The 230,686-nt window shown below is 47.5% G+C and carries 196 protein-coding genes, 6 rRNA genes, 4 riboswitches and 1 other annotated feature (2 of these 207 cut by a window edge); of the genes, 155 read left to right on the top strand and 47 right to left on the bottom strand.

Annotated elements, in window-relative coordinates:
- The 4 genes from NST38_RS02955 to NST38_RS02970 form a co-directional block, all read left to right on the top strand.
- Positions 1-279: the final stretch of a sensor histidine kinase gene (locus NST38_RS02955; protein WP_340937124.1), read on the top strand. 1,137 nt of this gene lie to the left of the window's left edge; the window shows 279 of its 1,416 coding nt (coding positions 1,138-1,416); its start codon lies beyond the left edge, outside the window; the stop codon is at positions 277-279.
- A gap of 208 nt (positions 280-487) precedes the next feature.
- A complete protein-coding gene (locus tag NST38_RS02960) occupies positions 488-1,645 on the top strand; it encodes an MFS transporter (protein WP_235193865.1) in 1,158 nt (385 codons plus the stop codon).
- A 106-nt stretch (positions 1,646-1,751) separates the two neighbouring features.
- Positions 1,752-2,438 carry an oxidoreductase gene (locus tag NST38_RS02965; RefSeq protein WP_341343773.1) on the top strand — a complete coding sequence of 229 codons (687 nt, stop codon included), beginning with the start codon at positions 1,752-1,754 and terminating at the stop codon, positions 2,436-2,438.
- Between the two features lie 148 nt (positions 2,439-2,586).
- The gene (locus NST38_RS02970; protein WP_340937122.1) at positions 2,587-2,961 is read left to right on the top strand and encodes a RidA family protein; all 375 of its coding nucleotides are present in this window, start codon (positions 2,587-2,589) and stop codon (positions 2,959-2,961) included.
- A 117-nt stretch (positions 2,962-3,078) separates the two neighbouring features.
- Here the strand turns inward: NST38_RS02970 and NST38_RS02975 are convergent, their stop codons facing one another.
- Positions 3,079-3,837 carry a tryptophan-rich sensory protein gene (locus NST38_RS02975; RefSeq protein ID WP_017690869.1) on the bottom strand — a complete coding sequence of 253 codons (759 nt, stop codon included), beginning with the start codon at positions 3,835-3,837 and terminating at the stop codon, positions 3,079-3,081.
- Positions 3,838-4,061: 224 nt separating this feature from the next.
- Here NST38_RS02975 and NST38_RS02980 point away from each other — a divergent pair, with 224 nt between their 5' ends.
- Entirely contained in the window at positions 4,062-5,027 is a 966-nt protein-coding gene (locus NST38_RS02980) for an arsenic resistance protein (RefSeq protein WP_340937121.1), read from the top strand.
- A gap of 72 nt (positions 5,028-5,099) precedes the next feature.
- Positions 5,100-5,294, top strand: coding sequence for a hypothetical protein (locus NST38_RS02985; protein WP_036672096.1), 195 nt, complete (start codon positions 5,100-5,102; stop codon positions 5,292-5,294).
- Positions 5,295-5,369: 75 nt separating this feature from the next.
- Here NST38_RS02985 and NST38_RS02990 read toward each other — a convergent pair whose 3' ends face one another.
- Together NST38_RS02990 and NST38_RS02995 are read right to left on the bottom strand one after the other, a co-directional pair.
- The gene (locus tag NST38_RS02990; RefSeq protein WP_341343774.1) at positions 5,370-6,998 is read right to left on the bottom strand and encodes a response regulator; all 1,629 of its coding nucleotides are present in this window, start codon (positions 6,996-6,998) and stop codon (positions 5,370-5,372) included.
- Positions 6,999-7,003: 5 nt separating this feature from the next.
- On the bottom strand, positions 7,004-8,833 hold the full coding sequence (locus tag NST38_RS02995) for a sensor histidine kinase (RefSeq protein WP_341343775.1): 1,830 nt from the start codon (positions 8,831-8,833) through the stop codon (positions 7,004-7,006).
- 143 nt (positions 8,834-8,976) lie between these two features.
- Here NST38_RS02995 and NST38_RS03000 point away from each other — a divergent pair, with 143 nt between their 5' ends.
- The 11 genes from NST38_RS03000 to NST38_RS03050 all read left to right on the top strand — a co-directional run bounded on the left by NST38_RS03000 (position 8,977) and on the right by NST38_RS03050 (position 24,131).
- Entirely contained in the window at positions 8,977-9,858 is an 882-nt protein-coding gene (locus NST38_RS03000; RefSeq protein ID WP_076254676.1) for a carbohydrate ABC transporter permease, read from the top strand.
- On the top strand, positions 9,858-10,694 hold the full coding sequence (locus NST38_RS03005; RefSeq protein WP_076254678.1) for a carbohydrate ABC transporter permease: 837 nt from the start codon (positions 9,858-9,860) through the stop codon (positions 10,692-10,694). The genes NST38_RS03000 and NST38_RS03005 overlap by 1 nt, the downstream gene beginning before the upstream one ends.
- 624 nt (positions 10,695-11,318) lie before the next feature.
- Positions 11,319-12,617 carry an ABC transporter substrate-binding protein gene (locus NST38_RS03010; RefSeq protein ID WP_036607334.1) on the top strand — a complete coding sequence of 433 codons (1,299 nt, stop codon included), beginning with the start codon at positions 11,319-11,321 and terminating at the stop codon, positions 12,615-12,617.
- A 434-nt stretch (positions 12,618-13,051) separates the two neighbouring features.
- Positions 13,052-13,618 carry a TetR/AcrR family transcriptional regulator gene (locus NST38_RS03015; RefSeq protein WP_036607516.1) on the top strand — a complete coding sequence of 189 codons (567 nt, stop codon included), beginning with the start codon at positions 13,052-13,054 and terminating at the stop codon, positions 13,616-13,618.
- An 81-nt stretch (positions 13,619-13,699) separates the two neighbouring features.
- Positions 13,700-15,631 carry an alpha/beta fold hydrolase gene (locus NST38_RS03020; RefSeq protein WP_076254706.1) on the top strand — a complete coding sequence of 644 codons (1,932 nt, stop codon included), beginning with the start codon at positions 13,700-13,702 and terminating at the stop codon, positions 15,629-15,631.
- 93 nt (positions 15,632-15,724) lie between these two features.
- Positions 15,725-16,672 (top strand): aminopeptidase, encoded by a 948-nt coding sequence (locus NST38_RS03025; RefSeq protein ID WP_076254680.1) that lies wholly within the window; start codon positions 15,725-15,727, stop codon positions 16,670-16,672.
- A 715-nt stretch (positions 16,673-17,387) separates the two neighbouring features.
- Positions 17,388-17,807: a chemotaxis protein CheW gene (locus NST38_RS03030; protein ID WP_169480758.1), complete on the top strand. Its 420-nt coding sequence runs from the start codon at positions 17,388-17,390 to the stop codon at positions 17,805-17,807.
- A 227-nt stretch (positions 17,808-18,034) separates the two neighbouring features.
- Positions 18,035-21,238 carry a DEAD/DEAH box helicase gene (locus NST38_RS03035; protein ID WP_076254682.1) on the top strand — a complete coding sequence of 1,068 codons (3,204 nt, stop codon included), beginning with the start codon at positions 18,035-18,037 and terminating at the stop codon, positions 21,236-21,238.
- Positions 21,239-21,284: 46 nt separating this feature from the next.
- Entirely contained in the window at positions 21,285-22,097 is an 813-nt protein-coding gene (locus NST38_RS03040; protein WP_076254684.1) for a hypothetical protein, read from the top strand.
- 407 nt (positions 22,098-22,504) lie between these two features.
- Positions 22,505-23,479, top strand: a complete 975-nt coding sequence (locus NST38_RS03045) for a M15 family metallopeptidase (RefSeq protein WP_076254686.1) — start codon at positions 22,505-22,507, stop codon at positions 23,477-23,479.
- Between the two features lie 250 nt (positions 23,480-23,729).
- The gene (locus NST38_RS03050; protein WP_047840278.1) at positions 23,730-24,131 is read left to right on the top strand and encodes a RidA family protein; all 402 of its coding nucleotides are present in this window, start codon (positions 23,730-23,732) and stop codon (positions 24,129-24,131) included.
- 586 nt (positions 24,132-24,717) lie between these two features.
- Here the strand turns inward: NST38_RS03050 and NST38_RS03055 are convergent.
- Positions 24,718-25,788 carry a copper amine oxidase N-terminal domain-containing protein gene (locus NST38_RS03055; RefSeq protein WP_076254687.1) on the bottom strand — a complete coding sequence of 357 codons (1,071 nt, stop codon included), beginning with the start codon at positions 25,786-25,788 and terminating at the stop codon, positions 24,718-24,720.
- Between the two features lie 249 nt (positions 25,789-26,037).
- On the opposite strand from NST38_RS03055, the gene NST38_RS03060 reads away from it, so the two are divergent.
- The gene (locus NST38_RS03060; RefSeq protein WP_076254689.1) at positions 26,038-26,514 is read left to right on the top strand and encodes a GNAT family N-acetyltransferase; all 477 of its coding nucleotides are present in this window, start codon (positions 26,038-26,040) and stop codon (positions 26,512-26,514) included.
- A gap of 46 nt (positions 26,515-26,560) precedes the next feature.
- The gene (locus NST38_RS03065; RefSeq protein WP_076254691.1) at positions 26,561-27,631 is read left to right on the top strand and encodes a Gfo/Idh/MocA family protein; all 1,071 of its coding nucleotides are present in this window, start codon (positions 26,561-26,563) and stop codon (positions 27,629-27,631) included.
- 90 nt (positions 27,632-27,721) lie between these two features.
- Here NST38_RS03065 and NST38_RS03070 read toward each other — a convergent pair whose 3' ends face one another.
- Positions 27,722-28,090, bottom strand: coding sequence for a hypothetical protein (locus NST38_RS03070; protein ID WP_036613213.1), 369 nt, complete (start codon positions 28,088-28,090; stop codon positions 27,722-27,724).
- Positions 28,091-28,273: 183 nt separating this feature from the next.
- Entirely contained in the window at positions 28,274-30,856 is a 2,583-nt protein-coding gene (locus tag NST38_RS03075) for a UvrD-helicase domain-containing protein (RefSeq protein WP_076254693.1), read from the bottom strand.
- Between the two features lie 349 nt (positions 30,857-31,205).
- On the opposite strand from NST38_RS03075, the gene NST38_RS03080 reads away from it, so the two are divergent.
- Both NST38_RS03080 and NST38_RS03085 read left to right on the top strand, forming a co-directional pair.
- Positions 31,206-32,021, top strand: coding sequence for a zinc ribbon domain-containing protein (locus NST38_RS03080; protein ID WP_036613209.1), 816 nt, complete (start codon positions 31,206-31,208; stop codon positions 32,019-32,021).
- A 73-nt stretch (positions 32,022-32,094) separates the two neighbouring features.
- Complete coding sequence (locus NST38_RS03085; RefSeq protein ID WP_036613206.1) at positions 32,095-32,901, top strand: TrmB family transcriptional regulator; 807 nt, start codon at positions 32,095-32,097, stop codon at positions 32,899-32,901.
- Positions 32,902-33,170: 269 nt separating this feature from the next.
- Here the strand turns inward: NST38_RS03085 and NST38_RS03090 are convergent, their stop codons facing one another.
- The gene (locus NST38_RS03090) at positions 33,171-33,866 is read right to left on the bottom strand and encodes an NUDIX hydrolase (RefSeq protein WP_036613203.1); all 696 of its coding nucleotides are present in this window, start codon (positions 33,864-33,866) and stop codon (positions 33,171-33,173) included.
- A gap of 79 nt (positions 33,867-33,945) precedes the next feature.
- Between NST38_RS03090 and NST38_RS03095 the strand changes: the two genes are divergently transcribed.
- Positions 33,946-34,248, top strand: coding sequence for a hypothetical protein (locus tag NST38_RS03095; protein WP_017690846.1), 303 nt, complete (start codon positions 33,946-33,948; stop codon positions 34,246-34,248).
- 239 nt (positions 34,249-34,487) lie between these two features.
- Here NST38_RS03095 and mscL read toward each other — a convergent pair whose 3' ends face one another.
- Together mscL and NST38_RS03105 are read right to left on the bottom strand one after the other, a co-directional pair.
- A complete protein-coding gene (gene mscL, locus NST38_RS03100) occupies positions 34,488-34,982 on the bottom strand; it encodes a large conductance mechanosensitive channel protein MscL (protein ID WP_036613199.1) in 495 nt (164 codons plus the stop codon).
- A 271-nt stretch (positions 34,983-35,253) separates the two neighbouring features.
- Positions 35,254-35,353, top strand: a riboswitch (purine riboswitch).
- A gap of 96 nt (positions 35,354-35,449) precedes the next feature.
- Positions 35,450-35,596 carry a hypothetical protein gene (locus NST38_RS03105; protein WP_155985102.1) on the bottom strand — a complete coding sequence of 49 codons (147 nt, stop codon included), beginning with the start codon at positions 35,594-35,596 and terminating at the stop codon, positions 35,450-35,452.
- Between the two features lie 57 nt (positions 35,597-35,653).
- Between NST38_RS03105 and NST38_RS03110 the strand changes: the two genes are divergently transcribed.
- From NST38_RS03110 to NST38_RS03120, 3 genes are all read left to right on the top strand, one after another.
- Positions 35,654-36,241, top strand: coding sequence for a xanthine phosphoribosyltransferase (locus NST38_RS03110; RefSeq protein ID WP_036613196.1), 588 nt, complete (start codon positions 35,654-35,656; stop codon positions 36,239-36,241).
- Between the two features lies 1 nt (position 36,242).
- Entirely contained in the window at positions 36,243-37,604 is a 1,362-nt protein-coding gene (locus NST38_RS03115) for a nucleobase:cation symporter-2 family protein (protein WP_036613194.1), read from the top strand.
- 457 nt (positions 37,605-38,061) lie between these two features.
- Complete coding sequence (locus NST38_RS03120; protein WP_051447297.1) at positions 38,062-39,153, top strand: DUF418 domain-containing protein; 1,092 nt, start codon at positions 38,062-38,064, stop codon at positions 39,151-39,153.
- 96 nt (positions 39,154-39,249) lie between these two features.
- Here NST38_RS03120 and NST38_RS03125 read toward each other — a convergent pair whose 3' ends face one another.
- Positions 39,250-39,588 (bottom strand): DUF4870 domain-containing protein, encoded by a 339-nt coding sequence (locus tag NST38_RS03125; RefSeq protein WP_036613192.1) that lies wholly within the window; start codon positions 39,586-39,588, stop codon positions 39,250-39,252.
- Positions 39,589-39,780: 192 nt separating this feature from the next.
- Positions 39,781-40,056, bottom strand: coding sequence for a hypothetical protein (locus tag NST38_RS03130; RefSeq protein WP_036613189.1), 276 nt, complete (start codon positions 40,054-40,056; stop codon positions 39,781-39,783).
- 399 nt (positions 40,057-40,455) lie between these two features.
- Here NST38_RS03130 and NST38_RS03135 point away from each other — a divergent pair, with 399 nt between their 5' ends.
- The 9 genes from NST38_RS03135 to NST38_RS03175 all read left to right on the top strand — a co-directional run bounded on the left by NST38_RS03135 (position 40,456) and on the right by NST38_RS03175 (position 48,071).
- Positions 40,456-40,644, top strand: coding sequence for a hypothetical protein (locus NST38_RS03135; RefSeq protein WP_017690840.1), 189 nt, complete (start codon positions 40,456-40,458; stop codon positions 40,642-40,644).
- A 133-nt stretch (positions 40,645-40,777) separates the two neighbouring features.
- Complete coding sequence (gene map / locus NST38_RS03140; RefSeq protein ID WP_036613186.1) at positions 40,778-41,539, top strand: type I methionyl aminopeptidase; 762 nt, start codon at positions 40,778-40,780, stop codon at positions 41,537-41,539.
- Between the two features lie 565 nt (positions 41,540-42,104).
- Complete coding sequence (coxB, locus tag NST38_RS03145) at positions 42,105-43,157, top strand: cytochrome c oxidase subunit II (RefSeq protein WP_036613183.1); 1,053 nt, start codon at positions 42,105-42,107, stop codon at positions 43,155-43,157.
- A gap of 71 nt (positions 43,158-43,228) precedes the next feature.
- The gene (gene ctaD / locus NST38_RS03150) at positions 43,229-45,079 is read left to right on the top strand and encodes a cytochrome c oxidase subunit I (RefSeq protein WP_370511460.1); all 1,851 of its coding nucleotides are present in this window, start codon (positions 43,229-43,231) and stop codon (positions 45,077-45,079) included.
- A complete protein-coding gene (locus tag NST38_RS03155; RefSeq protein ID WP_047840264.1) occupies positions 45,076-45,702 on the top strand; it encodes a cytochrome c oxidase subunit 3 in 627 nt (208 codons plus the stop codon). The genes ctaD and NST38_RS03155 overlap by 4 nt, the downstream gene beginning before the upstream one ends.
- Before the next feature lie 3 nt (positions 45,703-45,705).
- A complete protein-coding gene (locus NST38_RS03160) occupies positions 45,706-46,026 on the top strand; it encodes a cytochrome C oxidase subunit IV family protein (protein ID WP_036613178.1) in 321 nt (106 codons plus the stop codon).
- Between the two features lie 108 nt (positions 46,027-46,134).
- Positions 46,135-47,058, top strand: coding sequence for a cytochrome c oxidase assembly factor CtaG (gene ctaG / locus NST38_RS03165; RefSeq protein ID WP_076254695.1), 924 nt, complete (start codon positions 46,135-46,137; stop codon positions 47,056-47,058).
- Positions 47,059-47,092: 34 nt separating this feature from the next.
- Positions 47,093-47,557, top strand: coding sequence for a DUF420 domain-containing protein (locus NST38_RS03170; protein ID WP_074093349.1), 465 nt, complete (start codon positions 47,093-47,095; stop codon positions 47,555-47,557).
- A 142-nt stretch (positions 47,558-47,699) separates the two neighbouring features.
- Positions 47,700-48,071: a hypothetical protein gene (locus NST38_RS03175; protein ID WP_036613171.1), complete on the top strand. Its 372-nt coding sequence runs from the start codon at positions 47,700-47,702 to the stop codon at positions 48,069-48,071.
- Positions 48,072-48,181: 110 nt separating this feature from the next.
- Here NST38_RS03175 and NST38_RS03180 read toward each other — a convergent pair whose 3' ends face one another.
- Positions 48,182-48,511 (bottom strand): hypothetical protein, encoded by a 330-nt coding sequence (locus NST38_RS03180; protein ID WP_076254697.1) that lies wholly within the window; start codon positions 48,509-48,511, stop codon positions 48,182-48,184.
- Positions 48,512-48,711: 200 nt separating this feature from the next.
- Between NST38_RS03180 and NST38_RS03185 the strand changes: the two genes are divergently transcribed.
- The 12 genes from NST38_RS03185 (at position 48,712) to NST38_RS03240 (ending at position 62,939) form a co-directional block, all read left to right on the top strand.
- Positions 48,712-49,425 (top strand): hypothetical protein, encoded by a 714-nt coding sequence (locus NST38_RS03185; RefSeq protein ID WP_047840453.1) that lies wholly within the window; start codon positions 48,712-48,714, stop codon positions 49,423-49,425.
- Positions 49,426-49,514: 89 nt separating this feature from the next.
- On the top strand, positions 49,515-49,904 hold the full coding sequence (locus NST38_RS03190) for a GntR family transcriptional regulator (protein ID WP_036613231.1): 390 nt from the start codon (positions 49,515-49,517) through the stop codon (positions 49,902-49,904).
- Between the two features lie 15 nt (positions 49,905-49,919).
- Entirely contained in the window at positions 49,920-50,816 is an 897-nt protein-coding gene (locus NST38_RS03195; protein ID WP_047840261.1) for an ATP-binding cassette domain-containing protein, read from the top strand.
- A 20-nt stretch (positions 50,817-50,836) separates the two neighbouring features.
- The gene (locus NST38_RS03200) at positions 50,837-51,739 is read left to right on the top strand and encodes an ABC transporter ATP-binding protein (protein ID WP_036613228.1); all 903 of its coding nucleotides are present in this window, start codon (positions 50,837-50,839) and stop codon (positions 51,737-51,739) included.
- Positions 51,732-53,027: an ABC transporter permease gene (locus tag NST38_RS03205; RefSeq protein WP_076254698.1), complete on the top strand. Its 1,296-nt coding sequence runs from the start codon at positions 51,732-51,734 to the stop codon at positions 53,025-53,027. The genes NST38_RS03200 and NST38_RS03205 overlap by 8 nt, the downstream gene beginning before the upstream one ends.
- A gap of 574 nt (positions 53,028-53,601) precedes the next feature.
- On the top strand, positions 53,602-53,946 hold the full coding sequence (locus tag NST38_RS03210; RefSeq protein WP_076254700.1) for a DoxX family protein: 345 nt from the start codon (positions 53,602-53,604) through the stop codon (positions 53,944-53,946).
- Between the two features lie 92 nt (positions 53,947-54,038).
- Positions 54,039-54,464 (top strand): MarR family winged helix-turn-helix transcriptional regulator, encoded by a 426-nt coding sequence (locus NST38_RS03215; RefSeq protein ID WP_076254702.1) that lies wholly within the window; start codon positions 54,039-54,041, stop codon positions 54,462-54,464.
- A gap of 1,108 nt (positions 54,465-55,572) precedes the next feature.
- Complete coding sequence (locus tag NST38_RS03220; protein ID WP_076254704.1) at positions 55,573-56,793, top strand: TraB/GumN family protein; 1,221 nt, start codon at positions 55,573-55,575, stop codon at positions 56,791-56,793.
- Positions 56,794-57,332: 539 nt separating this feature from the next.
- Positions 57,333-58,885: ribosomal RNA gene (locus NST38_RS03225) — 16S ribosomal RNA — on the top strand.
- Positions 58,886-59,191: 306 nt separating this feature from the next.
- A 23S ribosomal RNA gene (locus NST38_RS03230) occupies positions 59,192-62,117 on the top strand.
- 79 nt (positions 62,118-62,196) lie between these two features.
- Positions 62,197-62,313: ribosomal RNA gene (gene rrf, locus NST38_RS03235) — 5S ribosomal RNA — on the top strand.
- The 16S, 23S and 5S rRNA genes sit together here, the layout of an rRNA operon.
- Positions 62,314-62,585: 272 nt before the next feature.
- Positions 62,586-62,939 (top strand): FlxA-like family protein, encoded by a 354-nt coding sequence (locus NST38_RS03240; protein ID WP_076254798.1) that lies wholly within the window; start codon positions 62,586-62,588, stop codon positions 62,937-62,939.
- A 156-nt stretch (positions 62,940-63,095) separates the two neighbouring features.
- Here NST38_RS03240 and NST38_RS03245 read toward each other — a convergent pair whose 3' ends face one another.
- Positions 63,096-64,451: an MATE family efflux transporter gene (locus NST38_RS03245; RefSeq protein WP_076254796.1), complete on the bottom strand. Its 1,356-nt coding sequence runs from the start codon at positions 64,449-64,451 to the stop codon at positions 63,096-63,098.
- A 162-nt stretch (positions 64,452-64,613) separates the two neighbouring features.
- Between NST38_RS03245 and NST38_RS03250 the strand changes: the two genes are divergently transcribed.
- From NST38_RS03250 to NST38_RS03300, 11 genes are all read left to right on the top strand, one after another.
- Positions 64,614-65,348 carry a class I SAM-dependent methyltransferase gene (locus tag NST38_RS03250; RefSeq protein WP_076254794.1) on the top strand — a complete coding sequence of 245 codons (735 nt, stop codon included), beginning with the start codon at positions 64,614-64,616 and terminating at the stop codon, positions 65,346-65,348.
- A 230-nt stretch (positions 65,349-65,578) separates the two neighbouring features.
- Positions 65,579-66,157 carry an RNA polymerase sigma factor gene (locus NST38_RS03255; RefSeq protein ID WP_076254791.1) on the top strand — a complete coding sequence of 193 codons (579 nt, stop codon included), beginning with the start codon at positions 65,579-65,581 and terminating at the stop codon, positions 66,155-66,157.
- Entirely contained in the window at positions 66,154-67,440 is a 1,287-nt protein-coding gene (locus tag NST38_RS03260; RefSeq protein ID WP_076254789.1) for a hypothetical protein, read from the top strand. The genes NST38_RS03255 and NST38_RS03260 overlap by 4 nt, the downstream gene beginning before the upstream one ends.
- Before the next feature lie 58 nt (positions 67,441-67,498).
- Complete coding sequence (locus NST38_RS03265) at positions 67,499-67,957, top strand: DUF523 domain-containing protein (protein WP_076254787.1); 459 nt, start codon at positions 67,499-67,501, stop codon at positions 67,955-67,957.
- A gap of 246 nt (positions 67,958-68,203) precedes the next feature.
- Positions 68,204-69,898: a methyl-accepting chemotaxis protein gene (locus NST38_RS03270; protein WP_282319506.1), complete on the top strand. Its 1,695-nt coding sequence runs from the start codon at positions 68,204-68,206 to the stop codon at positions 69,896-69,898.
- A gap of 207 nt (positions 69,899-70,105) precedes the next feature.
- Complete coding sequence (locus tag NST38_RS03275) at positions 70,106-70,783, top strand: NAD(P)H-dependent oxidoreductase (RefSeq protein ID WP_036614223.1); 678 nt, start codon at positions 70,106-70,108, stop codon at positions 70,781-70,783.
- A gap of 180 nt (positions 70,784-70,963) precedes the next feature.
- Positions 70,964-71,386: a MarR family winged helix-turn-helix transcriptional regulator gene (locus NST38_RS03280; RefSeq protein ID WP_076254782.1), complete on the top strand. Its 423-nt coding sequence runs from the start codon at positions 70,964-70,966 to the stop codon at positions 71,384-71,386.
- 167 nt (positions 71,387-71,553) lie between these two features.
- Positions 71,554-72,135 carry an NAD(P)H-dependent oxidoreductase gene (locus NST38_RS03285; RefSeq protein ID WP_076254780.1) on the top strand — a complete coding sequence of 194 codons (582 nt, stop codon included), beginning with the start codon at positions 71,554-71,556 and terminating at the stop codon, positions 72,133-72,135.
- A gap of 114 nt (positions 72,136-72,249) precedes the next feature.
- Positions 72,250-72,561 (top strand): ArsR/SmtB family transcription factor, encoded by a 312-nt coding sequence (locus NST38_RS03290; RefSeq protein ID WP_017690814.1) that lies wholly within the window; start codon positions 72,250-72,252, stop codon positions 72,559-72,561.
- Positions 72,562-72,720: 159 nt separating this feature from the next.
- Positions 72,721-73,755 (top strand): LLM class flavin-dependent oxidoreductase, encoded by a 1,035-nt coding sequence (locus NST38_RS03295; RefSeq protein ID WP_017690813.1) that lies wholly within the window; start codon positions 72,721-72,723, stop codon positions 73,753-73,755.
- A 308-nt stretch (positions 73,756-74,063) separates the two neighbouring features.
- Complete coding sequence (locus NST38_RS03300) at positions 74,064-75,224, top strand: AI-2E family transporter (protein ID WP_036614215.1); 1,161 nt, start codon at positions 74,064-74,066, stop codon at positions 75,222-75,224.
- Between the two features lie 151 nt (positions 75,225-75,375).
- On the opposite strand, the gene NST38_RS03305 is transcribed toward NST38_RS03300, so the two are convergent.
- Positions 75,376-75,747 carry an ArsR/SmtB family transcription factor gene (locus NST38_RS03305; RefSeq protein WP_036614212.1) on the bottom strand — a complete coding sequence of 124 codons (372 nt, stop codon included), beginning with the start codon at positions 75,745-75,747 and terminating at the stop codon, positions 75,376-75,378.
- 345 nt (positions 75,748-76,092) lie between these two features.
- On the opposite strand from NST38_RS03305, the gene NST38_RS03310 reads away from it, so the two are divergent.
- The 7 genes from NST38_RS03310 to NST38_RS03340 all read left to right on the top strand — a co-directional run bounded on the left by NST38_RS03310 (position 76,093) and on the right by NST38_RS03340 (position 84,310).
- Entirely contained in the window at positions 76,093-78,444 is a 2,352-nt protein-coding gene (locus tag NST38_RS03310; protein ID WP_076254777.1) for a heavy metal translocating P-type ATPase, read from the top strand.
- Positions 78,445-78,619: 175 nt separating this feature from the next.
- Positions 78,620-79,006: an SdpI family protein gene (locus tag NST38_RS03315; protein WP_051449564.1), complete on the top strand. Its 387-nt coding sequence runs from the start codon at positions 78,620-78,622 to the stop codon at positions 79,004-79,006.
- 190 nt (positions 79,007-79,196) lie between these two features.
- Entirely contained in the window at positions 79,197-79,649 is a 453-nt protein-coding gene (locus NST38_RS03320) for a helix-turn-helix domain-containing protein (RefSeq protein ID WP_341343776.1), read from the top strand.
- A 230-nt stretch (positions 79,650-79,879) separates the two neighbouring features.
- Positions 79,880-81,100, top strand: coding sequence for an MFS transporter (locus NST38_RS03325; protein WP_036614180.1), 1,221 nt, complete (start codon positions 79,880-79,882; stop codon positions 81,098-81,100).
- 18 nt (positions 81,101-81,118) lie between these two features.
- Positions 81,119-81,541, top strand: coding sequence for a universal stress protein (locus NST38_RS03330; RefSeq protein WP_083685182.1), 423 nt, complete (start codon positions 81,119-81,121; stop codon positions 81,539-81,541).
- 162 nt (positions 81,542-81,703) lie between these two features.
- A complete protein-coding gene (locus tag NST38_RS03335) occupies positions 81,704-83,128 on the top strand; it encodes an aldehyde dehydrogenase family protein (protein WP_341343777.1) in 1,425 nt (474 codons plus the stop codon).
- Positions 83,129-83,497: 369 nt separating this feature from the next.
- Positions 83,498-84,310: a MerR family transcriptional regulator gene (locus NST38_RS03340; protein ID WP_076254768.1), complete on the top strand. Its 813-nt coding sequence runs from the start codon at positions 83,498-83,500 to the stop codon at positions 84,308-84,310.
- 151 nt (positions 84,311-84,461) lie between these two features.
- Here the strand turns inward: NST38_RS03340 and NST38_RS03345 are convergent, their stop codons facing one another.
- Positions 84,462-84,959: a GAF domain-containing protein gene (locus NST38_RS03345; protein ID WP_036614172.1), complete on the bottom strand. Its 498-nt coding sequence runs from the start codon at positions 84,957-84,959 to the stop codon at positions 84,462-84,464.
- A 185-nt stretch (positions 84,960-85,144) separates the two neighbouring features.
- On the opposite strand from NST38_RS03345, the gene NST38_RS03350 reads away from it, so the two are divergent.
- From NST38_RS03350 to NST38_RS03360, 3 genes are all read left to right on the top strand, one after another.
- A complete protein-coding gene (locus NST38_RS03350) occupies positions 85,145-85,441 on the top strand; it encodes a hypothetical protein (RefSeq protein ID WP_076254765.1) in 297 nt (98 codons plus the stop codon).
- Between the two features lie 199 nt (positions 85,442-85,640).
- A complete protein-coding gene (locus NST38_RS03355; protein WP_076254763.1) occupies positions 85,641-86,213 on the top strand; it encodes a GNAT family N-acetyltransferase in 573 nt (190 codons plus the stop codon).
- Positions 86,214-86,414: 201 nt separating this feature from the next.
- Entirely contained in the window at positions 86,415-87,920 is a 1,506-nt protein-coding gene (locus tag NST38_RS03360) for an MDR family MFS transporter (RefSeq protein WP_083685188.1), read from the top strand.
- 463 nt (positions 87,921-88,383) lie between these two features.
- On the opposite strand, the gene NST38_RS03365 is transcribed toward NST38_RS03360, so the two are convergent.
- Positions 88,384-88,845, bottom strand: coding sequence for a MarR family winged helix-turn-helix transcriptional regulator (locus NST38_RS03365; RefSeq protein WP_017690799.1), 462 nt, complete (start codon positions 88,843-88,845; stop codon positions 88,384-88,386).
- 505 nt (positions 88,846-89,350) lie between these two features.
- On the opposite strand from NST38_RS03365, the gene NST38_RS03370 reads away from it, so the two are divergent.
- The 7 genes from NST38_RS03370 (at position 89,351) to NST38_RS03400 (ending at position 96,817) form a co-directional block, all read left to right on the top strand.
- Entirely contained in the window at positions 89,351-90,682 is a 1,332-nt protein-coding gene (locus tag NST38_RS03370; protein WP_076254759.1) for an MFS transporter, read from the top strand.
- 207 nt (positions 90,683-90,889) lie between these two features.
- Positions 90,890-92,239, top strand: coding sequence for a hypothetical protein (locus NST38_RS03375; RefSeq protein ID WP_076254757.1), 1,350 nt, complete (start codon positions 90,890-90,892; stop codon positions 92,237-92,239).
- A gap of 49 nt (positions 92,240-92,288) precedes the next feature.
- Complete coding sequence (locus NST38_RS03380; RefSeq protein WP_101315047.1) at positions 92,289-93,857, top strand: hypothetical protein; 1,569 nt, start codon at positions 92,289-92,291, stop codon at positions 93,855-93,857.
- Between the two features lie 211 nt (positions 93,858-94,068).
- Positions 94,069-94,224: a hypothetical protein gene (locus NST38_RS03385; protein WP_036668267.1), complete on the top strand. Its 156-nt coding sequence runs from the start codon at positions 94,069-94,071 to the stop codon at positions 94,222-94,224.
- A 96-nt stretch (positions 94,225-94,320) separates the two neighbouring features.
- Positions 94,321-95,052, top strand: coding sequence for an ABC transporter ATP-binding protein (locus tag NST38_RS03390; RefSeq protein WP_341343778.1), 732 nt, complete (start codon positions 94,321-94,323; stop codon positions 95,050-95,052).
- Between the two features lie 21 nt (positions 95,053-95,073).
- Complete coding sequence (locus NST38_RS03395; RefSeq protein ID WP_076254750.1) at positions 95,074-96,321, top strand: ABC transporter permease; 1,248 nt, start codon at positions 95,074-95,076, stop codon at positions 96,319-96,321.
- A 112-nt stretch (positions 96,322-96,433) separates the two neighbouring features.
- A complete protein-coding gene (locus tag NST38_RS03400; protein WP_076254748.1) occupies positions 96,434-96,817 on the top strand; it encodes a hypothetical protein in 384 nt (127 codons plus the stop codon).
- Positions 96,818-96,959: 142 nt separating this feature from the next.
- Here the strand turns inward: NST38_RS03400 and NST38_RS03405 are convergent, their stop codons facing one another.
- Positions 96,960-98,228 carry an NAD(P)/FAD-dependent oxidoreductase gene (locus tag NST38_RS03405; protein WP_036668236.1) on the bottom strand — a complete coding sequence of 423 codons (1,269 nt, stop codon included), beginning with the start codon at positions 98,226-98,228 and terminating at the stop codon, positions 96,960-96,962.
- 213 nt (positions 98,229-98,441) lie between these two features.
- Here NST38_RS03405 and NST38_RS03410 point away from each other — a divergent pair, with 213 nt between their 5' ends.
- The 3 genes from NST38_RS03410 (at position 98,442) to nadE (ending at position 101,724) form a co-directional block, all read left to right on the top strand.
- Positions 98,442-100,118 carry a two-component system sensor histidine kinase NtrB gene (locus NST38_RS03410; RefSeq protein WP_179087978.1) on the top strand — a complete coding sequence of 559 codons (1,677 nt, stop codon included), beginning with the start codon at positions 98,442-98,444 and terminating at the stop codon, positions 100,116-100,118.
- Positions 100,119-100,340: 222 nt separating this feature from the next.
- Entirely contained in the window at positions 100,341-100,775 is a 435-nt protein-coding gene (locus NST38_RS03415) for a BrxA/BrxB family bacilliredoxin (protein ID WP_017690788.1), read from the top strand.
- Positions 100,776-100,914: 139 nt separating this feature from the next.
- Positions 100,915-101,724, top strand: a complete 810-nt coding sequence (gene nadE, locus NST38_RS03420; RefSeq protein WP_017690787.1) for an ammonia-dependent NAD(+) synthetase — start codon at positions 100,915-100,917, stop codon at positions 101,722-101,724.
- A 160-nt stretch (positions 101,725-101,884) separates the two neighbouring features.
- Here the strand turns inward: nadE and NST38_RS03425 are convergent, their stop codons facing one another.
- The gene (locus NST38_RS03425) at positions 101,885-102,700 is read right to left on the bottom strand and encodes an alpha/beta hydrolase family protein (protein ID WP_076254746.1); all 816 of its coding nucleotides are present in this window, start codon (positions 102,698-102,700) and stop codon (positions 101,885-101,887) included.
- Positions 102,701-102,950: 250 nt separating this feature from the next.
- Between NST38_RS03425 and acpS the strand changes: the two genes are divergently transcribed.
- The gene (gene acpS, locus NST38_RS03430) at positions 102,951-103,349 is read left to right on the top strand and encodes a holo-ACP synthase (protein WP_036668233.1); all 399 of its coding nucleotides are present in this window, start codon (positions 102,951-102,953) and stop codon (positions 103,347-103,349) included.
- A gap of 29 nt (positions 103,350-103,378) precedes the next feature.
- Complete coding sequence (mutY, locus tag NST38_RS03435; protein ID WP_076254744.1) at positions 103,379-104,746, top strand: A/G-specific adenine glycosylase; 1,368 nt, start codon at positions 103,379-103,381, stop codon at positions 104,744-104,746.
- Positions 104,747-105,062: 316 nt separating this feature from the next.
- Here the strand turns inward: mutY and NST38_RS03440 are convergent, their stop codons facing one another.
- On the bottom strand, positions 105,063-105,674 hold the full coding sequence (locus NST38_RS03440; protein WP_036614138.1) for a superoxide dismutase: 612 nt from the start codon (positions 105,672-105,674) through the stop codon (positions 105,063-105,065).
- Positions 105,675-106,094: 420 nt separating this feature from the next.
- On the opposite strand from NST38_RS03440, the gene NST38_RS03445 reads away from it, so the two are divergent.
- The 8 genes from NST38_RS03445 to NST38_RS03480 all read left to right on the top strand — a co-directional run bounded on the left by NST38_RS03445 (position 106,095) and on the right by NST38_RS03480 (position 112,965).
- Entirely contained in the window at positions 106,095-106,520 is a 426-nt protein-coding gene (locus tag NST38_RS03445) for a GNAT family N-acetyltransferase (RefSeq protein WP_017690782.1), read from the top strand.
- 347 nt (positions 106,521-106,867) lie between these two features.
- Entirely contained in the window at positions 106,868-107,452 is a 585-nt protein-coding gene (gene lepB / locus NST38_RS03450) for a signal peptidase I (RefSeq protein ID WP_076254806.1), read from the top strand.
- Positions 107,453-107,623: 171 nt separating this feature from the next.
- On the top strand, positions 107,624-109,504 hold the full coding sequence (gene queG, locus NST38_RS03455) for a tRNA epoxyqueuosine(34) reductase QueG (RefSeq protein ID WP_076254742.1): 1,881 nt from the start codon (positions 107,624-107,626) through the stop codon (positions 109,502-109,504).
- Between the two features lie 15 nt (positions 109,505-109,519).
- Positions 109,520-110,551, top strand: coding sequence for an HD-GYP domain-containing protein (locus NST38_RS03460; protein WP_076254740.1), 1,032 nt, complete (start codon positions 109,520-109,522; stop codon positions 110,549-110,551).
- A 165-nt stretch (positions 110,552-110,716) separates the two neighbouring features.
- A complete protein-coding gene (locus NST38_RS03465; protein ID WP_017690778.1) occupies positions 110,717-110,980 on the top strand; it encodes a YneF family protein in 264 nt (87 codons plus the stop codon).
- A gap of 52 nt (positions 110,981-111,032) precedes the next feature.
- The gene (gene folE / locus NST38_RS03470; protein ID WP_036668229.1) at positions 111,033-111,626 is read left to right on the top strand and encodes a GTP cyclohydrolase I FolE; all 594 of its coding nucleotides are present in this window, start codon (positions 111,033-111,035) and stop codon (positions 111,624-111,626) included.
- A 189-nt stretch (positions 111,627-111,815) separates the two neighbouring features.
- Positions 111,816-112,670, top strand: a complete 855-nt coding sequence (locus tag NST38_RS03475) for a lipoate--protein ligase family protein (RefSeq protein WP_083685176.1) — start codon at positions 111,816-111,818, stop codon at positions 112,668-112,670.
- Positions 112,671-112,740: 70 nt separating this feature from the next.
- A complete protein-coding gene (locus NST38_RS03480) occupies positions 112,741-112,965 on the top strand; it encodes a hypothetical protein (protein WP_036614132.1) in 225 nt (74 codons plus the stop codon).
- Positions 112,966-113,113: 148 nt separating this feature from the next.
- Here the strand turns inward: NST38_RS03480 and NST38_RS03485 are convergent, their stop codons facing one another.
- Positions 113,114-114,394 carry a Fe-Mn family superoxide dismutase gene (locus NST38_RS03485; protein WP_076254738.1) on the bottom strand — a complete coding sequence of 427 codons (1,281 nt, stop codon included), beginning with the start codon at positions 114,392-114,394 and terminating at the stop codon, positions 113,114-113,116.
- A gap of 149 nt (positions 114,395-114,543) precedes the next feature.
- Complete coding sequence (locus tag NST38_RS03490) at positions 114,544-115,569, bottom strand: alpha/beta hydrolase (RefSeq protein ID WP_036614129.1); 1,026 nt, start codon at positions 115,567-115,569, stop codon at positions 114,544-114,546.
- A 359-nt stretch (positions 115,570-115,928) separates the two neighbouring features.
- On the opposite strand from NST38_RS03490, the gene NST38_RS03495 reads away from it, so the two are divergent.
- Together NST38_RS03495 and thiC are read left to right on the top strand one after the other, a co-directional pair.
- A complete protein-coding gene (locus tag NST38_RS03495; protein ID WP_017690772.1) occupies positions 115,929-116,672 on the top strand; it encodes an IclR family transcriptional regulator in 744 nt (247 codons plus the stop codon).
- A gap of 149 nt (positions 116,673-116,821) precedes the next feature.
- Positions 116,822-116,935, top strand: a riboswitch (TPP riboswitch).
- Between the two features lie 418 nt (positions 116,936-117,353).
- Positions 117,354-119,138 (top strand): phosphomethylpyrimidine synthase ThiC, encoded by a 1,785-nt coding sequence (gene thiC, locus NST38_RS03500; RefSeq protein ID WP_083685185.1) that lies wholly within the window; start codon positions 117,354-117,356, stop codon positions 119,136-119,138.
- 362 nt (positions 119,139-119,500) lie between these two features.
- Here the strand turns inward: thiC and NST38_RS03505 are convergent, their stop codons facing one another.
- From NST38_RS03505 to NST38_RS03530, 6 genes are all read right to left on the bottom strand, one after another.
- Positions 119,501-120,277, bottom strand: a complete 777-nt coding sequence (locus NST38_RS03505; RefSeq protein ID WP_101315048.1) for a hypothetical protein — start codon at positions 120,275-120,277, stop codon at positions 119,501-119,503.
- A gap of 229 nt (positions 120,278-120,506) precedes the next feature.
- Positions 120,507-121,196, bottom strand: a complete 690-nt coding sequence (locus NST38_RS03510) for an aspartate/glutamate racemase family protein (protein ID WP_076254736.1) — start codon at positions 121,194-121,196, stop codon at positions 120,507-120,509.
- A 182-nt stretch (positions 121,197-121,378) separates the two neighbouring features.
- Positions 121,379-121,546, bottom strand: a complete 168-nt coding sequence (locus NST38_RS03515) for a hypothetical protein (protein ID WP_017690769.1) — start codon at positions 121,544-121,546, stop codon at positions 121,379-121,381.
- A gap of 492 nt (positions 121,547-122,038) precedes the next feature.
- The gene (locus NST38_RS03520) at positions 122,039-123,217 is read right to left on the bottom strand and encodes an IS110 family transposase (protein ID WP_076254983.1); all 1,179 of its coding nucleotides are present in this window, start codon (positions 123,215-123,217) and stop codon (positions 122,039-122,041) included.
- A 334-nt stretch (positions 123,218-123,551) separates the two neighbouring features.
- A complete protein-coding gene (locus NST38_RS03525; protein ID WP_076254963.1) occupies positions 123,552-124,370 on the bottom strand; it encodes a zinc ribbon domain-containing protein in 819 nt (272 codons plus the stop codon).
- 73 nt (positions 124,371-124,443) lie between these two features.
- Positions 124,444-125,394 (bottom strand): helix-turn-helix transcriptional regulator, encoded by a 951-nt coding sequence (locus NST38_RS03530; protein WP_076254961.1) that lies wholly within the window; start codon positions 125,392-125,394, stop codon positions 124,444-124,446.
- An 84-nt stretch (positions 125,395-125,478) separates the two neighbouring features.
- Between NST38_RS03530 and NST38_RS03535 the strand changes: the two genes are divergently transcribed.
- From NST38_RS03535 to NST38_RS03565, 7 genes are all read left to right on the top strand, one after another.
- Positions 125,479-126,174, top strand: a complete 696-nt coding sequence (locus NST38_RS03535) for a response regulator transcription factor (protein ID WP_076254960.1) — start codon at positions 125,479-125,481, stop codon at positions 126,172-126,174.
- Positions 126,167-127,255, top strand: coding sequence for a HAMP domain-containing sensor histidine kinase (locus NST38_RS03540; RefSeq protein WP_036614119.1), 1,089 nt, complete (start codon positions 126,167-126,169; stop codon positions 127,253-127,255). The genes NST38_RS03535 and NST38_RS03540 overlap by 8 nt, the downstream gene beginning before the upstream one ends.
- 98 nt (positions 127,256-127,353) lie before the next feature.
- The gene (locus tag NST38_RS03545) at positions 127,354-128,217 is read left to right on the top strand and encodes a M15 family metallopeptidase (RefSeq protein ID WP_076254958.1); all 864 of its coding nucleotides are present in this window, start codon (positions 127,354-127,356) and stop codon (positions 128,215-128,217) included.
- 34 nt (positions 128,218-128,251) lie between these two features.
- The gene (locus tag NST38_RS03550) at positions 128,252-128,812 is read left to right on the top strand and encodes a VanZ family protein (RefSeq protein WP_076254956.1); all 561 of its coding nucleotides are present in this window, start codon (positions 128,252-128,254) and stop codon (positions 128,810-128,812) included.
- 13 nt (positions 128,813-128,825) lie between these two features.
- Positions 128,826-129,035: a hypothetical protein gene (locus NST38_RS03555; RefSeq protein WP_076254955.1), complete on the top strand. Its 210-nt coding sequence runs from the start codon at positions 128,826-128,828 to the stop codon at positions 129,033-129,035.
- A 218-nt stretch (positions 129,036-129,253) separates the two neighbouring features.
- Positions 129,254-129,652, top strand: coding sequence for a hypothetical protein (locus NST38_RS03560; protein ID WP_076254952.1), 399 nt, complete (start codon positions 129,254-129,256; stop codon positions 129,650-129,652).
- A gap of 32 nt (positions 129,653-129,684) precedes the next feature.
- Entirely contained in the window at positions 129,685-129,999 is a 315-nt protein-coding gene (locus NST38_RS03565; protein WP_047841416.1) for a hypothetical protein, read from the top strand.
- Positions 130,000-130,131: 132 nt separating this feature from the next.
- Here NST38_RS03565 and acnA read toward each other — a convergent pair whose 3' ends face one another.
- Positions 130,132-132,846 carry an aconitate hydratase AcnA gene (gene acnA, locus NST38_RS03570; RefSeq protein ID WP_036614112.1) on the bottom strand — a complete coding sequence of 905 codons (2,715 nt, stop codon included), beginning with the start codon at positions 132,844-132,846 and terminating at the stop codon, positions 130,132-130,134.
- Positions 132,847-133,208: 362 nt separating this feature from the next.
- On the opposite strand from acnA, the gene NST38_RS03575 reads away from it, so the two are divergent.
- From NST38_RS03575 to NST38_RS03640, 14 genes are all read left to right on the top strand, one after another.
- Positions 133,209-134,228, top strand: coding sequence for an amidase domain-containing protein (locus tag NST38_RS03575; RefSeq protein ID WP_197997991.1), 1,020 nt, complete (start codon positions 133,209-133,211; stop codon positions 134,226-134,228).
- A 137-nt stretch (positions 134,229-134,365) separates the two neighbouring features.
- Positions 134,366-135,466, top strand: a complete 1,101-nt coding sequence (locus NST38_RS03580) for a D-alanine--D-alanine ligase (RefSeq protein ID WP_036614110.1) — start codon at positions 134,366-134,368, stop codon at positions 135,464-135,466.
- 30 nt (positions 135,467-135,496) lie between these two features.
- Entirely contained in the window at positions 135,497-135,820 is a 324-nt protein-coding gene (locus NST38_RS03585; RefSeq protein ID WP_036614107.1) for a hypothetical protein, read from the top strand.
- 155 nt (positions 135,821-135,975) lie between these two features.
- Positions 135,976-136,977 carry a UV DNA damage repair endonuclease UvsE gene (gene uvsE / locus NST38_RS03590; RefSeq protein ID WP_076254950.1) on the top strand — a complete coding sequence of 334 codons (1,002 nt, stop codon included), beginning with the start codon at positions 135,976-135,978 and terminating at the stop codon, positions 136,975-136,977.
- Between the two features lie 107 nt (positions 136,978-137,084).
- Positions 137,085-137,948, top strand: a complete 864-nt coding sequence (locus tag NST38_RS03595) for an inositol monophosphatase family protein (protein WP_370511461.1) — start codon at positions 137,085-137,087, stop codon at positions 137,946-137,948.
- A 165-nt stretch (positions 137,949-138,113) separates the two neighbouring features.
- Positions 138,114-138,404: a hypothetical protein gene (locus NST38_RS03600; protein WP_076254945.1), complete on the top strand. Its 291-nt coding sequence runs from the start codon at positions 138,114-138,116 to the stop codon at positions 138,402-138,404.
- Between the two features lie 306 nt (positions 138,405-138,710).
- Positions 138,711-140,033 (top strand): stalk domain-containing protein, encoded by a 1,323-nt coding sequence (locus NST38_RS03605; protein ID WP_076254943.1) that lies wholly within the window; start codon positions 138,711-138,713, stop codon positions 140,031-140,033.
- 250 nt (positions 140,034-140,283) lie between these two features.
- Positions 140,284-142,071: a sensor histidine kinase gene (locus NST38_RS03610; protein ID WP_076254942.1), complete on the top strand. Its 1,788-nt coding sequence runs from the start codon at positions 140,284-140,286 to the stop codon at positions 142,069-142,071.
- Entirely contained in the window at positions 142,046-143,599 is a 1,554-nt protein-coding gene (locus NST38_RS03615; protein ID WP_076254939.1) for a response regulator transcription factor, read from the top strand. Before NST38_RS03610 ends, NST38_RS03615 begins: the two co-directional genes overlap by 26 nt.
- Positions 143,600-143,820: 221 nt before the next feature.
- Positions 143,821-145,104, top strand: a complete 1,284-nt coding sequence (locus NST38_RS03620; RefSeq protein ID WP_076254936.1) for an ABC transporter substrate-binding protein — start codon at positions 143,821-143,823, stop codon at positions 145,102-145,104.
- A gap of 139 nt (positions 145,105-145,243) precedes the next feature.
- Complete coding sequence (locus tag NST38_RS03625; RefSeq protein WP_047841423.1) at positions 145,244-146,146, top strand: carbohydrate ABC transporter permease; 903 nt, start codon at positions 145,244-145,246, stop codon at positions 146,144-146,146.
- Between the two features lie 2 nt (positions 146,147-146,148).
- Positions 146,149-146,988 carry a carbohydrate ABC transporter permease gene (locus NST38_RS03630; protein ID WP_017690747.1) on the top strand — a complete coding sequence of 280 codons (840 nt, stop codon included), beginning with the start codon at positions 146,149-146,151 and terminating at the stop codon, positions 146,986-146,988.
- Between the two features lie 105 nt (positions 146,989-147,093).
- The gene (locus tag NST38_RS03635) at positions 147,094-148,302 is read left to right on the top strand and encodes a rhamnogalacturonan acetylesterase (RefSeq protein ID WP_076254965.1); all 1,209 of its coding nucleotides are present in this window, start codon (positions 147,094-147,096) and stop codon (positions 148,300-148,302) included.
- A gap of 809 nt (positions 148,303-149,111) precedes the next feature.
- A complete protein-coding gene (locus NST38_RS03640; protein WP_076254887.1) occupies positions 149,112-149,528 on the top strand; it encodes a sensory rhodopsin transducer in 417 nt (138 codons plus the stop codon).
- Positions 149,529-149,614: 86 nt separating this feature from the next.
- Here NST38_RS03640 and NST38_RS03645 read toward each other — a convergent pair whose 3' ends face one another.
- The 5 genes from NST38_RS03645 to NST38_RS03665 form a co-directional block, all read right to left on the bottom strand.
- A complete protein-coding gene (locus NST38_RS03645) occupies positions 149,615-150,772 on the bottom strand; it encodes a Ger(x)C family spore germination protein (protein ID WP_076254886.1) in 1,158 nt (385 codons plus the stop codon).
- The gene (locus NST38_RS03650) at positions 150,769-152,238 is read right to left on the bottom strand and encodes a spore germination protein (RefSeq protein ID WP_076254884.1); all 1,470 of its coding nucleotides are present in this window, start codon (positions 152,236-152,238) and stop codon (positions 150,769-150,771) included. Before NST38_RS03650 ends, NST38_RS03645 begins: the two co-directional genes overlap by 4 nt.
- The gene (locus NST38_RS03655) at positions 152,219-153,325 is read right to left on the bottom strand and encodes a GerAB/ArcD/ProY family transporter (protein ID WP_076254882.1); all 1,107 of its coding nucleotides are present in this window, start codon (positions 153,323-153,325) and stop codon (positions 152,219-152,221) included. The genes NST38_RS03650 and NST38_RS03655 overlap by 20 nt, the downstream gene beginning before the upstream one ends.
- A 69-nt stretch (positions 153,326-153,394) precedes the next feature.
- Positions 153,395-154,387 carry a tryptophan--tRNA ligase gene (gene trpS / locus NST38_RS03660; protein WP_076254880.1) on the bottom strand — a complete coding sequence of 331 codons (993 nt, stop codon included), beginning with the start codon at positions 154,385-154,387 and terminating at the stop codon, positions 153,395-153,397.
- 142 nt (positions 154,388-154,529) lie between these two features.
- Positions 154,530-154,843: a binding site (T-box leader), on the bottom strand.
- Positions 154,844-154,870: 27 nt separating this feature from the next.
- The gene (locus tag NST38_RS03665; protein ID WP_076254876.1) at positions 154,871-155,806 is read right to left on the bottom strand and encodes a DMT family transporter; all 936 of its coding nucleotides are present in this window, start codon (positions 155,804-155,806) and stop codon (positions 154,871-154,873) included.
- Positions 155,807-155,965: 159 nt separating this feature from the next.
- Between NST38_RS03665 and NST38_RS03670 the strand changes: the two genes are divergently transcribed.
- Positions 155,966-157,360, top strand: a complete 1,395-nt coding sequence (locus NST38_RS03670) for an aminotransferase-like domain-containing protein (protein WP_076254874.1) — start codon at positions 155,966-155,968, stop codon at positions 157,358-157,360.
- 208 nt (positions 157,361-157,568) lie between these two features.
- Here the strand turns inward: NST38_RS03670 and NST38_RS03675 are convergent, their stop codons facing one another.
- Together NST38_RS03675 and NST38_RS03680 are read right to left on the bottom strand one after the other, a co-directional pair.
- On the bottom strand, positions 157,569-158,888 hold the full coding sequence (locus NST38_RS03675; protein ID WP_076254872.1) for a glutamate-1-semialdehyde 2,1-aminomutase: 1,320 nt from the start codon (positions 158,886-158,888) through the stop codon (positions 157,569-157,571).
- Positions 158,889-159,019: 131 nt separating this feature from the next.
- A complete protein-coding gene (locus tag NST38_RS03680) occupies positions 159,020-160,063 on the bottom strand; it encodes an LCP family protein (protein ID WP_047841428.1) in 1,044 nt (347 codons plus the stop codon).
- 212 nt (positions 160,064-160,275) lie between these two features.
- Between NST38_RS03680 and NST38_RS03685 the strand changes: the two genes are divergently transcribed.
- Genes NST38_RS03685 through bcp form a run of 4 tightly spaced genes read left to right on the top strand, consistent with a single transcriptional unit; the run spans position 160,276 to position 163,419 of the window.
- Positions 160,276-161,322 (top strand): ABC transporter ATP-binding protein, encoded by a 1,047-nt coding sequence (locus NST38_RS03685; RefSeq protein WP_036614079.1) that lies wholly within the window; start codon positions 160,276-160,278, stop codon positions 161,320-161,322.
- Position 161,323: 1 nt separating this feature from the next.
- Entirely contained in the window at positions 161,324-162,118 is a 795-nt protein-coding gene (locus NST38_RS03690) for an ABC transporter permease (protein WP_036614077.1), read from the top strand.
- Positions 162,119-162,123: 5 nt separating this feature from the next.
- Positions 162,124-162,909, top strand: coding sequence for an ABC transporter permease (locus tag NST38_RS03695; protein ID WP_036614076.1), 786 nt, complete (start codon positions 162,124-162,126; stop codon positions 162,907-162,909).
- A 45-nt stretch (positions 162,910-162,954) separates the two neighbouring features.
- The gene (gene bcp, locus NST38_RS03700) at positions 162,955-163,419 is read left to right on the top strand and encodes a thioredoxin-dependent thiol peroxidase (RefSeq protein WP_076254870.1); all 465 of its coding nucleotides are present in this window, start codon (positions 162,955-162,957) and stop codon (positions 163,417-163,419) included.
- Positions 163,420-163,477: 58 nt separating this feature from the next.
- On the opposite strand, the gene NST38_RS03705 is transcribed toward bcp, so the two are convergent.
- The 6 genes from NST38_RS03705 to NST38_RS03730 form a co-directional block, all read right to left on the bottom strand.
- Positions 163,478-164,602 carry a GerAB/ArcD/ProY family transporter gene (locus NST38_RS03705; RefSeq protein WP_083677601.1) on the bottom strand — a complete coding sequence of 375 codons (1,125 nt, stop codon included), beginning with the start codon at positions 164,600-164,602 and terminating at the stop codon, positions 163,478-163,480.
- A 113-nt stretch (positions 164,603-164,715) separates the two neighbouring features.
- Entirely contained in the window at positions 164,716-165,825 is a 1,110-nt protein-coding gene (locus tag NST38_RS03710) for a GerAB/ArcD/ProY family transporter (protein WP_076254868.1), read from the bottom strand.
- A gap of 18 nt (positions 165,826-165,843) precedes the next feature.
- The gene (locus NST38_RS03715) at positions 165,844-166,080 is read right to left on the bottom strand and encodes a hypothetical protein (protein ID WP_076254867.1); all 237 of its coding nucleotides are present in this window, start codon (positions 166,078-166,080) and stop codon (positions 165,844-165,846) included.
- 4 nt (positions 166,081-166,084) lie between these two features.
- Entirely contained in the window at positions 166,085-167,290 is a 1,206-nt protein-coding gene (locus NST38_RS03720; protein WP_076254865.1) for a Ger(x)C family spore germination protein, read from the bottom strand.
- A 20-nt stretch (positions 167,291-167,310) separates the two neighbouring features.
- Entirely contained in the window at positions 167,311-168,825 is a 1,515-nt protein-coding gene (locus tag NST38_RS03725) for a spore germination protein (protein WP_076254863.1), read from the bottom strand.
- Between the two features lie 199 nt (positions 168,826-169,024).
- Positions 169,025-169,672: a DedA family protein gene (locus tag NST38_RS03730; protein WP_076254861.1), complete on the bottom strand. Its 648-nt coding sequence runs from the start codon at positions 169,670-169,672 to the stop codon at positions 169,025-169,027.
- Positions 169,673-169,975: 303 nt separating this feature from the next.
- On the opposite strand from NST38_RS03730, the gene NST38_RS03735 reads away from it, so the two are divergent.
- From NST38_RS03735 to NST38_RS03750, 4 genes are all read left to right on the top strand, one after another.
- The gene (locus NST38_RS03735) at positions 169,976-171,214 is read left to right on the top strand and encodes a polysaccharide deacetylase (protein ID WP_341343779.1); all 1,239 of its coding nucleotides are present in this window, start codon (positions 169,976-169,978) and stop codon (positions 171,212-171,214) included.
- A 102-nt stretch (positions 171,215-171,316) separates the two neighbouring features.
- Complete coding sequence (locus tag NST38_RS03740) at positions 171,317-172,306, top strand: AAA family ATPase (RefSeq protein ID WP_076254857.1); 990 nt, start codon at positions 171,317-171,319, stop codon at positions 172,304-172,306.
- Entirely contained in the window at positions 172,303-173,568 is a 1,266-nt protein-coding gene (locus NST38_RS03745; protein WP_076254854.1) for a DUF58 domain-containing protein, read from the top strand. Before NST38_RS03740 ends, NST38_RS03745 begins: the two co-directional genes overlap by 4 nt.
- Positions 173,555-175,918, top strand: coding sequence for a transglutaminase-like domain-containing protein (locus NST38_RS03750; protein WP_076254853.1), 2,364 nt, complete (start codon positions 173,555-173,557; stop codon positions 175,916-175,918). The genes NST38_RS03745 and NST38_RS03750 overlap by 14 nt, the downstream gene beginning before the upstream one ends.
- A gap of 10 nt (positions 175,919-175,928) precedes the next feature.
- Here the strand turns inward: NST38_RS03750 and NST38_RS03755 are convergent, their stop codons facing one another.
- Entirely contained in the window at positions 175,929-176,123 is a 195-nt protein-coding gene (locus NST38_RS03755; RefSeq protein ID WP_341343780.1) for a hypothetical protein, read from the bottom strand.
- A gap of 174 nt (positions 176,124-176,297) precedes the next feature.
- Between NST38_RS03755 and guaA the strand changes: the two genes are divergently transcribed.
- From guaA to rrf (NST38_RS03785), 6 genes are all read left to right on the top strand, one after another.
- A complete protein-coding gene (gene guaA, locus NST38_RS03760; protein WP_076254849.1) occupies positions 176,298-177,836 on the top strand; it encodes a glutamine-hydrolyzing GMP synthase in 1,539 nt (512 codons plus the stop codon).
- A gap of 243 nt (positions 177,837-178,079) precedes the next feature.
- Positions 178,080-178,331, top strand: coding sequence for a hypothetical protein (locus tag NST38_RS03765; RefSeq protein ID WP_076254847.1), 252 nt, complete (start codon positions 178,080-178,082; stop codon positions 178,329-178,331).
- A gap of 404 nt (positions 178,332-178,735) precedes the next feature.
- Positions 178,736-178,835, top strand: a riboswitch (purine riboswitch).
- 171 nt (positions 178,836-179,006) lie between these two features.
- Entirely contained in the window at positions 179,007-180,383 is a 1,377-nt protein-coding gene (locus NST38_RS03770) for an NCS2 family permease (protein ID WP_047841443.1), read from the top strand.
- A 770-nt stretch (positions 180,384-181,153) separates the two neighbouring features.
- Positions 181,154-182,706, top strand: a 16S ribosomal RNA gene (locus NST38_RS03775).
- A gap of 306 nt (positions 182,707-183,012) precedes the next feature.
- Positions 183,013-185,938: ribosomal RNA gene (locus tag NST38_RS03780) — 23S ribosomal RNA — on the top strand.
- A gap of 79 nt (positions 185,939-186,017) precedes the next feature.
- A 5S ribosomal RNA gene (gene rrf, locus NST38_RS03785) occupies positions 186,018-186,134 on the top strand.
- Positions 186,135-186,317: 183 nt separating this feature from the next.
- On the opposite strand, the gene NST38_RS03790 is transcribed toward rrf (NST38_RS03785), so the two are convergent.
- Entirely contained in the window at positions 186,318-186,872 is a 555-nt protein-coding gene (locus NST38_RS03790; protein WP_036668406.1) for an NADPH-dependent FMN reductase, read from the bottom strand.
- A 301-nt stretch (positions 186,873-187,173) separates the two neighbouring features.
- Between NST38_RS03790 and NST38_RS03795 the strand changes: the two genes are divergently transcribed.
- Complete coding sequence (locus NST38_RS03795; protein ID WP_076253844.1) at positions 187,174-188,181, top strand: ketoacyl-ACP synthase III; 1,008 nt, start codon at positions 187,174-187,176, stop codon at positions 188,179-188,181.
- Positions 188,182-188,349: 168 nt separating this feature from the next.
- On the opposite strand, the gene NST38_RS03800 is transcribed toward NST38_RS03795, so the two are convergent.
- Positions 188,350-190,284 carry an amidase family protein gene (locus NST38_RS03800; RefSeq protein ID WP_076253843.1) on the bottom strand — a complete coding sequence of 645 codons (1,935 nt, stop codon included), beginning with the start codon at positions 190,282-190,284 and terminating at the stop codon, positions 188,350-188,352.
- A 368-nt stretch (positions 190,285-190,652) separates the two neighbouring features.
- On the opposite strand from NST38_RS03800, the gene NST38_RS03805 reads away from it, so the two are divergent.
- From NST38_RS03805 to NST38_RS03900, 20 genes are all read left to right on the top strand, one after another.
- Positions 190,653-192,782 (top strand): DNA topoisomerase III, encoded by a 2,130-nt coding sequence (locus NST38_RS03805; RefSeq protein ID WP_076253842.1) that lies wholly within the window; start codon positions 190,653-190,655, stop codon positions 192,780-192,782.
- A 74-nt stretch (positions 192,783-192,856) separates the two neighbouring features.
- Positions 192,857-192,994, top strand: a complete 138-nt coding sequence (locus NST38_RS03810) for a hypothetical protein (protein ID WP_017690703.1) — start codon at positions 192,857-192,859, stop codon at positions 192,992-192,994.
- A gap of 126 nt (positions 192,995-193,120) precedes the next feature.
- Positions 193,121-193,384 carry a DUF1294 domain-containing protein gene (locus NST38_RS03815; RefSeq protein WP_076253841.1) on the top strand — a complete coding sequence of 88 codons (264 nt, stop codon included), beginning with the start codon at positions 193,121-193,123 and terminating at the stop codon, positions 193,382-193,384.
- Between the two features lie 222 nt (positions 193,385-193,606).
- The gene (locus NST38_RS03820) at positions 193,607-194,041 is read left to right on the top strand and encodes a universal stress protein (RefSeq protein ID WP_047840488.1); all 435 of its coding nucleotides are present in this window, start codon (positions 193,607-193,609) and stop codon (positions 194,039-194,041) included.
- 271 nt (positions 194,042-194,312) lie between these two features.
- A riboswitch (purine riboswitch) is annotated at positions 194,313-194,414 on the top strand.
- A gap of 194 nt (positions 194,415-194,608) precedes the next feature.
- Positions 194,609-195,094 carry a 5-(carboxyamino)imidazole ribonucleotide mutase gene (gene purE, locus NST38_RS03825; RefSeq protein WP_017690699.1) on the top strand — a complete coding sequence of 162 codons (486 nt, stop codon included), beginning with the start codon at positions 194,609-194,611 and terminating at the stop codon, positions 195,092-195,094.
- Positions 195,091-196,293: a 5-(carboxyamino)imidazole ribonucleotide synthase gene (gene purK, locus NST38_RS03830; protein ID WP_076253840.1), complete on the top strand. Its 1,203-nt coding sequence runs from the start codon at positions 195,091-195,093 to the stop codon at positions 196,291-196,293. Before purE ends, purK begins: the two co-directional genes overlap by 4 nt.
- The gene (gene purB, locus NST38_RS03835) at positions 196,290-197,588 is read left to right on the top strand and encodes an adenylosuccinate lyase (protein WP_036668399.1); all 1,299 of its coding nucleotides are present in this window, start codon (positions 196,290-196,292) and stop codon (positions 197,586-197,588) included. Before purK ends, purB begins: the two co-directional genes overlap by 4 nt.
- A gap of 252 nt (positions 197,589-197,840) precedes the next feature.
- A complete protein-coding gene (locus NST38_RS03840; protein WP_076253839.1) occupies positions 197,841-198,713 on the top strand; it encodes a phosphoribosylaminoimidazolesuccinocarboxamide synthase in 873 nt (290 codons plus the stop codon).
- 587 nt (positions 198,714-199,300) lie between these two features.
- Positions 199,301-199,546: a phosphoribosylformylglycinamidine synthase subunit PurS gene (gene purS / locus NST38_RS03845; RefSeq protein WP_017690695.1), complete on the top strand. Its 246-nt coding sequence runs from the start codon at positions 199,301-199,303 to the stop codon at positions 199,544-199,546.
- A 4-nt stretch (positions 199,547-199,550) separates the two neighbouring features.
- Positions 199,551-200,240 carry a phosphoribosylformylglycinamidine synthase subunit PurQ gene (gene purQ / locus NST38_RS03850; RefSeq protein ID WP_036606071.1) on the top strand — a complete coding sequence of 230 codons (690 nt, stop codon included), beginning with the start codon at positions 199,551-199,553 and terminating at the stop codon, positions 200,238-200,240.
- Complete coding sequence (gene purL / locus NST38_RS03855) at positions 200,218-202,461, top strand: phosphoribosylformylglycinamidine synthase subunit PurL (RefSeq protein ID WP_076253838.1); 2,244 nt, start codon at positions 200,218-200,220, stop codon at positions 202,459-202,461. The genes purQ and purL overlap by 23 nt, the downstream gene beginning before the upstream one ends.
- Complete coding sequence (gene purF / locus NST38_RS03860) at positions 202,446-203,924, top strand: amidophosphoribosyltransferase (protein ID WP_036606069.1); 1,479 nt, start codon at positions 202,446-202,448, stop codon at positions 203,922-203,924. The genes purL and purF overlap by 16 nt, the downstream gene beginning before the upstream one ends.
- Positions 203,925-204,516: 592 nt before the next feature.
- Entirely contained in the window at positions 204,517-205,557 is a 1,041-nt protein-coding gene (purM, locus tag NST38_RS03865; RefSeq protein WP_076253836.1) for a phosphoribosylformylglycinamidine cyclo-ligase, read from the top strand.
- The gene (gene purN / locus NST38_RS03870) at positions 205,557-206,174 is read left to right on the top strand and encodes a phosphoribosylglycinamide formyltransferase (RefSeq protein WP_076253835.1); all 618 of its coding nucleotides are present in this window, start codon (positions 205,557-205,559) and stop codon (positions 206,172-206,174) included. The genes purM and purN overlap by 1 nt, the downstream gene beginning before the upstream one ends.
- Positions 206,175-206,506: 332 nt before the next feature.
- The gene (purH, locus tag NST38_RS03875; RefSeq protein WP_076253834.1) at positions 206,507-208,054 is read left to right on the top strand and encodes a bifunctional phosphoribosylaminoimidazolecarboxamide formyltransferase/IMP cyclohydrolase; all 1,548 of its coding nucleotides are present in this window, start codon (positions 206,507-206,509) and stop codon (positions 208,052-208,054) included.
- 129 nt (positions 208,055-208,183) lie between these two features.
- Positions 208,184-209,449 (top strand): phosphoribosylamine--glycine ligase, encoded by a 1,266-nt coding sequence (gene purD, locus NST38_RS03880; RefSeq protein WP_076253833.1) that lies wholly within the window; start codon positions 208,184-208,186, stop codon positions 209,447-209,449.
- A 719-nt stretch (positions 209,450-210,168) separates the two neighbouring features.
- Positions 210,169-211,506, top strand: a complete 1,338-nt coding sequence (locus tag NST38_RS03885) for a hemolysin family protein (protein WP_076253832.1) — start codon at positions 210,169-210,171, stop codon at positions 211,504-211,506.
- A 231-nt stretch (positions 211,507-211,737) separates the two neighbouring features.
- Positions 211,738-212,820: a hemolysin family protein gene (locus NST38_RS03890; protein WP_036606063.1), complete on the top strand. Its 1,083-nt coding sequence runs from the start codon at positions 211,738-211,740 to the stop codon at positions 212,818-212,820.
- Between the two features lie 437 nt (positions 212,821-213,257).
- Positions 213,258-214,208 (top strand): ring-cleaving dioxygenase, encoded by a 951-nt coding sequence (locus tag NST38_RS03895; RefSeq protein WP_076253831.1) that lies wholly within the window; start codon positions 213,258-213,260, stop codon positions 214,206-214,208.
- A gap of 14 nt (positions 214,209-214,222) precedes the next feature.
- A complete protein-coding gene (locus NST38_RS03900) occupies positions 214,223-214,828 on the top strand; it encodes an alpha/beta hydrolase (protein WP_076253856.1) in 606 nt (201 codons plus the stop codon).
- Positions 214,829-214,940: 112 nt separating this feature from the next.
- Here NST38_RS03900 and NST38_RS03905 read toward each other — a convergent pair whose 3' ends face one another.
- Positions 214,941-215,624, bottom strand: a complete 684-nt coding sequence (locus NST38_RS03905; protein WP_076253830.1) for a stalk domain-containing protein — start codon at positions 215,622-215,624, stop codon at positions 214,941-214,943.
- A gap of 246 nt (positions 215,625-215,870) precedes the next feature.
- Here NST38_RS03905 and NST38_RS03910 point away from each other — a divergent pair, with 246 nt between their 5' ends.
- The 4 genes from NST38_RS03910 (at position 215,871) to NST38_RS03925 (ending at position 221,605) form a co-directional block, all read left to right on the top strand.
- Positions 215,871-218,162 carry a beta-glucosidase family protein gene (locus NST38_RS03910; protein ID WP_076253829.1) on the top strand — a complete coding sequence of 764 codons (2,292 nt, stop codon included), beginning with the start codon at positions 215,871-215,873 and terminating at the stop codon, positions 218,160-218,162.
- 365 nt (positions 218,163-218,527) lie between these two features.
- Positions 218,528-219,418, top strand: a complete 891-nt coding sequence (locus NST38_RS03915; RefSeq protein ID WP_076253855.1) for an alpha/beta fold hydrolase — start codon at positions 218,528-218,530, stop codon at positions 219,416-219,418.
- 292 nt (positions 219,419-219,710) lie between these two features.
- Positions 219,711-221,003, top strand: coding sequence for a threonine ammonia-lyase IlvA (ilvA, locus tag NST38_RS03920; RefSeq protein WP_076253828.1), 1,293 nt, complete (start codon positions 219,711-219,713; stop codon positions 221,001-221,003).
- Positions 221,003-221,605: a GNAT family N-acetyltransferase gene (locus NST38_RS03925; RefSeq protein WP_243391227.1), complete on the top strand. Its 603-nt coding sequence runs from the start codon at positions 221,003-221,005 to the stop codon at positions 221,603-221,605. The genes ilvA and NST38_RS03925 overlap by 1 nt, the downstream gene beginning before the upstream one ends.
- 150 nt (positions 221,606-221,755) lie before the next feature.
- On the opposite strand, the gene NST38_RS03930 is transcribed toward NST38_RS03925, so the two are convergent.
- The gene (locus NST38_RS03930; RefSeq protein ID WP_083685014.1) at positions 221,756-222,724 is read right to left on the bottom strand and encodes a hypothetical protein; all 969 of its coding nucleotides are present in this window, start codon (positions 222,722-222,724) and stop codon (positions 221,756-221,758) included.
- A 316-nt stretch (positions 222,725-223,040) separates the two neighbouring features.
- Between NST38_RS03930 and NST38_RS03935 the strand changes: the two genes are divergently transcribed.
- Together NST38_RS03935 and NST38_RS03940 are read left to right on the top strand one after the other, a co-directional pair.
- A complete protein-coding gene (locus NST38_RS03935; protein ID WP_179087947.1) occupies positions 223,041-226,184 on the top strand; it encodes a copper amine oxidase N-terminal domain-containing protein in 3,144 nt (1,047 codons plus the stop codon).
- Between the two features lie 300 nt (positions 226,185-226,484).
- The gene (locus NST38_RS03940) at positions 226,485-227,390 is read left to right on the top strand and encodes an AraC family transcriptional regulator (RefSeq protein WP_076253826.1); all 906 of its coding nucleotides are present in this window, start codon (positions 226,485-226,487) and stop codon (positions 227,388-227,390) included.
- Between the two features lie 103 nt (positions 227,391-227,493).
- Here the strand turns inward: NST38_RS03940 and NST38_RS03945 are convergent, their stop codons facing one another.
- On the bottom strand, positions 227,494-228,306 hold the full coding sequence (locus NST38_RS03945) for a DUF1129 family protein (protein ID WP_083685008.1): 813 nt from the start codon (positions 228,304-228,306) through the stop codon (positions 227,494-227,496).
- Between the two features lie 412 nt (positions 228,307-228,718).
- Between NST38_RS03945 and NST38_RS03950 the strand changes: the two genes are divergently transcribed.
- The 3 genes from NST38_RS03950 to NST38_RS03960 all read left to right on the top strand — a co-directional run.
- A complete protein-coding gene (locus NST38_RS03950; protein WP_047840502.1) occupies positions 228,719-228,952 on the top strand; it encodes a hypothetical protein in 234 nt (77 codons plus the stop codon).
- Between the two features lie 253 nt (positions 228,953-229,205).
- The gene (locus NST38_RS03955; protein WP_036606057.1) at positions 229,206-230,036 is read left to right on the top strand and encodes an alpha/beta hydrolase; all 831 of its coding nucleotides are present in this window, start codon (positions 229,206-229,208) and stop codon (positions 230,034-230,036) included.
- Between the two features lie 103 nt (positions 230,037-230,139).
- Positions 230,140-230,686: the 5' portion of a DODA-type extradiol aromatic ring-opening family dioxygenase gene (locus NST38_RS03960; RefSeq protein ID WP_017690674.1), read on the top strand. It continues 239 nt past the right edge of the window; the window shows 547 of its 786 coding nt (coding positions 1-547); it begins with the start codon at positions 230,140-230,142; the stop codon falls past the right edge of the window.

A 230,686-nucleotide genomic window follows, 5' to 3' on the forward strand; every position in this document is an offset into this window, starting at 1 on the left:
AAGCAGATTAAGAATGCAGGTATTCAGAATCGATGGCTTATTTTCTCCGTTCAGGATACAGGTATTGGCATTTCTGAGGACAAGCATCATTCCATATTTGAAGCATTTCAACAGGCTGACGGGTCGATTAGTCGAAAATTTGGCGGTACCGGACTAGGCCTGTCGATCAGTCGGGATTTAGCGAGATTACTGGGGGGATCGATTGAACTGGAGAGCGCTGAAGGTAAAGGAAGCACCTTCCATCTCTATCTCCCGTTGGACCGTGAAAAAATGAGTTGACAACCTTCGCGCCGTGAGTAGAATTTGGGATGACAACTAGCATCGACCGGCTTTTGAGACCCGGTCTAAGGAGTGTATCCCCATACAGAAGACGGTCAACGTTAACCCTCCCCCGTTAGCAAGCAAACCACGGCGCAAGGGTTCGACACAACGCACGAATTTATCGATTGCAACATGGGAGGGTGTACCGGCAATTATTTTACAGACCTTGCTGGGAGGCCCATTTTTAACCGGATTTCTGCTGTACCTTGGGGCCGGGTCGAGACATATCGGCTTTGTGCTCGCGATTACGACGTTTGTGAACATTGCCCAGATCGGAGCAGCTTACTGGATGCAGCGTATTCGCAGCCGTAAACGCATGCTGCTGTTATTTGTGGGCACACATCGCATCTTGTGGAGTGCAACGGGACTGATCCCGTTTATATTCCCCAAAGAGTGGTGGGTAAGTGTATATATTGGCGTGTATACGGTTGCTTTTATATCAAATACCATCGGCGGTATGATCTGGACTTCACTGATTGGCGATATCGTACCTGCTAAGGTGAGAGGGCGTTATTTTGGAATTCGAAATACGATTCTGAATGCTCTTGGAAGCGTATGCTTATTTGCAGGCGGTATTGTTTTGGATCGTTACCCTGGAGAAATGGGCTTTCTGATCCTGTTTATTCCGGTGTGGATATGTGCTATTGCCAATACAGTCATCTATTTTTTCTATCCGGACGTTCCCTTTGAACGTTCTACCGAAAAGGTTTTCTGGCGCATGTTCATCAAGCCGTTCCAGGATCGTTCTTTCCTGAAAGCAACGCTGTTCCTGGCTTCATGGTTATTGATCCAGACCTTGATTGTTCCGCTTTATTCCTATGTTATGCTCGATTTATTGAACATCAATTATCAGACGGTATCCCTGATCACGGTAGTCCAGACGCTGGTTATGATGGCCGGTTTCTATGTCTGGGGCAATCTGAATGCCAGATTCAGCAACAAAACCCTCCTATTTTGGACATTGCCAGTCATTGCACTCTCCTGTTTGTCGTGGGGGTTAATGTCGTTCATGCCCGTATTGATCGCACTATTTTTATCTCATATTTTCCTTGGGATCGGTGTAGGTGGATTCAACCAGCTGGCATTTAACTTTACGATCGGAGACACACCCAAAAGTGAAAGACCGATGTTTGTCGCGGTGTATTCGGCTCTGACCGGAGTCACTTCGTTTCTCGGGCCGTTGTTGGGTGGCTGGTTGTATGAAAAGATGGAAACCTGGTCCGATGCGCTGGCCTGGATCTCAGCCTATGGATTTCAGATGGGGGTTGGTGTCGTGATGCTGATTCTGACATTTACCCTTGGACGTCGTGTACTGTTAAAATAGATATTGAATATTTACACGGGCACTTCGATGACAGAACAACCTTGTAAATATTTAGATTGATCATATGTATCTGGTATGACTTCAAAAAAGATGGCGAAGTGGAGGGATGTATTTGAATCGTCTCGAACGGAAAGCCATGGTGATTGGAGCCACCGGGCTTGTAGGCGAATTACTGGTTCAGAATCTGCTGGAGCACCCGGCATACAGCCTGGTTCGCGTTCTGGTTAGACGTCCGCTTGAGCTGCAACATCCCAAACTGGAACAGCATGTGGTGGATTGGGAACAGCTGGAGAGCCACGACCACTTATTCGACGGAATCGATGACCTGTACTGTTGTTTGGGTACAACGATCAAAAAAGCAGGCAGTCAGGACAATTTCCGTCAGGTGGACTATCATTACCCGGTTCGTGCAGCTACGATTGCGAAGCAACATGGTGTATTGCAGATGCTGGTGATCTCCTCCATGGGAGCAAGTGCAGGTTCCCGGGTCTTTTACAGTCGGACCAAAGGGGAAATGGAGGATGCATTGTCCGATATCGGTTTTCCGTCATTGCATATCTTCCGCCCTTCCTTAATTCTGGGAGATCGAAACGAGAAGCGGTTTGGTGAGCAGATGGCTGCCCATGCCATGAAGTTTCTGGATCGCTGGATGAAAGGCAGAGCGGACAAATACCGGGCGGTCCACGCCGCAACCATTGCACAGGCCATGACAAATATTGCGTTGGTGCAAGCCAAAGGAAACCATGTGTATTCGAATGAAGTCATTCATGTCCTTGGTGTGGACGGGGGCTAAGAAACCTTTGAACGAGCTGTTTACTTCATGTGGATAGGGAGGAGCGTTTCTCGCTTGAGGTAGATCGTGGTATAATAGGCAACAAAAATGAGTTCGAACCCTGACTCCATACGGCAGCAGGATAACGAACATGAAGGAGAACTCGTCCATGAAAAAACCAATCTCTACCGATCAGGCGCCAGGCGCCATTGGTCCATACAGTCAAGCCGTTGATGCAGGCGATTTCATCTACACTTCCGGACAGCTTGGCCTGAATCCTCAAACGGGAGAATTCGGCGCAGATGTACAGGAGCAGACACGTCTGTCTTTGAGCAATGTGAGGGCTATCCTTGAAGCAGCAGGTACAAGTATGGATAAAATCGTGAAAACGACGGTGTTCCTGAAGGACATGAACGATTTTGTTCCTGTGAATGAAGTGTATAGCACGTTCTTTGAACAGCCGTACCCTGCACGCAGTGCAGTAGAAGTTGCTCGTTTGCCAAAAGATGCATTGGTGGAGATTGAAGTTATTGCTCTGAAATAGGACAACCTTCATTCGCTGTGGTATACATAAAAAGCCGATTTCAGGTCGAATGACCAGAATCGGCTTTTTGCTTATGTTTTTTCGTTATATTTAAGCGTTATATATGATGGAAACTACTCAATCGCGATCCTGATTACGGGCGAAGAACAGCCATACCGCGTAGATGGCCAGTACGATCGCAATGATGATTGCCGTATAATATACGGAAGTGACATCCTTTTGTTTAAGTGCAATGGCGATATACGCCCATGTGAATACAAGTGGGTATATGCTATCGCGATAACGGAAGCTAACGAGTACAGCCAGCACCATACCCACAATCAGCATGATGATCGTCCAGGTTGGTTCGCTGATACCAAAACCATCCCAGCCAATTTTATATAACAGTACAGCTGCATTGACAATCGTTGCCACGCTAATCCATCCGAGATAGATGCTGAATGGCAGCTTCACAAGCCAGATCTCAGCAGTGGTTGGAACCGTAATGGTACGTGTTTTTACATACAGCATGATCAGGCACAACAGAAGCAGTACAATAATCAGTAAAGCGAGACCGGTCTGCAAGTTTTGAAAAGCAAAAATCCAGGCGACGTTAAAGGCACAGCTTGCCAGAAACCAATACCCGAGACGGGTAATCGAATCCCTTTTCCAGGAAGCGGGCACGAACTGATAGATCACAAACCCTGCCAACAGCAAGTAGATCAGACCCCATATAGAGAAGGCATAGCCAGAAGGTGTGAGCAGCACAGGATACATATCCGATACTTCTTTATTGGTCTTGCCCCCGATCGGCAGAGCGTTGGAGAGATAGTTCACGATAATTACAGCGATAAAACCAATGGCGTTTAACCACTTGTACGGATTGTTACGTGACATTGTGTTTCCTCCTTGGTTTAACGAATGAATGAACCACGGGTCAGTCTACAATGAATATACCCAGTTCTTGCACATTCTAATAACAGCCGCAAAAAATTCACAAGTTGTCCTTTCAGATCCTTGTGCTCAGCTGCTATGTTGGATGGTACTCTGTCCCAATGTACGCGAAACGAAGCAGGAATATGTCCATGCCCACGATGTCCCACTAGAAGAGGAGGAAGAGAATGCTCACAAGAGAAACGATGGAGCAACAGCAAGCCTGGTTCTATGTAGTTGCATTGTTCTTAGGAGCAGCGATAGGGCTGAGTAATCCGGTATGGGGGAATTTTTTACACTACACCGTGTCCCCGGTTCTTGCCGTTCTGTTATACAGCATGTTTGTACAGATTCCCTTTTTACAGTTAAAAGAGTCCTGGTCGAATCTTCGATTTATGGTGGCGCTACTGGTGGCTAATTTTATCGTAGTACCTGTAGTTGTATGGGTGCTCACACTTGTCTTTCCGCAATCGCCAGGCGTTCTGATCGGAGTCTATCTGGTACTGTTAACGCCCTGTATTGATTATGTCATCGTGTTCACGCAGCTGGGCAGGGGCAATGAGAAACTGATGCTCGCCGCAACACCTATTTTATTTGTTATACAAATGATACTGTTACCGTTTTATTTATGGCTATTGATGGGTACCGAGGTGGCGCAGATCATGCAGGTAGGGCCGTTTGTAGAGGCTTTTCTGTTCCTGATCGTTATTCCACTGCTGCTCGCTGTTGTTACACAAGTTTTCTCCAGAGGTAAGGTGAGCGGGGAGCGGGTCATGAATGGGACGGCATGGCTCCCGGTTCCGATGATGGCACTTGCGCTGATCGTGGTTGTCGCTTCCCAGATTGGCAAAGTCTACAATGATATGGCGATTATCGTGAACGTGATCCCGATCTACGTTTCTTTTCTGATCATTATGCCTTGGATATCTCGGATCATTGCTAAGGGGTTTCGATTGAATCCAGCCGCCGGGCGGGCGTTGATTTTCAGTTCAGCCACACGGAATTCGCTGGTTGTTCTGCCGCTAGCGCTGGCACTCCCACCAGAATGGGCAACCATTGCTGCGGCTGTTATTGTTACACAGACGATGGTGGAGCTTGCAGGGGAGATAGTCTACGTTCGACTTGTACCTGCGGTGATTTTGCGGGATCGGTGAGCGTACTAGGGTGTATATATGTTATGATCTAATATAATTAATAAAACCATTTTTGGTAAATAAAAGGGGGTTATGAGTATCCTTACTTACCGGAAGATCATGTTCTACCTGGATATTGCACTGGTACCATTCATCGTAGTCTTTTTTCCCATAGCAGCTCATACAACGGGAAATAAAGTTTATTATCTCTACTTGGGTATAGCTGTAGCTGCAATCTTTCGGATCGTATCCTATCTTAGAAAAGAAAGAGCCAACAAATCGTCATGATATAGGCTAATTTTCGTGTTCCAAAATAAACAGCAAAAAAGGACTCCGTTGGGGGTCCTTTTTGAGTTGAAGCTCCTACGTTCCAGCCTCCAATAATGTTTTACGATATTCCGCTGGCGTGATGCCTTCCATCTTTTTGAACACTTTGCTGAAATACTTTTCATCCTGGAATCCAACCATCTCCGAGATTTTGGCGACACGCAGGGAAGGATTTTGCAGTAACAGCTTGGCGTTGTTGATTCGCAGTTTGCCCAGATATTCCGACCAGTTCAGACCAAATTGCTGTTTGAATTTGCGTGAGATATACTCCCGGCTCAGATAGAAACGTGCGGCAATCTGCTGTAAGGACAGGTCCTCCTGATAATGGGCGTCCATATAACGTGCAATCTCACTCATGGGATCAGGATTGGCGTGGTGATGAGCGGTGAGCGCCTTACCGGCCGCAAGCAGTCGTTGTTCCAATGATGAACGAAGCAGGGGGAGGGATAACAATCCTTCAGCGTCCAAAGGTAACTCGGCAAAGGGAATAGACTGTTCCTCCGTCACTTCTTCCTCTTTGAATGACGAACCTGCCGTATCATCAAGCCAGCGGCTCAGCATCCATTCCAGCTCATCGATCCATTGCTGGATCTGCTCAGCACTGACAACCGCAAGATCAATAATCGGGTCAAGCCACTCGGCGACCGCAGCAGATACACTGGAAGCCCGGCAACTCATGGCTGCCATACGCAGGGGTTCTTCATGGGCGGTTAAACGCCTGATTTTATTCCCATTTGATGATTCCACTGAGGCATGGATTCGCTGTTTAATTTGCACAGCATTACGTCGCCACAGCCTTGAACTTGCTTCCAGATAGGCCGCTGAGATTCCGCCAGGATAAGACTCGCAGGTGGAGATCCCAAAATGAAGCCGGCGCTGAATCGTCTGTTCCAATCCATGATTGACCTTGTCCAGAATATGTTCCAATGAAGTGGATGGACCCCAATGCAGCAGAACAACCTCGTCCGGTTGATCCAACTGACGAAACATTACGCCTTCGTCTGGTGTGGATAACATCTCGGCACAGATATTGAGCACCGAGAACACAAGCAGGTCCGGTTGACTGCGGTATTTTGCCAGACAATCTGCATCCAGATGGGACAGGCTGGTGACAGCGACACTACAGACAGGGATTAGACAGGGGAGATTTAACTCATCCTGCAATCGCTGCATGTGTGAAGGGCTGCTGCCTCTTCCGACGGCAAGTTCGGTGAGCAGACGATCCTGGTAGTGGGGGCGCATTCGATTAACAACAATGGATTGCCTGGTGGATTGTATCCGAATGGCGTCTTCCTCTACCCAAGCTGTAACGGCCTTTAATAGAGATGCATTCAGCTCATCTGCTTCCACAGGTTTCAGGAGGTAGTCCATGCCACCATGCCTGATTGCATGCCTCACAAGTTCAAAATCATCATATCCGCTGATAACCAGCACCTTGCTGTGTGGGGCATGAGCCGATATCCATTCAAGCAATGCCATACCGTCCTTGCCCGGCATCCGCATGTCACTGAGTATGATTTGAGGTTGATGTGCCGTGATGGCGGCGATGGCTTCATCCCCGTCTGCTGCTTCAAGTAATGTATCAATGCCAAACTCTTCCCAATGACCAAGCAACCTTATGGCATCGCGGACATGTTTTTCATCATCTACAAGCAGTGCCTTCATGTTGTTCACTCTCCCGCGTATAGTTTAACCGTGATCTTCACACCATTGGGTTCCCGATTGCTGATCTCAAGCCTGGCTGAGTGACCGGGATGTGAGTTCAATTGAAGTCGGCGTATTACATTTCGTAGACCGATGGATTCAGACTCGTCGGATTCTTGTGTGGATAACCCGGTTGTTGTATGACTTGGATGTAGCCATCCGCAGATCTCCAGTAATTTTTCTTCAGGTATGGAGGGACCGTTATTATTCAGTTCGATTTCAATCCAATGATCGTTGATCCGGCGGCTGGATAGGGATATGTGACCTTTGCCAGGCTGAATATCTGCTCCATGTTTGAAATAGTTTTCAATTAAAGGTTGTAACGTCATTCTTGGCATTTCGACAGATAGAGTATCTTCGGCAAAATCCAAATCCACCTCAAGGCGGTCACCAAACCGCTCCTGCTGTAGTTCCAGATATAATCGGGCATGCTCCGCCTCTTCGCGTAAGGTCACGCAGGTCTGATCCCGCATGCTGTAGCGCAGCATTTTGGACAGGCTAGAGAGTAGTGTATACGCCCGTTGTCCTTGCTGTTGAAGGGCAAGTGTACCGATCGATTGCAGTGTATTATACAGAAAATGCGGATGAATCTGCGCTTGCAACGCTTTGAGTTGATTTGTTTTATTGGCGATCTCGAGTCGATATTCCCGCAAAATAAGATTATTTACCGTATCCATCATATCTCGGAAATGACGAGCGAGCACCCCGAATTCATCGCGACTGGATAGATGGATATCCACATGCAGACGCCCGGCTTGAATCTGGTTCATATACCGCATGAGTTGCTTGAGTGGACCGGTGATTCGGATGGAGATGAATAAGGTTGCAACAATGACTAATACAAGTGCCGCAATGGCAATCATTGCGTTATTCCACGTAAGTGTGGTCGCTCTGGCATAAAACGTCTCATTTGGAATCTGTTTGACGATGGTCCAATCGGCGTATGTGCTGCCAAGTTGCTGGTATACAAACATGGATCGATCCTGTTCAAAATGCCCTGCGACATTCTGGGCTGTACCAGCGCCAGATCGTGCGATATTCAGTTCACTAGCCGTTTCCTCTCGTAGTGCATCCGTATGATTAACCTCGGAACGTCCTTGGTAAATGATCTGATTCTGACCATCCACCACATAGATCTGTTCCTTAGCCGGATCATACAGCCTGCTACAGATTGCTGCAATGGTATTCATATTCAGATCAATAGCGAGTACACCCAGACGCTCGGTGGACGGAATATCCTTGATCACCCGATGCAGGGTAATGACCGTTCTGGCAGGGTCATCGGGTGAGGCAGCCTTGAATCCGTACGTGTGACTCATATGGGCCGATTCCACCCAGATATCCGGGCTGTCACCGCCTGTTTTTCCATGAAGGGAGCCGGAATAGGCCTGTTTGCGTTCCTCCCGCTTCGGAAAGGGATTGGTAATTAAGGTGGATTGATTGGCGGCAAATGAGTGTAAATACAGCTGGAATACATCCGGCACAGCAGCGCGGATCGTCTGCAAAGTGGTGTACACTTCTGCCACCGCACGATAATCCCCAGGAATCTTCGCGAGGTTACGCAGAAAGTTCGGGTCGTTATACACAGCGAGTGACGCTCTAGCCACGTTATCCACATAGTTATTGAGATTCGTGGATGCTTGGTAGATCAGGCGTTTGTTCTCTTCAACAGCCTGTTCCCGCAGGGCCGTCTTGGTCTGGATAAACGTCATGCTGATCGACGCGAGCAGCGGAAGTGTGGTAGCAATGAGCATAAAGGCAATTAATTTCGTGCGTATACTGTAGTATTTGGACATCGGAACACCCCTTCTGGTTGCAGGTTAAGAGAGGACAATATTTTACCCCCAACTGTTCACAAGGGTCGGTGTTTCCCTCGGCGATAATGGGGTTTAATAGAAAAAGAGACCAATTTCATCCATCTATAGAAGGGGAGAACGATATGAAGCATCGCAAATCTTCACAGCTGTTACAGCAGCTTGTGTTCGTGGGTCCCTCCATCGTGTTTTTTATTCTCATCATCGTGGTCCCTTTCCTGCTTGGCATGGTGTATTCCTTCACGGATTGGAACGGGGTATCCGAGAACATTAATTGGGTAGGGTTTGATAACTTTGTGCATGTTTTTGCGAATGATCCCAAGTTCCAAACGGCGTTTTGGTTTACGGTACGCTTCACCGTGGTTGGTGTGGTACTGACCAATGTGATTGGTTTTTTCCTGGCGTATTTCCTGACCAAACCGCTCAAGACGAGAAACATTCTGCGTACGATCTTTTTTATGCCTAACGTGATCGGTGGGTTGTTGCTCGGCTTTATCTGGCAGTTCATATTTGTGAAAGGGTTTTCAGCAGTAGGCGATGTAACCGGCTGGTCCTTCTTCAACCTTCCTTGGCTGGGAGACGAACCAACCGCCTTCTGGGGAATCGTGATTGTGTTTGTATGGCAGACCGCAGGATATCTGATGGTTATCTACATCTCATCTCTGACAAATGTATCCCCTGATCTGCTGGAAGCCGCCGAGATTGATGGCGCAAGTCGCTGGCAGGTACTGCGGAGCATCATTCTTCCGCTCATTATGCCAGGTGTAACGATCTGTCTGTTCCTGGCGATCTCCTGGTCGTTCAAAATGTTCGATCTCAATCTGTCGCTAACCAAAGGTGGACCGTTCGGATCAACAGAGTCGGTTGCACTTAATATTTACAATGAAGCCTTTGTAAATAACAGATATGGCATCGGAACCGCCAAAGCGCTCGTGTTCTTCATAATCGTTGCCATCATCACCATGATTCAGGTACGTCTGACGAAGAGCAAGGAGGTAGAAGCCTAATGGAGACGACAAAAAATTACCGCTTCAGTACCATTGTAACTGAGATTGTCATGGTACTCCTTGGACTTTTATTCCTGGTTCCGTTTTACTTCCTGTTCGTGAATTCGGTCAAAACCTTCGGTGATCTGCTCACCAATTCGGCTGCATGGCCGGAAGTATTTCAGTGGGGCAATTATGCTAACGCTTGGGAGAAAATTAACTTCCCGTCCGCGCTGATGAACTCGCTTATCGTTACCTTGGTCAGCAATCTGTTGCTTGTGCTGATCAGTTCCATGGCCGCGTACCGAATGGTCCGCAGCGATACCCGGTTCAACCGTATTTTGTTCGGCATGTTCATTGCCGCCATGGTGATTCCGTTCCAGTCTATCATGATTCCACTTGTTACTGTAACCAGTAATCTGGGATTGATCGACAGCCTTGGCGGCCTCATTATCTGTTATCTCGGTTTCGGGGCACCGATGTCTGTCTTCCTGTTCCACGGATTCGTAAAATCCGTCCCACTGGAGATTGAGGAAGCGGCTCGTGTGGATGGAAGCTCGGTCTACGGAGTGTTCTTCCGGATCGTATTTCCACTCATGAAACCGATGTATGTAACCGTCATCATTCTGAACACACTCTGGATCTGGAATGATTATCTGCTTCCATCCCTGATCCTGCAAAGCTCCAACCTGCGTACGATCCCGATTGCGACCTTTGCACTCTTCGGTCAATATACGAAGCAATGGGATCTTGCCTTGCCGGCACTTGTGCTCGGCATCATGCCGATCATTATCTTCTTCCTGCTGATGCAGAAGTACATCATTCAGGGGATTACGGCTGGATCAGTTAAAGGATAAGGTGCGAGGGCAGGGTCGCTGTGGCGGAGTGCGAGTGCAGGTCGCTGCGGGATCAAGTTGCGCTTTCGGTCGCTGTTGCTCCTCGGTGGCCTGAATGTATTAGGGCAAGGAAGCCACCGAGTATCAAAGGCGAACGCTCCGCTCCTACATCGCATCCTGATCCCTTTGCTCCCACCTCGCACGGAGGTGTGCAAAGGGAGTCATGCCCGCATAGCTTGGGCATGACTCCTGGGGAAAGAGCAATAAAGAGAAAAGACCAAGGAAGAAGCTTATATGGCCAGGAACTTCTTCTACAGAGTGAGGGTATGCTCCTTTTTCAAAGCGCTAACGAATCCACCGCATCTTAATAGGTGGATAATCAAGGAATACAAATTGTAACGAATCTCAGCAACGTTATTCGGGTACAAAAGGGCGCCAGAGCCTTAAAATTGGATCAAATCGACGGAATAACATCGCTGTGATTCGTTAGAATGGGAGCCTGTGCAAATAGGTGCGAATTACGTGGGCTCGGTTCGTTAGAATGAAAACACACTTCAAGGGAAGGTTATTCTGTCATCGGAGTGCCAGTGTAAATATTCATTAGTGGAACGGTTATACTGAAACTACTATAGGGAGAGTGTATGTATGAAAAGAATGACAAAGTTGACGTTGCTTATGTTGATTGCTTTTTCGGTAATGCTCGCGGGTTGTGGCAATGGGGACAAGAGTGGCAGTCCGGTCAACACGGATGCTCAAGGTGGTGGCGAGGCTGCTGCTGGAGATAAAACCATTAAGATCTTCCAATTCAAAGTCGAAATCGCGGAAGCACTCAATCGTCTCAAAGCGGAATATGAATCCTCCCATCCAGGTGTCAAACTGGACATTCAGACTGTAGGTGGCGGCAGTGACTACGGTGCTGCATTAAAAGCCAAGTTTGCCGCTGGCGAACAACCGGACATTTTCAACGTAGGTGGTTATCGTGAATTGGATACATGGCTTGAATATCTGGAAGATCTGTCTGGAGAATCATGGGCCAAGGATGCACTTGAAGTAGCCAAAGAGCCAATGACCAAAGATGGCAAACTCTACGGACAGCCGCTCGCGCTGGAGGGTTATGGTTTCATTTATAACAAAGACCTCTTCCAAAAAGCAGGTATTACCGAAATTCCAACGACACTGGAACAATTGGATCAAGCTGCACAGAAACTTCAAGCCGCAGGCATTACCCCATTCTCTAATGGATATCAAGAGTGGTGGGTGCTGGGCAATCATAACGTAAACGTCGCATTTGCAAATCAGGCAGATCCGGTTAAATTCATCCAAGGACTCAACGAAAGTACGGAGAAGATTCCTGGGAACCAAGTGTTCGCCGACTGGATCAACTTGCTCGACTTAACGCTGAAATACAGCAACAAAAACCCGCTGACAACCGACTACAATACGCAAGTTACGTTGTTTGCGAGTGGAGAAGCGGCGATGATGCAACAAGGAAACTGGACTCAAGTACAGATCGATGGAATCGATCCAGATCTGAATCTGGGTATCCTCCCAATGCCAATTAACAATGAACCCAATGACAAATTATTTGTCGGTGTACCGAACTATTGGGTTGTGAACAAGAACTCTCAAGTGAAACCGGAAGCAAAAGAGTTTTTGGAGTGGCTCGTAACTTCGGATATCGGGAAACAATACATGACAAAAGAATTCAAATTCATTCCGGCGTTCAGTTCCATCACGGCATCCGAAGAGGATCTGGGTGACCTCGCCACAGAGATCATGAAGTATAGCCAGGAAAATAAAACACTCAGCTGGAACTTCAACCGTTTCCCTGAAGGGGTTCCACAAGAGTATGGCAGCACAATTCAGGCTTACGTTGCAGGCAAATCGGATAAAGCCGGATTGCTCGACGCATTGCAACAGAACTGGGATAGTCTGAAAAAATAATCCGGATCATGGACGGTATCCACAGGTTACCAAAAACGGTTCAGAAATTTTTGGATAGAAAAGTTAGTCTATTAGATAAATAAGTCAATTGGAAACAGGTTAGCCAGAAATATTATTCTGGTTGGCCTGTTTTTGTTTTTCCGAGGAGCCAATAACGCTCTCTGAAAAGTTCAAAGTCACCTATATTCCTGAAATGTGGATAACCCGAAAGTAATTTAACGATTTCATGACGTATTTAACACAGAGTTAATACTATATGTGGATATCCTGTGTGTATTACACTCTAAATGTGGACAAGTATGGAGTAATTGGAGTAGGAGGTCCTCTTTTGTTAACAGAAATACTTGTTTTCAACTGATTAGTACTGTATAGTACTAAGTATGACAAATTCAAAAATGAATACGGGACCTGCCAAATCCAAAAGTTCCAATCCGGTGAACCGGACCAAGGCAGTTGAAGTGGCGGCACAATTATTTCTGCGTCAGGGGTACAGCTACGTCAGCATGGATGAGGTCGTGCGAGTGAGTGGGGTATCCAAGTCAAATATTTATTATCATTTTAAAAACAAGGAGGAGCTGCTCCAGGCCGTGGTACAATACTGGATTGCCCAGTATGAGTCGGAGCTGTACCTGCTGCTCAGTCAGCGTGAACGAGGAGTGGAGGAGCGTATTTACTCATTTATGGCATTGCTGTCGGCAGGTATTGAGGGCCGAAATTACGAAGGGAGCTGTCCCTTTGTTACGTTATATATGCAGACACCGGACAGTGCACCCCAAGTGAAGGAAAGCATATCCAGATTCTTTCGTGAGCTTAGACCTATGGTGGAGAAGTTGTTTCAGCAAGGTTTGGATCGCGGTGAATTTCGCAAAGAAATCGAACCGGGACCAGCTGCGTTGTTGTTTATTGCAGCACTGGAAGGTTCACTAATCCTAGCGGGAACTGCCCGTGATGTAGGGATTATAGAACAATCGGCACGTACGTTTTGTCAGATGCTTCGTTAATCGAAGCTCTTTTTTTGAATATAACTAGTACTATACAGTACTAAAAGGAGCCGTAACAGAATGAATGTACATTCAACAAACATGAATCAGGTAATACGCAAGTCTGATATTGCAGCCAAGACCATTTTTATGACAGGAAGCACAGGTTTTATCGGCAAAGAAACGGTCAAACAACTCACGCAGGGAGACGCACAATTGCTCTTGCTGGTTCGTTCGGAACAGCGAGCCAGAACTGTGCTGAAGGCTTATGGAGTGAAGGATTTCAAGCGGATTACCTTTATTACAGGTGATTTATCCATGTCGGGTCTTGGCCTTACCGCAGTAGATCGGGAGCGTGCTCTTGAAGCAAATGTGATCATTCACGCGGGTGGAACGATGGACGTCACTTTGGAACGAAAAGTAGCCGAGCAGATATTCATGAACGGGGCCAGAGAAGTGGCACAGCTAGCACAGGAAATCCACTCTACTCATGGATTGAGACACTTTATCCACGTTGTTGGTTATATGAGTCCTTATGGAGAGCGGAATGAACAGGGGAATTATCTACAGGTTGAGCATGTGGATAACAATGAAAGTGCATATGAAGAGATGAAGTTCCATGCCGATCTGCACATTCGCGAGCATGCTGAACAGCATCACTATCCCTTATCCGTTGTAAATCCGAGTACAGTGGTTGGGCCACGTCCCACAGGTGAAACCGAGCAAACGGGTGGGATTGGGCTGCTCATTCAGGCGATTCAGAAAGGACTTATGCCGGTAGTGCCGGGAGGTTCATCCTATTGGTTACCGCTTGTGGAGAATGACCTTGTTGCACAGACGCTTGTTTTTCTATCCAGTGAAGCCGCTCCAGTCGGAGGAACTTATCCACTGTTGGCTCGGAGGGAAGACAATCCCAATATGAAGGAACTGCTGCAACTCTTGGCGCAGCAATTGGACGTACCCAAGCCGAAAGGGGCTGTGCCACTACCATGGATTCAATGGATCATGAAATCAGGTGGTTCACGCATCAGTGGTGTTCCAACGGAGTCGGTTGCTTTTATTACCAACAGGTCATTCCCGGTTGAAGAGACGGAGGCTCTGTTCACACGTATGGGGCAATCCTGGCCGGACATCCGGGAACAGCTTCCGCTGGTTACAGCCGATCTAGACTATCGTCTTCGGTATACGCCGTTACCTGAGGGTTTTCCGACAGATTATAATCGGTCTCGAAGTGGAAATATGGCTATGCTTGGTTGGGAGGGTGAGGGAGAGCCTTGGATTATTGTACATGGTTTGCTTCAATCTGCGGATGAGATGTTACCTTTAGGAAAACAGCTTAGGGACCGGACCGGGAACCCGGTATGGTTAATCGATCTCGCTGGATTCGGACGGTCTCCGGTGCATCAGGGGGATGAAGCGTTTGAAGGTCAGGTGGATGCACTGCTTACGGCTCTTGGCGAGTTTGAAGGTCCGGTGAAGCTGGTTGGTCATTCGATCGGGGCTGCTATTGCAGCTGCGGCACAGATGCGTAGCGGGCGGACAGACATTCGACTGGGGTTGCTTCAGCCAGTAGCTAACAATTCGAATCCGAATGTGCTGAGATGGATTTCTCGTTTGCCAAGAGGGGTGATGCGCTCCCTGCTGCGTGGCAGATCGGAGAAAAGTTGGAATCAAATGTTCAGTTCACATAGCGGCGTAGGCGACAGCAGTGTTATGGCCGATACCATGGGCAAGAGAATACGCTCCAGTCTCCAGTCCCCTCGCATTGCAGGAGCACATGCAGACTTATTGCGCTGGATCCACTCGGGTCAGAGGAAAGGCGCCAGATCAACGTTGTGGGCGAAAATGGAAAGTCAGCATTATGCCAAGAATGTATTAGTTGTATGGGCCAATCAAGATCAGGAATATCACTATCCCCAGGATATGAACTCACAGGTCAAACGGATAGATGTACCCTATGGACATTACTTTCCGACGTTTCAGTATAAGGAAACAGCTGCAATTCTCGCCGAATGGGCCGATACCTTAAGGTGAGTTCAGGTTTGGACATGCAGGAATCCCGTGCCAATTGTCGAAAGGGTCAAGTCGACTTTTGAGAGCTGAACCAAAGACAGGAGAGATGAATGTATGAGCAAGCAACGTGTGGAAATCAGTAAAAATGTGCTAACCGAATGTCTCGGACTGCGTAGCGGAGAGAATCTGGTAGTTATCGCAGACGATATGAAACGGGATCTGGCTGAATCCATCTATGAGGCAGGCAAAGCACTTGGTGCAGAGTCGGTCCTGTTAATCATGAAGGAACGCAGCAGATCTGGAGAAGAGCCACCTGCGCCGATTGCAGAGGCCATGATTCGAGCAGATGTAGCCGTGTGTGTAACAAAATATTCAGTAACACATACCCAAGCACGCAAAAAAGCCGCTGCTTCAGGGACCCGAGTGGCAACCATGCCTGGCATGACAGAGGATATGTTTATGAACGGAGCCATTACAGCTGAATATTCGCAAGTAAAGGCGTTGACCGAGAAGGTAACGGCTCTATTAACCGCAGGTCGCCATGTGCGAATAGAGAAGCAGGGCCATAGTCTTTCCTTTTCCATTGAAGATCGTAACGGTGTACCAAGCACAGGTATGTATTTGAACCCTGGTGAATCGGGCAACTTGCCGTCAGGAGAAGCTTATATTGCTCCCGTTGAGGGCAAGGGCGAGGGCAGTATTGTTGTAGATGGTTCCGTTGCTGGAATTGGGGCACTCCGTGAACCGATGTTATTGACCGTTAGTGAAGGACGGTTGGTGTCAGCTGAAGGACCTGATGGGGCTCAATTACTGGAAACGCTGGGTGAGGGGGATGGTCGTTTTCTCGGCGAATTCGGGATCGGTACCAATAACAAGGCACGAATCACGGGTGTGGTGCTGGAAGATGAGAAGGTGTACGGCACAATTCATGTGGCCTTTGGCAGCAATAACACATTTGGTGGAACGATTGCCGCAGGTGTTCATATTGATGCAGTTGTACAAAAGCCGGACGTGTACATCGATGACAGGCTGATCATGCGTCAGGGTGAATTGGTCGAATAACTACAGCGAAGGAAATTGGGCATGTCCACAACGTGTCCACAGTAATGGATAACTGAAGCGGAAATTCGGATTTTACGTCAGATTTACAAACAAATACACAACATGTCCACATTAAATTAATGAATATCCACATGAAACGCCAAAGATATCCACAGCATGTGTGCAATATGTGCACAACTTATCCACAAATCAGGTATAACTCGTGTTTTCATGCGATAAAACAGTCGTTTTGGAGTAATTAAACAAGTTATCCACAGGAATAACGCTTTTTTGTTCCAAGTATTTGAAAACATAGAAACAGATCCATAATATATGGGGATAAAAAAGACCAAAAATCGGCATAAAGCTGATCTTTGGTCTTTTTTTGAATATAATTTTTTAATCCGATGTCAGGTTACTTACGCTCAATATTAAAACGACTGATTTCCACCACCCTCCACAGCAGGGCAAATGAGCAGAGCGGAGACAGCAACCGTAATGCAACGTCTGTTGAAGTTGGCAAAATTGATCTGAAGCCTAAACATTTGATCAAAAATAACCGATACACCAAAGTAACATCTAGTGGGACGAAAGTACCTGTGGTGACTTGGTGAATGCGAACCACAAGCAGGTCACTTAGCCAAATAAAGTGCTCTTCATGTGGTTTTGTTTTTATATTTTATAATGATCTGATTATACGGAATGAGAGGATATGGGGATAACTATGGACGAGGGAATGCAATATATTAATTTTTCGGTAGGAGACCAGATCTTTGCACTACGAATTGATGAAGTTCATGAGATCATCAGAATGGTACAGGTAACAACAGTTCCATTTGGAAGCCCGGAGATCCGAGGTTTTGCTTCGCTGTACGGTAAGGTCGTTTCGGTGGTGAGTCTTCGTGTATTGTTAGGCATGCCAGACCAGGAGGATACCACTTCTACACGTATTATTGTGGTGCCTTACAAAGGTGGATTTGTACCGCTTATCGTAGATATGGTCGATTCTGTCGTAAGTTATGATCGTTTCGAGGAACCAGCTGAGGAACACCGCCGTTTCATGCTTGGCGTTTTTGACAAGATCGGGTTCTGTGAAGATCATCGTGCAGGTATTTTGAACCTGGATGTATTGCTGGGCAGCTTGATCAGATCATAGGAGTATAACAATCCGTAATTCTTTCAATATTCAGTATTATCCTTCGGTTTACCCAAATGTTCCTCATCCGCTTTTAGGGTGAAGGGACATTTTTTTGTGCCTCTAGGGCGTTTTGAGACACCCCCTAACCATTGAAATAACCACTTTTTATGGGCAAAGGTTTTTAAATCCGGTCATTTTCGTATATGATGGAGAGTAACAATGCGAAGGGATGACGGGAGACTTTAATGATGCAATCGCTGTATGGAGTATGGCTTGGTGACGTATTTTTTTGTTTTTCCGGTGAAACATCGGAACCACGTGTGGATGCATGGAGCCACGTGGTAAGAAGGTTGAATTTTGGCGACGGGGGTCGTCTGTTTCAGCCTGCCGCTCTGCGTCTTGCGGAGCTGCGCTGGCCGAATCCGCTGAGGAACACGGCTGAAGCGAAGAACACGAAGCGGCGTCAACTGCTGGGACGCACATTGGAAGGATTGGCAGTCTCGCCCAAGGATGCCTTCAGGCTGCTGTTGCAATGGGATGACCGTTTGTTAAATGCAGCCGGAATTCAGGTTGGAGAAGAGATGCGTTACTGGATCAAGGCGGCGCAGTTCACACAGGAGCTGCTGTTGCGGGGAGCAATTGCTCCATCGGCTGAATTCGCAGCAAAGACCGGAGCACGGCGACGGACCGGGCAAGAGACATTAACAGGCGTATGGCGGCCACGTTTGCAGCAGGAGGAGGACATTGAACGCTTCCGCGATCTTGCTGAAGCGATGCCTCCGATTGGATTGGCTGCTCCTGGAGCTTATGCTTCATTGGAACCGGAAACGCGTGAAGAAGCAGGGGCTGCGGTATTATTTTCATTCATGAGTGGCATGATTCATGCTGTGGTGACAAGTGAACTGGAGGGCATGGACAGTGAACTGTCCCGTTACCGCACCCCATATCGACGTGGATCTTCGCCAGTAGCCGAACTCTGGTGGAACAGTCTGATCTCGATGTTCCGTCCTGTGACGGTGCAAGGGCCGACGGACGATATGACAGCGTTTATTCATACGTTGCAAGAAGTTGGTGGAACGTCAATGCCAATTGTGGGAGCAGAAGAGATGGCGCCTGCTGAAGGCCAATTGAAGCTGGTGCTCCGCTTGGAGCCGCCGCTGGGCGAACATGAAACGATCTGGGGGATCAGCTTTTGGGCGGACAGTGAGCAGGAACCAAGCTTGAGGTTGCCTGCACGGACTATCTGGGCACATCCAGAGCGAGATCTGGACCGAGGGAAGGTGTTATATACCTCGGCGGCAGAGCAATTATTGATGGCACTCGGGCAAGCAGCAGAACTGGCACCTGAACTGGAGACAGCGCTGCTTACCGCTCGTCCGGAGGAAATTAAGCTGGAGCAGCAGGGTTTCTTTGAATTTCTCACGCATGCGGTTCCACGTTTGCAGAAGGCCGGGATAACTGTTCTCATGCCTTCAAGGTGGAGTCGTGCCGGGAAACGTCGTGCGGGACTGCGTCTGCAGATGTTGAATCGGGGAACAGAGCGGTTGCCTGGAGCCACATCGGCACTGGGCATGGAACAATTGGTTGCTTTCAAGGCGGAACCTATGCTGGATGGTAAACCGGTCACGGCGGAGGAACTGGCAGCATTGGCTGAATCCACAGTTCCGTATGTCATGTTCCGTGGTGAATGGATTGAAGTGGATACAAAAGAGATTCGTCAAGTTCTGCGTTACATGAAAAAAGAAGAAGAACAATATATGCCTCTCTCCGAATGGCTGCATCTGGCAGCGGATGAAGGGGAGGATTCCGCATGGAAGGGCCTCTCCGTCTTTGGTGCCGAATCTGATGGGATGCTTGCTTTCCTGCTCGATGGACAGGTGCTTCGCAGTATTGAGCCTCGTCAGGTTCCGGCAGAATTGCATGGTGAACTAAGACCTTATCAGGAACGAGGTTACCAATGGTTATCCGCGATGCGTGAGCTGGGCTTTGGCGTATGTCTGGCGGACGATATGGGACTTGGGAAGACGATTCAGGTAATTACCTGTCTGCTGGACCGCAAACACGAGGAACGCCAGGCCGCTGAAGAGGAAGCCCGTGAGAATGAGCTGTTGAATGGATCAGATGATTCATTCCCGGCGGATCAGCACACGAATGAACAGCCTGTTCATCTGCCTGCACTTATTGTGTGTCCTACCTCGCTGCTTGGAAACTGGCAGCGTGAGCTGAAGCGGTTTGCCCCGGATCTGTCGCTATATATTCATCATGGCGGACAACGGCTGCACGGGAACGAATTCCAGGCAGAAGCGCAGACGCATGACATTGTACTGACGACCTATCATCTGGCAGGCAGAGATGGCCCGGATCTGGCTTCGTTGCACTGGTCCACCATTGTGCTGGATGAGGCACAATATATTAAGAACTACCGTACCAAACAAGCGCAAAGCGTAATGCGCCTGTCTACACTTCATCGTATTGCGATGACGGGAACGCCTGTAGAGAACCGGCTGAGCGAACTTTGGTCGATTTTCCAGTTTCTCAATCCGGGGTATCTGGGCACAGCTTCATCGTTCCGCCAGCGGTATACGGGACTGGGGCCATCCGAAGAAAATGCAGCATCCTTGCGTGAGCTTCATCGACTGGTATCTCCATTCATGCTGCGCAGGCTGAAAAGTGATCCGGATATTCGCAAGGATCTGCCAGAGAAGCTTGAACTGAAATCCTATTGTTCTCTGACGCCGGAGCAGACGGTGTTGTACCAGCGTGTGGTGGATGATCTGATGGGTGGTCTGGACGGCAGAAATGGCATTGCCCGGAAGGGGATTGTTCTGTCCTCCCTGACCAAGCTCAAGCAGATCTGTGATCATCCGGTGCTGGCGGACAGCAATCGGAAAGACCACGGCAAGGCTGAGGCATCTGGTAAGATGGAACGTTTGCTTGAGCTGCTGGACGCCATCCGTGATAACGGGGAATCGGCTCTGATCTTCACGCAGTATGTTGCTATGGGAGATCTGCTGGTATCGAGGTTGAAACAGCGATATGAGGAAGAACCTTATTTCCTGCACGGCGGTGTGTCGAAGGCACAAAGAGATGATATGGTGGAGACTTTCCAAAAAGGAGAGGGGCCGTCCATGTTTGTTCTATCTCTTCGTGCCGGAGGTGTGGGTCTGAATCTGACACGAGCGAGTCATGTCGTTCACTATGATCGGTGGTGGAATCCTGCGGTTGAGAATCAGGCGACGGACCGTGTATTCCGAATCGGGCAGAATCGCAACGTGCAGGTGCATAAGTTGATCTGTCAGGGAACACTGGAAGAACGGATTGATGAGCTGATTGAGAGCAAGAAGGCACTCTCCGAGCAGGTCGTTGGTTCGGGTGAGAACTGGCTGACCGAGATGTCGGATGATGAGCTGCGTGGCCTGATTTCTCTTCAGGGTGAGACGTGGCTGTGACCTTGAACATTCAGGGGAATATAGATGTTGAGAAAGGGGGATTATTGTGAGCGAAAAATGGAAGATCGAGCTGCATATGTCCCCCGGTGGATGGACAGCAGAAGTAAATACAGCAGCGGAAGCGGACCAGGAAGTTTCCGTTTCCGCTTCCGCTGTTGAGGGCAAGACCGGATCGGCCGCAGGCATGTTCACGGTCACGGGAACGCCCGCGCGACTGAGCGAAGCCCAGCGCGAGGCTGTACTGGCTCAGCTGCGCAAGCGCCCGCTGACGCTGTACGCCCTGCTGCGCGGCGGCCCGGCGTCCGAGGAGCTCGCCGGGCTGCTGCCGGCTACGCAAGCGCCCGAGGGCTCGCCAGGTGCAGCAACGGCCAGTGCGGCCGTGGCATGCACCTGCGGCCGCCCGGGCTGCGCGCATGCCGAGGCCGCTGAGCGCGCCGTAGCCACGCGCCTCGCGGCCGAGCCGCTGCTGCAGCTGGCGCACGCCGGCCTGCCGCGCGAAGCGCTGCTCGCCGGCGTGCTGGGGGCATGGGCGGAGGAACTCGCCCATGATCCCAGCGGCCCCGGCCGCGCAGCGGAAACGGCTGGCCGCCCGCAAGTGCGGGGCGGCGAAGGCGGCGCTGCCGTCGGCGAGTGGATCGCCGAGGCTGCCGCGGACGGCGCCATGCACCAGCCGGGGCCGGGCTTTGGCGCCGTTGAGGTGCGCCTTACGCGGCCGGGCAAGCCGCCGGCCTTGCCGGAGCTGACGGCGCTGCTGCCGGGCGTGCCAGCCACCGCAGGGCTGGATTTGATCCGCGAGCGTGTAGCCGCGCGGATGTGGCAGGCTGTCCAGAAGAAGACGGACAGCCCAGCAACCAAATGATGCACCCATCAGAGCGGGGGAGATCTCAGATCACCCCTGCTTGTTTTTATTGCAGCATGTTGCATTATTTGATTTAATTCATTTCCCGGTACAAGATGAATTTTGTCTTTATCCAACAATGCTAATGCTCATTAATAAAGTGCATCTCGGTATAATCAATTTTTTGCATATTGGATATATGAAGGTATATTCCCATTTCAATTCTATTGTGTACAGCACAGGGATGTAGCTCTAAAAGTCCAAAAAACGATCATACAGGCTGTACAGCCCGTATATGTTCATTCGGATCTCTTCTAAAGGAGGTCTTTACCGGTGGAGCTTCGCTCCCAATTAAGGTATACTGTCGCAGGGAACATTGCACGCTGAGAACTATATAACATTTATATTATTGCGATAGGAGTTTTTACATGAAATCAACTACAGGAAGACAGCGCCGCATGGTGGTTATGCTGTCCTCATTGATGATATGCGGAGCATTGCTTGCCGCGTGCCAGAACGGTTCAGGCACAGAGGAGAGCCAGAATCCGAATGGAACAGGTAACACACAACAGGAGACGGACGGCACAACGGTTCATTTTACGGAGGATAAAGGAACGGATGGCGACAATGCTGGCGGGGATGACACATCATCTTCTGGCAACAGCGGTGAAGGCACGGATAGCGAGTCTGGGAATGCTTCAGCGGGCGAAGGGCAGGGCTCTTCGGACAATGGTAATGGAGCGACAGGGGAAGATCCATTGCTGGAGAAACGCAGTATCAGCGCACTGCAAACGACGATTGATGCACAATCTGTGGTGACCAATGCCGAGTCTATGACCGTCATTGTGAACAAACAACGGAGTCTGCCTGACGGTTACGAGCCGAACGATCTGGTAGAGCCGAATGTACCGTTCTCCTTCGACGAACCACACGAGAAGCGGCATATGCGCAAGGAAGCTGCGGAGGCACTGGAGAAGTTGTTTGCAGGTGCAAAAGCGGATGGCATTGAGCTTCGTGCGGTGTCCGGTTATCGTTCATATCAGCGTCAGGTATCCATCTATAACAATAATGTCAAAACCAAAGGTCAAGAATACACAGATCGTGTGAGCTCTGTGCCGGGCCGAAGCGAACATCAGACGGGTCTTGCCATCGATGTATCGAGTCCGAGTGTGGGCAATGTGCTGGAAGAGGTATTTGGCACATCGAAGGAAGGCCAGTGGTTGGCTGAACATGCTGCAGAATACGGATATGTCATCCGTTATCTACAAGGTGAAGAAGATACCACAGGTTACGTCTATGAGCCTTGGCATATCCGGTACATCGGTACAGATTTGGCACCGGATGTGGCGAAGAGTGGGTTAACTCTGGAAGAATACTTCGATGAGGCTAATATCAAGTTGTAATTTGGATGTTTCATCCTTAAAGAAAAGATACTAATACTAATTCTCAAAAATCCTAATTCTCATAAATCCCCGAATGAACCGTCCTTGATCTAACCAATGGGCAGTCATTCAGGGGATTTTTTTCTGTGCAAAAATGTTAATGGAGTTAAGATAGAATTAAACTTGATTCCATTGTCTGAGATGATGGGGGACTGATATAATTCATGTTTAATCCGAAGAGACAAATACAACCAAAGCGAGGGACGAGAGAATGAGCAGACAGCAGGTATTTACGGGCTCCCCATGGGAACCATTGGTGGGATATTGCCGTGCCATCCGTGTAGGGAACCGAATTGAAGTGGCGGGTACAACCGCGATGCAAGATGGTGTAGTTGTTGGGGCAGGTGATCCGTATGCACAGACAAGGTTCGTTTTGCAGACGATCGAGAATGCACTGAAAGAACTGGGGGCTGACATGTCGCATGTGGTGAGAACCCGGATGTTTGTGACCGATATCTCCAGATGGGAGGAAGTTGGCAAGGCGCACGGTGAATTTTTTGGACAGATCCAGCCTGTAGCCACCATGGTTGAAGTTAGCGCACTCATTGATCCCTTGTTGATGGTTGAGATTGAAGTGGAAGCGATTGTTGAAGATGAAACCCAAGCCGATTGATTCTGACCGTTATCCAGAAGATATCTAAGGAACACAGGACGTCTTATTTGGCCATCAGGTCCTCTTGCTAAAATGTAAAGAACTTCAGACACGTTATTTCCCAAATTTCTCTGATAAAAATGCTATAAATAGCTATTTATTCAAATTAGCGTGCCTGAGATTCCTTAGCGTTAACTCCGCTTGCTCTTACATTCGGTAAGCAATGCATTTCGTATGCAGTGCACATCGCACGTGTCTGCTCCGGACAAGTTTCAGATACCCTTCGGTTTGAAGCAGTTTGTAGACACACTCTAAAAAACCAGAACCAGAACCAGAACCAGAACAAAACCAAAAACCAAAACAAAAAAACAACCTTATCCATGCTTGTCAGAAGACAAGCGGATAAGGCTATTTTGAATTGACTTCGCCGCCTGGCCGCACGGCTGAGCTCTTGATGCGCCAAACTCATTACACCGCGCGCCAGGAGCTACATGCGGATGGCTGGTCATTATGACGCTCCACACTCATGACCCCGCGCTAAGCGATGCACACGGTCGTCTGCAACAACATATAACATGTGTTTCAGTCAGACGTTTTTCTAACCGTATTATTTCGCTTCCAGCTCTGCTGCAGGTGTTTCAACAACCACTTTCCAAGCTGTTCCGATTGGAGGCAGGCTGCGTGTCAACATAGGGCTGTAGAACCCAATGACTTTAGCGCCTTTGGTGAGTTCTTCAGCTTTCACCGTTTCACCTTCGTGGTTCACGATCAGCGTGTCTTTAGCAATGTTCAGCACGACATGGTCAGGAGCTGTTTCTGTTAACCGTGTACCTGTAATCTCAATCTGTGAGATGCTGCCTTCAGCTGATGTTACATTTTCAATTGTACCCGCTGTACCCAGAAGCTCTTTAGGTTGTGCCTCAGATGCTGTAGCCGCATCCAACACAGTGACTGTATAGGTCGGCGTTTGTGGTGGCAAACTGCGGGTGGTGATCAGGGAATGCTCAGCTTCCACGTTCATGCCAATGGCCAGATCAGTCAGTGCAATCTCTTTTCCCTCAACTGAGATGAATTTTGTCTCATCGCTCAGATTGAGCACAATACCATCCGTACCTGCACCGCCAATCTGGATGGACTGATATTTATCTTGGTTCGAGATTCTGGTAATGACACCACGCTCAGTGACCGTCTTCACGTCCTCTTCACTGGAGATAGTCACCTGATTTCCGGTTGTGTTCACTTGTCCATGCAGTGCTTTCTCAGCAAAAGAAACCGGTACATACAATTTGCCGCCTGTGATTTCGGGCGCTGTACCCAGCGTGAGCGACATTTTATTCACGGAATATTGATCCTTGCCTGTGATTACCTGTGTCCAGAGAGCACCGCGAGTCAGCTCTGCAGTTTTAGTTTCTTTATTCCATTCCAGTTCAATACCCAGTGCGTCGGTAAGATCACGCAGCGGGATCATGGCTACTTTGCCATCTTTGTTCCAATAACCATCAGAGATGGCTGCGCCATTCACGGATACGTTTACTACACTCGCTGCGTTACTATCTGCTGAAACGGATGTTTGATGGACTGGTTTTGTGTTGTCCAGTGTTGCTGCATAAGCGGCTCCACCACCCAATGCCATGGATAGGGCCATCAGTGCACTTACTTTTTTCATGTTGTTGTTCATCAATATTCATCCCTTCTAATCTGTGTACTGACGCGGTAAAATCTTCCTTAGGGCCGCGCTTCAAGTTAATAGACGGGACAAATCGTCTAAGTGTTGCAGTTGAAATGCAATGAATGTAAGCGGTAGGTTAGTTTAAATTAGAAATATCGCATGTATTGCAGGTTATCCGCAGCAGGATCAGGTTAATTTCAGGTAAGTGGCCAAACCTTTGTCCTATTTCACATTCAAGTACGAGGAGGAACGGATTAGATGAGTGATATGTTGGTAGCGCTCTATCGTTTACCGGAGCAAGAGAGTGGACTGAGAGCGTTGGAGGAATCCTCCATTGTGATTCGAAGAGCCATTGCCCCAGAGAAACAGCTTGTACTGGATTGGGTGAGGTCACATTTTAGTCAGGCTTGGGTGGATGAATGTGATGTCGCTTTTGCGCGTCAGCCGGTGTCCTGTTATATTGCGGTTGAGCATGGGAAAATGATTGGATTTGCCTGTTACGAAGCGACATGTCGCAACTTCTTCGGACCGACAGGTGTGAGCCAGGATGCACGAGGCAAAGGTATAGGCACAGCCTTGTTACTGGCCTGTATGCATGCGATGAAGGCGGACGGTTACGGGTATGCGATTATCGGATCAGCGGGACCTGTGGATTTCTATGCCCGGACGCTGGGTGCCGTGAAGATTGAAAATTCAACGCCGGGTATTTACGAAGGCATGCTGCGGGCAGACTAGACAATAAGATGTTGTGGAAGCTGTGGAAAAGGAAGGGAGGACGATGATGAGCACAAAACAAATGTTGCACATCGGAATGATCGGTACAGGATCAATATCGGATCTTCATATGAGGTGTTATGCCAAAAACGAGGATGCCGTCATCTATGCCATCTGCGATCTGAACGAAGAACGGGCTAAGGCTGCTGCGCAGAAGTATGATGCCCAATCCGTGTATACCGATTATCGGGAGATGCTGGAGGACCCGCATGTGGATGCCGTCAGTATCTGTACCTGGAATAATACACACGCCGAATTTGCCATTGCTGCACTGGAGGCAGGCAAGCATGTGTTGCTGGAGAAACCGGTCGCAACCAATGTGGAAGATGCGCTCCGGATTGAAGAAGCGGTGAAGAAGAGTGGACGTACGTTTATCGTTGGTTTTGTGCGGCGTTATGATAACAATATGCAGATGATGCGCAGATTCATTGATGCCGGGGAGTTTGGTGAACTGTATTATGCCAAAGCCTCCATTCTGCGGCGTCACGGCAATCCAGGCGGATGGTTTGCTGATAAAAGCCGTTCCGGCGGCGGCCCTCTGATTGATCTCGGCGTACATATTATCGACCAATGTTGGTACCTCATGGGCAGGCCGAAACCTGTTTCGGTCAGTGGTAATACGTATCGGAAGTTGGGCAATCGTTCCCATATCGAACATCTTTCTTTTTACAAAGCAGCCGACTACAGCGCAGCTGTGAATGACGTAGAAGATATGGCAAATGCACTTATTCGGTTTGAAAACGGGGCTTCGCTGGCGGTGGATGTGAGCTTTACCCTGCATGCACGTGGAGATGAATCTTCGGTGAAATTATACGGAGAGCGTGGTGGGTTCGAACTGGAGCCGGAGACACTGATCGTCACGGAGAAAAATAATACCATCCTGAATATTGAACCCCAGACGGACAATACGGGTCTCCATATTCATAGTGCATTCCAGAACCAGATTGACCACTTTGTGGATTGCTGCCTGAACGGTACAGAGCCGATCAGCCCAATTGCGGATGGTGTGGCTTCCACGCGCATGTTGTGCGGAATCTACGAATCCGCTGAGAAAGGGCAGGAGATTCGTCTGGATTGAGTTCGTTTTACATGGCAGTTGTCCTTCGGCATATTAAAAAGCATGCGTCTTCCGCGTGATCTGCGGTTACGCATGCTTTTTGGCATCAGGTCATTTATTCAGTGGTGAATTCTCGTATCCAGGGTCATCATAATCCGTATCCTGCAGCCTTGGAAGCACGTTCATGCTCTCAATCGCCTGCCGGGAGTCCGGCGTGCCATGGTCATACAGAAAGGTGTACAGCAAGGTCATGCCATCCGAAAATTGCTCTGTTGCCTCATCGTGGTCTGCTGATTTGTAGGGTACCGGAGCCCGTTGCAATGTATAGGCATCGTCATCCTCCAGCACCTTCATCAGATCTTTCAATCGGCCCAACTGTTCGTCATCCACCAACACCTCAAAGGGTGTAGATTCGTTCTTTGTTTGCTCAATAAGATTATGTGTTACCGATACATACAGATGTTGTTTGCCGTCCTGCATATTCCAACCCCCATTCTGAAATGGAAAAAAGACGCTTCTACTGTTAATAAACAGCAAAAAGCGCCCTGAAACGAGCTACTATGCTCGTGTGTTATTTACTCATCCACATGTTCAGTCACATATGACCAGCCATGACACGAGTGATGGTTCATCGCTAACTCCTAAGGGACCTCTTCCTTTGAGTTATTTCCCAAATCTCCCCGTTACAGGAACCTGGCGAGTACCGGCCTCCATCGATCCTGAACATAGAGGGCAGGCAGGTGGACCCGATGATGCCTTCTTGGTTGCTTTTGAAGGTACAGCCGGTTTCTGTCTTAGCCACGCTTTGCAGGTGGACGAACTGCATTTCCAGATCGCAACGGTCTCCGTACGCTCAGCATTACCTGAACCTGAAGTGTGCGACTGCGAACTGGAGGAACTCGCAGCTGTCTGACTCACACCCGGAGTGCTGAATGCCTTATGGTTGCGAATTTCACCACTGCCACGCCGTTCACCGAGGCGATCCTCATCACGTTCGTTGTGGACCTCATAGTCACGACGGTCACTGTGGCTGATGGCACGACGCTGTGCCACATCCCGACCTTCGGAACGGGCACCTGAGCCGGACGAGCGGGCATACTGTCCGTTGCCTTTACCATATGAAGCCTGACTGCTCGTCCGGCTCTCCTCACGAGGTTTGCGTTTGTCCGGTACTTCCATGCCGAAGGCTTCAAGCAGGAAACGGGACACATCCGCTGGTTTTCCGTGATGGCTCGCCGGTGAGGTGACATACAAGTACTGCTTGGCCCGTGTGATGGCAACGTAGGCGAGCCTGCGTTCTTCCTCCAGCGCCATGTCCAGTTCGGCATCTGTCTGCTGCACAGCAAGCGCAGCTTTCTGATCCTCAGGAATATCCTGACGCAGTGCGGTACTGTGAGGCACAATGCCTTCACTGGCTCCGATCCAGTACACACAAGGGAACTCCAGTCCTTTGGCCCGGTGAATGGTCATCAGCTGTACCGCGTCACTATCCTGCGCACGACGCAAAGATTCCATCTCACGGTGTCTGCGGGACAGCTCATCCGCGAATTGGATGAACTCTTCTACCGTTTCGAATTTTTTGACAGCAGCTTCGAATTCATCCAGAGTTTCCAGCATCGTTTCCTTATAATGGGTGAAGATGCTGGGATCACCACTTTCCATATACTTGTCGTAGAACTGCCTGCGCATTTCCTGAATGGCGATGATGGGTTTTAGTTTGTGCAGTGATTTGATCAGCTTGATGCGCTCCTTGACCTGTTCCTGCTGGAACGGTTTTAGCTTGTCCCATTTCACCAGATGGATGAGCGGATATTTCTTCGCCTGTTGTTGTTCACAGCGCTGAATCCACTCCAGCCCTGCATCGCGTGATACATAGAGTGGTCCTAGTGCACTGGGGAGAGCATCCATGGCACGTGGATCAAGAGACAGACGCAAATGATCCATCAGGGGTCTGATGAGAGACTGGTCATAGAACACCGGAGAAGCACCATGCTGTACAAAAGGTACATCTTTCAGCACAAGCTGCTCGAATACAGCCCGGCTGCTGCTGGCTGTCCGGTGAAGAATCGCAATATCGCGATAGGTGTGTTGTCCTTCTTCAACCTGCTGGCACAGCTGGTTTACGACCCACGCTGCTTCTTCCTCCGCATTGGAGGGTGTAGCGAAACGGGGGGCATCGCCGCGGTTTCCAGCGGCACGTAGCCGTTTGTCACGTCTGCGTTTATTGCGGGCGACCAGTTCACTTCCGAGTCCCAGAATGCGTGCATCACTACGATAATTGATATCCAGCGTCACAATGCGTGCACCGGGGTATACTTTATCGAATTCCAAAATTGATTCCTGGCGTGCGCCATTAAAGGTATAGATCGTCTGGTCATCGTCTCCCACAACCATCAGATTGCGGTGAGCGGAAGCCAGTTTTTGCACAATTTCATACTGCAGATGGTTGGTATCCTGGAACTCATCCACCATAATGTACTGGAAACGCTTCTGAAGCGGCCCCAGAACAGCAGGATCACGAAGTAGCGCGGCTGCCCGCAGTAAAATATCATCAAAATCCATTTTGCCGCGATCCTGCTTCCAGGCTTCGTAACCAAGCAGAACACGCTTGGCATCGCGTTCTTCCTGCGATTTTTCAGGCAAGTCGGTTGTTTCCGATCCTTGCATCTTCCATGCGGACAGCATGGCCAGCAGACTTTCAGGCTGGAAGGCTTCACTCATGCCATTTTGGCGAAGAAGCATCTTCAGCACCGTATGCTGGGCTCGTGACTCGCCAAAGATCTCTTCCTGCACACCGTAATGACGCAATAATGTCAGCGCAAAAGAGTGGAAGGTGCGAGCCTGTACGGCTCTCGCGGCTGCCGGACGTATGCCTGGCAATGCGGCGATCCGGTCTTTCATCTCGGTGGCGGCCTTGTTCGTGAACGTCACCAGCAGGATACTGCCTGCATGTACGCCACTGACCTCTATGAGGTAGCCGGCTCTTGCAGCCAGTACAGTTGTTTTGCCACAACCGGCTCCGGCGAGCGTCAGAATCGGTCCTCTGCCGTGACGGACTGCCGAGATTTGTGGTGCGTTTAACTTGATGCCTGCCTCTTCCAGAGAACGAAAATAAAAGGCATCCTGTTGATCATTACCCACGAGTTGCCGACTGGTCTCCAGCGGAGCAGACGGGGACTGGGGCAGGGACGCCGCCGGGGTAACCCCGAGCGGACGGGGGTAGAACGTTGAGTTCGGACTTAACATGTTTCATCCACCTCTGTATGCATTCAGGGATAGGACTATCCCGGCTAAAAGTAAACCATTTGCCCTTTTCACAATCGCATTGTAAATTGGTATGATAGAGTTAGTCGCCTAATCAGGCGGTTAAGTAGGGCCAAAGCTTCATTATACCCGAACATATGGTCTTGACGAAAGCCCCCGATTTCATCCAGTATCGGTATAAAACGGGCACCTGCACGAGATTACGCAACTTTTTGGCATGATATCGTATAAGTTATATGCCTGAGCATTTTGCATGAAGGATGTAATATGCTAATTTACTACTAAATAGAAATGATAATATTGGTTTTGACGGGACAGAGGAGGAATGGTCATGAAACTGCTTCAGCGCATCAAAGACGGAGCGAACAAAGCAACAGAGCGTGCCCAACACGCCGTTGAGATTGGGAAACTGAACAACCAGATTGTGGGCTTGCAACAGGAACAGGAAGTCCATTTTACAGATATGGGTCGCATCTTCTATGAGGGTTATCGGGCACAGGATATGACGCGTGCAGAAAAAGAGATGGTGGATCTGTCGCAGCTCTGCGACGAATTGCAGGACGAGATTGATGGTCTGCGCAACAAGATTGCACAACTCAAGAACGAACGGTTGTGCGAGTGTGGACACGTCGCTTCCCTGGATGCCAACTTCTGCCCTAAATGCGGACGCAAGTTGGGTGAACTCAAGACAGCAGCGCCCAAAGTAGCAGCAGCAGGAGTTGCAGGAGCCACCACAGCCGCAAGACAGGAGGCAGCTGTAGCTCAGACCCCAACTCCAGAGCCGGACTTCTACGATGCGCCACCTGAGTTGGAACTGGAGGAAGACGAGCCGTACCATACGGTCATTCCGTCCATAGCGGATCTGGAAACGGAATCGGAATATAACAGTACGGAATTTACCCAGGAAGAAAAGGAAGCGTTTGATGCCGAGTGGGAACGTCGCAGAGATGAAGAGATGCAACGGGAACGTGAGCGTCAGCAGGAACTGGACGAACGCATCCGCTACTGGAAAGAAAACAACCCGATCGTGAATACGGTGGACGTACAGACCGAAGTGTCACGTGAAATGGTGAATTGTCAGATTTGTGCAGCCGAGCTACCCAAAGGGTCGAAGTGGTGCCCGCGCTGTGGTGCCGAACAGATCTGATCTGATGCAGTAGAAGCACTGCCGCATCAGTGTGAGGCAGTGCGGGTTGCTGACAGCATGGGGGGACGGGAATATGGACCAACTGCTGCATCATTTGCGTCATCTCGGATTTACCGAGATGGAATCTAAAATTATGGTGGAACTCGCTCGTCAGGGATCAGCCTCGGGATATGAGGTTGCGAAGCGGCTGGGCGTGTCCCGTTCCAATGTATATGCGACCCTGCAACGGCTGGAGCAGCGTGGGTTCTTGCGGTGTAGTCCGGGGGAACCAGCGAAGTATAGTGTGCTGAAGCCGGAGGAGATGACACGTATGATCTCCGATCAAATGCGTACCTCGCTGGATTATGTCCAGAGCAGCATGCCCAAGAGTGAACCGGAGAAGCCTGTCTTCTATAACGTCGAAGGTGACAAAAATGTGTTTGAGAATCTGAGCCGTGAATTGGCCGAGGCTCAGCATGAGATTGTCGTAGACGTTTGGCGTGAAGAAGCAGAGTTGCTACGTAATGACTTACAGCAGGCTGAAGCTCGGGGTGTGCGGCTGTTATGGTCGTGTGATGGTGGCGAAGGCATGCTTGATCAGCCTGTCCCTTGGCCGGGTTTGCCTATGTATGGTACAGGTAATGGTCGGAAATTTTCCCTGGTGGTCGATCGCCGCTGGTGCATGTTAGGCATGCGCGGTGAATCATGCGCCACACAGGCACTAGTTACGGAGCATCCGGTAATGACCGGGCTGCTGCTGAATCATTTTGCTCAAGAGCTGGTGTTGTACGAATTGGAACAGGATATGGGGGAGGAACTGGAGTCCCGCTATGGGCACCGGTACGAAGAACTCTCTGCGCGTTATTGGTCTTCTCCTTCAGGAGAGGTTGACCAGAGCTAGACAGATCGGCGACTAATTCACCTCTGATGGAGTGAACATGCCAGCACATAGGTACCTATCTTGACGAAACGAATACGTGTGTACATAAAGCAGGCGCTGCCCGAAGGCAGACGCCTGTTTGTGCTGGTTTGAGATATGACAGTGATGTTCGTCACAGCATCTGTTCCTAGTCAAGTCGATAGTAAAGGTATGAAGTTATGCTATTTTTGAGAAAATGAAGCTATGAACATTCGATTGAACTGGATCGGGTTGAACAGGATTGTACACGATCATTCTTTGGGCACGTGATACAGAGCTTCCAGCACGTCCGTATAATAAGCTGTACCATGGGGTACGAATTCCGTTGCCCGAATCTCGCGAACGATACGTTCCGGTTCATCAGCTGCATGATCACTGCTTGACGGGTCCTTATGACCGATGGAATGTGGCGGTGATATCAACGGCTGAGTCTGAACTCCGGTAGCTTGAATGACTTCGATCTCATTACGAAACAAAGCGAGTAGATCATCCAGCGGCACTTCATACAGGCTATCCACCTCGCTAGGCTGCAGAACGTAGGCTTCGAGCGGCTGGTTCAGACATAATCCATAGACGGCGCTGAATTCCCGATCTATGAATGGGACACCACGCACCTCTCCTTGGAGCTGCTGTGTAGCCGTGAGTAGATAGGTTAGTGCCTCGAATGGAGTATAAACACCCAGTTCTTCCTCCAGCTCACGACTGGCGTCTTGCAGTTGTTCACCTGCGGTAAGATGACCTGCTGCTGTAATGTCGTAACATCCGGGGAAGGTATCCTTAATATCACGCCGCCGCTGAAAAAGGACCCGTCGCTGCTCGCCTTCGTCACGCACGATCCAGCAGTGGAATGAACGGTGCCAATATCCTTTGGCATGGACCTCGCTGCGGAGTGAAGTGCCGATCCAATTTTGCTGATCGTCATAAATGTCGAAACGTTCTGGGGTCATGAAACGTATCTCCTTATATAGCAGATTTTAAAGTTCAAAATTTCACAAAGTATGTTTTAAACGAAAGGGGAACCATCGTATGGAATGCATTGTACACTTTCAGGTGATTTATCCGCAACCTCAGGAACGTAAAAGTCTTAGAGGACTTATATTTGTAGGGCAAGGTCAGGAACCGGCTAACAGTCAGTTAAGCAGCATGTTTAAGGATATGGGATTTAATGTACGTTTGGAAGATGAGGCCCAGTTGTTGTTCAAGCCAGTGGATGCTTCGGCCAACTTTGAATATATTCGTGTGACAGAGCTTGATACTGGGGAAGAAGTTTACAAAGAAGATAAAGATCTGAAGTCGATCCTGGAGCATTTGCTGCCACGCCGTTTCTAATTCATGAGCATGGCCGCAAATGAAATTCATGGGGGAGCATATGTAATACATGTATGATAGGCACAAAAAAGGCCCCACCTTTACGGTGGAACCTTCAAACCTTTAAGCTACGCAACCCATAGTTAATGAAGCCCATATGGCTAGCTTTTCATACATAAACCCTAGCAAGTAAGAGGTTGTCCCCCACATCAGGATTTATCCGTAATTCAACTCGGTGCGTCTTTAAACGTTCATTGTAATTATGCTAGAGCGCCGGTGCCTTCAGCTTCGAGCTCTGAAGTACAGTGCGAGCAGCGGGTAGCTGCGGCTGGAATTTCCGATAGGCAATACTTGCAAGCCTTGGTCGTTTTTTGCGGCTCGGGCTTTTTGTGTTCTTTGCTTTTCAGATAGTTAATGCCCTTCACAAGCATGAAGATACAGAACGCAACGATAAGAAAATCAATCATGACGTTGATGAACTGTCCATAAGCAATCACGGTAGCCCCAGCTTCGTTGGCTTGAGCGAGGGTGGTGATGTCCTGTCCGTTTGCTGTTTTGATATCCCGGTCCAGGTTGATGATTTTCTGACTGAAGTCGATTCCACCCATCAGTTTTCCAACCGGGGGCATGATGATATCATTCACAAGGGATGTGACGATTTTACCAAAAGCAGCCCCGATAATGACACCGACCGCCAGATCGATGACGTTGCCGCGGACGGCAAATTCCTTGAATTCGTTAAGTACGCCTTTCATGTTTACATATCTCCTTTGATCATTCGATTCAAAATCTAGGCCGCGTTTCCATCCATTCTCCGTTCAGATCCGCGCTTCCGTTCTCATATTGTACATAAAAAATAGATTCCAATCACCCCCTGTTTGCAAATTAAGACAAGTTTCCGCAACTTCCATGAAAATACTTCTTTATTTCACGGCGTCGATTCGGTATACTTCTAACATTGTCAGTTATGTTTAACCTTTTACATTCAGGTTCGCGATCATACATTGTAACGAATCATGGAGCCAAAAAATTAAATATGCCGTTACTCGTATATGTGCAGGAATAGGCCTGCATGTCTCTACCTGATCACCGGAATGATCGGACTACGGGAAAGATGTTGCAATGTTTTGTAGGGTTGGCATGAGATCATTCTCAGACAGTTTGACTGAAGAGCAGGTTCAAGTGGCTTTTATCTGTTTCTGATTACACTGTTTGAGGTTTCTCACAGCAGGATTGAACTCCTGTCATTCTGTCCAACCAGTACACTTGCAGCATCCATACGGCTTGTCCATATACGTACAAGTCCGTCTTTCCCGTCTCCGGTTATTCCGCAGCGTGTGAAAAGGCGGGCTTTTTGCTTTTTTACCATGCGATTGGAAGAGCATGTGAGCTTCTGTGCGGAGGGCATTCAGGGGGAAGAATTACAATGCAATTGTTAAAAGACAAGGTGAGACAGGAAGGTATTGTCCTGTCCGAGCAAGTACTCAAAGTGGATTCATTCCTGAACCACCAGATGGACCCGGTTTTGATGAAGGAAGTAGGTAAAGAATTCATTCGCCGCTTTGAAGGCGAGAATATTACTCGCGTGCTGACGATTGAGTCGTCAGGGATCGCCCCAGGTATCATGACTGCGTTGGAGCTGAACGTGCCGCTGATCTTTGCACGGAAGCAGAAGTCCCTCACACTGACGGAAGACATTCTGGTAGAGAAGGTCTACTCCTTCACGAAGCAGGAGACCAATGAAATTACCGTTGCCAAGAAGTTCATGAAGCCTGGTGATCGCGTGCTGATCATTGATGATTTTCTGGCGAATGGCGAAGCAGCATTTGGTCTGGCTCGCATTGTGGAGCAGGTTGGAGCTGAAGTGGTGGGTATCGGTATTGTGATTGAAAAAGCATTCCAGCCGGGAGGTCGCTTGCTGAAAGAAGCAGGATACCGTGTGGAATCATTGGTTCGCATCGGGGCACTGTCGGATGGACAGGTTACATTTGCGGACGAGGAGGGCACGAACTAATATGGCACGCGAACGTATCTTTCAACGGCATCGGCATCCAATCAAAACGTTCTCCCTCGGACTACAGCATGTGCTTGCGATGTATGCAGGAGCTGTTGTCGTTCCATTGATCGTCAGTAACGCATTGGGTTTTACACAGGAACAACTAACCTATCTCATTGCCATTGACTTGCTCGCATGTGGTGTGGCTACACTGCTTCAGGTATGGGGAAATAAATATTTCGGCGTAGGGCTGCCTGTCATGCTCGGCTGTGCATTTCAGGCTGTGTCTCCGATGATCCTAATCGGGATGAACAGTGGAGTATCTGCCATTTACGGAGCGATTATTGCCTCAGGGCTGTTCGTATTGATCTTCTCCGGAATCTTTGGGAAGCTTATTCGGCTCTTTCCACCAGTGGTTACGGGTTCGGTGGTTACGATCATCGGTTTAACCTTGATTCCGGTTGCTTTCCACGATCTGGGCGGCGGTCAGGGATCAGAAGATTTTGGCAGCGGAGTTAATCTCATGCTCGGTTTTGGCGTGCTGCTCTTTATCATTCTAATGACTCGTTTTACAACCGGTTTTATCCGTTCCATCTCAGTATTGATTGGTCTGCTTGTAGGTACGATTGCGGCAGGGTTTATGGGCGAGGTTAATTTTGCTCCTATCCGCGATGCAAGTTGGTTCCACGTTGTTCAGCCGTTTTACTTCGGCAGACCGACATTTGAGATTGTACCGATCCTGACGATGATTCTGGTGGCGATTGTCAGCGTGGCCGAGTCCACAGGTGTATTTATGGCTCTGGGCAAAATTCTGGACAAGGACCTGTCGTCCAAGGATCTGGCGCGCGGTTATCGCGCAGAGGGTCTAGCCATTGTGTTAGGCGGGATTTTCAACTCGTTCCCGTATACAACGTATTCGCAAAATGTAGGACTTGTACAGATGACACGTGTGAAGACACGTGATGTCATTGTAGTAGCTGGTGGAATCCTGGTGGTCATTGGATTTGTACCAAAAATTGCAGCCCTCGCACAGCTCGTTCCAGGGGCAGTACTTGGCGGAGCCATGGTGGCCTTGTTTGGCATGGTGGTATCATCAGGCATTCGGATTATCGGCAGTCAGGTTGATCTGAACCGACATGAAAATCTGTTTGTCATCGCTTGTTCTGTAGGTATGGGGCTTGGGGTTACCGTTGTACCTGAGTTGTTCGCAGGTGCACCGGCCTGGGCTCAGATTATGCTCGGTAATGGTATCATTGCAGGCAGCTTCACGGCGATCTTCATGAACCTGCTGTTTAATGGTCTGGGTACCAAGGAAACGGCTGCCAAGATGGCTGAACAACAGGCAGATGCCATCCTTGGAGAGACGGGCAAGTCAGCTTAAATAGCCGAATTAGGCTAGGATTATTATCCAGCAGTATTGTTATGTTAACTGTTATAAATAGACGATTCACAAGATAAATAATGAATCAGGTTAATCATGGTGATATACAGCATGAATGGTTTATGACATACATCGTTTATGCTATGAATATTCAATCCCATGAATAAATGAAAGAGACACTTTTATATGTGAAACACCGAAGATACAGACTCAGCAGAGTCGTGTTTTCGGTGTTTTTTTGCTTTGTTTATCATCAGCATAGCGTCCAATGTGCTGCTGTACAGGAACAATACAGGAACAAGACCTTATGCCGGATGTAAGAAGTTATTCACCTAATTCGATGGCAAGCCATGTTGTATGAAGGATAGACTGTTATCATGCATGGGGATATACACCAAAGAGATAAGCGATCCAATCGCTTTTTGATTACATAACAATAATTTCACTGGGAGGAACGATGAATTATCAACCTGTATTAAAACAAGATCGAATGAAGTTTCTGGATTTGTTTCGAGGGTTTTCCTTGATAGGCCTACCATTCGTAAATGTATTGGCATTGTGGGTTATGTTGAAGCCGGATACTCGTGTAGATTTTTGGATCCAACGAGCATTATATTTTTTGGTGGAGGCACGTTTTTACGATATCTTCTGTTTTTTATTTGGCCTTGGATTTTATCTTTTTCTAAGCCGGTCAGCTCCCAAAGGTCATACCAAGCTGTTTCTCTATATCCGCAGGATGCTTATTTTATTAGCGCTGGGATATATTCATCAACAGTATCAGGCTGGAGAAGCTTTATTTCTTTATGCTATCATAGGGCTGATTGTCATTCCGTTATATTGGGCACCTCGAACTGTGAATTTGGTGATCGGTGTGGTGGGATTTATTGCAGCCGCCGCGATAGGTGTCAAAATGCTAACGATTCCTTTTTTAATTATACTGGGATTGTCAGCAGGTCAATATCAACTGATGGAGAAGATCCAGAAAGGACTCCCGTATCTGGGCAGAATCTGGTTCATTTCATTCATCGCTTCTACGGTGGGGATCGGTATCATGTGGTGGGTTGCTCCTCCGGATGCGATGAGTCCGTTTCTATACGAAGTGATTGGTGCGAGCCTGCCTGTTGCTGAGCAAGCCAATATGGATGCTGCTTTTCGATTAGAACATATCGGTGTGGCAATTGGTCCGGTGGTATCCATCTTTTATCTAAGTACATTACTGAGATTGAACCAGAACATGACCTTTTCCAAAATGTTAAGTCCCCTGCATGCATTCGGACGAATGGCCCTGACCAATTATATTGCACAGACCATCATTTTGTTAGTGGTATACCAACTCATATTTGCAGATGCTGCTGTGTCGTATACGGTGTCTACCCTTGTGTGCATTGGCATGGTTATTGTACAAGTCATCGCGAGTAATCTGTGGATGCGCTGGTTCCAGTATGGGCCGCTGGAATGGGTATGGAGATGTGGTACTTATCTAAGTTTCATTCCGATCCGTAAAAAGCATTCTGAGCCACGTGTTCATGATACGGGGGTGAGAGGTTGACTCGTTTCCCTCGTTATAATCAAAGACGATCCACATCCGGTTGAACGGAAATGGATCGTCTTTTCTTTTTGGAACACGTATACCTTCTGCCTGAAGTTACAGATGACGCAGCTGTTTTTCTGCAAAATCGCCAACCCACGGTAGCTTCAACCATTTCCCCTGCAGGCTGGAAACGACCATAATAAGCCAGACCACTACACCAAGCAGGGATAACAGCGATGCCACCAGTGGTCCGAACAACGGAAGGAAAGCCGATAATACATGCCCAACCATAATGATGCCAAAGACCGTTACAGATTGCAGCGCATGAAATAACACGAACCGGCTCCGCTTCTCCACAGCGAGAAAGACAATCCCACCTACAAAGGTAAACAGATAACAAAGCATGCCGGCAATATTTTCATCCAGACCGCTAGACGATTTCATGGGGGACATCGGTCCAGCCTCCTTTGACCTTTTTAACTAGGTTATGAGAGAGGTGGACAGAACTGAACCGATGAATTTATTTGCCTGTGACGGATGGGGATCAACACATAGGAAAAAGAAAACAGGGGTAGAACAAGCCATTGTACAGCTTACTCTGCCCCTGTTATCGTTTACGATTAAACGTTGCTTTAAACGAAATCGTTATCCGCCCTCGATCTGTCTGCGAGGGTTTGTAATCTTGCCCATTTTATCGGTGTCGTTTTCTTTGGGAACCAACCGCTCATCGGTTCTTCCTTCGTGATGATTATCATATGCATATTCGGTCAGTTTCCATTCCGACTTGCCAAGAACGGGATCGGCCGGGAAATGTTGCCCCCGGTGCAGATGTTCCTCACGTCCGGCTTCATTGATGTAAACTCCGTCTACTTCCACCTTTTCATGAGAAAGGGGCAGCATATCTTGTTCTTTGCGGTCCATGAGACGACGCCTCCTTTGGATACCAGTAATTTAACTGTATGGGTTGTCCGTGATAATATCCCCCGAATAGTTCGGTGTTATGCTGGATATATTAATTCCGTATAGAATGGTGGCAATCTTAACATATGATTCGGAATTAAACTTTTTGGGCATGAAAACCGTTATATTTATTAGAGGAAATCGTCAAGTCGTAAGATACTTCCGAATATGCTACAATAAGATTATGATTCATTCCGAATCATATCGGGTATTTATAGTGTCAGGTACTTGCTTTCTAGCGAGGTTCCCGACCTAAAGCTTGCTTTAAGCCGCGCACACAACTTCATGGATGGCATTTAAGACTTATTCGGCATTCTCTAAACGGAGCATTCACTTTCAACGTTTTGGGAGGGAATTACAATGGCAACGAAAGGTCACAATGAGGTCAAAGAAAGTTTGAGGGAAATGACTCGGATTTTCCGTCCTAAGGATCCAAAAAAATTCGTGAAGGAGTACGTGAGAAAATACCGGATTACGGGTGGATATGAGGAAGAATTGACTTCTGTGGTTGAGCATGAGCTTGTCAAGATGGATTCTTCCGTGTCCTGAAACAACACACAACTCTGATTATACTGTTCCGATAATGAATAGAACCGTCTCTCGGGCGTTAAGCTCCGGAAGGCGGTTTTTTTTGCGTTCCTGCTGCATATATATGGTAGTACACCTACAGCGGGAAGGATGAATGCATGTGGACCCTATTTTGAAAACCAAAGAAGAGATTGGCTACATGCGGGAAGCAGGAAGAATTTTGTGGAGCTGTCACCAGCATATTGAGCAGTGGATGGTCCCTGGTATCACGACAGCAGCGATTAATGAGCGGGTGGAAGAGTTTCTGGCAGCACGAGGAGCCACACCGGAGCAAAAAGGGTATAAAGGATATCCTTACGCGACGTGTGCCTCTGTTAATGAAGTGGTCTGCCACGGATTTCCTGGGGAAGAGGAGTTGGCGAGCGGGGATGTAGTGACCATCGATATGGTGGTGAACAAAGACGGCTGGCTTGCTGACTCGGCCTGGACATATGGAATTGGTGAAACAAGCAGATCCATTCGCAAGCTGATGAGGCGCACGGAGAAGGCACTTGAGCGGGCGATTGCCCAGGCAGTTCCAGGGAATACACTCGGAGATATTGGAAGTGCCATTGAACGAACAGCCAGATTGTATCGGTACGGAATTGTGAAGCCTCTCATTGGTCATGGGATTGGTCAATATATTCATGAACCCCCAAATGTGTTGCCTTATGGCAAACGCAGAACGGGCACGATGCTCACGGAGGGTATGGTTATTACGATTGAACCAATCTTTACAAAAGGCAGTTCTGGGGCCGTTGTGTGGGATGACGATGGATGGACGGTAAGGACGGTAGATGGCAGCTGGGGGGTCCAGTATGAGCATACGGTTGCGATTACTGGGAATGGCCCCTTGATTCTGACCGATGGCACGTGAGATGAAATCAGAGAAGAAGAGGACTTGAGTTGAACTTTCTCCCAAATGCTCCATGCTGTTTTGAGCTTGAAGATAGCGGTATGGAGCGATAGGCATGTCTTCTGAATGGATATGGAAGAGGTTTTCCATAAATTCTGATCTTTCTTTTGCATAATAGCACATGTTTTCAATGTGAGAAAAATCACCAATAAATCGAGTTTTATCACCGAAATTTGGCAAAAATTTTCAAATGTAGAGTGTAATACTTTTAACTGAAATCGTTTGCAAATCAAGTTGTAGAGCGGTTTTTTACATAAAGTGAACAATTTGTGAACATGTGTCCAAAGATTGACAAAATCATACCCTCAACTTATATTTAATAAGTGATTGAAGCATATAGAATGAATTGGAAGAATGCGCAGACATGCCCTGAGCAGGAAATCACGGGAGTACTGGAAGCGTTATTTTTCTAAGCGTTCTGTATGATGAAGAGGATTATGCGTATCGTGCTGAAACGTACCTTTTGTTGCCTTTCTACCGAACGACAACGGTAATCTACGAAAACGTAAAAAAGTGGGGTAGATCAATGATGAAACAGTGGCAGGTTGCAAAGCGAATTCTCCCCTTGCTGGCGGTGTTCTCTTTGCTGCTATCCGCATGCGGGCGGGAAGACTTGTCGGTAATGAAACCTCAGGGTCCTGTAGCGCAAGGCCAATATGATCTGATGAAGTTATCCATCGCGATTATGATCGTGGTGCTCATCATTGTATTTGCCATAGCGGCCTATGTTCTGATCCGGTTTCGTAGACGAGCCGGGCAGACTGAGATGCCCGAACAGGTTGAAGGTAATTTCAAGCTGGAAGTAATCTGGACAGCCATTCCGTTATTGCTGGTTATTGTTCTGGCAGTACCGACGGTCCAAACGATTTTTGCCCAAGGCGAAGATCTGTCCAATGACAAAAATGCACTTAAGGTCCAAGTCACCTCGCATCAGTACTGGTGGGAATTCACTTATCCTCAATATGACGTAACCACCGCTCAAGATCTCATCATCCCGACCGGAACAAAAATTGCATTCGAATTAAAAACCGCTGACGTGCTTCACTCCTTCTGGGTGCCGTCACTTGCGGGCAAAATGGACACAAACCCGGATGGAACACTTAACAAGTTCAGTTTCTCTGCACCGAATGAAGGCGTTTACCGTGGTAAATGTGCCGAATTATGTGGCAGATCGCATGCTTTTATGGAGTTTAAGGTAAAAGCAGTGAGTCAGGAATCCTTTGACAGATGGGTGAACCAGATGAAAGCACCTGCAGTCCTTCCTGAAGACACTCAATTGGCCGAAAAGTTCAAAACAAACTGCCTTTCTTGCCACGCTGTTGGTGATCAAGGTGGACCGGTTGCACCTAACCTGACGGGAATTGGCGGCAAGGAATCTGTCGCAGGCATTTTGCTGAATTCTCGCGAGGGACAGGAAGAAGGTAATCCGGTACTGGATAACATGAAAGAATGGCTCCATGATCCACAATCCGTGAAGCCGGGCAATACCATGCCGAATCCCAAAGATCTTGGGTTGACGGATGAAGAAATCGACGGAATTGCCGAATATCTGGCCAACTACAAATTGGACTATGAATAGAACAGCAAGGACGAAGAAGGGGGTACACAACCTTGGCTCATGCGCATAGCGTCAAGAGGTACAGGGGCTTGATGGATTGGATCACCACCGTCGATCACAAAAAAATCGCCATTCTCTATTTGGTTGCGGGTGGATTTTTCTTTGGAATCGGCGGCATTGAAGCCATTTTGATTCGGATTCAACTGATGAAGCCTATGAATGATTTTGTATCGGCACAGGTCTTCAACGAATTGATTACAATGCATGGAACAACGATGATTTTCCTTGGTGTCATGCCACTTATTTTTGCCATTATGAATGCTGTCGTGCCTTTGCAGATCGGGGCGCGGGACGTTGCTTTCCCGTTTCTTAACGCGTTGGGTTTCTGGACATTCCTGTTTGGTGGATTGTTGCTGAACCTGAGCTGGGTTATGGGCGGAGCACCGGATGCGGGCTGGACCTCATATACCCCGCTTTCGGGCAGTGAGTACAGTGGAACTCATGGTGTGGATTTCTACACCATCGGTCTTCAGATCGCGGGTCTGGGAACGCTCATCGGGGGCATTAACTTTCTCGCAACAATTATTACAATGCGTGCTCCAGGCATGTCCTACATGCGGATGCCGATGTTTACATGGACGACATTTATTACATCTGCCATTATCCTTTTTGCTTTTCCTGCCATCACGGTAGGGCTTGTACTTTTGACGTTTGACCGTATACTGGGAGCGAATTTCTTCGATGTCGCAGGTGGCGGTAACCCGGTACTCTGGCAGCACATCTTCTGGATCTTCGGGCACCCGGAAGTATACATTCTGATTCTGCCGGCATTTGGTATTATCTCGGAGGTTATCCCGACCTTCTCGCGTAAACGGTTGTTCGGATATAGCTCCATGGTATTTGCCACCATCCTGATTGCCTTCCTGGGCTTCATGGTATGGGCGCATCACATGTTTACAACAGGTCTGGGTAATGTAGCCAACGCGCTTTTCTCCATCTCCACGATGTTGATTGCCGTACCTACCGGGATCAAAATCTTTAACTGGCTCTTTACGATGTGGGGTGGACAGATCCGTTTTACAGCGGCAAACCTGTTTGCTGTTGGATTCGTCCCAACCTTCGTTATGGGTGGTGTTACAGGCGTTATGCTGGCATCTGCTCCGGCAGACTTCCAGTTCCATGATACGTACTTTGTTGTAGCTCACTTCCACTACGTTATTGTAGGGGGACTCGTACTTGGATTGTTCTCGGGACTGCATTACTGGTGGCCGAAGATGTTCGGACGTATTCTCAGCGAAACACTGGGCAAATGGACGTTCTGGACATTTATGATCGGTTTCCAATTAACGTTCTTTGTACAGCATTTCCTCGGTCTGATGGGGATGCAGCGCCGGATCGTTACATACTTGCCGAATCAGGACTTTGACCTGCTCAATCTGGTCAGCTCCGTCGGTGCGTTTCTAATGGGTGTTGGGGTTATCATGTTCCTCGTGAACATCGTGATCACAATGAAAAAACCGGCTGGCGCGCCAAACGATCCGTGGGAAGACGGCCGTACACTGGAATGGTCTATTCCATCTCCGCCGCCGGAATATAATTTCAAGCAGACGCCGCTGGTACGCGGAATTGATGCATATTGGAAGGAAAAAATGGCAGGACATACGGAGATGACACCGGCAGAACCTGTAGGTTCGATTCATATGCCTTCAGCAACGCCGTTGCCGTTTGTAATGTCAGTAGGTATCTTTATCGCCGGACTTGGCTTGATGTTCAGCAATGATGAATTTGGTAATGCATTTATGAATGTCATTTTCAACAATTATATTGTAGTTATTATTGGTCTCGTAATCACATTTGGTGCAATGGCACTTCGTTCACTTTATGATGATCATGGCTGGCATATTGAACCGGAGGATCAGGATGAGAAGGGGGCTAGAACATGACAACCTCACATGCCGAACCGGTGAACGACAAATTGCCGCATGAACCGGAGAAAGCAACGCTGGAAGGCCGTAACAAGCTTATCGCCTTCTGGTTGTTCCTTGGCGGCGAGACGGTACTGTTCGGTACACTCTTTGCTACCTTCCTGGCTCTTCGTGGCCAAACCAATGATGGACCTACGGCGAATGAACTGTTCCACCTGCCACTTGTGGCCGCCGCAACGTTCATTCTCTTGGTCAGTAGTTTGACAAGTGTATTTGCGATTCAGGCCATGCATAAGGGCAAGCGAGATGCACTGGCGTTGTGGCTTGGCATCACGGTAGTACTGGGTATGGGATTTCTCGCACTGGAAATTTACGAGTTCTACGAGTATGTGAAACATAAAGAGTTTGGCATGACCACGAGTGCATTCAGTTCAGCATTCTATACACTGGTCGGGTTCCACGGAGCCCACGTTGCTTTTGGTATTGTGTGGATCGGAATCATTATCGGTCAGCTGTTCAAAAAAGGATTGACGGTCGTAACCGCACCTAAAGTATACGTCTCCGCAATGTACTGGCACTTTATTGACGTGGTATGGGTGTTCATCTTTACGGTCGTGTACCTGCTCGGAAAGGTGGGGTAGCACATGTCGGCACAGGATAAGACAGATCAACAGCCTGTGAAACACCGTCACCGGACGGAAGGGCCACAGAAACACGTCGTGGTGTTTATCTTCTCCATTATTCTTACGCTGATTGCGTTTGCGGCTGCTTCTGCCGGAGGGGTCAACACAACCTTTATCATTATTATTTTGCTCGTCATGGCTATTCTTCAAGTATTCGTTCAATTGGGTTATTGGATGCACTTGAAGGACAAAGGGCACTTGATGCCGATTCTGTTCATGGCCTTTGGCTTTTTCGTAGCCTTTACGTGCATCATTATGGCACTCTATTGGGTCTGGTGGTAAAAGAGATGGCGGCGGCGCAATGCCGCCGTCTTTTCCCCTTTTTGGCGAATGAATCTTCACAAAGTAATGAAGGCAACAACCAAATCAGGTCACGGGGAGGTTTCCCGTATGCTCGGGTTGCAATATTTTAGCTTCAACGATTTATGGAGTCCGCTTATATTGGCTTTATTTCTGATCATTGCTGCGGCTTATCTGGTACTTGTGGGACCGTTAAGTGAGCAAATAAAGGATGCCGAACCTGCGACTGCTGCACAGAAAATCATGTTTATTACAGGGCTGTTTGTCCTGTATCTGGCTCAAGCTGGACCCTTTAATCTGCTTGGTCACGTGATGTTTAGCTTCCACATGGTAAGTATGGCGTTCTCCTATCTGGTAGCTCCGCCGCTGATGATGAAAGGTTTGCCGATCTGGGTATGGCGCAGAATCGTACGCTGGTTGCCTACACGCCAGCTATCGTTCCTGGCTCATCCGATCGTTGCGGCAGTGCTCTTTAACGGGCTGTTCTCGCTGTATCACCTACCGATTGTACATGATTACGTCATGCTGAATTTTACCGTTCACCGGTTGTATTATATTGCACTGTTCATCACCTCGATGCTCATGTGGTGGACATTGCTGAATCCGTTGCCAGAAGGCAGACAAGCATCGGGGTTATCCAAGATCGGTTTTATTTTTCTGAATATGGTACTGCTTACGCCTGCGTGTGGATTGATTATTTTTGCGTCCGAGCCGTTGTATCAGACGTACAGCAACCCGGCAGTATGGGCTGAAGCCATGCGGTATTGTGTGTCTGGAGATTCTACGGCGTTACTTCGCTCATTCGGTGGGCCTGCGTTCTTCAACTTCCTGTCTTCCGCGAAGGAAGATCAGCAGGTCGGTGGCATTGTAATGAAGTTTATTCAGGAAGGAATCTTCGCCTCGATGTTAGCCTATGTCTTTTTCCAATGGTATCGGAAAGAGAAGCAGGAAGATGATGATGATTCTTATCCTGCAGGAGGCGCAGGGGGGCCGCTCAATCCGGCTGCCAAATAATGAAGTAATGTTCTGACAAGAGGGGGAACACACGATGGATATGTATTTTTGGCTACCAACGATCAGTACTTCTTTCATTGTGATTAGTGCAGTACTGGTGGGGATTGGATGGGTACTGATTATTCGGGGTAAACGTGAGGCTCATCAGTCCGCCATGGTAGCAGGTGCGATTGCAGCTCTAATCTTCTTTGTGATCTATATGTCTCGTACAGTGTTCGTGGGTAATACAGCTTGGGGCGGGGACCCGGATCTGGAGATCTTTTATCGGATATTTCTGATCTTTCATATTATCCTGGCTACCGTGGCAGCGATATTTGGCATCTCCACACTGGTGCTGGGGTTCAAAAAGAAGTTCGGAAAACATCGCCGCTGGGGTAAGTTCACGTCCATGATCTGGTTCGGGTCAGCGCTAACAGGTGTTGTTGTGTATGTTCTTCTATATCTCTTATATCCTGGTGGTCATACACGTCCGGTATGGGAAGTTATCCTCGGCGTATAAAAGTAGAGATATAACCTCCGGTTACTCGGGCGTGCGTCACTACTCTCTTCTGAAAATATGAAAATGGACGAATCTAGCAGATCATTCGTCCACGCTTCCTCTCTCATTCATTCATAGAATGAGTTCGAGAGGGGGAAACAAAATGAAAAAAACAGTCAACGTCAGTCAGACGTATCCACGTCTTACCGTGTATTCAGAAGAGAACTACAGAGGGAGAAGCCGCATCTATCGTGGCAACACGGGTCTTCGTAACCTGGACAATATTTTGGATGGGGTGGAGAGCCTGCGCTTTTTCTCAACAAGTTCCAATGCAACACTGGTTGTGTTTACACGTCCTAACTTCCAAGGTGGATTCCGAGTCTTCCGAGGCAACACCAACTTGAGAGATTTGGATGATCTGATCCGTGGCAATGACGTGGAATCCCTGATCTCCACCAATCAACGGTTAACGCTGGCTCAGATTCGCGCAATCCGCAGGGATCGCAGTCTGCCTAGTGGCTATAACCTCGTTTAATCGTAAGGCCTCTTCTTCTAACAGGTGCTAGAGAGCGGCAAAGGGCTGTACCCGAATTGTGTTTACACAATAACAGGTACAGCCCTTCTTTTGTGATTGGGAAATGATGTTTAATCCCCGCCACCCCCACTGTCTCCGCCGCCACTATCCCCACTGCTGTCATTGCTGCTACCACTATCGCTGTTATGATGAGAATGTGTGTCTGATGAAGAATCCGACTCATGATGTTTGTGATCCGATGTGTGTTTGGCATGTCGATCGTAGGAGTCATCTCCCATAATGACCGGATATCCCGAAGCAGAGTCGGTATAACCGTTGTTACGGCGGATGCGGTGTCTGCCTTTTTTGGCAGAATGACGATGAGGCTCATCCCGGAGGACCAACCAGATTACGACGATAAGGAAAAGGAGGACAAATCCGATCTCTACCAGCCAATCCATAGCTGTAACCTTCCTTTCTATGATTCGTTACTATAATTTATTTTAACGTAAATTCGTACTGTGTCCCATCCCGTCTTCCTGATTCAGGAAAATTAGGGGTTGACGGGATGAGAAATAGGTCTGTATACTGTGTATATTGATATATACAGTAATCACAGTAAGCAACATGAGTGAATGACAGGTGAAAGGCAGGCATGCATATGAACGAATGGAAGCAGGCGTGGTGGTTGACCCGCAGCCAGATGAGTAAGGATAGGCTCCAATGGCTATGGTCTGCATTATTCATGATATACACTGGTGGTATGAGCGGTGTGATGTTTTTAGGACAACAACAGACAGATATTATTAATCCAGTAGTGGATTCCTTCTTTTTAATCATGTTGCCATTTCAAGGGTTTATGTTCTGCAGGCGCTCCTTCCGTTACATACAGGAAGATTCTTATACGCAGATGCTGGCCTACTATCGTAGAATTCCCATTCCTGAACAAGTGGTGATGTGGTCCAGGCTACAGCAGTCTCTGATGGCGTTTACGTACAATGGAATCTTTTTCTACGGATCGTTATACGTGGTTAATCTTCATGCCGAAGGATTCCGATGGGATCAGTATCTGGCCTTTAGCCTTACCTGTACAGGTTATGGCCTTTTGGTAACAGGGTTCTATATTTACGGAGAGTTTCTGAACAGTGGCAAGAAATACTTGCTTCTCAGTATGCTTTTTATACCATTCGCCATTGGCATATCCATACTGATTCGAATATCAGGCAGTTACGGATTGCGGATTGTAATGGATGGAAGTAAATCATGGGGGCTGCTTTCCCCGATCATGTGGATTTCTCTGGTGGCTGGCGTAGCGGGATTATGGCTGTCTAGTCGTTTTACGCTGAAGAAGCTGGTTCATCGGGATTTGAATTAAAATGAGAATTGAGCTTATGTACGAATACAGGATGAAACCGGCACGGTCAGGTAACAGACTGGAGTGTACCGGAGGGCGAGGTGCAAGATGTGAAAATACCCATTCAAATTAATGAAAATAGCGCTGAACCTTTATACCACCAAATTGAAAATCAGTTAAGATCGTTAATTATTACGGGTCAGTTGGGGGAGGGAACACATTTGCCGTCCATTCGTGAGTTCGCCGGAGCACTGAATTGCAGTGTTATTACGGTTAGACGGGTCTATCAGGATCTGGAGAATGAAGGCTTGCTTCGTACGAAGCAGGGGACAGGTACATTTGTGGCCCAGGTAGAAGCCGGTGACAGAGAAAATTATAGATTAAAGGCCGCACAGGAAGCGATGCAGGCAGCGGTGCAGTCCGGGAAATCGGTAGGCTGTACGGAAGAAGAGATGGAGAGCCTATTCCGGGAAGTCCTGAAGGCTATTTACGTGAAGTAAGGGAGTGATTCATACGTGGAACCCATAGCAATCCAGTTGAACGGCGTATCCAAAATGCGAAAACGCAGAGTTATCGGCCCAATTGATCTGACCATCCCGGAAGGGTATATAGTGGCTATTCTCGGTCACAACGGTTCAGGCAAAAGCACCCTTCTTAACATGTTACAGCAAGTGGTGCTGCCAGATGCTGGGCAGATTATATGGTTTGGTCAGGAACATGATGGGCCACTTCCTATTGAACTGAGACAACAGATTGGTTTTGTGGCAGATAACGCTGGTTCAGAAGAGAACCGGATAACAGCACAAGAAGCGGCCCATTTCCGGGCGTACTGGTACCCACGTTGGGATATGAAGTTGTTCGATCAACTGATTCAGGATATGGAAGTACCTGTTGATGTGAAGCTGAACAAGATGTCCAAGGGAGAAAGGCGGAAATTTGAGATTGCAGCTGCAATTGCAGCTCGCCCAAGACTATTGCTTTTGGATGAGCCTTCATCAGGATTGGACCCCTTTGCCTGGAAAGTGATGGTTGAGCAGTTCCGTACCTTCATGGCGGGGGGAGACACCACGATTCTGATTGCCACACATATTGCAGACGAAGTCAAAAGGCTTGCGGATTACATCGTATTGATGCACCGTGGTCAGTCACTGGGGATGGCCGAGAAAGATATGGTGCTCGATCAGTGGAAAGAAGTCTGGTATGAAGGAGATTTAAGGCCAGAAAGTATTCCTGGTGTTGTGGAATCTTCTATAGAAGAGGGAGGTCTGGTTCGCGTAATTACAACCCGGGTCAGCGAGGCGCAGGAGAGGCTGGAGCTGTCCAATAACCGGGTATTGAGAATCCGTAACTTGGAATTGGATGAAGTGCTGGCATTCTGGATTGCCGGGTATGCACCCGTACAGTGGAAATAACCGAAGGGAGACGATAAATGATGAACCGATTGGAATTGAAGCAAGTCGTCAAGCAATATGCAGACAAAACAGCCGTTAATGGAGTCACGCTCAATGTAAAAGAGGGGGAGATTTACGGACTGCTCGGAGCCAATGGTGCAGGTAAAACAACAACAATGCGTATGGTGCTTGGACTGATTCACCCGGACGGAGGGAATATCCTGTACAACGGCAAGCCCTATAATACGGAGCTGCAACAGATTATGGGTTATCTTCCGGAAGAGCGCGGATTGTACCCGAAGGTGAAAGTCAGCGAACAGATTAATTACCTGGCACGACTTCGTGGCATGAATGGTAAGGACGCAGATCAGAGCCTCAAGTACTGGCTGAACCGGTTTGAGGTACCTGAGTATTACGATAAGAAGATCGAGGAGTTATCCAAGGGTAATCAGCAGAAAATGGGCTTTATCGCGGCTGTAGTGCATAGACCGCAGATTCTCATTCTGGATGAAGCGTTCAGTGGACTGGATCCTGTGAATGTGGAATTACTCAAGTCCACCGTCAAAGAATTGCGAGACGAAGGCACGGCCATTCTGTTCTCAACACACCGTATGGAGCACGTTGAAGAGTTGTGTCGTCAGATCACCATTCTGCATCGTTCCAACACGGTGGTACAAGGAGAGATCAAGGAGATCAAGAGCCGGTATCCGCGTGAACAGGTATTCCTGGGTACGATTGGTAGTGTGGAAGGACTTGAACAGTTGCCTGGTGTGAAGAAAGTCGAGCGGAATGAGCGTGGTTACCTGATACATATTAGTCAGGTGGAAGCGGCTCAAGAGATTCTGAGAACAGCTATGACTCAGACGACAGTGGAACACTTTGAACTGAAGGAACCAACGCTTAACCAAATCTTTATTCGTGAGGTAGGTGAGTCGAATGAATAAAATGGGAACGATTACGGGTTTTACATTTAAAAACAAAGTTAAAACGAAATCATTCATGGTAACGACCATTGTACTTGCACTTTTAATTTCAATCGGACTCAATGTTCCGTATTTCATTACCTTATTCAACGGGGGTTCCATTGGTGGAGCTTCAAGCAGTAATCCTGTAAATATTGGTCTTCTGAGTACAGGGCAGCCTAAAGTTTCCGAGAAACTGGAGAGCTTCTCTGCGGCTCAAGGAGATCAGGCCTATCGATTCATTGCCAGTGGAGACAAGGATGAGGCGGCCCTTAAAGCAGATGCGGAAGCTGGGCTTACCGATGGTTATCTGAAGTTTGAAGCTGTTTCCGGGCAAGAGTTCCCGCAGCCCATTCTATATTCAGCAGAAGACGTATCACCTCAGATCATTGCATCCATTGAAGCAGCGTTGCAGAGTGTGAAGCTGGATGTGGTTGTGAAGGATGTACTCACAGCGGAGCAGAAGGAACTGATTACAACACCTGTGAAGCTCACTGAGCAAAGTTTGAGTACAGATGAGAGCGGAGCAGGTACTGAGTCTGAAGGTAAAATGAGCCCGATTAACTATATTGTGGTGTACTTGCTGATCATCCTGCTGTTTACCTCAACGATGATGACAGGTAACATGATTGCCTCTGAGATCACAGCTGAGAAGAGCTCACGTATTATGGAGATTCTGATTACGAGTGTATCACCGCTCAGTCAGATGTTTGGTAAAATCATCGGGATTTTCATGGTGGGGATGCTGCAAATCGGGATCTTCGGAGCGGTGGTTGCCGGAAATATCTTGTTGCCGCATAACCGTGCAGTATTAGGTGATTTCAATATGAGTGTAAGTGATGTGAATATTGCGGTTATTGTGTACGGACTCATATTCTACATTCTGGGTTACTTCCTGTATGCCGTGTTGTTTGCTGCCATTGGTTCAATGGTAAGCCGTACTGAAGAACTCGGTCAGGCTGTTCTGCCGATTACGATGTTGTCGCTTGTTTCCTTCTATATTGCCATCTTCAGTATTTCTACGCCGAACATTCTGTTGTTGAAAATCGCAAGCTTCATTCCATTCACGTCGCCGACCGCGATTCTGGTACGAATCGGCGCAGGAGTTGCGCCAACTTGGGAAATTCTAACGTCCTTAGCGATTCTTATTTTATCCATTATCATCTTCGGATGGCTTGCAGCCAAAATCTATCGCACAGGTGTGTTGATGTACGGTAAACGCCCAACCTTTAAGGAATTGTTTAAAGCCATGAAGGCATATAAGATCTAGGTTGAGTGTTTGAAGGTGTTGTGTGTTGTCATAATTAGCGAGATATGCATATTTATCCATAAATATGCATATCTCTTTTTGAAATTAGCTTGCAGCCATTGGTGGCCAATTTAATGTTGAACGCGCTACATGTTGTTTAATTATGTTCGATACAAACAGTCAAGAACGAATAATTACTTAGAAGTTATATTTAATTTGGGATGGTTGATTTTTGTATAAACAAGCTAAATTACATTCCGTAGGTCGAATTGACAATAAGTTAAGTAAATTACCTTTGTTTGTTACTAAATTTATTGAAAGTAAGAAGCATAGGCTTTTAATTGGCTGATTACAGAGAAATTTACCACAGTTCAACAAAGAACAGAAATTGAATTATCCATGCTAAAAATATTAACGATATGTGAAAAAGAAAGCTTCCTTTGGAACGATAATCTAAGAAAAATTAAAAGGACATAAGAGGGCTATAATCTATAAACCTTTATTTTAGGGTTGACAATATATAAAATTTCAAACAAAATACATGCTATAGCATATATTAAATTCATATGCATAAATTTATGAAAGAGGGGTAGATATGTTCATTTTTATCACAGTTTTACAGGTTCTATTAGGTGGTTTTTTCCTTTTTACAGGAAGCAAAATTATTTCCGGTAAAATGGCCAATGAGTTTAAACGTTTTGGACTGCCATCGTTCTTTAATGTTTTGACTGGTTCGTTCGAGATTGTGGGGGCAGCTGGTATGATCGTTGGCATCTGGATGCCTGTCGCAGCAATTTTAGCTGGTTCGCTTCTAGCCGGAACAATGCTTGCTGGAGCGCTTACTTTAATAGTCTTAGCTAAAGATCCGATTCAGAAGGCCATTCCAGCACTCATTTTGTTCATACTTAGCTTGATTGTATCCATGTATCATTTTTTCTAAACGAAATTAACGAATTTTTGACGGATTTCATGTGTAACCTTTGAGAGATCGACTATATTTGATTTAAGAAAATGATAAATGAGGGTACTACAATGGACTTATATAATATTACCGGCTTCTTGATCCATCGTACAGATGTTAAGCTTACAAACTATTTTACGAAACAATTAAAGCCCTACAAGGTGACACCGGAGCAGTGGAGCATTATCTCCTGTCTTGATATAGATAAAGCTATGACTCAAAAAGAGCTGGCGGAGGCCATCGATCGGGATCAAACAACGGTAGTGAGAATGATACATTCTTTAGAACGCAAGGGCATGGTTCGACGTATTGTTCATGATCAGGATAAGCGCTCACATTATTTATATTTGTCCTCTAAAGGTCAAGAAGTTAAAGGAAAGCTGTTGTTAACAGTTAAAAACGCGCATGACTATGTTACACGAGGTTTGGAACACGATGAATTAAATCAGTTAAAAATGATATTAGATAAACTGTACCGAAATGTGCAAGAAGATTAGTTAGACTCTATACCAGAGGATGAATCATGACAACTACATGCCGAAGCACAAAAATTGTGAGATTCTTTCCGAATGAAGCAGCAAGAATAAGGATCCAGCTTCTACTTACTTTAGAAGGAGCTATCAGAAATATATGGTCGAATATCATCGTTCACTGAATATTTAATTCCATCAATTCGATTATCCCAGCAATATTTTTAGTTGTACTCAAGCTGATAGGAGCTGCTTGATGTTTTCCTGAACATATTACTAGAGAAAGAAGGGAAGGAAAGATCACTGGATTATGATTCTAACTGGTTTTGAGATAGCGGCAATTCGCATACCATTAAGTATTTATGTTTCTGTAGAAGAATAGAAGACGGAATGATTTTAATTTAAATGAATAAAGTATTCTAAAATGAGACTGTTATCTAATACTAGATAGTGGTCTTTTTGCTATGTATAATTAAGATAAAATATCGAAAAAATCCGTATACATTATCATATATGAAGATGCAAAATGAGTTTTGCGCTTTTTCCTACTTATCATGAAAATATGTCCTGATAGATAAGCTTTATTGATGACTTTTTCTCACTAATTATGACAAGTGGTGTGCTGTGTCGGTGGTCATATTAAATCGAGTTCAGGAGAGGGTCGATGATCATGCAGCAGTTAAAAGGGTTCTATATACAGTTTTTGAGGGAAAATCTGTGGTTTAAAGCATTGATCGATCCTGACTACACTACTACTTTCAATTGTATTTAGCAGTTCAGCCTTTTCAGAGCAGGGCAACTACCAAAGCATCTCTAAATTAGCTATCGCTATTTTCTTCGTCGCATATGGAGTGAAGCTGTGGGGCAATCCGAAGGTTTCTATAGCATTCTTTTTCCTGGCTCTGATCAGTATCTATTTATCTTGGCATAGCTTGGATTTTGCGAATATCTAGCATTAAACCTATACGACGGTTTCGTTTTTATTGTTTCTTATCTAATGAGAGTAATGAAGGGAGAAAGTGCTGCTCCGTTTGCGGAGTGGCACCAATTCCCATCTTTAACCGTAGTATCTAAGTATGTCTATTCTATTAAAAAATGGATTGGCAACTATATTCCTTAAAGGAGGATACATAATATGAAGAATTGGAAACGCATGCTCTTATCTCTTACAATCTCGGTAGGGTTGCTCGCATCTGCAGTACCAGCTATGGCTGCTCCACAAGGAACTTCCGTCAAGGTTAATGACGAAGCTGTGAAATATGCTACAGGAGCGCCGATCCTGGAGAAAGGTACAACATTAGTTCCACTGCGGACTACGCTGGAAGCTATGGATGTGAAGCTAACAACTGCGACAGATGATACGATCACGGCTGTAGTAGATGGCAAAACGATTACACTCAAAAGCAAGCTTACACGTATCAACGGTGTAACGTATGCGCCAATCCGCATCGTCGGTGATGCAGCGGGTTATGAAGTTCGCTGGGATGCTGCAACGCGCACCGTGCTACTGGTATCCAAAGGTGGAGCAACTGAAACTGCGCAAACCGGTGGACGTGGCTTCATGTGGGAAGTTGAAAGCAATGGCAACACGGTCTATCTGGTAGGGTCCATGCATATTGCGGATGAGAGCTTCTATCCATTGCGTCCGGAGTTTGAAGAAGCCTTTGCGGAAGCTGACTATCTCGGGGTAGAGATTGATATTAGCAAAGCCGCTGATGAAGAGCAGCAAAAGCTGGTTCTAAGTCTGGGTTCGTATCAAGATGGAACAACACTGAAAGATCACATCTCCAGTGAAACGTATACTAAGCTGGGTGATGTATTGAAGAAAAATGGTCTGGAGTCTAACGCCTTGGATGCATTTAAGCCTTGGGTAGTAGAGAGCACACTTGCAAGTTTGAAGTCCACAACGGCAGGATACGAAGCGTCAGCAGGAGTGGATCTGTATTTCATCCAGAAAGCGATCGAGCGCAAACTTCCAGTTATCGAGCTGGAGAGTTATCAATCTCAACTTGGCATGTTTAACGACTTTTCCAAAGAAACACAAGAGGAAACACTGAAAGCGACAATCGAAAACTTCGACGTGTTGGATAACAGTGTGAAAGAAATGGCTGAGATGTGGAAAACGGGTAATGACGAGCAACTGCTTGAACTGACAAACAGCTTCTCCACTAACGAGGAATATAACAAAGCAATGCTGGTTGATCGTAACATTGGTATGGCGGACAAAATCGATGGTTACTTGAAAAACGGCAAAGGTGAGGAGTATTTCATTGTTGTTGGTGCGGCACACTACTTGGGCGATCACGGCATCGTGAAACTGCTTGAGGATAAAGGATATAAAGTAGAACGGAAATAAATATAGATTACTATAGAAGGTAACCCTTTCGTCTCGAATATAAGAGTTGAGAGGGTTGCCTTCTTATATATAGAAGAAAGATAGATTTAAATAAAGAAGATTAAGCTGCAGGATAATAAAATTGAACCTAAGAGTTCATGGTAGATTGAAGGTCCTTAATATGGTTAGATCGTGGATTTGATAAGTTTTGAAATTAACTCTTTACAAGTGTGTGTTCTACATGGTATACTCTATTTCCGGCCAAAAAAACACGAGATATACGGTGCGGCAAGCGATTGAAATAAGCTTCGAAAGAAACTTAAAAAAAGAGCTTGCAAAGTTGGTTCGGACATGATATTATATAAGAGTTGCTGAAGAGAACAACATTCGGTAACGAAAACAAGTTTGATCTTTGAAAACTGAACAACGAGTGAGTAAACATTCTGCTTGCAGAATGAACGCGAAAGTTTGAGACAAGCCTTGGCTTGAATCGACTGGAGCACAAATGAGATTTTTAATCTCGTCAGATTCAAAATGAGCTTATCGCTCTTTTCAATACTTTATTGGAGAGTTTGATCCTGGCTCAGGACGAACGCTGGCGGCATGCCTAATACATGCAAGTCGAGCGGACTTGAAGAGAAGCTTGCTTCTCTGATGGTTAGCGGCGGACGGGTGAGTAACACGTAGGCAACCTGCCCTCAAGTTTGGGACAACTACCGGAAACGGTAGCTAATACCGAATAGTTGTTTTCTTCGCCTGAAGGAAACTGGAAAGACGGAGCAATCTGTCACTTGGGGATGGGCCTGCGGCGCATTAGCTAGTTGGTGAGGTAACGGCTCACCAAGGCGACGATGCGTAGCCGACCTGAGAGGGTGATCGGCCACACTGGGACTGAGACACGGCCCAGACTCCTACGGGAGGCAGCAGTAGGGAATCTTCCGCAATGGGCGAAAGCCTGACGGAGCAATGCCGCGTGAGTGATGAAGGTTTTCGGATCGTAAAGCTCTGTTGCCAGGGAAGAACGCTTGGGAGAGTAACTGCTCTCAAGGTGACGGTACCTGAGAAGAAAGCCCCGGCTAACTACGTGCCAGCAGCCGCGGTAATACGTAGGGGGCAAGCGTTGTCCGGAATTATTGGGCGTAAAGCGCGCGCAGGCGGTCATTTAAGTCTGGTGTTTAATCCCGGGGCTCAACCCCGGATCGCACTGGAAACTGGGTGACTTGAGTGCAGAAGAGGAGAGTGGAATTCCACGTGTAGCGGTGAAATGCGTAGATATGTGGAGGAACACCAGTGGCGAAGGCGACTCTCTGGGCTGTAACTGACGCTGAGGCGCGAAAGCGTGGGGAGCAAACAGGATTAGATACCCTGGTAGTCCACGCCGTAAACGATGAGTGCTAGGTGTTAGGGGTTTCGATACCCTTGGTGCCGAAGTTAACACATTAAGCACTCCGCCTGGGGAGTACGGTCGCAAGACTGAAACTCAAAGGAATTGACGGGGACCCGCACAAGCAGTGGAGTATGTGGTTTAATTCGAAGCAACGCGAAGAACCTTACCAGGTCTTGACATCCCTCTGATCGATGCAGAGATGTATCTTTCCTTCGGGACAGAGGAGACAGGTGGTGCATGGTTGTCGTCAGCTCGTGTCGTGAGATGTTGGGTTAAGTCCCGCAACGAGCGCAACCCTTATATTTAGTTGCCAGCACTTCGGGTGGGCACTCTAGATAGACTGCCGGTGACAAACCGGAGGAAGGTGGGGATGACGTCAAATCATCATGCCCCTTATGACCTGGGCTACACACGTACTACAATGGCCGGTACAACGGGCTGCGAAATCGCGAGATGGAGCCAATCCCAACAAAGCCGGTCTCAGTTCGGATTGCAGGCTGCAACTCGCCTGCATGAAGTCGGAATTGCTAGTAATCGCGGATCAGCATGCCGCGGTGAATACGTTCCCGGGTCTTGTACACACCGCCCGTCACACCACGAGAGTTTATAACACCCGAAGTCGGTGGGGTAACCGCAAGGAGCCAGCCGCCGAAGGTGGGATAGATGATTGGGGTGAAGTCGTAACAAGGTAGCCGTATCGGAAGGTGCGGCTGGATCACCTCCTTTCTATGGAGAATCGTTTCCTGCAACGGAAACATTCAAATATGCAGCTTAGCTGCAAAACACTCACTCGTTGCTCAGTTTTGAGAGCTCAAACTCTCAAACAGCTTGCTTTTGCATGGAGCTTGTTCTTTGAAAACTAGATATCGAAACGAAACAAACGCGAATTAGAACATTCCTTTTTAGCTGAACTTGTGTTAAACAAGTTTCAATAAAAACGGTAGATTGCACGTACGATGGTATCGAATGGGAGCGACTTTTGGCTTTGCGCAAGCAAACCAAGGGAAGCGAGCAGTCGAAACCGGAGCACGAGGTTAAGCTACTAAGAGCACACGGAGGATGCCTAGGCGCTAGGAGCCGATGAAGGACGTGGCGAACAACGAAACTGCCTCGGGGAGCTGTAAGCAAGCTTTGATCCGGGGGTGTCCGAATGGGGAAACCCAGCTGGGGTAATTTCCAGTTACTCACAACTGAATACATAGGTTGTGTAGAGGCATACCAGGGGAACTGAAACATCTAAGTACCCTGAGGAAGAGAAAACAATAGTGATTCCGTCAGTAGCGGCGAGCGAACGCGGAGAAGCCCAAACCAAAGAGCTTGCTCTTTGGGGTTGTGGGACGTCTCACATGGAGTTACAAAGGAACCGGTTAAGCGAAGAGGTCTGGAAAGGCCCGCCAAAGAAGGTAAAAGCCCTGTAGTTGAAAGTTGGTTCCCTCCGAGACGGATCCCGAGTAGTGCGGGGCACGTGAAACCCCGTATGAATCCGGCAGGACCATCTGCCAAGGCTAAATACTTCCTAGCGACCGATAGTGAAGCAGTACCGTGAGGGAAAGGTGAAAAGCACCCCGGAAGGGGAGTGAAATAGAACCTGAAACCGTGTGCTTACAAAAAGTCAGAGCCCGTTTTAGGGGTGATGGCGTGCCTTTTGTAGAATGAACCGGCGAGTTACGTTCCCGTGCAAGGTTAAGGTGAAGAGCCGGAGCCGCAGCGAAAGCGAGTCTGAATAGGGCGACTGAGTACGTGGACGTAGACCCGAAACCGGGTGATCTACCCCTGTCCAGGGTGAAGGTGCGGTAACACGCACTGGAGGCCCGAACCCACGCATGTTGAAAAATGCGGGGATGAGGTGGGGGTAGCGGAGAAATTCCAATCGAACTCGGAGATAGCTGGTTCTCCCCGAAATAGCTTTAGGGCTAGCCTCGGAAAACAGAGTCGTGGAGGTAGAGCACTGATTGGGTGCGGGGCCCGCAAGGGTTACCAAGCTCAGTCAAACTCCGAATGCCATAGACTTACTTCCGGGAGTCAGACAGTGAGTGCTAAGATCCATTGTCAAAAGGGAAACAGCCCAGACCATCAGCTAAGGTCCCCAAGTGTGTGTTAAGTGGGAAAGGATGTGGAGTTGCACAGACAACCAGGATGTTGGCTTAGAAGCAGCCATCATTGAAAGAGTGCGTAATAGCTCACTGGTCGAGTGACTCTGCGCCGAAAATGTAACGGGGCTAAACACACCACCGAAGCTATGGCTTGATGCTTTGCATCAGGGGTAGGGGAGCGTTGTATAAGGGTTGAAGGTGTACCGTAAGGAGCGCTGGACATTATACAAGTGAGAATGCCGGTATGAGTAACGAAAAGATCAGTGAGAATCTGATCCGCCGAAAGCCTAAGGGTTCCTGAGGAAGGCTCGTCCGCTCAGGGTAAGTCGGGACCTAAGGCGAGGCCGAAAGGCGTAGTCGAAGGACAACAGGTCGAAATTCCTGTACCACCGTAAGCCGTTATGAGCAATGGGGGGACGCAGTAGGGTAGTGACGCGGACTGATGGATGTCCGTCTAAGCAGTAAGGCTGATGTGTAGGCAAATCCGCACATTGTAAGGCTGAGCTGTGATGGGGAGCGAAAATTATAGTAGCGAAGGTCATGATCTCACACTGCCAAGAAAAGCCTCTAGCCAGGTGATGGTGCCCGTACCGCAAACCGACACAGGTAGGCGAGAAGAGTATTCTAAGGCGCGCGGAAGAACTCTCGTTAAGGAACTCGGCAAAATGACCCCGTAACTTCGGGAGAAGGGGTGCCCCGGTAGTGTGAATAGCACGAGGGGGCCGCAGTGAAAAGGCCCAAGCGACTGTTTAGCAAAAACACAGGTCTGTGCGAAGCCGTAAGGCGAAGTATACGGGCTGACGCCTGCCCGGTGCTGGAAGGTTAAGGGGAGTGGTTAGGAGCAATCCGAAGCTGTGAACCGAAGCCCCAGTAAACGGCGGCCGTAACTATAACGGTCCTAAGGTAGCGAAATTCCTTGTCAGGTAAATTCTGACCCGCACGAATGGCGTAACGACTTGGGCGCTGTCTCAACGAGAGATCCGGTGAAATTTTAATACCTGTGAAGATGCAGGTTACCCGCGACAAGACGGAAAGACCCCATGGAGCTTTACTGCAGCTTGATATTGAATTTGGGTACGATCTGTACAGGATAGGTGGGAGCCTTTGAAACGTGAGCGCCAGCTTGCGTGGAGGCAACGTTGGGATACCACCCTGATCGTATCTAGGTTCTAACCTGGTACCGTAATCCGGTGCGGGGACAGTGTCAGGTGGGCAGTTTGACTGGGGCGGTCGCCTCCTAAAGAGTAACGGAGGCGCCCAAAGGTTCCCTCAGAATGGTTGGAAATCATTCGAAGAGTGCAAAGGCATAAGGGAGCTTGACTGCGAGACCTACAAGTCGAGCAGGGACGAAAGTCGGGCTTAGTGATCCGGTGGTACCGCATGGAAGGGCCATCGCTCAACGGATAAAAGCTACCCTGGGGATAACAGGCTTATCTCCCCCAAGAGTCCACATCGACGGGGAGGTTTGGCACCTCGATGTCGGCTCATCGCATCCTGGGGCTGAAGTAGGTCCCAAGGGTTGGGCTGTTCGCCCATTAAAGCGGTACGCGAGCTGGGTTCAGAACGTCGTGAGACAGTTCGGTCCCTATCTGTCGTGGGCGTAGGAAATTTGAGAGGAGCTGTCCTTAGTACGAGAGGACCGGGATGGACGTACCGCTGGTGTACCAGTTGTTCCGCCAGGAGCACCGCTGGGTAGCTATGTACGGACGGGATAAACGCTGAAAGCATCTAAGCGTGAAGCCCCCCTCAAGATGAGATTTCCCAGTATGTAAGACCCCTTGAAGACGACGAGGTAGATAGGCTGGGGGTGGAAGTGCAGCAATGCATGGAGCTGACCAGTACTAATCGGTCGAGGGCTTATCCAATAGCAAGTGATAATTCGTATGTTTCGTTTCGAATCTAGTTTTCAGAGAACGATCTCTGAAATGTAAGCTAAGCTATGCGTTTGGTGGCGATGGCGGAGGGGTTCCACACGTACCCATCCCGAACACGACCGTTAAGCCCTCTAGCGCCGATGGTACTTGGACCGCAGGGTCCTGGGAGAGTAGGACGCCGCCAAGCAATATAAAGACACACTTGATGATATCGAGTGTGTCTTTTTGTTTTACTATTTTACACTGGCAAACAACTAACTTACAGATGAGACGAAATTAAGATTCTTCACTTATATGAAGACTTCCAATATTATTGATCAGACTATTAATGCTGGTAGGTATATTTCCATCTGTTCGACTTCTTATTCTTAGCTCCTTCAGCAACCTTTCAGTTGAATTTAACGTACGTTTCAGTGGGATAGGGTATAGTGAAGCTAAGTAAAGAGGGGAGAAATCATAATGAATATATCTTCTACAGCCAGCTCCACTACATCATACATATCGACATCTTCGAGTTCGGACAATTCAAGCAGCTTGGAGAAACAAAAGACGAAGCTTGAGGCTCAGCTGGAGAAAGTACAATCCAGCAAGGACGATGAACAGACTAAGGAGACAAAGACCAAACAACTTCAACAGCAGATCAAACAGATTGAGAACCAGATTGCACAGCAAAGCTCTCAAGGAGCTGGTACAACTGCTACGAAGGAGGCTCCACCTGCCCAACCACCATCCAATGGAATGGGAGTAGCTACCCCTAAGGAGATTGCAAACGCAACGACAGACAGCAATGGTCGATTTGATATACGTATCTAATTCCATCTAAATTTAGGATAAAACAAAAGCCCTGACCGATCTATATTGATCGTGCAGGGCTTTGTATATTAGTTTTTTAGATTATTTATGAGGTCTACCTACATTTTATCTACGTTCCATTGATCTTCTATCTGTTGCTGTTATTACCTGTTAACGTTATTCAGACTGCAGCGCGTGTATTCGATCCGTAAGGGATCGTTTTCTATAGTACAGGGCTATGGTTGCGAGAACCAGCATTTCGGACAGCGGTACGGCAAGCCAGACACCCGTGACACCAAAGAATGAAGGGAGGATCGCAATCAACGCAATCATGATGATCATTTCACGCGCAGCTGTAATCCAGATGGCCATTTTGGCATTGCCTACAGATTGAAAATAGGTGCTCATGACAAAGTTAACACCCATAAACACATAGGCAAATGTAAATATACGTAATCCGTAGACGGCATTATCTGTTACGCCGGTACTGAAGTTTCCAAAGATTTGCACGAAATAAGGCGCACCAATTTGAACAACAATCAGTAATAGTAGACCGCAAGCCAGAGCCGTTTTGGTAGCTAAACGTATCGTTTGTTGTACCCGTTTAATCTGTTTCGCACCATGATAATAACTGATCAGAGGTTGGGCAGCAGACGCCAGACCCAGGAACGCTAACAGTACCACACCATGAATATAGTTCAACACGGTAAAGGATGCTACACCATCCGTACCCGCAATGCGGTCCATGGAGATATTGTGAGAGACAGAGAAGACCGACATGCCAAGTTCAGCCAGAAAGCTGGGGAAACCAATGAGTAGAAGGGAAGCCAGCAGTTTGTTGTTCCATTTGAACCGGGTGAACGTGAGATTATTTGTTTTTTTGAAAAAATGAGTAAACAGGACAAGTAGCGCAAGAGACGCCGATACAATTGTACCGAGGGCCACACCGCGTACACCCCATTCGAGTACATACAGTGTTATATAATTGATGATGATATTGGCTACAGCAAACGTAATCTGAGCGTACATGGATGTGTTGGGGTTCCCATCGTTTCGTACAAAGATAGAGAGTGCATTCTCAATGGTGAAAACAAACCCGAACAATAACATGATATTCATATAGTCTGAAGCAAACGGGAAGGTCTCGGCGTTTGCACCGAGGGAGTATACCAGTTTGTCTTTGAATGTAAATGCAACATAACCAATGGCTACCGTAACTAACATAATGAGCATAATGGATTTGGTAAAAATTTGTTTGGCTGATGTGATATCTTTTCTACCCATAGCGTTGGAGTACAACGTTGCCCCGCCCATACCAATCCACAGCGACATGGCAACAAAGAGCGTGTAGACAGGTGAGGCAATGCCGATCCCGGCCATCGCGGTAGAACCCAGTTTGTGTCCAACCATAATGCCGTCGATAATAAAATTAAAAGCAACTACCAGCATCCCCAATACAGAAGGCACGAGGTAACTTATAAAAGCTTTACCTACAGATTGCCCTTCCAATGGATGCGTCCAATTCGTATTCATAATGACCTCCGTTAGTAAACTGAATGTTCATTCTGTATATAATAATACTGAACGTTCGTTCTGTATGATAACACGCCATGAATTCTCTTGGCAACTTTTACGTTTAAATATCGTTTATGTGATAGAGTAGGTGGATATTTATAAGGCGGGAGGAATCTCTTGATGAAACAAAATAAATACGATGAAGCTGAGTTTTTCGACAACTATAGTAAGATGGCTCGTTCCGTTCAAGGGCTGGATGCAGCCGGGGAGTGGTATGAACTGCAGACTCTTTTGCCTGATTTGAAGGACAAGCGTGTGCTGGATTTGGGATGTGGTTTTGGGTGGCACTGCCGGTATGCGCGAGAGCAGCAAGCGAGTTCAGTGATCGGTGTAGATCTGTCTGAAAATATGCTTCAGCGTGCTCGTGAAATGACGGACGACCCGCAGATCCAGTACAAGCAGCTGGCGATTGAAGATATTGATTTTGCACCGGGACAATTCGACATTGTGATTAGTTCACTTGCCTTGCATTATATTGAAAGATTAGACACGGTGTACGCTAAGATCAATGATTGTCTCGTAGAAGGTGGCACATTTGTACTATCTTCCGAACATCCCATCTTCACCGCTCGTGCTGCGCAGGATTGGCATTACGGACCCACAGGTGAGATTCTTCACTGGCCCGTGGATGATTACCATGATGAAGGGAAACGTGTGGCGAACTTTCTGAATCAGGATGTGGTTAAATATCATCGCACTCTGGCAACACATCTCAATGAACTGATTAAGGCAGGGTTTGCTATTCAAAAGGTGGCTGAATCCAAACCATCACCAGAGATGATCGAACAGGTTCCAGGCATGCGAGACGAAAATCGAAGACCGATGTTTCTGATGATTGCTGCTGTGAAAGTATAACGATGAAAATGATATGATAGACCAGAGGGCAGAAAGAAACTGAGGAAGTGGAGCGTTCGCTTAAAAGCTTTCTGATAGAGATTTCTAACTAAGCAAACTTGAAGGAATCAGCGTGTTCAGCGATGTTGAACATGCTGTTTTTTTATTTTGCTACAATAATAAGAAATAATGTCCAAAACAGGGAACCAAATCACATTAGACTCAGTCATATTAAGTGAGGTGAACAACAGTTGGATGATCAATTACTGGCACAGGCTCAGACCATAGACAATTACACACTTAGTAGCATAATGGATGACTACGGAAATGACGTGTGGAATTACGCTTATTTTCTGACCAAAAGTGCCGAACAGGCAGATGAATTGTCACAGGAGGTATTTATTCGGGCGTACTCAGGGATCGCTCATTATCGTGGAGATTGCTCACTGAAAACATGGCTGTTGACGATTACTAGGAACACCACTTTTACATATCGAAAATCCAGATTTTTTCGTAGCAGTCTGTGGGGAGAGACGTTACCCATTGAGACAGAGCATGGGGGTTCGAACCAAAGAGTCATGATTGCAGAGCAGCCTGCACATCCTTCGGCCGAGATGGAAGTGATGCGTAAGGAGCATATCCATGAAATCTGGGATATTGTTCTGGCGTTGCCAAAGAAGTTTCGGGAGATTCTTTTGCTGAATCTGAAGTATGAGCTTACGACGAGTGAGATTGCTGAGATGTTGAAAATCAGCTCAGGCACAGTAAAATCCAGACTATCCCGAGGTAAGGATAAGGTACGGAAACAATGGGAGGAGCGAAGCAAATGACACACAAGGATGAGCAATGGGAGAAGGAAATCCGGAAGGGACCGTTTGCTTCGTCTCCTTTTACAGAGGATCACAAGCGAAAGGTGCTTCAACAGGTGGAGTGGATGAAGAAGTCGGAAGAGGGAAGCAAGGGAGATAGGCCAGAGAGCAGATCCAGGTCATCCAGGCCGTTTAGACCGCAAGTGAAAAATGCGTCACACAAGCGTCGCCTTAGAAGAGGGCCTCTTGTTGCCGGCACGGGCGCGTTGGTTATTGCTGCTGGATTGTTCCTATGGATCTGGGATGATGGACAGCTGGTGAAACCCGTGATCGAGCATGTCTATCCGACAGCAGCGTTACAGTTATCCGATGGTTTGAACACAAATCTGCTAACCGACAAAATGAAAAGAAATGTTGCAACTACCATGCGAGATGATCTGGGTAAACAGCTGAAAATTATGAAAGTGGAAGACTTGCCTGTGTCCGGCAGAATATATGTAGAGGCTGGAAATGAAAGTGAGAAGGAGTATGCACAGATATGGCTCGATGCGACAACAGGAAATCTGCGTGAAGTAGGAATGAGACGTGAGATGCAGCCAAGCGAGCTGGAACACCGTTATCTGCGTCAAGTTCCATCGCTTTTGCAAAGTATAGGCAGTACTCCAACGCTTAAACCTGCATCAGTCCAACGTTTTGTGAGTATGAAGCAAGGGGAGTCGGAGCCAATATCGCATACGACATTAGCGTTAGAGAATGAGACTGGCGATGGTTATGGGGAGATTGTATGGCAGCAGGACAAGGCTGTCTCGATCACAGGCGACCTTAGACCTGATCAAGTATCCCAGGCGGCGCTGGCGGATGCCAGAAACGCGATTGAGGCTCTGTCTGGTAAAGCCAATCTTGATCTGATAAGAGCAAGCCGAAGCAAAGATGATGAACTCGGTAAGGATACAGTCTTTTTTTCCTTTAAAGATAACTACTTTGTACAGATGACCGAAGGAAAAGCAGGCTTGGGTTATACGGTTGGGGATGCTAATCACTATGAGCAACAAGAAATAGGCAACATTGAAGAGATGGAGGCTTATCATGAGAAATTATATAATATAGATGAGTTTCTTCTTAGAGAAAAAGTGGGGCCAATAGTGAAGAAGATATTTAACATTGATTTTGATGCTTATAAACTTCACAGAAATGCTGAGCAATTAGGAGTCGTCTCATTTGAACTGGAGTCGAGCACGGATGTTTTTCAGGTTGAATACAGGGAAGATGGACGGATCAAGATGATTACCAGAGGCGAGTTATAGGGCTGATCTTATATGTTACAATTTACTTCATAGATGGAATGTGTATAAGGAGATAACGATGAAATATTTGGTGAGTTCATGTCTGGCAGGGGTAGCTTGCCGTTACAATGGAACAGCGAGCCTGGATGAGAAAATTCAGGAGCTGGTGGAGCAGGAGCAGGCTAAGATGGTATGTCCGGAGCTGCTTGGCGGATTCTCCACTCCACGGGAACCGGCTGAAATTATCGGTGGCACGGGCAAGGACGTACTGGCAGGCACTGCAAAAGTGATCGAGAAAAGTGGCAAGGACGTCACAAAGCTGTATATTAAGGGAGCCTATCAGACGCTCGAATGGGCCAAAAAATTGAATGTATCGTGTGTGGTATTGAAGGAGTTCAGTCCGTCCTGTGGTACACAGATGATCTATGATGGGAAGTTTGCCAATCACAAGGTAACTGGAGAAGGTGTCACCTCAGCATTGCTGCGACAAGAAGGATTTACCGTCATTTCTGAAAATGAGTGGATGGAGCAACTATAGGTCGAACAGATATCGTTTCATATTCACAGAAAAGCCGCTGGATTATATCCTAGCGGCTTTTCTGTTGTCTCCCATTACTTTTCTCATTAAATGAATAAAGTCGATTTTCCTGAAATGCTAACAAACAATATGGATACATACGATATAGATATAAGATATATAAGGCAATCTACTATTTAAAGTGGGGGAATAATCATGTCAATTCAGTCTAAGCCAAAAAATAAGAAAGGAAATAAACTCAAAAATATGAAATTAACAACAACGATGGTCATCATGACTGTGATTAGTCTAATCGGCTTGTTTACTGTTTTTCTGATTGGGATTTTCGGAATGAACGAAGCAAAAACGGGACAAGGTATCCTCTACAATGACCGCTTCCAGCATCAAACCAATGTTCTTGAATTGAAAAGTAATTTCTATAATATGCGTGCCAATTATACAAAGGTTCTTGATAATGCAGAGTATACAGACAAACAGTACGATCAGGTTCAGAAAGGTAAGAAGAGTATCACGGATGGCTTGAATGAATTTTCAGCAAGAACATTGGATACCAAAGAAAAAGAGATATTTGCAGATTTGGCAACAAAGATGGATACATATTATCAGGATATTGAGCAAATCATGGATACCAAAAAGATGTCGGGCACCTACGATAGTGAAGAGAGAGGAAGAATTAACAAAAGCAGTACAGCGATTGTGGAGACGATCACCCTTTTGAGTGCGCATAACGAAGAAGAGTCAGCCAAGCTCTATGCGGATACACAGGAAGTAATTCAGCAACGAGCATTGGTACTCGGTTCGGTTCTTTTGTTTTCACTTGCAGCACTCATTCTTATTTCATTTGTAGTGATTCGCAGTATACGTCAACGAATGAAAGCTATCACCCGTTATTGTGAAGAAATAACACAAGGCAACTTAACGGCATCCTTAGATCCGCATCTAACACAGGGAAATAATGAGATAAGTGTCATCGCACGAGCTATTCGTACAATGACCGATTCCACAACAAATGTCATTCGTGGTGTAGTTCAGGAATCTCATCATATCAACCAGGTTAGCGATCTTACCAACCAGAATATGGCTGGTCTGAATGAACGAATTCGTGAAGTATCAGCTACAGTTGAAGAGCTCTCGGCTGCAATGGAAGAGGCTTCAGCCCATACGGAAAATATGAATCATTCGGCTGCGGAGATGCAACAGGGAGCTGAATATATATCGGAACAGACATCTAAACAAGCAGAGTCCGCCTATGTGACCAGCACGAAGGCTGAAAAGTTGAAGCAGGAAGCCCGCGAATCGAGCCGAGCAGCCATAGACATGTATGATCATACGAGTAAGAAGATGTCAGAAGCGCTGGAACGTGCAACAGCTGTAGATCAGATTGGTATATTATCTCAATCTATCTTGGATGTTACGGCGCAGACTAATCTGCTTGCACTCAATGCATCCATTGAAGCTGCAAGGGCTGGAGAAGCAGGTAGAGGTTTTGCGGTTGTTGCAAGCGAGATTCGAAAGTTGGCTGATGATTCCAGACAGGCTGCCGATCAAATTCAGCAGGTCACGGAAGAAGTTATGCAGTCTGTGACCAATCTGTCCTCGAATGCTAAAGAGTTGCTATCCTTTATGTTCAATCAGGTTGGCAAAGATTATAAATTATTGGAGGATACAGCTGAACAGTATTATGTCGATTCCCTTGATCATGCCAATGCAGTTAAAGATCTCAATGCAACCTCACAACAAGTGACTGCAAATATCAAAATACTAGTGGGCTCCATTCACGAAATTGCATCAGCCAGTGAACAATCAGCCGCATCCAGTCAGGAAATCGCAGGACATATGGTTGCCTCTGCTGCGCAATCTGTGGAAGTAGTTAAACAATCTGATCAAGTCAAGGATAGTGCATTAAATTTGAATAAGCTGGTTCAAGATTTCAAGATTTAAAAGAAAAGAGTCATAGATAATCCACTAGGGCCATGTATGCCCAGTGGATTATTGCTGTCTTTCATCAATACTTACTTTTATAAACCAAGAAACAATAATGTGCGTACTTTTAATTTATACATATAGAGCCTAAAATAATACTTGAGATGAAACCACTTAAACATTATTGTTCAACATAAAAAAGTTATAAAAAGGACGTGGAGCTCCATGGAAGTTACAGCAAAGTCAAAGACAAAGGAAGACATCTTAAAGGCGTATCATTTCCGGCATGCAACAAAGATATTTGATGATACCCGCAAAATCTCGGATGAGGATTTCCAATTTATATTGGAAACAGGCAGATTATCTCCAAGTTCCATTGGCCTTGAACCGTGGAAGTTTCTGATTGTACAAAATCCAAACCTGCGTAAGCGTCTGTCCGAAGTCTCTTCCGGCGCGCAAAAGCAATTGGCTACAGCAAGCCATTTTGTTGTTATTTTGGCCCGATCAGATGCCAGTTATAATTCTCCCTATGCGGAGTACATGTTGAAGGAAACAAAGGGAATGCCAAATAACGTATTTGAGCTAACAAGTGAGGCTTATGGAAAGTTTCAAAATAACCAGAAGATTCTGGATAATCCACGATCATTATTTGACTGGGCATCTAAACAGACTTATATTGCACTCGGCAACATGATGACGGCGGCAGCTCAGATCGAGATTGATTCTTGTCCAATCGAAGGTTTCAGCCGTGAGGGCGTCCACCGTATTATGGAAGAAGAGGGCTTGCTTGAAAATGGCGCATGGGGCGTCTCCATGATGGCAGCCTTCGGTTATCGGGCAGAGGAGCCCCAGCGTGAGAAGTCCCGACAATCCGTTGAGAAAATCACGCAATGGATTAACTGAATTCAGCATGAATCCAACATGAATTCAAAAACGATTAGCTAAGATCTAACATTATAGATCAGGATCAAAGTAGAATCGAAACAGCCCGATATTTCCACATGTTAGCAGGATGGAAAGGGCTGTTTTTCTTTTTATATAAAATAACTTGAAAATACATAGATGTCTATTTATAATGAGGTCATGCCTAAATACAACGCAATTGCACTGATTGCAAGAATCAGAGACCATGTCAACAAACGGATTGTACACGAATTGGAACAGCATGAGGTAACAGGGATTGTTCCTTCTCATGGAGATGTATTGATGTTCTTATACCGGGAAGAGACGCTGTCGATCAAGATGTTGGCTGAACGTGTTCAACGCACGCAACCAACGGTAACGGTACTGGTCAACAAGCTGGAGAAGCTTGGCTATGTTGAACGCAACAAGAGTGCGGAAGATAGCCGGGTGACGATTATTCGCCTAACCGAACAGGGGAAGCGACTCGAACCGATCTTCCATCAGGTATCAGAGCAGATTAATGACATCATCTATAGTAGCTTGTCCGATGAACAGTCGGAGCAATTGGAGAGCTTGTTATCCATTATTGTCCGAAAGTTATAATGAATGAACTCTTCTGCCTGCAACCCTTTCAGATTTGACTGGGGTGGAGGCGGAGGAGCCCAAATATTTTTTTGCCCATATACATAGATATCTATGTATGCGGGAGCGTATCAATGTAACCCCATTTTCGCAACCTAACTCAAACCAAACCTGGAGGGATTCACACTATGAAACATCTTATCGTATATGCTCACCCGCACACAGACAGCTTGAATAACGCAATCCTCAATACTGCTGTAGAAGCTCTCAAAGCTCAAGGCCATGAAGTAGACGTTCGTGACTTGTACAAACTTGGATTCCAACCCGTACTGACTGAAGCTGACACAGCTTCCATGCGTGCAGGACAGACACCACAGGATATCGCAACAGAGCAACAGTTTGTTACGGATGCAGAAGTTATCACATTCATCTATCCGATCTGGTGGACAGGTCTTCCTGCCATTATGAAAGGATATGTTGACCGTGTATTCGCCTATGGTTTTGCATATGCAGCAGGTGAAGCGGGAATCGAGAAATTGCTGACAGGCAAAAAAGGACTCATCATCAACACACATGGTACACCAAGTGAAATTTATGATCAGATTGGCATGACTGCTGGACTGAAATTAACTTCAGACGTAGGCATCTTCGATTTTGTAGGTATTGAAGCCGTAGATCATCTGCTCTTCGGTAGTATTGGATATCTGGATGCACCCGCATATCAAGCCATGTTGGATCAGGTTAAACAGACGATTACAACCAATTTCTAATATGGATGTTGAATCCAGATACGGATTCCATATGATACCAGACCGACTCGATCATGAGTCGGTTTGTTTGTTCATGTGTTTGCAAAATGGATGAAAGGGGGTATAATCGTACCCATGGAACCTATACTTATATTTAAAGCATTATCGAACGAGACACGTAGACAAATCCTGTTGTGGCTCAAAAACCCGGAGCAACACTTCCCACCGCTGGAACTATCTCAGCATCCGGATGGTGGCAAGAACGGAATCTGTGTTGGCACGATTCAACTGAAGGCTGGACTGGCTCAGTCGGTTATATCCAGTTATCTGCTGACTATGCTCAAGGCAGGGTTGCTGCTCTCCGAGCGCAGAGGACAATGGACGTATTATCGGCGCAACGAGGAGACGATACGTCAGTTTGCCGAGTACGTACAGAACGAGTTATAAGCCGGATGCCGGAACGGAAGCTAGGATGCATATGCAGGCAGGGATTCCGTCCGGATGTAAACGGCTAGTTTATGAACACATCACCATATCCAGTTGTGATTTAATTAATCTATATATCTGGATATACAAAAATATAATCATCGAGGAGATTAAACGATAATGACTACAGAAAATACGGCTTCATCCCATAAAGAACATATTAATGACGTTAAGCTTTCCATCCTGGATCTGGCTCCCGTCGTTGTGGGTGCAACACCTGCTGATGCTTTGCGCAACAGTCTTGATCTGGCACAGCATGCAGAGCGTTGGGGATATCATCGTTACTGGGTAGCTGAACATCACAACATGCCGGGTATTGCTTCTTCCGCAACTTCGGTTGTTATTGGATATCTGGCTGGTGGAACCAAAACGATTCGTCTGGGTTCAGGAGGCATCATGTTGCCTAACCATGCACCGCTTGTCATCGCTGAGCAGTTTGGTACTCTGGAATCCCTTTATCCTGGCAGAATTGACCTGGGACTGGGTCGCGCACCAGGTAGTGACCGCCGTACATCGCTTGCACTACGTAAAGATCTGAACAGTGGGGAAGATTTCCCTGAGCTTTTGGCAGAACTCAGAGCATACTTTGATGCTTCGGCGACATCTTATCATGCGCCTGTTCGCGCAGTTCCTGGAGAAGGATTGAATATTCCAATTTACCTCCTGGGGTCCAGTGATTTCAGTGCACGTCTGGCAGGTCAGCTGGGATTGCCGTTTGCTTTTGCCAGCCACTTCTCGCCCGATTATACTCGGATCGCATTAGAGACGTATCGAAACAACTTCCAACCATCTGAAAGCTTGAAGGAGCCACATGTGATTGTTGGTGTTAACGCTGTTGTTGCAGATACAGACGAGGAAGCAGCATGGCTGGGTACAACGATGCAACAGCAGTTCCTGAACATTATTCGTGGCACAACGGGATTGGTACAGCCTCCGGCAGAGATGGAAGGCAAATGGACGGATCGTGAGAAAGCTGGTGTGGAGCAGACGCTGAAGGCAGCTGTTAATGGTTCACCAGAAACCGTACGTGGACAGTTGGAATCTTTCATTCGGCAGACACAGGCAGATGAGCTGATTATTACGTCGATGATCTATGATCATAAGGCACGTCTGCATTCCTATGAGTTAATCGCACAATTGGCGGGAAAAGCTTAATCTTTATTTTCAGCGTTAAAGCTGGCTTAATGGTAGGGTATAGCTACAAATTTACGGTTCGTCTCCCAGTGAGGCGAGCCGTTTTTGAATAGGGAGAATTTGCAAATGATTCGTGTGGGGCAGAAGACTCATTTTGGGGTAAAATGACTTTACCGGTTTAATTTGAAACGGTTAATCAGCACCATACGTATAAATCCAGAGTGTTATACATATGTTGGCTTGTACAAGGTATTTTTTTCGTGTGTGGGCATTTATTTAGCTTTATAGTTTAGTTTTGATTAAGAGTCATAAGAGAGGACGACACGCCTATGGAGCAACCTGAGCAACCCCGCGTTTGGCCGGAGCGGTTCAAGCGATTTTTTCTTAACAACAAGTTTGTTCTATTTCTGCTGATTCTGCTGTTGGTGGGACTGAACGTGATGGTTCTGACCAAAGTATCCTTTGTTCTTCATCCGCTCGCAGTACTCATCAAAACAATTGTGTTACCTATTATTCTGTCAGGCATACTCTATTATCTGCTGAATCCGATTGTGGACGTGATGGAAAGGTGGAAAATCAAGCGCGGCTGGTCCATTCTGATCCTGTATCTTGCGATTGGAGGCATTCTGACAGTCGTAGTATTGGCGGTCATTCCGGTTGTGCGTAACCAGATTGTGGGGCTGATTGAAAATTTCCCAACCTACAGTGAGACGGTAAAACAGCAGTTTGAGGAGCTTACGGGCAGTAAATTGTTCGGTCAGTTCCAGGAAACGGTGAATCTGAATTCGCAGGACTGGTGGGGAACAATCTCCCAAAAGGCTACTGAAATTCTGAACTCGACCTGGACCAAATTGGGCGGATTCCTCGGAGCTTTCACTGAGACCGTGCTGTCTATCGTAACGGTTCCATTCATTCTGTTCTATCTGCTGAAAGACGGCAAGAAGCTGCCAGCGAAAATTCTGTCTTTCCTGCCGATCAAGAGCCGTACGGGCGCAATGCATGTGCTGGAAGACATCAATCACCAGATCAGTTCATTCATTCGTGGACAGATTATCGTCAGCTTCTGCATCGGTATTCTGCTCTACATCGGTTATATGGTTATTGGTCTGGATTATGCATTGATTCTTGCAATTATCGCATCGTTCACAAGTGTTGTTCCGTATCTGGGACCTGCAATTGCGATTACACCAGCATTGATCGTGGCACTCGTCACTTCTCCGGTGATGCTGCTGAAAATGGTTGCCGTATGGACGATCGTACAGTTAATTGAAGGTAAATTCATCTCACCACAGATCATGGGCAAAACGCTGAAGATCCATCCTATCACGATTATCTTTGTCATTCTGACTTCGGGTAATCTGTTTGGAGTCGTGGGCATTCTGCTCGCTGTTCCAGGATACGCGGTGCTCAAAGTATGTGTATCACATATCTTCAACTGGTTCAAGGACAGATCGGGCCTGTACGACCCGAACAAGAACAATCTTTTATGACCAAAGTGGCAAGCTCCAATGGATAGTTAATCAGAAGATATAGTCACTTTGTATCCTGTATAAAACGGTACCCTTACCAAGAAGAACCCCCGTCCATCGGCATACAGCCGGAAGGCGGGGGTTCTTCTGCATGAACAAGCTTGGCTGCTGCCTAGCTGTGTTTAATATGTTGGAGCGTTTGCAGGAAAATCTGCTCAATATGAGCATCATCCAGAGAGTAGTACACGGTCTTACCTTCCTTGCGCCGCTTGACGATCCGCATGTTGCGGAGTGAACGCAGCTGGTGTGAAATGGCCGACTGTCCCATGTCGAGCAGAACCGTCAGGTCATGAACACATAATTCCTTCTGTAACAGCGCATCAATAATACGTAGACGTGTGGGGTCACTGAATGCCTTGAACCAATCTGCCATCTCGGAAGACGTCTCCCGATCTATGAGTGAAGTACGAATCGTCTGCACGTCGGCTTCAGTACCTGAGCAGGCTGCATCACATTCGCTTGGTGCTTTAACCGGTTGTTCCATTTCCTATCACCGCCTATGTTAACTCAACATTTGCATAATTCGATTTAACCATTTGGTAAGTACAACAACTAGACGAATAAAACCATTTCGATCTAATTGTTGTTGATTGGAATTCACTGGTTCGGATTTATGCAAAAGTTTAACTATAGCTCTATTATATCCAAAACCCGCCTAAAGCGAAATGATTACTATTAGCATAATCTGTATGAAAAATCAACAACGATTGTTGACACTCATGTTTAGGCGTGCATATAATAGGGGTAACCAAACATATGAATGAGTGATCATATATTGAATACAATTGAAATATAACATCGTTTTTGTACTGCAAAGGGGAGAATTCACATGGGAACCGGACAGGAACAGGTGAAAAGGGAACTGCTGCTTGATGGACTGGATTGTGCGAACTGCGCATTGAAGATTGAGAATGGCGTCAAAAAAATTAAGGGCATTAACGAATGCTCTGTCAATTTTGTTACCAAAACATTATCGCTACACACCACTTCCGATATGGATGAACAGGTAGTGGAAGAAGCAAAACGCAAAGTGCTTCGGCTGGAGCCGCATATTCGCATTTCGGAAAAAGGAAAACACGTGAACGGACATGTGCACACCCATACAGGGAGTACAGGTAGTGCAAATAACCACAGTCATGACCATACCGGACATGATCATGGACATTCACATTCACATGGCAAACACTCGCATACTCATGATCAACATCAACATGGTCACGCACATGACCATGATCATACACATGAGCACGGGGGTCATGCTGGGCATGATCACAGCCATACCCATGATGATGCCCATGCAGGCCACTCGCATGAACATGGTGCAGGCCAGACAAAAGTGTTGCTTGCTCGTCTTGCTGCAGGTTCTGTGTTGCTCGCAGCTGCGATCTGGTCGCCGCTGGAGGGCTGGGCACAGTTTACTCTATATGCACTCGCATATCTGATTGCCGGGGGAGATATCGTGCTCCAGGCGTCCAAAAACATCATCCGCGGTCAGGTATTCGATGAATACTTCCTGATGTCCGTCGCTACCTTGGGTGCTTTTGCCATTGGAGAGTATCCGGAAGGGGTAGCGGTCATGCTCTTTTATCAGCTCGGGGAGCTGTTTCAGGGCATGGCGGTTAATCGGTCACGTAAGTCGATTCAGTCACTCATGGACATTCGCCCGGACTACGCGAATATCCTGACGGGTTCGGGTGACGAGACCCGTCGTGTATCTCCGGAAGACGTACGGATTGGTGATCGTATTGTCGTGAAAGCAGGAGAGCGAGTACCACTGGATGGTATCGTTAGAGCTGGGCGTTCCATGGTGGACACTTCTGCTCTGACAGGTGAATCCGTACCTCGTGAGCTGGAGCCTGGAAGTGATGTACTGAGTGGATTTGTGAACAAGAATGGTATGTTGACGATTGAAGTAACCAAAACGTTTGGTGAATCAACGGTATCCAAGATTTTGGACCTGGTGCAGAACGCGAGCAGTCGGAAAGCGAAAACAGAACATTTTATTAGTAAATTTGCTCGTTATTACACACCGGTTGTTGTTATCCTTGCAGCCGTGATTGCATTTGTTCCGCCGTTGATACTTAGTGGTGCAACATTTGCTGACTGGATCTATCGTGCATTGGTCTTCCTGGTTATCTCATGCCCTTGTGCGCTCGTGGTCTCTATTCCACTTGGATTCTTTGGTGGTATCGGAGCAGCTTCACGTAACGGGATTCTTGTCAAAGGCAGTAACTACCTTGAAGCGTTGAACGATGTGAAAGTTGTTGTTTTTGATAAAACGGGTACACTAACCAAAGGTGTATTCAAAGTAACAGCCATTCATCCCGAAGGTGGACGCACGGAAGAAGAACTGATGGAGCTTGCAGCCATTGCCGAAGCCAATTCCAATCATCCGATTGCTGAATCCATTCGCGCAGCTTGGGCCAAAGCCATTCCCACGCAAGGTGTTGAAGGTTATGACGAAGTTGCCGGACATGGGATTAAGGTGAGCGTCGATGGTCGGGAAGTGCTGGCAGGCAACGCCAAATTAATGAAGCAGGCAGGTATAACCTATACCACACCAGAGACGGCTGGAACGATAGTCCACGTGGCTGAAGCTGGCACGTATGTTGGTCATCTGATCATTGCCGATGAAGTGAAGGATGACGCAGCCGCGGCTATTCAGGCGCTGAAGAAACTCGGCATCCGCAAAACGGTCATGCTGACAGGTGATGCCAAAGCCGTAGGTGAAGCGGTAGGACGTGAGCTGGGTGTGGATGAGGTCTACGCTGAATTGTTGCCACAGGATAAAGTCGAGCGACTGGAACAACTGGAAGCTGCCAAATCTCCGAAGGAAAAAATGGTGTTTGTCGGTGACGGTATCAACGATACACCTGTGTTGGCACGCGCCGATGTGGGTGTGGCCATGGGTGGACTTGGTTCAGATGCCGCGATTGAAGCGGCAGATGTGGTCATCATGACCGATGAACCGTCAAAACTTGCGAGTGCAATTCGCATTGCTAAGCGTACACGAATGATTGTATGGCAAAATATCGCGTTTGCTCTGGGAGTTAAAGCGATCTTCCTGTTACTCGGTGTGTTTGGCATAGCTACCATGTGGGAAGCGGTATTCTCGGATGTCGGTGTCACGGTGCTGGCTGTCCTGAACGCCATGCGTGTACTTCGTGTGAAGAATATCTAAGTTTACGAAACGATCCAGGCGGCTCTTCGTATATACGTAGAGCCGTTTTTATATTTTTATGTAGATAAGTCTAACCAGACATTTACACGAGAACGGAGAGGACAGAGATGACCTGAAGAAGCGAAGCTACCATCGCAGGTTATTCTGTCATCGGAGTGTCAGTGTGAGCAGGTCTATGGAAGACAACAGTGAAGGGGAGAACGTTTTGACAGGAGCAGTAGTAGGGATCATCATTGGAGTGTGTTATTTCATTCTGGGGTTGATGGTGTTCAAAAAACCACCGAAAATGATTAACGGGATATATGGGTATCGGACCCCGCGTGCAATGAGTAATCCCGAGTTATGGGACGAAGCGCAAAGTTACAGCGCCAATCTGATGATGCAATTTGGTGTGATTATCACGATATTCGGCATTATTGGTTTCTGGCTTACAGATGTACGAGCTTTGGTGCTGAGTCTGGTTGCTACAGGATTCTATACGTTCAGATTGTTTACCAGAGTTGAAGGCCGGTTGAAGCAAATGCAGCGTGCTCAACAGCAACAGAATGAGCAGAACGTTTAAGGTAAGATTAGGGAATAGGTTTAGAGAAGAGGACTCGCGTGTGAAGCGGGTCTTTTTTTGTTGAAATAGAAACTGTAGAGGATGTTAAACTCGCTAAGACTTCATACACAAAATCTAACGTTGACGTTAACGTTAATATTATATATAATTATGTACATAACATTATAGACATATGGAAGAGGTGAGGGAAATGAGTTTATATAAAATCGACGACGTAGCCAAGGAATGTGGTTTGACCAAACGAACCATTCGGTATTATGAAGAGATTGGTGTCATGCCTTCACCTCAGCGGACAGATGGCGGTACGCGGTTGTACACTCGGGAGGATATCGATTATCTGAAAAAGGTGGTTCGCGCCAAAGAGGTACTTGGATTCTCCCTTCAGGAGTTACATACCTATGTGGCAACAGCAGATGCCTTGAACGAACAACGTTTTGACTACCAGCAGACGACCGAAGTAAGAGAACGGATCGAGAAGCTTACCGCGATGGAAACAACGCTGGATGGTCAGCTGCAACTGATTGAGCAGAAACTTCAGAGCATACTTGCCGTACAGACTGAACTGGAAGAGCTGCGTGAACGCGTTCGGAGCGGTATTCAGAAGTTACAGGCACATGATCCGCAGGATAATGAAAACGGCTAACCGAATTAGTATCTATTTTCAAATAAACAAAACTGTATACACATAATCGCTACATGGAGTGAGCACCATAGTACCTGTGGCGATCCTGTACAAACACCGGATGTTTCGGTGTCATTTGTGCCGTTTTGTTACCTCTAATTCTGAAAATGTATAGAATGTTTTCATTATTTTCACGGTTGTTTTCAAATGAAAAGTTTCACCACATAAATTATTCACAGGAGGAATTACGTATGAAAAGAGAGCCATCATTACCGGACGAATTGCCGTCATCACGTGGGGGCCTGTTATCCCAACCACGAGCGGTATGGGCGGTTGCCTTTGCATGTATCATATCCTTTATGGGTCTGGGTCTGGTTGACCCGATCCTGCCCGCGATTGCAGATCAGCTGCATGCTTCGAAAAGCCAGGTGTCACTGCTATTTACCAGTTATAACGCTGTAACCGGGGTAGCGATGCTGATTACGGGTGTCGTATCCAGCCGGATTGGTGTGAAGTGGACGCTGCTCAGCGGTATATTGTTGATTATTATCTTCTCGTTCCTCGGCGGTACCTCAGACACGGTAGGTGCACTGGTCGGTTACCGTGGCGGTTGGGGACTGGGTAATGCCTTGTTCATCGCAACGGCGTTATCTGCCATTGTGGGACTGTCCACGTCGGGGACAGCCAAAGCTATTATTTTGTACGAAGCAGCGCTTGGTCTCGGGATTGCGGTTGGACCGCTGCTTGGTGGTGAGCTAGGTTCCATCTCTTGGCGTGGCCCGTTTTATGGGGTGGCTGTTCTGATGGCGATTGCCTTTATCAGCATTACATTTATGTTGCCCAAGATGGCCAAACCGAAAACACGCAGTTCTTTGTCCGATCCGTTTAAAGCATTAAGTTATCCTTCACTGAAAACATTGGCGATTACCGCCTTCCTGTATAACTTTGGTTTCTTTACCTTGATGGCTTATTCACCATATGTCATGAATCTGGATGAGCACGGCTTGGGTTATGTATTCTTTGGCTGGGGACTGATGCTGGCAATTACGTCGGTATTTGTAGCTCCAAGGTTACAACGCCGATTCGGATCGGTTCCTTCGATGAGTGTCATGCTTACATTGTTCGCGATTGATCTGGTTGTTATGGCAGTAGGTACGGTGATGGGTTCACCAACTACCGTTATTGTGGCAGTCATTGTAGCGGGGATTTTCCTTGGGATTAACAACACATTGATTACAACGGCTGTTATGGAAGCTGCACCTGTGGAGCGTTCTGTTGCTTCTGCTGCATACAGCTTCGTTCGTTTCCTGGGTGGTGCACTTGCTCCATGGCTTGCGGGTAAATTGTCCGAGTGGTTCCTGCCAGAAACGCCGTTTTATTTTGGTGCATTAATGGTTCTGGTTGGAGTCGTGGTACTGCTGGTGCGCCGTCATCATCTGCGGGATATCGATTCCGCCATTACATCTCATTAATTCACAGGAGGAATTGCAATGTTGAAACGTATATTGGTTGCTGTTGATGGTTCGGATCATGCTCATAAGGCTTTGGAACAAGCTCTGATCCTGGCTGAAGATATGAAACATCCCGCAAGTCTGTTGATCGTGCACGTGAATCCTGCCATTTCGATCAATGAACCTGCATTGGGTGTTGATCTGGAAGCTCGGATTGCCGAAGAAGGGCAACATATTATAGAACCTGTGACTAATCAGTTGTCAGGGCGTGACGTTGCATATGAAACGCTGTTGATTGCAGGTGATCCCGTTAATGAGATCTGCCGTGTGGCGCGTGAACGAGATTGTGGAATGATCGTGATGGGCGCGGCTGGGAAAGGTATGATTGCAGAGATGATCGTGGGCAGTGTCAGTCATGGCGTGTTAAAACATGCAGAATGCCCCGTCCTGACGGTTAAATAGGATGTGAATTCCTTTATAATGCAATAGCTCAAGATCGCAACAAAGGCTCATCAGGTACGTTACAAGCTATGATTGCCGAATACCGTAGTGGGTTGATGGCACGGAAATAGTGTATAAATAGATTAAGTCCAATAGGTTCTAAAAGGATGGAGGATGCAGCATATGAAAAAACAACATCTGTTTATCGGTGGCAAACCCACCGAATCCGTAGATTATAAAACACTTCAAGCACCATACTCCGGGGAAACGCTGGCAGAAGTCTCTTCGGCTTCAGCCGAGGAAGCGGAGGCTGCTGTTGCAGCTGCCGTTCAGGCTGGGAAGGCAATGCGCCAGATGCCTGCACATCAGCGTGCAGATATTCTGTACAAGTTGTCCTCCATGCTCGAAGAACGCAAGGAAGAAGCAGCGCGAATCATAGCGCTTGAAGCGGCGAAGCCGATTACCGCAGCACTGGCCGAGGTTGACCGGACGGTGGAAACATATCGTTTTGCCGCTGAGGAAGCCAAGCGGCTGACCGGAGAGACGGTTCCGATGGATGCAGCCAAAGGTGGAGAAGGACGTATCGGTTATACGATGCGGCAACCTCTAGGTGTCATCGGTGCGATTACGCCGTTTAATTTTCCAATGAATCTGGTAGCCCACAAAGTAGGCCCAGCGCTGGCAGCGGGCAATACGATCGTACTCAAACCTGCGGAACAGACGCCTCTGTCTTCCTATTACATCGCTAATCTGCTTCAGGAAGCCGGATTGCCGGATGGTGCACTGAACGTGGTGAGCGGTGATGGCAAAACCATTGGTGATGTGCTTGTGGAGCACCCCCGTGTTGCTCACATTACGTTTACAGGCAGTCCAGCGGTAGGCACGAGCATTCGTAGCAAAGCAGGACTCAAACGCGTGACACTGGAGCTTGGGTCGAATGCAGCGGTCATTGTGGATAAGGACGCAGACCTGAATAAAGTGGTTCCTCGATGTGTGACGGGAGCTTTCACGTATCAGGGACAGGTATGTATCTCGCTACAGCGAATCTACGTACATCGTGACATCTCGGAAGAATTCATCCGGCGTTTCGCTGAAGCAGCTAAACAAGTGGTGGTCGGAGACCCGCTGAGCCCGGATACGGTGGTCTCTGCGCTGATTACCTCCAAGGATGTACAGCGTACACTCGACTGGATTGAAGAAGCCAAACAGGCAGGGGCTGAGGTGGCAGCAGGCGGTCAAGCTGAAGGAGGCATTCTTCGTCCAACGGTATTGATTAACGTTCCGCGTGATGCCAAGGTATCCTGTCAGGAGGTGTTTGCACCCATCGTTGTTATCAATACGGTAGATTCCGTTAAAGAGGGTATTGAACATGTTAACGATTCGATATACGGGCTTCAGGCAGGCGTATTTACAAACGATATCCATACCGCCCTCCAAGCTGTCGATCAGATTGAAGCAGGCGGAGTTATGATTAATGATATTCCGACGTTCCGAGTGGATCACATGCCCTATGGTGGGGTGAAACAGAGTGGTATCGGACGTGAAGGTGTAAAATATGCTGTAGAGGAAATGACGGAATTGAAATTTGTTATGTTTAACAAAGGGTGATTATCTTCCATTATTTTACTCGATATAACCTATGCCAATGAAAACATAACCACACACGCCTGTGCCAGAATAATGGCACAGGTTTTTTTATATGAAGATCATGGAAAAAGATTTCAAAAATACATGCGGATTCTTCGCCGACTGCGGGTTCACATCTGATGAGACGGGTATAACATAGTTAACATACCGCAACATAACTGACCAAACGCCGCTCATATCACCGAAGCATGATGTACCCATCCAGAGCACGAGCGGAATGAAGCGGTACAGCATTGCCGAAAGTCTTATATTCTCTCATTATTCAAATACAATGCAGTATGAATTAAGCCTGAACTCTGGAGTTGCAGGACAGGCAGGAGGTGTATTCAAATGGCATATTCCATGGTTGACGTATCGGGAATGTCAGGCGTAAGTCTGAACGAGCTGAGCCAGTATGCGGAGACAGGTCTTCTGAATCCGGCATTTGGGGATGTAGATGAGGACATCTATTATGAAAAGCAGGAATTGTTGAGACTCCAGCAAATCCTTTTCTGTAAGGAAGTAGGTATGAAGGAGAATGAGATTGCCCCAATGCTCCGGGATAATCCTCAGGATGTCATACGCATCATGAAGCAGCATCGCATTGATATTCTGGAGAAGGCATTGCGTCTGCATGGATTGATTCAGACACTGGACAAAACGATCTCTCATTTGCAAGGTGAACAGGAAATTGATGAACATGATCTTTATATCGGATTTGTAAATAAGGGGCGTCACCAGTTGCTGAATGAATCGGGTTCTGAAGCTGTAGTCACTAATGATATGAACCATGTGCAGACAGACGGTGCTCAGAGGTCCGACATCCAATCTTCCAATTCATCCACATTACCTGAAAATCAGGAGTTGAAGTCAAAAGAAGATTATCTGGATTCCCAGGCGAAAATTGATCAAGTTCATCTGGACTTGCAACAGGCCATTGAGGATGGTTTGGAGCCGGGTAGTGCGAAAGTACAACAGATTATTGGCAGGCATCTTGAATGGATCAAAGGTTATTATACACCCACCGCTGAGATCTATCGGGATTTGGCCAATCTGTATGTAGAGCATAAAAATTTCCGTCAGATGTATGATGGTTACCACCCGAGGCTGGCTGAATTCCTGCGGGATGGGATGATGATCAAAGCGGAACATGATTTATCCTAGATGCATAAAGTAACATGGGCGAGCAAGAACATGGGTGTGAATCATAATGGATAACAAAGAGCGCAGTCCTCTCAGAGGACTGCGCTCTTTGTTATTACGGGTTCTTCATCATCGTGTGTGATGAGACTCCGATCACCTTATTCATCATTTCCTAAAGGGGTATGGTTGCCTCCAACTGCTCTGTGAGCAGGCTTACGGCTTTCTCCAGGAAGACGCGGTCTTCGTCGTCAAAACGGTTTTTGATCGGGCTATCGATATCCAGCACCCCGTACAGTTCGCCGTTTTTGATAATCGGTACGACAATCTCACTGTTCGATGCTGCATCACAGGCAATGTGACCTGGGAAGGCATGAACATCATCAACGACCAGGGTACGTTTTTCCGCAGCAGATGTGCCGCATACACCACGTCCCAATGGAATTCGGATACAGGCAGGCAGTCCTTGGAATGGCCCGAGGACCAGTTCTTTTCCATCATACAGATAGAAGCCGACCCAATTGGTGTCGGTCATAAATACATTGAGCAGCGCAGCAGCGTTCGCCAGATTGGCAATCGCACTAGGTTCATCGCGGATCAGAGCACTTAACTGTCCCAGGACGGCGGTGTGCTGCTCACTTCGTGTTCCTTCATAGGAAACAGCTTGAAACATGGTAAATCACCCTCCCGAGCAAAATGGTACTTATTTTCAAGATAGTGCAGAGGATGCGGTTAGTCAAGCGGAGGATTTCGGAAAGGGAAGGGAATACCTGAAGAATCCTCCTGTTTCTCAGCTTCTTACGTGGGGTAATTACTTAGCAACCACGGAGGGCTATAACCCGGGAAGGAGCTTGGCTTATGCATGCAGAGGTACAGAATCTTTTTGTACGGATTCATCTACTACATTTCGCGCAAAATCAGGATTTGAACGTTAGCGAGGCACTGCCCCTATTGGAAGAACGGGGATATCGCGTTGGGGAGCGGGAGATCAAGCAGGAGCTTGAACACCTGACACAGGAGAACTTCCTGACCGCCCACGGGGACCAATGGAGCCTGACCGGGACTGGCATCGAAGAATTCAAGGAAATCACGGCTGTGTTTGGCCGGGTTAGCGATGAATTACTGGGGAAGGGCAAGAAAACGTCCAAAGCTTAAAATTCATTAGGACAAGCCATGATTCCGTAATTCACTCAAACTTGAATAGTTCCATACGTACAACAAGACCGGGAGCGAAATTGGCCCGGTTTTTTGACGTGTGTCCATGACTGAACAGTTGCCATTCGGCGCAGGTTATGATTAGATGACTAGTGAATATTATGGTCTGCGGAGATAGATCGGATCGGAGTGTCTTTATATGTATAAATGCAAAGGAAGAATTCCCGAAATGGAGACTGCGCGGCTTCGTCTGCGTAAAATGCGTCGCCGGGATGCGGCCCAGATGTTCGCATGCTGGTCAGATCGCGAGGTGACCCGTTACATGAATCTTGCACCCATGATTGGGACAAGCGAAGCGGCGGACATGATTGGACTGCTCAACCAAATGGCAGGAGAAGAGGATGCGATCCGCTGGGGGATCGAACTTAAAGAAACAGGCAAGCTCATCGGCAGCTGTGGCTTTAACACATGGCAGCTTGAAGGCGCATTCCGGGGTGAGATTGGTTATGAGCTGGGACGTGATTATTGGCGACATGGTTATATGACGGAGGCTTTCTCCGCATTGCTGCCCTTTGGATATGAGACCATGGGTCTTAATCGAATTGAAGCGCTGGTTGATCCGCGTAATCTGGCTTCCGGCGAGTTCCTGACAAACCGCGGCTTCACACGTGAAGGATTGCTGCGACAGGTGCAACATACGTCCACCGGATATAAGGATATGGTGATGTATTCAATGCTGTATGATGAGTTCCTTCGTAAGAAAGGTAAATAAAAGAGACAATATATGATTTTTTTTAAATACACGTAAACGAAGAAACAGAACAAAGCTGGAGAAGCGAAGCGTTCGCCTTTAAAGCTTTCTGAAAGAAAGCTACATCGGAAGCTTGTGCTGGTTCGTAGTAGAGGTGTAAATTAACGTACCAATTATATAGAGAATGAAGAGAGAAGGGTTTGTGTGAATGCAACTGGAGGTTTGAAGCGCAGTTTCATCTTGACGGGGCTGTTGCTTGCGACATTTCTGTCAGCGATTGAAGGCACCGTAATTGGTCCGGCAGGGCCGACCATTGTCAGTGAACTGGGGAGTGTACAGCTGCTGAGCTGGATTTTCACCGCATACCTGTTGACGATGGCTGTGAGTACGCCCATTTTCGGTAAAATCAGTGACTTGTATGGACGAAAGCCTGTATTTCTGATTGGCTGTGCGTTATTTTTACTGGGTTCACTCTTGTGCTGTCTGTCGCAGAACATGGAGCAATTGATTATTTTCCGTGCTATTCAAGGGATTGGTGCGGGTGCGGTAGTTCCTGTTACATTTACGATTATTGGGGACATCTACGCGATTGAAGAACGTGGCAAAATCCAGGGATGGATTAGCTCCGTGTGGGGCATTTCCTCTCTGGCGGGACCGCTGCTTGGTGGTTATTTTGTAGATAATCTCGGCTGGCAGTGGATCTTTGGTTTTAATGTGCCGTTTGGTCTGCTCGCGATGTGGTTTGTATTTCGTTATCTGAAGGAAGATATCTCTCCACGTACGGCCAAGATTGATTATGTCGGTGCACTGACCTTCACGGTGGGCATTACCGCATTGTTATTTGTCCTGTCGGCGGGTGGGCAGTATTATGCCTGGAGTTCTCCGTTGATTGTTGTGCTGAGTGTGGTCGCCGCTCTGTTTATCATTTTATTTTTCGTGGTGGAAAAAAGAGCTCAGGCTCCAATGGTTCCACTACATCTGTTCCGAATTCGGGACATCCGTGTGGCGAATATCGCTGGACTGCTGACCAGTACTTTGATGATCGGCCTGACCAGTTATTTGCCGCTCTGGGTGCAGGGGGTTCGGGGAGGTAATGCGACGGAATCCGGGCTGCTGCTCGCACCGATGTCGGTGGGTTGGCTCATTGGTAGTGTGATGGCAGGCCGTCTGTTAATGAAAATTGGATCACGTATGACCGCATTGATTGGGTTAACCGGTATTGCGATTGGATCGGGTGGACTCTTTCTGGTTGGCGGGACATCCCCGCAGGCTGTGCTATTTGTATTGACCTTTATTTATGGTCTTGGTTTCGGTTTTGCTTTTACGATCTTCACCATTATTGCGCAGTCTTCTGTAGGATATAAGGAGCGTGGCTCCTCTACGGCATTGCACACGTTCATGCGTACGTTGGGACAGACGATTGGTGCAGCGGCTTTTGGCACTTGGTTGAATTATCGGATCTCCACGTTATCCAGTGAGCAGAATCTGGCAGAAGCCGGAATTTCGGAAAATGATCTGAACGAGCTTCTCGCTCCACATACGGATGCTGCCCTATCGGATGACAAATGGGCGTTGCTGCGTAACGTTTTGGAAGGAAGCTTGCATTCCCTGTTTGTGATCATGTTTGTCATTGCACTGATCTCGTGGGTAACGACGCTTGCTCTACGCAAACGTTTGATCGTACCCGAAGATGCAGATGCTCCAACGCAGCCCCAAGGCTCAAAGTAAGAAGAAGATATGTATACGAAAAACCGGATTCGCCGATGTCAGGCAAATCCGGTTATTTTTGTTGCTGGCACACGTGCAGTGGACTAGATTACATCTTCAAACTCAGGCAAGTGATATGTTGGGGGATGTCCCGGGTCTAAAGCATTTTGAAGTACAGGCTGGCTGATCCTGGTGAATCGTCCAGACGAATTTCTAAGGAACGGAGGACGTCTTATTTGACCTTCTGCTCCTCTTTCTCAATTGTAAGGAACATGAGACAACTTATTTCCCGAAATAACCTGAAAAACACGTTGTAAACGGCTGTTTATTCAAAGATAGCGTGTGTCAGATTCCTTAAAATGCTGCGAGCGCTTCAGACCCCTGAATAAGACGTCACAGGTTCGTTAGCGTTAGCGCTCCCGCTCCATAGCTGCTCCAGTACATTCTGTTCCGCTCCGGCTTTCGACAGGTTTGAAGATACGCTCTAGCTGCTCGCTGATAAACGGTCTGCAGAATGTGCAAGCCTTCCCAAGAGTTCAGACAGCAATTCCTTGTCTTCCTCGCTCAGTCCACTTACCGCCCGATCAATCTTCAACGCATAGCCTGGATAGATGTCATCCATGGTGCGCTGTCCTTCTTCGGTCAGTTCCACAAAGATGATACGTCTATCTTGCGGACAATGTTTACGGTGTAACAATCCTTTTTGCTCCAGCTTATCGATCACATAGGTCACATTACCACTTTGCAGCAGAAGTTGCGCGCCAACCTGTTGAATCGGCTGAGCTCCTTTCATATATAACACTTCGAGCACCCCGTATGCGGTGGGGTTGAAGCCATGCACTTTGCTTCCGGATACAGCGTGTTCATTCACGCTCTTGAATGTCTGGGCCAAGGTGCGGTACAGATGAAGTGAACGTTCGGTTCCGATTTCTTGTAATTCCAGCATGCTGATCCCGCCTTTTCAGATTAGTTTATAAGTTGAAATGATAAAGTTACAACCTACCACTACGAGGACAGAACAACCTTCCAATCACTGTTATCCCCAGATTTTTGAAATATTCTTCAAAGGTAAAATCCGGTGATAGCGTATGCTTCCGATGGAGCTTTCTTTCAGAAAGCTTTTAGGTGAACGCTTCGCTTTTTCAGGTTATTTCTGTCCTCTCCGTTATGCTGTTCATGTAAAAGAGTATTTCAACTTATATGAGTTGGTTAGTTATGTTTGACGATTCAGGTTGTCGCCATGGTTTAATTGTAAACTTCTATTTCTACGAAAAACATGCGATATGTCACAAGATTTGCATTTTTAGCATTTAAAATTTGATCATTCGTCATGCTGAAAAATTATCCTTCAGATGTCGCTTTTTCTCCGCCTCTGGCAGGAGGTCGAGTCAAGGGCTGCTCTATATAATGAGTTCATACTATGAATTGGAATATAATGGAGGAGAAGAAGGATGACAAGTGATTTAACGTTTGAAGGACAACGACCGCTGAAGAATAACCGATCTTTTGTAACATTGATGGTGGCACAGGCCATTTCCAATCTGGGTGATTGGCTGCATCTGCTCGCAATTCTGACCCTCGTGGGTATCCGCTGGAATGCAACGCCATGGGAGATTACATTTGTCACACTTTCCGCAGCACTACCCATTCTGTTGACAGGGCCATTCGCAGGCACGCTTGCAGATCGCCTGAACCGAAAATGGCTGATGATTTTAGCCGATGGTGCACGGATCATCATCGTGGGTGCGTTAATTTTTGCTGACCAGATCTGGCACGTCTACATACTGCTTGTCCTCAAATCCCTGTTTGATGTAATCTTCTCTCCGGCCAAAAACGGAAAGCTGAAGGAAATTGTACCTCGCGAACAGCTTGCCCAAGCTGTATCCATCAGCTCGGTGATCGAACAGATGTCCAAAATTATTGGTCCAGCGCTTGGTGGACTGCTGGTAGCCGCTTTTGGTATTACCTGGTGTTTTGTTCTCGATTCAGCTTCTTTTCTGATCTCCGGCATCATTTTATTGTGGATTCCTGGAACTCGGGTGATCCAAACCGCAATTCATAACGTAACAGAAGTAGAGGAAGAGCCAGCTGGAGATGTTCGCAACCGCTCAAAAGGCTCTTTTTGGAAAGAAACACTGGAGGGTATCCGCATGCTTGCATCTCTCCCTCATGTAGGAACGTCTCTGATTTTGCTTGCTTCAGCCATACTTTTTCTGCAATTTGCCGATTCACAGACTGTGGTATTATTCAGACAACTTCCCGGAATTTCAACTGATCTGCTGGGATGGTGCGTGGCAGCAAGTGGCGCAGGTACATTAATTGCAGCGATGAGTGTACGGAAGTGGAAGCATGCAGGGCATGTTTTGAAAATGGGTCTGGGCACCATACTCATGGGTCTGGTTATCGGCGGAGCCGGAGTTATTGTTGGGATTTGGCCGCACGCCGGATTAGGTGCCAATCTGTTGTTAGTATCCCTCTTTGCCCTGGCAGGTGTTGGAATTGGGTTTGCAATTGTCCCCTTTCAGATCCTGTTGCAGGAACAGACACCTGAGGCGATGACAGGCAGGGTGTTTGGAACGGTAGGCAGCGTGATGACAGCCAGTAATATTATGGGCCCGGTGGTAGGCGGATTTATGGTCACCTCATTTGGTGTAGTGCCGGCTTTTGTCTGTTCAGGCATTTTGATGACCCTGCTTGGTTTGATTTATTTGATGAAACGTAGCGGGGAAAAAGCCGATTTGACTGGCTCCATTGAAGCCAAGACGATGATTGCAGGCGACTGAAAACAGGCCGGATCTGCTCAGGTTAGAACAGTTGAAATGAAGGTTTGAATTTACTTCAAATTTTAAGTTTATGATTATAAAGCGTTTGAGTAAACGCCTTCACGTTTAATGAGGAACAGGCAGAAATCCCTGTATTCTAATTATTCCTAGGGGAAAACTCATATGCCTTGTCCCACCAACGCATTAGCGGAAAGGGGGTGAAGCAACTTGAATGTAAAGTTACCAAAATCGATTGTGCGTCTTGGAAGCATACCACTGGCTATACTCGCCGGGACTTTGATGCTGGGGTTTGGATCGTCACATGTATACGCAGACGAGGCTCAGGTATCTTCTGAAAAACCTTCCAGCGGATTGTCGCTAAATTTGTTTTCACGTGATTCGGATGAGATGTTGAACCTGACTCCGTCAGTATCGGTATCCACACCACTGCTGGATGTTGAAGTTCCTTCGATCAAAGCGAATGAATCGACAGGTAAGCTGAGTGTATCTGAGCTAAAAGTAGATACACCGCTTGGATCGGCCGGAACATCAGAGATTGGGATTGATGCGAAGAAGGGAACCGTCGAACTGCCGTCTGTACAGGCGGATACACCGGTGATCAAAGCCGATGTATCAAGCAGTCAGGTGAACCTCAACGAAGGTACAGCTTCCTTGCCTGGCGTTACCGCAGAGGTACCCGATGTGATCAAGGCAGAGACGTCTGCTGTGAAAACAGATCTTCGGCAGGGTAAGGTTGAATTGCCTTCCGTGAAGGTGGATGTGCCTGAAGTTACTTCGGTCAATATCTCTTCATCCCGTGTGGTTCTGAGTAAGGGAAATGTACAGTTGCCTTCTGTGAAAGCAGAAGTTCCAGTTGTAGACGTATCCGCTGAACTCAATCCTGATCAGGAAAAGGTGGAGATTCCAAGTGTGAAGCCGGAATCGCCTGTAGTCACTCCGGAAAAGCCGACGCTCGTCAAAACACCGAATGTTGAAACTTCCAATACGAGTGCGCTCGCAAATCCTGTCGCATCTCAGAACAACGAGCAAGGACAAGACTCAGTACAGGTTACGGGCAAAGTGATGGAGGTCACACCGGAACCAGAAGTACGTCCAGAACAACCTGTTGTCCCACAGGCATTGCCTGTGGAAGTAACCGATCTGACGCAGGATTCGGATGTTAATGCAGGTTTGCCCGATAACGAGTTATTCCTCGTAGATCAGACAGCTGCTAAAGCAGCTGTCACTGAACAAGTGCAGAGTAACCAGGAAGCCGATCTGAAACAAGTTGATGTCGATGCAACAGCTCCATTGCAGCCTCGTACAGAACGACCAACCAGTTGGTCTGTTGCAGCAACTTCTCCCGGAGCAGCTAATGCTTCCGCAGGGACAAGCTCCGGTTCGTCCGGTGTAACTGGAGGTGGAGCAACCGCTCCAGCCGCTGCACTTCCGGGAGCAGCAACGGGTCTGGTTACGCCAGATTACGATTTTGCTTTCCGAATGGAACGGCTCGATGGGTTCAGTCAATGGTCACAGGCACCGCCGGGGCGGCCGCCGCAATATACCTCTTTCTCATAGGCAACAATGGCGTTAATTCAACCAAAATTGAGAAGGAGTGTATATAATCATGAAAAAAGTGAGTCGTTGGGTAAAATTGTCGGTATTGTCGGGTACGTTGGTGGCTGGATTGCTGGGAGCTTCGCAGGCAACTTACGCAGATAGCTATAGCAATAACAGCAGTGGTAATCTGGATCTGAATGCAGGTTTGCGTCTGGAGTTGGGATCTCTTCTGTCAGGACACCGTGACACAGGTCACGGGAACAATGGTAGCTACGGAGGTTCATCCAGTACAACTGGAGCATTGAATCTGGATCTTGGCCTTAACGCCGGCTTATCTTCCGAGAGTATGAACCGATACAATGATCGTTCTTCCAATCACACTGCTGAGCGTAACAGTTCTGGCACGCTGGGCCTTGGCCTGAATGCCAATGTGTCGGGAGAAGGTACAACGATGAGCGACTATTCACGAGGCGGCGATGATCGGAACGTAAACAGCAGCTATGCGAGTGAAAGTCGTGGAGCGCTGGATCTCGGTCTGAACGTGAATGCCGAAGGTGAGAGTGCAACATGGACTCAATCTGAACGCAATAACAGCGTGAAAGACGGCGAGCGTAATGTGAACAGCAGCTATGCGAGCGAAAGCCGTGGAGCACTGGATCTGGGTCTGAACGCGAAAGCGGAAGGTGAGAGTGCGACATGGACTCAATCCGAACGCAACAATAGCGTGAATGACCGTGAGCGTAACGTAAACAGTAGCACTGCGAGCGAAAGCCGTGGAGCACTGGATCTAGGTCTTAACGCAAAAGCAGAAGGAGAGAGTGCAACGATGGCTCAATCTGAACGCACTAACAGCGTGAAAGACGGCGATCGTAACACGAACAGTAGCTATGCGAGCGAAAGCCGTAGCGCACTGGATCTAGGTCTGAACGTGAATGCAGAAGGAGAGAGTGCAACAATGGCTCAATCTGAACGCACTAACAGCGTGAAAGACGGCGATCGTAACACGAACAGTAGCTATGCGAGCGAAAGCCGCGGCGCATTGGATCTGGGTCTGAACGCAAAAGCAGAAGGAGAGAGTGCAACGATGGCTCAATCCGAACGCAGCAACAGCGTGAATGACCGTGAGCGTAACGTGAACAGCAGTTACGCGAGCGAAAGCCGCGGAGCACTGGATCTGGGTCTGAACGCGAAAGCTGAAGGAGAGAGTGCTACAGTAGCTCAAACTGAACGGAACAACAGCGTGAAAGACAGAGAGCGTAACACGAACAGCAGCTATGCGAGCGAAAGCCGCGGTGTACTAGATCTGGGTCTGAACGCGAAAGCAGAAGGAGAGAGTGCAATGATGGCTCAATCCGAACGCAGCAACAGCGTGAATGACCGTGAGCGTAATGTGAACAGTAGCTATGCGAGCGAAAAAAGCCGTGGCACACTGGATCTGGGTCTGAACGCGAAAGCGGAGGGAGAGAGTGCAACATGGACTCAATCTGAACGCAACAGCAACGTGAAAGACAGCGAGCGTCACGACAACAGCAGCTATGCGAATGAAAGCCGCGGAGCACTGGATCTGGATCTGAACGTGGATGCGGATGCGGATGCAGAGAGTGAAACTACATCTGTGGTGGAGACAAATCGGTAATATGAGATTTTCACTGTAATATGAAGAAGCAGGGGCTCCGGAACCCCTGCTTCTTTTTATTATAAAAATGGGGAGATTATTATTAAAAAGTCTGCAAAAGTTAATTTGCCTAACGGAATCAGTAGTGATTTTATGGATACATTGGCTGATGTGATGGGTGATTATGATCAAACCTTGAAAGGTCTCAAGGATAGGTGAGTATGACCCGGTATTGAGTATTCAAGAGGTTATTGCGATCAACGACGCTATGATTAAGCGTTACAGTCCTGGAGAGCAGATTGGAGTTAAAGATTCTGGTCTGCTTGAATCTGCTGTTGTAAGAGCACAATCATCAGCTTTTGGTAACGAAGCCTACCCATCTATATAGAAATGCTCAAAATGATCAAACACACAGCCCGCAACTCGATTACAATAAAACATAAAGAATGAAATAAACACCCGATTAGAACAGGGAGTGAATGATATGGGAACGGAATATAACAGTACAACTATACAGGAGTCCATATTGGACGTACATATTACAGAGGCAGGATACGAGCCGGGACAATCGACTATACGCAATATTCGGATGAATGTGGCGCGAGGAGAGCTGGTAGGTATTATCGGACCAAATGGTGCGGGCAAAAGTACCACAATCAAAACGCTTCTTGGTCTGCTGGAGCATGCGAACTATGAAGTGACGATTGGGGGAGATGGTCGTTATGCCTATATCCCGGAGCAACCGGTTTTTTATGAATATATGACGCTATGGGAACATCTTGATCTGGCCGCAGCGGCGTATGAAATGGAGGAAGAAGCTTTTGTTGCCCGAGCGGAGGAGCTGTTGGTTCGTTTCGGTATGGACCATGTTCGAAATGATCTTCCAGCCAGTTTTTCAAAGGGCATGCGGCAGAAAATGATGCTGATGATCGGATTTCTGTCTTCACCGGATATCTATATTGTGGACGAGCCTTTCATCGGACTGGACCCTCGTGCAACCAAGGATTTTCTAAAATTACTTGATGATGAACGTCGCCGCGGCGCGGGTGTGCTTATGTCTACGCATGTACTGGATACCGCTGAACGAATCTGCGACCGGTTTATTCTGATTGCTTCGGGCAGATCTGCTGCCGAGGGAACATTGGATGAGATCCGTGAAGCGGCAGGATTGTCGGAAGCCTCTTTGTTTGACTGTTTCGTTGTACTGACGTCTTAGATAGAGAGAGGGTGAGAGAGAATGGAAACTTCCCAGCGTTATACCCCACTTCGTTTATACAGACGAAGACGTAAAGAGCATTTCAAGGAACAGATGAAAAATCTCAGACTCGTCGTGGATTGGACAGTGTGGGTATACCTGCTTGTTCCGGGTCTGCTCTATCTGATTGGGTGGTACACGAGTCTGTGGACCAAACCACTGCCTGCATGGGCGACAGGATTACCGCTCCCCGTACTGACCGGGTTGATTGACGTCGTTATGCTCACCGGGGGTGTGTTGATATTTGTGGAGGAAGCGGATGTATTGTTTTTGAAATCAAGGCCATTGTGGATGCGCACGTTAATGAGGCAAGGGCTCTACCGGTCCTGTCTGCAACATCTGGGCAAAATGATCCTGATTGCAGCGCTGACCGCTCCCCTGTTGTCCCGTGTATATGAGATGTCGAATCTCCAGATTGCACTTATGGCTGTCTGGTTTGGTGCAGTAGCTTCATTCCAAGCCATAACACTACATATGACAAAGGTTCGACATACAGGATGGCGGCGCTGGATTCAGATGATCCCTCTCGTCATAGGCATAGGTTACATGACCATTAATGCGACATCATGGATGCATGGACAGACGTGGAAAATCAGTTTTGGAATCGTAATTATCATGCTTCTTCTAATTACAGTTGGACAGATGAGGCTATTGATGAAGGGAACGTTTGAAGGGGATGTGCGGGAGGATCTGCGGAGCAGGTTGCAGCTTACAGCTCTAATGTTAAGCCGGGCGGTGAGCAAGCCGAAAGCCCCACGAACACGGTCCATCATCTTCCGTAAACCGCGTAAACTGTTACGTAATCGTTCCATCGCGAATCGGACAGCGGAGATTGCATTCAAGGCATTTTTCCGGAACTCGGCCACGATGAAATTGTATCTGCAGCTTGGCGGACTATCCATCGCAGCAGTTGCCTTACCACCTTTTCCGGTCAATGTCATTGTGTGTGCGTTATTAATCATCATGTTGACGGTGATGTTTTATCGTTCCTGGGATGTTTTTGCCACGTCCGATTATGTTCAGCTTATAACGTATGACACGGAGGCGCTGCATCTTGCAGGTTCAATGATGGTTCGGATGTTGTTCATCCCGATTGGTATTCTTATGGGATTCACGCTGGGGTTGGCCTGGCTCGGCTGGATCGTCGGTATTCTGACAGCTGCAGGTGCGGTGGCCTTCGGACTCTGTGTCTTATCTATTGCCAGCTGGGTCCGGCTGACCCGGGCCTAAAGGAATTCCTTTCTAATTCGGAGCATATCGTGCGCTATATCTGCCCATGCTATAGAAGAAGAATCTCGTCTATGGATGATGAGAGATTAGCTGTAGCAAGGAGGAAGAGACGATGATGGATAATAGCGAACTACAGGTGCATTTTTCAGACGGTTCAGCGTTGAATGCCGCAAGGGCAACCTTGGAGGAATTGGGATATAAGCCGTATCAGTCCGGCCCGCTGGAACTGTACATCCCCACAGATCGCCAAGATCCTCAGTCTGCCGTAGAGATTGCACAATCTCATGGAGGAAGTGCCGTATTTGCCTCGCAAACGGAAGAGCTGGATCAGTTTCAGAATATATCGATTCCGGCTCATCTCGTGAATGAAGACTGGCATGAGGGTTATGCGAGCCAAAACCAGGGAAGCCAGACGGAGCAAGGCAGACATAACTATAGCGATGATCCGGCATACGATGATTCGGCTGATGGATTCTCAGGCAGTGTGAAAGCATAGAAGCATCACAAGCTAAGAGCAGTTCGAGCCAATTTTTCTAAAATGGAACAATACCCAAAAACCCCGATCGTCCACAGATGTGGATATCGGGGTCTTTGGCATCTGAGCTAATTCATCATGCGCTTAAAGTGTGTAATACCTATTATGATGTAACGTGTTTATATTCTGCTGCATGCATGCCAGCCGTGTATCCTGTGGAGAATGCAGCGGTGATATTATACCCTCCGGTGTAGCCGTGAATATCCAAAACTTCACCGCAAAAGAATAGTCCAGGCAGCAGCTTGGATTCCATTGTTTTTGGGTATATCTCCTTTAAGTGGATTCCTCCCCCAGTAACAAAGGCTTCTTTAAGTGATCTCGTTCCGTCTGCACGGAAGGTAAAAGCTTTCATTAGCCCACATAAGTTGCTTAACATACCTTTGGGGAAATGGTGGAACGTGAGGTCATCGCTGATCTCTGCCCGTTTCATCATTAAGGGAATCATACGTTCAGGAACCCATGTTTTTAAAATATTTTTGACAGCTTTGCGGGACTCTTGTTCCAATACTTGTTGCACCTGTGCTTCCAATGCACCTAAGGACAGCTCCGGGAACAGATCAATGCTCATAATGACCTGTGGGTTTCCAGACTTCATCTGAACCTTGCGGATAAATTGGCTGCAGCGCAGTGCAACCGGTCCTGACACGCCAAAATGCGTGAAGATCATATCCCCGCGATGAGAGATGACTGTTTTTCCTTTGGCATCTACTACGGATAGAGCGATATCCCTTAAAGACAAACCTTGCAGTTCTTTGGACTGAATCCAACTCTCTCCAGACACAATGGGCACTTCGGTCGGATATAACTCCGTTATCGTGTGACCCGCAGCCTCAGCCCAAGGATAACCATCTCCGGTAGATCCCGTTTGGGGTACGGACTTGCCGCCGGTAGCGATGATGACAGAGCGCCCAAGAATGGTTTTACCGGATATCAATTTAACACCTTGTATCTGCTGACCATTCTGAATAATTTCCTTGACCGGTTCTTTGGTGCGAATCTCAACGCCGAGGGAGACAATTTTGCCAACCAGCGCATCCACAACTGTTTTCGCTTTATCGGTTACAGGGAACATTCTGCCGTTGTCTTCTTCTTTCAGGGCAATTCCGAGATTCTCGAAGAAACGCATGATTCCCTGGTTGTCCAAATTTTGAAACGAACTATATAAAAAGCGTCCATTACCCGGAATATGTCGGATGAGTTCATCCGTTTCCTTGGCGTTGGTTACATTGCATCGACCTCCGCCAGAGATGCCGAGTTTACGACCCAGTTGATCTCCTTTATCCAGCAGAAGCACGGAGGCTCCATGCTCAGCAGCAGCAACGCAAGCCATCAGGCCCGCAGATCCACCGCCAATTACAATGACATCATACATATGTTATTACCCTCTTTTTTCATTGATTTTGTCTGTTTTACGTAAAATGTGTCTACTCCTGGCTTTTTCTGAAATATAATGGAGTTATGAGCAGTTCTATTGTGCAGTCTTAAGGGATATATTGTAATATACTGTCGCCTATGTTTTAATCAGAAATACATGAGGGAATGTGCAGGCAGAGGAGGAGATGGCATTGTGGTTGCGTTAAAGGACATGCTTTTACAAGTACTGCTGGCAGGGTCGGCGGTATTTCTGATTCCCTTATTCCGTCTGGCACTCTCCAAGCGGGTTATTGCCAGAATGGAACATGCCGGAATCGTTCATACCAGTTTTGCTGTGACAAGTGCCCTGAGCATGTTATTGTGTCTGCTGTTTGCGCTCTATGCAAGCCCGGTGGCCGTACCCATATCATTAAGCATCGTACCTGTGATACTTGTTATTTTGTATTGTAAGTCCGCTATAGGCGTAACGCTGTCCATTCTACATATTCTCTTCTATTTTCTTTTTGCGCATCCCTATGATCTGTACGGATTTCTCCTTCATACGGGCATTCTTCTCTATCCTATTGTATGGTTGTCTGCCAAACGATTCAAGCATAATACACCTTCACGCAAAATGGCGATCCTCATCATCCTGATTACAATGGAACTGGTTGTAACGAGTCTGTTATGGATCGCATCCCTCCAGAATGAATCCACTTACTCTGCGACCTACATGATACTTACAGCACTTGGATATACCGCTGGAGCCATTGTTGCGGGTAGTCTGAGTCTGCTATGGCTGGAACGGATGAAGCACTATCGCGGGCTGGAACAGCATCTCTCGGAAGTCCACCACCGATATATAGCCGAAACGGAGAAACTTCATCAGATTCTGAACGCAGTGCCTCTCTCCATTGCCACCGTAGATAAACAAGGCACAGTGATGTTTGTCAATGAGATGATGGAGCAAACGGCAAGGGAGCAGCTACCTTGTACCTCCACGCCTGATCTCATTGGACAGCCTGCCAGTCAATTTGTTGAACAAGGTCAGGCGGACAAGATGGATAAAAGCATTCGCAGAGCCGTCGTTCATGGTGAGATTAGTGGGTTGACCGTTCGTTACGGTGCATACGTATTTCAATCCCGAACCGTACCGATTTATGCCTTTTCAACAGAGTCTGCGAGAGAAGTTACAGGAGCCATGCTGATTATCCAGGATATCACGGAGCTTGAGATGTTGCGAAGTGAACTGGATAATGTGGATCGTCTTAGTCTGGTGGGGCAGATGGCTGCAAGCATTACGCATGAGGTGCGTAATCCAATGGCGGTTGTGCGGGGTTTTCTTCAACTCATGCAGGAAAAGAGTCCTGATTCCCTCGATCACTATTACCGGATCGTTCTGGAAGAGCTGGACCGGGCCAACAGTATCATTAATGATTTCTTGTCTTTGGCTCAGAATCGTATTGCCGAGAAAGAAGAATCCCAGCTGCACGATATCATACATGAACTGAGTCCGTTGTTATGGGCGGATGCGAACCTGCGTGGTCAGAGTATTGAACTCATGTTGGCCCATAATGTGCCGAAGCTGCATCTCAATTCTAAGGAAATCAAACAGGTGGTGTTGAACCTGGCCCGTAACGGGATGGAAGCCATGAATGAGAAGGGTGTGCTTACGCTGGAGACACGGATAGTGGATGATAAGGTGGAACTGTGTGTACGTGACACAGGACCTGGTCTACCCAGAGTGAAGAAGGAAAAGCTGTTTGAACCTTTCTATACAACAAAAGCCAAGGGAACCGGACTTGGATTGTCCATGTGCCTGAGTATTGTGGAACGACATAATGGAACCATTACTGTGGAATCGGAGGAAGGCCAGGGCACGACCTTCAAAGTAGCATTTGAACGTTAGTCATTCAGCATATTTTGCCAGACATTGAGACATAATATTATGGAAGAAGCCTTTCCGCAGGCGGTTTCTGAATCTTGCTTTCATTGCTTATGGATGTATAATAGGAATAGCACATCATTACATCCATAATGTTCGATATGAATGTAACGTTGTTTTGGAGAGTTTATTGGCCTTTAATTTTATCGAGATCATAGAACAACCATTTATAAGGAGTGAAACCGAATGTCGATGTCATTTGATCAATACATGAAAGATATGGTTCAACCGATGCGGGATGATTTAACTCGTCTAGGAATCCAGGAGTTGCGTACTCCTGAAGAAGTGGAAGCAAGTCTTCCGGATGCAAAAGGAACAGCGCTGGTTGTCATTAACTCTGTCTGCGGATGTGCCGCAGGTCAATGTCGCCCAGGTGTGTCCCAAGCACTGCAGCACGATATTACACCTGATCACCTGTACACTGTATTTGCTGGTCAGGACAAAGAAGCAACTGCAAAAGCACGTGAATTCTTTGCACCGTATCCTCCATCTTCACCGTCCATCGCTCTGATGAAAGACGGAGAACTCGTTCACTTTATCGAGCGTCATCAAGTGGAAGACCGTTCTGCAGAGGATATTGCGGCTGATCTCAAAAGTGCATTTGACCGTTACTGCCGTTAATTCGCTCCAATAGAACGCCCCGCCCTTCGGATCACCGATGCCGGGGCGTTTCATTTTGGATAGATAAGGTTATTGAACCATTCGGACCTTTCAAGCTGAACATCAAATTTCATTCATTTAGAAACGGGGTGTGTGAACGATGAGTTTGCAACAACAGATCATCGCTGAATTGAAGGTTAAACCAAGCATTAATGAAGAAGAGGAAGTACGCAAGCGTGTTGATTTTCTGAAGACGTATGTGAAAAATGCGGGTGCCAAGGGTTTGCTGATTGCGATCAGCGGCGGTATTGACAGTGCAGTGGCTACGGCGCTTTGCAAAAAAGCGACGGACGAGCTTACGCAAGAGAACAACCAAGAGTACAAAACGCTTGGTGTGTTCCAACCTTATGGTGAACAATCCGATATCGATCACAGCTACGCTGTAGCCAAAGCATACGATCTGAAGCATGTCGTGGAAACCAATATCGAAGATGCAGTTAACGAGATTGCGCTGGAAGTTGAGCAAGGTTTCAAATCCTTGGGTAGCCCACGTCATATGACTCACCAAGGCAAAGGTAATGTCAAAGCGAGAACTCGTATGGTTATGCAATATGCGCTCTCGTTTGAAGAGAACCTGCTCGTGGTAGGTACGGATCATGCATCCGAAGCCATCACGGGCTTCTATACCAAATGGGGCGATGGTGCTGTGGATATCACACCACTGAGCACCCTGAACAAACGTCAGGTACGCCAGCTGGCAGCATATCTGAACGTGCCACAGGCTGTTTTGGACAAAGCACCATCGGCAGGGCTATGGGAAGGTCAGACGGACGAAGATGAGCTGGGAATCTCGTATGAAGCGAACAGCGACTATCTCGAAGGCAAACAGATCGATCCGGCTGCACAAGAGCGCCTCGAAGCGTTCTATACGCGCACACATCACAAACGCAATGCCATTCCTGGTATCTAATACGGGTGGATGAGCATGATCGTTATAAGCTGTTAACACCAACATTGAAATAACGTCCCTCTTAGGGAATGCAAAAGAGTCACTGCTCACGCAGTGACTCTTTTTGTTATGTGGAACGAGAAACCGCAAAAATCCAGGTGACTACTATATTAAAGATGTGTTAGCTATTCCAGTCTTTGATCTGTTGCAGGGTTTGGGTGATGGCTTGCTCCAGTTGCGGAGTGGTTTCTTTAAATGGGTGTACGGTATTAAAGGTATGGTTCCCATCAGGAATCTGGTGCCATGGGATATCAGGGCGTGCTTGCACAAGTGCAGCAGAACCGTCCCGCAGACGCTGGGGATCTTCTGTTCCCTGAATGAGTGCGACTCGCAAAGTTGAAGAAGCCAAGCGGTCAAGGATAGCGTAACGTTTGCTATGCTTGTCCAGGTCTTCCAGAATAGCCACGTCCAGTGGCATCTGCTGGCCTGTTCGTCCGTTAACGACATGGCTGCGGCCATGTGTACGCATTTCTTCTTTTTGCTCCGCTGTGAAGAGATCCAGATTGGTTACGCCATTCCAGGAGATGACACCTGCCACCTGCTCGGGATGATCCAGTGCATAGACGAGACTTACGCCCGCACCGCGGCTATGACCAACCAGGTATACAGGAAGTCCACTGAGTTCAGGTTGTGTAGCCACATGTTCCAATACCAGGGCCAGATCGGCAAGCTCCCGGCTGTAGGTATTCATTGCGAACTTTTCAAGTTCAGAGAATTGCTCCAGATATTCGCTGATACCGTTGTGAGAGAAATTAAAGGTAAGCACATGATGCGTCTGGCTTAGCTGTGCAGCTGCATAGGGGAACATGCCCCAGTCTTTGAAGCCTTTGTATCCGTGAGACAGAACGATGACACCTTGAGCGGGTTGTTGTGCAGGGAAAAAGTCTCCGCGAATGATCGCATCTACGTCAGTGGGCAATTCAAAAGTTATGGGCATTATTCAGACCTCCTAAGAATTTCAGACGATTCCTGATTCATATTTTAGCATATATGGTAATGCGGATAGGTACTCGCTTCTGATCGCCCCTCCTGCTACAATAGAATACGTGTTCGGAGAGTTACGGATCATGTGATTGAATGGAGATCTTTTACAATGAAGGTTCAAAAAGAGCGGTTTTCAGTACCGAGAAGATGGGACTTTTTGAATAACCTCTTACAGTATAAAAGATTAAGCGGGTGAAGCGTTGATGATATATGGCATAGGTAATGATGTGCTGGAGATTGGACGTATGCAGAAGCTATTGTCCGGTCGCCATGCGGAAGCTTTCATAAAACGAATTTTAACGCCAGCAGAGCAGGAGATCGCGGTTCGTCGAGGGAAGCGGATGACGGAGTTTGTATCCGGTCGATTTGCAGCGAAAGAAGCGGTGTCTAAGGCATTTGGCTGCGGTATTGGTGGTGTCATGGGCTTCACTGACATTGAGGTGCTACCTGATGGGACAGGACGTCCAGTGGCCTCGCTGTCCAGTCAAGCCTGGGAACGTCTGCAGCTGCCATATGATAAGCAATATGACATTCATTTGAGTATTACACATCAGACGGAATTGGCAGCGGCCTTTGCGATCGTGGAACAGATGGAAAAGTAGTTAGCTTGGCAATAGGAGAGGACGGAAATATGGGTTTACAGGAACAGAAACAACATTTCAGCGTGAATTTGCTGGACTGGTATATGGTCAACCGACGGGATTTGCCGTGGCGTCGCCACAACAATCCGTATTTTACATGGGTATCGGAGATTATGCTTCAGCAGACTCGGGTAGATACGGTAATTCCGTATTTCAATCGTTTTATCGGAAATTTCCCGACCGTGCAAGCGTTAGCGGAGGCACCCGAAGAGGATGTGTTGAAAAATTGGGAGGGACTCGGTTATTACTCCCGTGCACGTAATCTTCAGGCAGCTGCGAGACAAGTCATGGAGCTGCACGGAGGCGAGATGCCGCAGGACAAGCCGGCTGTCTTTGCATTAAAAGGGGTGGGCCCGTATACTGCCGGGGCCATTCTCAGTATTGCCTTCAACCAGCCGCAGCCTGCGGTAGATGGCAATGTCATGCGGGTACTGTCCCGATACTTCCTCATCGATGAGGACATTATGAAGGGCAGCACCCGGGTGTTGATGGAAGAGCTCGCAGGAGAGCTCATTCCGGAAGGGCGGGCGCGTGATTTCAATCAGGCGCTGATGGAGCTTGGCGCGCTGGTGTGTACACCCAAAGCGCCGCACTGCCTGACTTGCCCGGTCATGGAGCAATGTTCCGGCCGCATCGCCGGAAGAGAGCTTACACTGCCGGTCAAGACCAAGGCGAAGCCGCCGCGCCCTGAGCAGCGGCTGGTCGCCATTGTGGAGGGCCGCGGTGCTCATCGCGGCCAAGTGCTTGTGCGCCAGCGCCCAGACACGGGCCTATTGGCCCGCATGTGGGAGCTGCCGCATGTGCTCGCGGCGCCCGCCGCAGTGAGCAAGAAGGCGGCGCCGCTGGCGGATGAGCCGGCCATGGCATTGCTGGCCGGCAGTCTATGGGCGGAAGGCTTCGCTGCCCGCCCGGAAGGGCTGGCTACCCATGCGGAGCATGTGTTCAGCCACATTGTCTGGAGCCTGCAGGTGTACAAGTGTACCGAGCAGGACCAGAGCAGTGAGCTTCCGCTGATCGCAGCGGAAGCCAGAGCCGCCTACGATGCACAGGCGGCAGCAAGGGAGGGCACAGCCTCATCATCAGCTGTGTCACCTGAGTCAGACACAATGCATCCATCGGAGCCAGACACGCCTAATGCGCAGAACATCTCAACATCACTTAACGATGGAGAGATGTTGATGTCATCATCTGACGTTAGTGACCTAGCACTGAGTACTACGACACTGACAGGTAAAGGCGATGGCTTGACCTACCGCTGGATCGGTCCGGAAGATATGGATAAGATGGCATTCCCGAATATCTTCCTGAAGCTGATCAGCAGTTATTTTGCTGGTGCGTATGATCAAGTGAATGATTAAATGGGGGAGCTAACGAACTCCAGAGGTCTTATCATGTGGATATACCACAATTATGAATTCTAACGAACCTGAGTGACGTTATCATAGACAAATCAACCCAAAAGTGCGCATCAAAACCCATATTTGGGGAAAGAGCTACTCTGAGATTCGTTAGGTTAGCGATACGATGAAATATGGAGCAATAACGTGTCCTGGGTTCGTTAGAAATAAAACACCCATTAACTATAACTATAGTGGTAGCAAAAAGAGAGCCTGATCACGGTCACGACGACCGAATCAGGCTCTCTTTTATGTTAACTGTTGCATGCTAACAGTCTTATTTTGCAGAAGCGTAACGTTTGTTCACTTCATCCCAGTTGATTACATTCCAGAAAGCGGCGATGTAGTCAGGACGTTTGTTTTGGTAGTTCAGGTAGTAAGCGTGCTCCCATACATCCAGACCCAGAACCGGAGTCAGACCTTCGAAGAGAGGGCTGTCTTGGTTAGGTGTGCTAGTGATGGACAACTTGCCATCTTTACCAACTACGAGCCAAGCCCAGCCGGAACCGAAACGAGTTGTAGCTGCTTTAGCGAAATCTTCTTTGAATTTATCAAAGCCACCCAGTTCGCTATCGATAGCTGCTGCGATATCGCCTGTAGGAGCGCCGCCGCCGTTAGGTCCGATGATTTCCCAGAACAGGCTGTGGTTAGCATGTCCACCACCATTGTTGCGAACCGCTGTGCGGATGCCTTCAGGTACGCTGTCAAGGTTAGCAATCAGATCTTCCAAGCTTTTCTCTTGCAGTTCAGGAGCGCTTTCCAGAGCTGCGTTCAAGTTAGTTACATAAGTATTGTGATGGCGATCGTGGTGGATTTCCATCGTTTTTGCATCGATATGTGGTTCCAGTGCGTCGTTAGCGTAAGGAAGTGCTGGTAATTGAAAAGTCATAATGAAATACCTCCTGAGATTTTAGGTTTTTTTGAAAACAGGTACATATGTAATAATACCCTTGCCACTAATATTAAACCGCATTCGAGCTAATTAAGCAACATTTTTGTTTATTAAGTCCCCCGAGGCGTTGATCTAATGATGGGCCAGAGATAACAAACATATTTTACCCTTTATGCAACTATTTATGTGTTTTCAGGCGTTTAAATGGATGGAAATTTTAATATCCGTATGTAAACGGTTACAATTAAGCGCTTTCAAAAGAAAATGCGTGTTTTATGGAGAAAAGTATGGTTTAATTGACGAAGAAGCGGTATTTTCTCGTTTTTTGTCATTATATGAACATTGGGTTTTTGGTAAAAAGGGATTCCCTTTTTGTAAAAAACCTCATCTAAGCTAACGAAAAGGGAGATTTAAGACATGCACGTTCGTTCCTTTCAGTTGAGTGATGCAAGCCAGATGACGGAGCTTCTCCAGGTTGCACTATCGGAAGAATGTTATGAGAACACGATGGGCCCGTTTGCCCGTCAATTGTCATGGGATTCTGACCTGATCATGGTTGCGGAAGAAGAGGGAGACCTCGTAGGCGCTTTGATCGGTACGATTGATCACAACCAGGGTTGTATCTACCGTATTGCGGTACATCCAGACTATCGTCGCCGTGGAGTCGGCAAAACACTTGTCGAGGCTATGGAACAGCGGTTCCAGCAGCGTAAAGTCAGCCAAGTATGGGTGGCGGGTGATGAGCACAACAAAGTAGCCATGCCTCTATATGAAGCAATGGGTTACGGTGCCAATCAGATTATGAGCGCTTTCCAGACTCTTAGTATTTTGTCCAAAGCTTAGTTTGCATGTTTAAAAAGAAATAAAAAAAAGATTTTCATTTCATATTAGGCATATCTCTTTAACGTGTAAGAACGTGAGGGATGTGCCTTTCTATTTATATGAGTGTTCTTCACGTCATATTCCTCTAGTTTCCTCATTTTCTGAACATGCTTCGGAGTCCCTGAATTCTATTTAAATCACCCTGACTATCCCGGCTGTATTCACGATAACCAAGGTATTGGTGCTCATAACCAATTGTTTCACTCTCCCAAATGGAGTAGACTGAAAGGGAGTATGGTTACCATATTACAAGTTTAATTCAACTATTTAATAAATGAGGTGTCCCTTTGAATTCCAATAATCATTCAATGGAACATGTGACTTCCGAGCAACGTAATGAACCGTCAAAGCCTGAACAATCGGGGAAATCCTGGGTTGTCGAGCTGTGGGACTGGGTCAAAACGATTGTTGTTGCTTTTGTAATTATGATGCTGCTGAACCTGTTTGTGTTTAATCTGTCAATGGTCAAGGGACAGTCCATGCAGCCGACACTGGTTGAGCGAGATCGCCTTTTCGTCAACAAAATCGTATACCATCTGGGTAATCCTTCCCGATCAGATGTGATCGTACTTCGTGATCCAAGCGAAGGTGTGGAGAAGAAGGGTTTTCTGGTGAAACGGATCGTTGGACTTCCGGGAGATACAATTGAAGTTAGGGATCACCATCTATATGTGAACGGCGAGCAACAAGCGGAAACGTACACCGATATTGAGGTGCAGGACCCAGATTTTGGCCCAATCACCTTGGAGCCGGATCATTTCTTCGTGATGGGGGATAATCGTCATGAAGGCAAAAGTAAGGATAGCCGAGTGTTTGGCAGTATTACATCCGACCAGATTGTAGGCAAAGCTGAATTTATTTTCTGGCCGTTTTCTGAATTGAAGAAATTGTAAAATGCTTACAGGACAACAACTTCAGACTGCATTTTGCGTTAAACCATATAGACTCGTTCCGTTTGAATTCAAGTATGTAAGGCATATATAGAAATTAACGCCTGTCCTCTTACCGTGAGGCGGGCGTTCACTATTTACGGAATAAGTGTCGGAAGAAGAGAGGGAAGAGAAATGACGAGCGTACAGACCGGGGCAGCACAGGATGCCTCCGTATGGGAGAAGTTAAAACAGGAGATCAAGGCAGCTGGCCCCGGACTGGGCATTGATGATATCGGTTTTGCTTCGGCTGATCCCTTTGTTTCCCTGAAGTCGCTGCTGGAGCAGTCGCGGGATAAAGGGTATGCTTCAGGTTTTGAAGAGCCGGATATTGAAAAAAGGGTGCACCCCGCCTTAAAAGATGGTGAGCCCGCTTCACTTATTGCAATAGCCGTGGCATACCCATCCAAAATGGTGAATCCGCCGAAATCGGAGCCTGGTGCGTATCGAGGCATTTTTGCCCGTTCGGCTTGGGGTCAGGATTATCATCAGGTCCTGCGTGCAGCGATGGACAAGTTGGTCAATTTTATAAAGGAACGCGTACCTGAAGCCATGATCGAAAGCATGGTAGACACCGGAGCATTGGTGGATCGTGCGGTGTCCCAGCGTGCGGGGATTGGTTTTAGCGCCAAAAACTGTGCCATTATATCACCAAAATTCGGTTCATGGATTTTCCTCGGGGAACTGGTAACAAATATTCCTTTTCAACCAGACACACCTGTGACCGAAGACTGCGGTGAATGTACAAAATGTATCGATGCCTGTCCTACAGGAGCATTAGTGGGGCCGGGGCAGTTGAATGCACAGCGTTGTATTTCTTTTGTAACCCAGACGAAAGGGTTCGTGGATGAAGAATTTATGCTGAAAATAGGTAACCGTCTGTACGGTTGTGACACGTGTCAGATTGTCTGTCCGAAGAACCGGGGTAAGAACTGGGATCACCATCCCGAGTTTCACCCCGATCCGGAGATTGTGAAGCCACTCCTACTGCCGCTGCTGGACATCGGTAACCGGGAATTCAAGGAACGTTTCGGTCAGAGTTCCGCCGCTTGGCGGGGCAAAAAGCCGATTCAACGTAACGCCGTTATTGCCCTGGGCAATTTCAAAGACAAAAGTGCTGTACCCAAACTTACAGAAGTACTAAAACGTGATCCGCGCCCCGAGTTGCGGGGAACCGCAGCTTGGGCGTTAAGCAGAATTGGAGGAGAAGACGCCATGAGAGCAATTGGGGAAGCTGCCGCTAACGAACAAGATGGGAACGTACTAAGCATGCTGCAGAAGGCCGAGGAGCGACTGAGTTCGTCCGAGACCTTACCCAAACAGCCACAGGCTGGGCAAGTGAGTGAGAAGCAGCCAGAGGAACAGAACAACGAGAACAATGCCTTACGTGCGTTACAACAGGATTTGAAAATGGAAGCCGGGATTGAACCGGGTAGTGAGCAGTCTGCACAGCCTGCCAAACCGGAAGCCGCAGCGTGGAAACCTTCAGCCGTTACGGGTCTTCATGGCAAGCCCGTATACTACGATGAGGTACTGACACCGATTGGTACTCTTACGTTATGCGCGACGGATGAAGGGCTGTGTCACATTGATTTTGGCGCCTTTCACGTACGCGAAGCTCATCTGCAACAATGGGCCCGCATCTGGATTGGCGAGTATCGATATGAGAAGAATGAAGAGAAGCTCAGCGAAGCTGCAAAGCAGTTAAAGGAGTATTTTGCAGGGGAGAGAAAAACGTTCGACTTGCAGCTTGATCGGCTTGGAACACCATTCCAGCTACAAGTATGGGAAGTTCTGTCCGATATATCTTATGGAGAGGCCTCATCACACCAACAGGTTGCGGAAATCATCGGCAGACCCAAGGCTGTTCGTGCAGTTCTGGACGCCATTAGCAAGAATCCGATTCCGATTATTATTCCCTGTCACCGTATCAGTGGTAAAGACGGTACCCTGGTGGGTTATGTAGGCGGTCTGCAAACCAAGGAGCAATTGCTCGCATTGGAGCAGCTATCGTAAGAGCGGGGGACGTTCATGAAGTATGTAAACGTGGAGAGCGTGGAAGCGGGAGAGCTTCTGGGCAAGACGGTATATTCCAGTAACGGCACGGTATTGCTGTCTGCCGGAGTCCAGCTCACCGTATACATGGTCAATACGCTGAAGCGTATTGGCGTGACCATGTTATACATCCAGGATGAAGCGTATAAAGATGTGGATGCAGAAGACATTCTGGATGAAACCACGAAACGGGCAATAATTAACGAAATGAGTGTCACACTCGAATCCATTCGATCCGGGAAAGACTGGAGTCCGAAAAAAGTTGCCCTCAGTATAGAGAAGTTGCTGAATGATGTACTGAACGGGCGTGAAATGCTTGTGCAGCTCACCGATATTCGTACCAAAGACAATGCACAGTATGTTCATGCGATGAATGTATGTTTGTTGTCTTCGGTCATCGGACTGAATATGGGACTCAATTATAATCAACTGAAGGACCTTGCTGTGGGGGCATTATTGCATGATATTGGCAAAGTGGGGGAACCTCCTGGCAGTGGCTCTGCTGCAAATTCTTCGCTGCACCATACATGGCTTGGATTCGAAGTGATTAAGAACAAACGGGAGTTCAGTCTGTTGGTCGCCCATACAGCCCTGCAACATCATGAGCATGTAGATGGTACAGGCATGCCGAGAGGGATCAAGGGGAGTGACATTCATCTGTTTGCGAGAATTGTTAGTGTGGCTAATATCTATGATAATCTCATTAATGGTTTATCCAAGGACAGTTTGATGCCACATGAGGCCTGTGAAGAGATGATGGCGTTATCTGGTACAAAGCTGGATCGGGACATTCTGATTGAGTTCAATAAGAGTGTATCCGTGTATCCCAATGGTACAGCGGTACGACTGTCCACCAAAGAGACTGGAGTCATTGTGCGTCAACATCGGGGATTGCCCGGCAGACCTGTAATCAGGGTGGCGCGCGGAAGTACGCGTTATTCTCTGGATGTGGTTGAAATCGATCTGGCTCAGCATACAACCGTTTTCATTGAAGCTGTCATGACGTAGCTTGTGTGCGGTTCAACTGGAAAATCCGTTTGCTCAAGGCGTGCGGAAATGCTATGATACTTTCAGGAAATCCGGTCTGTGTCAGGTTTGCAACTTATGTGTCGAACATCATGAAGTGACACGGATTATCAGGCTTTTTAGAATGCATACAGAGGTGTCTAAGAGATGGATATTGTTATACCGATTATTACATTGATTGTTGGTCTGGTCGGGGGATTTTTCATCGGGGTGTTCTACTTGCGTAAACAACTTGAGAAAATGCAAAGCAATCCGGACATGCTTCAGAAAATGGCGAAGCAAATGGGCTACAACCTGAATGGCAAGCAAATGCAGCGTGCCCAGCAGATGATGAAGAATCAGCAGCCAGGAGCGAAAATGCCTCAGCCGCAACAGCATCCTGCGCGTAAAAGTTCGGGCCGCCGAAAATAATAGCAGTGAATAACTGCTTACCTTATTGTGGTTCGAAAGGAGGCGTTTGGCAGTGGCTGGCGTTAAAGATTATTTGAATTCAAAAGTATCCGACAATCGGGAGAAGATCGAGTATCATGTAGAGCAGATCCTGAAATTGATCGGAGAAGATAGTACACGTGAAGGGCTGCTTGAAACGCCTGCACGTGTGACCCGAATGTATGAAGAAATTTTTGGCGGATATGAAGTAGACCCGCGCGATGTGCTCGGTGTCACGTTTGACGAGAATCATGAAGAACTGGTTATCGTCAAGGATATTGTCTACTACAGTCAGTGTGAGCACCACATGGCGCCGTTCTTCGGCAAGGTGCACATTGGGTATGTACCAAGCGGCAAGATCGTTGGTCTGAGCAAAATGGCTCGTCTGGTCGAAGCAGTAACACGTCGCCTTCAAGTGCAGGAACGTATTACTTCACAGATCGCTGACATTCTGACAGAGGCCGTTGAGCCTCATGGAGTTATGGTCGTTGTGGAAGGCGAGCACTTGTGCATGTGTTCCCGCGGCGTGAAGAAACCGGGAAGCAAGACGGTAACGTCTGCTGTACGTGGTTCTTTCCGTGAGAATCCGGCACAACGTGCAGAGTTCTTGTCTTTGGTAAAAGATTAAGATCTGGTATGTCCACTCGCTGGACAAGCCGGATGAGTAAGTTCCTTTGGTTTTGGAAGCAGCAGTTTTTAAGCCATAGGATATGATATAAATAAGCCGTGTTCCCTGGGAACCGGCTTATTTATATATGCGTTGTCATTCCTATATACTGGATACATATGAATTCGTGAAGCCGGAGGTAATGGAACAATGAGTGTACCTTCCCATTCAGATCAACCGGTTCAGCCGGAAAAGGGACTACAGGCAGATCAACAGGCTACATTGCGTCTGCAAATCTGGGAGACACCACTCTTGCGACAAGGGAGTAGTGTACTCGAAGCTTTTGCTTGGGAAGAAGTTATGTGCAGGCGGGTTGGGGCAGGGCATTTACCTGTTGCACATATATGGAGACACCCAGATGCCTTTGTAGCGGGTCTGCGTGACCGCAGGTTGCCACAGGCTGTAGAAGCGATGGAACAGATTAGAAGCCAAGGGACGGCGGTCTGTGTTCGGCCTTCCGGTGGAGCGGCAGTACCCTTGAATCCAGGGGTAGTTAATGTGTCGCTGATTCTGCCTAATCCCGGACATGCCATCAATATTCATGATGATTTCCGAGAGATGGCTTCGATTATTGCCGAGTCGCTAACGCCGTGGTCGAATCAGGCGCAAACTGGTGAGGTTCAGGGTGCTTTTTGCCCGGGAGATTATGATGTCAGTGTAGGTGGCCTAAAATTCTGTGGTATTGCCCAGCGCAGGCAGGCAAAGGCGTATATCATTACGGCTTTTATCATCGTGGAAGGTCAGGGAGATCAACTGGCAGCGGACGTGCGACAATTCTATCAGCATGCAGCAGGTGGGGCGAGTGAAGGATATCCTGATGTTCAGCCTGGCACGATGGCAAGTCTGAAAGAATTGGCAGGTGTACCTTCAGCCGCGGCATATACTGCGGCTTTGGTTCGAACACTACGGGATCGCTATCCACAGGCGGAGACCAGCAGGGTGCTTAGCGTTGGCTCTGAAGAAGTACGCCTGACAGCTGAGCAGATGAAGCTGCGATACGATTAACACTTTTTACTAGGGCTTGGAATTGGTTAATAGAGATGATATGATGTGATTTCGGAAGGAGAGTGTTAGGATGGACACATTGAGATATACGTATTTATATGAGGTTGTATCAACAGGCGAAAAATCCGAGTTCAGCCAAATGGCAACAAGCAAGGAAGAGGCTGCTGCACTGATCGTTGCACGTATAGCCGATCTGGAGTTTACAGATGAGTCTGATATCAAGCTGGGCGATCTGATCTCCATTAGCAAACAGGTTGGCGACAACTATGTGGCGTGCGAGGGCTGTGCTTCTTAAGTGAACATTTAGAAATAGGAAGTCTCTCAAAATACAAGCAAGTCTCTTCTTACAGGAGGCTTGCTTTTTTGTATACACCAAAAGAGATATCGTTCAGTCATTCGGCTGGAGATATCTCTTTTTTTCTCTAATCCATCTAACCCCAAGCTTAATAAGGCGGCCACAACAACTTGCGTGCCGTTTCGTAACGTTCGGCCACAGCGGGCCAGTAGACAACGTTCCACCAATCCTCGATATACTTTTTGCGTTCATTCTGATGTTTCAGATAGTAGGCATGTTCCCACACATCCAGTGGCAGGAGTGGTACGATATCGGACTGGGACAGGTTCTGGTGTTTTTCCGCCTGCAAAATCTCCAAACGATGTGCTCTCGGGCTCCAGACAAGCATCGCCCAGCCACTGCCTTCCACCTTGTTCGCGGCTTCTGTGAATTGATTCTTAAACGCTTCATAACTCCCGAAATCTCGCTTGATCTGCTCTGCGAGCATACCGGAAGGTTTGCCGCCGCCAGCAGGGTTCATAATTGTCCAGAAGATCGTATGCAGGTAGTGGCCTGCCCCGTTGAAGGCAAGTTCACGTTCCCAATGTTTGATGAGTTCAAAGTTATTCTTTTTTCGCGATTCCGCCAGCTTCTTCTCTGCTACATTCAGTCCGTCCACATAAGATTGATGGTGTTTGTCATGATGGATACGCATCGTCAGCTCATCAATATGTGGCTCCAGCGCATTGTACGCATAGGGGAGAGGCGGCAGTGTGTGTCCTCCAATGGGAACCGGCTTTTCTTTTACAGGAGGTGCTGTAGAGCTGGGTGTGGCTTGTGTTGTTCCGGTAGAAGACGGTTGAACGGTTGCGGATTGGATCTGAGCTGGAGCGGCAGGTGCATTTACATTTCCCTCTGGAGAAGTTGGAGCTTCTGAAGCTTGGCGATGGATGCTTCCTGACTCTGACGTATGCAGCGCATTTTCCAGAAAAAGTGATGGCTCCGAATCCGTCTCACGCAAGATGCCCGGTTGGCCAAGCGTATCCAATACACCCAGAAAATACTCCGACTCGCGGATAAAATGCAGAATGAGTACTTTGGCAAGCGGAACAGCTTGCACAGCAGCACTTTGCTCCAGAAGAACATACAGCTGTTTGATGAACTCTCTCGATTGCTGCCGAGCTGCCAACACAAGTTGATCGATACAACGAACCATGTAGGGAGCAGGTGGATGGGTTGCGGGCAATAGTTGTTTTAAAAGCTGATTGGCTACTCGCTCACTGTTTGCAAAGGTAACCTCCCATTCCTCCAATAGCTTGACGTATGGGGGCTCCAGATCAGGAACCAGGGCACGAATCACGAGTGTATGTTCTTTCTCCTGCTCTTTCCAAAAACGAATTTCCTCCAATGTTCGCAGAGGCAGCAGGTGACCATATCCATACCAGTTCATCTATGTTGAACCTCCTTCAGATGAAATTCATTGCATGCAGACCGTCTGTTCATGCGTCCCAAGAGTATATTCCGCGAGCTTGTTGTCCTATGAGTGCAAAAAAAAGAGCCCCTGAGGGCTCTGGAAAAAATTCAATGATTGAAATTTGGTTATTCTCCATTATTCGTGTTTTGCACATCGTCACTGCTTGTTTTCGTTACATGACTCAGGAAAGTTGAGACACGGCGCAGATATTCCTTTGGATGCTCCCGGAAGATCAACTCATGATGCGCATCCTGGACAATCCATACATCCGAGTACGGATTGGTCTGGTTGGCGGCGAGTTGCTCCGCAATTGGATAAGGCGCCTTCTCGTCCTCTGTACCATGGATGAAGAAAATCGGGAACGGATAATCTTCCTTTTTCACTTCCTGGTATGGAATCTGTTGTAATCCGGTACCATTCAGAACAGGGAACAACAGTTTCATGATCTCCAGTGTAGGCTGACGTGGCAGATCGATCTGGTTGTGAATGTTGTGGTACAGCGTATCTGGCTCCAGCAGGAACGCACTGTCCAGAATCATTGCATCCACTTCCTTCGTAATCAGTCCGGTTTGTAACGCTGTACCGGCACCCATCGAGAAACCCCAGACAACCAGTTCCTGCGCACCACGTTGCTTGGCGAACTGGATCGCACCGAGCAATTGCTGTGACTCAGCTTTGCCACCTGTGGCTACAGCTTTGTTCACCTGTGAGGCGAAGCCATAATCGAACATGACCACGTTGAACCCAAGTTGATGGGCATAGTGTGCCAGGTCATACATGGGTACCCATGTTTCTTCACGATTGGCACCATAGCCGTGACTGAAAATAATCGTTTTGCTTGCAGCATTGTCAGCAGGTATATACCATCCCTGCATCGTCCGGCTGCCATCTGCTGCCGGGAACGTGATGTCTTCGTACTTCATGTTCTTGGCTTGCATCGGATTGGAGAAGACTGGCGCTACCGTTGGATTGGATAATACCCATGCGATATAACCATGCAGTGCAATAAAACAAAACAGTAGAAAAAATACAACGGAGAGCAGCAACGCTACGATAATATGTTTGAACCGAATCAGCCTCGGTGATAGGGAAGAGGGCAGATCGGACACTTTTGTTTGCAGCGGGGCTTCGCTCTGGGATGATTGATACATGAATGCCCCTCCTTTGAAGTTCAGTTGAAGATAACAACGACATGAAAAGAGAATTGCGTCGATTTCAGAGCCTGCTTCAGAGCGATATCTTAATGTAATATATCTTTATCGTATGTTCCAATATAGTCAAAGTCAATTGATTGAGGGCATTTGTTACGCAATTGTTATATAGTTCTTAAGATATATGGGTAACATTACCTTAGTGTGTAAATTACAGGGGATTAAGTCTTATAAAAAGGGAAAATTTACACGTTGGCCTATTTTGATTTTGGCTCTTTTTGGTTTACAGATGAGACCGTTTCTCATATAATTTATGTAACCAAGTTTCATGTGATGAAACATGAGGAGGGCATTATGCCATGGAAGATCGCAAGTTAACCGTCCGGGCTGTGGAACGGGCGCTGGATATATTATTATGTTTTACCACACGCAGTGATCTGGGACTCACCGAAATTGCCAGCCAGATCGGCCTGCACAAAAGTACAGTCCACCGTTTGATGGCTACGCTGGAGGATCGAGGGTTCGTGATCCGCGATGCAGCAACAGAGAAGTACCGACTTGGCATCCGAATCTGGGAGCTGTCAGCTCATATGTCCCGCAGTGATGATCCCGCTATTCTGCTGTTGCCTGCGATGGAGCGACTGAGAGATCGATTGGGGGAGACCGTGAGTCTGTACCTGCGTGATGGGAGTGAACGGATTCGTATTCAGGCGGTGCAAAGTGATCAGGCGATCCGCCGAGTTGCTCCCGTTGGTGTTAGACTCCCGCTGTCTGTGGGGGCTTCCAGCAAAGTCCTGATGGCGTTTGCCACGGACGAGGATCGTGAAGAACTGATGAACGGGCCGGAATGGCCGGTGTTTATTGATCCCGCGGTGTATTTGGCGCAGATGGGAGATATCCGGGATAACGGATATGCGACGAGTTATGAGGAACGTGAGCCGGGAGCTGCCGCGGTATCGGTACCGATTATGGATCGCAGAGGCAATATTGCAGCCGCACTCTCGGTCTCAGGGCCTGTCAGCCGACTCTCACAGGAGACATTGCATGAATACGCACCTGTGTTGAAGGATGCTGCTACGCAAATGGGGCTCATGTTATCCTGATGTTGAGGTAAGTTTTTTCTCCAATAGAGTTTGATCATTTGGAATATAAAGGTTGTTTTTATGTTCCGGTTGCGCTACTCTGTAATGGACGGCCCAACGGGGCCAGCTTCATTGAATATGAACAGCGGCTTATGTAAGCCGCAACTTATTAACGTTACTGGGGGAGTCCGAATTGTCCGGACTGAGACGGAATCGCATGAGATTCCGGACCCTTTGCACCTGATCTGGATCATACCAGCGTAGGGAAGTAATCGGCGATATGACCACAACCACCACATGATGTGACCCTTGTAGGGCTCCGTTAAGGAGCTGCATAAAGGTGCATTATTGGTGATGGACATAAAAGTCGGTTCCTTCGGGGACCGGCTTTTTTATATACAGGGAACGGGCGATATAGCGCATACTCCATCGACTTCTTTTTCAATACCTGCGAAAGTGGGCTTGGATGAGGAGGGAAGTCACCATAGATCCATGATCTGTGCTGCCTTCCGGTCTGTTGTGAACTGTACATAAATTATGTCTCCCCTGGTCTGGTGTAGGATCGCTCTTTCTTCTCTGCATTGCGCATGATTTGGGACAGGTACGTAAGTGAGCTAATGACTATTCCAACCAAACAAGCGACGAACACTGAGGAGGAGACAAGCGAACATGAGTACAGGAAATCAAATGGGACAACAAGCGATGGAACGGGAACATAACGATCAGCAGGTGGAAAAGGAAACAAGCGCGGCCGGACGGGTTCAGCCTTTTCCGGGCAGCCGCAAAGTCTACATTCAGGGCTCACGGCCGGACATTGCTGTACCGGAACGTGAGATAGCCCTTCATGACACGAATACTCCCCAAGGGGTGGAGCATAACGAACCGCTGCGTGTCTATGATACGAGCGGCCCCATGACCGATCCCGCATTTCATGCGGATATCCGCGCAGGTTTGCCAGCCCTGCGCACCCGCTGGATCACAGAGCGTGGCGATGTTGAAGCTTATCAGGGTCGTACGGTTAAACCGGAGGATAACGGACTGAAGCCCGGAGGGAAGAGAGCTGGCGCTGAAGAGTACCCCGGATTACGAGGCAAACCGCTGCGGGCACAGCCAGGACGTTGTGTGACTCAGATGCATTACGCGAGGCAGGGAGTCATTACGGCAGAGATGGAATTCGCCGCCATTCGTGAAGGCGTGGAACCGGAATTTGTAAGGCAGGAGCTGGCGAGTGGACGGGCCATCCTGCCGTCCAACATCAATCACCCGGAGAGTGAGCCGATGTTGATTGGTCGTCATTTTCATGTGAAGATCAATGCCAATATAGGCAACTCTTCTGTATCTTCCTCCATCGAGGAAGAGGTGGAGAAGATGACTTGGGCGGTACGCTGGGGATCGGATACCGTGATGGATCTATCCACAGGCAAAAACATCCATACCACCCGGGAATGGATCATCCGTAATTCACCTGTGCCGATTGGTACGGTGCCGCTGTATCAGGCGCTGGAGAAGGTGAATGGCGAAGCGGAAGCGCTGACCTGGGAGTTGTACCGTGACACACTCATTGAGCAGGCAGAGCAGGGCGTGGACTACTTTACGATTCATGCAGGTGTACTGCTGCGTTATATCCCCATGACCGCCAAGCGAATGACAGGCATTGTGTCTCGGGGCGGTTCCATTATGGCAGCATGGTGTCTGGCGCATCATCAGGAGAATTTTTTGTATACCCATTTTGAAGAAATCTGTGAGATTATGAAAAGGTATGATGTAGCGTTTTCGCTGGGAGATGGACTTCGTCCAGGCAGTATCTACGATGCCAATGACGAGGCTCAGATGGCGGAACTGGCTACGCTCGGGGAACTGACGCAGATTGCGTGGAAGCACGATGTGCAGGTGATGATCGAAGGTCCTGGGCATGTGCCGATGCATAAGATCAAGGAGAATGTGGACTTGCAGATGGAGATCTGTAAAGAGGCACCGTTCTATACGTTGGGGCCGCTGACGACCGACATTGCCCCGGGTTACGATCACATCACATCCGCCATTGGTGCGGCCATGATTGGCTGGTTCGGCACGTCGATGCTCTGTTATGTTACGCCAAAAGAACATTTGGGCCTTCCCAATAAGGATGATGTGCGGGAAGGGGTTATAGCCTACAAGATCGCAGCTCATGCCGCCGATCTGGCGAAGGGACATCCACGTGCCCAGCGCCGCGATGACGCATTGTCCAAGGCACGCTTCGAGTTCCGTTGGCGGGACCAGTTCAACCTGTCGCTGGACCCGGAACGTGCGCTGTCCTACCATGATGAGACGCTGCCAGCAGAAGGGGCCAAAGAAGCTCATTTCTGCTCCATGTGCGGACCAAAGTTCTGTAGCATGCGCATCACGCAGGACATTCGTGCTTACGCTGCTGAACAGAAATTGCCCGAAGACGAGGCCGTAGCCGCAGGGATGCAGGCGAAGGCTGAGGAGTACCGGATGCGCTCCTAAGGGAGCCAAGTGATGAAGGTTTTTTTGAAGCTTTAAATTATAAATATTGATTAATGTTTGGACAAGGCCAAACCCGCTTCACCGTAACTCTTGGATTCAATCCAACTTACGCCAAATCTGAAATAGGATGCCTGCGATGACAAACAGCACGCCATCAGAAAGTTTAAGATTACTAGCATGTAGAAGTGCGGAAGAACCCATACCGACTAGGAACAAGATAAGAATATATAAAAATCGCATTAATTTATTCACCTCTCTTTTTGAGTGAAATGTGTAAAAGAGAACGATTTTTATATCGTTCTCTTTTGTGAATTTAAATTTACTCTACCTATATTACATAAACATATTTAACAAAGACTTTATTAATAATTAAAATTTTTAAGTGTACCTCTGGAATCATTATCAGCAGAGCCTGAGAAGCTAACCTCTAGAGCTCCAAAACTCAATCCTACACTGCCCGTACCTTTAATGTGGTAGTAATTGGATTGTATTTGAGATAGACCACTTTGATTTCCTTGCTTTTTATGTTCTATTGTAAAGACGGCAGAGGCAACCTGTTCTGTTATAATAATGCCCCCTTTGAGATCAGCATTGAATCCAACACCATTCTCACCAGTATATGAGAAATTACGTCCACTTCCTAAAGTTGTAAACGTAGAGTTTCCGCTATACTTGACTTTATCTTCATAATACCCAGAACCTGGAACTGTTCTCCAAATTTCTTTATCAAAAGAAGCGCCATAAGCATCAGATAAGCGCCAAAAAGGCATTGATTTCCACTTTCCTGTTAATGCAACCATAAACCGCTCACGATTATTAACATTATCAGTTCGAACTATGGTTATATAATAGTCAAATTGATCATCCTTGATATTTCCGAGTGGTCCAACCTCTCCGTTGAATTCAGGTGCTGAGGCTTTTTCATGAGCCACTACTTCAATTGATCCATCTTCTTTCGAAAGACTTTTCTTAAACTCAGGGCTCCAGGATTCTATTACTTCATAAGGAATACCCTGCTTTAATAAAGTTATATCCAATTTCACAGTTTTATTCTCTGCAGAAGCGAAAGCACTGGTAGGAATAAGTAATAGGCATAGACAGCAAACCAACAGTAACTTCGATAAACGCAATAATTTCAATGTAAAACCTCACCCTCTGAGTAATTTGTTAAATTATAACAATCTAAATTTATCATATAACCCTAGGTTTGTACACCTAAATTATGTATATTTAATTATTATTTTAGAAAATTAGGATTAATATGTATTTATGTAAATAATAAATTAAACATAATTAAATTTATGCTACTAACTCTTAACAAGATCACAGGAGCACATCCAATTTGTATCAATTAATTGTTTGATGCATCTACTCTCGAGCTAGTCCCAAATTCTTCTCCAAATACGCCGCAAGCAATGCCAGCGGGCTATGGATTGGAATACCGCGATCTCTTGCAACCTGTGCAGCTGCGGGAGCCATAGATAGTTGGGCTGCCACTACCGCTTTACCCGGATACTGCTCAGCAATCTGCTGTAAGCCTTCACGTACCGCTTCGAGATACCCTTGCTGATCTCCACGCATAATCAACTCAAATGTCCCAGGGATGCACACCGCTTCCGTCTGAGATGTCTTGGCAACGTGTAGTTGCTCATTCTCATCCTCTTGCTGTAATGCCTGATTCAACCGTGCCATCGTTCCTTCAACGGTTGCCGGGTTGGTGAATGCTATTATGTAATCTCCTGGTACTCGCCGCATCTCCTGCAATAACGGATCATCTATGCCGATCACAGGTACAGGGACCTGTGACGCTTCCTGCTCCAGTACTGTCGCAAACAGGGTGCAGGTGACCAGAATGGCATCGGCATGACACTCAGCGATCCATTGGAGCGTCTGGGCTACCTTCTCGTGAATGACAACCTCGGAAAAGTCAGCATCATGTTTAAGACGGTCCAGACCTGGATCGACGTAATGGACCAATTCAACTTCATAAGGAGCAAGCGTCTCTTCAATTAAGGCGATGTTGGAATAATGAGCGTGAAAACAACCAATGGTGGTCATGTGCTAAGTCCCCTTTAACAGTTCGTATATGTCATGGATCTTTTAGATATTTAAACCATTATAGAAACATGCCTGAGAACTGTACAGTCGTTTATGGCTCAACGCCAATAACCGCCCTTCCGCCAAGCTGCGGAAAGACGGTTGATAACCTGACTCGACTAGGGTCGGTCCGGTGTCCATTTTTATCTAAGGGAAGGAGAAGCATTTTTCTTCGCCATTTTTTGCTGTAAAATTTCATGAAAGGATAGACCTTGAGTGTTCTCATTCTCCTTTTTAGGAGCAGTGGTCGCCGTGTTGCGCGGATATTGGTGATGGTACGGGATCATTTGCTGAATAGGCATGCGGATCATCTTGGTTCCTCCTTTGATGCGTTTTTTTGGATTATGTATTTCGACTGGTTACCATGCCAGGTGCGCATATAGGTACATGTGACTTGTTAGACGAAATAAAAGAGTTTAAAGCATAATTCCAATTGGATTGTAGTGATTTTACCCGGTTTTAAGGAGATGTAAACGTTTTTAGGGAAATTCAGGAGAAAAGGACCTGATATGAAAGGTTTGATATGGGAGGATCGAATCGGTTGTTATGTGAATAGTCCCAATTTTAAGGAAGTCAATGGTACCCGCATATGAGGCATATTGTCTGGTTAAATGATGCAAAGCATGCTAACTAACTTGGTACCATGGTCGGGTTGTTTAGGGGATAATGTAGTTCCGGATATAACAAAAACCAGCTAATGTTTGTCAAGCATTTCTGGTTGGATGAGTTCTCTTTTCGTGGTATACTTTTTCCGACCAACACGAATAACCTCCACGGGTATGGAGGTTTTGGTTAAATATGGATTACACTTGGTAGGGCTGGCCTTTCTGCAAGATGGCGAAAATGTGATGTAACAGCTTGTTTGCGCAGGCGATCACGGCCACCTTGTAGGGCTTGCCCTCGTTTCTTTTTTTCTCGTAGTACGAACGGATTCTTGCATTCGCATTCTTTCGCATTCCACATTGCACCGCTAAATATAGTGAACGTCTGAGCCTTTTAGAGCCTCGTTTCGTAATTCGTGTACTTGTCGCTGTGAACTTTCCTGAACTGAAAATCCCTGGGTCAAGGCCCGCAAACGCTACAAGTTGCTTCGCATCACTAAACTGTTTCACATCACCTAGTTCAGCTACAATGGCTGCGGCCAGTTTCGTTCCAATTCCCGGGATACTTCTCACCAGTCCGACTTCAGGCAGATTTTCTGCAAGTTCCTCCATTTGTTTTTCGAGTTCCTCCAGTTGCCGAATCATCGTCAACAATAAAGAGACCATTCCGAGCAGTGCCTTGCTTTGAGCGGGGCTACGCCGAATTTCTCTCCATTCATCCAGTACTTCCTCCAGTTTTCTCGCTTTTTCATTGGTCCATCGCTTGGAATGGGATCGTCCCGAATTACCCTGAATGACTTCATTCCAATTCGTCACACTTCCCTCCAAACAATGAGACAGCACCGTCAATGATGTTGTTGAAAACACATTGTAAAATATCTGCTCATACGTCGGAAAAACTTGCTCCAGCAAGGCTCTGCTGTTCAGCTTCGCCTGCACAAAGATTCCCGTGACAAACTCATGCTGCCGAGTCAAATGCTGTAGCTCTGTAAACGTCTCATCCCAATTTCGATGCGGCTTCACGTCGCCGCGATAGTACATCTCTGCCAGATGCCAAGCATCTGCAGCATCTGTTTTAACTTTGCGTAACTGCGTTCCCTTCGCTCGCTTGGATTGCAAGGGATTCACAATGTAGTAGGTGTAGCCACTCCGATTCAGACAGGACACCAAGGCACGATGGTAATGCCCAGTCGCCTCCAAAACAACCACTGGAGCAACACCCGTTTCGGCTTGAAGGGCCCCTAACATCTCCGTGAATTGTTCGAATCCACTCGCAACATGCTCAATGACGATAGCTTTACCAACGGGCTCATTTCGTTTTTGAAACGCCTGTATCACACTTGAACCTTTAGCGACATCTACACCAACAACAGGTTCCATGCCCTCACTCCTTATCTTTCGTTTCGCCGGTCCTTTCCACGATGGTTCCAAACCCATAGCTTCGCTTGTTATACGGGGTCAACTGCCCCTACCAGCCCAAACATGGTCTTTTGGAGGTCGTGGGAGAACTGTTTTTGTTACGAGGTCCTAGCCCCTAAAACCGCCACGTTCTCCCGGCTTCCCCCATCGTAAAACGACCACAAAAAAAGGCCAACCAGTAATTACTGGCTAACCTGACAATACGAAAAACTGCCGAGCGAACCCGGCAGCTTGCTTGATATGAAGAAAGATGCGATGAAACTTTGATTCTGTCTGAGGTGGTATCGTGTTGGTTTTATCTACTTTGGCGAACAGCGATGTATATATCCACTTGTACACTTTCGGGATTCAGGCTGCGTTCATCATATAATTCAAAATCCCCGGTGAACGTACGATCGCTTTGTTTGTCCCATGCCCACACGGCTCCCCAAGCTTCGCCAACAACCTCTGCCATCGGTCCTTTTCTGGAAGTGAATACGGCGTAAGTTGTAGGAGGGAGTAAAATGTCGTCCAGTCCTTCAGGCAATGATTCGTTCGGACTGACCTCATGCCCTACCAGTATGGTGTATTCTCCGGTTATCCCATCGGTGTAATCCGTGTAACAACCATAGCGAACAACTTCAGGTGCAGGGAGGTGCTCTGAGGAAAAATAATTGTTCCAGAGTCCCTGAATACAACCTTTGCCACTGATCTCAATGGCGTTGGTTGTGCGGGCGGATACGCCGGCAAGACGTTTGCCAGGGAGCGTGACATAACGAACGGGCTGGGCAGAGAACGAATGCTCTGTTGTTACCTGACCAGGCTTAGCGGAAGCAGTAGAGTTTTCAGCGAGAGATTCTGTATGTTGATCCGTTGTATTCGTGCGCCAACGCTTCAAAAAAGGAAGCTGGTTGCGTAGCATCGAACGAGCGGATTCCTCATCCATACCTTCGTCCTTCAGAATGGCAGTGCACATCTCCGTCATGCCTTCAAGTGACATACCAGGCTGCTCAAACTTGCCCTCTTTGTAACAATAGATACAGTACTCACGGGTTGTACTTCCATCTGCTTCCGTTCCGAATTGGGCAGGGGTTGTGAGCGGCATGCCGCAGCTTTGACATACAGTGACGTTCATGATTAATTCCTCCTCATATATGTACAGATTGAATATATCTGAAGTATACGGGTAGGAACTGGACAGCTGTCTGTCAGGTTTGAGTCGGAGGTATATAATTTTGTACAATTTGCTCCGCGATACGGCAGATTTCATCCCGAATATGCTGAGGTTCCAATACTTCAACGTCCGCGCCGAAGCCCAGAATGAATCCATATAACCAGCCATCCTCGGGAAAAGCAACCTGGCTGATATAATACCCAGTCCCATCAGGCATGACGTTCTCGATCCCAAACCATTCTTCCGCAATATGACGGACGCGAGCATGGAATTTCAAGGTTATCCTAGCTTGATTGTCCGGGCGGCTCCATTCCTGTTGCCAGGGTCTGTCCTGTGGGTTGATGACTTTACGCTCGAAGTGCTCATTAGCAAGCGTGACATCTTGCATGCGCACAAGCTTGAACATGCGAAATTGATTCCGCTCGTGACAAAAAGCATACAGGTACCAGGAATGCTTCTTGAGTACGATGGTATGAGGGTCGGCAGTTCGGTGAGTATGGATACCTTCCGCACTGCAGTAGGTAAAGGTTACGGGGCGTAATTGATCCATACCCTGTTCGATAAGTTCAAGCTTGATTTTCAGCGCTTCGGGATGCGTCCAGGTTGAGTAATCCACGATGAATCGATTGGTATTGGCCTGAAAATCGTCATTTTTGGATTCAGGTACGATACTGCTGAGTTTTTCGACCAGAAGCTCTCGCGCCGCATTAGCATGGGAAGTGGATACACTGCGCAGTGCAGTGACGATGGAGGCGAGGTCCTTGTCTGTTAATACGTTTCGATCCAGACGGTAACCCTCTGCCAGACCAATCCCACCGCTTGCCCCCTGATATGTCACCACGGGGATGCCTGCTTGACCCAATGTATCGATGTCCCGATAGATGGTCCGGATCGATACTTCGAACATATCTGCCAAGTCTTTGGCTTGCACCCGTCCACGATTGATTAGCAACACCACGATGGCTAATAAACGCTCCAGTTTCATATGTATGGATTCCTTTCATTGGTTTATCTGTTGGATTCAAATATGTTATATTGTTGAGCATCACACATAGGAGTGGAATAAGCAATGAAGCGAATTACGATTCTGATCGCAGACGATGAAGTTGAGATCGCTGATCTGGTTGCTTTACATTTACAAAAAGAAGGATATCACACGATCAAGGCCTTTGATGGGAAGGCGGCGGTTCAAGCTGTTCAGACCCAAGCGATAGATTTGGCGATTCTGGACATTATGATGCCTGGCATGGACGGGTATGAGGTGACCCGTAAAATTCGGGAGCAGCATCATTTACCAATCATTTTCCTAAGTGCCAAAACGTCAGATATGGATAAAATTACGGGACTTGTAATGGGTGCGGACGATTATATGACCAAACCGTTTAATCCGATGGAGCTTGTTGCCCGGGTTAACTCCCAGTTACGTCGTTCTCTGCAATTCAGCCAGTCTGCGCCTGTGCAGAGGTCCATTCTGGAGAAAGGTGGGCTCATCATCACGCCAGATCAACATCGCGTTACACTCTACGGCAAACCAGTGGAACTAACACCGAAGGAGTTTGACATTTTGTATCTGCTTGCGAGCCACCCCAAGCAGGTGTTCAGTGCAGAAGCTATTTTTGAACAGGTGTGGGGAGAAGCCTATTACGAGAGTGGGAATACCGTGATGGTCCACATTCGGACCCTGCGCAAAAAGCTGGGGGAAGATGTGAACAAGAACAAGTTTATCAAAACCATCTGGGGTGTGGGGTACACGTTTAATGACTAAACGAAGAAGTTTTCGTACAACCATGATTATGTTGCTAGGGTTAAGCATGCTTGCCTCTGGTGCAATTACCTATGGGATTTACAAGCTTATGCAAGCCTATTATTCGGGTGTCCGTGCAGAAGATCAGCTCGCTGAATATCGTCATTTTATGAGAAGTATCGGGGATATCTATTTCTTCCTGATCTTATTTATCCCACTCGCCATTCTATTTTTCTTCTGGTTTACCAAGCCCTACGCGACGTATTTCAAGGACATTTCTACAGGGATCAGGCATTTGGCCAACGGTGACTTTCAGCATCGTGTGCAGATCTCCTCGAAGGACGAGTTAGGTACGATTGCGGAGGATGTGAATTTGGCAAGTGAGAAGCTAAGGGAAGCGGTAGAACGAGGGGATTTTGCTGAAAATAGTAAGGACCAGCTTGTTGTCAATCTGGCGCATGACCTGCGAACACCGCTGACGTCTGTGCTTGGATATTTAGATCTGCTCATGAAGGATGATCAGTTAACGGAGGAGCAGGTACGGCACTTTACGTCGATTGCATTCACCAAATCACAGCGCCTGGAGAAGCTGATTGATGATTTGTTCGAAATTACCCGTATGAATTATGGCATGTTGCCTATAAACAAGACACAGCTGGATCTTAGCGAACTGCTGAAGCAGATGAACGAAGAACTCTATCCTGTATTTGAAAAGAACCAACTAGTCGCCCGACTAAAAATAGACACTGACCTTACGGTCTCCGGTGATGGCGAGTTGCTGGCTCGTGTGTTCGAGAATCTGCTAATTAACGCTGCACGGCATGGCAAGGATGGCATGTACGTAGATATTAATGGATATCGGGATGCAGAACAGGTCATCATTCAGGTGATTAACTATGGTGGACATATTCGTCCGGAGGAATTGCCACATATCTTCGATATGTATTACACCGGAGATCGTGCCAGGACCCCTCAGGAGGGTGGGACAGGCCTTGGACTGTTTATCGCTCGCAATATTGTGGAGCAGCATGACGGTACAATCTCGGCCCAGAGCGACGTGGTACGGACGTTATTCGAAGTTCGTTTACCCGTCTTCCAATAAGATTGACGTCAAATTTAAGAAAAACTTTAAAATTGCCCTGCTTTTTCTTTAACTTGTGTTGTCTATCCTTGATGTATGAGGTAAAAGGAGGAACAAGCATGAAAAAGTGGGGCTTTTTGATATGTATCATTTTGATCGGATATATTGTTACGCAATCACCGGGATGGATTCAGCAGAAGGATGAGTTGCCCATCGAGATTCAGAATACGCGTGAAAATCCCGCAGGTTATACCGTATCCGTCACCGGAAACATTCAGGATCAGGTACATAAGGGCAATTTGTTACTGGTTGATAAGCAATACCCCGTACACCCGGAAGGAGTTAAATCCGATATTGTATATGTGGCACATGAGGATGATCTGCTTCGTGGATATGGGATATTGGATCAGAAAATCATGTTATCACGACAGGTGGCGCAGGAGTTTCAGAGGATGGTTGAAGCAGCAGGCGAAGAGGGAGTAAGATATTTTCTCGTCAGCAGTGGATACAGGGACTTTGAAAAGCAGGACGAGTTATATCGGGAAAAGGGTTCAGATTATGCACTTCCTGCGGGACACAGTGAGCACAATCTTGGGTTATCCCTGGATATCGGCTCGAGCTTGGCTGCGATGAATGAAGCACCAGAGGGTGCATGGCTGGAGAAGAATGCATGGAAATACGGATTTATTTTACGTTACCCAAAGGATAAAGTGCGCATCACCGGTATTCAGTATGAACCATGGCACTTTCGATATGTAGGGCTACCGCACAGTGCTGTCATGTATAAGAATAATCTGGTGCTGGAAGAGTATCTCGATATGCTTAAAGAGAAAGAGAACATTACTGTGGAAGTAGAGGGTGAGGAGTATCATATCCGCTATTATCGGGCCACCCGAGACACAACTGTTTACATACCTGAGCAAGGCCAAACTGAAATATCGGGTGATAACATGGATGGTGTCATTGTCACCGTAAAGAAATAACAGAGCAACACAAAGGAGGAGGAGGAGCAGCAGCATGAAGTACAACAACCAGAAGAAAAGCAAACATTACATCCTTTGGATTGCCGTTTTCATTATCTATGTATATCTACTGACTAAGCTGATCCTGTTTAAAGGAAGCCCGGTCGATTTGGGCATCGTGAAGGATCGACTGATGGCGTTCTTGCAACAACCGGATCTGGTCCATAACCGAACCGTCAACCTGACACCATTTCAGGAAATCTCACGAGACTGGAACAGTCTGTCGTTACATCGTCCTGGCACCGCAATCCATCTGGTAGGCAATATACTGGCCTTTATCCCTCTGGGCATCTTCATCCCTGTGTTGACGGGCAACAAGTTATTCTCTGGAGTAAAGGTAATCTTGCTGTCTCTGCTGCTCAGTCTGGGCTATGAAGTGACACAGTTAGTGACTGGTATGGGCATATTTGATGTGGATGATTTGATGCTTAATACACTCGGCGGCTTGATTGGATATATTGTTTTCACTATGGCTATGGGTTTGAAAAAGGTGTTGGTGGGAGGAGAATCCCACGTGACGACGAAAAAGTTAAATTCTAAGGAAAGTCACGTGTAAGGAGGAGAAGAACTTGATTATAATGGCTGTACTGTTCATTAGCGCAGGGCTAATATTTCTCGTGTATCCACACAAGGTAACGGATGCTTCGGAAAAACAGATTACGGAGCGAGTAATCATGTCTAGATGGGTTGGAGGCTCGTTAATTGCTCTGTCATGTCTGTTTCTGATCATGGGCACGATTCAACTGTTAGATCAAGCCTCACATCACATTGGGCATTAAAAGGCAGTTGGCCTCTTTGAAGCAACGGAGAATACACACATACTGAAACCACAGCTCCCCGTAACGTGCAGAGTGCACTTTACGAGGAGTTTTTTAGTGTTTCATAAGGTATCGAATTTAAGATAGGACCAGTGAACTTTGCGAGTTACATCGCAAATGAGGTAGAGTAGAGATGATGCGTTAGTACCTATTTCTTACAAAAAAAAGGAGGACATACATTGTATTCATTAGCTAAAGAACTAGCAGGAACCATGAAAGCCATTATGCAAATTGAAACTGAAATTGCTGAAGCTAAGATTGATCACTACGATGAAGAAGTAGTGCGTGATTTAGAACAGAAAAGAACTGATCTGATAAGAGTTTGTACACGTGATGAGTTGCTGGTGATAAAAACAGTCATGAAAGTGGGACAATCGGAGAGAGGATATCGTCATTATTTCAATTCGAATGATGTTGAGATTATTTATCTCCCTGTTGAGTTAAACGAGCATGAGTTGATGAAGAAATATTCCTATTATCTTATACATAAGACTGAACGCGAACTTGCGGATAGCATTGAGTACTATACCGCTGTGTCGGAACAACTGAGAGAAGGTATGGAGATCTTAAAACTCTAAACTGTGATCTGTAAGTTCTAGGAGGCTTGTAAATGTTAATGAAAATTGTTGTATATCACTTTGATGTGTTCTACTATTACGTTCCCAATCAATATGCAGGAAAAATTGGCGAGTGGAGAGGAGAATTTATCGATTTTTTGCAGAGCCTAGAGTATAAGCACCCATTCACCCTGTATATCGAGTCTATTGATCATGAGGGAAATACGGAATATGCTCACTTTATCCGTAGTTACGGGGCGGATGATTTTGTGGACTGGATCAACGTGGAGAAATTAAACTGCAGAGGTGTATATCGTATTCCTGAACCGCCTGATGATTCAGAAGTTGGATTAAATTTTGAATTTTAAGTGATAAGAACCTACTTATCATTAAATTGATGATGCATATCGACAGTTAAATAAAAAGCTCCCCGTCACGTGCTGATTGCACGTGGCAGGGAGCTTTTCTGTATAACTTCATCACATTAATGATTTATATCATTAAGCTTTTTTCATCATTTGACGCAATACAGTTTGCAGGATACCGCCGTTATGGTAGTAATCCACGTCAACCATGCTGTCCAGGCGAGCGATGACAGGGAATTCGAACTGTGTACCGTCTTCACGAGTTACGGTAACTTTCAACTCTTGTCCTGGCTTCACATCATTGCTGAGGCCAGTAATGTCATACGTTTCACGTCCGTTCAGACCAAGGCTGGACCAGCCGTGACCTTCCTGGAATTGCAATGGCATTACGCCCATGCCGACCAGGTTACTACGGTGAATACGCTCGAAGCTTTCTGCGATAACGGCTTTGACGCCGAGCAAGAATGTTCCTTTTGCCGCCCAGTCACGGGAGCTTCCTGTACCATACTCTTTACCTGCGATAACGATCAGGTTCTGTCCTTCATCCTGATACTTCATGGAAGCATCGTAGATGGACATTTCCTCGTCCGTTGGCAGGTACTTCGTGATACCGCCTTCTGTACCAGGAGCCACCTGGTTACGAATACGAATGTTGGCAAACGTACCACGCATCATGACTTCATGGTTACCACGGCGTGAACCGTAGGAGTTGAAGTCTTTGCGCTCTACGCCATGTTCTTTCAGGTACAGTCCAGCCGGGCTGGATGGTGCAATATTACCTGCTGGCGAGATGTGATCCGTTGTTACGGAATCCGCAAGCAATGCCATAACGCGTGCAGAACGGATATCTGCGATATCGTTCAACTTGTCGCCAAGCTCCTGGAAGAACGGAGGATTCTGAATGTACGTGGAGTTCGGATCCCACTCGTACAGTTCACCTTCCGGTACAGAAATTGAATTCCAACGCTCATTGGCTGTAAATACATTCTCGTACTTGTTGCGGAACATCTGAGCGTTCAGGGAACTAGCGATGGTATCCTTGATTTCCTCGGAGGTAGGCCAGAGGTCTTTCAGGAATACAGGCTCATTGTTCGTATCATAACCGATTGGATCGGTTTCAAAGTCAATATTTACGGTACCCGCAAGTGCATATGCCACAACGAGTGGTGGTGATGCCAGGTAGTTGGCTTTAACCTGTGCGTGTACACGGCCTTCGAAGTTACGGTTACCGGACAATACAGCCGCTACGGTCATATCGTTCTCAGCAATAGCTTCGCTCACTTCGTCCGGCAGTGGGCCGGAGTTACCGATACATGTTGCACAACCGTAGCCCGCAACGTTGAATCCGAGTTTGTCGAGATACGTGATCAGACCTGCTTTTTCCAGGTACTCGGTAACCACAAGGGAACCTGGTGTCAGACTGCTTTTCACATATCCTGGTTTGGTCAGGCCGCGTTCAACTGCTTTTTTCGCCAGTAGTCCCGCTCCAACCATAACACTTGGATTCGAAGTGTTCGTACAACTTGTGATCGCCGCGATCACAACAGCGCCTGCCTTCAGTTCACTGTTGGAACCGTCCGGATGCTTCACAGGTACGGATTGTTCGATTTTCTCATCGCTCAGACCGTAGCCGCCTTTATCTACAGGTGTGCGAATGATGCTGTTGAAGCTTTCTTTCATTTGTGTCAGCTCGATGCGATCCTGTGGACGTTTTGGTCCTGCAAGACTTGGTACAACAGAGCCGAGATCCAGTTCAATCACATCTGTGAATTCAGGATCAACGGTGCTTGAAGTACGGAACATGCCTTGAGCTTTGTAATAAGCTTCAACCAATTCTACCTGCTCGTCAGGACGGCCAGTGTTACGTAGATAGTTCAACGTTTCACTATCAACAGGGAAGAAACCGATCGTTGCGCCATATTCTGGTGCCATGTTGGCTACTGTTGCACGGTCAGCCAGACCGATGTTGGCAAGACCTGGTCCGTAGAACTCTACGAATTTACCAACAACGCCTTTTTTACGAAGCAATTGGGTAACAGTCAGTGCCAGATCCGTTGCTGTTGCGCCTTCGCTCAGGCTGCCTGTCAGTTTGAAACCGATAACGTCCGGTGTTACAAAATAAAGCGGTTGGCCCAGCATACCTGCTTCAGCCTCAATACCACCAACACCCCAACCAACAACGCCAAGTCCGTTGATCATGGTGGTGTGGGAGTCTGTACCTACGAGGGAGTCCGGGAATACAACGGTTTCGCCGTCCACGGTTTTTGTTGCTGCCACGGAAGCCAGATACTCCAGGTTAACCTGGTGAACGATCCCTGTGGATGGTGGAACTGCACGGAAGTTGTTGAATGCCGTTTGCGCCCAACGCAAGAAGCGGTAACGCTCTTCATTACGCTCAAACTCAACTTTGATATTGTAATCAAGTGCATCGTTGGTACCAAAAGCATCAACCATAACGGAGTGGTCGATAACGAGATCGACCGGTACGAGCGGGTTGATCTGTTTTGGATCGCCGCCTGCTTTTTTCACAGTATCACGCATTGCAGCGAGGTCAACGACAACCGGTACACCGGTGAAATCCTGCAGAACGATACGTGCAGGGATGAATGGAATTTCCTTGTTATTGTCACGGCCATCTGCCCAGCCGGTCAGTTGTTTTACGTGTTCTTCGGTGATAGCACGTCCGTCGAATTGACGAATTGCTGCTTCAAGCAACACTTTAATGGAGAAAGGAAGCCTGGAAAGATCGCCGTGGCCGTTTTCCTGAAGAGCATCGAGACTGTAGTAGCGGTAAGACTTGCCTCCAACCTCAAGACTGCGAGCGGCGGAGAAATGATTCTTTGCTGACATACATGTACCTCCTTGGGATGTGTCGGTGAGATGAAGAAAACGTTCATTTAGGTGAAGAACAGGCCTTCATCGTTCCGTGTTCTTGTTCGTTAGTTTCATCAGATGAAACGTAATTTCATAATCATAACTTTAGTTTTAAGTATACCGTTTTCACCTCCGTACGTAAAGGTCTTTTTGCCTGATCAAGCAAGCTTTTGGACCGATGAAGGCGTTTTCGTGAAGCGAGCAGGAATAAGATATCTTGTGTACCTGTATTTGCCGAATTTCGGATCTCCCTCCTGAGCCGTGTACATACAACCGAAGACCCTTTCATATGAATAGTAGGAGTTTATATACGCAATGAAATATTCCAGACAGAACTCATGCCAAAGGGGGACATAGGCTTGGAACGGGAATGGAAGAGTGCCTTATATACTTACGTGAACCAGTACAATCGCTGTGAGATCGACTACCGTCCACAGACCAGCGAACGGATCGTTACCGATCCTGACTTCGTGGTGGAACGGGGAGAGCGTATGGCAAGGCTGGACGAATGGTATCGTAAGCGGCGCGCCGTGCCTCTTCGCAGCGAGACCAGCGCCAAGCTTGTGCGCACGCTTATGGATGGCCAGGAAGAAGCGGTGGTGGATGTACAATTGTATAGCAGACTGTTCTACGAGAAGAGCGGGATCACCCACCGGGAGGACCGGATTGAGCGGGAGCGGTTAACCTTTCTGCGGCAGAGTGGTGGATGGATCATTGGACGGGTCGAGCGAGAAGTGCCGGAGCGTCGCCCTGCTGGGGAAGGACGTCCGTTTCAACAAGCTGATTTTGTACAGGCGATGAATCGGCCGTTGCTGAATCGGGAAGTGTTGGGTCAAGGAAGAAGCTCACGGCAACAGTCATATCGCAGAGATCTGGCGGTTGCCTATGCAGATCGGTGGTGGAATGCGGGGAATCCGGCATTTGAGGAATTTGATGTGGATTGTACCAATTACGTGTCCCAATGTCTCTTTGCAGGGGGCGCACCCATCCACTATACTGGTAGAAGAGAAGCCGGCTGGTGGTATAAAGGGTATGTGAACGGCTCCGAAATGTGGAGTTACAGTTGGGCAGTTTCCAACAGTCTGGAGCGTTATTTGTCAGGCAGCAGCTGGGGTCTGACCGCGACAGAAGTGGAGCGTCCTGAGCAGCTGATGCTCGGTGATGTTATTCTCTACGATTGGGATGGAGATGGACGATTTCAACACAGCACCGTTGTGACCGCGTTTGATGCGGGCGGTATGCCGCTTGTTAACGCACATACGGTTAGCAGCCGTCACCGCTTTTGGGATTACCGGGATTCTTACGCTTGGACAGAGCGGACGGTATACCGGCTTTTCCATATTGCAGATGAGTTTTGATGACGAAAGATTTTCGGGATGCGGTGACGCAGACATCCAGTTCCGTGTAAAATAAGACCAGATAATGCAAGCAGAATAACAAGGGTGCTGAGCATGCAAACATGACAGCATCAGGCACAGATAATCGGAGGGTACACATGAGTATGGATAAATTAAAAGTAGGCGTCGTGTACGGCGGAAAATCGGGCGAGCATGAGGTGTCGCTGCAAACGGCGTTTGCTGTAACAAACGCATTTGATTATGAAAAGTATGAACTGGTTCCTTTTTATATCTCCAAGCAGGGTACGTGGAAAAAAGGACCTGTCATGCATGCGCCGTTCGCGCAGATTGAAGACTTGAAGCTGGAGCAATCGGCGGGTGGAACGCAGGATGCACTGAACGCCCTGTTTGGCCGTTTGTATGGCGGAGCAGAAGCGCTGGACGTGATGTTCCCTCTGCTGCATGGTACGTTTGGAGAGGATGGTACCATTCAGGGCATGTTTGAGATGGCGGATATGCCATATGTAGGTGCAGGTGTACTGGCTTCTGCTGGCGGCATGGACAAAGTGGTCATGAAAAAGCTGTTTGCACAGGCTGGCATTGACCAATGTGCCTTTACGTATTTTAACGCGACACAATGGAAGCAGACAGAGCACGAAATGATCGTACAGGTCGAAGATCAGCTGGGGTATCCTTGTTTTATCAAACCGGCAAATCTGGGCTCCAGTGTAGGCATCTCCAAAGCACGTAACCGCGATGAGTTGAAGACAGCTGTCGAGTTTGCACTTCGGTATGACACGAAGGTTGTCATTGAGGAGTTCGTTGAAGCACGCGAGGTTGAAGTCAGCGTCCTCGGCAATGACGAGCCCATGGCTTCCGTTCCAGGTGAGATCGTATCCTCCGGTGAGTATTATGACTATGCAGCCAAGTATATTGATGGTCAATCACAGATGCTGATTCCAGCTCCACTGGACCCAGAGGCCGCAGATCGCATTCGCGAGGCAGCATTGCAGGCGTTCCGTGCGATTGAAGGTAACGGTATTTCACGTGCGGACTTCTTCATTCGGAAAAATGACGGCGCTTTGCTTATTAATGAAGTCAACACCATGCCTGGTTTCACACCATACAGCATGTATCCACTTCTTTGGCGTGAGACAGGTGTATCGTATGCCGAACTGCTGGATCGCATGATTGAGCTGGCACTGGAGCGTTACAACCGCAAGCAGGCACTGAATTACGAGAACGGCGTACAGGCGTAGCCTGCGACCACAAGATCAGGAGGGATATGCATGGGATTTCAGACTGAATTCAATTCCGTATGCAAGTTCAAGAATGAGCAGGAGCTGTTCGAACTGCTTGAATACGGACGCGGCAAAATGGTCAAACAGGGCTTCCGGGTATTTCCTACCGGCCAGAAAGTGATTGCATACACACCGGATAACGTGGCTGTAGCCATCGTCAAGATCGTGGTTTCCATTGCGGAGATCAACTTCCAGGGGCAAGAGGTAACTGAGGTGGAGATGCAACTCATCCGCAAATTGACTGAGGAAGAATCACGCATTCAGACTGCCCTTGCAGATGAGATGTTCTTTGGAGAGCAAGCACAGGAATAGTTGTTGACTGTAAGTGCGGGTCGGAAGGACGGATTTGCCAGAATACGATTATGGTCACTCTTTTAGGGTAAAACTTGGTTATATACAGTGACGGTACATCCTGACGGCTGAATATGCCGTGTGGGTTCTCCGCCCTAATAGAGAGGAAGAGATTCATGCTCGTACGCTTTGGTTACGTGGCAATGTCCGTGCTTATAGAGAACGCCTCGCCTTCCCGGACCATGACCATGTCGAGTTTTAATAAAATCGATGACAGGGAAGCGGCGATCCGCAAGCTCGAACGGATTGCAGCCGAGAACCTGCACAATACATTACGTTTGCTCAGGCACAACAAGGGTAGCCATATTCATGTATATCGCTTCTCTTCCAAATTGATTCCACTGGCAACACACGAGGACCTGAATGACTGGGACCCGTTCCCGGCGCTGAAGCAGGACTTTGCGGCCATTGGTGATTTTGTGAAGGAAAATCATATGCGTGTGTCCTTTCATCCGGATCATTTTACCGTACTTAGTACCCCCCGCGAGCAAGTTCTGCACAACTCGATTCGCGACCTTCGTCATCATGTTCGGATGCTGGATGCCATGGGGCTGAATGCCACTGCCAAGAACAATATACATATTGGTGGTGCATACGGGGACAAGCCTTCGGCGGCGCTTCGTTTTGAAGAAAACTTTTTGAAGCTGGATCGGGACATTCAGGAGCGGCTCACACTCGAAAATGATGACAAAACGTTCAATGCGCCTGAGACACTTGCCGTGTGCCAGCGCTTGGGATTGCCCATGGTACTTGATATCCATCACCATTGGGTGAACAACGAAGGAGAACAGGCATGGGATCTGTGGCCTGATATTCTAAAGACCTGGCAGTCACCGCTTGCCCAGGCAGATTCACCGGCTGATCAGCCATTGCCACCCAAAATCCATGTCTCCAGCCCAAAGAGTGAGAAGGATCTGCGAGGTCATGCCGATGGTGTGGAGGTAGAGCCTGTGCTCGATTTCTTGCGTCATATCGCAGCAGACACCCCAAGACTTGACGTGATGATTGAGGCTAAACGCAAGGATGAGGCTCTTGTGCAACTGATGCAGAAGCTGGCATTCTATCACAAAGAGGGTGTGGAGTGGGTGGACGAGTCTACCGTCATCATTCATCCGTAGTGCCAAAAGGGGCCTGGGCAACGAGAAACTTTACGACCTGTGGGGCGTATACTTTTAACAAGTATTTCAACTTTTCGTAGATTGATATAGAAAGTAGAGTGAACGCTTTGAATGAGAAGGAAAAGACACCTTATGTCGTGACAAGCAAAAGCTATACTGCCGTTGCCATTAATGCAGCTTCCAAAGCTGGCGAATGGATCAAAAGCCGTCTTGGGACGGTAGCTGAACTTGGTACCAAATATTCACCCCAAGATCTGGTGACCGAAGTGGATAAAGGAGCGGAGCAGATGATCCGCCGCCTGATTCTCACGCATTTTCCCCACCATGCTATTTTGGGTGAAGAAGGCGTTGAACCGGGACCGGAAGCTTCGGCAAAAGCACTGAAAGAGGCCGAGGAAGAAGAGTTCCTGTGGATTGTTGATCCTGTGGATGGAACGACAAACTTTGTACACGGATTCCCGTTTTATTCGGTATCCATCGCATTGGCTCACAATGGTGAAGTCATTGTCGGCGTGATCTACGACCCTTCCCGTGATGAAATGTTTGTTGCGGAAAAAGGGAAAGGAGCATATGTTCACGGAAACCGGATGCTTGTATCTGGTGAAGAGGAACTGGCTCAGAGCCTGATTGCGGTTGGATTCCCGGCAGACACAACCTTTGCGTTGCCACTGAATATGGCCGCTGTACAGGCGCTTGCTCCGCAAGTTCGTAACTTGCGTGCAGGCGGATCTGCCGCCCTTCATCTGGCGTATGTTGCCGCAGGACGTCTCAGCGCTTACACCGAAGTTGGATTGAAACCTTGGGATATTGCCGCAGGTGCGCTACTGGTTGAAGAATCAGGTGGCAAGGTGACCGATACCATCGGAACACCTTATCAACTGTCTGTGAACCATGTCGTTGCCAGCAATGGCAAAATCCATGATGCACTGACGGATGTGCTGAAGGAAGCGAAAGCAACCGGTCTGGAGTGAGTTTATTCAACTCATCTGCTCGCCTTTATCACCGGATTTCTACCTTGGAAAAGGGAATCAAAGAAATCTGGGGATAACAGCGATCGGAAGATGGTTCTGTACACGAAGTGAAAGTACAATAGTATGGTTAACGCATGTATGACTTTAATTAAAGGAGCGAAAACAATGGATGAATCCAAAGAACTGGAACGACGGCTCAGTGATATGCTGACGGAAGGGGACATGGAAGAGTCCGGCGACACCGATCAGCGTGAACGCCAGCTGATTCCTCCCAAATATGAAGTGCGAATCCAGACAGAACGTGATCCAATTGTCGAGGAAACGTTAAAGTACCGGAAGATGGCACGTGAATTGGATGATCGTTATGATCGATATCTGGAGCGAGCTACCGGGAACAAACCGGAGAGCGACAAGGGTCATTTGATTGCTGAAGACTCAAATAAGCCGGAATCTTAACTAATCACTGAACGTCATAGCTGAGCTTAACCAGTAACAGACTCCCCTTCAGGGAGTCTGTTATTTCATGTGTGCTCTCAGTAGAGAGGACAACGCCTACTTTAAAATGATAGAATAGAGTAACATCAACCTATGTCATTGGAATGACCAATGTACTATATATTAGTGAGGTTGTTCAAAAAGTCCGCTTTTGATTACGAAGGATGCCCTAGCTTCATCCCATCTTCTCGGTACTGAAAACCGACCTTTTTGAACACGTATATTAGTGTAAATTATTATAGATTTGCGAGAAGGAGTGTTACCTGAATGAAGCGTAAACGTATATGGGAAAATACAGCTGCCGGTTTAACGGTAAGCATGTTGGCAGGAATGCTACTCTTTACATCATCTGCATTGCCTGCACACGCGGCTGACACCAAAACCGGTGTATTGCCAGCGGGTACAAACGAGACTTCGCTGACAGCGAAGAAAGATGCAGTAGCCGTAACTAAGGAGTTCCGCATCCTCACATTGGGAGATTCCATAACGGTAGGTTATGAGCCCAACACAAAAGAATTGCCTTATGGTTATGTAGAACGTCTCCAGGAGCAAGGTTTGCTGCATGGACGTACACAGGTGGACAACTACGGGATTGCCGGATTGAAAACAAGTGGCCTGAAGAACTTCACTACTGCAATTAAGGATGGCAAAACGCTGACTTCTGAAGCCATTCAACCAAGTCTTCCTGATCCAAGAGCGGGACAGATCGGAGCCAATACTGCTGCAATCCGTGAGAGTGTAGCACAGGCCAATCTGGTTGCAATTACCATTGGGGGAAATGATGTATCTGAGCTTCTCGGTACAGCAGACAAACTGAGTGATCAGGATCTGCAAACCAAGGTAAAAGAATTACTCGCAACATATACAGCCAACGTTAGTGCAACGATTAATGATATCCATGAAATTAATCCGACAGCTACAATTGTCATCGCCGACCAGTATCAACCGATGCCAGAAGTAGCAGGCAAGGCACTTTATGCCAAACTGATGGAGGCATCTCAAGGTTTCACACAGACCATTGATGGCATTGCAGCACAATTCACTGCTCAGGGTACCGATGTCAAAGTTGCACACGTGGCCAAGGAGTTTGTTGGTGGTGAAGGCACGATGACACATATGATCAAAGATCGTGATTTCCACCCGAACCAATTTGGATATGCGGCCATTGCCGAAGTATTTGCCAAAACGATCTGGGGCGACTACACGAAGCTGACTACACCTGCGACAGGTGAGCCGATGAACATTATTGTGAGTGGCAAAACATTAAATACTCCGTACAAACCGATTATCCGTAACGGCAAAAACTTTGTGGCGATTCAAGACATCGTGAATGCGGTCGGTGCTACTACGGTGTGGGATAACAAAACTTCAACCGCAACCATTACATATGAAGACCGGAAAGTTGCGGTGAAGATTGGTGCCAATGCTGTGAAGGTAAATGGAGCATCGGTTACTGTGGATACACCTGCATTCCTGAATAAGGTAGGCAAAGAGTCCAAAACATATGTACCACTTGCCATGGTGGCTGAAGGTCTTGGCTTTGATGTGCAGTATGTAGCGAAGCTGAAAACTGTTTTTGTGAATCCGTAAATTGTATTTCATACTTTAACATGATGTTATTCAACAGCCAGAATACCTTGATCTGTTCAAGGTATTCTGGCTGTTTTGTGTTCTTTTTGAGTTGCTGACACAGATGTATACCTTCTCTAATGACCTAAAATGTTGCATAAATATATCTTGTCAGATGACCAATGGATGTGTAAATATGAAAATAACTTACAATAAAACCACTAATGCATAGTATGACAGGCACCCCTCGCAAGCCAAAGGAGCGCTTAGGATGAACAAAATTAAGAACGCTTTCACAACACTGCCGATTCATCACAAAACGATTCTTCTCATCGGACTTTTGATGTTGATCAGCTTTACGTTTTATGCGTCCGTACTCCGATATGTGTTCAGCATCTATGACCGTCAGATCTATGAGAAATCCTCGCAGGTCCTCAATATGTCTTCGGTAGGTATTGAGAATCAACTTCGTGAAATTTCTAATCTCTCCTTCAAGGTGATGTCGGACGAGCCGCTTCAGCAATATCTGCTCCAACTGAAAAAGGCCGAAACGGGTTACGAGAAAAATGGATTGCGTAAAAAAATTACCAACAGGTTAGTCGCATATGCCGGTTCCGAAAAATACGTCTATTCCATGCTATTTATCGATAATGATAATAACGTTATGGCCGCAGGCAATCGGGAGGGAATTTCGGAGTCGAAGCAAAAGGAACTGGTTGCACTGGGACAGCAATACTCGGGCTCCAATGCATGGCATACCAGTGGGGATAAACAGTCCCGACTCTTGTCGGTTCGACAGGTGAAATCCTTTATTGGCGGAGCATTTACATTGGAGGACCTCGGCACACTGATCATCCGTGTCCGGCTGGACCGAATTGTACAGGACCAGATGCAAGAACCGGCTGAGGACTCCCAATTACTCATTACGGATGGAAAAGAAGTGATCTATCCAACAGAATCGTCGGTCAGTGAAGCCGAGATTGAGTCTGAACTGAAGCGTACCCAGCCCTATGGAATTGCCATGTTGGAACAGGGGAGACACTTTGTAGCTCGTGCTCATTCTTCCTATACGGATTGGACCTATCTGTACACAACCCCGTTTGACCAGATGTTTAAAAAGATCCAGTTTGTCAAACAGTTGGTTACGGTGATCTTCATCATGATCTTTCTGGCGGCGCTTATCATTGGAGCGAGATTCTCTCGCAGTATTACCCATCCGATTGCGCAGTTGATCAAAAAGATGCGTAATATCGAAAAAGGTGATCTGGATAAGCTGGAGGAGGCAGCCCTTGGCAATGTTCCGATATCTCCACAGAATGAGGTTGGGCTGCTGCATCGCACATTCAAGATGATGCTTCAACGAATACGTGAATTGATTGATGAGAATTATGCCAAGCAACTGGTGATTCGTGAGACCGAGTTGAAAGCGCTTCAGGCGCAGATTAATCCACATTTTCTATACAACACGCTTGAATCCATTAACTGGCTGGCTAAAGTACAGAAGCAACGACAGATCTCGGAAATGGTTGAGGCTCTCGGATTTCTGTTGCGTAGCTCTGTGAACATGTCCGAGAAGTGGATTACGCTGGAAAGAGAGCTGGACATTGTCCGCAGTTACGTGACGATTCAGCGCACGCGTTTTGAGGAAAGACTGGATTTCGACATGGAAATTGCCCCGGAGGTAGGAACGGCACGGATACCGAAGTTAACATTACAGCCGTTGGTGGAGAACGCGATACATTATGCACTCGAACCAAGCATTGACCCTTGCCGGATTCGTATCCGGGCGAGAGCAGAGGGAGATAAGGTGATTATTGAAGTTGAGGACGACGGTCCGGGGATGACACCGGAATTCCTGGAACAGCTACACGAAGGACGTATTCAGACAAGAGGACAGGGCATTGGGTTATCTAACATCCAGGAACGAATCAGACTGACCTTCGGTGATGAAGGTGGAATGGTGATGAGCAGCAAGCCCGGATCAGGAACTGTAGTATCGATCAGCATACCTTGGATCAGAGAGGACGATGACGATGTACAAAGTGATGCTCGTAGATGATGAACGTGTCATTCTGGAGGGGATTTCCCAAGTGGTCGATTGGGCCGCGGCAGGAACGGAGTTGGTGGATACGGCGAGGAACGGGATTGAAGCATTGGACAAAATTGGGCAGTCGCGACCCGATATTATTATTACGGATATTTCCATGCCGGGTCTGGATGGTCTCGGACTCATAGAGAAGGCATCTGAAGCATACCCGGGAGTACGTTTTATTATGTTATCCGGCTACAAGGAGTTCGAATATGCCCGCAGAGCGATGCAATATGGTGTGAAGCATTATTTGCTCAAGCCCTGCAACGAGAATCAGATCCATGATGCGTTAACTGAACTGTTGCAGGAACATCAGGATGCCCAGGTGAAGGAGCATGTTGCAGGTGAGATGAAACAGCGATTGCAGCGAGTCCTTCCGCATGTGAAGGAGCAATTTCTGCTGGAGTTCATGACCAACCGCACCTATGGTCCGGTTGATCTGGAGTATTATCAGGAGTTGTTTGATCTGGAGCTTGAAGAGAACGCAGTTCGGTTACTGTTGTTCCGAATTGTAGATGAACATGATTACAGTCACTTATTTGCGATCAAAAACATTGCCAGTGACCTGCTCCCACATGTCCTGTTAAGCACAACCATTGAAGGCAAACTCCTCATTCTGCTCGCGGATTCAGCTGATCCGGCTGGACTGAAAGAAAGTATTGAAGAGGTTAGGGCTGCATTCACCAGACTATATAAATTGGAAGTGACCGCTGCGCTGAGTGAAGCAGATCGAATGATTCAGTCCCGGCGGTTGTTTCGTGAGGCGTTGCAGTATCTGAACCATCGCTTTTTTATCGGTGAAGGCAAGCTGATTACGAAGAATGATCTGGTACTGGCCGGAGAATGCGACGGATTGCATGTAGAACAGGATGCCGAGCAACTGTGTCAGTTGATCAAATCGGGCAATACCGAGGAAACAGCGGTAGAGGTGGATCGTCTGTTTGATCTATTATCGCGTCAGCAACTGGAAATTGAAGTGACCCGCTCTTACGTAGTGCAGCTGTACTCAGCTATGGTTCATGTCTGTCCGCCTGAGGAGGCAACGGAATTCACCCAGCGTATGGCAGAACTGCCGCATATCGATACGTTATCTGGTTTGAAGTCTTTTGTTTCAAGCAGTGCAGCCCGATTAACTTCCGGTTATTACAAAAACCATATCAGTCGCCAGTCTTCTGCCGTGGAGAAGATGATGGATATCGTGGATCGTCATTATGGAGAGGCGGATCTCTCTCTCAATGGAGTTGCCCATCAGATGCTGTATATGAATCCCGATTACCTGGGCAAGATTTTCAAAAAAGTCACAGGTGAGAATTTCTCCAACTACGTGAATCGCCTGCGCATTGAACGCGCATGTGACCATATTCGCAGAGGCGGGGATGTGAAAGTATTTGAGCTTGCTGAATTGTTCGGATTTGGCGGGAATTCACAATATTTCAGTCAGGTGTTCAAAAAGTGGACCGGTATGACACCTACGGAATTCCGCAGGATCGGCATATAACAATGGACTACCAATCATGTGATTCATGTCTGGGGAGGACGAACAGCGCCGAGAGGGGACTGTTGTCCTCCTCTGTTTTTTGAACCAACAAGACGGTTTTGTGTATTCAACTATGGTCGTACATTTGCGAAAATGACATTAATAAGTTTGTGAAAGCGTTATCAGAAATAAAAAGGATAACTCGTTCACACAACCATATCAACATAAAAGGGGAGATTGGCATGGTGAAAAAGGCAATATTCCTGATGATGGCTGCTTTGCTCGTGTTTACAGCGGCATGTAGCTCAGGTGGAGGAACTGAAGGAGCATCTGGAGATGACTCAGTTACCCTGCGGATCGCTTGGTGGGGCTCGGATGCAAGGCATGAATATACACAGAAGGTCATCGACCTGTACAAATCGAAAAACCCGAATGTCAAAATCGACGTGGAATATGCTTCATTTGATGACTACTGGAAAAAGCTCGCACCACAAGCAGCGGCAAATCAGTTGCCTGACATCGTTCAGATGGATATTTCCTACATCAGCCAATATGCACAGAATGGTCAGCTTGAGGATCTAGCGCCTTATCTTGGCAACCAGATCAAAGTGGACGATGTGTCCGAGAATGTTATCAGCACAGGTGTAATTAACGGTAAACAATACGGTGTACCTGCCGGTGTTAACGTTCTGGGCTTCCAATATGATCCGGCATTGCTTAAAAAAGCAGGAGTGGATGCAATCCCTGACAATATGACTTGGGAATCGTACGAAGCACTGGGTAAACAAACCGCAGATAAAGGTCTGTATTTGGATGGAGGGATAGCTCCGGATATTTTCTTCCACTACTTCCTGCGTACCAAAGGATTGTCGCTTTACAATGCGGAAGGAACAGGTCTTGGTTATGATGATGATCAATTGTTTGTGGAGTTCTTCGGACTTATGCGCCGCATGATCGAGCAAGGTGCAGCACCTACACCGGATGTAGCCAACCAAACCAAAGGCATTATTGAGGAATCAGATCTCGTGAAGGAAAAAGGAATTGGCGTGTGGCAATGGTCCAACCAGTTCGTAGCCTTACAACAGGTAGCGAACCGTCAACTCGAAATCGCTCCAATGCCAGGACCAGATATGGAAAAAGGACTATATATGCAGCCAAGTATGTACTGGGGTGTGACGTCCAACTCCAAAGTGAAGGAAGAAGCGGCTAAATTCATCGATTTCTGGGTGAATGACGTGGAAGCCAACAAACTGATCAAAGGTGAGCGTGGTGTGCCAATCTCAGGAGCAATCAAAGAAGCTATCGCACCTGAGCTGAGTGACGCAACAAAACAGGTCTTTGAATTCGTAGCAGCCATGGAGCCTAAGGCTTCACCAATGAGTTCTCCGCCACCAGTTGGTTCACCTGAAGTAATCTCTTCCCTAGCAGATGTGGTTGAAGAATTGAACTTTGGCAAAATTACACCTGAACAAGCAGCAGAGACATTCCGCAAGAACGCCGAATCTGTACTTGCGAACAATAAATAACAGTTGAATGATGGCTTGCTCGTCCCACTTCAGGGATGGTCGGGAATGGGGCTACTCGCAAATGCGAGGGCCTTTCCCCGTCCAGATGACCGAAGCCAGGATGAGGGAGCAAGCTGATCCATGAAGGAGGTTCGTTCCATTGAGGCAGTATTCATCGTTACGTAGAAACTTAACTGGATATGCGTTCATAAGCCCGTTTATTATTGGTTTCCTGGGCTTCACACTCATCCCCATGTTTGTGTCCTTATATATGTCGTTCACGAGTTATAACTTGTTCACTTCTCCACGGTGGATTGGGCTTGATAACTACACCAAAATGTTTTTTGATGACCCGAAATATTGGAACTCGGTCAAAGTGACGTTCCTGTATGTATTCATTGGGGTACCGTTAAGGTTGATCTTTGCCCTCTTCGTAGCGATGGTCCTAAACACTGGCTCTCGTATGATTGGAACGTACCGGACGCTGTATTACCTGCCATCCATTATCGGTGGTAGTGTGGCCGTATCCATTATGTGGCGTAACCTCTTCAGTAATGAGGGTGTTATCAACAGTGCTCTAACGGCAATCGGGATCGGGCCTATAAGCTGGTTTGGTGACCCGAATGCGTCCCTGGTTATGCTCATCTCACTGTCTGTGTGGCAGTTTGGTTCGTCCATGCTGATCTTCCTGGCTGGTCTCAAAAATATCCCTACTGAGATGTACGAGGCAGCAGGTGTGGATGGCGCGAACCCTATACGGAAATTTTTCAGCATCACTTTGCCACTGCTTAGCCCGATCGTCCTGTTCAATATGATTATGCAGACGATTGGAGCATTCATGACGTTTGTACCTGCCTATATTATCTCCAAAGGCGAAGGCGGTCCAATGGACGGTACGATGCTGTACTCCCTGTATCTGTTCCGTCAGGCGTTTATGTTTAACAACATGGGTTATGCTTCGGCAATGGCCTGGATCATGCTCATTATGATCGGTATACTCACAGTAGCTGTGTTCCTGACATCCAAGTACTGGGTGTTCTACGAATCTGAAGGAGGGAAGTAACGATGGTTTGGAGAAATGTGAAATGGCCCATTTATCACCTGTTCGTTGCAGCTCTTGCCCTCCTGATGCTCTATCCCGTCCTATGGATGCTATTCAGTTCATTCAAGGAAAGCCGTACGATATTCGTCACAGCGGATACCCTGTTTCCTGCGGAGTGGATCTGGAGCAACTATGTAGATGGCTGGAAAGGCACAGCTGGAAGACCGTTTATGGATTACATCACCAACTCACTTGTAATCGTAGTGATATCTACCATCGGTGCTGTGATATCGTCATCGCTGATCGCTTTTGGTTTTGCCAGACTGAATTTCAAGGGACGTACATTCTGGTTCTCCTTGATGATGTTAACGCTGATGCTGCCACATGACGTGGTATTGGTTCCTCAGTACATCATTTTCACAAAGCTCGGCTGGTTGAACACTATCTTGCCAATCGTTGTACCTACATTCTTCGGAATGCCGTTCTTCATCTTCCTGATGGTACAGTTCATTCGAACGATTCCGAAGGAGCTGGATGAGGCTGCAACCATCGATGGATGTAACAAGTTCAGACTGTATATCCAGATTATTATGCCGCTGATCAAGTCTTCTCTGGCGACTGCAGCCATTTTCTCCTTCTATTGGAGATGGGAGGATCTGCTCGGTCCGGTATTGTACCTGAACTCGCCTGATAAATACACCGTGTCGATGGCACTGAAAATGTTCCTCGATAGCGAATCTGCTTCCAACTGGGGCGCAATGTTCGCGATGTCCATCGTCAGTCTGGTTCCGGTTGTAGCTGTGTTCTTCATCTTCCAAAAACAAATTGTTCAAGGGATGAGCACCAGCGGATTGAAAGGATAAGCCAGATTACTGTATCTTCGTATCTTCGCCCGAATGAACGTTTACGAAAGTTAACCAAGGAGGTTATCGCTTTTGAATAAAGCTCAGAGTAGTCAGGCCGTTGCCATGGAGGCAGCGGCAGAGGGCCAGGCAGTGTCCGTGACCAGCTGGAAGTTTAACTTTGGACCGGACTCGGGAAGAGCAGATGAGACAGGGGATTATCTGAAAGTAACTGCAACAACCGCATATGAGGAACGTGGAGGATACGGATTCGAGGCAGGGTCTCTGGTGTATGAGAAAAAACGCATTCGTGATGACGATGTGTCGGATCCCACGAAACAACATCATAACAATCCGGGGCAGACAACCATGTCTGCCCGATTGCGTTCAGGCTTCTGTATTCCGCTCAAAGCATCGTTCATCGTGGATGTTCCCGACGGAACCTACCAAGTATTACTTGTTGCAGGGGATGAATTGGCTGAGACAGTGACCCGCGTGAAAGCTGGTGAAGGCAGGCTTGTACTGCCAACCATTCGCACACTTCCCGGACAATACGCAGAGGTTAGATTCTCGGTTGTTGTTCGCGGCGGCAGACTTCGTCTGTCATTCTCCGGTCCTGCACCGAGAATTAATGCTTTGGAGGTTACTCTTGCGAATCAGACCATGACCGTATTCCTTGCCGGGGATTCAACTGTAACGGATCAGCCGGAAAGTGGATATCCATATTGTGGTTGGGGCCAGCTGTTGCCTGCACAGTTCAAACATGATGTGGCAGTGGATAATCACGCCCAGTCAGGGCGAAGTTCCCGCAACTTTATTAATGAAGGCAGACTAAGCGCCATTCTGGAGCGAATCAAGCCTGAAGATTTTCTGTTTATTCAATTTGGACATAACGATGAGAAGCCGGACCCTGAACGTGGGACGGACCCATTCACAACATATAAGGAATATTTGAAAAAGTATATCGATGCTGCACGCGAAGCCAAGGCTCGTCCGGTGCTCATCACCCCGGTGCATCGTCGCTATTTTGCGGATGATGGCACATTGACCGATACGCACGGCGATTATATCATCGCCGTGCGTGAGCTGGCGGAAGAGGAAGATGTTCCGCTGATCGATCTGGCTGAGCGCAGCCGTCTTCTGTTCGAGCAAGCGGGTGTTGAAGGCACTAAGGAAGACTTTATGTGGGTACTGCCAGGCGAGTATGTGAACTTCCCATCAGGCGTGGAGGATAACACGCATTTTCAGGAACGAGGCGCCCGTCGCCTTGCCCAGCAGGTAGCAGAAGCCATCCGCGAGTTGCAATTGCAACCGTTGCAGATGTATCTGCGGTAGGTTCATGCCCTTAATGATTAAGCGAGTTAATTAAATAACGAGCCAGCAAAAGTTGCCCAGCGAATAGCGAAGGCAATAAACTTTTAAAAAACAGGCGAGCGTAGCAGCGGAGGAGGGCGGAATCGGGTAGAGGGAGCGAAGCGTCCGCCTTTGGAGCGGGATTTCCCCTGCTGAGGGGGAATGAATAGAAATCCCGAGCCAACAGCGGCCTGTAGCCCGATCCGCCCGCCAAAGCGGCTGCCTTGCGAGCTATTCAGGGTTTAAAAGCTGTAGCGAGTTAAACGAAGTAACGAGCCAGCAAAAGTTGCCCAGCGAATAGCGAAGGCAATAATCTTTTAAAAAACAGGCGAGCGTAGTAGCGGAGGAGGGCGGAATCGGGTAGAGGGGCGAAGCGTCCGCCTTTGGAGCGGGATTTCCCCTGCTGAGGGGGAATTGAATAGAAATCCCGAGCCAACAGCGGCCCACAGCCCGATCCGCCCGCCAAAGCGGCTGCCTTGCGAGCTATTCAGGGTTTAAAAGCTGTAGCGAGTTAAACGAAGTAACGAGCCAGCAAAAGTTGCCCAGCGAATAGCGAAGGCAATAAACTTTTAAAAAATAGGCGAGCGTAGCAGCGGAGGAGGGCGGAATCGGGTAGAGGGAGCGAAGCGTCCGCCTTTGGAGCGGGATTTCCCCTGCTGAGGGGGAATTGAATAGAAATCCTGAGCCAACAGCGGCCCACAGCCCGATCCGCCCTTCGAAGCGACTGCCCCGCGAGCCCGCAGATTTTTAACTTAATATTGCACTCGCAAAAAAAAGGAGGAGGTATATCAATGACACCTGACCAGACAGAATCAGGCACATCTGCCCGTAAGAATGTTTCAGCAGCTACAGGTCACACCTACTGGGTTATTCCGGATGGTTACATTCCGCCGGAGAGCCGGGGCACATTGGAGAGTCACGAGAGCATCTGTGTACTGAACACCAGTGCCACGGATGCGGAGCTGCATATCACGATTTACTTTGAAGACAGAGAACCACTTGAAGGTATTGTCGCTGAAGTGCCAGCAAGAAGGACGAAGCATATTCGCACTGCATCACTACGATCCGGGGAGCAGTCTATTCCGCCGGGCGTGCCTTATGCGATTACGGTTTCGAGCAATATCCCCGTTATCGTCCAGTACAGTCGTTTGGACACGACCCAGCCTGAATTGGCTTTGATGAGTGTCATGGCGTATCCATTAGGATAACTTCCCCAATCGACAGCATAGTTGGAGATGGTAAGAAGCCCCGTAACCTTGCATTCAATGCAGGTAAGGGGCTTCTATTTCTTCATTTATTCACTGTATTTATACGTGCTCGCATTCAGGATATCCACGTGTACCTCCACTTTTCCAAGCTTAAAACGTTGGAGTGGGTCCGCCCGGTTGTAGACTTCCTGTTTCCATAAGGGAAGGTTGTGGCGATATAAGTGTTCCACAAGACCGTATGAATCGATCGTGCGTTCCTTGGTTTTTTCAAACGTATCTCGGATTTGGGATTCGATCTGTTTCTCGGCTTCTTGTTCCATGGCATCTGGAGACCGAGGAGCCCCATGATCTTCGGTGATGGCGCTTTTGACCGTGGTAACCAGATCAAATGTGATGCCATCACCTTGCTTCTTCGCCTTGATTTTTGTCTTGGGATGATGAAGCAACAAGGTTAAATCAGGAGTTTTTCCACCATTCCCATATACATATAGTGGGTACTGATGTACCCGCTCATAATTTACGTATCGTGTACCATCTGCGTCTGCTCCTGCAACTCTACCCTGACTTGTGCCTTTGGATATCACATAAAATCCATCCATTCTAACAAGGGGAGGCGTTTTATCGCCGTTGAACCAGGTCTCGTTCCTCGTTGACACCGAGGGTAAAAGAACGACAGAAGCGGGTTCCCGTAATCCATCGAGAAGCTGATGGAGCCGGATAGGTTCGTAACCAGAATGCTGTTTGTATAGTCTCATAGGCTCAAATAATTCAATGGTCTGGGCGGATTGGTTCAACAATGCAGAGGGAGAGAGTACATCCGGAATGTTATGCTCTGTAGCGTAGATCCAGGGTGTATATCTCAATTGGCCTGAATGAAGAAGTGTATTAAAGATATCCTCCAGTCGACCATCCAAGACTCTTTTGGATAAAACAATAGCTTTAACATGAGTCCAGAGTGTTAGCTGCTGTGACGTTTCATACAAGTCGTTAATAGCCATGTTCAGTGTTGTACCCTCGCCCCGTCCAGTCCAGATATCCCTTGTCTCCCGGGAAGTTGGTGTTTCCTGTTTTGCAATACTGGAGAAGTCAATCAGTTGGGCATACGCAATATACTGGTTGTCTACATAGTCAATTCCTATCGCCGTAATGAAGTTTATACTTTGCACCTCTTTGGAATCCCAGCACCCCGTTAGCAGGATCAAGCAGCTTATAAGAAGGCCACTTATGGATACCCATCGTTTCACGGACGTTTCCTCCGGCGGGTAGAATCCTGTGTATGAAGTGCTTCTGGGCGCTTGGTTCTTTTCATGGAAGGTGGCATGGATACGGCCTGAGTGAAGTCTCCGGGAATGTAGGGAGATACAGGTGACAGATAGGATACGCCATAACACTCCAACGATACGAGGTGCACCAACAAGGCTAATAGTCCGATCATAAAACCGAATAATCCAAGAATGGAAGAGATGAGTAACATCCCGATCCGAACATGGGCAGTAGCCCCGCTTAACACAGTATTCACGAGAATATAGCTAGAGATGACCGAGATCGCTACCGTGACAATAATGGTAGGGGACGTAATCCCGGCTCTAATGGCAGCATCCCCAATAATAAGCCCGCCAACAACGCTGACCGTTTGCCCCAACGCACGTGGCAACCTACGCCCAGCTTCGTTGAATAGCTCGAACATAAAAATCATTAGGAACGCTTCCAGTGTCACCGGCATGGGCAGGCCCATTCGAGTCCCAGCAATCGTTGCCAGAAGAGGCAGGGGAATCTGTTCCACATTGAAGCTGGTCAGGCCAATATAAAAGCCTGGGAAGAAACAGGCGATCAGCAATCCTGAAATACGTAATATCCGTTCAAAAGTAACGATAAAAAAGGGTGTACTTTCGTCCTCCGGAGACTTCAATTGATTGAAAAGTGTAGTTGGTGCGATGACCGCTACAGGAGAACCTTCGATCAAAACGGCAAAACGACCGTTTAACAGGGAATCAACGACAAAATCAGGACGTTCGGTATTATCTGTGAGTGGAAAGATACTCCGAATCCCTCCCATGACAGCTCGCTCCATGATTGAGGTACCCAGAATGCCGTCAATCTCAATCTGATCCAGATTGTGCCGAGCTTCTTTCAGAATGTCTGGATTGATAATATCTTTTACATATAGAAGTCCAATGGCTGTCTGGGTACGACCGCCTTTGACATATTTCTCATAACACATCGAAGATGTTTTCATTCGTTTGCGTATAAGGGCTACGTTAGTAGTGAGTTCTTCGGTGAATCCGTCGCGCGGGCCTTTAACTGATGTTTCAATGGCTGATTCTTCTGGACTGCGTCCAGGGATATCAGCAATATCCACACTGCAGGACTGCACACCGTTACCAAAAATGATCAGTAGTTGTCCACTAAATATCAACATATTAAGCTTGTTAGTATCGGTGAGGTCATCCAACGGATTCAATGTTAATCCCAGTTCTTTAGGATGTGATTCCTCAATGATCAGGGAGTGCTGCTCCAGACGTGGAATAATAAATTGGTTAATTTGTTTACCGTCGACGAGACCGTCGCAATAAAGCAGAATTACGGGTTGATCAGATTCATCTTTGACAGGAAAGGTCTGAATAACGACATCTGCACATGGATTGAACTGCTCTTTCAAAGAGGCAAGCAGTGTTTCATGGGACGTAGTGTCAATCGCTTGATGCTCCATGATGTTTCCTCCTCTGATGGCGTGAATGGATAAAGGCAACCGTCGTCGCGATAATCGCAAGTCCGCTCAGATATACGAGATTGAACGGAAATATGTATTCGACCAGAAGCTTTTCGAAGGTCATATCATCCAGAGGATACAACATGGTTAGAATAAAGAAGACACCTAACGAGATACAACTGATAAGCCTTCTGGTAGAGCTCTTAATATTCCATATTTCTACTACAATATACATGGCGAGACTAATCCGGGTGAACGAGCCTGCGAGCCACTGGTAAATGGAAAAGAAGTCGGTCTGGGCGATATATTTGCCCAAGGAGGCAATTCGCCATTCTTCAAAGGCGGGATATCGCATTTTGGCAGCCTCAAAAGGATCAAATTCCACAATCGCCCCGATGAGCGGGCCGACTGTTAGTCCCACCAGAATGAGTGCGAGCATCAGATACTGCCATACACGTATACGTTTGGTGAGATGAGGCTGGATATACCAGATGAACAGCAGTTCAAACATGCCTGCAAGACTGTAAATCATGCCATTCAGCACCGGATGCCAGCCATGTTCTAACACAGGCAGTAGACGACTGTAATCCTTGTATTGAGTGTTCACAATTGCAACATAGAAGCCCAGCAGTACCACCAGTGGAAGGATCAATCCTGCCGTAAATGCCAGTGAGCGGATACCTTTATATGCCCCATAGGCACAGAGAGACATGAGGGCAATACTGGTTACCATAATTGGCGTTTCTGTCAGGTAATTTGTTTTGGCCCAAGTCGTGGTTTCGTGCAGGGTGAAATAGATTGCGCTCAGAAAAAAGAGACTGTTACCAACTCGAAATAACATGCCAATAGGCTTGCCGAGACGGGATGTTAACCATTCATGCAGAGTTTGATGCTTGAGGAAACGAGAGACATAAGCGAGCATTAGCGCAAATATCAAAAATGGTCCGGCTGATAGCAGGACGGAAATCCAAGAATCCCTTTTGGCCGCAGCCAAAAGGGCAGGAATAATCAGAACATGGCTGATCAAGCCAACGGACAACATGATCAACATCATAGCTTGTAAAAAAGAAGGCTGTGTTCGTTTCATGCTGAGGGGTCTCCTTTTCCCAATAGACTGTCCTCAGCAGTGTTAACGTGATTGGAGCGCTTCATACCGTCAGTCGAAATAACGAATACCCATGGCTTCTCTTACCTCTAACATCGTTTCCCGGGCCGCTTTCCTGGCCTCACGGGTACCCTCGATAAGAATCTCTTTCACCTGATCATCACGTTGTTCATAATAACTCCGTCGTTCGCGAAAAGGAGCAAGCAGATCATTGATGGCTTCACCTGCGATCTGTTTACAATCTTTGCATCCAATTCGGCCCTGACTACAACTGGCATGTATTTCGTCTGCGTTCTCCTTGCGGAAAAGCTGATGATAGGCAAAAACAGGGCAGATATCCGGGTGCCCTGGATCAGAACGATGGATGCGGGCTGGATCAGTCTTGGCCTTGATCAATTTTGCTTTTACATCCTCAGGACTTGCATTTAATGAGATCGCATTCCCCATGCTTTTGCTCATCTTACCAACGCCATCCAGCCCTCCAAGCCGCTCTCCGATCAAAATGCGGGGTTCGGGGAGGATGGGGGCGTATAACTCGTTGAACCGGCGAACCAATTTTCGTGCTGTCTCAATGTGAGGAATCTGATCTTCTCCTGCCGGAACAAGGGTAGCTTTACAGAATGCAATATCAGCAGCCTGACTGACCGGATATCCTAGAAATCCGTAGTACAGGTCGGTATACCCGCGATCACGTGCTTCGCTCTTGATGGTCGGATTATGCCGGAGTGTATTGACGGTAACAAACATGGAGAAGATCACAGTCAATTCCGCAATTTCCGGAATCATGGATTGAATGAACAGGGTAGCTTTGTTCGGATCAATGCCTACGGCGAGGTAATCAAGAGTAACTTGATGAACACTATCTGCAATCAGAACAGGTTGATCATAGTGGGTGGTGAGTGCCTGAACATCTGCCAGTAAAATATAGGTTTTGTACTCTTCCTGCAATTGCACCCGACTGCGCAGGCTGCCTACGTAATGGCCGAGATGAAGTTGTCCGGTAGTCCGATCTCCTGTCAAAATAATATCCTTGTTTTTGTTCATGGTTTATTCTCCTTTGGTTTTGTGATTTTTCAACGTTGAGCTGTCGCCACCAGCCGTCTTCCACGACCATCACCTCCTTTCAGCCTGCAAAAAAAATCAAAAAAAGCTTCGTCTTTTATCCCATTCCCCGGTTGGGAACAGAATAAAGGACGAAGCTTGTGCCTCGCGGTGCCACCTTCATTGGCCGCTCTGTTGCGGCCCACTTGAGGGATACGGATGAGGCATCTACCAGGAGCCCGTTTATGAGCGCCCATGCCTATCGATATCCTGTCCATGGATAACGGCTGGACATGCCGCCTCGCCTACTGAAAGTGTGTATTCCTAATAACGGATACAGACTCTGTTCAACTCGGAACTCCGAAGCCCATTTCCACATATCCGATGCACCGACTTCCACTAGCCGCCGGCTCTCTGTAGCATCCTGACATACGTACTTCTCTTCATCATCGTGGATAACAAATGTTTACAATTCCCAGAATTATATCATGCTTTTATTCCACTGATCAACCTATGTTTGCGACCGCTCATATTGGTGCCTAGCACACCGGCGATAATCAACAATGCACCAATATAGTGGTAGTAACCCACTGGTTCTTGCAATACCCATGCACCTCCTACGATGGAGATGAGCGTGGACAGATTGCTGAATACACTCATTTGCGAAGCCTCCAGATGGGTCAGGGCATAGCTCGCGAGCAGGGTGGAAATCATGGTGGAGAGAATTGCTAGATAAGCGAGGGCACCCAGATAGGATGTATCTCCAAGTGGTTTGATGTAGTCCATCATGGAGCCGTTGGACGCATGTCGGATCAGAGAAGCGGCGTTAAATACAATACAGCCAACCATCAGTGTGACCCAGGTTAATTCCATTGGTTTATACTTCTGGGTTAATGGTCTTGCAAGCACACCATACCCTGCAAAACAGACCGTGGAGAGTAGCAATAATGCAATACCCTTCAGGTTACTCATAGATACGCCGCTTCCTTGCATCATGAAAATAAAGACCACTCCAGCAACAGATAGAAGCAGGAATAGCTTCTGCATCGTTGATGTGCGTTCTTTCAGGAAAACTGAAGCGAGAACGAGTGTGAATACAGGGGCCATGGCCTGAATAATACCCGCTTCCGATGAGTTGGAAGAGACAAGTCCAAAGGCTTGAAAGGCAAAAAATAAGACGGGAGATAAAAGCCCCAGTGGAATGATGCGCCACAGATCACGAAGGCTCAGTCGGATTTTGATCCAGCCAAAAATGACAGGAATGCTGACAACGATCAGCGACAGGGCGAATCGGTGGGCAAGCACATCAATGGGATGTGCAACAGAGACTGTCATTTTAACAAATAAAAAAGATAGACCGATAATAGCTGCGTACAATATAGCTGCGATATAGGCGTATCCCCGAGTGTGTGTTGTGTTCATCAATGCTCCTCCAATACAGTAGTCATAGCGCTTTATCTTTCATTATCCTGAATTATGTCAGGTTCGAGGCACGTGCTGGCCTTATTCAATATACTGCCAGGTGCATCGTGCTACAATAGATAAAAGGTTGAACTGTATCGGTACAGTTGTTGGAGAGGGATGTGTGCATTGAGAAAATACGAAGTGATTGCCGAAGCGTTAAAGCAATGGATTCAGGAACAGATGCAGCAGCAGGATCGTCGCCAGTGGGCAGATAAGGGCATTCGACTGCCAGCAGTTCGAGTTGTAGCAGAACAATATCAATGCAGTGTAAGCACGGCTATTCGTGCATATGAGTGGCTGGAACAGCGGCATTTGGTGTATGCCATACCTCAATCCGGTTATTATGCCGTACAGAACGGGACAGGTGCTCAGGACATGGACTGGCAGGGAGCGTTGGACTTCGCTTCGGCTGCTCCTGATCCACGGGTCTTCCCTTATGCAGACTTTCGTCATTGTGTGGATCAGGCTATGGAGAAGAAGCAAGCAGAGTTATTTATGTATGGCACGGATCAGGGATTACCTTCGCTTATCATGCTGTTGCAGAAGCAGTTTTCGGATTATCAGGTGTTCGCGAGAACAGAGCAGTTCTTTATCACGTCAGGTGTGCAACAGGCACTGGCTGTACTTGCATTGATGCCTTTTCCCAATGGAAAGAGAAAAGTACTGCTTGAACTACCGACCTATCACAATATGCCCTCGCTACTGAGTGGATTAAATGTGCCGATTGCCGGTGTGAGACGTGCCTTGGATGGGCTGGATTGGGCATCGCTTGAACGTCAGTTCGCTGAGGAAGATGTCAAGTTTTTCTATGTCATGCCACGCTTTCACAATCCGATTGGCACATCGTTGACTGTTGCTGACAAGAAGAGACTGATCCGGCTTGCACAGCGGTACGATGTCTATCTGGTGGAGGACGATTATCTGGCCGATCTGGAGGACAATACGAAACAGGACCCGCTTTGGTCCTATGATACCGAAGGCCGGGTCATCTATCTGAAGAGTTATTCCAAAATTTTGTTTCCAGGTCTGCGCATTGGTGTAGCTGTTCTGCCCTCACCCCTAATTCAATCTTTTGGGGCTTACAAAAAAATGCTCGATATCGACACTTCCGTTCTGTCTCAAGCTGCTTTGGAGATCTATGTCCACAGCGGAATGTTTGCTCATCACAGGAAAGTGATTCGTAACCGCTATGCTGCCCGGATGAACACGGTGCATGAGCAACTGGACACATATCCAGACTTTGCTCCATTTATGGAGGCTCCTCGAACAGGAGGGGAGCATACCGTATTACCTTTGGCGGGTGATATGCCGCTTCGTGTTCTGCTTTCACGGCTCCAAAAGCGCGGAGTCATCGTTGATACGACAGAACGGTATTATCCGGAGGGAACATATCAGGTGCATCAGGATCAGATGCTGCGCTTAAACATCTCCAATGTGCCGAAGCAGCGAATCGAAGAAGGGATACAGAAGATCCGGGAGGAAATTTTGAAACTTCAGATCAGGCAGAGATAAAGACAAAGCTATAACAGCAAGGCCATTACAATAAAACGCATATAGTTGTTACACTCAGCATCTATCTAGTCGTATTGGCCACTCACCACTGTCCGTAAATAACAAAAGGCGTCCACACAAGTTGATCACTTGTTGGACGCCTTTTCCTTGAGTTGCTATCTATCAACGATGCATCTTGTACGCTACATTGTGAATGGAAATATCTAATTTATTCCTGAGCCATCGCCTTGAAGGAAGCTTCTGCGGCTTCCAATGTAGCCTGAACATCCTCGTCTGTATGAGCCGTGGTCAGGAACCACGCCTCATATTTGGATGGAGCCAGGTTAATGCCACGGTCCAACATGTGACAGAAGAAGGAAGCAAACAGCTCTCCATCCGTGTCTTGGGCATGATCATAATTCGTAACCGGATGATCACAGAAATGGGTGGAGAATGCACCGCGAATCCTGTTGATCGTCAGAGCAATCCCATGACGGTCAGCAGAAGCTTGCAGACCTGCCGTCAGGTCTATAGCAAGGCGTTCCATCTCTTCGTATACACCCGCGCCTTGCAGGACCTCCAGACATGCGATACCAGCCGAGATGGATGCAGGGTTACCAGCCATCGTTCCCGCCTGATAAGCCGGCCCAAGCGGAGCAACCTGCTCCATAACGTGTTTGCGTCCGCCGTAAGCACCGATTGGCAGGCCGCCACCAATAATTTTACCAAGAGCCGTCAGATCCGGTTCAATCTCCGCATGATTATCGAGTCCGGCATACGTCTGAGTAGAACCGTAATGGAAACGGAAAGCCGTAATGACTTCGTCATAGATAACCAGGGAGCCGTTGGCCCGTGTCATGGCACAGAGACCTTCCAGGAAGCCAGGTTCCGGCATAACCATACCGAAGTTACCAACGATCGGTTCAACCATGACTGCGGCGACATCATCACCCCAGCGTTCCAAAGCATCCTTCAGGGCTTCCAGATCATTGTACGGCACAGTAATGACTTCTTGTGCAATACTGGCTGGAACTCCCGCACTGTCAGGAATTCCGAGCGTGGACGGGCCTGAACCGGCAGCTACAAGCACCAGATCGGAATGACCATGGTAACATCCGGCGAATTTTACGATCTTGTTGCGTTTGGTGTAGGCACGAGCGACCCGAATCGTAGTCATGACTGCTTCCGTACCGGAGTTTACAAAACGCACTTTATCCATGGAAGGAATGGCTTCCTTGAGCATTTTGGCGAGCTTGATCTCAAGCTCTGTCGGGGTACCGTACAGCACACCATTTGCTGCTGCTTCCGTAATGGCCTGTGTAATATGCGGGTGGGCATGCCCTGTAACAATCGGACCGTAAGCGGCCAGATAATCAATATAACGGTTGTCATCGACATCCCAGAAGTGGGCACCTTGGGCTTTTTTCATAAATACAGGTGCACCACCACCAACGGCTTTGAACGAGCGTGAAGGGCTGTTAACACCCCCAACAATATGTTCAAGTGCTTCTGCGTATAGAAGTTCGGAACGGGAACGTGATGTATTCATAAGATAACTTCCTTTCGTAATTCAAAATATGATAAAGAAACAAGCCACAGAAAGATATGATGATTTTCTCATAATAGTATAGCCGGGCACAACGAGAGGGCAGCGTAATGGCTGCCCTCTGCATGTGTAGATTACTGAGCCGGTTGCTCTGACTTCTGATCGTCACCACTGGCTGTTTTATCTTCGGTGCTGGTTGTACTATCATCCGTTGTAGCAGGCGGGTGAATTATATCCTGAATATGCTGCTTCAATTTTTCTTCATTGGTAACCGTCAACACTTGCGCACCGCCTGCTGTACGTTCTTCTTTCAGCAGGTTCATTGGCGGAATCTGCTCACTGCCGTTCATGCTGCTCTGGTATCCGAGTCCACCCAGCTTCCACATATCGGAAAGCGTGAGATTTGTATCTACGTAAGGATTAACCTGTTCCAGAATGGCAGGCAGTTTGGCAATGGTAGTTGTTGACTGCATTTTCGCTGTTACAGCTTTCAGCAATTCACGCTGACGTTCGGACCGAGCGAAATCCGACATCGCATCATGACGGAAACGAACGTACATGAGCGCTGTCTCGCCATCCAGATGCTGATATCCTTTTTTGAGATCAATATCGTATTCGTTATTGTCTGCTTTACTTGTATAGTGCATGTCTTTCTCCACATCAAAATCAACACCGCCAACGGCATCCACCAATTTGATGAATCCCTGGAAATCCGTATACACATAATACTGTACAGGAATGCCGAGCAGGTCGCCGGCAGCTTGCATCGCTGCATTAGGGCCATGGGTGATAGCGGTGTTGATCCGCTCCTTGCCATATCCGTCAATATTGACGTAAGTGTCGCGCAGAATGGAGAACAGATTGATTTTTTTGGTCAGTGGGTCGAGCGATACAACCATCATGCTGTCGGAGCGAGGAACTTCACCTTTTTTCAATCCACGTGCATCGACACCCATAACGAGAATATTTACCGTTTCTGTGCCTTCCCATTTGGGTGGGTCAGGAGTATTTACTTTCTCCACATTTTCGATGCCTGCAAATGGTGAATCGTCGCCGTCTTTTGCCAAACCGTCCAACTGATTGAGAATAGAACCGAAGTAATATGCCGCTGCTCCTCCAATAATTAACACGAAGGCGGCAAGAGAAATCCATATGGTTCTCTTCGTCTTTCTGGTCATGCTAGCTCTCCTTTGTATTTGAGATGAAATAAAAAAACGAGTTCGAGTATTAAAGTAAGATCTAGTCGGAGCTTTCCGTACACATCTTTTCCCAACATAAGGGCAGGACGCGGCTCCAGACTATTTTAAAGCTTGCTGAATTTTGACTGATACCATTATAATTTCTTTTTGGGCTACAAGCAATTTCAACAAAATCCAAGTGAGGTATAATCATGCTGGCGATTGATGTCAAAGATTTGCGCAAGTCGTTTAGCGTCCAGAAAAGCCGAGGTGGGCTGAAGGGCGCGTTCCAGGACCTGTTTGCACGTCAATACCAAGAGGTATTGGCTGTAAATGATATTTCGTTTCAGATTCCGCAGGGTGAAATATGCGGATATATTGGGGAGAACGGTGCCGGTAAATCAACAACGATCAAGATGTTGACCGGCATTTTGGTGCCTACTTCAGGGCAAATATCGGTTGGTGGATATGTTCCGTATCAGGAACGGGAGAAGTTTGTACAGAATATTGGTGTTGTTTTTGGTCAGCGCAGTCAATTGTGGTGGGATATTGGCGTTATCGAATCCTTCCATTTATTGCGCAAAGTATATCGTGTCGGAGAGGTCGATTTCCGCAAACGGCTGGATGAACTGGTTGAGCGGTTGCAGCTACAAGACCTGCTAAGTCGTCCGGTACGGAAGCTCAGTCTTGGTCAGCGCATGCGCTGTGAGTTAGTTGCAGCGTTATTGCATAACCCGAGTATTGTTTTTCTGGACGAGCCAACTATTGGTTTGGATATTGTGGTGAAGTCGGAAATTCGGGATTTCTTGAAAGACATGAACAAGGAGCATGGAACGACCATTCTGCTCACAACCCACGATTTACAGGACATTGAGGCACTGTGTTCCCGGGTCATCATGCTTGATGCAGGCAACATCATTTATGATGGAGGTCTGGATCATCTCAAGTCCCAGTGGGGTAAGGAGCGTGAGATCCGCTTCAAGTTTGGTTCAGCTCACAACATCAGTCAGATGCAGGAATGGACTGCTGCGTTGCCTGTGCGTTGGACGGTTGAGAATGAATTGTCCGCATCCGTATGGATTCCGCTGGAACTGAATGTTTCGGATGTACTCGGACGTGTCGTTGGACAAGCCGATATTACCGATATTCAGATTATTGAGATCAACACGGATGAGATTGTGCGCAGTATTTACCAATCCGGTTCCGCCGAGCGTCCCGAGATTGTGGGAGCAGGGAAAGAAGCGGTGGGTGTATCCTGAGATGAATAGTGCATTTATTGATTTTATGCGCATCCGTTTTCTAACGATGCTGGCATACCGGGTGAATTATTACTCCGGCATTTTGATATATACGCTGAATATTGGCGTGTATTACTTTACCTGGCAAGCTATTTACGGTAGCAGTGGTGAACTCGGCGGCTTCACGGCAGCGCAGATGACCACTTACATCGCTGTATCCTGGATGGCACGTGCCTTTTACTTTAACAACCTGGACCGGGAGATTGCCGCAGATATACGGGATGGCTCCATTGCGATTCAATTCATCAGGCCGATCAATTACGTTATGGTCAAAATGATGCAGGGTCTTGGCGAAGGTATTTTCCGCTTCCTGCTGCTCATGATTCCGGGGATGCTCATTGCCATTCTGCTGTTCCCGGTTGAATTGCCTACGGCGCCATCGGCGTGGATTGGCTTTCTCGTCATGCTGTTCTTCAGTTTTCTCATTAATTCCCAGATTAATGTGATAACGGGACTGGCGGCATTCTTTGTGGAAAACAATGAAGGCATGATGCGTATGAAACGCGTCGTGGTTGATTTGTTCTCCGGTCTAATCATCCCGATCAGCCTGTATCCAGGCTGGATGTCTGCGGTGATGAAAGTATTGCCTTTTCAGGCCATTACGTATCTGCCCGGTTCCGTCTTCACTGGAAGAGTGGAAGGTACCGCCATCTGGAGTGTACTCGGTATTCAGGTGTTCTGGTTTGCCGTACTGCTGCTTCCGATGGTATTGATCTGGCGTAAGGCGCGCAAGCGTCTGTTCGTGCAAGGGGGATAACAGATATGTACTATATGGGTCTGATCTGGGAATATTTGAAAAATTACATGAAAACACGACTCACGTACCGTGCTGATTTCTGGGTGGAGATCCTATCGGATCTGCTGTTTCAGGCAACTAACCTGATCTTTATCTTTGTGGTCTTTCGCCATACGGATAACCTGGGCGGCTGGAGTGAGAGTGAAGTGCTCTTTGTTTATGGATATTTTATGGTGCCCTATGGCATCTTCAGTTGTTTTATCAATCTGTGGGGATTCAGTGAGCGGTACATCGTCAAAGGTGAGATGGATCGGATCCTGACACGTCCTGCACATAACCTGTTCCAGATCTTGCTTGAAAATGTGGACCCGCCTGCACTCGTGGGCTCGTTTATCGGCCTGATCATCATGATCTTCAGCGGAGCAGAGATGGGTCTGATGCTGGAGTGGTGGCATATCCCTGCCTTAATTATATTGGCACTCAGCTCAGTCATGATCTATGCCGGCATCTATACCACCCTGACTTCGTTGTCCTTTTATTCGGACGCGCCAACAGGTATCCTGCCGTTGATGTATAACATTCAAGGATATGGACGCTACCCGGTAACGATCTATAACCGTGCTATTCAGGTGCTGTTAACCTGGATCATTCCGTTTGCCTTTGTGGGGATCTATCCCGCAGCGTTGTTCCTGGAGAGGTCCGAGATGCATCGCATGGCGTTGCTTACACCTGTGATGGGATTGGTGTTTGGCTCGATGGGCTTGCTGTTGTGGAATTTTGGCGTGAAGCGGTATCGCGGAGCAGGTTCATAATAACGCCCTATAGCATTTCATGGGGGAGATTAGGGAGGAACTGACATGACGTTAAATGTAGGCGAATTGGCACCGGATTTTGAGCTTCCGTCCAGTACGGGAGAATCAGTAAAGCTTTCGGATTACCGCGGACAGCGGGTACTGCTTTATTTTTATCCCAAGGATATGACTTCGTCCTGTACGCAACAGGCTTGTGATTTTCGGGATCGACATGCTGAATTTGAAGGGCTGAACACAGTCATTCTCGGAATCAGCACCGATCCGATGAAACAACATGACAAGTTTATCGCCAAATATGGACTTCCGTTCACTTTGTTATCGGATGAAGAGCACGTTGTAGCCGAGCAATACGGGGTATGGCAGCTGAAGAAAATGTATGGCAAGGAGTACATGGGTATGGTTCGCTCCACTTTTCTGATTGATGAAGAGGGGAATTTGATCAAGGACTGGTCCAAGGTTCGGGTCAAGGGACATATCGAGGCTGCACTCGATACGATAAAAACGTTATAAGATATATCTATACAATGACAGGCTGCATCTGTGGAGGGTTCTCCATAATGCAGCCTGTTTATTTGTTCAAAGGAGTATTCTTGGTGCGCCGCTTTTTGAACAAAGCTCTCGCTTGGTGAACCAGTAACAGGAATATTGGGAGGGCTATGCTTACGGTCACGTCCCAGTCAAACCATGCGTACATGATTGTAGTGGTATAGAAGACAATATTCGGGGAGATCAGGATGGACATTGCAAAAAACAACATCATGGAAGGCAAGGTGAGCGGTTTATAGTCTTTCAGGCGAAATAGCTGTGCGGTTCCGACGACAAACCCGAAGACATACAACAAACTTTTGAAATAGGTCGACAACAGCCAGGCGATCGCTGTGAGCGCCTCTATTCGTTGGAAAAAGTTACCTACATTAATCTTCTGGGCAAGAATATACGATATGTATACATTGTGTTGTGTCAGCGTCGGTCCAAGAACAAGCAGGGCGATCAGAACGAGCGAAGTCAGCAGGGCACTTCCGAGTAATGCGGAGAACATCATGTCTCTTCTCAAATGGGAGCTGTGCGTGACATATGGCATAATCATGGAAAGAATGATCAGTTCTCCGAATGAAGCGGCTGCAGCGCGAAAGCTTCCATTGAACATCGATAAAACGGGAGTATTGAAAAATGGCTTCAATCGAGATACCTCGGCCTGAGGAAGCAGAAATATGATCAGGAAGAGCAAGCTAAAAACGACAATCGGTGCCAGCAATTCGGAGCTTCTGCCGATCGTACCCAGTCCCTTCAACATCCCCCAGGTGAGTGTTACAACAAAAAGGATGATGATCGCGCGAATCGGCGTGTTTAGATAAATCTGGGTTGTCATGAAATCCCCTACTTCTCGGATGCATATAGAGGCTCCCATGAGAAAGTAAAACAGGTAGGCTGCGGACAAGACTGATCCCAGCCATTTGCCGAGAACTTTGGGACAGATCTCAATTAGGGACATGTGAGGGTAGGTCCGATGGAGCTTGTACATAAGCCACAAAATAAATAATCCAATAGGTAGCGATAACAGGGAACAGATCCAGGCATCCTGTTTAGCTGAATAGGCGACCATTGTAGGATATAACAGAATCATGTCTCCAATTATAGTAATAAAGGTAAGAACCGCGAACTGTCGAATGGTGAGCTTTTCCTGGATCAGCATGTAACATGCACTCCTTTTGTAAATAAGATTCCAGATGACAAGGCGTGTCCGTATTACTAGTCAAGCTATGTCATACCCCACATCCACGAGCTCTTCCTCTTGATCCGGTTCCATTAACTACGAAGCTTGATATGGTTGACACGAGCTTTGAATACATGAATCAGCAGGAGAATACCCGGTAATAGAATACCAACGGTTGTATCCCAATCGACCCAGTAAGGAACGACGGTGATAATAATGAAGGTAACGCCTGGTGCAACCAGATTAGCAAAAGCAAAGACAAGCATAGATGAAGGCAAAATCAAAAAAATATAGCGTTTTAACTTAAATAATTCTGCAATGCCGATCGTAAATGCATACAGATATACCATAGCTTTGAAATAAGTAGAGATCAGCCAGACTGACGCCATAAGTGCCTCGATTCGTTGAAAAAAATCTCCAATACTAATTTTTTGCATCAGAATGAAGGAGGCATAGATGTTATGTTGCGTCAGAAAGGCCCCCAGAACAAGTATGGCGATGGTTACCAGAGAGGCCAATAACAGGTTGCCCAGCCCAGCGGCCATAATTAAATCCCGATTGCGATGCCCTTGACTGGAGGTATAGGGCAAAAGCATCAAGATGGGGATGGTTTCGCCGACAGGATAGATGACACTAACGAGAATCCCTTGAGCGATGGATACCACATCCGTGTCCATGAACGGTTTTATGTTGCTCGTGTCAATTTTGGGTACTAAACAGAAACAGAGTACAAGAATGAACACAACTCCAACAGGCATTAATAACTCGCTGCTTCGGCCCATACTCTCAATCCCGTTGTAAACTCCCCAGGAGACAGCGATCACAAACAGCAGAATGATGACACGAATCGGTGTGTATTGGAAAAGCTGGGTCGTCATAAAATCACCGACCTCCCGGGTATGGGTGGAAGCACCAATGACAAAAAAGTACAAGTAAAAGCAACCGACCAGCGTGCCAGGCCAGAATCCCAGGATGCTTCGGGATATGGCAATCAGGTTCTTGTCTGGATAAGCTTTACCAAGCTTGAGGAACATGGCCATCAGAAGCATGCCGATCGGGACACCAATCAGGGCGCAGATCCAGGCATTTTGCTTGGCATATGACGTGATGACGGAAGGATAGATCATCATCATATCCCCAACAACCATCATAAATGTCAGGGTAGCCAGTGCTCGGGTACCCAGTCGCCCTTTTTCAAGCATCTCTCTCACTCCTTTTAGCTAAGTTCCGGTAAGGTAAGCCAGGAATTGATTCACAGGTTCATAGATCCAAATGATGATATAAAGCGGACTCGGGAATTCCCATAGATTCACCGCGATGACGCTGAATACGGTGGCTGAAAGTAACATCCCGCTGTATACAGCTGTTTCTTTCCATTGTTTGCCTCGGACGAGCTTGGGTAGATCGATCCAACCGATTAGGCATCCAACCACAACAACAGTGATGGAGAGTAGCATGATCTCAATCCTTTATTTGATTTTTGAATGAGTTGTCCAGTGCACCTACACGTCTAATTTGTATATTGGTTTCGTATTTGATCTCCAGATTGTCGAAATACTTGTCCCAATCGTTCTCAATTTTATTGAAAAATTTGGGGTCGACTTGATAGATCTCCTGGCCGAATCCGAAGATGTCCACATGATATTTACGGCGGACAGAATTGACGGTGCTTTGCATGAGTTCCTTAAGTCGTTCTTGGGATAGTTGTTCCAACTCGCGAATGGCTGTCATGGAGCCAATCTGCATGTCGCAATCTACCGAACCGATTGAGTTTACGGTATTAACCTTAATCTTGACTTGAGGTTCTCCTCCTACAACTTTACCTTTACGATCCGTGGATGCTCGAAGTATTTTTACCGTTACGACGCCTTTGCTCTTTGGACAGTCAATATGTCCTACGGTAGATTTGACATTGCCTCGGATGTAATTGTATCCCTTCGATTCTGCTTCCGATAACCAGCCGATCAACTTATCCTTTTTGAAGACACCTAAACCCGTTGTGTTCAGTCTGGCAGAGGTGCGTATCGTAGATATATTTTCGGTGCTGCTTTTTTTGTTGAGATCCCCAAGAATTTGAACCCCTGTAATAACAGGCTGAATTCCTGGGGATAACATGTAATCGATAAGTTGGTCTCCCGTTACCGTCGTTGTTGGAGCCCAGGTTTTGGAGGAAACGTCAAGGGAACTAAACAGCTTCTCTGCCGGAATGTTATCCAGAGGTGTCAGCAAATCAAGCACTTCCGATGCTTTCGTATTTCGCGCCACCATCACATAATAGTCGGGACGAACGGTTGGTTCACGCAGTAGAGCTTCCATGACATCATAGATACCCTCTTCGCGGGCGAACTTTTCTCCAAACACAAGAATTCGGATATGAGACATGAAGATTTTTCTAGGGCTGGTTTCGGTGAGTTGTTGTATGGCTTCCAGCAGGGATTTGGCGGTGGCCTGGTATTGAGTTACAGACGTTCCCTTGGAACCAGATGACTTGGCTGATATTTCATTTGGAACCACAACTTGTGCGCTAACCCGAATCTGATCCCCATCCTTGTCAACACCTAGACCGAGCATGATGCCGAGTTCATTCATTTCTTGGCGATCCCAGCATCCTGTAAGCAAAGGAAGCATGACTGCAAAGCACATCAATAAACGTAAGCTTTTATTCATAATAGGGTCTCCTGACTAAGTCAACGCTTGGTTTTCCTAGATGTTTGTCTTGTGACATTCGGCGATCCTGTGGATAACGGGCGGGTCTTCATGCGTGACCATGGCACACGAAAGATGGTGTCTTTCATATCTTTTTGAATATAAGGTGCAAAAGGAGACATGTAGGGCACACCGAAAGAACGCAAGCTGCAGAGGTGGGTTACCGTAATGAGTAATACAATCAGAATGCCGTAGAAACCGAATGCTGCCGCCATCATCATCAGTACAAAGCGCAAGATCCGTACCGAGATGGACAGACCATTCTCCGGGACGACGTAGCTGGATATCGCAGTAATGGATACGATAATAACCATAGCTGCCGATACAACCCCTGCATCAACTGCAGCTTGACCAATAACAAGCGTACCGACAATGGATACGGCTTGGCCGACCGTCTTGGGTATCCGAATACCTGCTTCTCGTAAGATCTCATAGGTCAATTCCATCAACAGGGCTTCAATGAAAGCGGGAAAAGGGACACCTTCCCTCTGGGCTGCCAAACTGATAAGCAGATTGGTGGGCAACATCTCCTGATGGAACGTTGAAATGGCAATATAGAATGATGGGGATAGCAGGGCGATGAAGAAGGACAGATAGCGAATCATCCGGATCAATGTACTGATATCTGCTCGCTGATAGTAGTCTTCTGGAGACTGAAAAAAGTGTACAAACAAGGCAGGCACAAGTAATACAAAGGGTGTTCCGTCCACAATGATCGCAACCCGTCCCTCCAGCAGGGCAGCAGATACGGTATCTGGTCTTTCACTGTTATAGACGGTCGGGAAAACCGTCATCGTTTTATCTTGCACCAGTTCTTCGATATATCCACTTTCCAGAATGCTGTCTATATCTATCTTATCCAGCCTTTGCCGGAGCTCCATCACGATCTCCTGATCCACGATATTCTCCAGATAGAGCACGGCAACTCGGGTCTTGGTAACCCGGCCAATCTCTCTCTCTTCAATCCAGAGATGAGGGTCACGGATTCGTTTGCGAATTAAGGAGGTATTTGTACGCAGATTCTCATTAAAGCCCTCCATCGGCCCACGAACAACGGTTTGGGAGATGGGCTCTCCAACGGAGCGATCTTCCCAGCCTGCCGCGCCAATCTTCAATCCTCGAACTGAACCTTCAATCAGCAAGACGGCTGATCCAGCAAGCATTGCATTTAGGATCTCATGCATATCCTCGACTAGCATGACATCACTGGCGGTCAGAATATCATTCTGAAGGTAACTCAGATGTTCATCATCTGATGAAAAGTCGGGTAGATCATGTCTTTGCAATAAAGATTCCATGATGGAGTGATTCAGAATCTGAACATCCACCAGTCCGTCGATGTACAGCATGACGGCAGGCCACTTATGTAAACATTGCAGGGGACGGATCATCAAGTCGGTACTATTCCCCATCATTTGCTTGCAATATTCCGTATTGTCGTTCAGATTTGGAGAAATTTCCTTATGATCTTTACGGTCTTGCACCGATGTACTCATCCCATTGCCCCCTATACATCCTATAATTGCAAGTTAGTATGACCTGAATGAATCGGGATTATCACATAAAAAGAGAATGGTTGCATATGAGTGGTATACAGAAGGAAGTTTGAGGTGAATCACAGTAGCGGAGGTGTTTTATTTCAAACAAAAAAAAGAGCCGCGCGGTTACGCAACTCCTTGCTTATTCTTATTATTTTTACTTTTGTCTTTGTCGAACTGGGGTTGGCTTGGATACGGTGGATCTTGCTGTCCATGCTTTGCGGTAACGATAGAGCACGGCTGCGATGAGCAATAGGCCGATTCCTCCCACGATATATGCAGCATATTGATGAGCCAGATGGAATACGGCGTTCCACTGGGGGCCAAATATTTTGCCAATGCCCAGAAACAGTACAACCCAGAACAGTGCACCTGAATAGGCGTAGAGAGCGAATTTGCGAAAGGGAACAGCGGCTATGCCCGCAAAATATCCGGTGAAATGCCTTACACCCGGAATGAAATAACCGATGAAGATTAAGGCATTACCATACTTGGCGAACCACTTTTGCGTTTTATCGAGCTTGTCCTGCTTCAGTAGAAACCATTTTCCGTATCGTGTTATAAAGGGCAGTCCTGCTTTGGCTCCAATAAAATAAGTGATTGTCATGCCAATCGTTGTTCCCAGAAAAGCCAGTATGGTGAGGATTCCGAAGTCCAGATGCCCCTTGTAGGAGAGAAACCCTGCGTAAGCCATCGTTGTTTCACCAGGAAAGGGAAGTGCGATGAATTCAAGCAACAAGCCAAAAAACAAAACGCTGTATCCGTAGGACCCAAACAGATGTTGGATCTTCTCAAGCAATTCCAATAGATTTCACTCTCCTGAATACGGGGTGGGAGCATGAATACTCTCCAAGGTGTTTTAATGTGTTCTGCCTGTTCATTATGCTACCTAATCTGAAGCGAAGAATCAATCAGGCTACATAGCAAATTGTGAAAAAATATTAAACAAAATCACGTCTTTTTTCAATGTAGCCTCCATATAATTCTAACAAATCTGCTGAAGTCTATCAGCAAATTACTAGAGACGGTGGAGGTCGATTCGTAAATGGTACAGAGACCGGAATTTAGAATCAAGGAATTAGGGGGAAACTCTGCAACAACCATACATATGTTTTTATCTGGACAATGGTATGTCATTCTCGTGCGAATTGCGATATTGTTATGTGCATTTGCTGTATATGCAGGCACGGCTTATGCATCTTCTGCTTCCGGCTCAGCTGATCCAATCCTGGAAGATAAGAATACTCAAGACAAGGTAGTTTATCTGAGTTTTGACGACGGACCGGGTAACCATACCCGTGAAGTATTGGATATTTTGCGTAAGGAGAAGGTTTTGGCTACATTTTTTGTGCTGGGTGAGCAGGCAGAGCGTTATCCGGAGTTAATCCGTGAGCTTGTGGAGGATGGACATGCTTTGGGCAATCATACGTTTAATCATCAATACGAACAGTTGTACAGTGATTTCAAAGTGTTCTGGAAACAGATCAAGCAGACAGAGGAAGTGCTGGAGCGTATAACCAGTTTCCGTCCGAATCTGGTGCGAGCACCAGGCGGTACCTACGGGCATTTTGACCAGAGTTATTTTGATTTGCTCCAACTGGGTGGATACACCGTCATGGACTGGAACGTCGATAGTGGAGATTCCAAGCGTAAAGGTGTTCCGGCCAAAGAGATCCTCAGCAATTCGACCAAAGTACCTGCGGGAGCACGTTCGGTCGTTGTCCTGATGCATGACGGTGGTGCACATGCTGAAACGGTAAAAGCACTTCCGGGTATTATCAAATATTATCGTGATCATGGATATCGTTTTGACACCATAAAGAGTACGGATCAACCAGTTCAATTCCGTATAAATCCAGATGGTAAGTATAAGGCCCGCAAGGCGCCAGGAAAGGCCTGGATCGCAGAGCATGTAGAAGCGAACGCGACGTTATGGCTTGCAAGCAAGAAGCTGAAGGTAGAGGTGGGCTTGGCTGCAGCTACCTTGCAACCGGGCGAGTTCCGCATGGAGGGGCCGCGAATCATGGTGCCATTGCGTACTTTCATGAAAAAATTCGGGGGCAGCACTCGCTGGGACTCTGAAACAAGGACGGCCATAGCAGTATGGAAGGAAAGAACGATTTATGCAGACAGTGTGAGCGGAACACTGACAACAACAGGGGCAATTGAAACGGGGGCAGTACAGAGTCAGGGTGGAACCATCTGGGTTCCGTTACGTGAGCTACTGGAGCAGATGGGGTTGAGGGTGAATTCCTTAACCAGTAATGAAGCAGAGTGGACGGTAAAGGCGGGCACTTCCAGATCCATTTCGGCAATGAATAACATATTTAAGTATAAAATGATCTGAAGAAAGTCATTCTTGCAGGACTATTCTCTCTACTTCCGGGCAACACTGAATCATAGATTACTATGGTTCAGGAATGCTGATGAACGGAAGGAGATCAGAGAAATGTCTTATATCCGAATGGAACATGAACATGCTGTTGAATTGTTAAACAGGGTCATGAAGCGTGTTGAGAGTGTGATTATTGGCAAAAAAACAGAGATTCGTTATGTCCTCACTGCAATGCTCAGTGGGGGGCATGTACTTCTGGAAGATGTGCCGGGTACCGGGAAAACGATGCTGGTTCGTGCCGTTGCTTCTGCACTGGACTGCTCCATGGGCCGGATTCAATTCACGTCCGATGTCATGCCGGCAGATGTTACGGGCACTTCAATCTATCATCCACATACAGCTGAATTCAAGTTTCGGCCCGGACCCGTCATGTCCAACGTTGTCCTGGCTGATGAAATAAATCGCGCTTCACCACGCACTCAGTCTGCCCTGCTGGAGGCAATGGAGGAACGACGTATTACGGTTGATGGCACAACCTATGCCTTGCCACGCCCGTTCTTTCTGCTGGCGACACAGAACCCGTTACAGTTCGAAGGTACGTACCGTCTGCCTGAAGCGCAGCTGGATCGATTTATCATGAGAATTGGACTGGGGTATCCCGATCCGGAACAGGAATTGGAATTGTTAACCCGCATGCAAGGTAGAGAAGCGATTGATGAACTTCGCCCTGTCCTGCTTGCTGAAGAGGTCGTAGCCATGCAGCGTGAAGTCAAACAGGTACATGTTGATCCGGTCGTTAAACAGTATCTGGTGGCTGTTGCTGTAGCCTCTCGCAGCCTTCCGGCGGTCAGACTGGGCATCAGTCCGCGTGGAACACTGGCCTGGATGGCTGCGGCGCAGTCATTTGCCTATCTTCAAGGGCGCAGTTATGTCATTCCGGATGATGTGAAAGAGGTAGCTGTGCCTGTCCTTTCCCACCGTATTCAATTGAAGGCCCAGAACAGAGCGGAGGTTTGGGGGCAAGTACAGGTCATTGAAGAAGCATTGTCAACGGTCCCGGTACCTGTACAGATGGCATCACAGGGAAGGGGACGGAGGCAATGACTGCGCTGGGACAACGGATTGTGAGTGCTGTCTTGGTGGTGGCTTTTGCTTCCTTGTATCAGTGGCATGGGGGCAAAGCGGCGTTGTTTCTATCCGTTATAGCTTTCTTGATGTTCACAGGAGGTCTGCTTCTCCATTGGTTCAGACCACGGCGTATTCACATCCGTCGGAAAATACACACGAACCGGATTGAGGCAGGCGAGCAGGTACGGGTTCTGGTGGAGCTGGAATTCAATTGCCGTATTCCACTGTTATGGATCGTTCTGTGTGAGAACACACCTGCTGGTGTTCATCGCAAATTGATTTTCCCGGGAACACGGCGACAATTTTCCTATCAATATGAATGTTCCGGGTTACGCAGAGGAGTCTACAGATGGGATACGGGCAGATTGTACTGGGGTGATATGTTTGGCTGGAATACCCTCTCCGCAGAGACCGCAGGAGGTACCCCCCTAATCGTTGTTCCTCAAGCAACGGCTTGGGGGAAGGGTGATTCGGTAGAATTCGCAGCGATGATTGAAGGGACTCTGTCGGAGCGAAGTAATAGTCAGGGAAACCGTAGCCCTGAGTTCCGTGAATATCAGCAGGGTGACCCACTGGGACGTGTTCATTGGAAAAGTACAGCCAAAACGGGACAACTTCAGACCTTTCTGCCCGATACCACGGATCTTGCCTCGCTCGGCATCCTTGTGTATGAAGCCGAGTCGGGTTATGACGTAAAACAACGGGAGAACATGGATGTACCTGCTTTTGAACGAGTGGTTCGTGCAGCTGCCGGCTGGATTTATACCGCTGAGCGGGATGACATTCCTTATCATCTGTGGATGGAAGGCGGCGATAAGAGCTATGATGCACAAGATCAATGGCAACATGGGCCGTTCCATGCAGTTGATGAGAATCATGGACTGGACAAGTTAGCGGGGGCACGAATATCCAAAACACAATCAGGCTCTGTTTCGCTTCGAACGGAGATGCTGGATGGACTGGCGAGCGGGTCGCGAATTGTGGTTCTCACAGGCAAGATGGATCAGGTTCTGGCCGAATGGATCATAACTGCAATCGTGTCGGGTTATCGTGTAGAGGTGCAATTGACTGAAGCGAACCAAGACCAATTAGGATCAACGGATAGATTGATGAATGGATTGGGATATGACAGCTTAAGTTTGGAGCGGCTTCGTCACAGCGGGGTGCCGATCCACGCGGTTACAGACGTTGCGTTATCTTCATTGGGAAAGGTGGAGGTAACGGATGTGGGAGCGTAATCGTAACCAGCAACCCAATTCCACTGTGGCCGACTTAGAGTCAACGGCTCGTACAAGAATAGAATCGGCCTATTCTGTACATCAAGCTGTGAACCAGAATTCTGTGACGGACATAAAGGATGAGGGATATGTTATCGTACCTGTCCTGTACAAAATTGTTATTTCGGCCATTTTACTTATACTGTCTCTGGAGTGGATATATCCTGTTACATCATCAGATCAGCAGGGCAGTGAACGGTTCTTGTCCGTAATGGCGGGATTAACGGGAGCATTGTTGCTCGCGGGGTTAATTCGTACAGGATGGATCACCGGAGTACTGATCCGATTATTCATTGCACTCGCTGCTTTATGTCTGATGTACGGAGGAAGTGATCCTGCCCGTTGGGCGGCTGCTTATCCGGGAATATTTTCAGCGGATATGGACACGTTTATAAATAACTGGCGATTCCACTCGATTAGTACAGAAACGAGAGGTTTGTTCATGATGTGCGGCTGGAGCATGCTCATGGCTTCTGTGCAATCCCTCGTATTGTTACGTCGAAGCGTTATGATGTTTGGCAGTGCAACGTTGCTTTATTTGCTTTTGCTTGAATCCTTTGCGGGGCTGGATGTGTATGCTTCTGTAATACGGTCTGTCCTATGGACTTTTCTTATTCAGGCTCTGCTCCAGCTATTACGTCTCAATGGAGGAGTCACGACTCCGAGTTATCGCGGCAGCCCCTACGGCCGTTGGAGTGCAGTAACTATCGCTGTTTCCGCAGGTATGGTGTTTCTCTCGGCGTTACCTGGCCAGTTTGCTTCCATTCCTCAACCGGAACGCATATCTCTGGAACAGATGGGTGAACGCATAGCTCGCTGGGCAGGTTATACACAGCACAGTAGTATCCCTGCTGCAACGGCAGTCACGGGATATAGCACAGCGGACGCGCCTATGGGGGCACCGTTGGTGCAGGGGAATTCCCTCTTTTTTATAGCGAAGAGTCCGAAAGTGACGTATTGGCGAGGGGAGACCCGTTCATATTATAACGGTAGTACTTGGAGTGACCCGGGTCAAAGCTTCGAAACGGCAAGTCCATCCGGAATGCTGCGTGCTGATGGTTGGGAGAATCCAACCTATTGGAGTCGCATTCGCCAAACCGTCACGATGCAGCGAGAGTGGAAAGGACCAAATCCACTCTTTACCGGGGGCATACCGGTTAATGTATCATTCCAGGATAAGAACAAGGATAATCAGGAAAACATGTTTTCTTTGCTGTCTAATCGCGATTCGGCAACATTGTGGCTCGCGAGCTCAGGGGACGATAAGATGGTTAAACATTATTCGGCAGACGTCATGGTTCCTGTCGCAACACCTGAACAGTTACGTCTGCTTGAGGAAACGAATAAAGGGAAAGATCCGGTAGCCATTCGGAGGGATTATCTGCAATTGCCTACATCACTCCCTGGTCGAGTGCAGACGCTTGCCAAGGAAATCATTCATGGTAGTGAGACCCGGTATGACGCTGTGCAAGCCGTCAAGACTTATCTGGCTGCTCATGCCGAGTATACGTTGGATACCCGTATGCCACCGCGAGGAACAGATTTTGTGGATGATTTTCTATTCGTCACCCGGCAGGGGTATTGCAATCATTTCTCCACAGCCATGATTGTGTTGCTGCGTGCAGAGGGCATCCCCGCACGCTGGGTTAAAGGTTTTGGCCCCGGAGTTGCTGACCAGGATGTGCCCAGTCAGTATGTGATTTCACAGGGAGATGCACATTCCTGGGTAGAGGTATATTTTCCGGGTGCAGGCTGGATGCCGTTTGAGGCCACGCCAGGCTTCGCCATGGCGCAAGGCGCGGGCGAAAGTGTCGCAGCACTCGCCGGGCCGCAGCCTGTTGCGGAGAATCCGCCGTATATGAGCGGCGGATTGGGTTACGCGGGCGCATGGCTGCTCGCCCGCGCACGGGCCATTGCCGCGGAGCCATGGCTCGCGGCAGCCCTTGTGGCAGCGGCCCTGTTGGGCGCCGCTGCTCTGGTCCGCATGCGGCGGCTACGCCCCGCGCTGCGGTTAGGGCTGCTGCTGGCGTGGCCACGCAGCAGCTTTCCAGACCGAGAGCGGCTGCTGCGTGCCGCCGCTCCGGTCTGGGCCGCGCTTGCGCGCCGGTACGGCCCGCGGCCGCCGGGTATGACGCTGCGTGAATATGCAGCGTCACCGGCTTTGGCCGCAGGCGCGGACGGCGCGGACATCGCGCGGTTTGCAGCCGACTGGGAACGGCTGCTGTACGGTCCAGACCGTCCGCTGCGCGCGGACAGTCTGAACTTCCTGCGCCGGGCACTTCGTTTGGCCCGGCGGTTGCAGGCGTTGTAACACAAGGATGTTACAACGTTACACCAAAGATTCGAAGCAGCTGCCATACAATCGCTATCGCTTTCCAATAGAGCTTGGCCACTTGTGGGCAGATGAAGATCGCCATTGCTGGCGCACTGTTATCTAAATGCAGCGTTTGGTTCATCGCTGAATGCCATACATAAGACGCCTTTCGCGCTGCGCTGCGAACGAGGCGTCTTTCCACGATCATACACTTGAACCAGCATCTTGCTACCAAGCTTTTCTATTCGAAATTTCATATTTAGAGGCATTTGGTAATCCTGTTTTGATATGTCGAAAAAAGGAGTTTCGCCTTTCCTTGACGGTATGTTTTGTCGTTGCGTATAATTAGTTTCATTGAATTGAGGGAGGCACGGTTATGAATAAACAGAATGAAATTGTAGTTGTCCTTGACTTCGGGGGTCAATACAATCAGTTAATCGCCAGAAGAATCCGGGATCTTGGCGTATACAGCGAGCTTTTGCCGTATAATACACCGGCGGAAAAGATCGCAGAAATAGCACCAAAAGGAATCGTATTTTCAGGTGGTCCGTCCAGCGTATACGCTGAGAATGCTCCACACGTGGACCCAGGTGTCTATGACCTGGGCTTGCCAATCTTCGGTATCTGCTACGGAATGCAGCTTATGGCCCAGCAACTCGAAGGTAAAGTAGAGCGTTCCGAGAAGCGAGAGTACGGTAAAGCAGACCTTGAGTTTGCCGCTGGATCTACATTGGCAAAAGGCATTGAAGGCGAACATACGGTATGGATGAGTCACGGTGACCACGTGGTTACACTTCCTCCAGGTTTCAAACTGGATGCAGGCACGGAAAGTGCGCCAATCGCTGCCATGAGCGACGATGAGCGTAAATTGTATGCTGTTCAGTTCCATCCGGAAGTACGTCACTCTGTTCGCGGTAACGACATGATTCGTAACTTCCTGTTCGAAATCTGTGGTTGCGAAGGCAACTGGACGATGGAGACATTCATCGATGACACCATCAGAGACATTCGTGAAAAAGTGGGCGACAGTAAAGTACTGTGTGCGCTTAGCGGCGGTGTAGATTCCTCCGTTGTAGCTGCATTGCTTCACAAAGCCATTGGTGATCAACTGACATGTATGTTTATCGACCACGGTCTGCTGCGCAAAGGCGAAGCAGAAAGTGTAATGGAGACGTTTGTCGGCAAATTCGACATGAAAGTTGTCAAAATTGATGCTCAGGAGCGTTTTATGTCCAAGCTGGCTGGCGTGGATGATCCAGAACAAAAACGTAAAATCATCGGTAACGAGTTTATTTACGTATTTGATGAAGAGTCCAAGCAGTTCGATGATTTTGCATTCCTGGCACAAGGTACACTGTATACGGACATCGTAGAAAGTGGTACAGCGACTGCACAGACCATCAAATCCCACCACAACGTGGGCGGTCTGCCTGAGGACATGAACTTCAAACTGATCGAGCCACTGAGCACGTTGTTCAAGGATGAAGTACGTAAAGTCGGTACCGAGTGTGGCTTGCCGGACGAAATTGTACACCGTCAGCCGTTCCCTGGTCCGGGTCTTGCGATCCGTGTGCTTGGTGAGGTTACCGAAGAGAAACTTACCATCGTTCGTGATTCAGACTACATCCTGCGTGAAGAGATTGCCAAAGCCGGTCTCGACCGCGAAATCTGGCAGTACTTCACAGCCCTGCCTAACATGAAGAGTGTCGGCGTTATGGGTGATGCACGTACGTATTCCTACACTGTAGGTATCCGTGCTGTAACATCCATCGACGGTATGACTGCGGACTGGGCACGTATCCCTTGGGATGTGCTGGAGAAAATCTCCGTACGGATCGTTAACGAAGTTGATAACGTAAACCGTATCGTCTATGACGTAACTTCCAAACCACCTGCAACAATCGAGTGGGAATAGGGTATAGACTCTTAACGATAGATTATAAAAAATGCTCTTTTATCTGCGGTATTTCGCAAATAAAAGGGCGTTTTTTTTATAAGAAAAATATTGTGATCAAATTTTTGTAGGACTTTTTTTTACAAGTAATAAACTCTCAAAATTAATCCCATTTTAAAGTTCACTTCATGATCCTTTCAGGTCGGGCCTGTACAATAAGTACATACTAAGAGCTATATGGCTACTGAAAGGAGAATTGAATGTATGCGTAAAACCGACTATATGAGCAAATGGAAGATGGGCATTGGAAGTGCGTTTCTGATGGTGATGCTGGCAGGATGCGGTTCAGGTATGCAAGACCTGGCTTCCGGTTCGGGGGAGTTTCCATTTGTGAATTTAGAGGCAGCGGATGCTTCTTCCGATCAGTCCAGTAACCAGGAGTTATCCTCTGACTCAACAACAAACACAAATCAGGAACAACAAGAGATACAGGATGCTTCGCAGACAGAGATATAATTAACATAGGACTGATCCGGTAAAAAATAGCTCCGGAACATGTCGCAAATTGCTCCATATACCTAATGAGTATAAATCTTCGGAATACGAGACATCGTTATTATTCCTATATCATCATACACCTGATTGCTAAGACGCATCAGAAATATAAGCTAGCCTGATTAGAGCGCTTCTGCTCTTTGACCAGGCTAGCTTTTTATGTTATCCTGCGGAACTTTCAGTCTGAAAGAATGGACATATCCCATTGAGATTACACTGAAAAAAGCGTATTCAATTGGGTTGTAAACCGCTGAACTGGTTCAATCTGTTAAATAATACGAACGATATTCTAAAAGCTTGATATTAATATTCGTTTTTCTCATTGACAAAAACATACTGCCCTCCTAAAATAGTGATGGGAAACAAACAAATAGCGCATACTTATTCGTATAATCCTGGGGATTGGCCCGGGAGTCTCTACGAGATCACCCTAATGATCTGGCTACGAAGAGGAGAAGGCTAAGCACATGAATTCTACATGATTGCGGGGACATCACGCACATTAGAATTTTTTTTGTTCTTAGTAAAGGCATCATGCCACTCCTTGTCAGCTGAACCCTGGGTGAAGAATCTTCATCAGGGTCATTTGTCGTTTTTCAATATGGCTTCAACATCTCTAAGGGGGAGTTAGTAATTATGGATCGTTTCTTTAAATTAAAAGAAAACGGAACAAACGTTAGAACGGAGATTGTTGCGGGTCTCACTACGTTTATGACAATGGCTTACATTCTTTTTGTAAATACGTTGTTCTTGGGACAAGCCGGTGCGGGGATGTCGGATAATGCAGTATTCTTTGCAACAGCCGTCGGCGCCGGATTAATGACTATTATTATGGGATTGTTCGTGAATATTCCGATCGCACTTGCACCAGGTATGGGGCTGAATGCGTACTTCATGACTGTCGTTCTAAGTTCGAATGGAGCGATTACTTGGCAAGCAGCTCTCGGAGCGGTATTCCTTTCCGGTATTGTGTTCATTATTTTGACCGTGACGAAGATTCGTCAAATGCTGCTTGTTGCAGTTCCGCAGTCAATCAAAATGGCCATTACGGTGGGTATCGGTCTCTTTATTACCATTATTGGTTTCAAACTTGCTAATCTCGTGGCTGTAACAGTTAATGTTGCACCAGACGCAGATCTGAGTCAGCCGATTCCGGGTAGCAGTTTTAACTTGTCATTGGGCAACTTTGTAACACATCACGATGCGTTGCTGGCCCTGATTGGTTTGCTCCTTATTGCTATTCTGATGGTTATGCGCGTCAAAGGCGCTCTGCTGATCGGGATCGTAGCAACAACGCTGATTGGTATTCCGATGGGAGTTACGAATCTGAGTGGTCTTTCAGGCGCAAGCTGGTTGCCTAACTTCAGTGATCTGGCGGTTGGACAGCTGGATTTGAAAGGTGCCATCAGTCTCGGATTGTTCGAGATCATCTTCATCTTTACCTTCGTTGAATTGTTCGACACGTTTGGTACGATGGTAGGTACTGCAACACGTATGGGGATTATGAAGGATAAGAAAAAAGGCGAGAAAACGATCGGTAAAGCGATGCTCGTCGATGCAGTTGGTGTCAGCGCAGGTGCTGCACTAGGTACAAGTACCATTACGGCATACGTTGAAAGTGCTTCAGGTGTTGAGGCAGGTGGACGTACAGGACTGACTTCGGTAACGACAGGTTTGTTGTTCATTTTAGCCCTGTTTATCGCACCGCTTGCGCTGGTTGTTCCATCCGCTGCGACGGCTCCGGCATTGATCATCGTGGGTGTACTTATGATGAGTCAAGTGCGCAGCATTGAGTGGGATGATTTCCTGCAAGCTTTCCCTGCATTCCTTACCATTGTATTGATGCCTTTCACAGGTGGAATCGCAAACGGGATCTCCGCAGGTATCGTATCTTATGTGATTCTGGCGGTGTTCAGTAACTTGGTTACAGAGCGTAAAGTGAAAATTCACTGGCTTATGTGGATCTTGGCGCTCATTGTAGTCTGCCGATACGTATTTATTGGCGGGGAGTAAGCGTACATTAGGTTTAATGAAGAATACGGAGATAAGTTTGATACCTTATATATGAAAGAAGCGGAAGCCACGGGATTAGACCCGGAGCTTTCGCTTTTTTTGTATTCTTTTCTTGAGCAAAATGAATTTCAAAAATGTTTTCCTTCTATATAGAAGGAATGAGTATAATGTTCTATGATCTGTTGGTTGTTTAACCGATGAAATCATCGGTTAATAGGTTCTATAACGCGATGAGTCTGTACTGTATACAACTTGATTTCTCTATAATTGGATTAGGAATCATATGAAAAACTTTTTTGGGTATGTGAGTTAATTACTTCGATCATTAAAGTTAATGCGCAGATGTATCATTTAGCTGGTTATAAGGAGATACTTGTTAAAAGGTCTACAGGGTACTCATTTCATAAGAATTTAATGTTTATCGAAAAAAGACTTGCGTTCCACAACTGTACATGGTATATTCTATTTCCGGCCAAAAAAACACGAGATACACGGTGCGGCAAGCGATTGAAATAAGCTTCGAAAGAAACTTAAAAAAAGAGCTTGCAAAGTTGGTTCGGACATGATATTATATAAGAGTTGCTGAAGAGAACAACATTCGGTAACGAAATAAGTTTGATCTTTGAAAACTGAACAACGAGTGAGTAAACATTCTGCTTGCAGAATGAACGCGAAAGTTTGAAACAAGCCTTGGTTTGAATCGGCTGGAGCACAAATGAGATTTTTAATCTCGTCAGATTCAAAATGAGCTTATCGCTCTTTTCAATACTTTATTGGAGAGTTTGATCCTGGCTCAGGACGAACGCTGGCGGCATGCCTAATACATGCAAGTCGAGCGGACTTGAAGAGAAGCTTGCTTCTCGGATGGTTAGCGGCGGACGGGTGAGTAACACGTAGGCAACCTGCCCTCAAGTTTGGGACAACTACCGGAAACGGTAGCTAATACCGAATAATTGTTTTCTTCGCCTGAAGGAAACTGGAAAGACGGAGCAATCTGTCACTTGGGGATGGGCCTGCGGCGCATTAGCTAGTTGGTGAGGTAACGGCTCACCAAGGCGACGATGCGTAGCCGACCTGAGAGGGTGATCGGCCACACTGGGACTGAGACACGGCCCAGACTCCTACGGGAGGCAGCAGTAGGGAATCTTCCGCAATGGGCGAAAGCCTGACGGAGCAATGCCGCGTGAGTGATGAAGGTTTTCGGATCGTAAAGCTCTGTTGCCAGGGAAGAACGCTTGGGAGAGTAACTGCTCTCAAGGTGACGGTACCTGAGAAGAAAGCCCCGGCTAACTACGTGCCAGCAGCCGCGGTAATACGTAGGGGGCAAGCGTTGTCCGGAATTATTGGGCGTAAAGCGCGCGCAGGCGGTCATTTAAGTCTGGTGTTTAATCCCGGGGCTCAACCCCGGATCGCACTGGAAACTGGGTGACTTGAGTGCAGAAGAGGAGAGTGGAATTCCACGTGTAGCGGTGAAATGCGTAGATATGTGGAGGAACACCAGTGGCGAAGGCGACTCTCTGGGCTGTAACTGACGCTGAGGCGCGAAAGCGTGGGGAGCAAACAGGATTAGATACCCTGGTAGTCCACGCCGTAAACGATGAGTGCTAGGTGTTAGGGGTTTCGATACCCTTGGTGCCGAAGTTAACACATTAAGCACTCCGCCTGGGGAGTACGGTCGCAAGACTGAAACTCAAAGGAATTGACGGGGACCCGCACAAGCAGTGGAGTATGTGGTTTAATTCGAAGCAACGCGAAGAACCTTACCAGGTCTTGACATCTGAATGACCGGTGCAGAGATGTACCTTTTCTTCGGAACATTCAAGACAGGTGGTGCATGGTTGTCGTCAGCTCGTGTCGTGAGATGTTGGGTTAAGTCCCGCAACGAGCGCAACCCTTATATTTAGTTGCCAGCATTTCGGATGGGCACTCTAGATAGACTGCCGGTGACAAACCGGAGGAAGGTGGGGATGACGTCAAATCATCATGCCCCTTATGACCTGGGCTACACACGTACTACAATGGCCGGTACAACGGGCTGCGAAATCGCGAGATGGAGCCAATCCCAACAAAGCCGGTCTCAGTTCGGATTGCAGGCTGCAACTCGCCTGCATGAAGTCGGAATTGCTAGTAATCGCGGATCAGCATGCCGCGGTGAATACGTTCCCGGGTCTTGTACACACCGCCCGTCACACCACGAGAGTTTATAACACCCGAAGTCGGTGGGGTAACCGCAAGGAGCCAGCCGCCGAAGGTGGGATAGATGATTGGGGTGAAGTCGTAACAAGGTAGCCGTATCGGAAGGTGCGGCTGGATCACCTCCTTTCTATGGAGAATCGTTTCCTGCAACGGAAACATTCAAATACGCAGCTTAGCTGCAAAACACTCACTCGTTGCTCAGTTTTGAGAGCTCAAACTCTCAAACAGCTTGCTTTTGCATGGAGCTTGTTCTTTGAAAACTAGATATCGAAACGAAACAAACGCGAATTAGAACATTCCTTTTTAGCTGAACTTGTGTTAAACAAGTTTCAATAAAAACGGTAGATTGCACGTACGATGGTATCGAATGGGAGCGACTTTTGGCTTTGCGCAAGCAAACCAAGGGAAGCGAGCAGTCGAAACCGGAGAACGAGGTTAAGCTACTAAGAGCACACGGAGGATGCCTAGGCGCTAGGAGCCGATGAAGGACGTGGCGAACAACGAAACTGCCTCGGGGAGCTGTAAGCAAGCTTTGATCCGGGGGTGTCCGAATGGGGAAACCCAGCTGGGGTAATTTCCAGTTACTCACAACTGAATACATAGGTTGTGTAGAGGCATACCAGGGGAACTGAAACATCTAAGTACCCTGAGGAAGAGAAAACAATAGTGATTCCGTCAGTAGCGGCGAGCGAACGCGGAGAAGCCCAAACCAGAGAGCTTGCTCTTTGGGGTTGTGGGACGTCTCACATGGAGTTACAAAGGAACCGGTTAAGCGAAGAGGTCTGGAAAGGCCCGCCAAAGAAGGTAAAAGCCCTGTAGTTGAAAGTTGGTTCCCTCCGAGACGGATCCCGAGTAGTGCGGGGCACGTGAAACCCCGTATGAATCCGGCAGGACCATCTGCCAAGGCTAAATACTTCCTAGCGACCGATAGTGAAGCAGTACCGTGAGGGAAAGGTGAAAAGCACCCCGGAAGGGGAGTGAAATAGAACCTGAAACCGTGTGCTTACAAAAAGTCAGAGCCCGTTTTAGGGGTGATGGCGTGCCTTTTGTAGAATGAACCGGCGAGTTACGTTCCCGTGCAAGGTTAAGGTGAAGAGCCGGAGCCGCAGCGAAAGCGAGTCTGAATAGGGCGACTTAGTACGTGGACGTAGACCCGAAACCGGGTGATCTACCCCTGTCCAGGGTGAAGGTGCGGTAACACGCACTGGAGGCCCGAACCCACGCATGTTGAAAAATGCGGGGATGAGGTGGGGGTAGCGGAGAAATTCCAATCGAACTCGGAGATAGCTGGTTCTCCCCGAAATAGCTTTAGGGCTAGCCTCGGAAAACAGAGTCGTGGAGGTAGAGCACTGATTGGGTGCGGGGCCCGCAAGGGTTACCAAGCTCAGTCAAACTCCGAATGCCATAGACTTACTTCCGGGAGTCAGACAGTGAGTGCTAAGATCCATTGTCAAAAGGGAAACAGCCCAGACCATCAGCTAAGGTCCCCAAGTGTGTGTTAAGTGGGAAAGGATGTGGAGTTGCACAGACAACCAGGATGTTGGCTTAGAAGCAGCCATCATTGAAAGAGTGCGTAATAGCTCACTGGTCGAGTGACTCTGCGCCGAAAATGTAACGGGGCTAAACACACCACCGAAGCTATGGCTTGATGCTTTGCATCAGGGGTAGGGGAGCGTTGTATAAGGGTTGAAGGTGTACCGTAAGGAGCGCTGGACATTATACAAGTGAGAATGCCGGTATGAGTAACGAAAAGATCAGTGAGAATCTGATCCGCCGAAAGCCTAAGGGTTCCTGAGGAAGGCTCGTCCGCTCAGGGTAAGTCGGGACCTAAGGCGAGGCCGAAAGGCGTAGTCGAAGGACAACAGGTCGAAATTCCTGTACCACCGTAAGCCGTTATGAGCAATGGGGGGACGCAGTAGGGTAGTGACGCGGACTGATGGATGTCCGTCTAAGCAGTAAGGCTGATGTGTAGGCAAATCCGCACATTGTAAGGCTGAGCTGTGATGGGGAGCGAAAATTATAGTAGCGAAGGTCATGATCTCACACTGCCAAGAAAAGCCTCTAGCCAGGTGATGGTGCCCGTACCGCAAACCGACACAGGTAGGCGAGAAGAGTATTCTAAGGCGCGCGGAAGAACTCTCGTTAAGGAACTCGGCAAAATGACCCCGTAACTTCGGGAGAAGGGGTGCCCCGGTAGTGTGAATAGCACGAGGGGGCCGCAGTGAAAAGGCCCAAGCGACTGTTTAGCAAAAACACAGGTCTGTGCGAAGCCGTAAGGCGAAGTATACGGGCTGACGCCTGCCCGGTGCTGGAAGGTTAAGGGGAGTGGTTAGGAGCAATCCGAAGCTGTGAACCGAAGCCCCAGTAAACGGCGGCCGTAACTATAACGGTCCTAAGGTAGCGAAATTCCTTGTCAGGTAAATTCTGACCCGCACGAATGGCGTAACGACTTGGGCGCTGTCTCAACGAGAGATCCGGTGAAATTTTAATACCTGTGAAGATGCAGGTTACCCGCGACAAGACGGAAAGACCCCATGGAGCTTTACTGCAGCTTGATATTGAATTTGGGTACGATCTGTACAGGATAGGTGGGAGCCTTTGAAACGTGAGCGCCAGCTTGCGTGGAGGCAACGTTGGGATACCACCCTGATCGTATCTAGGTTCTAACCTGGTACCGTAATCCGGTGCGGGGACAGTGTCAGGTGGGCAGTTTGACTGGGGCGGTCGCCTCCTAAAGAGTAACGGAGGCGCCCAAAGGTTCCCTCAGAATGGTTGGAAATCATTCGAAGAGTGCAAAGGCATAAGGGAGCTTGACTGCGAGACCTACAAGTCGAGCAGGGACGAAAGTCGGGCTTAGTGATCCGGTGGTACCGCATGGAAGGGCCATCGCTCAACGGATAAAAGCTACCCTGGGGATAACAGGCTTATCTCCCCCAAGAGTCCACATCGACGGGGAGGTTTGGCACCTCGATGTCGGCTCATCGCATCCTGGGGCTGAAGTAGGTCCCAAGGGTTGGGCTGTTCGCCCATTAAAGCGGTACGCGAGCTGGGTTCAGAACGTCGTGAGACAGTTCGGTCCCTATCTGTCGTGGGCGTAGGAAATTTGAGAGGAGCTGTCCTTAGTACGAGAGGACCGGGATGGACGTACCGCTGGTGTACCAGTTGTTCCGCCAGGAGCACCGCTGGGTAGCTATGTACGGACGGGATAAACGCTGAAAGCATCTAAGCGTGAAGCCCCCCTCAAGATGAGATTTCCCAGTATGTAAGACCCCTTGAAGACGACGAGGTAGATAGGCTGGGGGTGGAAGTGCAGCAATGCATGGAGCTGACCAGTACTAATCGGTCGAGGGCTTATCCAATAGCAAGTGATAATTCGTATGTTTCGTTTCGAATCTAGTTTTCAGAGAACGATCTCTGAAATGTAAGCTAAGCTATGCGTTTGGTGGCGATGGCGGAGGGGTTCCACACGTACCCATCCCGAACACGACCGTTAAGCCCTCTAGCGCCGATGGTACTTGGACCGCAGGGTCCTGGGAGAGTAGGACGCCGCCAAGCAATCTAAAGACACACTTGATGATATCGAGTGTGTCTTTTTTATTTTAATCCTAAATACTTATATAAACCTTAACAGCCCTGGTAAATAACCAAGGCTGTTTACTATTTAAATATTTATGAGAATGTCAAATAACTTTAAAAGGGTCATTTCTTCTCTATCATCGATTTAAGTACAACATCTGTCTATACTTTCATTTGGTTGCAAGCCTCCCCAAGGATTGTAAGGGAGTTCTGCAATGCATGCTGGGTTTCCGAATCAATGATGACGCCTTGTTTGTTCATTTTCAATGTAATATGAGGAATGGTTAAACAGCCCTCCTGTAGAACTTGTGCATTAATCATGTTTAGTGTGAGCAATAAGGAAGCATGGGCTTTGTCACCTCCCATGGGGCTTGGGGAAGCAGCAATGACAATGGTGGGTTTATTGAGCCATTCTCCAGAAGATACAACCCAATCTAGTGCGTTTTTTAAGACCCCAGGAACGCCGTTTCCATACTCTGGCGTGCAGATAAGGACACCGTCCGAATGCTTAAGTTGGGCTCTCAAGTTCTGTACGGACACTGGACCCTCCTCGACATCGAGGTCAGGGTTAAAATGCGGCAGATCATTTAATCCATCATATACTTCAAACTTAAGGTTAGTGTGAGCCAGTTTAATCATGGCATGCATTAGTAACGTATTGGAGGACTGATTGCGCAGACTTCCGGAAATGGCAAGGATATTTAATTCTTTTTTCATGGATATAGATCATCTCTATTCTTTAGTAATGTAGGGCAATTTGTTTATTTTCCTCCTGTTTGAATGAGCTGTCTATAAAAAACGCATATAATTAAGGCATTCTTCATGTTAGTCAGGGAATATCCACAATTCTTCATCGAAAATGCATGCCATCGTTTGTATTGCTCTGGGTAATAGGATGAAGAGATCACTTTAAAATAAACAACTAACGAAAGAATCATCATAAATATTTTATAAAATTAGTACCAAGTACTAAGACTTAGTGCTATAATGATAAAAAACAAGTGAGGTGACTACCGGTATGAATCATCAATCAAAGGCAACCATCACGGCAATGGGGACGTATGTACCGGATCGAATATTAACGAATGCTGATCTGGAGAAATTGGTCGAGACAAGTGACGAATGGATTGTACAGCGTACTGGTATGAGAGAACGGCGAATTGCAGCTGAAGATCAATTTGTATCTGACCTGGCTACGAAGGCTGTAGAAGATATGATACGTCGTTATGATGTAAGTGTAGAAGATGTGGATATGATCCTTGTGGCTACAAGTACACCTGAATATGCTTTCCCAAGTACCGCATCCAGAGTACAGGCTAGTCTTAAGATCCCACACACGGGTGTACTGGATTTAAATGCTGCATGCGCAGGTTTTACCTACGGGCTACAACTAGCTGACAGTCTGGTGACCAGTGGAATGTACCGCAAAGTACTGGTTATTGGAGCAGAGACGTTATCCAAAATTACGGATTACACAGACCGCACGACTTGTGTATTGTTTGGTGATGGAGCGGGGGCCTTCTTGGTGGAGAGATCATCGGTTGCTGAGGGTGACTTTATGGCAGCCATATCAGGTACACATGGAGAAGGCGGTGTACATCTCTATAAGAGTGGTCTGTCTTCGGAGATGAATGGTGTGCCTTTACAGGGCGAAGGTTGTTTAGTTCAGAATGGGCGAGAGATTTATAAGTGGGCTGTACGGACGATTCCAGAGCAATTGGGTAAACTTATAACGAAAGCTGAATTAAGCCCTGACCAGATTGACTGGTTTGTCCCGCATAGTGCCAACATGAGAATGATTGAAGCTGTTTGCGAACGTGGTCCGGTTCCTTTGGAACGTACTTTAACCAGTGTCGAGTATCGGGGGAACACATCTGCTGCTTCCATTCCGCTTGCTTTACAGCTTGCAGTGGATGAAGGGAAGTTGAAAGAAGGACAGAGCATAGCTCTCTTTGGCTTTGGCGGTGGTCTGACATACGCAGGCCTGGTGCTGAAATGGGGCGTGCCGGACAAGATTCAGGAATGAGTAACTTATGACTGTGCAACACAAAAATAAATAGAGAAAAAAAGAGACCACCCAAACTTCATGCAGTCATGAAGAGGGTGGTCTCTTTATTGGGTTAACTCGTTTCAAAAAAGTGATATGATTGCATTTATTTTTTTGTTAACTGGATTGCTTAATTCCATAAATATTTTACGGCGTAAGCTTAGGCGCTTGGCGGTGATGAGTTCCTTGTTCGTAGCTGTAAGCCAGCTTTATCAAGGTTCCTTCATCAAAGGCTCGACCAAGGAATTCCATGCCTACTGGCAAACCATCAGTTGTGAAACCGGCAGGTACAGTGATTGCCGGGAAGCCGGAGAATGGACTCAGACGGTTGTTACCACCGGAGTTTTGTCCTTCGCCAATAACACCAGCGGCTTGTGTGGACGTAGGATAGATGATGGCATCCAGGTTGTTGTCTGCCATAACTTTCAGCAGGGACTCACGTGTAACTTGGGTGCGTTTCAGGACGATGTCCTTGTATTCGGTAGTCTCCAACGTTTGGCGTGCATCCCGAGTCTTCATGGATTGTTCTTGTGACTTATCAAACTCTCCGGAAGCGATGATCTCGGACAGACTGTGATATGGAGCGTTTGCACCCAATGAGTCCAGATAGTCATTCAGTTGGAACTTGAATTCATATCCGCTGAGACTTGGGTATTTGTTGATCTCAGTCAAGTTCGGGATGGAAATGGGAACTGCGGTAGCGCCCAGTGTCTTCAGTTCTTCCACAGCGGTGTTGATCACGTCAGCAACGGCTTTTTCTTCAGCTTTGGTACTTGGGATGAGTTCTGTGGCCACACCGATGCGTGCACCTTTCAGTCCGTTTACATCCAAGAAGTCTGTATAGCTGGATGGAATTTTGCCAACCGCGTAGGCTGTAGCGACATCCTTTTTATCATAGCGGGCTGTAGCATCCAGCATAATTGCAGCGTCACTTACCGTACGAGCCATAGGTCCACCTACATCCTGTGTCAAAGCCAGTGGGATAATGCCTTCACGGCTGGACAGTCCGATGGTTGGGCGGATACCCACAAGGCTGTTGAAGCTGGATGGGATTCGGATCGAACCGCCAGTGTCTGTACCCATGCCGGCTGCAGCAAAGTTTGATGCAATGGCTGCACCTGTTCCACCGCTTGAGCCACCTGGATAATGGTCCAGGGCGTATGGGTTCAGCGTTTGTCCACCCAATGAGCTGGATGTCGTGATGCCAAATGCGAATTCATGCAGGTTTGTTTTGCCCAAAATAATGGCGCCAGCTGCTTTGAGTTTCTTCACTTGTTCAGCATCGTGAGCAGGGACGGAATCTTTCAGACAGATACAGCCTGCGGTTGTCGGCATATCATTGGTATCGAAATTGTCTTTTACCAAAACCGGAACGCCATGCAGAGGCCCGCGGGCACCTTGGGCTGCACGTTCTTCATCCAATTGCTCCGCAATTTGGAGTGCATCCGGGTTCAGGGTTAATACGGCGTTGATGCTTACACCTTGATCATCGTATTTCTCAATGCGGTCCAGATATTTCTGAACCAGCTCTTTTGATGTCAGTTTTCCTTGCGTCATTGCAGTCTGGAGATCCATAATGGTTGCTTCCTCCAGGACAAACGGTTTTATGTAGTTATAAATGCGGTCTTTCAGTATGGAGAGGTCATTCTCGGTAAGTACAGCGTTTGGAAGGAAGAGGGATTCCGTATAACCTTTCATCAACCCCGCAGTATTCAATGCACCAACAGCACCTGCGAAAGTGGCTTCATCCGGGACATCCTTGAATGATTCGGTAGTCGAATCCAGCTTGAGCCATTGTTGCAAGGCGACCGCAGCATCTTTACGTTGTACGGTTGTGCTGGAGAGCTTGTCCATGGTAAAAGGAACACCTGCAAGTGTAGCCGCTTCTTCCATAGCCTGAACAAATGCTGCCGGAGTAGCAGGCGCTTTTCCTTTGGATACAGCTGCTACTGTTGTTTTACTCGTAGGCGTTGCCGTTGCAGCTGATGCCGAATGTACCGTTCCTCCCCATGTTGTGGCAACAACAGCACCTGCCAGTAACAAAGCCCCACTTTTTTTCAATACAGATCCATGATAAGTCATGCATCCACGCTCCCTTCCTGTGTCTCATTGATGTGTTAGCAGCGATTCTGTTTCTATGCTTTGACACATTGTATAGTTATGTCAGGTAATCTTACAAGGTTTATATTTATCCAAAAAAACGTATACATCAATACTTTACAGTGTTAATACTTATTCATGCTTCTGTTTACATGTACTCAGAAAAACTATTACATATTATAATGTGAAGAAATATAACACGAACTCGATATGTTGATTAAACATGAGGTTACATGATGCGATTAGTTAGGAAGTAGAGATGACAGAGCATACCTTTAGTGTGAAATGATATAATGAAAAGATAGGGATAAAAGAGACATAACGTTCTACCAGAGAGGAAGAGATATGAAGTGAAGACATTGGTACTCGCAGAAAAACCATCTGTAGCACGCGAAATAGCCAGAGTTATGGGTGCGCGTGATAAACATAAAAGTTATATGGAAGGCCCGAAATATATCGTTACCTGGGCGCTTGGACATCTGGTGGGATTAGCTGAACCAGAGGATTACGACAAAAAGTATGCCACATGGAATCTGGAGGACCTGCCCATTCTGCCAGAGCGTAAGAAACTGAAAGTACTTAAAGAGACCAACCATCAATATAAAGCCGTGCAGCAGCTGATGAAGCGTCAGGATGTGGGTGAGCTTGTCATTGCGACGGATGCAGCACGTGAGGGAGAATTGCTGGCACGTTGGATCATGCAGATGGCAGGGTGGAAAAAACCTTTTAAACGCCTGTGGATTTCATCCCAGACAGATAAGGCGATCAAAGACGGATTTGCTTCGCTGAAACCAGGTAGTCAGTTCGACCGTCTTTATGAATCTGCACGCTGCCGGGCGGAAGCCGACTGGATGATTGGACTTAACGTGACCCGTGCACTAACCGTTCGTTTTAATGCGCAGTTATCAGCTGGACGTGTACAAACCCCGACATTAGGCATGATTATGGATAGGGAAAATGAAATTACCGGTTTCCGCTCGCAGGAGTATGAGACGTTAACGGCAGATTTGGGAGATTTTCAGGCTGTGTGGCGGGCAACTGGGGGAGATTCGCGAATCTTTGACCCTCAGGAAACGCAGGAATTGAAGAAACGGGTAGATGGGCGCAAGGGCACGATTGCCCAGGTGAAGAAAAGCGAGAAAGTAGAGCCACATCCACTGGCATATGATCTGACGGAACTACAACGGGATGCCAACCGGAAGTATGGTTTCTCTGCAAAGCAAACATCAAATGTCCTGCAACGTCTGTATGAACAGCACAAGCTTGTGACGTATCCGCGTACGGACAGTCGATACCTCACTTCGGACATGACAGCTACGTTGAAAGAACGGCTGGATAGTGTAGCCATTGGATCTTATGCGTCTTTGGCACGTCCTTTGTTGCGCAAAAATCTGAATATCACCAAACGTATTGTGGATGACAGCAAAGTTACGGATCACCATGCGATTATCCCAACGGAGCAGACGGTGCTTCTGAATCAATTGAATCCAGAGGAACGCAAACTGTACGATCTGATCGTACGTCGTTTTATCAGCCTATTCTATCCGGCAGCGAAGTATGATTCGGTTGCGATCACGGTTCAAGTGGGGGGCGATTCCTTCCATGTCAAAGGAACAACTGTGAAAGAAAGTGGATGGCGTGAAGTATATGGCGGTGATTACAGCGATGATGACGATGACCGGGCTGACGATGCAGCAGACCATGAGCGTGATCTTTTGCCAGATGTACAGCAAGGACAGTCCGTGACGGTTCAGCGTTGCCATATTAAAAGTGGACGGACGATGCCGCCCAAACGGTATACCGAAGCTGCTTTGCTTTCCCAGATGGAAAAGTATGGACTCGGCACTCCGGCTACACGTGCGGATATTATCGAGAAGCTGGTCAGTTCCCATACAATAGATCGTCAAGGCAACAGCATGCACCCGACTGGCAAAGGAAAACAGTTAATTGAACTGGCTGCTCCTCAGCTTCGTACACCGGATCTGACTGCTCGCTGGGAAGCTGAACTGGAGCGGATCGCTCGTGGGCAAGGGAAACCGGGGCCGTTTCTGGATAGTATCCGATCCATGGCGAAAGAGCTGGTGTCTACGGTAAAAGGCAGCAAAGCAGAGTACAAGCCGCATAATGTGTCCAATAGCCATTGCCCGGACTGTAACGCACGGTTGCTGGAGAAGAAGGGCAAGCGCGGCAAGTTTCTTGTATGTCCTACCGAGGACTGCGGGTATCGTCGTTCGGCAGAGAAGAGACTCTCCAATCGTCGTTGTGCGCAGTGCCACAAAAAGATGGAAATCAAGGAAGGCAAGGCTGGGTTATACGTACAATGTCTACCTTGTGGTATTACAGAAACGTTGGATAAGGATAAACAGCATGTGAACAAACGCGATCAGCAAAAGCTGGTGAAACAATATGCTAAGCAGGAGTCCATCGGTTCCAATCTGGGTGAACTGCTGAAGGCGGCTATGGAGAAAAAGGGAGAGTAACACGCTTGAGGGTAGTTGAAGTCGTATAAGATCCTCCGTTTTCAGGCAACGTAAGCCAAGGAGGTGATACCTACATGCCGCATAACAAACCAGAGAAGATCCATAACCAGCAAAACAAAGACAGTATTCGGGAAGAGAGTATCGCTGTGCGCCCGGACAAAGCAGCCAAAAGAGCACCAAGCCTGAACGGTATTCCAAAACAGGAGTCCTAGGTTAGAGCGAGGTTAGCGTTATTACACAAAATTGCGGTTCCCTATCCGGTGCGTTGAACATGTCTCTGATGAGGACTATAATGGAGACAGGGAGATGTCCCGGGACAGGGGGATCGCTAGAATTATATGCAAACCGGACTTATATTGTGGTTTTTATTTATTAATGTAGTTGGTTATATGGTGATGTCGGATGATAAGAGGCGTGCACAACAGCGTCGTGACCGTACACCCGAACGGACGTTATTCTTATTAGCATTTATAGGCGGTGCTTTGGGAGTCTGGATCGCGATGTATCGGAAAAGGCATAAGACTAAACATCCCAGCTTCACCATTGGCATTCCGTTGTTGTTGTTCTTAAATGCGGTAATCTATGGTTACTTTATTCAATGAACACATGGAACAAATGCGTAACCATTCGAACAAGACTTACGCTGAAGTGAAAGGTGTATCATTCATTCGTCTGATATGTAAATTCATTCGTATAAATGGTTCATTGTGGTTCCGGAACGTTTAAGGAGTTACATGGTTCTGTTATTTAACTGTTAGTTTATTACATGTCAGACCGAAGCTTGCTTCGCGTGCTCTACATATAAAGGAAGGGACGGGATTCACATGTTATTTTCCAAAATATTAGTGGCTTATGATGGTTCCAAAGCTTCAAATAAAGCACTTGATCGTGCGATTGAGCTAGCTAAAGTGTCCCCAAATGCAGTACTGGATGTCATTCATGCTTTTGATTTCCCGCGTGTATTCATCGGTGAGGGGTTGGCTCCACTGCCACCTTCACTTAATAATGACTACTACAATCTGGCGGTGCAGACAACAGATGAAGCGAAAGAACGAATTCAGGCTGCGGGTGTAACGGCCAATGTGGACCTGATTCAAGGAGCAGCTGCGGAAGTATTGCTTGATTTTGCCAAAGAAAATGATTCTGATATCATTATTATTGGTAGCCGTGGACTGGGTGGTATTCGGGAATTTGTCCTGGGTAGTGTCAGTCATAATGTGGTTCAGCATGCGCAGGTTCCAGTACTGATCGTAAAATAATGGATGAAGTGTGTGAACACACTAAAAGCAGGAAGCCGGTTGTCTTCGAGAGATTGAAGAGGAGCCGGCTTTCTTTTATGGGATGAAATGGATGGTTAAGCGAATTTAAAGAAGCAATTCCCGAACATTATATTTGTCAATATGTTAAATGTTCGTCTTTAAGTTGACATTAGCTGTAGGGGATTGTTAGAATGTTAGATGTGTCGATCAGGTAAGAATAAGGTCGAGTAGGAACGAAATATGTAATAAGAGATTACAAAAATGAACGAAGATAGTTTGATAGATATTTGCTCGTATAACGCCGGGAATAGGGCCCGGAAGTATCTACCCGGGAACCGTAAATTTCCGGACTACGAGGAGATACGGCTGAGAGTCGCATGCAACCAGATGCGGACAGCAAGCCCCCTTTTGGCATGCCCAAATGAGGGATACGTATTTCTTGGAGTCCGGTGTCCGGAGAAAATGTGATGTTTTCGCGGGTAGCGGATTTTTTCATTTCACACGTAATAAGAGTTCCTTAATAGTCAGATGTAATCAAAAAAGCGCAGACGGGAGTTGGATGTATTCATGTCACTGCAAGTCGCTGTAATTATGGGCAGCAAGTCGGATTGGGAAACGATGAAACATGCGTGCGAGGTGCTGGACGAACTGGAGATTGGGTATGAGAAAAAGGTGGTCTCCGCCCATCGTACACCGGATCTGATGTTTGAATACGCAGAGCAGGCGATTGATCGAGGATTTAAGGTGATCATTGCAGGGGCAGGCGGGGCAGCACATCTACCCGGTATGGTTGCCGCCAAAACGATGCTTCCAGTCATTGGCGTACCGGTTCAATCCAAAGCATTGAACGGTCTCGATTCCTTGTTGTCCATTGTTCAGATGCCTGGTGGTATTCCCGTCGCAACTGTGGCGATTGGCAAGGCAGGGGCAACCAATGCAGGATTGCTGGCAGCTCAAATGATCGGTGCTTTTGACCCGGATGTCCAACGTCGCTCTGAAGCTCGAAGAGAGCGCATCAAACAAGAAGTACTCGAAAGCAGTGAAGAACTATGAGTAGTACAGGGAACCAATCCGGTATAGCAGGAGAGCTGAAAAATGTCCTGCTGCCGGGGAAGACAACCATCGGCATTCTAGGGGGCGGACAGCTCGGACGTATGATGACGCTCGCAGGAACGGCAATGGGGTATCGATTCGTTACTCTTGATCCCACTGCGGATGCGCCTTGTGGTCAAGTTGCTCGTCAGATTGAAGCTGGTTATGACGATGCCAAAGCTGCACTTGAACTGGCTCGGCAATGCGATGTCATTACGTATGAATTCGAAAATGTGGATGCAGAAGTCGCTGGGCTGCTCGAGCGTGAGTCTTACGTTCCACAAGGAAGTGCGTTACTGTACACCACACAACATCGGTTGCGTGAAAAACGTGCGATCGAAGCTGCTGGAGTAAGAGTCGCGCCTTATCGTGAGATCACAAGTGTGGATACGATGCTTGCTGCTGTTAGCGAACTTGGAGTGCCGTGTGTACTGAAGACGGTGACTGGAGGCTACGATGGCAAAGGTCAACGGGTCATCCGGGAAGCAAGTCAGGCTGTTGCGGCATACGAAGAACTTGCAGCTACTGGTGCGGAACTGGTGCTGGAACAATTCATCAAGTTTGAATGCGAAATATCGGTCGTTGTAGCGCGTAGTACAAATGGGGAGATCAAAACGTTCCCGCCAGCGGAGAACATTCATGTAAATAACATTTTGCATGCTTCAATTGTACCGGCTAGAGTTGCCGCAGATATCCAGATTGAAGCTCAAAAGCTGGCAGCAGCGATAGCAGAATCGATGAAGGCTGTTGGGCTGCTGGCTGTGGAACTGTTTGTAGCGGCGGATGGAAGACTGTACGTCAACGAACTGGCACCAAGACCACATAATTCCGGTCACTATACGATGGAAGCTTGTGCGACTTCTCAGTTCGAACAACATATCCGTGCGATCTGCGGATTACCACTTGGGGACACTTCGTTATTGAGTCCGGTTGTTATGGTCAATGTGCTTGGAGAACATCTGGAAGGCATTATCGCCAGAACAGGGCAACCTGATGCAGAAGCGATAGAACTCGGTGTGATTCCCAAGCTTCATATATATGGTAAAACCGAAGCAAAAACAGGACGGAAGATGGGGCATGTGAATCTGCTCTGTCAGGATGTTGAAGAAGGATTGCAATGGATTGAACAAACTAACCTCTGGAGGAATACAAATTCATGATTGAACGTTATAGCAGACCCGAAATGAGAGCCATCTGGACCGAAGAGAACAAATTCCAATCGTGGCTGGAAGTTGAAATTTGTGCATGTGAGGCGTGGGCCGAACTGGGTGTAATCCCTAAGGAAGAAGCAGCATTGCTTCGTCAGAACGCATCTTTTGACATCGATCGCATCTATGAGATTGAAAAGGAAACACGTCATGACGTTATCGCATTTACACGTACGGTATCTGAAAGTCTGGGTGCAGAGCGGAAATGGGTGCACTACGGACTGACTTCCACAGATGTCGTGGATACGGCTCTGGGTTATGTACTGCGTCAAGCGAATGAGATTCTGGAAAAGGATATCGTGAATTTCATTGAAATTCTTCGTGAAAAAGCATTGGCTTATCAGCACACACCAATGATGGGACGTACGCACGGTGTACATGCAGAGCCAACAACATTTGGTCTGAAAATGGCATTGTGGCATGAAGAGATGAAACGGAACCTGGAGCGTTTCCGTCATGCAGCAGACAATGTACAGTACGGCAAAATCTCAGGCGCAGTAGGAACGTACGCGAACATCGATCCGTTTGTTGAAGAGTTTGTCTGCGAGAAGTTGGGCACGAAACCTGCGCCAATCTCAACTCAAACATTGCAACGTGACCGTCACGCAGAATATATGGCTACACTGGCGTTGATCGCAACGTCCCTGGACAAGTTCGCTACAGAGGTACGTGCACTGCAGAAGAGTGAATTCCGTGAAGTGGAAGAAGCTTTTGCTAAAGGTCAAAAAGGATCTTCTGCGATGCCGCACAAGCGTAACCCGATCGGTAGTGAAAACATCTCCGGTCTGTCCCGCGTCATTCGCGGACATATGGTATCCGCATACGAGAACGTAACACTTTGGCATGAACGCGACATCTCACATTCTTCCGTAGAACGTATCATTCTGCCGGATGCAACGATGCTGCTGAACTACATGCTGAACCGTTTTGGTAACATCGTGAAGAACCTGACGGTATTCCCTGAGAACATGAAACGTAACATGGAGCGCACCTACGGGGTACCATTCTCCGGTCGCATCATGACCAAGCTGATCGATAAAGGTTTCAGCCGCGAGCAAGCATACGATACCGTTCAACCACGTGCGATGCAAGCATGGGAAGAACAACGCCAGTTCCAGGATATCGTGAAATCCACACCGGAAATCACGGAAGTGCTGAACGAAGAAGAAATTGCAGATGCGTTCAACCCATCATGGCACCTGAAGCACGTAGACACGATCTTCAAAAAGCTTGGCTTGAACGACTAATATATTAAGGTTTTGAATTATTCTACTCTCTAAAAGTATAGGTTGATTATGTGTTCACGCTGGAACGGAGAAGGCAGAAAAAACCTGAAGAAGCAAAGCGCTCGCCTTTATCCCCGGATTTTCACTTTGCAAAAGTGGGATCAAAAAATCTGGGGATAACAGCGATCGGAAGGTTGTTCTGCATTCGTAGTGGCCCCGCGTGAAGAGGGGAATTGGACGTATACTTTACATCTCCTGAAAGAAGGTGAGCCCATGGCACTGTCCACTGCGGCAGATCTCGTTAAAGCACCTCTGTTATATAAAGGAAAAGTACGTGAATTGTACGATCTGGGTGAACATTTTCTGATCGTGGTTACCGACCGAATCTCGGCATTTGATTACGTGCTGGACCCGGCAGTTCCCGAGAAAGGAAACGTACTGAACAAACTAAGCAGCTTCTGGTTTGAACTGACAGGTGACATGATGGAAAACCACGTCGTTCATACCGATGTGAATCAACTGGGTGACCTTATCACAGACCCTGAATTGCTCAAAGACCGCATCATGGTAACACGCAAAGCTGAACGCATTGATATTGAGTGTGTTGTGCGTGGATACATCACGGGTGGGGGATGGAGACAATACGAGACGAGTGGTGAAGTGAATGGCATTAAACTGCCTGATGGACTTCGCAAAAACGCCAAGCTCGAAGTTCCCATTTTCACACCGGCAGCCAAAAACGATGTTGGTCACGATGAGGACATCCCAATGGATCGCATGAAAGAACTGGTGGGAGACGCACTCGCAGTTGAGCTTCAGGAAAAAAGCCTACGACTGTACGAATTCGCCCGTGATTACTGTGATCAGCGTGGCATCATCCTCGCAGACTGCAAATTCGAGTTTGGCATCGTGGATGGCAAGGTCATCCTGATTGACGAAATCTTCACCCCAGATGCTTCACGCTTCTGGGCCAAAGAGAATTATGAACTCGACATCGAGATCGACAGCATGGATAAAGAGCCAGTGCGAACCTATCTCGCCGGAACCGATTGGGACAAGAACAGCAAACCCGATCCACTTCCACAAGAGGTAGTTGAAGCAACAACCGCAAGATACGTCGATATTTATAACCGTTTAACGAAATAATAAAGTTTAACGTTTGAGGAGACTAACGTTTGAGCGGGCTACGAGAAAGTTTGGCTTTCGATCGCTGTTGCCCCCGGAATGTTTTGATTGGAATCCTTTTTTCAAAAGGAAACATTCCGGTTGCAAAGGCGAACGCTTACGCTTCTCTAGCTCAAATCTTTCCCTCCGCCAGTGTTCAAACTGGTGGGTGAGGCAATTAAGAGCGGTGGCTTCCCACAGGTAGGGGAAGCCTGAAAAATTAAGAGAATTAAATTCACTAATTACTAAAGTAACTTAAAGACCATTCACCATTCACTGTTTTGAAGGAATGGTCAGGCTAGACCATTACACACCGTGCAACGTAAAAGGTTTAGGCCTTTAAAAAACGTCGCATGGACTAGCGGAGGGGCGGAATTGTTCTTAAAGGAGCGATAGCGTTCGCCTTTGTCCCCGGGTTTTGACCGCAGAGCGGGCCAAAACAATCCAAAAAACCTGGGGACAACAAGCGACCGGAAAGAACAATCCGCCCCGGAGCAAGCACCAAAAGTAACTTTTTTAACAGCGTAAAGCATTTATCCCGTTCATTACTGAGGAGGAACATAAGGATCATGATCAAAGCAACCGTATATGTCACTATTAAGCAAAGCGTACTCGACCCGCAAGGCGTAGCTGTTCAAGGAGCCCTGCATTCAATGGGATTCAACGAAGTGGAAAGTGTACGGATCGGTAAAGTCATGGAACTGAACCTGGATACAACAGATCGTGCGGAAGCGGAGAAACGTTTGAAAGTCATGTGTGAAAAGCTGCTGGCCAACACCGTTGTTGAAGATTACCGCTACGAATTGGAGGGTTAATCTCATGAAATTTGCAGTTCTTGTGTTCCCTGGCTCCAACTGCGACATCGACTGTTACAAGGCAGTGGAAGATGCCATTGGACAAGAGGTTGATTATGTATGGCACACGGCTACAGATCTTTCGGCTTATGATTGTATTTTAGTTCCGGGTGGTTTCTCTTATGGTGACTACTTGCGTTGCGGAGCGATTTCCCGCTTTGCACCGGTAATGAACGAGGTAGCGAAAGCTGCTGAACAAGGTAAATATATTTTGGGTATTTGCAACGGATTCCAGATCCTGACGGAAGCGGGATTGCTTCCAGGCGCATTGATCCGCAACACTTCCCTGAAATTCCGTTGTCACGATACGGTATTGAAAGTGGCGAACGCAGATACACCATTTACACGTGACTATGCACCCGGCGAGGAGATTATCATCCCGATTGCTCACGGTGAAGGCAACTATTATTGCGACGAGGAGACGCTCGCGAGTCTGCAAGCGAACAACCAGATCGTATTTACGTATGGTACCAACCCGAACGGTTCCTTGGGTGATATTGCAGGAGTATGTAACGAGGCTGGAAACGTGGTCGGCATGATGCCGCATCCAGAGCGTGCAGTGGATTCACTGTTTGGTTCGGAAGACGGCAAACGTATGTTTACATCTATTTTGAAAGCATGGAGGGATCGGCATGACGCAGCAGCTATCCGCTAAGGAACCAACAGCAGAACAGGTCGCAGAACATAAACTTTACGCACAAATGGGCGTATCTGACAGCGAGTATGAGCTGATCTGTGAGTTCATGGGGCGTAAGCCAAACTACACGGAAATTGGTGTGTTCAGTGTAATGTGGTCCGAGCATTGTGCTTATAAAAACTCCAAGCCATTGCTGCGCCGTTTCCCAACGACTGGACCACGTGTCCTGATGGGACCTGGTGAAGGTGCCGGTATCGTGGATATCGGTGATAATCAGGCCGTTGTATTCAAAATTGAAAGCCATAACCATCCTTCCGCGGTTGAGCCTTATCAAGGTGCGGCAACAGGTGTGGGCGGCATTATCCGTGATATTTTTTCCATGGGTGCAAGACCGATAGCCATACTGAATTCCCTTCGTTTCGGCAAATTGGAGAGCGATCGCGTTAAATATCTGTTCGAGCATGTCGTATCAGGTATTGCTGGATACGGTAACTGTATCGGTATTCCTACCGTTGGTGGCGAAGTGATGTTTGATGAGAGCTATGAAGGCAATCCGCTGGTTAACGCGATGTGTGTAGGTCTGATTGATCATGATAAGATTCAACGCGGTGTAGCTAAAGGTGTAGGTAACCCTGTGTATTATGTTGGGCCGCCAACAGGCCGGGATGGTATTCATGGAGCAACCTTTGCATCGGTTGAATTGACGGAAGAATCCGAGTCCCAACGGACAGCGGTTCAGGTCGGTGACCCGTTTATGGAGAAACTGGTGATGGAATCTTGTCTGGAATTGATCGACACGGGCATCGTGCTCGGAATTCAGGATATGGGTGCTGCGGGTCTGACATGTTCGAGTGCAGAGATGGCAAGTAAAGCGGGTAATGGTCTGGAATTGTATCTGGATCAGGTACCACAGCGTGAAGAAGGCATGACGCCTTACGAGATGATGTTGTCCGAGTCCCAAGAACGGATGTTGTTCGTTGTTGAGCCGAAGGATGAGGCGCAGGCGATGGAGATCTTTGAACGTTGGGGCGTAATCTGTGCCAAAGTTGGTAAAGTAACGGATGATGGTCGTCTGAAATTGATCCACCACGGCGAAGTGGTCGGAGATATGCCGGTAACGGCTTTGGTTGACGAATGTCCAGTGTATGACAAACCTTCTTCTGTACCTGCCTACTACGAGCAAAGTGCTTCCATCGACACGCTTCGTTATGACGAAGTGTCGGATCTCGGCGGAGCACTGAAACAAGTGCTGGCATCACCAACAGTAGCAAGTAAAAAATGGATTTATGATCAATACGACTATATGGTGCGTACAAGCACTGCCGTTCGTCCGGGTTCGGATGCAGCCGTAGTTACGATTCGTGGCACACGCAAAGGTCTCGCGATGACAACGGACTGTAATGGACGTTATGTGTACCTTGATCCTGAAGTTGGCGGACGGATTGCCGTAAGTGAAGCAGCGCGTAACATTGTATGTTCCGGTGCAGAGCCGCTGGCGATTACGGACAACTTGAACTTCGGTAACCCGGAGAAGCCGGATATTTTCTGGCAAATGGAGAAGGCGGTAGACGGTATGGCGGAAGCTTGTCGTGTGCTGGATACGCCGGTCATCGGTGGTAACGTAAGTCTATATAACGAAAATGCCAAAGGCTCCATCTATCCAACGCCAGTTGTCGGTATGGTAGGTCTCGTTCATGATACGGATCATATCACGACACAAGCATTCAAATCCGAAGGTGATGTTATCATCCTCCTCGGTGAAACAAAAGCTGAACTGGGTGGCAGCGAGTTGCAATACGCGGTTCATGGTCAGACGGAAGGTCGTCCACCAGAACTGAACTTGCAAACGGAAAAAGCGCTGCTCAGCACGGTGCTGGAAGCGATCCAATCCGGACTCGTTCGCTCTGCACATGACTTGTCTGAAGGTGGCTTGGCTGTAGCACTCGCAGAGTCTTGTATCAGCGGTAACGTAGGAGCACAGGTGAATGTGGAGACTGCACTGCGTGCAGATCACGCTCTGTTCAGTGAGAGCCAATCCCGTATCTTGTTGTCGGCTACGCCAGAGCAAGCGGGTAAACTTGAAGCATTTGTACGTGAGCGCGGTGTACCTGTAGCTGTGATTGGACGTGTAGAAGGAAGTAACCTGACGATTGAGTTGAACGGAACATCAGCCGTGAGCGAACCTGTAGGAGGTTTGGCTCAGGTCTGGGAGGATGCGATTCCATGTCTCATGAACTGACGACAGGACCGTTGTGGACAGGCGATTATTATAATGAAGGGTCCGGCAAGGAAGGACTCGACAAATTGAAAGAAGAATGCGGCGTGTTCGGGGTGTTCAGACACCCTGACGCAGCTTCGCTCTCCTATTATGGACTGCATGCGCTGCAACATCGGGGCGAAGAAAGTGCAGGCATGTGTGTGAGTGATGGCAGCCAGTTTAACTATCATCGCGGCATGGGTCTGGTGAAGGAAGTATTCACCAAAGACCTGATGCAGACGCTGACCGGGGATATTTCCATTGGACATGTCCGTTATTCAACGAGTGGTGACAGTAAATTGACGAACGCACAGCCTCTGGTATTCAAATACCGTGATGGCGATTTGGCGGTAGCGACCAACGGAAACATTGTGAATGCACCAACGATCCGGCGCGAGCTGGAGCAGAGCGGTTCCATTTTCCAAACAACGAGTGATACTGAAGTCATTGCGCATCTAATTGCACGATCCTCCAAAGGGCTTGTGGAAGCTGCAAAAGAGGCATTCCAGCGCATTGTGGGTGGTTATGCATTTCTGATCATGACCAACGACAAGTTGCTGGTTGCTTCCGATCCGCACGGACTTCGTCCGCTGACGATGGGTAAGCTGGGAGATGCGTATCTGTTTGCATCCGAGACGTGTGCACTCGAAACGATCGGCGCAGAGTTGATTCGTGATATCGAGCCGGGTGAATTGCTTGTGCTGGATGCAGATGGTCTGCACGAGGATCGCTTTGATCATCACAAACACCGCAAGGCGTTATGCGCGATGGAATATATTTATTTTGCTCGTCCGGATAGTGATATGAATGGTACGAACCAGCATGCGGCCCGTAAACGGATGGGAAGCCGGATGGCGATTGAGTCGTTTGTGGATGCGGACTTGGTTACGGGGGTACCAGATTCCAGCATCTCGGCAGCAATTGGATACGCTGAACAGACAGGTATTCCGTATGAGATGGGTATGATCAAGAACAAATACACCGGACGTACGTTTATCCAGCCAAGCCAGGAATTGCGGGAGCAGGGTGTGAAGATGAAGCTGAGCGCTGTGCGTCGCGTTGTGGAAGGCAAACGTGTGGTTATGATTGACGACTCCATCGTACGGGGAACAACTTCCCGACGGATCGTGAATATGCTGCGTGATGCAGGAGCTACCGAGGTTCATGTGCGCATTACATCACCACCTTTCAAAAACCCGTGTTTCTACGGTATTGATACGCCTGACAGCCGTGAATTAATTGCTTCACAGTTGTCGGTGGAAGAAATTTGCCGTGAAATTAATGCGGACTCCCTGGAGTTCCTCAGCCCCGATGGACTGATTGCATCGATTCAGGGAGATAATCAGGATGATCCGAAGGGCGGACTATGTCTCGCATGTTTTGATCATGATTACCCAACCCGCCTCGACTTTGGCGGCGAGGAAAAATTCGGCTGTAGCTGTTAGCCCTATAGCCCCGCTTTGCGGAGCAACAGGGGCCCAGGAAGCGGTGCGAAGCCAGCTGCCCCCGGGCCTAGCCCGAGCCCTTAAGCCCCGCCTTGCGGAGCAACAGGGGCTAGGCAGCCAGGCGAAGCAGCTGCCCCCGGGCCTAGCCCGAGCCCTTAAGCCCCGCCTTGCGGAGCAACAGGGGCCAGGGCAGCCAGGCGAAGCAGCTGCCCCCGGGCCTAGCCCGAGCCCTTAGCCCCGCCTTGCGGAGCAACAGGGGCCAGGCAGCCAGGCGAAGCAGCTGCCCCCGGGCGTAGCCCGCGCCCTTAAGCCCCGCTTTGCGGAGCAACAGGGGCCAGGCAGCCGAGCGAAGCAGCTGCCCAGCGGGCTTGCCCCGCAGCGCAGCTGAGCAGGGTTCGCCGACCGATGGCTTGCAGCCAACGGAATCGGCGAACAATCCCGCGAGATCACGCACGAATTAGCCATAGCAAGATCATACCAGCCACCTCTGCACCGCTTTTTTGGCGGGTGTCCAGAGGGCCTGCCAAGGTCCTATGGGGTCCTCCCGGGCGGGAGGATTTAGGTGGGGCGAAAAAAAAGGAGATGATTCCACTTGTCCGAAGCATATAAAAAGGCCGGCGTTGATATCGCGGCAGGTAATGAAGCGGTTGAACGGATGAAAAAACACGTGAAGCGTACCTTCCGTCCGGAAGTGATGACAGATCTGGGAGGCTTTGGCGCCCTGTTCGGTTTGAACAAAGATAAATACGATGAGCCAGTGCTTGTATCTGGTACGGATGGCGTAGGCACCAAGCTGAAAATTGCATTTGCCATGGACCGTCACGATACCATCGGAATCGACGCGGTAGCGATGTGTGTGAACGACATTGTGGTACAGGGTGCAGAACCACTCTTCTTCCTTGACTATCTGGCATGTGACAAAGTCATTCCTGAGAAAATTGAAGCTATTGTCGCGGGTATCGCTGAAGGGTGTCATCAATCTGGTTGTGCGTTGATCGGTGGCGAGACGGCGGAGATGCCGGGCATGTACAGTGAAGGCGAATACGATATTGCCGGATTCACGGTGGGGATCGTGGACAAAGCGAAGATCATCAATGGTACAACCATCGCCTCTGGCGACACAGTGATTGGACTTGCTTCCAGCGGTGTGCATAGTAACGGATTCTCGCTGGTACGCAGACTTTTGTTGGAAGATGCGGGACTTGATCTGCATGATGAAGTAGCGGAACTGGGTGGTAAGCTGGGAGATTCACTGCTGGAACCTACAAAGATCTATGTTAAACCCCTGTTGTCCTTGCTGGAAAAGGTAAAAGTAAAAGGTATGGCTCACATTACAGGTGGTGGTTTCATCGAGAATATCCCACGTATGTTGCCGAGCAACGTGAATGTGGATATTGACTACGGCTCTTGGCCGATCCTGCCAATCTTCAACCTGTTACAGGAAAAGGGTGCTGTCTCGAACCGTGACATGTTCACCACATTTAACATGGGTGTCGGGCTTGTACTGGTCGTTAATGAAGCAGATGCATCGGAAGCGCTGCAACAACTGAAAGCATCTGGTGAAGAAGCGTACATCATTGGCCGTGTTACTGAAGGAGATGCGCGAGTAACCTTCACGGGAGCGGATGTTTAATGGCGAACTACCGCATAGCTGTATTTGCCTCGGGTGAAGGGACTAACTTTCAGTCATTGGTCGATGCAGTACGGAATGGTGGGCTGAATGCATCCGTTGATCTGCTCGTGTGTGATAAACCATCTGCACGTGTTGTGCAGCGGGCACAGGACGCAGGCGTGGACTGTCATCTGTTTACTCCGAAAAATTATGCTTCCCGTGAAGCCTATGAGTCAGAGATCGTGGAAGTGCTTGAATCCAAAAAGATCGAATTGGTCGTTCTTGCCGGATATATGAGATTGCTGACTTCCGTTGTGGTGGATCGTTACGCAGGGCGGTTGATTAACATTCATCCGTCCTTGCTACCGGCATTTGCAGGTAAGGATGCGATTGGACAGGCATTGGAATACGGTGTGAAAGTTACGGGTGTGACCGTGCACTTTGTGGACGGAGGCATGGATACAGGGCCGATTATTGCCCAGCATCCGGTTCCAATTTTGCCAGAGGATACGCCTGAGTCAATCAGCCGTTCCATTCATGCGGCTGAACAGCAGTTATACCCTGAAGTTGTTTCCTGGTTCGCGCAAGGTCTGGTTCAGTTAGACGGACGTCACGTGACTGTTAACAAACCGGTTTGATATAAGTTGAATTTTTTTACACATTAACGGAGAGGACAGAAAAAACCTGAAAAAGCGAAGCTAAAAGCTTTCTGAAAGAAAGCTGCATCGGAAGCATACGCTTCGCCTTTATCACCGGATTTTCCCTTTAAGAAAAGGGAATCAAAAAATCTGGGGATAACAGCGATTGGAAGGTTGTTCTGTCATCGGAGTGTCCCGTGTAAACATCTTGGTTCAACTTCTATAACAGAAGTCGAATATTGGTACGCATTTTGTGATATTTCTCGGGAAATAAATCGGCTGTGTTTCGTCAGGAAACGCGAAGCCATGGGACATTAAAGGAGGAGCATATTGTGAGTATCAAAAGAGCGCTGGTTAGCGTATCGGATAAAACGGGCATCGTGGACTTTTGCCGCGAGCTGTCGCAAATGGGTGTGGAGATTATTTCGACAGGAGGTACAAGTAGCCTGTTGTCGAAGGAAGGCGTACCTGTCATCGGAATTTCGGATGTGACCGGATTCCCGGAAATCATGGACGGACGTGTCAAAACATTGCATCCGGCAGTTCATAGTGGGTTGTTGGCTGTGCGTGATAACGAAGAGCACACACGCCAGATGGAAGAACTCGGTCTCGGCTATATCGATCTGGTTGTCGTGAACCTGTATCCATTCCAAGAGACAATTGCGAAACCGGACGTAGCATACGAAGATGCCATCGAGAACATCGATATTGGCGGTCCAACGATGCTTCGCTCGGCAGCCAAAAACCATGCCTTTGTCAGTGTCGTTGTAGACGCATCTGATTACAGCCAAGTGCTGGAGGAAGTGCGCAACGATGGAGATACCACTCTCGAAACTCGCAAACGGCTTGCGGCAAAAGTGTTCCGTCATACGGCGGCTTACGATGCACTCATCTCCGACTACCTGTCCAACGTAAATGGCGATCCACTGCCAGAGCGTCTGACGGTTACTTACGAAAAACTCCAGGATTTGCGTTACGGCGAAAATCCACACCAGCAGGCTGCATTCTACCGCAAACCGCTGGCTGCACAAGATACGTTGACAACAGCCGAGCAATTGCACGGCAAAGAGTTGTCTTATAATAACATCAACGATGCGAACGCAGCATTGCAGATTGTTAAAGAATTTGAAGAACCAGCCGTTGTCGCAGTTAAACATATGAATCCATGCGGCGTGGGCATTGGCGCAAGTATCTATGAAGCTTACAGCAAGGCATATGCTGCAGATCCAACGTCTATCTTTGGTGGCATTGTGGCAGCGAACCGCATTATCGACAGCGACACAGCAGGCAAATTAAGCGAGATTTTCCTGGAGATCGTACTTGCTCCTGACTTTACGCAAGAAGCTCTCGATATCCTGACGAAGAAGAAAAACATTCGTTTGCTCAAAACGGGTGAACTGAATGCTGCTCGTAAACGGGAGAGCCAGTTCGTGGTAACGTCCATCGACGGTGGTATGATCGTGCAACAGTCCGATGTACACTCCATCGAAGCGAGCGAGCTGAACGTGGTAACCGATCGTGCGCCATCGGAAGAAGAACTGAAACAGCTATTGTTTGGCTGGAAAGTAGTTAAACACGTGAAATCCAACGCTATTGTGCTTGCTGCGAATGACATGACAGTGGGTGTGGGCGCTGGACAAATGAATCGTGTGGGTGCAGCCAAAATTGCGATTGAGCAAGCGGGCGAGCAAGCAAAAGGTGCTATTCTGGCATCTGATGCGTTCTTCCCAATGGGTGATACGCTGGAACTGGCTGCAAAAGCCGGAATTACAGCAGTGATCCAACCTGGTGGATCGATCAAAGATGAAGAATCCATCAAAGTAGCGAATGAATACGGAATTGCCATGGTCTTCACAGGAATTCGGCACTTCAAACACTAGAACGAAAAAGGTTTAATAAGGGGTGTCGCCTGTCATGCTAATGACTTATGGTACACCCCCTATTTTTTAGTTTTTTCAACACGCGATAGCGTAACAAATCCAGTTATGCACGGAGGGGGAACAGAACGAATGGATATTCTGGTAGTAGGCGGCGGTGGCCGAGAGCATGCAATCATCTGGGCACTGGCGAAGAGCCCAAAGGTAGACAAGATTCACTGTGCACCGGGAAATGCAGGCATTGCTCAGCTGGCTGAGTGTCATGCGATTGCGGTGAATGAATTCGATAAACTAACGGCTCTTGCTGTAGAGCTTAAAGTAGGTCTGGTGGTTATTGGTCCGGATGATCCGCTTGCGGATGGGATTGTGGATGCATTTGATTCGACAGGTATTCCGGTATTTGGACCCCGTCGTAATGCAGCAGAGATCGAAGGAAGTAAAACGTTCATGAAGGACCTGCTGCACAAATACAACATTCCAACCGCAGCTTATGAAAAATTCGACAACTACGAACAAGCTCAAGCATACCTGAATGAGCAAGCAATTCCGGTTGTCATCAAGGCAGATGGACTTGCAGCGGGCAAAGGTGTGACAGTAGCTTATTCCCGTGATGAGGCTGATCAGGCTCTGCGTAGCATCATGGTGGAGAAGGTATTTGGTGAAGCGGGAGCCAAAGTCATCATCGAGGAATTCCTCGCAGGGCAGGAAATGTCCATTCTGGCTTTTGTCGATGGGGAGACGGTTCGTCCGATGGCCGCAGCACAGGATCACAAACCTGTATTCGACAATGATCAGGGGCCAAACACAGGCGGGATGGGTACATACTCACCATTGCCACATATCCCAGCATCGATTATTGAAGAAGCCGTGGAGACGATCATCAAACCAACGGCTAAAGCGATGGTGTCCGAGGGACGCCCATTCCAGGGTGTATTGTTTGCCGGGCTGATGATTTCACCAGATGGTAAGCCCAAAACGATTGAGTTCAACGCACGTTTTGGTGATCCGGAAACACAGGTCGTATTGCCACGCCTAAAGAGTGACTTGTTCGATATCTTCTGGGCAACCGTCCATGGCAAGCTGGCTGATATTGAGATTGAATGGAGTGATGAAGCCGCAGTATGTGTGGTGCTTGCTTCAGGAGGTTATCCGGGTCCTTATGCCAAAGGTGTAGTCATTGAAGGACTGAACCAAGTAGATGACGCCGTGGTATTCCACGCAGGTACAGCGCGTAGTGAAGCGGGAGACTGGGTTACGAATGGTGGACGGATCCTGGGTGTAGTTGGCCTTGGTACGGATATTGCCGAAGCTAGAAACAAAGCTTATCAACAGGCGGAGCGTATCCATTTTGATGGTAAACATCAGCGAACGGATATTGCTGCCAAAGCACTCGTATAGAATGAATGTAAGAGCCCGTAAAGATGTATACCGGAAAGGTATTTGCATCTTGCGGGCTCTTTGCTACGTATATAGATGTATCTTGTGCATACGGCCGGACTTATTTTATACGGGAAAGAATATGGGGAAGATTCGAAACAGGATTAAATCAGGGAGATCACGCATGTTTAATGCCCTAAAGTAAAGGGTAGTATTTTTATAAATTGGACTATACTAAACATGTGAAGATTATCACATTATGAGGTAATATCAATCATATTATATAAAGTATGTAACATACATAGAGACTAATTTGTGAACATTATACTGTAAGCTTGTGGCAAACCATAACGTGCAACTGGATGGTTGAGCGGGAAACATGGTATACTTTTCGGAAACAGGAATGAGTACGAGGGGAGGTGGATATCTATTGGGTAGGCGATATTGTAAATTGTCCAAATGGCGAATCTAGGTGGAGTTAAGCGAGGAACAATTGACAGCATGAGGGGTAACCCGATTTGAATGAAGAAGTTTCTGCAAGTCATTGACTTCATCTTGAATTCCTGTTTTGTAATTTTACAAGGTCAAACGTAAGACTTATACAAAAGATATCATTGAAATCAATTTTATATAAGGCAGACGTCGTGTTGAAAGACTAACAGTTGATGAATGGTTAACACAGTTAACGTATCACGCTGTAACTATCTCTGGAGGTGAATCCCTGAGAACCGGGGAAATCATTGGACATAATTACCATATTGAATATCGTTTTACTTATTATCTTGATTGCATTGACTGCATTTTTCGTAGCATCGGAATTTGCTGTAGTCAAAATTCGTACATCAAGAGTGGATCAACTGGTCGCGGAGGGCAATAAAAAGGCCGTATTGGCTAAAAAAGTTGTCTCGGACCTGGATTATTATCTGTCAGCCTGTCAGCTCGGTATTACGGTCACTGCTCTGGGACTGGGAGCGCTCGGAAAACCGACGGTTGAGAGATTGTTATATCCGGTATTCAATTATTTAGATGTACCTGCTTCAATCTCGTCGATTGCTTCCTATGCGATCGCCTTTATCCTCGTCACGTTTTTGCACGTGGTTGTTGGTGAGATGGCACCGAAAACGTTAGCGATTCAATTTTCAGAAAAACTGACATTAATGCTCGCCCCATCGCTATACTGGTTTGGTAAAATCATGTATCCGTTCATCTGGGCGCTTAATGGAACATCACGTGTTCTTCTGCGCGGATTCGGTGTGAAGCCTGCCAAACATGATCAAGCCTACTCGGAGGATGAGATCAAAATCATCATGAACCAGAGTTACGAAGGTGACGAGAACAACAAGACCAAGCTTTCATATCTGGAAAATGTATTTGTGTTCGACGAACGTGATGCCAAAGACATCATGGTACCTCGTACAGAACTGGTGACATTAGATCAGGATATGACCTATGACGATATTATTCCTATATTGGATGAACATAACTACTCACGTTACCCTGTCATCGAGGATGGGGACAAGGACCGCATTATCGGCGTTGTGAATGTGAAAAAGATTTTGCCTGACATGGTAGCCGCAAGATCGTATCAACTAAGCGAGTTCGTTCGTGAGATCCCATTTGTTTCCGAAGTTACAAGTATCCAGGATGCGATGATTAAAATGCAACAGGAACGTGTACACATGGCCGTGGTCGTGGATGAATACGGCGGTACCTCGGGTATCATTACGATGGAGGATATTCTGGAGGAACTTGTCGGTGAGATTCGCGATGAATTCGATGCCGATGAGGTGGCCGATATTCAGGAGACCGGAGAGAATCAATATCTCATTAATGGTCGGGTACTTTTGGATGAAGTGGAGCGGCAGTTCGGACTTAGCTTTGAAGGTAATGAAGAGATGGATACCGTTGCTGGATGGATCCAGTACCAGAAGGGTGTAGGTGTGGAAAAAGGAGACACGGTAGAACACGGTGATTATGTCTGGACCGTTGTGGATACCGAAAACTATCACATCAAACAAGTTCTTCTGGAACGAGTGAGCGGCGCACAGGTTGAGGAAGCTACAAGCGATCTGGCGTGATCTTGTCCGGAAATCTTTTAAAAATTTAAATATTTTTGCGATAACGGAGAGGACAGAATAGACTGAAGAAGCGAAGCGTCCGCCTTTATCACCGGATTTTCCCCTTTTATATAAGGAATAAAAAAATCTGGTGATAACAGCGGTCGGAAGGTTATTTTGTCATCGGAGTGGTCTGTGCAACCTTAATATAAATTTTATTTGGAGGTGAATCCCTCAACCCGAGGGAAATCATTGGACGGAATAATAGCCTTGAATTTATTTTTAGTAGCCGTATTTATAGGTCTGACAGCCTTTTTCGTTGGAGCCGAATTTGCAATTCTTAAAGTACGGATGTCCCGAATCGATCAATTGATCTCTGAAGGGAACAAAAAGGCAGTATTGGCCAAAAAAGTGGCGCACAACCTGGATTATTATCTGTCGGCATGTCAATTGGGGATCACCATCACGGCGCTGGTATTGGGAGCCTTGGGTGAACCTACTGTTGAGAAAATGCTGCATCCGCTCTTTGAGCGAATGGAAGTACCAGCGGCATTGTCTACCGTGCTTTCCTATGGTATTGCTCTGGCGATCATTACGTTCCTGCACGTGGTTATTGGTGAATTGGCACCGAAAACCCTGGCGATTCAGTTTGCAGAGAGAATGACGCTGTTGCTGGCACCACCACTGTATTGGTTCGGTAAAATCATGAATCCATTCATCTACGCGCTAAATGGAGCTGCTCGTCTGTTGCTTGGCATATTTGGTGTAAAACCTGCCGGGCATGATACCGTTCACTCCGAAGAAGAGCTGAAGCTGATTATGGCACAGAGCTACGAGAGTGGCGAGATCAACCAGACAGAGCTGGACTATCTCAAAAACATTTTTGCTTTTGATGAGCGCCTGCTTCAGGAGATTATGATTCCACGAGATAAAATTGTTACTCTGAATAAGGAAATGCCGATTGATCAGATCATTGAGACGCTGAATCGACACGAATACACGAGATACCCTGTTATTGCGAATGGGGATCAGGCTCATTTTGTTGGCTTCATTAACACGAAAGAAATGCTGACGAGTGTAGCAGCAGGCAGAGACTTCAATATGGAGACATTTGTTCACAATACACCGAGTTTCTCCGAGCGTTCTCCAATCAAGGATGTACTGATCCAGATGCAGCAAAGCCGTGTACACATTGCAACCGTAAAAAACGAGGCAGGTGCTACGGTAGGTATGGTTACGATGGAGGATATCCTTGAAGAGATTGTCGGAGATATCAAGGATGAATACGAGCATAAAGATTTGGTGAATCCACCAAAAAGAATGAAACTGGTTTAAGAAGCATTAATACAAAAGTAATACAGGAATACGAAACAAGCTAATCAATCGTTATAACGCTAAGCAGGTTCCCGGAGCGATCGGGGCCTGCTTTTTGTATTAAATCTTAATTTTAAAATAAAAGCTTGCATATTGAGGTCCAATGGATTAATATAAATTTAAAGAATCTTAATTTAAAGATAAATAACGAAAAGCAATAAATAAAAGAAGCAAAATAAGTCGAACTAATAACTTACACGTAACGAAGAGGACAGAAAAAAACTGAAAAAGCGAAGCGTTCGCCTAAAAGCTTTCTGTAAGAAAGCTGCATCGAAAGCATAAGCTATCCCCGGATTTTCCCTTAGGAATAGAAATCAAAAAAATCTGGGGATAACAGCGATTGGAAGGTTATTCTGTCATCGTAGTGTCTGTGTAAATAAACCAAGGGAGTGGAGATTATGTTCAGAACTTCAGGAATTCATCATATTACAGCTTTTGTTGACGATGCGCAGAAAAACGTTGATTTTTATGCAGCTGTGTTGGCGCTCAGACTGGTGAAAAAAACAATAAACTTTGATGCACCGGACGTGTATCACTTGTATTACGGGAATGAGCAGGGTGCACCGGGCACAATCATTACCTTTTTCCCACAGCAGAATTCAAGAAGAGGTGTCATTGGGTCAGGTCAGACTGGAGTTACCGTATATGCGGTTCCTGTAGGAAGCCTGCCTTTCTGGAAAGAACGTCTTGCTTCCTTCGATATTCCATATGAAAATAAAACCAGATTTGGTGAGCAGTACATTCGTTTCTTCGACAAAGGCGGTCTGTTGCTTGAACTGGTTGAGCGTGAAGGCGGTCAGCCAAGCAACTGGAGTTTCAACGGTGTGACACCGGAGCATGCCATCAAAGGATTTGGCGGAGCCGTATTGTTCAGCCACGTTCCTGAGAAAACCATGGACGTCTTGGTGAGCAAACTGGGTCTGGAGCAAGTCGGTGAAGAGAACGGACTTCTTCGTCTTCAGGCAAGCGGCGATATTGGTCAGATCATCGATATTCAGTCCACAGGTATCCAACGCGGGATTGGTGGAGCCGGAACGGTTCACCATATTGCATGGCGTGCCAAAGATTACGTGGAACATGAACAAATTCAGCAGGATCTTGAACAATCCGGATATCATCCAACGCCAGTCATTGACCGTCAATACTTCAACGCTGTGTACTTCCGGGAGCCGGGTGGTATACTGTTCGAACTGGCCACGGATCCTCCGGGATTTGCACGGGATGAACCAGCAGAGAGCATGGGTGAGAAACTGATGTTGCCTGAGTGGTTTGAACCACAGCGTGAGCAGATTGAACAATTGTTGCCACGAATTGAAGTACGTGAATGGAAAGGAGAGTCCAAATCATGACCACAACCAATACAATGAAACATATCTATAAAGCAGGTGCTCAGCCGGATGCGCCAACAATCCTGTTGCTTCATGGCACAGGCGGAACCGAGAATGATCTGATCGGTCTGGCGGAGATGATCGCACCAGGAGCTGGCATACTTGGGGTGCGGGGTAATGTATCGGAGAACGGGATGCCCCGTTTCTTCCGCCGCCTGGCCGAAGGCATTTTTGATGAAGAAGATCTGATTGCTCGTACGGCAGAGCTGGGATCTTTTGTCGATGCAGCTGCGGTGGAATATGGTTTTGATCGGTCCAGCGTGTATGCACTGGGTTACTCTAACGGTGCCAACATTGCGGCAAGCTTGATCTTCCATCAAGCAGATGTATTCAAAGGTGCAATTCTGCATCACCCGATGGTACCGCTGCGCGGACTCGAACTGCCGGATCTGAAAGGTCTGCCTGTGTTCATTGGTGCGGGCGAGAACGATCCGATTGTACCCAAACGTGAAACGGAGGAACTTGCTTCGTTGCTGAGCGGTGCAGGTGCCGATGTAAACACGCATTGGGAGCGTCAGGGTCATCAGTTGACTCGTACTGAGGCAGAAGCTGCGGCAGCTTGGTTTAAGACTCAGGCGTAAATTGGGTGGATAGACATCCTCTATTCAAATGATAAATTATTTTAATGTCTCTATAAGAAAAAAACGTTACTCATTTGAGTAACGTTTTTTTTCTAGATTTGAAATTTTATTTCTAATTTAGATTACCAGTAACAAAAATAGAACTTTCAGAACCGGTTATGTTGAGAGTTTCAGCTTCGACAGTCAGCTTTTTAGCTGCTCCAATGTCGAATGAAGCAGTTTGAATTTTATCAGATGTACCAATAATAATCTCTTTAAGCAACACATCTCCATCTAAAATTCTAACACTAATATCTGTCTTTACATCAACTGGGAATACAGAAACTTCAAGTTTTTGATATTTTCCTTCGGTAGAAATATTGAAGCCTTTATCAGCACTATTAATTTCCTTTATAACAACTCCAGAGAGATAATCTTTCCCTTGTTGAACAGTGAATTGTTTATCCTTCGTAACATAGGAACTATATTCAGTTACAATTTTCTCAGATGTTATAGGTGTCCTATCTGATTTCTCACCAAGCATAAGAGTTTGGCTACTGCCGTTATAATATACCGCTACTCCAAGTGCTTCGCCTACTGAACGAACAGGTAGGTATGTCGTGCTGTTATATGTAATTGCAGCTAATTTCTTACCATTTTGATCTACTGGGCTCCATGCTTTACCTGAAATGTTGTAATTGATTCCCCAATTCAGATTGGCCGTGATTTTCTCCAAGATTGGTGCAGCTCCGGCGCCGATAGCCATACCTCCAAGAAGTGTAAAGCTAGATAACGCAATAATAAACTTTTTCTTCACAATTTCTTCCTCCTAAAGTAAATATATGATTTCATTGTAATTATATTACTTTAGACATGGTATGACAATGATTTTAATAGTCTTAAAGTATTAGTCGTCTGAGTTATCAGTAATATAGACCTATAATCGGAATGACTGGTGTTATGTAACCGTTACGAACCGGGTAAACATTTGAATGTGTGGTAGATAACCTTGTATGCTTAGTGATATAGCTATGTATCAACATCATGAACTGGAGGGGTTAATGTGGAACGTAACATCAAGGAACTGGTACAGCGGATGACACTGGAAGAAAAAGCGGGTATGTGCTCGGGCCTGGACTTTTGGCATCTGAAAGGGGTGGAGCGTCTTGGCATTCCATCCATCATGGTGACGGACGGACCTCATGGGCTTCGCAAGCAGGATGGGAGTGCGGATCATCTTGGGCTAACGTCGAGTGTGCCTGCAACCTGTTTCCCGTCTGCGGCAGGATTGGCTAGTTCATGGGACAAGGAGCTGGCGCGTCAGGTCGGGGTGGCTTTGGGAGAGGAATGTCAGGCCGAGGATGTAGCGGTATTACTTGGACCGGGTGTAAATATTAAACGTTCCCCATTGGGTGGACGTAATTTTGAATACTTTTCCGAAGATCCGTTGTTATCTACGCAGATGGCTACCGGTCATATTCAGGGTGTGCAGAGCCAGGGTGTGGGTACGTCTCTCAAACACTTTGCAGTTAATAATCAGGAAGAACGGCGTATGTCGATTGATGCGGTGGTGGATGAACGGACGCTGCGTGAGATTTATCTGGCGAGCTTTGAAGGTGCGGTGAAGGATGGACAGCCGTGGACGGTGATGTGTTCCTACAACAAGGTGAACGGTACGTATGCAGGTGAGAATGAATGGTTGCTTACGGATATCCTGAAAGACGAATGGGGTCACGAAGGTCTTGTGGTATCAGACTGGGGTGCGGTCAATGAACGTGCAGACGCCCTTGCAGCAGGACTGGAACTGGAGATGCCAACAAGCGGTGGAATCGGTGAGCGAAAAGTGATCGATGCCGTAGAGAGCGGACAACTGCCGCTGGACAAGCTGGATCGGGCAGTGGAGCGTCTACTTAAGCTGATCTTCAATGCCATTGATCAAAAGCAAGAAGGGGCTACATATAACAAGGATGAGCATCACCAACTTGCGCGCAAGGTAGCAGCCGAGAGTATGGTTTTGTTGAAAAATGAAGAAGGTCTCTTGCCGCTGGGCCGTGAAGGCGAAGTGGCGTTAATCGGAGCATTTGCGCGTAAACCCCGCTTCCAGGGCGGCGGCAGTTCCCACATTAATCCGACCAAAGTGGATGATATTGTGGAAGAAATGACACAGGTGGCTGGCGAAGGTGTAACCTTCTCCTATGCTCCGGGTTATCGGATTGAAGCGGATGATGTGGATGAAACGTTAATGCATGAGGCTGTTCGGGCCGCACAGTCAGCGGATACCGCCGTGGTGTTCGTTGGATTGCCGGATCGTTATGAATCCGAAGGGTATGATCGTGCCCATCTGCGTCTACCTGACAATCATATTCGGTTAATCGAAGAGATTGCTAAGGTTCAATCACGTGTCGTCGTTGTACTGAGCAACGGATCTCCAGTGGAGATGCCTTGGCTACCTCAAGTACAAGCCGTGCTCGAAGCTTATCTTGGTGGACAGGCCGTTGGTGGAGCGATAGCTGATCTGTTGTATGGAGAGGTAAATCCATCCGGTAAACTGGCGGAGACGTTCCCTGCCAAGCTCAGCCACAATCCATCTTATTTGAATTTCCCTGGTGAAGGGGATCGTGTCGATTACCGGGAGGGTATCTTTGTTGGTTATCGCTATTATGATAAAAAAGAGCTGGAGCCACTGTTCCCGTTTGGCTATGGACTGAGTTACACGACATTTGAATATGCTGATCTGAAGGTAGATCGCACAGAACTGACGGATCAGGATGAAGTGAATGTGCATGTTCGGGTTACCAATACCGGAGACCGAGCAGGCAAGGAAATTGTGCAGCTGTATGTCAGCGACGTAGAGAGCACGGTTATTCGTCCGGTCAAAGAACTGAAAGCTTTTGCCAAAGTGACTCTGGAACCTGGAGAATCCGAAGTGGTGAGCTTTGCACTAAACAAACGTTCATTCGCCTATTACAACGTGGATATGAAGGACTGGCATGTGGAGACCGGAGAGTTCGAGATTCAGGTAGGCAGTTCCTCACGGGACATTCATGTGCACACACGTGTGAACGTAGAGTCTACAGCGACATTCCTTCCAACCTATACGCGTAATAGTACATTGGGTGATATCCAGCGTGATCCGGCCCATAAACAGCTACTGGACCAGGCTTTGCAACAATTCCAGGAAGCCAGTGGGTTCGGCGGTGATGATGCCGGGGATCATGCAGATATGATGGATGCGATGATGAAATATATGCCGCTGCGAGCACTAGTTGCGTTTAGCGGTGGGGCCATGACGGAAGAAGCGATGAATGAACTTCTGGAGCAGCTGAACAACAAGGATCATGGTATTAGGGGATAAGGGGCTGTGCTCTTAAACCGAGTATTCGTCCATCCTTGGATTAAGCGATTACGATTATGCGATACGTGCAGGAACTGCGCACGAAGCCATAAGAATGTGCATGAGGGCCAGCCGCATAGTGGCTAGGACAGTTACCCGATCCGATCATGGATCGGGTTTTCTTTTTGCATAAGGAAAAAGGAGGGTTAACGGGACGGTGGGAGGGAGGATGACTCTAGCAACGTGACAGAGGTGACAGGACTGCTCTAACTTGCTGAAGCAACATGGTTGTCGTAAAGGATGGATTAATCTATAATGAAGTAATTGATAATCATTTTCAATTAGATTCGGTGATAGATGATTATGCACGTAATCAGGAGGGGAATATGAATCCTAACCCTAGCTTACATACATTCGGTTCAAGTGCGTTTGTTCAGACCCGCGATGGTCGCAAACTACATTATATGTCCAGGGGAACAGGAGAACTGACGGTTGTATTTGAGTCCGGTATGGGCGCCTCCAGATCAAACTGGGGACTGGTTGCACCAGCCATTGCTGAGCATGCACGTGCAGTTGTGTATGACAGGGCAGGGGCGGGACGAAGTGATGTCGACTCGGCTCCCCGCAGCCTTGAACGCATTGCAGGGGATCTTGGAGAACTGCTGACAGCTCTGGGCCCGGGCCCATTCATTCTGGTTGGACATAGCTGGGGCGGTCCGATTGTACGGGCTGCGGCAGCTGCACATCTATCTCGATTACGTGGCATTATTCTGGTAGATCCATCAGACGAGCATTGCGAAATGTATTTTTCCAAGCTTACTAGAAAGAGCTTTGCCATCAATGGACTCATTATTCCAATCATGGCGCGGACTGGCTTATATAAGATACTTGGCAGCAAAGCTGGAAGTGTTCAGCCTGACGATGTGGCAGCGGATCACCTCAAGGAGGATTTCACTGTACGGGCAGCCAGCACGATGCTTGCAGAAGGCAAAACATTTCTGGATGACATGGCAGGGCTCCTGGAACATCCTCCGGCTCTGGGTAATATGGAAGTTAGCGTGATCTCGGGTACGAACCCGGGCAAGGGAGAGGGGAAAATCAGACCTGCCCTCATCACGGCGCATCGCCAGACGGTGAGCCAGCTATCCAATGCGAGATGGATTGGGGCCGATCAATCGGGACATATGGTTATGTATACAGACCCTCAGGTCATTATTGATGAGATTTTACGAATGATAAATGATGAGAGCTCAGGCGCAAGAACAGAACAAAAGTGATACAATACAAAGAAAAGCAGTGCGCGACATTGCTAGATAAGTTGAATTAATGATTTACACGATAACGGAGAGGACAGAAAGAACCTGAAAAAGCGAAGCGTTCGCCTAAAAGCTTTCTGAAAGAAAGCTGCATCGGAAGCATACGCTATCACCGGATTTTTCCCTTGAGAAAAGGGAATCGAAAAAATCTGGGGATAACAGCGATTGGAGGGTTATTCTGTCATTGTAGTGTCAGTGTAAATAAACTTTAGTTCAACTTATATAGACCATAAAAGCGGAGTGTGGAGACAACATGAAACCAGTTGAACAAGAACCAACGGGAACCACAAGTCCCGGTCGTGCCAGTGTTGGCATGGAAGATATCGTACGCGCACATCATGTGTTGCGTGAGGTCATTGTAAGAACGCCGTTACAGCGGGATGCTGTATTGTCGGCCAAATATAACTGTAATGTGTATCTGAAAAGGGAAGACCTTCAAGTGGTGCGTTCGTTCAAAATTCGGGGCGCCTATAATATGATTCGCAGTCTGACACCAGCCGAGATGGAGAAGGGTATTGTCTGTGCAAGTGCGGGCAACCATGCTCAGGGTGTTGCTTTTAGCTGTAATGCCCTTGGAATTAACGGCAAAATCTTCATGCCGAGTACAACGCCGAACCAGAAGGTGAAGCAGGTGCGTCGCTTTGGTGGAAACAACGTTGAAGTGGTGCTGATCGGGGATACGTATGACGATGCATACGCAGAAGCAATGCGTGCATGTGACGAACAGGGCATGACGTTCATCCATCCTTTTGATCAACCGAAGATTATTGCAGGTAATGGTACGGTAGCGATGGAAATCATGGAAAGTCTCGATGAGAATGCCGACTATGTATTCGTGACGATTGGTGGCGGAGGGCTGGCAGCCGGCGTGGGAACCTACATGAAGACCGTGAGTCCAGAGACACGCATCATTGGAGTTGAGCCACTTGGGGCAGCTTCCATGAGTGAGGCGATGTTCCGCAAACAGGTTGTGACGTTGGATGATATTGATAAATTCGTGGATGGCGCAGCGGTGAAACGTGTTGGCGATCTCACCTTTGATATCTGCAATAGTATACTTGATGACATTGTGAAAGTGTCGGAAGGCAAAGCCTGCACAACTATTCTGGAACTATATAATGAAAATGCGATCGTTGTCGAGCCTGCCGGTTCCTTGGCTGTTGCGGCGCTTGAGCAATATCGTGAGCAAATCGTGGGCAAGACGGTGGTCTGTGTTATTAGTGGCGGGAACAACGATATCGACCGGATGCAGGAGATCAAGGAACGTTCCCTGATCTATGAAGGTCTGAAGTATTATTTCATGGTGAATTTCCCGCAGCGTGCAGGAGCTTTACGTGAATTCCTGGAGGAAGTTCTAGGGAAAAATGATGATATCACCCGGTTTGAATATACGAAAAAGCATGATAAGGAAAATGGCCCTGCCTTGGTGGGCATCGAGCTGATGTACAAGGAAGATTACCACCCGCTAATTGAACGCATGAACCGCAAAGGTATCGCCTATACCGAACTGAACAAAAATCTAAATCTGTTCAACATGTTAATCTGATGAAACATTTCAGTATGCCGTCAGATCACCACGAAACATCTCCTCTGATCAGACCTGCACGCATAGAAGATGCTGATCAGGTTGTTCCTTTGCTGTATCAGGCGATAGGAGACATTGCATACGCGCTTGCGGGTGAGGCGGATCATGAGAAGGCGATGCAGATTTTGCAGGAGTTCTATGTACAGGAAAACAACCGGATTAGCTATCGTCATGTGACAGTGATGGAGCAGGATGGGCTGATCGCGGGGATTCTGGTGGCCTATGATGGCGGAGAAGCAGATCGTCTGGACCAGCTGATTCTGGATCGACCTGGACGAAGCCGGGATGAGAAGTATGCATTGGTCAAAGAGACCCGTCCGGGGGAGTATTATCTGGATACTCTCTCGGTAAGTGAAGCATATCAGGGGCAGGGTATCGGCCGGGCACTGATGGCTGCTTTTGAGCAGCAGGGCAGAGATCTGGGTCACTCGCAGGTATCCCTGATTGTAGAACGGGACAACGGCCGTGCGCTAATGCTGTACGAACGGCAGGGATATGTCAAAGACGATGTAATTGTCATCGCAGGACATGAGTATAATCATATGGTCAAACCGATTCAATAGTGCAGTGAGCTGACGGGTTGAGTCAGTTCTGATGATAGAAGCATGAAGAAAACCGCCACAGGAGCGAATCCTGTGGCGGTTTTTGTTGTGGTTATCTGTTGGGATTTAGCCTGAATTTGAACCGGGTGTTAACCGTGGGAGCAGATTAATTCAATAATTCGCGTAGTCGCTGACCGGCACATTCTGCTCTAGCCATTTCTCGACAGCAGCGGTTTTCTCGAATTTGGCTTCGGTTACGATGTCCATGAACTTTTCGAGTTTGGCCAGGAAGGCACTGTCTTCGGATGAGTTACGTTGTAAGACAGCTTTGTAACCTTTCTGGGCATTGGCTGTCATTTTGTTCGTTTCATAGTCAAATAAAGGCGTATTATTCAGGCCATAAAAGGTATACAAGGTATAGTTATTCATCAGGTTCTTCACCTGTTGTACCCGATTGGACTTCGGATATTCGTTCAGGAATCGTTCCTGATTCAAAGCGCGATTGAGAATCTCCTGATAGCCAATGACCAGTGCACCATCATCGGCGGCAAGGTTGCTGGTTTCAACTGCCATAATATTAATGTATTGTTTGATGTCTGGTTTCACGTACGAGATATATTTCTGAAAAGCCATATAATTCATGATCGGATAGAGGGAACCTTCCAGCATAACCAGGCGATAACCGCTATCCCGTGCCTGCTGGAGCAGCGCACGCAGACTGGTGTCGTTGGTGCGGCTCATCAGTTGGGTGAAGCTATCATTCCACTTGTAGGCTTTGATCATCTTGTCTTGAACATTAGGCACCAGTAGACGGTCCGTCATGGCTGTTAACGCCTTGTTGCGGGCATTCTCCAGTTGTAAGACCATCAGAGTTGCATGATAAGTGGTGACTTGATTGATATGAGATTCGAGATAAGTATCCGCGGCAGGCAAGCCGTTCTTTTTGTAGAGCATGGACTGAAATGTTTTATATATCGTTGTTGAACCGGCAGTTGTGACTTTGGTATCTGTACTGGAAGAAGCGGCAGCAGGGACTCCGGATAATGGAGCGACAGCCATTTGGAGCAGCATGAGGATGGCGGTGGCTGTAATGAAGGTGCGCATGCCTTTACGTTTGGCAGATTGGAACGATGATGTCATAGATATGAACCTCCCGTAGTTGAGAAAATGATAGGTGTTGTTCACTAGTCACTATACATTAACCCAATTGGTGCAGGATGTGGTTGCGGAATGGTGACAAATTCTTCTGTTATTTTTAACTTTTGGAGGGTGGAAGATAGAGGAAGATTTCTGAGAAAATAATTTTTGTACAACTGGAAACTTTTGAGCCGATCGGAACGTCTTAGTTGTGCATAGGTAAATACAGGAATTCATGAAAAGAACAGCGAATCTATTTCGATGTTAACTAAATGCGAGAATGGGGATATGGGATATGAGGAAAGCGGGAGGAAAACAAGTGAAGAAGGTAATGTCAGCGCTGGCTGTATCAGCCATGCTGATGTCCGCACTTCCAACGTCGGTTATGGATGCAGCCGCGAGGATCAGTATATATATTAATGATGCAGAGTTATCATCTGCTCAGGCACCTGTCATGAAAGGTGGACGCGTACTGGTTCCGCTGCGGTCGATTTTTGAAGGATTGGATGCGAAGGTACAGTACACGAACAGAACCAAAACGATTGTTGCAACGCGCGACGATCAGGAAGTTACTTTGACACTTGGTTCCAAAACGGCATACATCAACGGGGAAGCGATATCGCTGGATGTACCTGCGAACACGATTAAGGGCAACACGATGGTTCCAATTCGTTTTGTCAGTGAAGCTTTTGGAGAAAAAGTATTCTGGAACTCACGCAATCAGCGTGTAGATATCAAGACAACAGCAACACCTCCAGTAGATGAGACTCAATATGCTGCATGGAACATCTATGGTTCGGTATCCGGAAGTAACGGAGATGGTCGTGACTTGACCGTGAGCTTCACACGTCCAACTTCAGAGAAGGCGGTATCTGCTTACCGGATTATGCTGGTGAAAACTCGCGATGTGAATAGCTTTACGGAGTCCTCAGCAACTGCCGTACCTTCTGCGAACTATACATCTGTTACACCAAATGGCAGCAACCCGAAACTGACACTTAATGCACAGACGCGTGACGTAAACGGGGATCTGCTTAACAGCAATGAAACGTATCGCCTGTATGTACTGACTGTTGGTAACAGCAGCAATAATTATAAAAATGCATTGAACTGGTCTTCCCAAGCCTTGAAGCTCAATAATGTGAAATCCACGGTACAGGCAGTTACAAGTCTGCGTGCCGCAGATATTAGTGACTATGGCGATGGCCGCGATCTGGAGATTAACTTCACGCAGCCGAGCACGACATCGAACATTACGTATTATCGCGCTTTTGTTGTTAAAGCGAAGGACTCTTCTGCGTTCAATCTGGCTGCAGCGAACAAAGTGTCCAGTGCAAACTCGACGATCATATACAAAGGAAACAGTACCGCAGTGAAAAGCCAGCTGACTTCTTCGACACGGGATACGTCCGGCGAATTAATCAAAAGCGGCACAGCGTATGTGGTCTACATCTTGTCGGTAAGCACTAATACAACAACAGACAGCAAGCTGTCCGCAGCATCATCTTCACTTACGCTGTCCGTGAACACAGCAACATCTCCGGTAATTACGCAGGTGAGAGATAACTCGGATTATGGAGATGGTCGTGATATTCAGGTGAGCTTTAATCGTTCATCGGATGAGTCCAAGGTGGCGAATTATCGCGTCTTTGTGGTACGCAACTCGGTTGCCAGCAACTTCAATCTGACGACGGCAAGTAATCTGTCCTCCAGTCTGTACTATACGGTGAATAAAACAGGCAACAACATTACAACGACTTTGCCTTCATCCATGAAGGACACAAGTGGTTATAACGTAACGAATCTGCAAGATTATCGCATCTTTGTGATGGCGGTGGGCAACCAGCAAAATGGATACACCAATGCGCTGTCAGCTTCCTCCACAGCTCTGAGACTGACAACGACCGGTAACGCGGGAGTTATTAGCAACCTGTCTGTTGCGGATATTAGTGACTACGGTGATGGGCGTGATCTGCGGGTTTCTTTCAACAAAGCTGCGGATGAATCCAGAATCTCTGCCTACCGAGTATATGTAGTTCGTTCCGCTAATGTGGGCAGCTTCACACTAAGCGCAGCTAATGCGTCAAACAACTATACGCAGGTGAACAAAACGGGTGGTAACCTGTCCGTTACGCTTCCAAACTATGCGGTAGATACCAATGGTTATACCATTAGCAATAATGTTGCTTATCGGGTATTCGTTCTGTCGGTGAACAACAACGGAAACTCCAGTCAAAATGCTTTGTCTGGTTACTCTTCCCAGATTACATTGTCGGCAAACGCGGCTGTAACAGCTCCGAGCAATGTGGTTGCAACTGATATTGGGGATACTGGAGATGGACGTGATCTGCGTGTGACGTTCACTAAATCCGCAGATGAGACAAATGTGAATCATTATCGGGTGTTTGTAGTGAAAAATGCAAATGCAGGCAGCTTCAATCTGAACGTAGCCAATACAGTGAATAGCTCGAATTATACGTATGTAAGTAGAACTGGAAGCAACCAGACGATTACTTTGTCTAATGGTTCGAGATCAGTGGATGGTGACTTGATCCGTAATGATGTAGGCTATCGAGTGTACGTGATGGCTGTTAATAATAACACGTCTTTAGTGAATGCAATATCGTCAGCCTCTGGTATAGTGACACTGACTTCAAATTCCGCTGTAGCAGTGGCGAGTAATGTGAATGCAACCGTTAAAGATCAAGGACAGTCTGGAACGCCTTCGGATGTAACAATAACCTTCAATAAGGCAACTAACGAGACCAATATCTCCAATTATCGTATCCTGATTGTGCCTGCTAACCAAGTGAGTGGATTCAATACAAGTTCTGCTCTTGGAATTAATTCTTTTATTGAAATTAACAAAAACAATGCAGGCAGTCCGGTAGTGCTAAACGGTGGACATCGAGATATTAATGGTAGTGTCCTTGTAGCTGGACAGAAATACAGAGTGTTTGTCTTGTCCGTTTCGGACAGTACATCACGTGCTTCCAATCTGTCCCTTGCTTCCAATGAGTTTAATATCTTTACACAAGCAAATGTGGTTCAAACTGCTACTATTACAGGCCTTCAAAATACAAGTACTGTAACCGAAGCGAGTTATAAGCTTACCTTTACTAAACCAACTGCTGAAACGGGGATTTCTGCATACCGAATCTTTATTGTTAAAGGAACAGATAATTTGGATATTACTACAGCAAGCTCTAACACTAGCTACCCAATTGGAAATCCTGCAGCGGTTGAAGTTACTTTAACGAAATCAGCTATAGATTCAACTGGAGCCAATCTGGTGGAAGGAGGCGAGTATAAGGTGTATATTCTTTCAGTTGCTGCAAATACAACAACGAATAAACATACACTTTCAGGCCCATCGGATACATTCAAGCTTGAAAAAGCTCAGCCTACGCCTACACAGGAGCAGACGTCTATTACCAATCCACCAGCCTCAAGTGAGGGGTAAACACCTCCACAGGGCTGAATGTAAAAATTTACACTGAAACAAACTCGAACACCCTTTCCATCCGGAAAGGGTGTTTTCATTATGTATGAACGACAATCGTCTGGCGTGAATTTCAGACTCGCTTTTTGAAAATCTTGTTGTCAAAAAGGTTCCTAAGACCATTGTTACATCGGGAACAAATAATGGATAATAAAGGGAAGTTGGCCATATAGATTGAACTAAATATTTACATGAAACGGACAGTGTAAATATCTTTAGTTCACCTTATGTAGGAGCCTATGAGCCGAAAGGAATGATGGAATGCTTGCGTTTCGTTTGATGGGCCTGCCGGATTCCCGGTTGCCACTGTACCTGTATTGTGTGGGCACGCAGGAAGAAAAAGTTCTGCATAGACCGGATGGATTTCCGGTGTATCAGTTGTTTTTGTCACGCGGTGGTGAAGGGCAGTTCAAGATAACGGGAAAAGGGACATGGATGATAGGAGCAGGGCAGTTATTCATCGTGGAACCCGAGGTTGCGCATGAGTATGTGCCTCATTCCAAATCCAAAGGGGAACTGGGTTATATCGGTATTGGCGGTGCATCGGCTGGATCGGTATTACAATCCACGGGTTTGCTTCAGAACGAGCCTTGCCATATCCCCGGTTTTGAAATCATCTGGTCACGCATGACCAATCTCTGGCACGCGTTGGATCAAGGAGCAACGGAGATGTGGGACACATCAACCCTGATCTACCAGCTCATTTTGGATTTAGCACAATCGAAAATACCATCTGATGTCGGCATAGGAGGTATTGGAACATCCAGGGCACAGGATGGCACTGTAAAACACTCTAATCGGGAGCCCGATCCGAGCAAGGATGCACTCATCCGAGCAGTAGCATTGATGCATACGCACTATCAGGATGACCTGTTATTGAAGCACATCGCTGACGCAGTGGGTTATTCGGTGCAGCATCTCAACCGACTATTTCACCAGCATTATGGCGTGACAGGACATCAATATATGCAACGATTACGTTTGCAGAAGGCTTCGGACTGGATGGACAAGCATCCACGAGCAAGTGTACGAGAGGCGGCAGAGACCGTAGGGATGGAAGTGAACTATTTTATCCGGATGTTCAAGCGGGAGTTTGGAGAGACACCGGGCAAAGAAATCAAACATCGGAACCAGCTCCAAATGGAAAAAGACCTCACGAATTCGTGAGCGTTCCCGTGCCCATGTCACGTGTACCTAATATCAGAAGGGTTTAAATTCGTCAGAACATGAAAAAGGGACCCTCAAGGCCCCTTAATCGCTTATATACGTGTTATGCAGTTTTCTTTTGTCCAAATAAAGGCCTTACCGTTGCAAGTCCCACAACTCCGATCACTGCACTCACCCATGGAGCCAGTGCAAATACCGGAAGTTTATCACGCAGTGGATACCCTACAAAGAGCACAAGGACCACGATGACGATGTAAATGATGATTCCCTTAAGGTTAACCTTAGGTACGGTGTTCTTGTCCGCTCCTTCATCGTCTGGTCGCTCAGCAAGACGGCGAAGCATCTCCACCAATGCAATACCGCCAACTGCCGCAACGATCAGAGAGAACAGACTGATGTGTTGGAACGGCTCCGTATCTCCGCCAGTCCAACCCACGAACAATCCCACACATCCTTGAATCAACATGACAAAAGACAAAGCCGCCCAAGCGATCATGACATACCACTTTGGTGTCCGTTTCACAGGCTCTGGATTCTCAGTTGGCTGTGGTTCTACAGCGTTGGCATTCTTTTTCGATGAAGCTGTTGAACTAGTATCACGGGTTGGGCTGGATTTACCCATCTCAACGACAGCCGTCTTCTCCGGTGCTGTATTTGTAATCCCGAGCTGTGTATGGATGTCTTGTTCCAGATCAGGTCCGTATAACTCGCGAGCGGGTTTGTTATCCCGCTGAGCCTGTACGATTGCTTTTCCTGCGGAGAGTATCCACTCTTCCTGTGTTCTCTCGTCCGCTGGCGCATGACGCGCAATTGTGCTGATCTCGTCATACAATTTCACATGTTCAGGTGTCATTCGACTCATCTCAGTTATTTGCCGATTCTGTATTTCTTTAAGCTTCTTATAGGAAATCCCCAATGATTGCTCCCCCTGTCTACACACGTTCTGATCTTCCAATGGACTGAAGACCCTGACGGTATTTTAGTATACGGGAAGGGCTCTCGTTTCGCAAAGTCATTCCTTATAAAAAAGCTGCTCATGGTGGACCCATATCCATACACAGGCCAGTATAACACAGGTGCATAACAGTACCAGTTTACCGTGATGTTGAATCCATTCCAGTAGATGTTCCATGAATTCATTCCTTTCGGCAGAAGGATTCCGAGGCATATGCTGCCTATGTTTGTTCGTTTATTTTCCCCCGTTCATGTGAAAAAATACCCTCACGCCTCACAGATCTAACGATTGTGTGAAGTATGCATAAAGAGCAGCCGATTCCATCACAATAGTAGCATTTCCAACAGAAATCCAAGATTGGAGTGTGCTTGTTATGGATAAACAAACAGAATTGACGCGGAAGCTGCTACTGAACAGCAACTCCCGTGGAGTCGTGGACGAGGTTGTATCCTTTGAAGAGAACCTGGAGGATACGGAGTATGCAGAAGAACTGACAGATGGCAATTTGAAGGGAAGAAGTTTCTGGGACAATAGTGATTCGGGTCATGAGCATGAGTGGAATGGACGGGTGGAGACCCACGAGATGTTCCGTAGAAGCTACGAATAACGATCCTGTAACACTTGATTTGAATTCCAAATGATATCCGGGCCAGCTGTCATCAGCGTGGCTCATTTTTTTGTGCTTATTATCCGATAAAATGTAGATTGGTAGTCGACGTAGAAAGGTTTTTACTTACGTTGACTTGAAGGTTACGGGATGATAATATATGAATAACATCTTAATACACACTAAACTTATCGGATTATATATATTTAATAAATAAAGCTCAACAGGCTAAGCGTGGAAAGGGGAAATCGGTATGGAACGTCAGATCAGTATCCGTCATGGACAGGAAGAATTAACAGCCACGATTCATTATCCGGTTGTGAAAGATATCAAGGAGGAGAAGAGTCAGCAGCGAGTCCCTCTGGCGGTCATCTGCCACGGCTTCGTTGGTAGCCGGATCGGCGTGGATCGTTTGTTTGTAAAGACTGCACGGGAGCTGGCTGAAGACGGTTATCTGGTCCTGCGTTTCGATTATATCGGTTGCGGAGAGAGCAGTGGGGAGTACGGAGCGGAGGGACTGGAGTCCATGGTGCTGCAGACCCGTTCGGTGCTGGACTACGCGGTGAATTGCAGTGATGTAGATCCTACGCGTGTTACGCTGATTGGTCATAGTCTGGGTGGTGCCGTTGCATTACTAACTGCTGTACGTGACAAACGTGTCAAAAACCTGGTTATGTGGTCCTCCGTGGGTTATCCATTCAATGATATCGTGAAGATTACGGGACGGGAAGTATACGATGAAGGCGTGAAACTGGGTGCGGCTGATTATCTGGGATACAAATTCACACCGACGTTCTTCGAGTCTCTTGCTGAACAACAGCCATTCCAGGAAGCAGTTAAGTTTAGCGGAGATGTACTCGTCGTGCATGGCACGTCAGATGAGATTATTCCTGTAGACTACGCATTCCTGTATCAAAAGGTATTCTGGATGCGCCAAGAGGGCCGCTGTGACAAGGAGATCATCTTCCAGGGCGATCACACCTTCTCTTCAGGTAAAGAGCGGGAACAGCTAATTACGCGTACCAGAGAGTGGCTGGGCGAACGTCAGAAGATCGAGCAGGATTGGCAACACTGGATGATATAAGTGGCAGGATTACAACTGTTTGGGGATGTCAGCTTGGAAAAGCGCCTTCTTAAGGGTAAAATAGAGGAGTAAGCATTCTATCCGTGTCTGGAGGTTGGCAGCAATGACATTACCCGCACTTTTCATTGCGCATGGTTCTCCCGCTCTGGCGGTGGAGAGCAATGACTACACTCACTTCTTGAACCAGCTTGGAGACAGGCTGCCGGCTCCGAAAGCCATTGTCGTATTTACGGCGCATTGGGATTGTCCTGAACCGTCCGTGACGATGGATGATACACATCAGACCTTGCATGATTTTTACGGATTTCCTTCTACGATGTATACGATGGAATACCCTGCATCTGGGCAGCCGGATTTAGCGAACGAGATATGTGCTTTGTTCACCCGTAGCAATCTGGCACATCAGCCGATTCGAGGCCGAGGGCTGGATCATGGCGTATGGGTACCGTTGCTCCATATGTATCCCGAGGCTAACATTCCTGTGATTGCTGTATCTGTAGACTCGCTGCGTACGCCGCAGGAACAGTATGATATTGGCCGAATGCTGGAACAGCTACGTCATGATGATGTGTTAATCATTGGCAGCGGTGGAACGGTTCACAATTTGCGATTGCTGGGCAATACGGATGAACCGCAAGAGTGGGCGGTGG

Source organism: Paenibacillus sp. FSL H8-0104 (genome assembly GCF_038050215.1).
Taxonomy (GTDB): Bacteria; Bacillota; Bacilli; order Paenibacillales; family Paenibacillaceae; genus Paenibacillus; species Paenibacillus amylolyticus.

Excerpts from the sequence above, each read along its gene's own strand:
- NST38_RS02975 (WP_017690869.1), bottom strand. The coding sequence starts at position 3,837 with ATGTCACGTAACAATCCGTACAAGTGGTTAAACGCCATTGGTTTTATC.
- NST38_RS03380 (WP_101315047.1), top strand. The coding sequence starts at position 92,289 with ATGAAAAAAGTGAGTCGTTGGGTAAAATTGTCGGTATTGTCGGGTACG.
- NST38_RS03955 (WP_036606057.1), top strand. The coding sequence starts at position 229,206 with ATGGAACGTCAGATCAGTATCCGTCATGGACAGGAAGAATTAACAGCC.
- NST38_RS03020 (WP_076254706.1), top strand. The coding sequence starts at position 13,700 with ATGAATCAGGTAATACGCAAGTCTGATATTGCAGCCAAGACCATTTTT.
- nadE (WP_017690787.1), top strand. The coding sequence starts at position 100,915 with ATGAGTTTGCAACAACAGATCATCGCTGAATTGAAGGTTAAACCAAGC.
- NST38_RS02995 (WP_341343775.1), bottom strand. The coding sequence starts at position 8,833 with ATGTCCAAATACTACAGTATACGCACGAAATTAATTGCCTTTATGCTC.
- NST38_RS03915 (WP_076253855.1), top strand. The coding sequence starts at position 218,528 with ATGAATCCTAACCCTAGCTTACATACATTCGGTTCAAGTGCGTTTGTT.
- NST38_RS03650 (WP_076254884.1), bottom strand. The coding sequence starts at position 152,238 with ATGGAGCATCAAGCGATTGACACTACGTCCCATGAAACACTGCTTGCC.
- NST38_RS03840 (WP_076253839.1), top strand. The coding sequence starts at position 197,841 with ATGGCACTGTCCACTGCGGCAGATCTCGTTAAAGCACCTCTGTTATAT.
- NST38_RS03580 (WP_036614110.1), top strand. The coding sequence starts at position 134,366 with ATGAGTATGGATAAATTAAAAGTAGGCGTCGTGTACGGCGGAAAATCG.
- NST38_RS03240 (WP_076254798.1), top strand. The coding sequence starts at position 62,586 with ATGAATATATCTTCTACAGCCAGCTCCACTACATCATACATATCGACA.
- NST38_RS03740 (WP_076254857.1), top strand. The coding sequence starts at position 171,317 with ATGTCTTATATCCGAATGGAACATGAACATGCTGTTGAATTGTTAAAC.
- NST38_RS03200 (WP_036613228.1), top strand. The coding sequence starts at position 50,837 with ATGAACCGATTGGAATTGAAGCAAGTCGTCAAGCAATATGCAGACAAA.
- NST38_RS03610 (WP_076254942.1), top strand. The coding sequence starts at position 140,284 with ATGAACAAAATTAAGAACGCTTTCACAACACTGCCGATTCATCACAAA.
- bcp (WP_076254870.1), top strand. The coding sequence starts at position 162,955 with ATGACGTTAAATGTAGGCGAATTGGCACCGGATTTTGAGCTTCCGTCC.
- purK (WP_076253840.1), top strand. The coding sequence starts at position 195,091 with ATGAGTAGTACAGGGAACCAATCCGGTATAGCAGGAGAGCTGAAAAAT.
- NST38_RS03075 (WP_076254693.1), bottom strand. The coding sequence starts at position 30,856 with ATGTTAAGTCCGAACTCAACGTTCTACCCCCGTCCGCTCGGGGTTACC.
- acpS (WP_036668233.1), top strand. The coding sequence starts at position 102,951 with ATGATATATGGCATAGGTAATGATGTGCTGGAGATTGGACGTATGCAG.
- purS (WP_017690695.1), top strand. The coding sequence starts at position 199,301 with ATGATCAAAGCAACCGTATATGTCACTATTAAGCAAAGCGTACTCGAC.
- NST38_RS03370 (WP_076254759.1), top strand. The coding sequence starts at position 89,351 with ATGACAAGTGATTTAACGTTTGAAGGACAACGACCGCTGAAGAATAAC.
- NST38_RS03545 (WP_076254958.1), top strand. The coding sequence starts at position 127,354 with ATGAAAAAGTGGGGCTTTTTGATATGTATCATTTTGATCGGATATATT.
- NST38_RS03415 (WP_017690788.1), top strand. The coding sequence starts at position 100,341 with ATGTCGATGTCATTTGATCAATACATGAAAGATATGGTTCAACCGATG.
- NST38_RS03130 (WP_036613189.1), bottom strand. The coding sequence starts at position 40,056 with ATGGACCGCAAAGAACAAGATATGCTGCCCCTTTCTCATGAAAAGGTG.
- queG (WP_076254742.1), top strand. The coding sequence starts at position 107,624 with ATGACGAGCGTACAGACCGGGGCAGCACAGGATGCCTCCGTATGGGAG.
- NST38_RS03460 (WP_076254740.1), top strand. The coding sequence starts at position 109,520 with ATGAAGTATGTAAACGTGGAGAGCGTGGAAGCGGGAGAGCTTCTGGGC.
- NST38_RS03495 (WP_017690772.1), top strand. The coding sequence starts at position 115,929 with ATGGAAGATCGCAAGTTAACCGTCCGGGCTGTGGAACGGGCGCTGGAT.
- NST38_RS03630 (WP_017690747.1), top strand. The coding sequence starts at position 146,149 with ATGGTTTGGAGAAATGTGAAATGGCCCATTTATCACCTGTTCGTTGCA.
- NST38_RS03115 (WP_036613194.1), top strand. The coding sequence starts at position 36,243 with ATGGCACGCGAACGTATCTTTCAACGGCATCGGCATCCAATCAAAACG.
- NST38_RS03530 (WP_076254961.1), bottom strand. The coding sequence starts at position 125,394 with ATGAAACTGGAGCGTTTATTAGCCATCGTGGTGTTGCTAATCAATCGT.
- NST38_RS03515 (WP_017690769.1), bottom strand. The coding sequence starts at position 121,546 with ATGATCCGCATGCCTATTCAGCAAATGATCCCGTACCATCACCAATAT.
- NST38_RS03895 (WP_076253831.1), top strand. The coding sequence starts at position 213,258 with ATGTTCAGAACTTCAGGAATTCATCATATTACAGCTTTTGTTGACGAT.
- NST38_RS03575 (WP_197997991.1), top strand. The coding sequence starts at position 133,209 with ATGCCAAAGGGGGACATAGGCTTGGAACGGGAATGGAAGAGTGCCTTA.
- NST38_RS03790 (WP_036668406.1), bottom strand. The coding sequence starts at position 186,872 with ATGAAAAAAGAATTAAATATCCTTGCCATTTCCGGAAGTCTGCGCAAT.
- NST38_RS03765 (WP_076254847.1), top strand. The coding sequence starts at position 178,080 with ATGCGTAAAACCGACTATATGAGCAAATGGAAGATGGGCATTGGAAGT.
- NST38_RS03330 (WP_083685182.1), top strand. The coding sequence starts at position 81,119 with ATGTTGAAACGTATATTGGTTGCTGTTGATGGTTCGGATCATGCTCAT.
- NST38_RS03175 (WP_036613171.1), top strand. The coding sequence starts at position 47,700 with ATGAAAAAAACAGTCAACGTCAGTCAGACGTATCCACGTCTTACCGTG.
- NST38_RS03800 (WP_076253843.1), bottom strand. The coding sequence starts at position 190,284 with ATGACTTATCATGGATCTGTATTGAAAAAAAGTGGGGCTTTGTTACTG.
- purB (WP_036668399.1), top strand. The coding sequence starts at position 196,290 with ATGATTGAACGTTATAGCAGACCCGAAATGAGAGCCATCTGGACCGAA.
- NST38_RS03585 (WP_036614107.1), top strand. The coding sequence starts at position 135,497 with ATGGGATTTCAGACTGAATTCAATTCCGTATGCAAGTTCAAGAATGAG.
- NST38_RS03060 (WP_076254689.1), top strand. The coding sequence starts at position 26,038 with ATGAGTGATATGTTGGTAGCGCTCTATCGTTTACCGGAGCAAGAGAGT.
- NST38_RS03300 (WP_036614215.1), top strand. The coding sequence starts at position 74,064 with ATGGAGCAACCTGAGCAACCCCGCGTTTGGCCGGAGCGGTTCAAGCGA.
- NST38_RS03820 (WP_047840488.1), top strand. The coding sequence starts at position 193,607 with ATGTTATTTTCCAAAATATTAGTGGCTTATGATGGTTCCAAAGCTTCA.
- NST38_RS03065 (WP_076254691.1), top strand. The coding sequence starts at position 26,561 with ATGAGCACAAAACAAATGTTGCACATCGGAATGATCGGTACAGGATCA.
- NST38_RS03425 (WP_076254746.1), bottom strand. The coding sequence starts at position 102,700 with ATGCCCATAACTTTTGAATTGCCCACTGACGTAGATGCGATCATTCGC.
- NST38_RS03735 (WP_341343779.1), top strand. The coding sequence starts at position 169,976 with ATGTTTTTATCTGGACAATGGTATGTCATTCTCGTGCGAATTGCGATA.
- NST38_RS03185 (WP_047840453.1), top strand. The coding sequence starts at position 48,712 with ATGAACGAATGGAAGCAGGCGTGGTGGTTGACCCGCAGCCAGATGAGT.
- NST38_RS03310 (WP_076254777.1), top strand. The coding sequence starts at position 76,093 with ATGGGAACCGGACAGGAACAGGTGAAAAGGGAACTGCTGCTTGATGGA.
- NST38_RS03155 (WP_047840264.1), top strand. The coding sequence starts at position 45,076 with ATGACAACCTCACATGCCGAACCGGTGAACGACAAATTGCCGCATGAA.
- NST38_RS03485 (WP_076254738.1), bottom strand. The coding sequence starts at position 114,394 with ATGAACTGGTATGGATATGGTCACCTGCTGCCTCTGCGAACATTGGAG.
- NST38_RS03440 (WP_036614138.1), bottom strand. The coding sequence starts at position 105,674 with ATGACTTTTCAATTACCAGCACTTCCTTACGCTAACGACGCACTGGAA.
- NST38_RS03705 (WP_083677601.1), bottom strand. The coding sequence starts at position 164,602 with ATGCTGATCCAGGAAAAGCTCACCATTCGACAGTTCGCGGTTCTTACC.
- NST38_RS03510 (WP_076254736.1), bottom strand. The coding sequence starts at position 121,196 with ATGACCACCATTGGTTGTTTTCACGCTCATTATTCCAACATCGCCTTA.
- NST38_RS03085 (WP_036613206.1), top strand. The coding sequence starts at position 32,095 with ATGGACCAACTGCTGCATCATTTGCGTCATCTCGGATTTACCGAGATG.
- NST38_RS03335 (WP_341343777.1), top strand. The coding sequence starts at position 81,704 with ATGAAAAAACAACATCTGTTTATCGGTGGCAAACCCACCGAATCCGTA.
- NST38_RS02985 (WP_036672096.1), top strand. The coding sequence starts at position 5,100 with ATGAGTATCCTTACTTACCGGAAGATCATGTTCTACCTGGATATTGCA.
- ilvA (WP_076253828.1), top strand. The coding sequence starts at position 219,711 with ATGAAACCAGTTGAACAAGAACCAACGGGAACCACAAGTCCCGGTCGT.
- NST38_RS03565 (WP_047841416.1), top strand. The coding sequence starts at position 129,685 with ATGTTAATGAAAATTGTTGTATATCACTTTGATGTGTTCTACTATTAC.
- NST38_RS03480 (WP_036614132.1), top strand. The coding sequence starts at position 112,741 with ATGGACACATTGAGATATACGTATTTATATGAGGTTGTATCAACAGGC.
- ctaD (WP_370511460.1), top strand. The coding sequence starts at position 43,229 with ATGGATTGGATCACCACCGTCGATCACAAAAAAATCGCCATTCTCTAT.
- NST38_RS03750 (WP_076254853.1), top strand. The coding sequence starts at position 173,555 with ATGTGGGAGCGTAATCGTAACCAGCAACCCAATTCCACTGTGGCCGAC.
- NST38_RS03070 (WP_036613213.1), bottom strand. The coding sequence starts at position 28,090 with ATGCAGGACGGCAAACAACATCTGTATGTATCGGTAACACATAATCTT.
- NST38_RS03925 (WP_243391227.1), top strand. The coding sequence starts at position 221,003 with ATGAAACATTTCAGTATGCCGTCAGATCACCACGAAACATCTCCTCTG.
- NST38_RS03795 (WP_076253844.1), top strand. The coding sequence starts at position 187,174 with ATGAATCATCAATCAAAGGCAACCATCACGGCAATGGGGACGTATGTA.
- NST38_RS03160 (WP_036613178.1), top strand. The coding sequence starts at position 45,706 with ATGTCGGCACAGGATAAGACAGATCAACAGCCTGTGAAACACCGTCAC.
- NST38_RS03285 (WP_076254780.1), top strand. The coding sequence starts at position 71,554 with ATGAAACATCTTATCGTATATGCTCACCCGCACACAGACAGCTTGAAT.
- NST38_RS03620 (WP_076254936.1), top strand. The coding sequence starts at position 143,821 with ATGGTGAAAAAGGCAATATTCCTGATGATGGCTGCTTTGCTCGTGTTT.
- NST38_RS03550 (WP_076254956.1), top strand. The coding sequence starts at position 128,252 with ATGAAGTACAACAACCAGAAGAAAAGCAAACATTACATCCTTTGGATT.
- NST38_RS03640 (WP_076254887.1), top strand. The coding sequence starts at position 149,112 with ATGACACCTGACCAGACAGAATCAGGCACATCTGCCCGTAAGAATGTT.
- purD (WP_076253833.1), top strand. The coding sequence starts at position 208,184 with ATGGATATTCTGGTAGTAGGCGGCGGTGGCCGAGAGCATGCAATCATC.
- NST38_RS03340 (WP_076254768.1), top strand. The coding sequence starts at position 83,498 with ATGGCATATTCCATGGTTGACGTATCGGGAATGTCAGGCGTAAGTCTG.
- NST38_RS03395 (WP_076254750.1), top strand. The coding sequence starts at position 95,074 with ATGGAAACTTCCCAGCGTTATACCCCACTTCGTTTATACAGACGAAGA.
- purQ (WP_036606071.1), top strand. The coding sequence starts at position 199,551 with ATGAAATTTGCAGTTCTTGTGTTCCCTGGCTCCAACTGCGACATCGAC.
- NST38_RS03390 (WP_341343778.1), top strand. The coding sequence starts at position 94,321 with ATGGGAACGGAATATAACAGTACAACTATACAGGAGTCCATATTGGAC.
- NST38_RS03315 (WP_051449564.1), top strand. The coding sequence starts at position 78,620 with ATGGAAGACAACAGTGAAGGGGAGAACGTTTTGACAGGAGCAGTAGTA.
- NST38_RS03405 (WP_036668236.1), bottom strand. The coding sequence starts at position 98,228 with ATGTATGATGTCATTGTAATTGGCGGTGGATCTGCGGGCCTGATGGCT.
- NST38_RS03325 (WP_036614180.1), top strand. The coding sequence starts at position 79,880 with ATGAAAAGAGAGCCATCATTACCGGACGAATTGCCGTCATCACGTGGG.
- NST38_RS03815 (WP_076253841.1), top strand. The coding sequence starts at position 193,121 with ATGCAAACCGGACTTATATTGTGGTTTTTATTTATTAATGTAGTTGGT.
- NST38_RS03275 (WP_036614223.1), top strand. The coding sequence starts at position 70,106 with ATGGAAGTTACAGCAAAGTCAAAGACAAAGGAAGACATCTTAAAGGCG.
- NST38_RS03770 (WP_047841443.1), top strand. The coding sequence starts at position 179,007 with ATGGATCGTTTCTTTAAATTAAAAGAAAACGGAACAAACGTTAGAACG.
- NST38_RS02970 (WP_340937122.1), top strand. The coding sequence starts at position 2,587 with ATGAAAAAACCAATCTCTACCGATCAGGCGCCAGGCGCCATTGGTCCA.
- NST38_RS03465 (WP_017690778.1), top strand. The coding sequence starts at position 110,717 with ATGGATATTGTTATACCGATTATTACATTGATTGTTGGTCTGGTCGGG.
- uvsE (WP_076254950.1), top strand. The coding sequence starts at position 135,976 with ATGCTCGTACGCTTTGGTTACGTGGCAATGTCCGTGCTTATAGAGAAC.
- NST38_RS03445 (WP_017690782.1), top strand. The coding sequence starts at position 106,095 with ATGCACGTTCGTTCCTTTCAGTTGAGTGATGCAAGCCAGATGACGGAG.
- NST38_RS03035 (WP_076254682.1), top strand. The coding sequence starts at position 18,035 with ATGATGCAATCGCTGTATGGAGTATGGCTTGGTGACGTATTTTTTTGT.
- NST38_RS03715 (WP_076254867.1), bottom strand. The coding sequence starts at position 166,080 with ATGCTACTCTCCATCACTGTTGTTGTGGTTGGATGCCTAATCGGTTGG.
- NST38_RS03350 (WP_076254765.1), top strand. The coding sequence starts at position 85,145 with ATGCATGCAGAGGTACAGAATCTTTTTGTACGGATTCATCTACTACAT.
- NST38_RS03535 (WP_076254960.1), top strand. The coding sequence starts at position 125,479 with ATGAAGCGAATTACGATTCTGATCGCAGACGATGAAGTTGAGATCGCT.
- NST38_RS03220 (WP_076254704.1), top strand. The coding sequence starts at position 55,573 with ATGAAGAATTGGAAACGCATGCTCTTATCTCTTACAATCTCGGTAGGG.
- NST38_RS03095 (WP_017690846.1), top strand. The coding sequence starts at position 33,946 with ATGGAATGCATTGTACACTTTCAGGTGATTTATCCGCAACCTCAGGAA.
- NST38_RS03205 (WP_076254698.1), top strand. The coding sequence starts at position 51,732 with ATGAATAAAATGGGAACGATTACGGGTTTTACATTTAAAAACAAAGTT.
- NST38_RS03030 (WP_169480758.1), top strand. The coding sequence starts at position 17,388 with ATGCAATATATTAATTTTTCGGTAGGAGACCAGATCTTTGCACTACGA.
- NST38_RS03355 (WP_076254763.1), top strand. The coding sequence starts at position 85,641 with ATGTATAAATGCAAAGGAAGAATTCCCGAAATGGAGACTGCGCGGCTT.
- NST38_RS03525 (WP_076254963.1), bottom strand. The coding sequence starts at position 124,370 with ATGAACGTCACTGTATGTCAAAGCTGCGGCATGCCGCTCACAACCCCT.
- NST38_RS03055 (WP_076254687.1), bottom strand. The coding sequence starts at position 25,788 with ATGAACAACAACATGAAAAAAGTAAGTGCACTGATGGCCCTATCCATG.
- NST38_RS03045 (WP_076254686.1), top strand. The coding sequence starts at position 22,505 with ATGAAATCAACTACAGGAAGACAGCGCCGCATGGTGGTTATGCTGTCC.
- NST38_RS03135 (WP_017690840.1), top strand. The coding sequence starts at position 40,456 with ATGGCAACGAAAGGTCACAATGAGGTCAAAGAAAGTTTGAGGGAAATG.
- NST38_RS03120 (WP_051447297.1), top strand. The coding sequence starts at position 38,062 with ATGAATTATCAACCTGTATTAAAACAAGATCGAATGAAGTTTCTGGAT.
- NST38_RS03725 (WP_076254863.1), bottom strand. The coding sequence starts at position 168,825 with ATGAGTACATCGGTGCAAGACCGTAAAGATCATAAGGAAATTTCTCCA.
- NST38_RS03080 (WP_036613209.1), top strand. The coding sequence starts at position 31,206 with ATGAAACTGCTTCAGCGCATCAAAGACGGAGCGAACAAAGCAACAGAG.
- NST38_RS03710 (WP_076254868.1), bottom strand. The coding sequence starts at position 165,825 with ATGCTTGAAAAAGGGCGACTGGGTACCCGAGCACTGGCTACCCTGACA.
- purL (WP_076253838.1), top strand. The coding sequence starts at position 200,218 with ATGACGCAGCAGCTATCCGCTAAGGAACCAACAGCAGAACAGGTCGCA.
- NST38_RS02990 (WP_341343774.1), bottom strand. The coding sequence starts at position 6,998 with ATGAAGGCACTGCTTGTAGATGATGAAAAACATGTCCGCGATGCCATA.
- NST38_RS03680 (WP_047841428.1), bottom strand. The coding sequence starts at position 160,063 with ATGACCAGAAAGACGAAGAGAACCATATGGATTTCTCTTGCCGCCTTC.
- NST38_RS03320 (WP_341343776.1), top strand. The coding sequence starts at position 79,197 with ATGAGTTTATATAAAATCGACGACGTAGCCAAGGAATGTGGTTTGACC.
- NST38_RS03410 (WP_179087978.1), top strand. The coding sequence starts at position 98,442 with ATGCTTTTACAAGTACTGCTGGCAGGGTCGGCGGTATTTCTGATTCCC.
- NST38_RS03695 (WP_036614076.1), top strand. The coding sequence starts at position 162,124 with ATGTACTATATGGGTCTGATCTGGGAATATTTGAAAAATTACATGAAA.
- lepB (WP_076254806.1), top strand. The coding sequence starts at position 106,868 with ATGGAACATGTGACTTCCGAGCAACGTAATGAACCGTCAAAGCCTGAA.
- NST38_RS03605 (WP_076254943.1), top strand. The coding sequence starts at position 138,711 with ATGAAGCGTAAACGTATATGGGAAAATACAGCTGCCGGTTTAACGGTA.
- NST38_RS03010 (WP_036607334.1), top strand. The coding sequence starts at position 11,319 with ATGAAAAGAATGACAAAGTTGACGTTGCTTATGTTGATTGCTTTTTCG.
- thiC (WP_083685185.1), top strand. The coding sequence starts at position 117,354 with ATGGAACGGGAACATAACGATCAGCAGGTGGAAAAGGAAACAAGCGCG.
- NST38_RS03675 (WP_076254872.1), bottom strand. The coding sequence starts at position 158,888 with ATGAATACATCACGTTCCCGTTCCGAACTTCTATACGCAGAAGCACTT.
- NST38_RS03245 (WP_076254796.1), bottom strand. The coding sequence starts at position 64,451 with ATGAATACGAATTGGACGCATCCATTGGAAGGGCAATCTGTAGGTAAA.
- NST38_RS03265 (WP_076254787.1), top strand. The coding sequence starts at position 67,499 with ATGAAATATTTGGTGAGTTCATGTCTGGCAGGGGTAGCTTGCCGTTAC.
- trpS (WP_076254880.1), bottom strand. The coding sequence starts at position 154,387 with ATGAACAAAAACAAGGATATTATTTTGACAGGAGATCGGACTACCGGA.
- NST38_RS03125 (WP_036613192.1), bottom strand. The coding sequence starts at position 39,588 with ATGTCCCCCATGAAATCGTCTAGCGGTCTGGATGAAAATATTGCCGGC.
- NST38_RS03050 (WP_047840278.1), top strand. The coding sequence starts at position 23,730 with ATGAGCAGACAGCAGGTATTTACGGGCTCCCCATGGGAACCATTGGTG.
- purE (WP_017690699.1), top strand. The coding sequence starts at position 194,609 with ATGTCACTGCAAGTCGCTGTAATTATGGGCAGCAAGTCGGATTGGGAA.
- NST38_RS03305 (WP_036614212.1), bottom strand. The coding sequence starts at position 75,747 with ATGGAACAACCGGTTAAAGCACCAAGCGAATGTGATGCAGCCTGCTCA.
- NST38_RS03810 (WP_017690703.1), top strand. The coding sequence starts at position 192,857 with ATGCCGCATAACAAACCAGAGAAGATCCATAACCAGCAAAACAAAGAC.
- NST38_RS03950 (WP_047840502.1), top strand. The coding sequence starts at position 228,719 with ATGGATAAACAAACAGAATTGACGCGGAAGCTGCTACTGAACAGCAAC.
- NST38_RS03345 (WP_036614172.1), bottom strand. The coding sequence starts at position 84,959 with ATGTTTCAAGCTGTTTCCTATGAAGGAACACGAAGTGAGCAGCACACC.
- NST38_RS03365 (WP_017690799.1), bottom strand. The coding sequence starts at position 88,845 with ATGCTGGAATTACAAGAAATCGGAACCGAACGTTCACTTCATCTGTAC.
- NST38_RS03260 (WP_076254789.1), top strand. The coding sequence starts at position 66,154 with ATGACACACAAGGATGAGCAATGGGAGAAGGAAATCCGGAAGGGACCG.
- NST38_RS02965 (WP_341343773.1), top strand. The coding sequence starts at position 1,752 with ATGTATTTGAATCGTCTCGAACGGAAAGCCATGGTGATTGGAGCCACC.
- NST38_RS03940 (WP_076253826.1), top strand. The coding sequence starts at position 226,485 with ATGCTTGCGTTTCGTTTGATGGGCCTGCCGGATTCCCGGTTGCCACTG.
- NST38_RS03090 (WP_036613203.1), bottom strand. The coding sequence starts at position 33,866 with ATGACCCCAGAACGTTTCGACATTTATGACGATCAGCAAAATTGGATC.
- NST38_RS03635 (WP_076254965.1), top strand. The coding sequence starts at position 147,094 with ATGGAGGCAGCGGCAGAGGGCCAGGCAGTGTCCGTGACCAGCTGGAAG.
- NST38_RS03475 (WP_083685176.1), top strand. The coding sequence starts at position 111,816 with ATGAGTGTACCTTCCCATTCAGATCAACCGGTTCAGCCGGAAAAGGGA.
- acnA (WP_036614112.1), bottom strand. The coding sequence starts at position 132,846 with ATGTCAGCAAAGAATCATTTCTCCGCCGCTCGCAGTCTTGAGGTTGGA.
- ctaG (WP_076254695.1), top strand. The coding sequence starts at position 46,135 with ATGCTCGGGTTGCAATATTTTAGCTTCAACGATTTATGGAGTCCGCTT.
- NST38_RS03600 (WP_076254945.1), top strand. The coding sequence starts at position 138,114 with ATGGATGAATCCAAAGAACTGGAACGACGGCTCAGTGATATGCTGACG.
- NST38_RS03900 (WP_076253856.1), top strand. The coding sequence starts at position 214,223 with ATGAAACATATCTATAAAGCAGGTGCTCAGCCGGATGCGCCAACAATC.
- mscL (WP_036613199.1), bottom strand. The coding sequence starts at position 34,982 with ATGAAAGGCGTACTTAACGAATTCAAGGAATTTGCCGTCCGCGGCAAC.
- guaA (WP_076254849.1), top strand. The coding sequence starts at position 176,298 with ATGAATAAACAGAATGAAATTGTAGTTGTCCTTGACTTCGGGGGTCAA.
- NST38_RS03280 (WP_076254782.1), top strand. The coding sequence starts at position 70,964 with ATGCCTAAATACAACGCAATTGCACTGATTGCAAGAATCAGAGACCAT.
- NST38_RS03270 (WP_282319506.1), top strand. The coding sequence starts at position 68,204 with ATGAAATTAACAACAACGATGGTCATCATGACTGTGATTAGTCTAATC.
- map (WP_036613186.1), top strand. The coding sequence starts at position 40,778 with ATGCATGTGGACCCTATTTTGAAAACCAAAGAAGAGATTGGCTACATG.
- NST38_RS03210 (WP_076254700.1), top strand. The coding sequence starts at position 53,602 with ATGTTCATTTTTATCACAGTTTTACAGGTTCTATTAGGTGGTTTTTTC.
- NST38_RS03110 (WP_036613196.1), top strand. The coding sequence starts at position 35,654 with ATGCAATTGTTAAAAGACAAGGTGAGACAGGAAGGTATTGTCCTGTCC.
- NST38_RS03685 (WP_036614079.1), top strand. The coding sequence starts at position 160,276 with ATGCTGGCGATTGATGTCAAAGATTTGCGCAAGTCGTTTAGCGTCCAG.
- purN (WP_076253835.1), top strand. The coding sequence starts at position 205,557 with ATGGCGAACTACCGCATAGCTGTATTTGCCTCGGGTGAAGGGACTAAC.
- NST38_RS03005 (WP_076254678.1), top strand. The coding sequence starts at position 9,858 with ATGGAGACGACAAAAAATTACCGCTTCAGTACCATTGTAACTGAGATT.
- NST38_RS03105 (WP_155985102.1), bottom strand. The coding sequence starts at position 35,596 with ATGGTAAAAAAGCAAAAAGCCCGCCTTTTCACACGCTGCGGAATAACC.
- coxB (WP_036613183.1), top strand. The coding sequence starts at position 42,105 with ATGATGAAACAGTGGCAGGTTGCAAAGCGAATTCTCCCCTTGCTGGCG.
- NST38_RS03665 (WP_076254876.1), bottom strand. The coding sequence starts at position 155,806 with ATGAACACAACACACACTCGGGGATACGCCTATATCGCAGCTATATTG.
- NST38_RS03025 (WP_076254680.1), top strand. The coding sequence starts at position 15,725 with ATGAGCAAGCAACGTGTGGAAATCAGTAAAAATGTGCTAACCGAATGT.
- NST38_RS03690 (WP_036614077.1), top strand. The coding sequence starts at position 161,324 with ATGAATAGTGCATTTATTGATTTTATGCGCATCCGTTTTCTAACGATG.
- NST38_RS03745 (WP_076254854.1), top strand. The coding sequence starts at position 172,303 with ATGACTGCGCTGGGACAACGGATTGTGAGTGCTGTCTTGGTGGTGGCT.
- NST38_RS03720 (WP_076254865.1), bottom strand. The coding sequence starts at position 167,290 with ATGAATAAAAGCTTACGTTTATTGATGTGCTTTGCAGTCATGCTTCCT.
- NST38_RS03655 (WP_076254882.1), bottom strand. The coding sequence starts at position 153,325 with ATGAAACGAACACAGCCTTCTTTTTTACAAGCTATGATGTTGATCATG.
- NST38_RS03170 (WP_074093349.1), top strand. The coding sequence starts at position 47,093 with ATGGATATGTATTTTTGGCTACCAACGATCAGTACTTCTTTCATTGTG.
- NST38_RS03250 (WP_076254794.1), top strand. The coding sequence starts at position 64,614 with ATGAAACAAAATAAATACGATGAAGCTGAGTTTTTCGACAACTATAGT.
- NST38_RS03290 (WP_017690814.1), top strand. The coding sequence starts at position 72,250 with ATGGAACCTATACTTATATTTAAAGCATTATCGAACGAGACACGTAGA.
- NST38_RS03000 (WP_076254676.1), top strand. The coding sequence starts at position 8,977 with ATGAAGCATCGCAAATCTTCACAGCTGTTACAGCAGCTTGTGTTCGTG.
- NST38_RS03520 (WP_076254983.1), bottom strand. The coding sequence starts at position 123,217 with ATGGAACCTGTTGTTGGTGTAGATGTCGCTAAAGGTTCAAGTGTGATA.
- NST38_RS03400 (WP_076254748.1), top strand. The coding sequence starts at position 96,434 with ATGATGGATAATAGCGAACTACAGGTGCATTTTTCAGACGGTTCAGCG.
- NST38_RS03615 (WP_076254939.1), top strand. The coding sequence starts at position 142,046 with ATGTACAAAGTGATGCTCGTAGATGATGAACGTGTCATTCTGGAGGGG.
- NST38_RS03670 (WP_076254874.1), top strand. The coding sequence starts at position 155,966 with ATGTGTGCATTGAGAAAATACGAAGTGATTGCCGAAGCGTTAAAGCAA.
- NST38_RS03490 (WP_036614129.1), bottom strand. The coding sequence starts at position 115,569 with ATGTATCAATCATCCCAGAGCGAAGCCCCGCTGCAAACAAAAGTGTCC.
- NST38_RS03295 (WP_017690813.1), top strand. The coding sequence starts at position 72,721 with ATGACTACAGAAAATACGGCTTCATCCCATAAAGAACATATTAATGAC.
- mutY (WP_076254744.1), top strand. The coding sequence starts at position 103,379 with ATGGGTTTACAGGAACAGAAACAACATTTCAGCGTGAATTTGCTGGAC.
- NST38_RS03930 (WP_083685014.1), bottom strand. The coding sequence starts at position 222,724 with ATGACATCATCGTTCCAATCTGCCAAACGTAAAGGCATGCGCACCTTC.
- NST38_RS02980 (WP_340937121.1), top strand. The coding sequence starts at position 4,062 with ATGCTCACAAGAGAAACGATGGAGCAACAGCAAGCCTGGTTCTATGTA.
- NST38_RS03215 (WP_076254702.1), top strand. The coding sequence starts at position 54,039 with ATGGACTTATATAATATTACCGGCTTCTTGATCCATCGTACAGATGTT.
- purF (WP_036606069.1), top strand. The coding sequence starts at position 202,446 with ATGTCTCATGAACTGACGACAGGACCGTTGTGGACAGGCGATTATTAT.
- NST38_RS03180 (WP_076254697.1), bottom strand. The coding sequence starts at position 48,511 with ATGGATTGGCTGGTAGAGATCGGATTTGTCCTCCTTTTCCTTATCGTC.
- NST38_RS03540 (WP_036614119.1), top strand. The coding sequence starts at position 126,167 with ATGACTAAACGAAGAAGTTTTCGTACAACCATGATTATGTTGCTAGGG.